The organism is Azospira sp. MPR-LB4 (assembly GCF_058809525.1).
The window spans coordinates 3,073,186-3,300,069 of record NZ_CM179521.1 but is presented as its reverse complement, the minus strand read 5'-3'; the positions used below and the strand labels follow the sequence as shown (position 1 = coordinate 3,300,069).

General features: G+C 66.7%; 197 protein-coding genes and 2 tRNA genes (2 of these 199 cut by a window edge). 90 read left to right on the top strand and 109 right to left on the bottom strand.

The genetic code is table 11. The annotated features are described in order from the left end of the window. The 24 genes from AC3QLZ_RS15485 to motA form a co-directional block, all read right to left on the bottom strand. Positions 1-616, bottom strand: the 5' portion of a protein-coding gene (locus AC3QLZ_RS15485; RefSeq protein ID WP_014236811.1) for a flagellar motor protein. 125 nt of this gene lie to the left of the window's left edge; the window shows 616 of its 741 coding nt (coding positions 1-616); its start codon is at positions 614-616; its stop codon lies off the left edge, out of view. Beyond that, complete coding sequence (locus tag AC3QLZ_RS15480) at positions 609-1,349, bottom strand: RNA polymerase sigma factor FliA (protein WP_014236810.1); 741 nt, start codon at positions 1,347-1,349, stop codon at positions 609-611. Before AC3QLZ_RS15480 ends, AC3QLZ_RS15485 begins: the two co-directional genes overlap by 8 nt. 12 nt (positions 1,350-1,361) lie before the next feature. Beyond that, the gene (locus AC3QLZ_RS15475; RefSeq protein WP_130459970.1) at positions 1,362-2,252 is read right to left on the bottom strand and encodes a MinD/ParA family ATP-binding protein; all 891 of its coding nucleotides are present in this window, start codon (positions 2,250-2,252) and stop codon (positions 1,362-1,364) included. After that, a complete protein-coding gene (gene flhF / locus AC3QLZ_RS15470; protein WP_287874218.1) occupies positions 2,245-3,624 on the bottom strand; it encodes a flagellar biosynthesis GTPase FlhF in 1,380 nt (459 codons plus the stop codon). The genes AC3QLZ_RS15475 and flhF overlap by 8 nt, the downstream gene beginning before the upstream one ends. Beyond that, a complete protein-coding gene (gene flhA / locus AC3QLZ_RS15465) occupies positions 3,621-5,702 on the bottom strand; it encodes a flagellar biosynthesis protein FlhA (RefSeq protein WP_014236807.1) in 2,082 nt (693 codons plus the stop codon). Before flhA ends, flhF begins: the two co-directional genes overlap by 4 nt. Continuing rightward, the gene (gene flhB / locus AC3QLZ_RS15460) at positions 5,695-6,834 is read right to left on the bottom strand and encodes a flagellar biosynthesis protein FlhB (RefSeq protein WP_014236806.1); all 1,140 of its coding nucleotides are present in this window, start codon (positions 6,832-6,834) and stop codon (positions 5,695-5,697) included. The genes flhA and flhB overlap by 8 nt, the downstream gene beginning before the upstream one ends. Positions 6,835-7,012: 178 nt before the next feature. After that, positions 7,013-8,902: a chemotaxis protein CheA gene (locus AC3QLZ_RS15455; RefSeq protein WP_014236805.1), complete on the bottom strand. Its 1,890-nt coding sequence runs from the start codon at positions 8,900-8,902 to the stop codon at positions 7,013-7,015. A gap of 12 nt (positions 8,903-8,914) precedes the next feature. Continuing rightward, positions 8,915-9,781 carry a protein phosphatase CheZ gene (gene cheZ / locus AC3QLZ_RS15450; protein ID WP_014236804.1) on the bottom strand — a complete coding sequence of 289 codons (867 nt, stop codon included), beginning with the start codon at positions 9,779-9,781 and terminating at the stop codon, positions 8,915-8,917. 3 nt (positions 9,782-9,784) lie between these two features. Further along, positions 9,785-10,177: a chemotaxis response regulator CheY gene (gene cheY, locus AC3QLZ_RS15445; RefSeq protein WP_014236803.1), complete on the bottom strand. Its 393-nt coding sequence runs from the start codon at positions 10,175-10,177 to the stop codon at positions 9,785-9,787. Positions 10,178-10,195: 18 nt separating this feature from the next. Then, complete coding sequence (locus AC3QLZ_RS15440; RefSeq protein WP_014236802.1) at positions 10,196-11,134, bottom strand: chemotaxis protein; 939 nt, start codon at positions 11,132-11,134, stop codon at positions 10,196-10,198. A gap of 21 nt (positions 11,135-11,155) precedes the next feature. Further along, positions 11,156-12,124: a chemotaxis protein gene (locus AC3QLZ_RS15435; RefSeq protein WP_014236801.1), complete on the bottom strand. Its 969-nt coding sequence runs from the start codon at positions 12,122-12,124 to the stop codon at positions 11,156-11,158. Positions 12,125-12,303: 179 nt separating this feature from the next. Beyond that, on the bottom strand, positions 12,304-13,884 hold the full coding sequence (locus tag AC3QLZ_RS15430) for a methyl-accepting chemotaxis protein (protein ID WP_014236800.1): 1,581 nt from the start codon (positions 13,882-13,884) through the stop codon (positions 12,304-12,306). Positions 13,885-14,045: 161 nt separating this feature from the next. After that, positions 14,046-15,800: an ATP-binding SpoIIE family protein phosphatase gene (locus tag AC3QLZ_RS15425; RefSeq protein WP_014236799.1), complete on the bottom strand. Its 1,755-nt coding sequence runs from the start codon at positions 15,798-15,800 to the stop codon at positions 14,046-14,048. A gap of 14 nt (positions 15,801-15,814) precedes the next feature. Beyond that, positions 15,815-16,120, bottom strand: a complete 306-nt coding sequence (locus AC3QLZ_RS15420; RefSeq protein WP_014236798.1) for an STAS domain-containing protein — start codon at positions 16,118-16,120, stop codon at positions 15,815-15,817. Positions 16,121-16,188: 68 nt separating this feature from the next. Then, on the bottom strand, positions 16,189-17,214 hold the full coding sequence (locus AC3QLZ_RS15415; RefSeq protein WP_014236797.1) for a protein-glutamate methylesterase/protein-glutamine glutaminase: 1,026 nt from the start codon (positions 17,212-17,214) through the stop codon (positions 16,189-16,191). Positions 17,215-17,220: 6 nt separating this feature from the next. Next, positions 17,221-17,868, bottom strand: a complete 648-nt coding sequence (gene cheD / locus AC3QLZ_RS15410) for a chemoreceptor glutamine deamidase CheD (RefSeq protein ID WP_014236796.1) — start codon at positions 17,866-17,868, stop codon at positions 17,221-17,223. Next, on the bottom strand, positions 17,843-18,721 hold the full coding sequence (locus AC3QLZ_RS15405) for a CheR family methyltransferase (protein ID WP_014236795.1): 879 nt from the start codon (positions 18,719-18,721) through the stop codon (positions 17,843-17,845). The genes cheD and AC3QLZ_RS15405 overlap by 26 nt, the downstream gene beginning before the upstream one ends. A gap of 72 nt (positions 18,722-18,793) precedes the next feature. Further along, entirely contained in the window at positions 18,794-21,661 is a 2,868-nt protein-coding gene (locus AC3QLZ_RS15400) for a methyl-accepting chemotaxis protein (RefSeq protein WP_014236794.1), read from the bottom strand. A gap of 70 nt (positions 21,662-21,731) precedes the next feature. Then, entirely contained in the window at positions 21,732-22,235 is a 504-nt protein-coding gene (locus tag AC3QLZ_RS15395; protein ID WP_014236793.1) for a chemotaxis protein CheW, read from the bottom strand. Between the two features lie 16 nt (positions 22,236-22,251). Then, positions 22,252-24,711, bottom strand: coding sequence for a chemotaxis protein CheW (locus AC3QLZ_RS15390; protein ID WP_014236792.1), 2,460 nt, complete (start codon positions 24,709-24,711; stop codon positions 22,252-22,254). A 49-nt stretch (positions 24,712-24,760) separates the two neighbouring features. Then, positions 24,761-25,126 carry a response regulator gene (locus AC3QLZ_RS15385; protein ID WP_014236791.1) on the bottom strand — a complete coding sequence of 122 codons (366 nt, stop codon included), beginning with the start codon at positions 25,124-25,126 and terminating at the stop codon, positions 24,761-24,763. Between the two features lie 15 nt (positions 25,127-25,141). Further along, on the bottom strand, positions 25,142-26,302 hold the full coding sequence (locus AC3QLZ_RS15380) for a methyl-accepting chemotaxis protein (protein WP_238526352.1): 1,161 nt from the start codon (positions 26,300-26,302) through the stop codon (positions 25,142-25,144). A gap of 113 nt (positions 26,303-26,415) precedes the next feature. Then, positions 26,416-27,363 (bottom strand): flagellar motor protein MotB, encoded by a 948-nt coding sequence (motB, locus tag AC3QLZ_RS15375; RefSeq protein WP_014236789.1) that lies wholly within the window; start codon positions 27,361-27,363, stop codon positions 26,416-26,418. A gap of 30 nt (positions 27,364-27,393) precedes the next feature. Beyond that, positions 27,394-28,251 carry a flagellar motor stator protein MotA gene (gene motA / locus AC3QLZ_RS15370; RefSeq protein ID WP_014236788.1) on the bottom strand — a complete coding sequence of 286 codons (858 nt, stop codon included), beginning with the start codon at positions 28,249-28,251 and terminating at the stop codon, positions 27,394-27,396. A gap of 275 nt (positions 28,252-28,526) precedes the next feature. On the opposite strand from motA, the gene AC3QLZ_RS15365 reads away from it, so the two are divergent. Beyond that, positions 28,527-29,075 carry an NUDIX hydrolase gene (locus AC3QLZ_RS15365; RefSeq protein WP_014236787.1) on the top strand — a complete coding sequence of 183 codons (549 nt, stop codon included), beginning with the start codon at positions 28,527-28,529 and terminating at the stop codon, positions 29,073-29,075. A gap of 14 nt (positions 29,076-29,089) precedes the next feature. Here the strand turns inward: AC3QLZ_RS15365 and AC3QLZ_RS15360 are convergent, their stop codons facing one another. Then, on the bottom strand, positions 29,090-29,815 hold the full coding sequence (locus AC3QLZ_RS15360; protein ID WP_014236786.1) for an energy transducer TonB: 726 nt from the start codon (positions 29,813-29,815) through the stop codon (positions 29,090-29,092). Positions 29,816-30,019: 204 nt separating this feature from the next. Here AC3QLZ_RS15360 and AC3QLZ_RS15355 point away from each other — a divergent pair, with 204 nt between their 5' ends. Beyond that, entirely contained in the window at positions 30,020-30,652 is a 633-nt protein-coding gene (locus AC3QLZ_RS15355; protein ID WP_014236785.1) for an HNH endonuclease, read from the top strand. Positions 30,653-30,734: 82 nt separating this feature from the next. After that, on the top strand, positions 30,735-31,445 hold the full coding sequence (locus AC3QLZ_RS15350; protein WP_014236784.1) for a DUF599 domain-containing protein: 711 nt from the start codon (positions 30,735-30,737) through the stop codon (positions 31,443-31,445). Between the two features lie 12 nt (positions 31,446-31,457). On the opposite strand, the gene AC3QLZ_RS15345 is transcribed toward AC3QLZ_RS15350, so the two are convergent. After that, the gene (locus tag AC3QLZ_RS15345) at positions 31,458-31,814 is read right to left on the bottom strand and encodes a DMT family transporter (protein WP_014236783.1); all 357 of its coding nucleotides are present in this window, start codon (positions 31,812-31,814) and stop codon (positions 31,458-31,460) included. A gap of 101 nt (positions 31,815-31,915) precedes the next feature. Beyond that, a tRNA-Ser gene (locus AC3QLZ_RS15340) sits at positions 31,916-32,008 on the bottom strand. 120 nt (positions 32,009-32,128) lie between these two features. On the opposite strand from AC3QLZ_RS15340, the gene mltF reads away from it, so the two are divergent. Further along, positions 32,129-33,565: a membrane-bound lytic murein transglycosylase MltF gene (gene mltF, locus AC3QLZ_RS15335; RefSeq protein WP_014236782.1), complete on the top strand. Its 1,437-nt coding sequence runs from the start codon at positions 32,129-32,131 to the stop codon at positions 33,563-33,565. Positions 33,566-33,739: 174 nt separating this feature from the next. Here the strand turns inward: mltF and serS are convergent, their stop codons facing one another. The 6 genes from serS to AC3QLZ_RS15305 form a co-directional block, all read right to left on the bottom strand. Beyond that, positions 33,740-35,023: a serine--tRNA ligase gene (gene serS / locus AC3QLZ_RS15330; protein ID WP_014236781.1), complete on the bottom strand. Its 1,284-nt coding sequence runs from the start codon at positions 35,021-35,023 to the stop codon at positions 33,740-33,742. 36 nt (positions 35,024-35,059) lie between these two features. Next, positions 35,060-35,419, bottom strand: coding sequence for a GxxExxY protein (locus tag AC3QLZ_RS15325; RefSeq protein WP_014236780.1), 360 nt, complete (start codon positions 35,417-35,419; stop codon positions 35,060-35,062). 30 nt (positions 35,420-35,449) lie between these two features. Then, positions 35,450-36,775, bottom strand: coding sequence for a replication-associated recombination protein A (locus AC3QLZ_RS15320; RefSeq protein WP_157870602.1), 1,326 nt, complete (start codon positions 36,773-36,775; stop codon positions 35,450-35,452). A 1,150-nt stretch (positions 36,776-37,925) separates the two neighbouring features. Beyond that, a complete protein-coding gene (lolA, locus tag AC3QLZ_RS15315; RefSeq protein WP_014236778.1) occupies positions 37,926-38,558 on the bottom strand; it encodes an outer membrane lipoprotein periplasmic chaperone LolA in 633 nt (210 codons plus the stop codon). Next, positions 38,558-40,873 (bottom strand): DNA translocase FtsK, encoded by a 2,316-nt coding sequence (locus tag AC3QLZ_RS15310; protein WP_014236777.1) that lies wholly within the window; start codon positions 40,871-40,873, stop codon positions 38,558-38,560. Before AC3QLZ_RS15310 ends, lolA begins: the two co-directional genes overlap by 1 nt. A gap of 49 nt (positions 40,874-40,922) precedes the next feature. Continuing rightward, positions 40,923-41,582: a Crp/Fnr family transcriptional regulator gene (locus tag AC3QLZ_RS15305; protein ID WP_014236776.1), complete on the bottom strand. Its 660-nt coding sequence runs from the start codon at positions 41,580-41,582 to the stop codon at positions 40,923-40,925. 155 nt (positions 41,583-41,737) lie between these two features. Here AC3QLZ_RS15305 and trxB point away from each other — a divergent pair, with 155 nt between their 5' ends. Next, on the top strand, positions 41,738-42,697 hold the full coding sequence (gene trxB / locus AC3QLZ_RS15300) for a thioredoxin-disulfide reductase (RefSeq protein ID WP_014236775.1): 960 nt from the start codon (positions 41,738-41,740) through the stop codon (positions 42,695-42,697). A gap of 18 nt (positions 42,698-42,715) precedes the next feature. Then, positions 42,716-43,762 carry a Smr/MutS family protein gene (locus AC3QLZ_RS15295; RefSeq protein WP_014236774.1) on the top strand — a complete coding sequence of 349 codons (1,047 nt, stop codon included), beginning with the start codon at positions 42,716-42,718 and terminating at the stop codon, positions 43,760-43,762. Positions 43,763-43,954: 192 nt separating this feature from the next. Here AC3QLZ_RS15295 and glnK read toward each other — a convergent pair whose 3' ends face one another. The 3 genes from glnK to ppa form a co-directional block, all read right to left on the bottom strand. Further along, positions 43,955-44,293 (bottom strand): P-II family nitrogen regulator, encoded by a 339-nt coding sequence (glnK, locus tag AC3QLZ_RS15290; protein ID WP_014236773.1) that lies wholly within the window; start codon positions 44,291-44,293, stop codon positions 43,955-43,957. A gap of 74 nt (positions 44,294-44,367) precedes the next feature. Next, positions 44,368-45,993: an NAD+ synthase gene (locus tag AC3QLZ_RS15285; protein ID WP_014236772.1), complete on the bottom strand. Its 1,626-nt coding sequence runs from the start codon at positions 45,991-45,993 to the stop codon at positions 44,368-44,370. Positions 45,994-46,111: 118 nt separating this feature from the next. Then, positions 46,112-46,660, bottom strand: a complete 549-nt coding sequence (ppa, locus tag AC3QLZ_RS15280; protein WP_014236771.1) for an inorganic diphosphatase — start codon at positions 46,658-46,660, stop codon at positions 46,112-46,114. Positions 46,661-46,857: 197 nt separating this feature from the next. Here ppa and AC3QLZ_RS15275 point away from each other — a divergent pair, with 197 nt between their 5' ends. The 23 genes from AC3QLZ_RS15275 to AC3QLZ_RS15165 all read left to right on the top strand — a co-directional run bounded on the left by AC3QLZ_RS15275 (position 46,858) and on the right by AC3QLZ_RS15165 (position 73,219). Next, complete coding sequence (locus AC3QLZ_RS15275; RefSeq protein WP_014236770.1) at positions 46,858-47,517, top strand: energy transducer TonB; 660 nt, start codon at positions 46,858-46,860, stop codon at positions 47,515-47,517. Between the two features lie 6 nt (positions 47,518-47,523). Next, complete coding sequence (locus tag AC3QLZ_RS15270) at positions 47,524-48,267, top strand: MotA/TolQ/ExbB proton channel family protein (RefSeq protein WP_014236769.1); 744 nt, start codon at positions 47,524-47,526, stop codon at positions 48,265-48,267. After that, positions 48,268-48,699, top strand: a complete 432-nt coding sequence (locus tag AC3QLZ_RS15265; protein WP_014236768.1) for an ExbD/TolR family protein — start codon at positions 48,268-48,270, stop codon at positions 48,697-48,699. Next, complete coding sequence (gene hemP, locus AC3QLZ_RS15260; protein ID WP_014236767.1) at positions 48,683-48,871, top strand: hemin uptake protein HemP; 189 nt, start codon at positions 48,683-48,685, stop codon at positions 48,869-48,871. The genes AC3QLZ_RS15265 and hemP overlap by 17 nt, the downstream gene beginning before the upstream one ends. Before the next feature lie 250 nt (positions 48,872-49,121). Next, complete coding sequence (locus tag AC3QLZ_RS15255; protein WP_014236766.1) at positions 49,122-51,434, top strand: TonB-dependent hemoglobin/transferrin/lactoferrin family receptor; 2,313 nt, start codon at positions 49,122-49,124, stop codon at positions 51,432-51,434. Position 51,435: 1 nt separating this feature from the next. After that, positions 51,436-55,539, top strand: a complete 4,104-nt coding sequence (gene cobN / locus AC3QLZ_RS15250; RefSeq protein ID WP_014236765.1) for a cobaltochelatase subunit CobN — start codon at positions 51,436-51,438, stop codon at positions 55,537-55,539. Between the two features lies 1 nt (position 55,540). Continuing rightward, a complete protein-coding gene (locus tag AC3QLZ_RS15245) occupies positions 55,541-55,813 on the top strand; it encodes a hypothetical protein (protein ID WP_014236764.1) in 273 nt (90 codons plus the stop codon). Between the two features lie 24 nt (positions 55,814-55,837). Then, entirely contained in the window at positions 55,838-56,455 is a 618-nt protein-coding gene (gene rpsD / locus AC3QLZ_RS15240) for a 30S ribosomal protein S4 (protein WP_014236763.1), read from the top strand. A 50-nt stretch (positions 56,456-56,505) separates the two neighbouring features. After that, positions 56,506-56,997, top strand: a complete 492-nt coding sequence (locus tag AC3QLZ_RS15235; protein ID WP_014236762.1) for a MotA/TolQ/ExbB proton channel family protein — start codon at positions 56,506-56,508, stop codon at positions 56,995-56,997. A gap of 79 nt (positions 56,998-57,076) precedes the next feature. After that, entirely contained in the window at positions 57,077-57,403 is a 327-nt protein-coding gene (locus AC3QLZ_RS15230) for a DUF2149 domain-containing protein (RefSeq protein WP_014236761.1), read from the top strand. Between the two features lie 4 nt (positions 57,404-57,407). Further along, complete coding sequence (locus AC3QLZ_RS15225; protein WP_014236760.1) at positions 57,408-58,127, top strand: EAL domain-containing protein; 720 nt, start codon at positions 57,408-57,410, stop codon at positions 58,125-58,127. A gap of 1 nt (position 58,128) precedes the next feature. Further along, entirely contained in the window at positions 58,129-58,635 is a 507-nt protein-coding gene (locus AC3QLZ_RS15220; protein WP_014236759.1) for an RNA polymerase sigma factor, read from the top strand. Further along, positions 58,635-59,567, top strand: a complete 933-nt coding sequence (locus tag AC3QLZ_RS15215; protein WP_014236758.1) for a FecR family protein — start codon at positions 58,635-58,637, stop codon at positions 59,565-59,567. The genes AC3QLZ_RS15220 and AC3QLZ_RS15215 overlap by 1 nt, the downstream gene beginning before the upstream one ends. 78 nt (positions 59,568-59,645) lie before the next feature. Continuing rightward, complete coding sequence (locus AC3QLZ_RS15210; RefSeq protein WP_014236757.1) at positions 59,646-62,492, top strand: TonB-dependent receptor; 2,847 nt, start codon at positions 59,646-59,648, stop codon at positions 62,490-62,492. Between the two features lie 8 nt (positions 62,493-62,500). Continuing rightward, positions 62,501-63,610 (top strand): cytochrome-c peroxidase, encoded by a 1,110-nt coding sequence (locus AC3QLZ_RS15205; protein ID WP_014236756.1) that lies wholly within the window; start codon positions 62,501-62,503, stop codon positions 63,608-63,610. A 28-nt stretch (positions 63,611-63,638) separates the two neighbouring features. Next, positions 63,639-65,057, top strand: a complete 1,419-nt coding sequence (locus AC3QLZ_RS15200) for a trypsin-like peptidase domain-containing protein (protein ID WP_014236755.1) — start codon at positions 63,639-63,641, stop codon at positions 65,055-65,057. 102 nt (positions 65,058-65,159) lie between these two features. Further along, positions 65,160-66,284, top strand: a complete 1,125-nt coding sequence (locus tag AC3QLZ_RS15195; protein WP_014236754.1) for an alpha-hydroxy acid oxidase — start codon at positions 65,160-65,162, stop codon at positions 66,282-66,284. A gap of 249 nt (positions 66,285-66,533) precedes the next feature. After that, a complete protein-coding gene (locus AC3QLZ_RS15190; RefSeq protein WP_014236753.1) occupies positions 66,534-68,837 on the top strand; it encodes a TonB-dependent receptor in 2,304 nt (767 codons plus the stop codon). Positions 68,838-68,916: 79 nt separating this feature from the next. Beyond that, complete coding sequence (locus tag AC3QLZ_RS15185; RefSeq protein WP_014236752.1) at positions 68,917-69,597, top strand: Fe2+-dependent dioxygenase; 681 nt, start codon at positions 68,917-68,919, stop codon at positions 69,595-69,597. An 8-nt stretch (positions 69,598-69,605) separates the two neighbouring features. Next, a complete protein-coding gene (locus AC3QLZ_RS15180) occupies positions 69,606-70,241 on the top strand; it encodes a PepSY-associated TM helix domain-containing protein (RefSeq protein WP_043797953.1) in 636 nt (211 codons plus the stop codon). A gap of 33 nt (positions 70,242-70,274) precedes the next feature. Next, positions 70,275-70,799 carry a DUF2271 domain-containing protein gene (locus AC3QLZ_RS15175; protein ID WP_014236750.1) on the top strand — a complete coding sequence of 175 codons (525 nt, stop codon included), beginning with the start codon at positions 70,275-70,277 and terminating at the stop codon, positions 70,797-70,799. A gap of 101 nt (positions 70,800-70,900) precedes the next feature. Further along, positions 70,901-71,704 (top strand): DUF4198 domain-containing protein, encoded by an 804-nt coding sequence (locus tag AC3QLZ_RS15170; RefSeq protein WP_014236749.1) that lies wholly within the window; start codon positions 70,901-70,903, stop codon positions 71,702-71,704. A gap of 162 nt (positions 71,705-71,866) precedes the next feature. Beyond that, positions 71,867-73,219: a sulfite reductase subunit alpha gene (locus AC3QLZ_RS15165; RefSeq protein ID WP_014236748.1), complete on the top strand. Its 1,353-nt coding sequence runs from the start codon at positions 71,867-71,869 to the stop codon at positions 73,217-73,219. 119 nt (positions 73,220-73,338) lie between these two features. Here the strand turns inward: AC3QLZ_RS15165 and AC3QLZ_RS15160 are convergent, their stop codons facing one another. The 3 genes from AC3QLZ_RS15160 to AC3QLZ_RS15150 form a co-directional block, all read right to left on the bottom strand. Then, complete coding sequence (locus tag AC3QLZ_RS15160; RefSeq protein ID WP_014236747.1) at positions 73,339-73,815, bottom strand: hypothetical protein; 477 nt, start codon at positions 73,813-73,815, stop codon at positions 73,339-73,341. After that, the gene (locus AC3QLZ_RS15155; RefSeq protein WP_014236746.1) at positions 73,815-75,893 is read right to left on the bottom strand and encodes a TonB-dependent receptor; all 2,079 of its coding nucleotides are present in this window, start codon (positions 75,891-75,893) and stop codon (positions 73,815-73,817) included. Before AC3QLZ_RS15155 ends, AC3QLZ_RS15160 begins: the two co-directional genes overlap by 1 nt. A 160-nt stretch (positions 75,894-76,053) precedes the next feature. Beyond that, entirely contained in the window at positions 76,054-77,373 is a 1,320-nt protein-coding gene (locus AC3QLZ_RS15150; RefSeq protein WP_014236745.1) for a DUF2325 domain-containing protein, read from the bottom strand. 350 nt (positions 77,374-77,723) lie between these two features. Between AC3QLZ_RS15150 and AC3QLZ_RS15145 the strand changes: the two genes are divergently transcribed. The 7 genes from AC3QLZ_RS15145 to AC3QLZ_RS15115 all read left to right on the top strand — a co-directional run bounded on the left by AC3QLZ_RS15145 (position 77,724) and on the right by AC3QLZ_RS15115 (position 85,054). After that, positions 77,724-78,275: an iron transporter gene (locus tag AC3QLZ_RS15145; protein ID WP_014236744.1), complete on the top strand. Its 552-nt coding sequence runs from the start codon at positions 77,724-77,726 to the stop codon at positions 78,273-78,275. 3 nt (positions 78,276-78,278) lie between these two features. After that, positions 78,279-79,829: a carbohydrate porin gene (locus tag AC3QLZ_RS15140; protein WP_014236743.1), complete on the top strand. Its 1,551-nt coding sequence runs from the start codon at positions 78,279-78,281 to the stop codon at positions 79,827-79,829. A 9-nt stretch (positions 79,830-79,838) separates the two neighbouring features. Further along, positions 79,839-80,186 (top strand): cupredoxin domain-containing protein, encoded by a 348-nt coding sequence (locus AC3QLZ_RS15135; protein WP_014236742.1) that lies wholly within the window; start codon positions 79,839-79,841, stop codon positions 80,184-80,186. A gap of 10 nt (positions 80,187-80,196) precedes the next feature. Next, the gene (locus AC3QLZ_RS15130; protein WP_014236741.1) at positions 80,197-81,054 is read left to right on the top strand and encodes an FTR1 family iron permease; all 858 of its coding nucleotides are present in this window, start codon (positions 80,197-80,199) and stop codon (positions 81,052-81,054) included. Further along, positions 81,030-82,457 (top strand): 4Fe-4S binding protein, encoded by a 1,428-nt coding sequence (locus tag AC3QLZ_RS15125; protein ID WP_492783262.1) that lies wholly within the window; start codon positions 81,030-81,032, stop codon positions 82,455-82,457. The genes AC3QLZ_RS15130 and AC3QLZ_RS15125 overlap by 25 nt, the downstream gene beginning before the upstream one ends. A gap of 348 nt (positions 82,458-82,805) precedes the next feature. After that, positions 82,806-84,806: a ferrous iron transport protein B gene (gene feoB, locus AC3QLZ_RS15120; RefSeq protein WP_014236739.1), complete on the top strand. Its 2,001-nt coding sequence runs from the start codon at positions 82,806-82,808 to the stop codon at positions 84,804-84,806. Further along, complete coding sequence (locus AC3QLZ_RS15115; protein ID WP_014236738.1) at positions 84,803-85,054, top strand: ferrous iron transport protein A; 252 nt, start codon at positions 84,803-84,805, stop codon at positions 85,052-85,054. The genes feoB and AC3QLZ_RS15115 overlap by 4 nt, the downstream gene beginning before the upstream one ends. Before the next feature lie 77 nt (positions 85,055-85,131). Here AC3QLZ_RS15115 and AC3QLZ_RS15110 read toward each other — a convergent pair whose 3' ends face one another. From AC3QLZ_RS15110 to hemN, 5 genes are all read right to left on the bottom strand, one after another. Further along, a complete protein-coding gene (locus AC3QLZ_RS15110) occupies positions 85,132-85,338 on the bottom strand; it encodes a heavy-metal-associated domain-containing protein (RefSeq protein ID WP_014236737.1) in 207 nt (68 codons plus the stop codon). 153 nt (positions 85,339-85,491) lie between these two features. Further along, entirely contained in the window at positions 85,492-87,927 is a 2,436-nt protein-coding gene (locus tag AC3QLZ_RS15105) for a heavy metal translocating P-type ATPase (protein WP_014236736.1), read from the bottom strand. A gap of 183 nt (positions 87,928-88,110) precedes the next feature. Further along, on the bottom strand, positions 88,111-88,539 hold the full coding sequence (locus AC3QLZ_RS15100) for a universal stress protein (protein WP_014236735.1): 429 nt from the start codon (positions 88,537-88,539) through the stop codon (positions 88,111-88,113). A 19-nt stretch (positions 88,540-88,558) separates the two neighbouring features. Next, the gene (locus tag AC3QLZ_RS15095; protein ID WP_014236734.1) at positions 88,559-89,245 is read right to left on the bottom strand and encodes a sulfite exporter TauE/SafE family protein; all 687 of its coding nucleotides are present in this window, start codon (positions 89,243-89,245) and stop codon (positions 88,559-88,561) included. Between the two features lie 129 nt (positions 89,246-89,374). Next, complete coding sequence (hemN, locus tag AC3QLZ_RS15090; RefSeq protein ID WP_014236733.1) at positions 89,375-90,772, bottom strand: oxygen-independent coproporphyrinogen III oxidase; 1,398 nt, start codon at positions 90,770-90,772, stop codon at positions 89,375-89,377. Between the two features lie 151 nt (positions 90,773-90,923). On the opposite strand from hemN, the gene fnr reads away from it, so the two are divergent. After that, entirely contained in the window at positions 90,924-91,670 is a 747-nt protein-coding gene (gene fnr / locus AC3QLZ_RS15085; RefSeq protein WP_014236732.1) for a fumarate/nitrate reduction transcriptional regulator Fnr, read from the top strand. 96 nt (positions 91,671-91,766) lie between these two features. On the opposite strand, the gene AC3QLZ_RS15080 is transcribed toward fnr, so the two are convergent. The 11 genes from AC3QLZ_RS15080 to AC3QLZ_RS15030 all read right to left on the bottom strand — a co-directional run bounded on the left by AC3QLZ_RS15080 (position 91,767) and on the right by AC3QLZ_RS15030 (position 102,078). Beyond that, positions 91,767-92,345 carry a hemerythrin domain-containing protein gene (locus tag AC3QLZ_RS15080; RefSeq protein ID WP_014236731.1) on the bottom strand — a complete coding sequence of 193 codons (579 nt, stop codon included), beginning with the start codon at positions 92,343-92,345 and terminating at the stop codon, positions 91,767-91,769. A 10-nt stretch (positions 92,346-92,355) separates the two neighbouring features. Next, the gene (locus tag AC3QLZ_RS15075) at positions 92,356-92,742 is read right to left on the bottom strand and encodes a SirB2 family protein (protein ID WP_014236730.1); all 387 of its coding nucleotides are present in this window, start codon (positions 92,740-92,742) and stop codon (positions 92,356-92,358) included. 19 nt (positions 92,743-92,761) lie between these two features. Continuing rightward, positions 92,762-93,979, bottom strand: coding sequence for an NnrS family protein (locus AC3QLZ_RS15070; RefSeq protein WP_014236729.1), 1,218 nt, complete (start codon positions 93,977-93,979; stop codon positions 92,762-92,764). A gap of 15 nt (positions 93,980-93,994) precedes the next feature. Next, positions 93,995-95,293 carry a hypothetical protein gene (locus tag AC3QLZ_RS15065; RefSeq protein WP_014236728.1) on the bottom strand — a complete coding sequence of 433 codons (1,299 nt, stop codon included), beginning with the start codon at positions 95,291-95,293 and terminating at the stop codon, positions 93,995-93,997. A gap of 58 nt (positions 95,294-95,351) precedes the next feature. Next, positions 95,352-95,591 (bottom strand): DUF2249 domain-containing protein, encoded by a 240-nt coding sequence (locus tag AC3QLZ_RS15060; protein ID WP_014236727.1) that lies wholly within the window; start codon positions 95,589-95,591, stop codon positions 95,352-95,354. Then, positions 95,588-96,040 carry a hemerythrin domain-containing protein gene (locus AC3QLZ_RS15055; RefSeq protein ID WP_014236726.1) on the bottom strand — a complete coding sequence of 151 codons (453 nt, stop codon included), beginning with the start codon at positions 96,038-96,040 and terminating at the stop codon, positions 95,588-95,590. Before AC3QLZ_RS15055 ends, AC3QLZ_RS15060 begins: the two co-directional genes overlap by 4 nt. Before the next feature lie 124 nt (positions 96,041-96,164). Continuing rightward, positions 96,165-96,905, bottom strand: a complete 741-nt coding sequence (locus AC3QLZ_RS15050; protein WP_014236725.1) for an oxygen-binding di-iron domain-containing protein — start codon at positions 96,903-96,905, stop codon at positions 96,165-96,167. Beyond that, complete coding sequence (locus AC3QLZ_RS15045) at positions 96,905-97,570, bottom strand: chemotaxis protein (protein WP_014236724.1); 666 nt, start codon at positions 97,568-97,570, stop codon at positions 96,905-96,907. The genes AC3QLZ_RS15050 and AC3QLZ_RS15045 overlap by 1 nt, the downstream gene beginning before the upstream one ends. Beyond that, complete coding sequence (locus AC3QLZ_RS15040) at positions 97,567-98,730, bottom strand: NAD(P)H-dependent flavin oxidoreductase (RefSeq protein WP_014236723.1); 1,164 nt, start codon at positions 98,728-98,730, stop codon at positions 97,567-97,569. The genes AC3QLZ_RS15045 and AC3QLZ_RS15040 overlap by 4 nt, the downstream gene beginning before the upstream one ends. A 120-nt stretch (positions 98,731-98,850) precedes the next feature. Next, a complete protein-coding gene (locus tag AC3QLZ_RS15035; RefSeq protein ID WP_014236722.1) occupies positions 98,851-100,608 on the bottom strand; it encodes a PHA/PHB synthase family protein in 1,758 nt (585 codons plus the stop codon). Positions 100,609-100,653: 45 nt separating this feature from the next. Continuing rightward, complete coding sequence (locus tag AC3QLZ_RS15030; protein ID WP_014236721.1) at positions 100,654-102,078, bottom strand: MBL fold metallo-hydrolase RNA specificity domain-containing protein; 1,425 nt, start codon at positions 102,076-102,078, stop codon at positions 100,654-100,656. 117 nt (positions 102,079-102,195) lie between these two features. Between AC3QLZ_RS15030 and AC3QLZ_RS15025 the strand changes: the two genes are divergently transcribed. Next, positions 102,196-102,639: a universal stress protein gene (locus tag AC3QLZ_RS15025; protein ID WP_014236720.1), complete on the top strand. Its 444-nt coding sequence runs from the start codon at positions 102,196-102,198 to the stop codon at positions 102,637-102,639. A gap of 69 nt (positions 102,640-102,708) precedes the next feature. On the opposite strand, the gene AC3QLZ_RS15020 is transcribed toward AC3QLZ_RS15025, so the two are convergent. The 11 genes from AC3QLZ_RS15020 to AC3QLZ_RS14970 form a co-directional block, all read right to left on the bottom strand. Next, positions 102,709-102,843, bottom strand: a complete 135-nt coding sequence (locus tag AC3QLZ_RS15020; RefSeq protein ID WP_014236719.1) for a DUF3149 domain-containing protein — start codon at positions 102,841-102,843, stop codon at positions 102,709-102,711. 17 nt (positions 102,844-102,860) lie between these two features. Next, a complete protein-coding gene (locus tag AC3QLZ_RS15015; protein ID WP_014236718.1) occupies positions 102,861-103,385 on the bottom strand; it encodes a FixH family protein in 525 nt (174 codons plus the stop codon). A gap of 18 nt (positions 103,386-103,403) precedes the next feature. Then, positions 103,404-104,816, bottom strand: a complete 1,413-nt coding sequence (gene ccoG / locus AC3QLZ_RS15010) for a cytochrome c oxidase accessory protein CcoG (RefSeq protein WP_014236717.1) — start codon at positions 104,814-104,816, stop codon at positions 103,404-103,406. A 139-nt stretch (positions 104,817-104,955) separates the two neighbouring features. After that, positions 104,956-105,855, bottom strand: coding sequence for a cytochrome-c oxidase, cbb3-type subunit III (ccoP, locus tag AC3QLZ_RS15005; RefSeq protein WP_014236716.1), 900 nt, complete (start codon positions 105,853-105,855; stop codon positions 104,956-104,958). Beyond that, positions 105,852-106,040 carry a CcoQ/FixQ family Cbb3-type cytochrome c oxidase assembly chaperone gene (locus AC3QLZ_RS15000; RefSeq protein WP_014236715.1) on the bottom strand — a complete coding sequence of 63 codons (189 nt, stop codon included), beginning with the start codon at positions 106,038-106,040 and terminating at the stop codon, positions 105,852-105,854. Before AC3QLZ_RS15000 ends, ccoP begins: the two co-directional genes overlap by 4 nt. A gap of 3 nt (positions 106,041-106,043) precedes the next feature. Then, positions 106,044-106,664, bottom strand: a complete 621-nt coding sequence (gene ccoO, locus AC3QLZ_RS14995) for a cytochrome-c oxidase, cbb3-type subunit II (RefSeq protein ID WP_014236714.1) — start codon at positions 106,662-106,664, stop codon at positions 106,044-106,046. An 18-nt stretch (positions 106,665-106,682) separates the two neighbouring features. Further along, positions 106,683-108,110, bottom strand: a complete 1,428-nt coding sequence (ccoN, locus tag AC3QLZ_RS14990; protein WP_014236713.1) for a cytochrome-c oxidase, cbb3-type subunit I — start codon at positions 108,108-108,110, stop codon at positions 106,683-106,685. Between the two features lie 311 nt (positions 108,111-108,421). Then, entirely contained in the window at positions 108,422-108,625 is a 204-nt protein-coding gene (gene ccoS, locus AC3QLZ_RS14985; RefSeq protein ID WP_014236712.1) for a cbb3-type cytochrome oxidase assembly protein CcoS, read from the bottom strand. A 13-nt stretch (positions 108,626-108,638) separates the two neighbouring features. Continuing rightward, complete coding sequence (locus AC3QLZ_RS14980) at positions 108,639-111,080, bottom strand: heavy metal translocating P-type ATPase (protein WP_014236711.1); 2,442 nt, start codon at positions 111,078-111,080, stop codon at positions 108,639-108,641. A gap of 70 nt (positions 111,081-111,150) precedes the next feature. Continuing rightward, positions 111,151-111,918: a 3-hydroxyacyl-CoA dehydrogenase gene (locus AC3QLZ_RS14975; protein ID WP_014236710.1), complete on the bottom strand. Its 768-nt coding sequence runs from the start codon at positions 111,916-111,918 to the stop codon at positions 111,151-111,153. 152 nt (positions 111,919-112,070) lie between these two features. After that, positions 112,071-112,146: transfer RNA gene (locus AC3QLZ_RS14970), tRNA-Thr, on the bottom strand. A gap of 220 nt (positions 112,147-112,366) precedes the next feature. Between AC3QLZ_RS14970 and uvrA the strand changes: the two genes are divergently transcribed. After that, a complete protein-coding gene (uvrA, locus tag AC3QLZ_RS14965) occupies positions 112,367-115,186 on the top strand; it encodes an excinuclease ABC subunit UvrA (protein WP_014236709.1) in 2,820 nt (939 codons plus the stop codon). A 64-nt stretch (positions 115,187-115,250) separates the two neighbouring features. Continuing rightward, complete coding sequence (locus AC3QLZ_RS14960) at positions 115,251-115,568, top strand: diacylglycerol kinase (RefSeq protein ID WP_050804357.1); 318 nt, start codon at positions 115,251-115,253, stop codon at positions 115,566-115,568. Between the two features lie 146 nt (positions 115,569-115,714). On the opposite strand, the gene AC3QLZ_RS14955 is transcribed toward AC3QLZ_RS14960, so the two are convergent. The 4 genes from AC3QLZ_RS14955 to AC3QLZ_RS14940 all read right to left on the bottom strand — a co-directional run bounded on the left by AC3QLZ_RS14955 (position 115,715) and on the right by AC3QLZ_RS14940 (position 120,393). Continuing rightward, positions 115,715-116,482, bottom strand: a complete 768-nt coding sequence (locus AC3QLZ_RS14955; RefSeq protein WP_014236707.1) for a phosphatase PAP2 family protein — start codon at positions 116,480-116,482, stop codon at positions 115,715-115,717. A 2-nt stretch (positions 116,483-116,484) separates the two neighbouring features. Next, positions 116,485-118,236 (bottom strand): phosphoethanolamine transferase, encoded by a 1,752-nt coding sequence (locus AC3QLZ_RS14950; RefSeq protein WP_014236706.1) that lies wholly within the window; start codon positions 118,234-118,236, stop codon positions 116,485-116,487. Between the two features lie 176 nt (positions 118,237-118,412). Further along, positions 118,413-119,738 carry a sensor histidine kinase gene (locus AC3QLZ_RS14945; protein WP_050804283.1) on the bottom strand — a complete coding sequence of 442 codons (1,326 nt, stop codon included), beginning with the start codon at positions 119,736-119,738 and terminating at the stop codon, positions 118,413-118,415. Beyond that, entirely contained in the window at positions 119,725-120,393 is a 669-nt protein-coding gene (locus AC3QLZ_RS14940) for a response regulator transcription factor (protein ID WP_014236704.1), read from the bottom strand. The genes AC3QLZ_RS14945 and AC3QLZ_RS14940 overlap by 14 nt, the downstream gene beginning before the upstream one ends. A 201-nt stretch (positions 120,394-120,594) precedes the next feature. Between AC3QLZ_RS14940 and AC3QLZ_RS14935 the strand changes: the two genes are divergently transcribed. The 4 genes from AC3QLZ_RS14935 to AC3QLZ_RS14920 all read left to right on the top strand — a co-directional run bounded on the left by AC3QLZ_RS14935 (position 120,595) and on the right by AC3QLZ_RS14920 (position 122,431). After that, positions 120,595-121,185 (top strand): malonic semialdehyde reductase, encoded by a 591-nt coding sequence (locus tag AC3QLZ_RS14935; protein ID WP_014236703.1) that lies wholly within the window; start codon positions 120,595-120,597, stop codon positions 121,183-121,185. 58 nt (positions 121,186-121,243) lie between these two features. Further along, positions 121,244-121,426, top strand: coding sequence for a hypothetical protein (locus AC3QLZ_RS14930; protein WP_014236702.1), 183 nt, complete (start codon positions 121,244-121,246; stop codon positions 121,424-121,426). A gap of 41 nt (positions 121,427-121,467) precedes the next feature. Beyond that, positions 121,468-121,632 (top strand): hypothetical protein, encoded by a 165-nt coding sequence (locus AC3QLZ_RS14925; protein ID WP_014236701.1) that lies wholly within the window; start codon positions 121,468-121,470, stop codon positions 121,630-121,632. A 112-nt stretch (positions 121,633-121,744) separates the two neighbouring features. Beyond that, complete coding sequence (locus AC3QLZ_RS14920; protein WP_014236700.1) at positions 121,745-122,431, top strand: c-type cytochrome; 687 nt, start codon at positions 121,745-121,747, stop codon at positions 122,429-122,431. A gap of 420 nt (positions 122,432-122,851) precedes the next feature. On the opposite strand, the gene AC3QLZ_RS14915 is transcribed toward AC3QLZ_RS14920, so the two are convergent. The 12 genes from AC3QLZ_RS14915 to ppc all read right to left on the bottom strand — a co-directional run bounded on the left by AC3QLZ_RS14915 (position 122,852) and on the right by ppc (position 135,117). Then, a complete protein-coding gene (locus AC3QLZ_RS14915) occupies positions 122,852-123,160 on the bottom strand; it encodes a hypothetical protein (protein WP_014236699.1) in 309 nt (102 codons plus the stop codon). 150 nt (positions 123,161-123,310) lie between these two features. Next, entirely contained in the window at positions 123,311-123,808 is a 498-nt protein-coding gene (locus AC3QLZ_RS14910; protein ID WP_157870600.1) for a hypothetical protein, read from the bottom strand. A gap of 110 nt (positions 123,809-123,918) precedes the next feature. Beyond that, entirely contained in the window at positions 123,919-124,308 is a 390-nt protein-coding gene (locus tag AC3QLZ_RS14905; protein WP_043797937.1) for a hypothetical protein, read from the bottom strand. Between the two features lie 105 nt (positions 124,309-124,413). Continuing rightward, positions 124,414-124,863 carry a TIR domain-containing protein gene (locus tag AC3QLZ_RS14900; protein ID WP_083833943.1) on the bottom strand — a complete coding sequence of 150 codons (450 nt, stop codon included), beginning with the start codon at positions 124,861-124,863 and terminating at the stop codon, positions 124,414-124,416. Positions 124,864-125,403: 540 nt separating this feature from the next. Continuing rightward, the gene (locus AC3QLZ_RS14895; protein ID WP_014236698.1) at positions 125,404-125,628 is read right to left on the bottom strand and encodes a DUF3079 domain-containing protein; all 225 of its coding nucleotides are present in this window, start codon (positions 125,626-125,628) and stop codon (positions 125,404-125,406) included. 129 nt (positions 125,629-125,757) lie between these two features. Beyond that, on the bottom strand, positions 125,758-126,375 hold the full coding sequence (locus AC3QLZ_RS14890) for a methyltransferase domain-containing protein (protein ID WP_014236697.1): 618 nt from the start codon (positions 126,373-126,375) through the stop codon (positions 125,758-125,760). Positions 126,376-126,424: 49 nt separating this feature from the next. After that, positions 126,425-126,733, bottom strand: coding sequence for a hypothetical protein (locus AC3QLZ_RS14885; RefSeq protein ID WP_014236696.1), 309 nt, complete (start codon positions 126,731-126,733; stop codon positions 126,425-126,427). A gap of 63 nt (positions 126,734-126,796) precedes the next feature. Continuing rightward, on the bottom strand, positions 126,797-127,774 hold the full coding sequence (locus AC3QLZ_RS14880) for a VTT domain-containing protein (RefSeq protein WP_014236695.1): 978 nt from the start codon (positions 127,772-127,774) through the stop codon (positions 126,797-126,799). Positions 127,775-127,876: 102 nt separating this feature from the next. Further along, on the bottom strand, positions 127,877-129,370 hold the full coding sequence (locus AC3QLZ_RS14875) for a DegQ family serine endoprotease (protein ID WP_014236694.1): 1,494 nt from the start codon (positions 129,368-129,370) through the stop codon (positions 127,877-127,879). 253 nt (positions 129,371-129,623) lie between these two features. Continuing rightward, positions 129,624-131,213: a class I adenylate-forming enzyme family protein gene (locus AC3QLZ_RS14870; protein ID WP_014236693.1), complete on the bottom strand. Its 1,590-nt coding sequence runs from the start codon at positions 131,211-131,213 to the stop codon at positions 129,624-129,626. A 188-nt stretch (positions 131,214-131,401) separates the two neighbouring features. Next, positions 131,402-132,034, bottom strand: coding sequence for an acetate uptake transporter (locus tag AC3QLZ_RS14865; RefSeq protein ID WP_014236692.1), 633 nt, complete (start codon positions 132,032-132,034; stop codon positions 131,402-131,404). 275 nt (positions 132,035-132,309) lie between these two features. Beyond that, positions 132,310-135,117: a phosphoenolpyruvate carboxylase gene (gene ppc, locus AC3QLZ_RS14860; RefSeq protein ID WP_014236691.1), complete on the bottom strand. Its 2,808-nt coding sequence runs from the start codon at positions 135,115-135,117 to the stop codon at positions 132,310-132,312. Between the two features lie 198 nt (positions 135,118-135,315). Between ppc and hemC the strand changes: the two genes are divergently transcribed. From hemC to AC3QLZ_RS14835, 5 genes are all read left to right on the top strand, one after another. Further along, complete coding sequence (gene hemC, locus AC3QLZ_RS14855; RefSeq protein WP_014236690.1) at positions 135,316-136,275, top strand: hydroxymethylbilane synthase; 960 nt, start codon at positions 135,316-135,318, stop codon at positions 136,273-136,275. Positions 136,276-136,417: 142 nt separating this feature from the next. Then, the gene (locus AC3QLZ_RS14850; RefSeq protein ID WP_014236689.1) at positions 136,418-137,185 is read left to right on the top strand and encodes a uroporphyrinogen-III synthase; all 768 of its coding nucleotides are present in this window, start codon (positions 136,418-136,420) and stop codon (positions 137,183-137,185) included. Between the two features lie 27 nt (positions 137,186-137,212). Then, complete coding sequence (locus AC3QLZ_RS14845; RefSeq protein WP_014236688.1) at positions 137,213-138,298, top strand: uroporphyrinogen-III C-methyltransferase; 1,086 nt, start codon at positions 137,213-137,215, stop codon at positions 138,296-138,298. Further along, complete coding sequence (locus tag AC3QLZ_RS14840) at positions 138,295-139,497, top strand: heme biosynthesis HemY N-terminal domain-containing protein (RefSeq protein WP_014236687.1); 1,203 nt, start codon at positions 138,295-138,297, stop codon at positions 139,495-139,497. Before AC3QLZ_RS14845 ends, AC3QLZ_RS14840 begins: the two co-directional genes overlap by 4 nt. 110 nt (positions 139,498-139,607) lie before the next feature. Next, positions 139,608-139,847, top strand: a complete 240-nt coding sequence (locus AC3QLZ_RS14835; protein WP_014236686.1) for a hypothetical protein — start codon at positions 139,608-139,610, stop codon at positions 139,845-139,847. A gap of 174 nt (positions 139,848-140,021) precedes the next feature. Here AC3QLZ_RS14835 and hemF read toward each other — a convergent pair whose 3' ends face one another. The 7 genes from hemF to pepP form a co-directional block, all read right to left on the bottom strand. Then, complete coding sequence (gene hemF, locus AC3QLZ_RS14830; RefSeq protein WP_014236685.1) at positions 140,022-140,930, bottom strand: oxygen-dependent coproporphyrinogen oxidase; 909 nt, start codon at positions 140,928-140,930, stop codon at positions 140,022-140,024. Positions 140,931-141,007: 77 nt separating this feature from the next. After that, positions 141,008-142,291, bottom strand: a complete 1,284-nt coding sequence (purD, locus tag AC3QLZ_RS14825; RefSeq protein ID WP_014236684.1) for a phosphoribosylamine--glycine ligase — start codon at positions 142,289-142,291, stop codon at positions 141,008-141,010. Between the two features lie 85 nt (positions 142,292-142,376). After that, on the bottom strand, positions 142,377-143,942 hold the full coding sequence (purH, locus tag AC3QLZ_RS14820; RefSeq protein ID WP_014236683.1) for a bifunctional phosphoribosylaminoimidazolecarboxamide formyltransferase/IMP cyclohydrolase: 1,566 nt from the start codon (positions 143,940-143,942) through the stop codon (positions 142,377-142,379). A 65-nt stretch (positions 143,943-144,007) separates the two neighbouring features. Then, the gene (locus AC3QLZ_RS14815) at positions 144,008-144,247 is read right to left on the bottom strand and encodes a helix-turn-helix domain-containing protein (RefSeq protein ID WP_014236682.1); all 240 of its coding nucleotides are present in this window, start codon (positions 144,245-144,247) and stop codon (positions 144,008-144,010) included. 84 nt (positions 144,248-144,331) lie between these two features. Next, positions 144,332-145,363: a tRNA dihydrouridine synthase DusB gene (dusB, locus tag AC3QLZ_RS14810; RefSeq protein ID WP_014236681.1), complete on the bottom strand. Its 1,032-nt coding sequence runs from the start codon at positions 145,361-145,363 to the stop codon at positions 144,332-144,334. A 333-nt stretch (positions 145,364-145,696) separates the two neighbouring features. Further along, positions 145,697-146,851 carry an FAD-dependent monooxygenase gene (locus tag AC3QLZ_RS14805; RefSeq protein ID WP_014236680.1) on the bottom strand — a complete coding sequence of 385 codons (1,155 nt, stop codon included), beginning with the start codon at positions 146,849-146,851 and terminating at the stop codon, positions 145,697-145,699. After that, positions 146,848-148,149, bottom strand: coding sequence for a Xaa-Pro aminopeptidase (gene pepP, locus AC3QLZ_RS14800; protein ID WP_014236679.1), 1,302 nt, complete (start codon positions 148,147-148,149; stop codon positions 146,848-146,850). Before pepP ends, AC3QLZ_RS14805 begins: the two co-directional genes overlap by 4 nt. A gap of 111 nt (positions 148,150-148,260) precedes the next feature. Here pepP and AC3QLZ_RS14795 point away from each other — a divergent pair, with 111 nt between their 5' ends. Beyond that, positions 148,261-148,533 carry a hypothetical protein gene (locus AC3QLZ_RS14795; protein WP_014236678.1) on the top strand — a complete coding sequence of 91 codons (273 nt, stop codon included), beginning with the start codon at positions 148,261-148,263 and terminating at the stop codon, positions 148,531-148,533. Positions 148,534-148,546: 13 nt separating this feature from the next. Here the strand turns inward: AC3QLZ_RS14795 and murU are convergent, their stop codons facing one another. Beyond that, positions 148,547-149,230: an N-acetylmuramate alpha-1-phosphate uridylyltransferase MurU gene (gene murU / locus AC3QLZ_RS14790; protein WP_014236677.1), complete on the bottom strand. Its 684-nt coding sequence runs from the start codon at positions 149,228-149,230 to the stop codon at positions 148,547-148,549. After that, a complete protein-coding gene (locus tag AC3QLZ_RS14785) occupies positions 149,230-150,231 on the bottom strand; it encodes an aminoglycoside phosphotransferase family protein (protein ID WP_014236676.1) in 1,002 nt (333 codons plus the stop codon). The genes murU and AC3QLZ_RS14785 overlap by 1 nt, the downstream gene beginning before the upstream one ends. 112 nt (positions 150,232-150,343) lie before the next feature. Here AC3QLZ_RS14785 and AC3QLZ_RS14780 point away from each other — a divergent pair, with 112 nt between their 5' ends. From AC3QLZ_RS14780 to pdxA, 3 genes are all read left to right on the top strand, one after another. Further along, positions 150,344-153,640: an LPS-assembly protein LptD gene (locus AC3QLZ_RS14780; RefSeq protein WP_014236675.1), complete on the top strand. Its 3,297-nt coding sequence runs from the start codon at positions 150,344-150,346 to the stop codon at positions 153,638-153,640. Beyond that, the gene (locus AC3QLZ_RS14775; protein ID WP_014236674.1) at positions 153,640-154,953 is read left to right on the top strand and encodes a peptidylprolyl isomerase; all 1,314 of its coding nucleotides are present in this window, start codon (positions 153,640-153,642) and stop codon (positions 154,951-154,953) included. Before AC3QLZ_RS14780 ends, AC3QLZ_RS14775 begins: the two co-directional genes overlap by 1 nt. A gap of 65 nt (positions 154,954-155,018) precedes the next feature. After that, entirely contained in the window at positions 155,019-156,041 is a 1,023-nt protein-coding gene (pdxA, locus tag AC3QLZ_RS14770; protein WP_014236673.1) for a 4-hydroxythreonine-4-phosphate dehydrogenase PdxA, read from the top strand. A gap of 122 nt (positions 156,042-156,163) precedes the next feature. Here pdxA and AC3QLZ_RS14765 read toward each other — a convergent pair whose 3' ends face one another. From AC3QLZ_RS14765 to AC3QLZ_RS14745, 5 genes are all read right to left on the bottom strand, one after another. After that, positions 156,164-156,817 carry a LutC/YkgG family protein gene (locus tag AC3QLZ_RS14765; protein ID WP_014236672.1) on the bottom strand — a complete coding sequence of 218 codons (654 nt, stop codon included), beginning with the start codon at positions 156,815-156,817 and terminating at the stop codon, positions 156,164-156,166. A gap of 14 nt (positions 156,818-156,831) precedes the next feature. After that, the gene (locus AC3QLZ_RS14760; RefSeq protein ID WP_014236671.1) at positions 156,832-158,244 is read right to left on the bottom strand and encodes a LutB/LldF family L-lactate oxidation iron-sulfur protein; all 1,413 of its coding nucleotides are present in this window, start codon (positions 158,242-158,244) and stop codon (positions 156,832-156,834) included. A gap of 65 nt (positions 158,245-158,309) precedes the next feature. Beyond that, the gene (locus tag AC3QLZ_RS14755) at positions 158,310-159,038 is read right to left on the bottom strand and encodes a (Fe-S)-binding protein (RefSeq protein WP_014236670.1); all 729 of its coding nucleotides are present in this window, start codon (positions 159,036-159,038) and stop codon (positions 158,310-158,312) included. A gap of 186 nt (positions 159,039-159,224) precedes the next feature. Next, positions 159,225-159,875 carry a response regulator transcription factor gene (locus AC3QLZ_RS14750; protein WP_014236669.1) on the bottom strand — a complete coding sequence of 217 codons (651 nt, stop codon included), beginning with the start codon at positions 159,873-159,875 and terminating at the stop codon, positions 159,225-159,227. A 4-nt stretch (positions 159,876-159,879) separates the two neighbouring features. Then, a complete protein-coding gene (locus tag AC3QLZ_RS14745) occupies positions 159,880-162,585 on the bottom strand; it encodes a PAS domain-containing sensor histidine kinase (RefSeq protein ID WP_014236668.1) in 2,706 nt (901 codons plus the stop codon). 186 nt (positions 162,586-162,771) lie between these two features. On the opposite strand from AC3QLZ_RS14745, the gene AC3QLZ_RS14740 reads away from it, so the two are divergent. The 8 genes from AC3QLZ_RS14740 (at position 162,772) to AC3QLZ_RS14705 (ending at position 174,240) form a co-directional block, all read left to right on the top strand. Then, positions 162,772-163,980: an ABC transporter substrate-binding protein gene (locus tag AC3QLZ_RS14740; RefSeq protein WP_014236667.1), complete on the top strand. Its 1,209-nt coding sequence runs from the start codon at positions 162,772-162,774 to the stop codon at positions 163,978-163,980. 214 nt (positions 163,981-164,194) lie between these two features. After that, positions 164,195-166,867, top strand: coding sequence for a pyruvate dehydrogenase (acetyl-transferring), homodimeric type (gene aceE, locus AC3QLZ_RS14735; RefSeq protein ID WP_014236666.1), 2,673 nt, complete (start codon positions 164,195-164,197; stop codon positions 166,865-166,867). A 20-nt stretch (positions 166,868-166,887) separates the two neighbouring features. Continuing rightward, complete coding sequence (gene aceF, locus AC3QLZ_RS14730; RefSeq protein WP_014236665.1) at positions 166,888-168,555, top strand: dihydrolipoyllysine-residue acetyltransferase; 1,668 nt, start codon at positions 166,888-166,890, stop codon at positions 168,553-168,555. 12 nt (positions 168,556-168,567) lie between these two features. Further along, a complete protein-coding gene (gene lpdA, locus AC3QLZ_RS14725) occupies positions 168,568-170,313 on the top strand; it encodes a dihydrolipoyl dehydrogenase (protein ID WP_014236664.1) in 1,746 nt (581 codons plus the stop codon). Between the two features lie 160 nt (positions 170,314-170,473). Continuing rightward, positions 170,474-172,162 carry a cyclic-di-GMP receptor FimW-related protein gene (locus AC3QLZ_RS14720; protein WP_014236663.1) on the top strand — a complete coding sequence of 563 codons (1,689 nt, stop codon included), beginning with the start codon at positions 170,474-170,476 and terminating at the stop codon, positions 172,160-172,162. Between the two features lie 64 nt (positions 172,163-172,226). After that, positions 172,227-172,898, top strand: coding sequence for a ribose-5-phosphate isomerase RpiA (gene rpiA / locus AC3QLZ_RS14715; RefSeq protein ID WP_014236662.1), 672 nt, complete (start codon positions 172,227-172,229; stop codon positions 172,896-172,898). 82 nt (positions 172,899-172,980) lie between these two features. After that, the gene (gene phoU, locus AC3QLZ_RS14710) at positions 172,981-173,691 is read left to right on the top strand and encodes a phosphate signaling complex protein PhoU (RefSeq protein ID WP_014236661.1); all 711 of its coding nucleotides are present in this window, start codon (positions 172,981-172,983) and stop codon (positions 173,689-173,691) included. Positions 173,692-173,832: 141 nt separating this feature from the next. Then, the gene (locus AC3QLZ_RS14705; protein ID WP_014236660.1) at positions 173,833-174,240 is read left to right on the top strand and encodes a hypothetical protein; all 408 of its coding nucleotides are present in this window, start codon (positions 173,833-173,835) and stop codon (positions 174,238-174,240) included. A gap of 83 nt (positions 174,241-174,323) precedes the next feature. Here the strand turns inward: AC3QLZ_RS14705 and AC3QLZ_RS14700 are convergent, their stop codons facing one another. The 4 genes from AC3QLZ_RS14700 to AC3QLZ_RS14685 form a co-directional block, all read right to left on the bottom strand. Then, positions 174,324-174,596 carry an oxidative damage protection protein gene (locus tag AC3QLZ_RS14700; protein WP_014236659.1) on the bottom strand — a complete coding sequence of 91 codons (273 nt, stop codon included), beginning with the start codon at positions 174,594-174,596 and terminating at the stop codon, positions 174,324-174,326. Positions 174,597-174,695: 99 nt separating this feature from the next. After that, positions 174,696-176,042, bottom strand: coding sequence for an amino-acid N-acetyltransferase (gene argA / locus AC3QLZ_RS14695; RefSeq protein ID WP_014236658.1), 1,347 nt, complete (start codon positions 176,040-176,042; stop codon positions 174,696-174,698). Between the two features lie 57 nt (positions 176,043-176,099). Next, positions 176,100-177,608 carry a polyphosphate:AMP phosphotransferase gene (pap, locus tag AC3QLZ_RS14690; protein ID WP_014236657.1) on the bottom strand — a complete coding sequence of 503 codons (1,509 nt, stop codon included), beginning with the start codon at positions 177,606-177,608 and terminating at the stop codon, positions 176,100-176,102. Between the two features lie 3 nt (positions 177,609-177,611). Continuing rightward, the gene (locus AC3QLZ_RS14685; RefSeq protein WP_014236656.1) at positions 177,612-178,361 is read right to left on the bottom strand and encodes a 16S rRNA (uracil(1498)-N(3))-methyltransferase; all 750 of its coding nucleotides are present in this window, start codon (positions 178,359-178,361) and stop codon (positions 177,612-177,614) included. A gap of 121 nt (positions 178,362-178,482) precedes the next feature. Here AC3QLZ_RS14685 and AC3QLZ_RS14680 point away from each other — a divergent pair, with 121 nt between their 5' ends. Beyond that, the gene (locus AC3QLZ_RS14680; protein ID WP_014236655.1) at positions 178,483-179,043 is read left to right on the top strand and encodes a thioredoxin family protein; all 561 of its coding nucleotides are present in this window, start codon (positions 178,483-178,485) and stop codon (positions 179,041-179,043) included. 14 nt (positions 179,044-179,057) lie between these two features. Continuing rightward, positions 179,058-179,870: an inositol monophosphatase family protein gene (locus AC3QLZ_RS14675; RefSeq protein ID WP_014236654.1), complete on the top strand. Its 813-nt coding sequence runs from the start codon at positions 179,058-179,060 to the stop codon at positions 179,868-179,870. Between the two features lie 20 nt (positions 179,871-179,890). On the opposite strand, the gene AC3QLZ_RS14670 is transcribed toward AC3QLZ_RS14675, so the two are convergent. Further along, on the bottom strand, positions 179,891-182,434 hold the full coding sequence (locus tag AC3QLZ_RS14670) for a putative bifunctional diguanylate cyclase/phosphodiesterase (RefSeq protein ID WP_014236653.1): 2,544 nt from the start codon (positions 182,432-182,434) through the stop codon (positions 179,891-179,893). Positions 182,435-182,614: 180 nt separating this feature from the next. Between AC3QLZ_RS14670 and AC3QLZ_RS14665 the strand changes: the two genes are divergently transcribed. From AC3QLZ_RS14665 to gap, 5 genes are all read left to right on the top strand, one after another. Continuing rightward, positions 182,615-186,460 (top strand): EAL domain-containing protein, encoded by a 3,846-nt coding sequence (locus AC3QLZ_RS14665; protein ID WP_014236652.1) that lies wholly within the window; start codon positions 182,615-182,617, stop codon positions 186,458-186,460. A gap of 69 nt (positions 186,461-186,529) precedes the next feature. Beyond that, positions 186,530-187,528, top strand: a complete 999-nt coding sequence (locus AC3QLZ_RS14660) for a class 1 fructose-bisphosphatase (protein ID WP_014236651.1) — start codon at positions 186,530-186,532, stop codon at positions 187,526-187,528. Between the two features lie 20 nt (positions 187,529-187,548). Then, a complete protein-coding gene (locus AC3QLZ_RS14655) occupies positions 187,549-188,424 on the top strand; it encodes a phosphoribulokinase (protein ID WP_014236650.1) in 876 nt (291 codons plus the stop codon). Between the two features lie 185 nt (positions 188,425-188,609). Beyond that, entirely contained in the window at positions 188,610-190,595 is a 1,986-nt protein-coding gene (tkt, locus tag AC3QLZ_RS14650; RefSeq protein ID WP_014236649.1) for a transketolase, read from the top strand. A gap of 61 nt (positions 190,596-190,656) precedes the next feature. Next, entirely contained in the window at positions 190,657-191,685 is a 1,029-nt protein-coding gene (gene gap / locus AC3QLZ_RS14645) for a type I glyceraldehyde-3-phosphate dehydrogenase (RefSeq protein WP_014236648.1), read from the top strand. A gap of 151 nt (positions 191,686-191,836) precedes the next feature. Here the strand turns inward: gap and AC3QLZ_RS14640 are convergent, their stop codons facing one another. After that, positions 191,837-192,406, bottom strand: coding sequence for a hypothetical protein (locus tag AC3QLZ_RS14640; RefSeq protein WP_014236647.1), 570 nt, complete (start codon positions 192,404-192,406; stop codon positions 191,837-191,839). 246 nt (positions 192,407-192,652) lie between these two features. On the opposite strand from AC3QLZ_RS14640, the gene AC3QLZ_RS14635 reads away from it, so the two are divergent. From AC3QLZ_RS14635 to AC3QLZ_RS14615, 5 genes are all read left to right on the top strand, one after another. Further along, on the top strand, positions 192,653-193,699 hold the full coding sequence (locus tag AC3QLZ_RS14635; protein ID WP_014236646.1) for a type I glyceraldehyde-3-phosphate dehydrogenase: 1,047 nt from the start codon (positions 192,653-192,655) through the stop codon (positions 193,697-193,699). 55 nt (positions 193,700-193,754) lie between these two features. Continuing rightward, entirely contained in the window at positions 193,755-194,939 is a 1,185-nt protein-coding gene (locus tag AC3QLZ_RS14630) for a phosphoglycerate kinase (protein ID WP_014236645.1), read from the top strand. Between the two features lie 199 nt (positions 194,940-195,138). Next, entirely contained in the window at positions 195,139-196,335 is a 1,197-nt protein-coding gene (locus tag AC3QLZ_RS14625) for an efflux RND transporter periplasmic adaptor subunit (RefSeq protein ID WP_014236644.1), read from the top strand. Positions 196,336-196,341: 6 nt separating this feature from the next. Next, positions 196,342-199,413, top strand: coding sequence for an efflux RND transporter permease subunit (locus AC3QLZ_RS14620; RefSeq protein ID WP_014236643.1), 3,072 nt, complete (start codon positions 196,342-196,344; stop codon positions 199,411-199,413). A 196-nt stretch (positions 199,414-199,609) separates the two neighbouring features. Then, positions 199,610-202,432 (top strand): PAS domain S-box protein, encoded by a 2,823-nt coding sequence (locus AC3QLZ_RS14615; protein ID WP_014236642.1) that lies wholly within the window; start codon positions 199,610-199,612, stop codon positions 202,430-202,432. Positions 202,433-202,493: 61 nt separating this feature from the next. Here AC3QLZ_RS14615 and AC3QLZ_RS14610 read toward each other — a convergent pair whose 3' ends face one another. From AC3QLZ_RS14610 to mutL, 3 genes are all read right to left on the bottom strand, one after another. Further along, complete coding sequence (locus tag AC3QLZ_RS14610; RefSeq protein WP_014236641.1) at positions 202,494-202,868, bottom strand: TfoX/Sxy family protein; 375 nt, start codon at positions 202,866-202,868, stop codon at positions 202,494-202,496. A 1-nt stretch (position 202,869) separates the two neighbouring features. Next, positions 202,870-203,817: a tRNA (adenosine(37)-N6)-dimethylallyltransferase MiaA gene (miaA, locus tag AC3QLZ_RS14605; RefSeq protein WP_014236640.1), complete on the bottom strand. Its 948-nt coding sequence runs from the start codon at positions 203,815-203,817 to the stop codon at positions 202,870-202,872. 67 nt (positions 203,818-203,884) lie between these two features. Next, on the bottom strand, positions 203,885-205,741 hold the full coding sequence (gene mutL / locus AC3QLZ_RS14600; RefSeq protein ID WP_014236639.1) for a DNA mismatch repair endonuclease MutL: 1,857 nt from the start codon (positions 205,739-205,741) through the stop codon (positions 203,885-203,887). Between the two features lie 156 nt (positions 205,742-205,897). Between mutL and AC3QLZ_RS14595 the strand changes: the two genes are divergently transcribed. The 11 genes from AC3QLZ_RS14595 to AC3QLZ_RS14545 all read left to right on the top strand — a co-directional run bounded on the left by AC3QLZ_RS14595 (position 205,898) and on the right by AC3QLZ_RS14545 (position 218,749). Further along, positions 205,898-207,616, top strand: coding sequence for a putative bifunctional diguanylate cyclase/phosphodiesterase (locus tag AC3QLZ_RS14595; protein ID WP_014236638.1), 1,719 nt, complete (start codon positions 205,898-205,900; stop codon positions 207,614-207,616). A 7-nt stretch (positions 207,617-207,623) separates the two neighbouring features. Continuing rightward, a complete protein-coding gene (locus AC3QLZ_RS14590; protein WP_014236637.1) occupies positions 207,624-210,623 on the top strand; it encodes a PAS domain S-box protein in 3,000 nt (999 codons plus the stop codon). 25 nt (positions 210,624-210,648) lie between these two features. Further along, complete coding sequence (locus tag AC3QLZ_RS14585; RefSeq protein WP_014236636.1) at positions 210,649-211,095, top strand: response regulator; 447 nt, start codon at positions 210,649-210,651, stop codon at positions 211,093-211,095. A 67-nt stretch (positions 211,096-211,162) separates the two neighbouring features. Continuing rightward, entirely contained in the window at positions 211,163-211,825 is a 663-nt protein-coding gene (locus tag AC3QLZ_RS14580; RefSeq protein WP_014236635.1) for a DedA family protein, read from the top strand. Positions 211,826-211,861: 36 nt separating this feature from the next. Beyond that, positions 211,862-212,614 carry a hypothetical protein gene (locus AC3QLZ_RS14575; protein ID WP_014236634.1) on the top strand — a complete coding sequence of 251 codons (753 nt, stop codon included), beginning with the start codon at positions 211,862-211,864 and terminating at the stop codon, positions 212,612-212,614. Between the two features lie 36 nt (positions 212,615-212,650). After that, the gene (gene purN / locus AC3QLZ_RS14570; protein ID WP_014236633.1) at positions 212,651-213,307 is read left to right on the top strand and encodes a phosphoribosylglycinamide formyltransferase; all 657 of its coding nucleotides are present in this window, start codon (positions 212,651-212,653) and stop codon (positions 213,305-213,307) included. 249 nt (positions 213,308-213,556) lie between these two features. After that, entirely contained in the window at positions 213,557-214,294 is a 738-nt protein-coding gene (locus AC3QLZ_RS14565) for a DUF3108 domain-containing protein (RefSeq protein WP_014236632.1), read from the top strand. 73 nt (positions 214,295-214,367) lie between these two features. After that, the gene (locus AC3QLZ_RS14560) at positions 214,368-215,696 is read left to right on the top strand and encodes an RsmB/NOP family class I SAM-dependent RNA methyltransferase (RefSeq protein WP_014236631.1); all 1,329 of its coding nucleotides are present in this window, start codon (positions 214,368-214,370) and stop codon (positions 215,694-215,696) included. Positions 215,697-215,705: 9 nt separating this feature from the next. Further along, entirely contained in the window at positions 215,706-217,001 is a 1,296-nt protein-coding gene (locus AC3QLZ_RS14555) for a mechanosensitive ion channel family protein (protein WP_014236630.1), read from the top strand. A gap of 117 nt (positions 217,002-217,118) precedes the next feature. Continuing rightward, positions 217,119-217,454, top strand: coding sequence for a c-type cytochrome (locus AC3QLZ_RS14550; RefSeq protein WP_014236629.1), 336 nt, complete (start codon positions 217,119-217,121; stop codon positions 217,452-217,454). Beyond that, positions 217,454-218,749 (top strand): FCSD flavin-binding domain-containing protein, encoded by a 1,296-nt coding sequence (locus AC3QLZ_RS14545; RefSeq protein ID WP_014236628.1) that lies wholly within the window; start codon positions 217,454-217,456, stop codon positions 218,747-218,749. Before AC3QLZ_RS14550 ends, AC3QLZ_RS14545 begins: the two co-directional genes overlap by 1 nt. A 177-nt stretch (positions 218,750-218,926) precedes the next feature. On the opposite strand, the gene dut is transcribed toward AC3QLZ_RS14545, so the two are convergent. Both dut and coaBC read right to left on the bottom strand, forming a co-directional pair. After that, positions 218,927-219,376 carry a dUTP diphosphatase gene (dut, locus tag AC3QLZ_RS14540; RefSeq protein ID WP_014236627.1) on the bottom strand — a complete coding sequence of 150 codons (450 nt, stop codon included), beginning with the start codon at positions 219,374-219,376 and terminating at the stop codon, positions 218,927-218,929. Positions 219,377-219,393: 17 nt separating this feature from the next. After that, the gene (gene coaBC / locus AC3QLZ_RS14535) at positions 219,394-220,578 is read right to left on the bottom strand and encodes a bifunctional phosphopantothenoylcysteine decarboxylase/phosphopantothenate--cysteine ligase CoaBC (protein ID WP_014236626.1); all 1,185 of its coding nucleotides are present in this window, start codon (positions 220,576-220,578) and stop codon (positions 219,394-219,396) included. Positions 220,579-220,625: 47 nt separating this feature from the next. Here coaBC and radC point away from each other — a divergent pair, with 47 nt between their 5' ends. The 4 genes from radC (at position 220,626) to rpmG (ending at position 222,286) form a co-directional block, all read left to right on the top strand. Next, entirely contained in the window at positions 220,626-221,303 is a 678-nt protein-coding gene (gene radC, locus AC3QLZ_RS14530) for a RadC family protein (protein WP_014236625.1), read from the top strand. Positions 221,304-221,423: 120 nt separating this feature from the next. Continuing rightward, a complete protein-coding gene (locus tag AC3QLZ_RS14525; protein ID WP_014236624.1) occupies positions 221,424-221,750 on the top strand; it encodes a PilZ domain-containing protein in 327 nt (108 codons plus the stop codon). Positions 221,751-221,866: 116 nt separating this feature from the next. Next, on the top strand, positions 221,867-222,100 hold the full coding sequence (gene rpmB / locus AC3QLZ_RS14520; protein WP_014236623.1) for a 50S ribosomal protein L28: 234 nt from the start codon (positions 221,867-221,869) through the stop codon (positions 222,098-222,100). A gap of 30 nt (positions 222,101-222,130) precedes the next feature. Beyond that, positions 222,131-222,286, top strand: coding sequence for a 50S ribosomal protein L33 (gene rpmG / locus AC3QLZ_RS14515; protein WP_014236622.1), 156 nt, complete (start codon positions 222,131-222,133; stop codon positions 222,284-222,286). Between the two features lie 363 nt (positions 222,287-222,649). Here the strand turns inward: rpmG and AC3QLZ_RS14510 are convergent, their stop codons facing one another. Both AC3QLZ_RS14510 and AC3QLZ_RS14505 read right to left on the bottom strand, forming a co-directional pair. After that, positions 222,650-223,141, bottom strand: a complete 492-nt coding sequence (locus AC3QLZ_RS14510; protein ID WP_014236621.1) for a disulfide bond formation protein B — start codon at positions 223,139-223,141, stop codon at positions 222,650-222,652. 76 nt (positions 223,142-223,217) lie between these two features. Beyond that, complete coding sequence (locus AC3QLZ_RS14505; protein WP_014236620.1) at positions 223,218-224,432, bottom strand: DesA family fatty acid desaturase; 1,215 nt, start codon at positions 224,430-224,432, stop codon at positions 223,218-223,220. A gap of 146 nt (positions 224,433-224,578) precedes the next feature. Between AC3QLZ_RS14505 and AC3QLZ_RS14500 the strand changes: the two genes are divergently transcribed. Both AC3QLZ_RS14500 and AC3QLZ_RS14495 read left to right on the top strand, forming a co-directional pair. Then, a complete protein-coding gene (locus tag AC3QLZ_RS14500) occupies positions 224,579-226,792 on the top strand; it encodes a putative bifunctional diguanylate cyclase/phosphodiesterase (protein ID WP_014236619.1) in 2,214 nt (737 codons plus the stop codon). Continuing rightward, on the top strand, positions 226,789-226,884 hold the beginning of the coding sequence (locus tag AC3QLZ_RS14495) for a hypothetical protein (RefSeq protein WP_014236618.1). Its footprint extends 192 nt past the window's final position; only the first 96 of its 288 coding nucleotides appear in the window; the start codon lies at positions 226,789-226,791; its stop codon lies off the right edge, out of view. Before AC3QLZ_RS14500 ends, AC3QLZ_RS14495 begins: the two co-directional genes overlap by 4 nt.

Below are 226,884 nucleotides of genomic sequence, written 5' to 3'. Positions count from 1 at the left end.
TGGTGGACATGGGAATCAGCACCAGGTTGGCCATGCCGACGCCGTAAATGGTGGCCACGAAGGCGACGGCGATACCGGCCCCCAACTTGGAGGGATCGGACAGGTTCTCCATCACGTGGATCAGACCCATCACCGCGCCGATAATGCCGATGGTGGGAGAGAAACCGCCGGCGGATTCCCAGAACTTGGCACCGGCCTTCAGTTCCTCTTCATAGGTGCCGATTTCCACCTCCAGCACCTCCCGCAGACGTTCCGGCTCCGCACCGTCCACCAGCAGTTGCAACCCTTTCTGGATAAACGGATCGCGCAACTGGGCGATGAATCCCTCCAGGGCCAGCAGGCCCTCGCGCCGGGAGACATGACTCCAGTCGGAAATGCTGTTGATCATCCAGGCGTGATTGACCGCCGGCGGCACCCACACCCACTTGAGCATCTTGAAAGCCCGGACCACGGTGGATACGGGACTCTGCAGCAGGACGGCACCGAAGGTCCCCCCCAGCACGATCATGGCGGCGGTGGGCTGCAGCAGGGAGCCGAGGTGCCCGCCTTCGAGAATCTGCCCCCCGATGATGGCACCAAGCCCCAGGAGCAAACCGATAATGCTTATGCTATCCATGGCGTTTTTTCTTCTTTCCTGAAGTCTCACCCAGAACCTTGGCCCGCAAGCGGGCGATGGCCTGACTATGCAGCTGACAGACGCGGGACTCGGTCACCCCCATGACTTCGCCGATTTCCCGCAGATTGAGGTCCTGCTCATAGTAGAGGGCCATCATCAATTTTTCCCGTTCCGGCAACTCGCCGATGGAAGCCACCAGGGTCTGCCGCAGGCTCTGCTCCTCGAGCAGGCGCAGGGGATCGGCATCGTGATCCGTCAGGTGGCGCTCCAGGAAGCCCTCCTCGCCCTCTTCGGTGAAGTCCTCGAAATAGAGCAGTTGGTGGCCCCGGGCTTCGCCCAGCATTTTCTGGTAATCGGCCAGGGACATGTCCATGGCTTCGGCCAACTCTTTTTCCGTGGGAACACGGCCGTGCTCCTGTTCGAGTTGGGTGATGGCTTGTTCGATGCGGCGCAGGTCCCGGCGCAATCCCCGGGGCAGCCAGTCGTTCTCCCGCAGGCCATCCAGCATGGCCCCCCGGATGCGCTGCGCCGCGTAGGTCTCGAACTGGGCGCCGTGCCCGGTCTCGAACCGGTTCATGGCATCCAGCAGACCGATCATCCCGTTCTGCACCAAATCCTCCACCTGCACACTGGACGGCAGGCGTGCCATCAGGTGGTAAGCGATGCGCTTGACGAGAGGAGCGAAGCGCTGGACGAGCTGTTCCTTGTCGAGCTGACCAGCGGCGTTATACATATGTCGGTTGGGCTATCCGGCGTGGATAGGGCTCGGCGTAATGCGTTGGCTCAAGTGTAGCAGCTGTTGCACGAATTGTTCGAGTCCGCCCCCTTCCCTACCCGACTGGGGCCAGTGCAGCATGTCGGCCGCCAGGCCGCGCAGGCTGCGGGCCGCCGGACTGTCCGGGAACGCCGTGACCACGGGCTGGGCGAGTCGGGACGACTGGCGCAGGGCATCGTCCAGGGGGATGCAGCCGCTGTAGTCCAGGCTGACGTGCAGGCGCTGGCTGGCAACCTGGGCGATGTTGTCGAAAATCGCTTCCGCATCGGCGGCGGCCTTGACCTTGTTCACCAGGATGCGGAAGTCGCGCCGGGCGTAGCCGGTGCTCATTTTCTTGATCAGGGCATAGGCCTCGGTGATGGCGGAGCCGGTGGCAGAGAGCACGATCACCGTTTCCTGGGCCGCCAGGCCAAGAGGCGAGAAACCCAGGGGATGATCCACCGCCGTATCCACCAGGATGACGTCGGCCGGATGCTCCATCTCCGCCAGGCCTTCCACCAGGGCCTGCTTCTGGGCCAGGGAAAAACGGGAAAGCTTCTTCACGGCCCGGGCCGCCGGCAGCAGGCGCACGCCGGCACCAGCGGCGAGCAGCACCTCTTCCAGGGGCTTTTCCCGGTTCACCACATGCACCAGGTCATAACGGGCCGGCACGCCGAACAGGGCGGCCTGGTTATCGGCGCCGGTATTCTCGTCCAGGATCAGGACTTCCTTGCCCTGGCGCGCCAGGGCGGCCGCCAGGTTGGCCACGGCCACGCTTTTGCCGACGCCTTCGCAGCCGGCGGCAAAACTCACCACCCGCAGTTGCTCGCGCCCGAACAGGCGGCGCAAGCCGGCCGCCTGGTCACCCCGGAATTCAGCCACGACGGCCTCCATAGGTGCCGGTCAGGCCCGCATTGGCCATCATCAGGGCCGGCTCGACGCCGGCATAGCGATGGGGAGAGGTTTCCGGCAGGTCCTTGAAGGCCCGGTGCAGCAGATAGGCCCGGTTAGGCAGGTGCAGATCTTCAGGCACGCGCTGGCCGTTGGAGACGTAGTGCAGCTTGAGGCCGTGGCGCATGATGGCATCCAGGGGCGTCGCCAGGCTGGCAGCTTCGTCCACCTTGGTCAGGATGCAGCCGGCCAGGTCTTCGCCCTGGTAGGCGGATATCACATCATCCAAAGTATCGCCGCGGCTGGTGGCCGACAGGCAGAGCAGGCGGCGCACGTCGCCGTTGGCGCCCATCAGCATGGAAATCTGCTCGGCCACCAGGCGGTCCTTCTGGCTCATGCCCATGGTGTCGATCAGCACCATGTGCTTGTGGGACAGTTCTTCCAGGGTATTGCGCAGATCGCCCACGTCCCGCACCAGATGCACGGAAACGCCGAGGATGCGGCCATAGATACGCAACTGCTCGTGAGCGCCGATCCGGTAGCCGTCGGTGGTGACCAGAGCCAGCTTGTCGGCACCGTGGCGCACCACGCAACGGGCGGCCAGCTTGGCGGTGGTGGTGGTCTTGCCGACCCCGGTGGGACCCACCAGGGCGTACACGCCGCCCCGGTCGATGATGTCGTTGTCGTTGCCGATGGTCAGCAGGGAACGGTCGGCGGCACCCTTGATCCAGGCCTGGGCCTGGGAGGCATCCAGTTCGGCAGGCAGTTCGGCCAGCAGTTCGCGGGAAAACTGGGGGGAGAAGCCGGCATCCAGCATCTGGCGCAGCATGTCCGTCTTCACCGGCTCCATGCGGGCGGTCTCGCCCCAGGCGAAACCGGCCATGTGCTGCTCGACGATTTTGCGCAGGGCGCGGATCTCTTCCATCATGACCGCAGCCGGGATTTCCTCTTCCTCGCGCACCGCACGGGTAGCGCCGGAGCGGGCGGCCATCTCGGGACGGGGCGCCAGACGCTGAGCCGGGCGGGCGACGGCCGGGATGGGGCCACTGGCGGGGTTTGCAGCGGCACCACGCTGGGAAGGCTGCATTTCTGCGGCTCGGGGAGCAGGGGCAGGCCGGGCCGGCGCCGCAGCTGGTGCAGGGCGGGAGGCGCTGGAGAGGCTGACCTTGTAGTCCTCCACCGCCACCTCGTCCCGGGAGGGGCCGGGCACGATCATGGCCATGTCGCGGGAAGCGACCGCCATGATTTCCACGCCGCCGGGAACGCCCCGGTTGGAGAGGATGATGGCGTCGGGACCCAAGGTCTCTTTGACCTTACGCAGGGCTTCCCGGGCATTTACGGCGATGAATTTTTTGACGTTCATGATCTACCCCCGATGAGCGAGGTGACTTTGATGATTTTGGATTCGGGAACTTCACTGTGGGCGATCACCTTGAGCTGGCTCACGGTGCGCCGCAGGAAGCGGGAAAGAAGGGTACGGATGCTGGCCGGCACCAGCAGCACCGCGGGCAGGCCCAGCTCTTCCTGACGCTGGGCGGCGGCGGCGGTCTCGCGCATCAGGGTATCGGCCAGGCCGGGCTCCAGGCTGCCTTCGCCGGAACCGGCAACGGCCTGGACCAGGATGCGTTCCAGTTGGGGGTCCAGGGACATCACCTGCATGTCGGCGGTGCCGGGATAGAGTTGCTGGATGATGCTGCGGCCCAGGGCAACGCGCACGGTGGAGGTCAGGGCCTCCGGATCTGCATTGCGGGGCGCGTGGTCGGCAAGGGTTTCGATGATGGTGCGCATGTCGCGGATATGCACACCCTCTTCCAGCAGGTTCTGCAGCACCTTTTGCAGCGTTCCCAGAGGAATGACCTTGGGCACCAGATCCTCGGCCAGCTTGGGCATTTCCTTGGCCAGATGGTCCAGCAGCTGCTGAGTTTCCTGGCGCCCCAGGAGTTCGGCGGCATGGGACAGGATCAGGTGGTTGAGGTGGGTGGCGACCACGGTGGAGGCATCCACCACGGTGTAGCCGTAGGACTGGGCCTGTTCCCGCAGGCTGGCGTCGATCCAGACAGCCGGCAGGCCGAAGGCCGGATCCTTGGTCGGGGTTCCGGACACGGTACCGGCCACGCGGCCAGGATTGATGGCCAGGAACTGGCCGGGGAAGGCTTCGCCGCCGCCGACCTCGACCCCCTTCAGCTGGATACGATAGGCGTTGGGGCGCAGTTCCAGGTTGTCCCGGATGTGCACCGGCGGCACCAGGAAGCCCACTTCCTGGGCAAATTTCTTGCGGATGCCACGAATGCGCCGCAGCAGTTCCCCATCCTGGGACTTGTCCACCACCGGGATCAGACGGTAGCCCACTTCCAGACCCAGCACGTCCAGCGGCGCCACGTCGTTCCAGCTGGCTTCCATGTTCTCGGGAGCCGGCGGCGCCTGCACCGGCACCGGCGCAGTCTTGACCAGTTCGGCCCGCTTGGAAAGCAGGTAACCCAAGCCACCCAACATGGCGGCAAGGAGGATGAAAACAAAGTTGGGCATACCCGGAATCAGGCCCATGATCCCGAGAATGGCAGCGGTAATCCACATCACCCGGGGATTGGCGAACATCTGGCCAAGGAACTGGCTGCTGATGTCCTGGTCATCCCCCACCCGGGTCACCACCATACCGGCAGCGATGGAAATGATCAGCGCCGGAATCTGGGCCACCAGGCCGTCACCGATGGTCAGCAGGGTGTAGTTCTTGGCCGCCACCCCCACGTCCATGTTGTGCTGCAGGACGCCGACGATGAGGCCGCCGATGACGTTGATCAGCATGATGATGATGCCGGCCATGGCATCGCCCCGCACGAACTTGGAGGCACCGTCCATGGAACCGTAGAAATCGGCTTCGCTGGCCACCTCAGCCCGGCGGCGGCGCGCCTCGTCCTCGGCGATGAGGCCAGCATTGAGGTCAGCGTCGATAGCCATCTGCTTGCCGGGCATGGCGTCCAGGGTGAAGCGGGCCGCCACTTCGGCTACCCGGCCGGCACCCTTGGTGATGACCATGAAGTTGATGATCACCAGGATTAGGAAGACGACGATACCCACCGCCGTATTGCCGCCCACCAGGAAGTGGCCGAAGGCTTCGATCACCTTGCCGGCGGCGTCCGGCCCTGTATGCCCCTGCAGCAGCACCACCCGGGTCGAGGCCACGTTCAGGGACAGGCGCAACAGGGTGGTCACCAGCAGGATGGTGGGGAAGACGGAGAAGTCCAGGGGCTTGAGCGTGTAGATCGCCACCAGCAGGACGATGATGGAAAGGGCGATGTTGAAGGTGAAGAAGAGGTCCAGGGCAAAGGCCGGCAGGGGCAGGACCATCATCGCCAGGATCATCAGGATCAGGACGGGTGCCGCCAGCTGGCGCGGATTGAGGCGCCCGAACAGGCCTTGCAGGGACATGGCGTTACTAGCCATTGGCAGCCTCCACCATCATATCCTGGGGAATGGGCAGATCCCGGGGCGGCACCGGATAGCTGCCGCCGACTTCCCGATAACGGTTCAATTGATAGACGTAGGCCAGCACTTCGGCGACCGCGTTGTACAGGGCACCGGGAATTTCATCCTCAAGCTCGGCGAAGCGGTACAGCGTACGAGCCAGGGGCGGAGCCTCCAGGAGGGGCACGCCATGCTCGGCACCGATTTCCCGGATGCGCAAGGCCACGGCATCCACGCCCTTGGCCACCACTTTGGGCGCCCGCATGCCCGCGGTGTAAGCCAAAGCAACAGCAAAGTGGGTCGGGTTGGTGACGATGACGTCGGCCTTGGGCACCGCGCTCATCATGCGACGCTGGGCAGCCTCGCGCTGCAGGCGGCGGATGCGTCCCTTGACCTCGGGACTACCTTCCATTTCCTTGTGTTCCTGCTTGACCTCTTCCTTGGTCATCTTCAGCTTGTCGTAGTACTGCCACAGCTGGAAGGGCACGTCGGCGGCAACGATGAGGAACATGGCCGCCACAATCAGGAGAAAACTCCAGGAAATCATGTCGCCGGCCATAGCCAGACCGGCATCCAGGGGCAGGGAGAGCAACTGGAAGAGCTGGTCCTGCTCACGCCAGATAACCCACACCGCCACGCCGCCGATGAGACCGGCCTTGGCCACGGCCTTGACCATCTCGACCAGCCCGTTCCACGAGAAAACGCGCTTGATGCCGTTCAGCGGATTGAGGCGGGTCAGATCGGGGGTAAAAGCTTTGGGGGCGAAATTCCAGGCATTCAGGAGAAAGGGGGATGCCAGCGCTGCCAGCACCAATGCCAGGATCAGGGGCCAAAAAGCAACCACGGCGTCCCAGGACAAGGCCGAAAAACGGGTCAGAGCATATTCGGGATCATCCACGGCCCGCCTGTCCCACACCAGCCCCTTGCGGAACACCAGGGAAAGACGCTGCACGAACCAGCCGCCGAGGAACCATACCGTGCCGGCGGAAACGATCAGGACGAGAAAAGAGCCCAGTTCCCGGGAATGGGGAACCTGACCCTGCTCCCGGGCCTGCTCTATGCGCCTGCCTGTTGGCGCTTCTGTTTTCTCGAGATCGCTATCTTCCGCCATGACCGGCATCCATATGGATTACGGCCATTATAGGAAAAAATCAAAAAAATTAAAGAGGTAAGCGATTTATTTTGTGAACAGTCTCAAAATTTTGCCGCTCCTCGGCAACTTTTGCCGCCCTGCAAACGACACCGGGGAGGCCAAGCCCCCCCGGTAGTACGTTGACTGCTAAGGGTTTTCAGGCGAATTCCAGCGCCCGCGCGCCGCCGCCCGGCCCCAGATCCAGATGCTGACCCAGATCCGAGAGCAGCTCCTTCATATCCAGGATCAAAACGATCTGGCCATTGGACAGGGTGGTAACACCGGCCACACCACGGGGACGGAAGTCGTCGAGGGACTTGATCACGGCATCGTCCCGGCCGGCGAAGCTGTCCACCGACAGGATGAAGCTGCGCTCCGCCGTCTGCATCAGCACCCCATACTCGGGATCCCGATCCTGGGGCCAGCCCAACAGACGGGCCAGGGAAATGACCGGCAGGATTTCGCCGCGCACCACCAGGGTCTCCTTGCCGCCCACTTCCTGCAGCTTGTCCTTCTCGATGGGCAGGATTTCCCGGACCATGGACAGGGGCAGTGCAAAAGGCTGATCGCCGAGCAGCACCAGCAGCACCGGCAGAATGGCCAGGGTCAGGGGCAGGGAGATGATGAAAACGGAGCCCTTGCCCGGCTCGGAACGGATCTCGATGGCACCGTTGAGCTTCTGGATGTTGGTCTTGACCACGTCCATGCCCACACCGCGGCCGGATACGTCGGAAATCTGGGATTTGGTGGAGAAGCCGGGCAGGAAGATCAGGTTCAGGCTCTGGCGTTCGTCCAGGGTATTGGCTTCCTCTTCGGAAATCAGCCCCTTCTCGATGGCCTTGGCCCGGATGCGCTCGGCGCTCATGCCGCGGCCGTCGTCGGCCACGATCAGGACGATGTGGTCACCTTCCTGGCGCGCTTCCAGGCGCACCACGGATTTCACCGGCTTGCCGGCCGCCGAACGTTCGTTGGACGGCTCCACGCCGTGGTCCACCGCATTGCGGATCAAGTGGATCAGGGGATCTGCCAGATCCTCGATCATGGTCTTGTCCACTTCGGTTTCTTCACCGGCCAGCACCAGCTCCACATCCTTGCCCAGCTGCCGCGCCAGATCGCGGGCAATCCGGGGATATTTCTGGAACAGGCGGCCGATCGGCTGCATGCGGGTCTTCATGACCGAGTTCTGCAGGTCGGACACCAGCAGATCCAGCTGGCTGACGGCCTGATCCAGGGCATGCAGGGTTTCGGCGTCGGTTTTGCCGGCCAGGATATCGGCCCGCAGGCTGGTCAGCCGGTTCTTGGTCAGGCCGATCTCGCCGGACAGGTTGAGTACCTGGTCGAGACGGGCCGTATCGACACGAATGGTGTTTTCCCGTACCGCGGCACGCTCTTCGACGCGGCGCCCCACCGGCGCGCCGCCGGCCCCCGGCTTGTCGTTGACACGACGACCGGAAGGCGGGAAATGGGGTTGCACCGGGGCTTCCGCCACCACCACTTCGGCAGCAGCAGGAACCACGGCCGCAGGTGCGGCAGGCGCCACACCGGTCACTGCCGCATGCAAGGCCTGCCAGTCGGGCTCGCCGGACTGGGCTGCCGGGGCAGCAGCAGGCGCCGCCACCGGCTCGGCAGCGACGGCTGCCGGAGCGTGGGCTTCCCCACCTTCCAGCACATGCCGCAGGGCATCCAGCATATCGTCTGGAGCAGGACGGGGCTGCACGCCGCCGGAAAGCTCGCCGAACATGTCGCGCACCCCCTTGGTGGCGGCCATGATGATATCCATGAGCTCAGGCGAGAGCTGCATTTCCCCATTGCGCAGGCGGTCGAACAGGTTCTCCGTCAGGTGGCACAGAGTCACCAGTTCGGTTGCATTGAGGAAGCCGGCACCACCCTTGATGGTGTGGAAGCCGCGGAAAATATCGTTCAACAAGCCCCGGTCGTCTGGCGCCTTCTCCAGATCCACCAGTTTATTGTCCACATCGGACAGAAGGTCGTTGGCCTCCTGCAGGAAATCCTGCAGCAGGTCTTCCATTCCGGCGAAGTCGCTCATGGCGCTACTCCCTTAGAAGCCGAGGCTATCCAGCAGGTCGTCGACCTGCTGCTGGTTCACCACCACATCGGTACGGCCTTCACTGCTGATGACAGGACCGTTGAGGAGGCTGTTTACGTTTTCGTTGCGACGTGCGTCGGGAATCACATCCACCAGCACCTGCACCAGTTGGTTTTCCAGGTCCTGGGCCAGCACCACCACCTTCTTGATGACCTGGCCGGTCAGATCCTGGAAGTCCTGGGCCATCATGATTTCCAGCAACTGGTCGTTGGTGGCGGCCGCCTTCTGGGGTGCCGTGTCCCGGAGGAAGGCACGGGTTTCCGCCGCCAGTTGCTTGAACTCCTCCACCGACAGCTGGTTGGCGTACAGCTTGTCCCAGCGAGCCCCCAAGGCGCGGGAGGAAGTTTCCAGCTCATCCTGCAGCGGCTTGGCAATATCGGTTGCGTTGAGCACCCGGCACGCCGCCTGTTCGGTCAGGTTGGCAACGTAGGCCAGGCGATCGGTGGCATCGGGAATGGCATGGACCGTCTTTTCCAGGAGCTTGTCGTAACCCAGCTCATGCAAGGTGTCGTGCAGCTGCCGGGCCATGTGGCCGATCCGTTTGAAGACCCGGTCCCGTTCGTCGCCCGTCGCCTCACCCTCACCATCCTCGGCGGCAGGAATGACTTCAACGGCAGGCTCGGCGACTGGTGCCACGGTGGCGGCAACGCTGTCGAACAGCGCCTGCAGATCGTCGCTGTCATTGGTAGCAGCGGGGGCCGCCGCAGCGGCAGGGGCTGCCGGGGCAGGAGCGGCAGCCGGCTCGGGACGAGCCGAGGCAATGCTGTCGAAGAGGGCTTCCAGATCGGCGCTGTCGCCGCTGAGATTGGCATCGCTCATGACTCAAGCCCCCATTTTTTCGAAAATCTTTTGCAGCTTTTCAGCCAGCACCGCAGCAGTGAAGGGCTTGACGATATAGCCGCTGGCGCCGGCCTGGGCCGCGGCGATGATGTTTTCCTTCTTGGCTTCCGCCGTGATCATCAGCACCGGCAGATGCTTGAGATTGGGCGTCGCGCGAATGGTCTGCAATAGGGTCAGGCCATCCATGTTCGGCATGTTCCAGTCGGAAACCACGAAGTCGAAGCCCCCCCCTTGCAGCTTCTGCAGTGCGATGGCCCCATCCTCGGCCTCATCGACGTTGGTGAATCCCAGTTCCTTGAGCAGGTTGCGGACGATGCGCCGCATGGTGGAAAAATCATCCACCACCAGGAATTTCATCTTTGGATCAGCAGACATGCTTCACTCCGTTAATTCTTATCGTTCGAGCAGGGGACGCAAGGTATCAGCCAGCACTTCGGCGTCGAACTTTGCCACATAGGAGTCCACCCCTACGGCCTTGCCCATCGCCCGGTTGGCTTCTGAAGACAAAGAGGAATGCATGACCACAGGCACGCCTTCGAAACGTGCATCCCCCTTGATGTTTTTGGTCAGGACGTAGCCGTCCATTTCCGGCATTTCCGCATCCACCAGGATCAGGCGGATTTCATCGCGCAGGCTCTTGCCCATCTGCTGGGCATGAGCGGCGATGGCCTGCAGGCGGGTCCAGGCCTCCATGCCATTGGTGGCATGCTTGTGCTTGACGCCAAGTTTGTCGAGCACTTCGGAAATCTTCTTGCGGGCCACGATGGAGTCATCCACGAAGAAGATGCTCACTTCTTCTTCGACGCGGGCCGGAGCGATGTCGATGATGATGGCCTCGCCGAAGGCATTGGCCAGAATCTGCTCCACGTCGAGGATGGACACCAGATGCCCGCCCTCCAGCTCGATGACGGCGGTGATCAGTCCCTGGTTGGCGGCCAGCACGGTCTCCGGCGCCTTCACCCGCTCCCAGTCCACACGGATGATGCGATCCACCTCATGCACCAGGAAACCCAGGGTGCGCTTGGAATACTCGGCCACCATCATGGTCTTGCCCAGACCGGCGGGCGGGTTGTCCAACTCCAGGAAGGAGGCCAGGGACAGCACCGGGATCACGTTGCCGCGCAGGGAAATCAGGCCTTCCACTCCCCGGGGCATGTTCGGGGTCTTGGTGATATGGGGCGTGCGACCGACTTCCCGCACCTTGAACACGTTGATGCCGAAAGTCTCCCGGGTTCCCAGGGAGAACAGCAGGATTTCCATCTTGTTGGAACCCGCCAGACGGGTACGCGCATCCACGCTTTCCAGGAGATTCTTCTTTTCCGACATATCCATGATGGTCAGCTCCGGGCAGTATCAGGCTTCAACGGTGGCGGGAAGGGTAGCCCCCAGGCGCCGCGCCAGGGTCTCGGAAAGCTTCTGGGGCTCGAACTTGGGCACATATTCATCCACCCCGACCGATTGGCCCAGCTTCTGGTTGGACATGCCGGACAGGGAGGAATGCATGATCACGGGCACACCGGCAAAGCGCGGATCACTCTTCACCTTCTTGGTCAGGATGTAGCCATCCATTTCCGGCATTTCGATGTCGGTCAGCACCAGGCTCACCATTTCATTGACCGGACGCCCCAGGGAAACGGCATAGGCGGCCATTTTCTCCAGTTCTTCCCAGGCCTGACGGCCGTTGATGGCAGCCACGTACTTGACGTTCATGGCCTGCAGGGTACGTTCGATCTGCTTGCGCGCCACCACCGAGTCGTCGGCAAAAAACACCGTACATTCGGGCTTGTCGATGGGGACGATGCTGCGGTACATGAACTCGTCGTCGTACTTGGTGGTTTCGGACAGGACCTTTTCCACGTCCATCATCATCACCAGACGGCCATCGGCCAGTTCCGTCACGGCGGTCACCAGGCCGCCCATCTGGGCCACCAGCATCTCCGGCGGCACCCGCATCATGCCCCAGTCGAGGCGCAGGATGGTATCCACCGCCTCCACCAGGAATCCCTGGGTGTGGCCGTTGTACTCGGTGACGATCATGATGTCCCGCGGCGTGTCGGTCTGGACCCCGGCGTACTTGGCCAGATCCACCACCGGCACCAGAGCACCGCGCAGGCTGACCATGCCTTCGACTGCGGCCGGCATGTCCGGCGCCGCCGTGATGGGCGGCGTGCGCATCACCTCGCGGACCTTGAAGACGTTGATACCGAAGGTTTCCCGCCGGCCATTGCGCGAATCGGTGCCCAAGGTAAACAGCAGGATTTCCAGCTTATTGGTGCCGGCAAGTTTAGTGCGGGCGTCGATACTTTTGAGCAGTTCAGACATGACCACTACCCCTCGAATGCGGGAACGATTGTTCTTAGAGATTCTAATTGCAATGGGCCAACAATCTACCTAGGTCGTTTCCCAGGGAAACCCATCACTTTTAACGACAATATACCTATAACCTTAAGAATACATGCAAAACCATGGGAGCGGAAAGGTAGAAAGCCACAGGAAGCCCATCAGGACTCCGTCCGGTAGCCAATCCGGACACCTCCCCAATGCTTGCCCTTGATGTAAACGGGGGCGGAAATGTCGTGCATGATTTCCCCCGTGTCGCGCCGGTAGGTCTGCAGCAGGAAAGGCTGTTCATGGGAACCGCAGCGCCGCCCGACCGGGTCGTCAAACACCCGCTTGGTGCGGTTGTTGATGAAATCCACTTTTTCATCACCGGTCAGGGGCTTGGAAAAGCGCTTGTTATGGGTCGGCACGTACCCCTTGCGATTGGTGGAAATGGCATAAACCACATGGGGATGCCGTTCCAGCAGCGGCTCCTGCAACTTTGGCAGCAACTGGTCGCACAGGGTGTCGAAGCGGGTGGAAAACTTCTGGGGCCGGGTTCCGGCGATGGGGGAGTAGTTTTCGTCGAACAGGTCCGCCAGGGAAATCTTGCCGGAATCGATGGCCTGCTCCAGCAGCTGGCCGACGCTGCCGGCCAGTTCCTGCACCATGGACGGCATGCTGGCGTGGACCGCCACGGACTCCTCGCCGGCGCTGCCCAGGCGGAAGACGTTGCCGATTTCCTTCAGATTCGTCGCCAGGTATTCCAACTGACGGGCTTCCTGCAAGGTGAGCTCGGCGGCGGCACTGTTCGACTGGGCCATTTCCATGATCTGGGCCACATGGGAGGCGATGTCCTGACCGGCCTGGCTCTGTTGTTCGATGGCCCCGGCGATGGCATCCACCTTTTCCATGGTCTCCTGGGCGCCGCCATTGATGCGGGTGAGGGAGTCTGCCGCCTGGCGGGCAAGATCGGCGCCGCTCTGGGCCTGACCGGTACCGGCCTCGATGCTGGTGATGGCGGTGGCGGTTTCCTCCTGGATGGAACCGATGACGCTGCTGATCTCGCCCGTCGCCAGGGACGTCCGCTCGGCCAGCTTGCGCACTTCGTCGGCCACCACGGCAAAACCGCGCCCCGCCTCGCCGGCCCGGGCCGCCTCGATGGCCGCATTGAGGGCCAGGAGGTTGGTTTGGTCAGCGATTTCCCGGATGGTCTGGACGATCCCGGAAATCGCCTTGGAGCGGTCACCCAGGGCTCGCACCACCTCGGCGGAATGGGTCACCGACTCGGCGATCTTCTCCATTTCCCGGGAGGCATCATTGACGATGCCCACCCCCTCGCCGGACAACTCGCTGGCAAACTGGGCAATGGACGAGGTCTCGTGGGCCCGCTGGCTGACCTCGTGCATATTGCTCGACAGCACATCCACGGCTGCTGCGGTGGCCTGGGCGGCGTCATGCTGCTGGGTGGAGCCGGCAGCGACCCGGTTGGCCTCCTCCAGAACCTGGCGAGAGGCCTTGGCCACCTCGACGGCATTGAAGATCACCTTGCCGATGATGGTATGGATGCTGGCCACCAGGCGATTGAAGGAGGCGGAAGTCTCGGCCACATCGCCCTTGCCGGCCACCGGCACCCGTTTGGTCAGGTCGCCGTCGGCATACATGGTTTCGATCCCCTGACGCAGCACCCGCATGGGGCGCAGGAACAGGGCATCCATCACCGCCCCCAGCGCCAGGGACGTTCCCAGGGCCAGCAGCAGCATGGTCCCCGCCGCCGCCCAACCACCGCCGAGAGCCCCCCAACTCCACGCCCCCGATCCGAGAGCTGCCAGCATCACCACCAGGGCGATCGCCCGCCATGTCCAAACGGCACTCATCTTGTCTCCATCCCCTGGTTTTCCCAGTGTCTATAAGTATCTTCGGCTTACTGTCGGTCCCCGGCGTAGCCAAAGTCGGTCATATCATAATACGCGATGACCTCGTTACCCGGTGCGCAATAGTGCAGGGCGCTGCACAGGGAATGGACCAGGCGGATGCCCCGGCCATGGGGAACCTTGCCGCTACATTCGCTTTCCAGACTGGCCATGAAGGCGGCGTGATCGAAACCGGGGCCGGAGTCCCGCACCCGCATCACCAGCTCCGTGCGGCCACCGCGATGCTGCTGGGTCACTTCGAGGTCCACCGTGCCGTCGCGCAAGGCGGCCAGACGCCGCCCCCGCTCCTCCAGGTAGCGCTCGAACCCCTGGCTCTGGGCCTTGAGGCCCGAATCCAGGCCGAGCACACCATGGTCCAGGGCGTTGTTGTACAGCTCGGAGAGGATGAGGAAGATGTGGCTGCCATGGTCCTTGTCCCGGTTGAACTGGCTCAACACCCCCATCAGGGTCGGCACCGGGTCCAGGTTGCGGATATCGTCGGCGGAGAGGGACATGGTGACCTGCCAGGAACCGGAGTGGCGCAGCACCCGGGGAGTTCCGCCACCGATGCGGGGGCTGCGGGCCGTCTGGTGGTAGCAATGCACCAGCATCAGGGACAGGTCGTCCTGGGCGCCGCGACCGGCCAGATGGGCATCCAGGGCCCCCACCACGCCGGCCAGGCGCTCTTCCCGTTCCTGGCTGAGCAGGGCATTGAGCAGGCGCTCCCGGCCGAAGGGCGTACCGCTGCCGTTTTCCGCCTCCACCACACCGTCCGAGTAGATCACCAGCTGCTTCGGCTCCTCGATGAAATGCACCTCGGTGGAGGCATCGAAGTCCTCGTCGGCGAGGATGCCCAGGGGCAGATGGGCCTTGGCAAAAGTGATGCTGGACAGCAACCCCTGGCTGTTCACCAGGAACGGCGGAGGATTGCCCCCATTCCACACCTGGATGGAACCGCTGGCCGAATCCACGGCGGCCAGGGTGGCGGCGACGAAACGCCCCACGGGCAGCAGTTCGGCCACCTTGCGGTTCATCTCCCGGGCGATGGCATCGATGCCGAAACCCTTTTCGGTCATGCGGTAGAAGGGCTGGGTCACCGGCATCACCGCCAGGGAGGCGGCCAGACCGTGGCCGGTGGCATCGGCCAGAAGAACATGCAGGATGCCTCCCGGGGTACGGGCGGCGGCGATGAGGTCGCCGCTGTAGGTTTCCGCCGGCCGCATCCAGTGGCTGACGGCCAGATCCCCCAGCAGTTCGGCATTGACCAGGCGATGCATCAGGTGCAGGGCGACGCTCTTCTCCTCCTCCACCTGGTCCCGATAGCGCTGCAGCAGCCGCTCCCGGGCCTGGGCCTCACGCTGCAGGTGCAGGCGCTGCTGGAAGACGCCCAGCTTGGCTTGCAGCACCGGGCGGCTGATGGGCTTGTGGATGAAGTCGTCGGCACCGGCCTGGTAGGCCTCCACCAGGGAGCTTTCGCTCTGGGCGCCGCTCATGAAGAGCACCGGCAGCCAGTGGGGGTGCTCCCGGGACTTGAGCTGGCGGGTCAGTTCGCAACCGCACATGCCCGGCAGGGAAATATCCGTCACCACCAGATCGGGACGGAAGCTGGCGTACAGGGCCAGGGCCTCCTCGCCGCTGCGGGCGACGCTGACCCGGTGGCCGAAACGTTCCAGCTCGAGCTGGGTCAGTTCGGCATCGAGGGGATCATCCTCCACCAGGAGGATGGCGAGCGCGGGAACAGCAATGGGGCCGGCTACCGCTTTCATGGCCCCGAACGGCATCAGGAGATTTTGAACAACTTGCCGAAGTTGGCGATATCCAGCACCTGCCGCACATTGCCCTGACAGTTGGCCAGGGAGACGGCCTTGTTTTCCAGGGCCACCTTGTCGCGCAGCAGGAGCAGCATGCCCAGAGCCGAACTATCCAGATAATCGACGCCGCCCAGATCGACCACGAATTCCTTCAGGTCGCCACGGCCGAGAAGGTTCTCGTAGGCAGCGCGGAATTCCCGGTGGGAATTGAAATCGAAGCGGCCGGAAAGCTTTACCACGGCCCGGCCATTGTCCTGCTCAACACTGGTATGCATACCACTCCCTTATCAATTATTCGCGTCTTGGCACTGCGGCCTATTATCTATGGAGCCGCAAGCGGCGGCTAGCGCCCCAGGCCGGCTAGCACCCGGCGCGACATTTCGTCGAGGCTGACCACCTCGTCCACCGCACCGATCTGGGCGGCTTCCCGGGGCATGCCGTAGACCACGCAGCTGGCCTCGTCCTGGCCGTAGGTGCGGGCTCCGGCCTGATGCATGGCCAGCAGGCCCTGGGCGCCGTCCTTGCCCATGCCGGTGAGGATCACCCCGAGGGCGTTGCGCCCCACCAGCTGGGCGGCAGAGTGGAACAGCACATCGACCGCCGGCCGGTGCCGGTTCACGGGCGGGGTCTGCAACAGTTCGGTCACCAGACCAGAGGCGGTCTTGCGTACCTGCAGGTGGGAATGGCCGGGGGCGATATAGACGGTTCCGGCCTCCACCTTTTCATTGCCCTTGGATTCAATGACCCGGGGCGCGCACAGGCTGTCGAGGCGCTTGGCGAAGGAGGCGGTGAAGGTCTCGGGCATGTGCTGCACCACCAGGATGGGTGGGCAATCGGCCGGCATGCCCAGCAGGAAATGCTTGAGGGCCTCGGTGCCGCCGGTGGAGGCGCCGACGAAAATGATCTTGTTGGTGGTCACGCCCCGGGGCACGGAGGGTACGGGCTGGGCTGCGGCCGGCGGCTTGCGCAGGCGCGCCCCCTTGGCCGCCCGGATCTTCTCCGCCAGTTCCTGGGCGTAGTCGTCCAGGGAATGGCCGGGCTCCACCCGGGGCTTGCCGATGAATTCGACGGCGCCCAGTTCCAGGGCCTTGAGGGTGGTATCGGAACCGGCCTCGGTATAGGAGGAGACCATCACCACCGGCATGGGCCGCAGGCGCATCAGGCGCTCGAGGAACTCCAGGCCGTCCATTTTCGGCATGGCCACGTCCAGCGTCAGCACGTCCGGATTGACGGTCTTGATCATCTCCCGGGCCGTCGGCGCGTCGGGAGCGGCTCCCACGACCTCCAGGTCGGGCTGGGAATTGATGAATTCGGTGAGCAGCTTGCGCATCACCGCCGAATCGTCGATTACGAGTACACGGATAGGCATGGCGGGTCAGGTAAAGAGTTCGATGTCCCCTTCCACCTTCGCTTGGCCCAGACGGGACTGGTACTCCTTTTCGCGGGTGAACAGGGTGTCGTTGTGGACCCGGTGCAGTTTCTTCACCAGGACCTTGCCGGTCTGGGGAAAGTAATAGACCTTCCGGGGATAGGAATCGAGCAGGTCCTTGGCAACCACGGGTATTTTTTCGGTCTTCAGGAAATTCAGCACGAACTCCGCATTGCGGGCGCCGACCTGGGCGGACGCCAGGCTGGAAAGGACCGCCCCGCCACCGAAGACCTTGGCCTCGAGGCGGCCGCGACGGGCGCCCAGCTTGAGCAGATGGTTGATCAGCACTTCCATGGCGTAGGTGCCGTAGCGGGCCGAGGTGCTGACCATGCCCTCACCGCCCGCTTCGGGCAGCATGAAATGGTTCATGCCGCCGATCCCGGAATCGCCGTCGCGGATACAGGCGGCGACGCAGGAGCCGAGGACGGTGACCAGCAGCATGTCGTCCCGGGCGACGTAGTACTCGCCCGGCAGGATCTTGGCGGCCGGCCGTTCGAAGCTCCGGTCGAAATATCGGTTGCTCGCCAGATGCTCCACATATTCGGCGCTGCCGGCGGCGGCAGCCAGGCTATCCCGGCTTTCGCGCCAGCTCATAGACCGTCTTTCCGAGGGAACGGAACAAGTCCGCAGCATGCAGGAAGCTCTCGGAATGGCCGGCGAACATCAGGCCCTCCGGGTTCAGCATGGGCGCAAAACGGGAAAGAATCTTGTACTGGGTCGGCTTGTCGAAATAGATCATGACGTTGCGGCAGAAGATCACATCCAGGGGGCCGCGCACGGACCAGCTGGGGTCCAGCAGGTTGAGGCGCTGGAAGGTGATCATGCGGCGCAGTTCCGGCCGCACGCAGACGTAGCCCTCCTGGTTGCCGGTGCCCTTGAGGAAGAAGCGCTTGACCTGCTCCGGGGACATTTTCTCCACCCGGTCGGCAGCATAAACGCCCTTGTCGGCCGTTGCCAGGACATTGGTATCCAGGTCGGAGGCAATGATGGAAACATTGCTCGCCGCGTTGCCCAGGGCCTCCTGCACGGTCATGGCGATGGAATAGGGCTCCTCGCCGGTGGAGGCGGCACAGCACCAGATCTTCAGGGGCCGCTTGCCGGCATGCTTCTTCAGGTAGTCGGCCAGGATGGGGAAATGGTGGGGCTCTCGGAAGAAGGAGGTGAGATTGGTCGTCAGGGAATTGACGAATTTCTCCCACTCCTGGGAATCGCTGTTCTTTTCCAGCCGGTCCAGATAGTCGCTGAAGGACTTGATGCCGGTGGCGCGCAGGCGCCGGGCCAGGCGGGAATAAACCATGTCCTGCTTGACCGGCGACAGGGAGATGCCCGCATGCTTGTAGATGAGCTTGCGGACCCGCTCGAAATCGGCGCTGGTGAAGACGAATTCCCGGGTGGCCGGGGCTGCCGCCGGCGGCAGGTTGAACAGGGGGCGCTTGGCATCGGTCATGGCTGACACTTCCTTGCTCGGAGAAGCTCCCGGCAACAATGGCCGGGAGCGGGCTGGGCGGATGGAAAGGGCTTAGAACTCTTCCCACTCGTCATCGAGGGAGGCCGGCAGGTTGACGGGCTTGCCGCCGAACTTGGGCGACGGCACCCGCACTTCCTGCTGCAGATGGGGAATGGCGGCCTGCGCCTGCCCCATGGCCGGGCTCGGGCCGGCGTGGCGGCCTGCCGGCGCCTCGTGGCCGAGGCGGAACACGGAAACCGCCTCCATCAGGCCGTGGGCCTGCTCCTCCAGGCTTTCGGCGGCAGCAGCGGCCTCTTCCACCAGGGCGGCGTTCTGCTGGGTGACTTCATCCATCTGGCTCACCGCCAGGCCCACCTGCTCGATGCCGGCGCTCTGCTCCCGGCTGGCCTCGGCGATGTCGGCCATGATCTTGGCGACGCGCTTGATGGAGGTCACCACCTCTTCCATGGTGCGGCCGGCGGAATCCACCAGGCGGGAGCCGTTCTCCACCTTCTCCACGGAATCGGAGATGAGGGCCTTGATTTCCTTGGCGGCGGCGGCGCTGCGCTGGGCCAGGTTGCGCACCTCGGTGGCCACCACGGCAAAACCGCGGCCCTGCTCGCCGGCCCGGGCCGCTTCGACGGCCGCGTTGAGGGCCAGGATGTTGGTCTGGAAAGCGATGCCGTCGATGACGCCGATGATGTCGGCGATCTTGCTGGAGGAGTGGTGGATGGCGCCCATGGTCTGCACCACCTGTTCCACCACCTCGCCGCCCTTCACTGCCACCTGCTGGGCGCCGCTGGCCAGCTCGTTGGCGGTACGGGCATTGTCCGCATTCTGCTTCACCGTGCTGGTCAGCTGCTCCATGGAGGAGGCGGTCTCTTCCAGGCTGGAGGCTTGCTCCTCGGTGCGGGAGGAGAGGTCGGTGTTGCCGGAGGCAATTTCCTGGGCCGCCGTGTTGATGGCCTCGGTGGCGCCCTTGATGCGCTCGACGATTTCCTTGAGCTGCTCGACGGTACTGTTGGCGTCGTTCTTCAGCTGGCCGAAGGTGCCAGCATAGTCGGCCTCGATACGGCTGGTGAGGTCGCCCTGGGACATGGCGTTGAGCATGCGGGCCACGTCGTCCAGGCCCTTCTGGCTGGTTTCCAGAAGACGGTTGATACCCTCGGAAAGCTGGCGGAAGAAGCCGTCCTTGCCCTCCAGCACCAGGCGCCGGGTGAAGTCGCCGTTGGCGGCACCGTTCACGATGTCGGCCACCTCGGCCTCCACCGCCACTTCGGCGGTCCGGTCCAGCCATTCCACGGCGGAGCCGAGGCGGATGCCGCGCTCGTTCACCACCGGGGTCACGGTCAGGGAGAAGGTGCGGCCGCCCAGGTGCACGGTGGCGCGGTGGGAGCCGCTGAGGCGCGACAGCAGCCCGCGCTGGTGGGCCGGGTTCTTGTGGAAGACGTCGATGTTGGAACCGAGCAGGGTGGCGGCGCGGAAGTCGGGCAGGTCGCGGCGGATGTCGTCCTCCACCCGGCGGAACATGTCTTCCACCGCCTTGTTCATGTAGATGATGTTGTGCTGGTCGTCCGCCACCATGACGTTGGTGGCCACGTTGTCCAGACCGATCTTGATGCGCAGGTTCTCGTTGGCGATGCGCTGGGCCTCGGCCACATCGAAGCCCAGCTTGATCTGCATGGCCTGAATGCCCTGCAGCAGGCGACCCATCTCGTCGTTGCGGGTGATGTCCACCTGGTGGTTGTAGCGGCCCTGGCTGACGGCGCCGAAGGCGGCCTGGGCATCGGCCAGGGAGCGCAGGATGCCGCCGGAAAGGCGCCAGGCGATGAAGGTCAGCAGCACGATGACCAGTACGATGGCGCCGACGATGGTACCGGTAGTGGTGGCCTTCAGGTCATCGGCAGCCTGGGCGTCCTTGCGCGCCTGGTCGGCGTGGTACTGGTAGAGGGCGTCGGTCTTGGCGGAAACCTCGTCGTAGAGCGGATTGATCTTCTCCGAGAGGATGCGCTGGGCTTCGGCAAAATGGCCTTCATTGAGGGCGTCCCGGGCCGGGTTGATGCCCTCGTCCACATAACGCTTGCGGGCGATGAAATAGGCCTCGGCCAGGGCCTTGTGCTCGTCGCTGCGGATGCTCTGCTGGTAGCGCTGCCAGATGGCCGTCAGCTCTTCCCGGTTCTTGGCGATGATGTCGGTGTGGGCCGTCACCGGATGCTCGTGGCTGGCCGCATTGCTGGTGCCCGGCTCATGCTGCAGGCCGAGCAGCACCTGGGCCCGGTTGTCCGCCACCAGCTTGCCGATGCGGGCCAGACCCTGGACCGGCTGCAGGCGGTCGGTGAAGGCCCGCTCCAGGCTCTCGTTGGTGTTGTTCAGGGCATACAGGCCCAGCACGCCGACCACCACGGCAAACAGGACTGCCAGGCCGAAACCCAGGCCCAGACGGGTGGCCAGGGACAGGCTGGCAAAACGGTCGCCCAGGCTGGGGCCGCCGCGCACCACCTTGCCGCAGAGGATGCGCAGGGAGCCGGCCCGGTTCTCGCGGAACAGGCGGTAGGCATTTTCCGCCGCTTCCACCTGGTCCCGGGAGGGCTTGCGGCGCACCGACATGTAGCCGACCACCTGGTCGTTTTCCCGGATCGGCGTGGCATTGGCCTCGACCCAGTAGTGGTCCCCGTTCTTGCAGCGGTTCTTCACCAGGCCGGTCCACGGCCGTCCCGCCTTGAGGTGGGTCCACATGTCCGCATAGGCTTCGGACGGCATATCCGGGTGGCGCACGATGTTGTGGGGCTCGCCGATCAGCTCGGCCTCGGTGAAGCCGCTGATCTCGATGAAATCCCGGTTGATGTAGGTGATCTGACCCTTGAGATCGGTCTTGGAGACGATCAGGGTGTCATCCCGCAGGGGCACTTCCACATTGGTGACCGGCAGATTGGTGCGCATGTTGGTCTCTCCGTCTGTTCCGGCCACCGCTTCCGGCGGCCAAGCAATTTTCTCTGTCTGGGTGCCTGTCTCAGGCCAGGGCGGCCACGTCGTCCATCAGTTCCATGTCCCGGGTGCTCATCAGCTGCTCGATGTCGGTGACGATCAGCATGCGTCCTTCCACCGAGGCCAGGCCCAGGATGAAGCGGGTATCGAAACTGGCGGAAAAGTCCGGGGCGGGGCGAATCTGGAGCGGGGTCAGGGCGATGACGTCGGAGACGCTGTCCACCACGATGCCCACCACCCGGCTCATCACGTTGAGGATGATGACCACGGTGAAGGGGGTGTATTCGATCTTGGGCTGCTTGAACTTGATGCGCAGATCGACGATGGGCACGATCAGGCCCCGCAGGTTGATGACGCCCTTGATGAATTCTGGCGCATTGGCGATCCGCGTCACCATGTCGTAGCCGCGGATTTCCTGGACCTTGAGGATATCGATGGCGTATTCCTCCTGGCCCAGGGTGAAGGTCAGGAATTCGCTGGCCACCTGGTCTTCGTCGGTGGCGCCATTGCCGGCATTGTAGTTTTCCACTGTCTCGCTCCTTCGCTCAGGCTGCCCCGTCCGTCGCCTGGCCCTTGGCCATGGCCACCAGGGCCGAGGTATCCAGGATCAGGGCTACCCGGCCGTCCCCCATGATGGTGGCGCCGGACACGCCCTGCACCTTGCGGTAGTTCTGTTCCAGACTCTTGATCACCACCTGGTGCTGGCCCACCAGTCCGTCCACGAACAGGGCGGCCTTGGCCCCGTCCGCATTGAGCACCACCATGATCCCTTGGTGGAACTCCCGCACCTTGGGCTCGGCGGCGAAGACCTCGTGCAGTACCACCACGGGCAGGTATTCGCCCCGCACCTGGATCACCCGGCCCTGGTTGGAAACGGTCTTGATGTCGCTGGGCTTCGGCTGCAGGGACTCGACCACGTAGGACAGGGGAATAATATAGATTTCTTCCCCGACGGCCACGCTCATGCCGTCCAGGATGGCCAGGGTCAGGGGCAGGCGCACCGTCATGCGGGTGCCGATGCCGGTCATGGATTCGATTTCGATGCGGCCGCCCAGAGCCTGGATGTTCCGCCGCACCACGTCCATGCCCACGCCCCGGCCGGAAACGTCGGTCACCTGGTCGGCGGTGGAAAAGCCGGGCTCGAAGATAAGGGCCCACACGTCCTGGTCGCTCATCTGGTCGGAGGCCGCCAGGCCCTTCTCCCGGGCCTTGGCGAGAATTTTCTGGCGGTTCAGGCCGGCGCCGTCGTCCCCCACCTCGATGACGATGTTGCCGCCCTGGTGGGCCGCCTTGAGGGTGATGGTGCCGCCCGGCGGCTTGCCGGCGGCGACGCGCTTCTCCGGCGATTCGATGCCGTGGTCCAGGCTGTTGCGGATCAGGTGGGTCAGGGGGTCGGTGATCTTTTCGATGAGGCCCTTGTCCAGCTCCGTGGTCTCGCCGCTCATCTTCAGTTCGACCTGCTTGCCCAGCTTGCCGGAAAGATCCCGCACCACCCGGGGGAAACGGGAAAAGACGAAGGAAATGGGCAGCATGCGGATGGACATCACCGCTTCCTGCAGATCCCGGCTGTTGCGTTCCAGCTGGGTCAGGCCGTTGAGCAGACGCTCGGGCGCCGCCTCCTGCATTTCCTGGGCCGTGGCCAGGAGCATGGCCTGGGTGATGACCAGTTCCCCCACCAGATTGATGAGCTGGTCCACCTTTTCCACCCCGACCCGGATGGAACTGTCGCCCGCGGCCACCGGCGGCGCCTTCGGACGGCTTTCGACGCGGGCTTCGGCTGCCGGCGCCACTAGCGCCGGCGCCGCGGCGGCAACGCTTGCCGGAACCACCGCAGGAGCGGTCTGGGGCGACGCCAGCGGAGCGGGCGCAGGCTCGCTTACCGGCGGCATGGTGCCGGCCTGGGGAAGCGGCACAAAGAAACCGTAGCCCTCCCCTTCCTCCAGCACAGGAGACTCGGCCACCCCGGCAGCCGCACCGACATTGGCCGGCAGAGGCTCGAAGAAGCCGTAACCATCCCCTTCTTCAGCCACCGCTGCCGGAGCGGCAGCAGGATCGGGCAGGGGAGCGAAAAAGCCGTAGCCCTCACCTTCCTCGGCCACGGCCGGGATGGGGGCAAGGGCATCCTCTGCCACCACTGGCTCGGGCAAGGGATCAAAGAAACCGTAGCCATCCCCCTCTTCCGCCATCGCGGCAGGCGCGGCGGGGGCCAGGCCGGGAGCGTCGTCGAAGAAGCCGTAGGCGGCCTCGTCCTGGGGCGCTCCGGGGGCATCGTCGAAGAGGCCGAAAGCCTCGTCGGCCGCTGCCGCCGGGGCTGCCAGGGGCGACAGGCGCCAGGCATCGGTCTCGGCGACGAAATCGAGGGAATCGGCCAGGGCTTCCCGCGCCACCTGGCCGTAAAGGCGCAGCTGCCACAGGGAGGGAACGGGGCCGCTGGAACGGCTGAGCACTTCCAGGCGCCCCTGGCGCCCCAGGTCCTCGAGGAAATTTTCCAGGGTTTCCGGCACCGCCAGGGAAGCGGGCGTCGGCACGAACTCGATTTCCCAGCCGCCATCAACGCCGCTATCCGCCGGGGCCACAACGGCTTCCGGCATGACGACGGCGACCGGCTCGGCCCCTTCGTCCCGGGACAGCTGGCGCAGCTTTTCGCAGATGGCCTCCTGGGCCTCGGCGCTGACCGCCTCGCCGCCCTGGTGGGCGGCGAGCAGCAGCTTGAGCAGATCGCCGGCCTCGAGGAAGGCATCCACCATTTCCGGGCGCAGGCCGATCTCGTGCTTGCGCAGTCGGTCGAGCAGGGTTTCCAGGACGTGGGTGACGGCGGTCAGGTCGGTGAAGCCGAAGGTGCCGGAGGAACCCTTGATGGAGTGGGCCGCCCGGAAAATGGCGTTGAGGTCCTCGTCCTCCGGGGCGCCGACGTCCAGCCCGAGCAGCAGGGATTCCATTTCCGCCAAGTGCTCCGCCGACTCCTCGAAGAACACCTGGTAGAACTGGCTCATGTCGATGGCCATGTTCGCCTCTCTGACCGACGCAGGGACTAAAGGGGACCGGGGCCGCGGCTCAGCCGATCACCTTCTTCACCACTTCCACCAGTTTCTGGGGATCGAAGGGTTTGACCAGCCAGCCGGTAGCGCCGGCAGCGCGCCCCTGGGTCTTCATGGCGTCGGAGGACTCGGTGGTCAGCATCAGGATGGGCGTAGCCTTGTACTGGGGCAGGCCGCGCAGGGTGCGGATCAGGGTCAGGCCGTCCATGCGCGGCATGTTCTGGTCGGTCAGCACCAGGTTGATGGCGCGGGCCTTGGCCTTTTCCAGGCCGTCCATGCCGTCCACGGCCTCGACCACGTCGTAACCGGCACTCTTCAGGGTAAAGCTCACCATCTGGCGGATGGAGGCGGAATCATCGACGGCAAGAATGGTTTTGGGCATGGGAGACTCCGATTTTCAGAAGAGTTCGATTTCGCCGGTGTTGAAGCCTTCCTGGCTCACCGGATTATTGGAAGTGCGCTGGCGCAGGCCGTCCACCTGGGTGCGGGCCTGGAGCAGCGACTGCCGCAGACTGTCGGCCTGGGCCGCGGACATCTCGCCCTGACCGCACTGGGCCGCAGCCGCCAGGGCCCGGACCTCGCCCAGCACCGCCTGGACCGATTCGAGCCGGCCATTCACGTGGGACAGCAGCTGGGTCACCATGTCCTGGAACTGCAGGGAAACCACCGCCTGATTGACGCTCTGCTCCATGCTCTCGGAGATGTGATTGAGCTCGTCGATGGTCTCGCCGGTACGGTGGTTGAGGGCCTCGATGTTCTGCATGGCCACCTCCACCCCCTGCTTGGACTTGAGGGCGAAGGTCATGTCCTGGGCCGCCATCTTGTTGATGGCCTGCTCGGTCATTTCGATGGATTGCTGCATGGTCACCAACTGGCCGCGGATCTGCTGGCTGAAGTGGCTGGTGCGGCCGGAGAGGTCGCGCACCTCGTCCGCCACCACGGCGAAGCCGCGGCCCGCCTCGCCGGCCCGGGCCGCCTCGATGGCGGCATTGAGGGCCAGCAGGTTGGTCTGTTTGGAGATGCCTTCGATCTCGCCCAGCATGCCGGTGATGCGCTTCATCTGTTCCGACATCTTGTCGGTCATTTCCACCAGTTCCATGGCCAGCTTGGAGTTGGCCACCACGCTGTCCACGAAGGCGTGCAGGGTTTCCGAGGTGTGCTGGGCGAAGCCGGCAAAATCGGCGGCGCCGTCCTCGCCGCGCTGGCTGCTGATGATGCCCGTACCCAGCTCCTGCTGACGCCGGGCCTGCTGGCTCATTGCGGTGAAACTCTGGATCAGGGTGCCGATGGCTTCCGAGAAAATCTGCTGGGTCCGCGTCACGTCGGCCCGGGCTTCCTCGAACTGGCTGTGGAATTCGTCGCTGGCCCGCTGCATCACCTCGCCGGTCTCGGCCAGCAGGCGCACGCCTTCGCCACCGGCCACGTCACCGCCGGACGACTCCTTACCGTCGGCGGAGGAATCGCGCAGCAACAGGGAAAACAGCAGCCAGCCGACGACGATGGCGCTGATGCCGACGGAAAAGGGGGCGCCGCGCAGGGCAGGGTCGATCGCCGCCATGGTCGCCGCCACGAGCAACGCCCATACCAGTCCGAAGCCAGACAATTTGGCCCATCCGTTCATCGTACCCAGTCTCCCCTTATTAGTTTGCTTGTGCTGGCTGACCGGACATTCTACAGGGGCGGGCGCCCGGATGGCACCTTGGTGCCGGGGGTCAGCGTTTCGGACGCAGGGATGGCGTCGTTGCTCACTTCCACATCAGGCGCGGCGTCCCGCAGGAACGCCTCCTCCGTCTCCTTGTTGAGGACGACGATGCTGATGCGGCGATTGACCGGATTGAGGGGGTCGTTGCGGTCGAACAGCACGGTGGAGGACATGCCCACCACCCGCAGGACCTTGTGGTCGTCCATGCCGCCGCTGACCAGTTCGCGCCGGGAGGAATTGGCCCGATTGGCGGACAGCTCCCAGTTGGAGAAGCCCCGGGCGCCGGCGGCGAACTGGGCCGCGTCGGTATGGCCGGAGAGGGTGATGCGGTTGGGCACCGCATTCAGCACCTTGCCGATTTCCTTGAGGATTTCCCGGGTATAGGGCTTCAGCTGGTCGCCGGCCAGGTCGAACATGGGCCGGTTCTGCTCATCCACGATCTGGATGCGCAGGCCCTCGCTGGTGATGTCCAGCAGCAGCTGGTTCTTGAACTGCTGGATGGCCGGATTGCTCTGGATGGCATCCTCGATGCGCTTCTTCAGCTCCTTGAGCATGGCCCGTTCGCGCTGCTTGGCTTCTTCGGAGGACTTGGAAACGCTGTGCTTGGCCGCGTCCTCGCCTTTGCGCACCTGGCCGTTCTGCCGGGTCAGGTCCAGGCCGCCGCCCTGGATCACCGCCGTGGCGTCGCCGGAACCGGAGCCGCCCTGCATGGAAACCTTGAGGGGATTCTGGAAATACTCGGCAATGCCTTCCAGATCGCCCTTGGCGGTGGAGCCGAGCAGCCACATCAGCAGGAAGAAGGCCATCATGGCCGTGACGAAGTCGGCGTAGGCCAGTTTCCAGGCCCCGCCATGGTGGCCGCCGCCACCCTTCTTGATGCGTTTGATGACTATGGGGCGAGAGGAATCGTCGCTCATCGGCGCTTACCGGGCAAAAGGGTTCAGGACTTACTTGCCCTTGCGAGCCTTGAGTTCTTCTTCAAGTTCGCGGAAGGACGGACGGACGTCGGAGAAGAGAACCTTGCGCCCGAACTCGATGGCCACCTGGGGAGCGTAGCCGGACATGGCGGCCAGCAGCACCACCTTGATGCACTGGTAAATCTTCGAGCCTTCGTGGGCCTTCTGCTCCAGCAGGCTGGAGATGGGCGAGACGAAGCCGTAGGAAAGCAGAATACCGAGGAAGGTGCCCACCAGGGCGCCGCCGATCATCTTGCCGAGCACGGCGGGCGGCTGGCCCACGGAGCCCATCACGTTCACCACCCCCATCACCGCCACCACGATACCGAAGGCGGGAGCGCCGTCGGCCACCTTGGCCATGGCATGGCCCGGCACCTCTTCCTCGTGATGGTGGGTCTCGATTTCCATATCCATCAGGGCTTCGATTTCCAGGGTATTGAGGTTGCCGCCCACCATCATGCGCAGGTAGTCGGTGATGAAATCGAGGACGTGGTGGTCGCCGGCAATGTCCGGGTACTTGCTGAAGATGGGGCTGGATTCGGGGTTTTCCACGTCGGCTTCGATGGCCATCAGGCCTTCCTTGCGCACCTTGGCGAGGATTTCGAAGAGCATGGCCAGCAGGTCGATGTAGAGGGCCTTGGTGTACTTGGAGCCCTTGAAGATGGAAGGCAGGGCGCCAACCGTCTTCTTGATGACCTTCATGCTGTTGCTGGCGACGAAGGCGCCCACCACCAGACCGACGATGGCGGCATATTCGGCGGGCACCCACAGGGCAGCCAGGCTGCCGTGGATGGCGTAGGTGCCAACCGAGGCCAGCAGGATGACTACATAACCAATGATGAGAAACATGCTTCCCCCCACTGCCCTTCCGGCAGCGCCTGCTGTATTAATTCGGTGTATGCCATTCTAGCAACAACCCTTACGGCTGAGCAAAATAGCATCGGGCCGGACAAAAGCCCCAGAAAAACTCCGCCAGCCGGCGGATTCTGGCCCCCGGAGGCGATCCATTTTGCCATTCATTATGGTGTCCCAAGGGCCCGGGGGCGAGGACAAATGTCTCTTATTTGGGCCCGGAAACTGTTTTAAACTGGCAAACATGCGCCACGCACACTCCTCCTCCCGCGATGAACTACTGTAGCCACTGCGGCGCTCCGGTGCACCTGCGCATCCCGCCGGGAGACAGCCTGCCCCGCCACGTCTGTGACGCCTGCGGCACCATCCATTACCTCAATCCCAAGCTGGTGATCGGCTGCATTGCCGAATGGGAGGAGCGCATCCTCCTCTGCCGCCGCGCCATCGAACCGCGCCACGGCTACTGGACCCTGCCGGCCGGCTTCATGGAAAACGAGGAGACCACCGGCCAGGCCGCGGCCCGGGAAACCCTGGAGGAAGCCTGCGCCCGGGTGGAAATCGGCAGCCTTTTCGCCGTGGTGAACGTGCCCCACATCAACCAGGTCCATCTCTTCTACCTGGGCAAGCTGGTGGACGGCCGCCACAGCTCGGGGGAGGAAAGCCTGGAAACGGCCCTGCTGCAGGAAAGCGACATCCCCTGGCACGACCTGGCCTTCCGTAGCGTGCGCTTCGCCCTGGAACGCTATTACGCCGACAAGCGGGCAGGCCACTTCCGCCTGCACAGCCTGGACCTGCCCCCGCCGCCGGCGGACTACCTCTAGGGCCGGCCCGCCCCCTACTCCTCCAGCTTGAATTCGATCGGCAGCACCAGCCGCAGCTCCCGGCCGCGCAGGGCTTCCGGCAGCGGCGTCGCGGCCAGGGCCCGGTTGAGCATTTCCAGCCCCTGGTCGTCGAGCAATCCATAGCCGCTGGAGCGCTGCAACTGCACCGTGCCGGCCAGGCCGGCGGGACCGCCCACCAGCACCACCACTTCCACCGTCCCCTCCCAGCCCCGCTCCCGGGCCAGCCGCGGATAACGCTTGAAGCGCCGCGCCTCCAGGGCCAGGGCCAGGCGGTACTGGCGCAGGGCATCGCCGCTAGCGCCTTCCCGGGCCGGCGCTGCCGCGCCCCGCTCGCCGCCGCCGGCCGCCGGACTGGCCGCCGCGCCGGCATGGCCCTCCCCCTCCCCCCGCCGCTCCGGCGCAGCCTCGGCCGACGCCGGCGGACGGGCGGCAGCAGCAGCCACCTGGGCGGTGGCGCCGGGAACGGCCAAGATGGGAGCCGGCCGCTCAGGCAGGCGGGACGGTGATTTCGGCGGCACCTGCCGGGAAAGCGGCGCCAACTGGGCTTCCCGGGGCACGACCTCGGCAGCGGGCCGACCGCCGCGCAGATCCACCCGCATACCGCCAGCCGCCGCGCTGGGCGTGGGCGTCAGGCTCCAGCGCCCCCAGGCCAGGAGCACGGCATGGGCCAGCAGGGAAACCACCAGGGCGGCTTTGAGGGTGGAAGATGGGGCAGCCATGGAACGATTGGGCAGACAAATGGATGGAAGACAGGGCGGCAGTGGCGGCAACGGGGGAAAATCGGAGCCGCCGCTGCCATACAGGCGCAAGGATACCCGAAAGCCTCCCCTTCCCCAGCCGCCACCCGGCAGCCGGGCCATGCCCTAGGAAAAGCCGGCGGCCTTTGTTACTCTGGCGCAAACCGATGATTTTTATGGACTCCCATGAACGATCCGGTATGCCTGCCGCCCCCGCACTGCCTCCCGGCCCCCCACCTGCTGGCCGAGTACGCCTGCGCGCCCCTGATCCTGGCCCTGGACCAGAACGGAGTGCCCCAGCGCTGGATCTCCTGGCAGGAGGCCTGCTTCTACTACGCCCGGGAAATGGTGGCCTGGGATGCGGGCAACAACGCCTTCACCCTGCGCGGCGGCATTTCTCGCCTCACCGGCCAGCGCTCCGCCATCACCGCCAACAGCATCATCGCCCTGCGCGGCCACAGCCACGGCCAAGGCTACAACCGCCACGTACCGCCCCTCTCCAACCGGGAACTGTTCCACCGGGACCGCCACCTGTGCGCCTACTGCGGCCGGGAATTTTCCAGCCAGCGCCTGACCCGGGACCACGTCATCCCCATTTCCAAGGGCGGCAGCGACACCTGGACCAACGTGGTGGCAGCCTGCATGCCCTGCAACCAGAAGAAGGGCGCCCGCCTGCTGGAAAAGGCCGGCATGGAACTGCTCTACCTGCCCTACGTGCCCAACCGGGCCGAATTCCTGATTCTCTCCAACCGCCAGATCCTGGCCGACCAGATGGATTTCCTGGCCCGCCACGTGCCGGCCAAGAGCCGGGTCATCTGAAGCCGCCCCGCGGCGCCGGGAACGGCCCGGCTCCGGCTGTGGCAAAATCGGCCCATCGGCTTTCATTGACGCGGAATTCCCCATGCCCCAAGGCCCCCTGGCCCATCTGACCCTGCTCGACTGGAGCGCCCTGAGCTGGTTCCTCTTCTGCTGGATCGGCTACGTCTTCTTCGCCGAACGGGGGCCCCACGCCCGGGAAAACCTGGTGGGCCAGGGCCACGCCTACCGTCTGCAATGGGCGCGGCGCCTGCTGGAGCGGGAAGTGCGCATCACCGACGCCTCCCTCATCGGCAACCTGATGAACAGCGTCTCCTTCTACGCCAACACCACTATCTACATCATCGCCGGCCTCTTCGCCGTGCTCGGCACCCTGGACAAGGTGGTCTCCGTCACCGCCGACTTCCCCTTCGCCCGGGAAGTCACCCGGGACCTGCTGGAGCTGAAGCTGCTGCTGCTCTTCGGCGTCTTCGTCGTCGCCTATTTCAAGTTCACCTGGTCCCTGCGCCAGTTCAACCTGCTCTCCATCCTGGTGGGCGCCGCCCCCACCGGCAGCTGCGACACCGATCCGGAACTGGAAGCCAGCGCCCGGCGCATGGCGGCGGTGAACAGCTACGCCGGGGACGACTTCAACCGGGGCATCCGGGCCTACTACTTCGGCCTCGCCGCCCTCACCTGGCTGGTGGGTCCGGGCCTGTTCCTGGTGGTCACCAGCATCATCGTGGTGGTGCTCTACCGCCGCGACTACCATTCCGAGACCCTGCTGGCCATGCGCCCGCCCGGCGGCGGCGCCTGAGAAACAAAGGGCTCAGGCGCTCAACTTGAGCCCGGCCACCCCGGCCAGGATCAGGCCGATGCTGCACAGACGCAGGGGACTGGCCGACTCCCCCAGTAGGAAAATCCCCACCAGGGCGGTGCCGGCGATGCCGATGGCCGTCCACACCGCATAGGCCAGGCCCAGGGGCAGCTGTTTCAGGGCCAGGGCCAGCAGACCCACGCTCGCCGCCATGGCCGCCAGGGTGGCGGACCACATCAACGCCGGACGGGAGGAGGCGGCCGCCGACTTGAGGCCCAGGGCCCAGCCGATCTCCAGCAGACCGGCGAGCAGCAGCACAGCCCAGGCCAGCAGGGGCGAGAGGGAAAAGACAGTAGCGGGGGAAAACATGGGCGACCTCCGTGGCAACGGGGCCGTCCCCAAGGTACGGACGCTGGCGGGGTCGTCCCCGCAGCGGGCCGCAGGCGCCGCCGGAAGAAGCAGAAAAAGAGTGGCGGTGAGGGTGGGATTCGAACCCACGTGCCAGGTTTCCCTGACCATCTGATTTCGAGTCAGCGCCGTTATGGCCACTTCGGTACCTCACCGGGGAGGCGGATTTTAGCACGATTCGCCGCCCCGGGCGCTGACCTGGGCCCCTTTGTCGGGCTGGGCGTCCATGGCACAATCCGGGAACTTTTTTCCCGGACAACCCCGGAAAGGCGAGGATGCGTCCACAGGTATTCCGCTGGCTGCTGGTTGCCCTGCTTGCCCTGGTCCTGGTCTACGCCTGTGCCGACAGGAAGGTGGCCTCCTGGCGGGAAAGCAACGAGCTGGTGGTTCTCACCAGCCCCGGCCCCCTGACCTACACCCCCGGCGCCCAGGACAACGGCGGCGAAGCCGGGGCCGGCTTCGAGTACGACCTGGTCAGCCTCTTCGCCGAGGAGGCCGGGCTCAAGCTGAAGCTGGTTTCCGTCGGCAATTACCGGGAAGTGGCCCAGGCCCTGAAGCGGGGCGCCGGCCATATGGCCGCCGCCTGGCTGGTCTGGCACCCGGGCGTGGCCAACAGCGAATTCCAGGCCACCACTCCCTTCTTCCAGAGCAGCCACCTGCTGGTGCAGCACGAGGCCTCCCTGCCCATCACCAGCACCGAACAGCTGGCCGGGCGCACCGTACACGTGGTGGCCCGCAGCCGCCACGCCGACCTGCTGGCCGGGCTGCCGGCCCTCAATCCGCCGGTGACGGTGCAGGAACATCCGGAATGGAGCGACCTGGACCTGCTGCAGGCGGTGGCCGAGCAGCGCATCGAGCTGGCCCTCACCGACGGCCCCATCCTCGACATCGCCCAGAACTACTATCCCCAGCTCAGCGCCACCCTGCAGATCGGCGAGCCCCAGCCCATCGCCTGGCTCTTCCCCGGGGACGCGGACCCGGAGCTGGTGGCCAAGGCCGAAGCCTTCCTCGGCCGGGTGCACAAGGACGGCACCCTGGTGCGCCTGAAGGATCGCTATTTCGGCCACGTGCGCCGCTTGAAGCAGTTCGACGTGGTGCAGTTCCTCGAGCGCACCCGCAGCCTCCTGCCCGATTTCCGCACCCAGTTCGAATCGGCCCAGGCCCGCACCGGCATCGACTGGCGCCTCATCGCCGCCCTCGCCTACCAGGAATCCCAGTGGGACCCCATGGCCACCAGCCCCACCGGGGTGCGGGGCATGATGATGCTGACCGAGGAAACGGCGGACCGGCTCGGCGTTTCCAACCGGCTCGACCCGAAACAGAGCATCAGCGCCGGCGCCCGCTACCTGGCGGACATCCGGGACCAGCTGCCGGAAACGGTGAAGGAGCCGGACCGCACCTGGATGGCCCTGGCCGCCTACAACCTGGGCCTGGGCCACATGAAGGGCGGCCTGGCCATCGCCCCCAGCACCGAGGCGGACCCGGATTCCTGGTTCGAGATGAAGCGGGTGCTGCCCCTGCTCTCCCGCCCCGAGTATTACCGGCGCTTGAAGAGCGGCCGCGCCCGGGGTGGCGAGGCGGTGATCATGGTGGAGAACATCCGCATCTTCTACGACATCCTCACCCGCCACGAGCCGCCCTACATTCCGCCCAAGCCGGTGGTAGAAAGGAAGGAGAAAAAGGGCGACAAGAAGGGCAAGAAGCGACACTGAGGCGGCGCCGGGCAGGCAAGGCGCCAGGGTCGAACGGGGCATGGCGCAGAGGCCGGCAGCAAGCCATTCTCCAGGTAGGTCATGCCGGAATGTCCGTCCCTCCTGCCTTGCAGCCGGGGCAAAGAAAAAGGCCGGGATATTCCCGGCCTTTTTCTTTGCGAAGAGCGAGGCGGCTTAGGCGGCGACGATCTGCTCCAGGCCGCCCATGTAGGGACGCAGCACGGCCGGCACGGTGACGGAGCCGTCGGCGTTCTGGAAGTTTTCCAGGATGGCCACCAGGGTGCGGCCCACGGCCAGCCCGGAACCGTTGAGGGTGTGCACCAGCTCCGGCTTGTTCTTCTCGTTGCGGAAACGGGCCTGCAGGCGGCGGGCCTGGAAGGACTCGAAGTTGGAGCAGGACGAGATTTCCCGGTAGGTGTTCTGGGCCGGCAGCCACACTTCCAGGTCGTAGGTCTTGGCGGCGGAGAAGCCCATGTCGCCGGTGCACAGGGTGACGCGGCGGTAGGGCAGCTCCAGCTTTTCCAGGATAGTTTCGGCGTGGCGGGTCAGCTCTTCATGGGCCTCGGCGGACTTCTCGGGGGCCACGATCTGCACCAGCTCCACCTTGTCGAACTGGTGCTGGCGAATCATGCCCCGGGTGTCGCGGCCGTAGGAGCCGGCTTCGGAACGGAAGCAGGGGGTGTGGCAGACCAGCTTCAGGGGCAGGGCCTCGGCGGCGAGGATTTCGTCGCGCACGATGTTGGTTACCGGCACTTCGGCGGTGGGGATCAGGTACAGGGGCTCGGCGTCGGCCCGGGCGATCTTGAACAGGTCTTCCTCGAACTTGGGCAGCTGGCCGGTGCCGAAGAGGCTGGCGGCATTCACCAGGTAGGGGGTGTAGACCTCGGTGTAGCCGTGCTCGCCGGTGTGGGTGTCGAGCATGAACTGGGCGAGGGCCCGGTGCAGGCGGGCCAGTTGGCCCTTCATGACGGAGAAGCGGGCGCCGGAAATCTTGGCGGCCACGGCGAAATCCAGTTGACCGAGGAATTCGCCCACGTCGGTGTGGTCCTTGACCTCGAAGTCGAAAGTGCGGGGCGTGCCCCAGCGCTTCACTTCCACGTTGCCGGTTTCGTCCTTGCCCACCGGCACGGTTTCATTGGGCAGATTGGGAATGGCAGCGACGATGGCGTTGAACTCGCCCAGCAGCTCGGTGAGGCGGGCTTCGGCCTGCTCCAGCTCGGTCTTCATGGCGGCCACCTGGGCCATCACCTCGGAAGCATCCTCGCCCTTGCCCTTCAACATGCCGATCTGCTTGGAGAGGGAATTGCGGCTGGCCTGCAGCTCCTGGGTGCGGGTCTGCAGGGTCTTGCGCTCGGCCTCCAGGGCGGAGAACTGGGTGAAGTCGATGGCCTTGCCGCGGGTCGCCAGGCGGGCAGCCACGGCGTCGAGGTCGTTGCGGAGCAGTTGAATGTCGAGCATGGAATCAAAACCTTTTTGCCACAGAGGGCACAGAGATCACAGAGAAAATCGTTTCACGCCGTCGGCAAGCCTGGGCTCGCCAAAGTTGATAAGTAAACCACGTTTCAAGCCAGTTGCCTTCAGGTAGGACAAGACCTGGGCCGATACTGCTTCGGGCAGCGCCCGTTGGGACTTCAGCTCCACCACCACGGCATCGGCCACCACCAGATCAAGGCGCTGGCCGGCAATCACCCGGCCCTTGTACACCACCTCCACCTGCCGGGCAAAGGGAATATCCCGCAGGGACATTTCATGGCAGAGGGCCTCCTCATAGACGCTTTCCAGCAGCCCCGGCCCGAGCAGACGATGCAGCTCGATGGCGGCGCCGATAATCTGCTGGGTCAGTTGGTCTGCCATGACACTCGGTGTCCTCTGTGCCCTCTGTGGCTAGCCTTTTTTGCCTTTGCGGGCGGCCTGGGCATCCAGGTCCCGCAGGTGGGCGAGCTTTTCGCCGATTTTGATTTCCAGGCCCCGCTCCACCGGCTGATACCAGGTGGCGGGCGCCATGCCGTCGGGGAAGTAGTTCTCACCGGCGGCGTAGCCTTCGGCTTCGTCGTGGGCGTAGCGGTAATCCTTGCCGTAGCCCAGATCCTTCATCAGCTTGGTGGGGGCGTTGCGCAGGTGCTCGGGCACCGGGCGGGAGCCGTCCTTGGCGACGAAGGCGCGTGCCGCATTATACGCGTTGTAGGCGGCATTCGATTTGGCGGCGCAGGCCAGGTAGATCACTGCCTGGGCCAGGGCCAGCTCCCCTTCCGGCGAGCCCAGGCGCTCGTAGGTCTGGGCCGCATTCATGGCGATCTCGCTGCCCCGGGGGTCGGCCAGGCCGATGTCTTCCCAGGCCATGCGCACGATGCGCCGGGCCAGGTAACGGGGGTCGGCGCCGCCATCCAGCATGCGGCAGAACCAGTAGAGGGCGCCGTCCGGATTGGAGCCCCGCACCGACTTGTGCAGGGCCGAAATCTGGTCGTAAAAGGCATCGCCACCCTTGTCGAAGCGGCGCAGGCTCTGGGCCATGGTGGCTTCGATGAAGGCCCCGTCCACCTTGGCCAGCCTGGCGGTGCGGGCCGCCGTGCGCACCTGCTCCAGCAGGTTGAGAAAGCGCCGGGCATCGCCGTCAGCCAGGCCGATCAGGCGGGTGCGGGCCTCGTCATCGAAATCCAGCTCCGCCAGGGCCTTGTCACGGGCCCGGTCGAACAACTGACCCATCTCGGCCTCGTCCAGGGACTTCAGCACATAGACCGAAGCCCGGGAGAGCAGGGCCGAATTGACCTCGAAGGAAGGGTTCTCGGTGGTGGCGCCGATGAAGGTGAACAGGCCGCTTTCGACGAAGGGCAGAAAGCCGTCCTGCTGGGCCTTGTTGAAGCGGTGGATTTCATCGACGAAGAGGATGGTGCGCTTGCCCTGGGCCTTCCACATCTCGGCCTGGGCCACCGCCTCCCGCACTTCCTTGATGCCGGAGAAAACAGCGGAAAGGGCAATGAACTCGCAGTTGAACTGGGTCGCCATCATGCGCGCCAGGGTGGTCTTGCCCACCCCGGGCGGCCCCCACAGGATCATGGAATGGGGCTGCCCCGACTCGAAGGCCAAACGCAGGGGCTTGCCCGGCCCCAGCAGATGCTGCTGACCGATCACCTCGTCGGGCGCACGCGGCCGCAACTGTTCCGCCAGGGGCGCCCCGGCATCCACCGTTCCTTGGGAAAAAAGATCGTTCACTCAGAATCCATTGGCAGCAGGACTGCCCGTGCAAAAGCCGCAGTTTACCTTAAGGCGTAACTGGCCCAATGCACCATGCTCAAGGCAAAAACACGTTCGCTTCGTCAGCTTCCGTTCCCCAGGCGTTCGCCATGACGAAGGCGTACGCATCCCGGATATACTTCAGAAAGACTAGTCGCAACTGAAACGAAGTCGAGCAATTCGCCTGAACAACTCAGCCCGCAAGCTGCCCTAGTGTTTTCTCTTCAAAATTTCACCACTACAGTAGTCCATCACATCAACCATGCGAGCACTCCAGCACATGCGATATCACTGGCTTCAAGCTCTCTCAGCATTAGTCTGCATAACATTCACCGGCTTGGTACATGCAGAATCGCCGCTATACATGCTCAAGCACAACTGGATGCAATGCGCCAACGAAAGCGACGTAATTGATCTTGCAGACACCAAAACTCAATTGGATCTCTTGCGTGAGGGATGGGCCAAGTTCATTTCTGGAAGATGCACCGCACCTAACCTTCCGATGTGGCGAATTAGCCGGCTTACCGAAAAAAGAACCCCGAAAGGATAGCTCTATTACTGTTTCAACCGGATAGAACTCACACAGGTAGGAGAACCACAGAATCAGATTTATGAGGAGAGCACCCTCGAAGAGCGAGAGTGTGTTCCGTCATTTATGCTTTCCACAGTAGATGCCGAACTTCGAGCAAGGAAAGGCGACTACACCGTACGCGTTGATGATCCAGGATTTACTAAAGCCTTCTGTACCGAGGGTGGCCATGTCCAGTTGCGGAAGACAGAAAATGGACTTCTTAGAACTGTATTTGACCTCCCTTGGAAGCACCCGCCCTATTTTGTGTGGGACGTCCCAGCTGGGACCGATATCCATACAGCGACTAGAGAAGGATGCAAGGGCGCTGACGTTCGGTGACTACTCGTAATCGAAATGTTGGCTGACGATTCGCAGACCAGCTTTACGATGTAGCAATACTTGATGACCTGATTGTCCAGATTGACTCAGCAATCTTGGGACGATGGAAGCCCTTGTTTCTGCGGAATATTCCGAGCCCAACTTTAGGCCTTGTATCAGTTCTCCAGATGGGCACCGGAAGGATGTGCTTCGCCACAAATTTCTAACGTCTGTAGCCCCTCACTCCCCCGCCACATCCGCTCCGGGCGGCGGGGTGAAGCGGAAGAGGCCGGGGGCCAGGGACGGGTTGCGTTCGACCCGGTTGAAGATGAGGGCGGTGGTCTGGCCGAAGCTGTCGTGCAGTTCCATGGCCCGCAGGTTGTCGCCGGCAAAGCCGAGGCGGACTTTTTCAAAGCCGGAGTCGGCGCTCCTGGGGGTGGCTTCGGCCCATTCCAGGCCGTCCTTCTCGCCACCTTCGGCCAGGGTGAAGTTCTTTTCCAGGGAGGCGGAGCCTTCGCCGGCCAGCAGGGCGGCCGGGGTGGCGCCCAGGGTCTTGCCCATTTTTTTCACCGTCACCTGCTTCAGTTCCGGGTCGTAGATCCAGAATTTTTCGCCGTCGCCCACCATCAGCTGGGGATAGGGCTTTTCCACCTGCCAGCGGAACTTGCCGGGGCGCTGGAACATCATCAGGCCGGCGGAGTTCTGGGGCTTGCGGCCGCTCTTGGCCACCACGGACTGGACGAACTCGGCCCGCAGGCTGCGGGTGTTGTCGAGGAAGGCCTTGAGCTTGGCGACGCCGGAGGCCTGGGCGGCGCCGGGCAGCAGGGCGGCGGCCAGGAGGGCCGCCAGCAGGAACTTGGGGGGAGTTTTCATCATTCTTCCGTCTTGCGGCCCAGCACTTCGCGCCCGCCGCGGCCGTCCATGGCGGAAACCAGGCCAGCCCGCTCCATGGCTTCGATGAGGCGGGAGGCCCGGTTGTAGCCGATGCGCAGGTTGCGCTGGACCAGGGAAATGGAGGCCCGGCGGGTCTTGAGGACGATCTCCACGGCCTGGTCGTACATGGGGTCGTTTTCGGGATCGTCGCCGCCCTCGCCGTCGCCACCGCCATCTTCGTCACCGCCGGCACCGCTGAGCACATCCTCGATGTAATCGGGGGCGCCGGTCTTTTTCAGGTATTCGACCACGTGGTGCACTTCGTCGTCGGCGACGAAGGCGCCGTGCACCCGGGTGGGGTAGCCGCTGCCCGGCGTCAGGTAGAGCATGTCACCCTGGCCCAGCAAGGCTTCGGCGCCCATCTGGTCGAGGATGGTGCGGGAGTCGATCTTGCTGGAAACCTGGAAGGAGATGCGGGTGGGGATGTTGGCCTTGATCAGGCCGGTGATCACATCCACGCTGGGCCGCTGGGTCGCCAGGATGAGGTGGATGCCGGCGGCCCGGGCCTTCTGGGCCAGGCGGGCGATCAGCTCTTCCACCTTCTTGCCCACCACCATCATCAGGTCCGCCAGCTCGTCGATGACCACCACGATGTAGGGCAGCTCGGTCAGGGGCTCGGGGGATTCGGGGGTGATGGAGAGCGGGTTGGGAATCTTCTGCTCGTTCTTCTCCGCCTCGCGGATCTTGGCGTTGAAGCCGGCCAGGTTGCGCACGCCCATGGCGCTCATCAGCTTGTAGCGCTTTTCCATCTCGCCGACGCACCAGTTAAGCGCGTTGGCGGCCTGGCGCATGTCGGTCACCACCGGCGCCAGCAGGTGGGGAATGCCTTCGTAGATGGAGAGTTCCAGCATCTTCGGATCCACCAGGATGAGGCGCACATCCTTGGCGGTGGACTTGTAGAGCAGGGACAGGATCATGGCGTTGATGCCCACCGACTTGCCGGAACCGGTGGTGCCGGCCACCAACAGATGGGGCATCTTGGCCAGGTCGGCCACGGTGGCCTGGCCGCCGATGTCCTTGCCCAGAGCCACGGTGAGGGGCGAGGCCATGTCGTAATAGGCCTTGCTGGAAAGGATTTCCGAGAGGCGCACGGCCTGGCGCTTGGGATTGGGCAGCTCCAGGGCCATGCAGGATTTGCCCGGCACCGTCTCCACCACCCGCACCGAGATGAGGGCCAGGGCCCGGGCCAGGTCCCGCGCCAGATTGACGATCTGGGCGCCCTTGACGCCCACCGCCGGCTCGATTTCGTAGCGGGTGATGACCGGGCCGGGGTAGGCGGCCAGCACCTTCACCTGGACGCCGAAGTCGGCCAGCTTGCGTTCGATGAGGCGGGAGGTGAATTCCAGGGTGTCCGCCGCCGGCAGGTCGGTCTGGGGCGGCGCCGGGTCCAGCAGGTGCAGGGGCGGCAGCTGGCCGCCCTCCACCGCCTCGGGAAAGAGGGGCGCCTGGCGCTCCCGCTCGATGCGCTTTTCCACCTTGGTGGAGACTTCGATCTCGGGCTCGACGATTTCGATGCGGATCGGCTCGTGGTCTTCCACCCGGGCCCGCTCCACTTCCACCACCGCTTCCCGCTCCCGGGCCACTTCGCGGCCGATGCGCTGGTCCTGCCAGCGCTCGATGAGGCCGCGGATGCCGAAATAAGTACCTTCCACCAGGGTGCCCAGACGCTCGAAGGTGGACAGCCAGCTCATGCCGGAAAAGAGGCTCCAGCCCAGCACCACGCCGGTGAGCAGGACCAGGGTGGCGCCGGTGTAGCCGAGGGCGGCGACGGCGGCATTGCCAAGTTCCAGGCCCAGCATGCCGCCGGGCACCAGGGGCAGGGGCGTACGCAGGGTGTAGAAACGGATGGCTTCGAGGCCGCAGCTGGCCACCAGCAGGATGAGGAAGCCGATGGCGGCGACGATCAGGGGGCGGCGGTCGCCGTTGCCGCGCAGGCCGTCGAGGCGGCGGTAGCCCCACCACACCAGGGCCAGCATGAGGGTGACCCACCACCAGGCGGAAGCGCCGAAGAGATAGAGCAGAAGGTCGGAGAGCCAGGCGCCGAAACGGCCGGCGGGGTTGTGCAGGGCGTCCACCTGGGCCGCATGGGACCAGCCCGGGTCGGCCCGGTCGTAGCCCCACAGGGCCAGGGAGAGGAAGCCGGCGAACACCACCAGCGCCAGCCAGCGGGATTCCTGCAGGATGACGGCAATCTTTTCCGGCAGGGGGCTGGGGGACTTATCGGAGTTGCGACGGGCGGATTGGGGGACGGCCATTGGCGGCGAACAGTTGGTAGGTTCGCCCGATTATAACGGCAAGCGCCCCTTAGATTTCGTGCAGGACAATGCGGCCGTCCTGAACTTCGATGTAACCGCTGGTTTCCAGGTCCTTCATCACCCGGCTGACCATTTCCCGGGAGGCGCCGATCATCTTGGCGATATCCTGCTTGGTCAGCTTGCGGGTGACGATGCGCCGGCCTTCCTGCATCTCGGAAAACTCCAGCAGCAGCTTGGCGACCCGGCCGAAAACGTCCATCAGGGCCAGGCTTTCGATCTTGCGGTCGGCTTCCCGCAGGCGCTGCACCAGGCTGCGCAGCAGGTAGAAGGTCAGATCCACGTGCTCGGTGAGGAGGCGGCGGAACTCGGCCTTGGCGATGATCAGCACCTCGCACACTTCCAGGGCCACCACGTTGGCGGAACGGGGCTCGCCATCGAGCAGGCCCATTTCGCCGAAGAACTCGCCGGTGCCGAGGATGGCCAGGATCACTTCCCGCCCTTCCTCATCGCTGTTGAGCACCTTGATGCTGCCCGAGATGAGGATGTAGAGGGAGTCCGTGACGTCGCCGGCCCGCACAATGGTCGTACCCCGGGTCACCTTGCGATAGGTGGATACCCGGGCCAGATGTTCCAGTTCGCTGTCCGGCACACGCTCAAACATGGGCAAGCCCCGGAGCGTGGCGAGGCTTAGTCCTCTCCCAACCTGCATACTCAGCCTTATTTTTGCTTGTGGTGTGGATAAATCAGCGCCGATTATATGCCAAATCCGTCACGCGCCACCGCCGCCGGCGAGTTCGGTTGCAGCCCCCCCGCTTTCGCTATAATTTCCCCCCGACCCGAAAATCCGACCGCGAGAGAAACGCCATGACCACCCAACGCCACAGCCGCCTGCTCATCCTCGGTTCCGGCCCCGCCGGCTACACCGCCGCCGTCTATGCCGCCCGCGCCAACCTGAAACCCGTGCTGATCACCGGCCTGGCCCAGGGCGGCCAGCTGATGACCACCACCGAAGTGGACAACTGGCCCGCCGATGCGGCCGGCGTCCAGGGCCCCGAGCTGATGCAGCGTTTCGAGGAGCATGCCCGCCGCTTCGAGACCGAGATCATCTTCGACCACATCCACACCGCCAAGCTGCAGGAGAAGCCCTTCCGCCTCATCGGCGATGCCGGCGAATACACCTGCGACGCCCTCATCATCGCCACCGGCGCCTCCGCCCAGTACCTGGGCCTGCCCTCCGAAGAGAAGTTCGCCGGCCGCGGCGTCTCCGCCTGCGCCACCTGTGACGGCTTCTTCTACCGCAACCAGGCCGTGGCCGTGGTGGGCGGCGGCAACACCGCCGTGGAAGAGGCCCTGTACCTGGCCAACATCGCCAGCCACGTCACCGTGATCCACCGCCGCAACAAGTTCAAGTCCGAAAAGATCCTCCAGGACAAGCTGATGAAGAAGGTGGAAGAAGGCAAGGTCACCGTGCTGTGGGACTCCACCCTGGAAGAAGTGCTGGGCGACGATTCCGGCGTCACCGGCCTCAAGGTGAAAAACGTCAATACCGGCGCCACCCAGGAAGTGCCGGTCATGGGCGTCTTCATCGCCATCGGCCACAAGCCCAACACCGAGCTGTTCGAAGGCCAACTGGAGCTGGAAAACGGCTACATCGTGACCCAGTCCGGCCGCGCCGGTAACGCTACCCAGACCAGCATCACCGGCGTCTTCGCTGCCGGCGACGTGCAGGACCACATCTACCGCCAGGCCTGCACCTCCGCCGGCACCGGCTGCATGGCCGCCCTGGATGCCGAACGCTACCTGGACGGCCTGGAGCAGGCGTAAGCCCCGGAACAGCGCTCCATGAAGCCTGCCAAGCCGGCCGCTGCCGGCTCCCCCTTTCAGGTCCTGCGGGACCTGAAAGGCCATCTGGAGCCCGCCAAACAGGCCAAAGCCGCCCCCCCCGCCGCACCGGCACCATCTGCCACGCCCGCGCCGCCGCCCGTATCCACGGCCGGGGACGAGGATGCTGCCCTGCTGGCCCAGGCCTTCGCCGGCGCCAAGCCCCTGGCCCGTGACAACCACGCCCGTCTGGACAAGCCCAAGCCGGCCCCCAAGCCCCGTCCCCGGCTGCAGGATGAGACGGAGAGCGCCCCGTCGCCCCGGCCCCAGCGGATCGACCCCAACGACCCCCTGGCCCTGTTCCGCGCCAGCGTCGGCGAGGTCACCCCGGTCAAGGACACCGGCCGGGCCGAGGTGGGGCCGCGGCTGTCGCGGCAGAAGCGCCAGGCCCAGGCCGCCGCGCCGGTCGCGGAGGCAACGCCGGCGCTGTATATCCCGGACCTGCCGGACGACGACCCGGCCGCCCTCTTTCGCCGCGCCGCCGGCCCGGTGACGCCCCTGGCGGACAAGAACCAGGCGGCCCTCAACAAGCCCCTGCCGGCGGCCCGCCCCCGGCCCCGGGAGGAAGCCGAGCCGCCGGCAGCCACGCCGGCACCGGCCCACCCGCCCCTGTCCGACCGGGCCGACACCGCCGCCGAGGGCGAACACCTGCGCCCCGGCGCCCCCGGCCGCCTGCTGGCGGACCTGCGCCGGGGCCGCATCCCGGTGGAAACGGAAATCGACCTGCACGGCTACACCCGGGACGAAGCCCGGGACTTCCTCAGCGCCGCCCTGGCCCGCTGCGGCCGCCGTGGCCAACGCTGCCTGCGGGTGATCCACGGCAAGGGCCTGAGCTCCCCCGGCGGCGAATCCCTCTTGAAAAACCTGACCCGCAACTGGCTGGCCCAGCACCCGGAAGTGCTGGCCTTCTGCGAAGCCAAGCCGGCTGACGGCGGCAGCGGCGCCCTGCTGGTGCTGCTGCGCAATCCCCGCCGGGAGGGCGCCACGGCGGACGATTCCCGGGGCTGAAAGCCACCCTGCCCCGGGAGGCAGCAGGGATGGGCATGGGCGCCTGCCCATGCCGGAGAATGGCTTCCCGCCTGCCTCTGCGGCCATGCCTCGGCAACACGCCTTCCCCATCCCTAAAAAGCAAAGGGCCGCCCCGTGGGACGGCCCTTTTGCCGCACCGGTCCCTGGGGGCCGGCGCCGGCGTGTCTTGCCTCAGATGGCGGCTTCGTCGGTCTCGCCGGTGCGGATGCGCACCACCTGCTCCACGGGCATGACGAAAATCTTGCCGTCGCCGATCTTGCCGGTGTGGGCGGCCTTGACGATGGCGTCGATGGCGGGCTCCACCTTGTCGTCGGAGATGATCAGTTCCACCTTGATCTTGGGCAGGAAGTCGACCACGTACTCGGCGCCGCGGTAAAGCTCGGTGTGGCCCTTTTGGCGGCCGAAACCCTTGACCTCGGTGACGGTGAGGCCGGTGACGCCGATTTCGGACAGGGCTTCGCGCACTTCGTCGAGCTTGAAGGGCTTGATGATGGCTTCGATCTTTTTCATGAACTCTCCTTATTTAAATTCTTGGGCGGGGCAGCGGGGCATTCCCAACCGAATGCCGTCATCTTCGCGTCGGCTCACCATTCGTCAGCATAACGGTTTGTGATCGGATAGCGCCAGTCCTTGCCGAAGCCCCGCTGGGTGACGCGGATGCCCACCGGGGCCTGGCGCCGCTTGTACTCGCTGATCTTGAGCAGGCGCACCACCCGCCGCACGTCGGCCTCGGCGTAGCCCTGGGCGACGATCTCCCGGGGCGACAGGTCCTGCTCCATATAGGCTTCCATGATGGCGTCCAGCACCTCATAGGGCGGCAGGCTGTCCTGGTCCTTCTGGTCCGGCTTCAGCTCGGCGGAAGGGGGGCGGACGATGATGTTGTCCGGGATGATCTCCCGTTCCCGGTTGATCCAGCGGCACAGGCGATAGACGAAGGTCTTGGCCAGGTCCTTGATGACGGCGAAGCCGCCGGCCATGTCGCCGTAGAGGGTGCAGTAGCCCACCGCCATCTCTGACTTGTTGCCGGTGGTCAGCACCAGGCTGCCGCTCTTGTTGGAGATGGCCATCAGGATGTTGCCGCGGATGCGGGCCTGGAGGTTTTCCTCCGTGGTATCGGCAGCGGTGCCGGCGAATTCCTGGGCCAGCATCTCGCCATAGACGCCCATGGCCGGGGCAATGGCGATCTCGTCGTAGCGCACGCCCAGGGTTTCCACCAGCTGGCGGGAATCGTCCAGGCTCATCTGGGCGGTGTAGGGCGAAGGCATCATGATGGCCCGCACCTTGTCGGCCCCCAGGGCCTCGGCCGCCACCACCAGGGTCAGGGCCGAGTCGATGCCGCCGGAAAGGCCGATGACGGCGCCCTTGAAGCCGTTCTTGCCAATGTAGTCGCGCACCCCCAGCACCAGGGCCCGATACACCTGTTCCTCCAGGGCCGGCTCCGGCAGGAGCACGCCGCTGACGCGGCCGTCGGGAGTCAGCTGCAGCAGCTCCAGGGCTTCCTCGAAACGGGGCAGGCTGGCGCCGACGCTGCCGTCGGCGCACAGGGCCAGGGAGGCGCCGTCGAACACCAGCTCGTCCTGGCCGCCCACCAGATTGTTGTAGATGAGGGGAATCCGGGTCGCCGCCACCCGCTCCCGCAGCACGGCGAGGCGGTCCCCTTCCTTGTTCATGTGATAGGGCGAGGCATTGAGCACCAGCAGGGCCTGGGCCCCGGCCTGGGCCGCCTGCTCCGCCGCCCCGGCCTCCCACACGTCGGCACAGATGTTGAGACCCAGGGTCCAGCCCTTGACCTCGATCAGGCAGGGCTCGCTGCCGGCTTCGAAGTAGCGCTCCTCGTCGAAGACCTCGTAGTTGGGCAGCCGGTGCTTGCGGTAGGTGGCCTGGATGCGGCCGTCCTTCAGGTAGGAGGCGGCGTTGTAGCGCTGGCCGGCCACTTCCAGGGGATGGCCGACGACAATGCCGATCTCCGGCACTTCAGCCGCCAGCAGTTCCAGCTCCCGGGCGCAGGCCCGGTAGAAATCCGGGCGCAGCAGCAGGTCTTCCGGCGGATAGCCGCACAGGCCCAGTTCCGGGCTCAGCATCAGGTCGGCCCCGCGGGCCTGGGCCTGGCGGGCCAGGTCGGCCAGGCGGGAACGGTTGCCGGCCAGGTCGCCGAGGACGGCATTGAACTGGGCGACGGCGACGGCAAGGGCGGAAGTGGGAGCAGCCATGGGCGGACGATCCGGGGAGAAAGGCGTCGGGCGAGGAAGAACGGGAGGCGGACTACGGTAAAACCGGGTACAGCAGGAAAGCGGCCGGAGGACAAGCTCCCCCGGCGCCTCGGACAGCTTAGAAGTGGGGCTTTTCGCCGGAAGCGTCGTAACGGGCCACGCCGTCCACGATTTCCTTCTTGGCGGCTTCCAGGTCGCCCCAGCCGGTGACCTTGACCCACTTGTTGGGTTCCAGGTCCTTATAGTGCTCGAAGAAGTGCTCGATCATCTTCGGCAGCAGGTCGGGCAGGTCGGAGACGGCCTTGACGTTGTCGTAGATGGAGGTCAGCTTGGACACGGGCACTGCCAGGACCTTGGCGTCCAGACCGGCTTCGTCTTCCATGTGCAGGATGCCGATGGGGCGGCAGCGCACCACCACGCCAGGATGCAGGGGATAGGGCGTCACCACCAGCACGTCCACGGGGTCGCCGTCGTCGGACAGGGTGTGGGGCACAAAGCCGTAGTTGCAGGGGTAGTGCATGGGGGTGGACATGAAACGGTCCACCAGCACGGCGCCGGAATCCTTGTCCAGTTCGTACTTGATGCCGGGCGCCCGGGCGGGAATCTCGATGACCACGTTGAAGTCGTTGGGGACGTCCTTGCCGATGGACAGTGCGTCGATGTTCATGAATCAGTCTCCTTATAAAAGTCCCTAATTATACGTCAGGCGCTCCCTCGACGCGGCACCAAATGCCGGGAAATCCCGGAAAAACAAGGCTCCGCCCCCCCTATTGCGCAGCAACAAAAGCAGTTGACACAAATTCTCACAATCTGCAGAATGAGAATTGTTGTCATTTAATAACCATTCCCAGGAAACCGCTCGCCATGCTGGTACCAGCCATGCCGTATTCCTGCCCGACCGACTCCGGCTGGCTTTCCCGGAGTCCCTGGGTCGGCGCCGCCGTGCTGCTGCACGGTGCCGCCCTGGCCTGGGCGTTGGGCACGGCACAGCCAAGCCCCATTGAAGCCCCCCAGGTGATGAACATCGCGCTCGTCACCCCGGCTCCGGAGCCCGCCGCCAAACCCACGCCGACGCCTCCGCCGCCCAAGCCCCAGCCGGTGGTCAAGCAACAGGCGCCGGCCCCCAAGGCGGTGAAGAGCGAACCGGCCCCGGCGCCGACGCCCGCCTCCATCACCTCCTCTGCGCCGCCGCCCCCGGCGCCCGCCGCCGCGCCCCCCGGACCGGCCGCCCCGGCGCCCGTGGTGGAAGCCAAGTTCGACGCCGACTACCTGCAGAACCCCAAGCCCACCTATCCGCCGGCCTCCAAGCGCCTGGGCGAACAGGGCAAGGTCTGGCTGCGGGCCCACGTGTTGCCCAACGGCACCACGGACAACGTCGAACTCAAGCAGACCTCCGGCAGCCCCCGCCTGGACGCCGCCGCCCTCGAGGCGGTGAAGCGCTGGCGCTTCGTGCCCGCCCGCCAGGGCAGCGAAGCCGTGGCCTCCTGGGTCGTCATCCCCGTTTCTTTCAGTTTGGAAAGCTAAGCCATCATGCAAGCCAATTTCGATTTCTCCCATTTCTGGGCCCAGGGCGACGCCGTCTCCCATTTCATCGCCATCGTCCTGCTGGTCCTCTCCGTCGCCAGCTGGGCCGTGATCCTGGGCAAGGGCTGGAAACTGTGGCGCCTGCGCCACGCCGCCCCGGTGGCCATCGACAGCTTCTGGCACGCCTCCACCCTGCAGGAAGGCCTGGACCGCCTGGAACCCGCCGCCCCCTTCGCCGACCTGGCCCGCCGCGGCAGCCAGGCCGTCAGCCACTTTGAGAGCCATTCCGGCAGCGCCCCCCACCTGGATTCCCACCTCTCCGCCAGCGAACTGGTGACCCGGGCCCTGCGCCAGGGCATCGCCCGCACCACCAGCCACCTGGAAGGCGGCCAGACCCTGCTCGCCTCCATCGGCTCCACCGCTCCCTTCATCGGCCTGTTCGGCACCGTCTGGGGCATCTACCACGCCCTGGCCACCATCGGCATGACCGGCCAGTCCAGCCTGGACAAGGTGGCCGGCCCCGTCGGCGAGGCCCTGATCATGACTGCCGCCGGCCTCTTCGTCGCCATTCCCGCGGTGCTGGCCTACAACACCTTCAACCGCAACCTGCGCGTCATCGGCGGCGACCTGGACGCCTTCGCCCACGACCTGCACACCTTCCTCACCACCGGCCACCACATGGCCGAATCCCCCGTGGTCCCCCACGGCCGCGGCAACGCCGGCGCCCGCAAGCTGGCCGAGGTGGCTTAAATGGCTTTCGGCGGATTCGAATCGGGCCCCTCCCAGCCCATGGCCGACATCAACACCACGCCCCTGGTAGACGTGATGCTGGTGCTGCTGATCATCTTCATCGTCTGCGCCCCCCTGATGACCCAGGCCATCAAGGTGGACCTGCCCCAGGCCAGCGCCGCCCCGGCGGACCCCAAGCCGGACACCGTGCAGGTGGCCCTGGATGCGGCGGGCAAGCTGTACTGGAACAAGACGGAAATCAACGCCGATGAGATGGTGGCCCGCTTCTCCGGCGCCGCCGCCCAGAATCCCCAGCCGGAAGTCCATCTCTCCGCCGACAAGGAAACGCGCTACCAGCGCGTGGCCGAAGTGATGGCGGCGGCGAAGGAGGCCGGCATCGTCAAACTCGGTTTCGTCACCCAACCTGGAGGCACCCATGAACCACGCCGATGAGCTCAAGCCCACCCTGGCCGTCGTCACGGTGGACAACCCGCCCGCCGGGCAAGCCCCGGTGGTGGCCAGCCGGCAGCTGTTCCGCGGCAACAACACGGTCCGCATCGAACACGGCGGCCAGTGCTACCTGCTCCGCCTGACCCGTGAGAACAAGCTGATTCTGACCAAGTAAAGAGCAACGCTTCACCCTCGACGCATCACCCTCTTGCCGCCAGCCAGCCCCCGGGCGAGCCAGCCTTCTTTTTTTGAGGTCCCGGTACCGGCCCCGCGCTGGCGCCTCCCTTTTCCTCGAAGCGAAGAGCCCCCGGCGGCAGCGGCGGATGCCCGACCCGTTTTTCCGTACCACCCACGACAACACGTAGCCAGCCACCGGTAGGCTTTCATGCCGGGCAGCAAGCCACGCATCAAGATCAGGAGAGATCATGCGCCTTGCTTCCCGCCCCGCCGGGGGACGTCCCGCGTCCGCCCATTCAGTACCCCTGCGCCCCCTGGCGGCCCTCGTCGCCGCCATCGCCCCCGCCGTCCTCGCCCTTGGCGCCAGCCAGGCCCAGGCACAAGCCCAGACGTCCGAACTGAAGGAAGTGGTGGTCACCGCCACCCGCCAGGAGGCGGACCCGGACCTCATTCCCGCCACCATCACCAGCATCGACCGCAAGACCCTGGACCGGCGCATGCCCCACGACGAGGCGGCGCTGATGGAAAACGAGGCCGACGTGGTCATCTCCCGGGACCTGCGCCGCTACGGCAGCGCCGCGGTGAACATCCGCGGCATCGAAGGCATCCGGGTGCTGCAGCAGGTGGACGGCGTGCGTCTGCCCGACTACTACTACGGCGGCGGCCCCTCCAACATCACCGCCTCCATGCCGGATGGCCCGGAGATGGACTTCCTCAAGCGGGCCGAGATCCTGCGCGGCCCCGCCTCCAGCCTCTACGGCTCCGACGCCCTCGGCGGCGTCGTCGGCTACCTCACCCTGGACCCCCAGGACCTGCTGCAGGGCCGCAGCAGCGCCATGCGCTACAAGGGCACCTGGCGCCAGGCCGACCACAGCTTCCAGAACACCGTCTATGCCGCCGGCGGCAACGACCTGGTGGAAGGCCTGCTGGCCTACAGCCAGCGCAACGGCAAGGAGCTGGACAACAAGGGCAATGTGGGTGGCACCGGCTACAACCGGGAGCAGCCCAATCCCCAGGACACCAAGTCCGATTCCGTCCTGGCCAAGATCATCCTCAAGCCCGCCACCGGCCACCGCATCGGCCTCACCTACGAGAACCGGGAGCAGGACAACCACGTGGATTCCCTGCGCCTCTCCAGCGGCGTGCCCAAGGTGACCCAGACCTACGGCGACGAGAACACCAAGCGGGAACGCTACGGCATCGACTGGGAATGGAAGCCCACGGACCGCTGGTTCGACCGCCTGGCCCTCAAGTTCTACCACCAGGAGGCGGATTCCAAGACCTACACCATGCAGCGACGCAGCAACACCAGCGCCAGCTGCTCCGCCTCCTCCGGCGCCGGCAACAACTGCCTGGTGGACATGAACTTCATGTTCAACCAGAAGACCGACGGCCTCAACCTGCAGCTGGACAGCTACTTCCAGACCGGCGCCGTCAGCCACTCCCTGGCCTACGGCGCCGACTGGCGCCAGACCCGCACCGAGGAACTGCGGGACTACACGGTGCACAACCTGACCACCGGCACCACCGGCAAGACCCTGGCCGGCGACACCTATCCCCTGAAGGACTTCGCCCCCGGCGAATCCACCAACCTGGGCCTCTTCGTCCAGGACGAACTGTCCTTCATGGACGGCAAGTTCCTGCTCACCCCCGGGGTGCGCTACGACGAGGTCAAGCTGCGGCCCGACGGCATGAGCAAGGTGGCCGGCAGCGGCGGCAGCGCCGTCACCCTCAGTTCCGCCAGCCAGAACCACTCCGCCGTCTCCCCCAAGATCGGCGCCCTGTGGCAGGCAAGCCCGGCAGTGGCCCTCTACGGCCAGCTGGTGCGCGGCTTCCGGGCTCCCAACTACGAGGAGGTGAACGGCCTCTTCTACAACGCGGCCCAGAACTACGTCACCCTGCCCAACGGCAACCTCAAGGCGGAAAAGAGCACCGGCCTGGAACTGGGCACCCGCCTCAAGGCCCTGGGCGGCGACATCAAGGTGGCGGTGTACGACAACCGCTACGACGACTTCATCGAACAGGTGCGGGTGTGTAACGACACCGCAGCCCCCTTCACCTGCCCCGGCGGCACCCGCAGCGCCTACCAGAAGCTGAACCTGTCCAAGGTCCGCATCCAGGGCGCCGAAGTGCGGGGCAGCTGGCTCTTCGCCGGCGGCTACGCCTTCCAGGGCAGCATCGCCACGGCCCGGGGCGACGACGAGCAGAACAACCGCCCGCTCAACAGCATCGAGCCCCTGCGCGCCGTCCTCTCCTTCCTCTGGGACAAGGGCCAGTGGGGCGGCGAGACCCGCCTGCGCCTGGCAGCCGCCAAGGAGCGCATCAACGACGCCGACACCGACTACTACAAGCCCGCCGGCTACGGCGTCATGGATGTCTCCACCTGGTGGCAGGTGGACAAGCGCTTCCGCCTCACCGCCGCGGTGAACAACGTCTTCGACAAGCAATACACCCTGTGGAGCGACGTACGCCATGCGGGGCTGCTGAGCACCGATCCGGGCCCCAGCTTCTTCACCCAGCCCGGCCGCAACGTCAGCCTCTCCCTGCAGGCGGACTTCTGAGATGATGCCCCTGCTCCGCGCCCTGCTGCTGCTCCTGCCGGCCCTGCTCCACGCCGCCGCAGTAGCGGCGGCCCCGGCTGCCGGGAACAGCGCCCAGGGCGCGGCGCAGGCCCCCGCCATCCTCTTCGTCAGCACCGCCCCCATCCAGCCCGGCAAGTTCCGCCTGCTGGCCGACCTGGCCGCCAGGCAGGGCCTGCGGCTGGAGTCCCGCTTCGCCGAGAAGCTGCCCACGGACGCGGATGCCCGCCTGTTCCAGGGCTACCGCGCCGTCTTTTTCGATGCCCCGCGGGACCACCTGCGGGACTTCGTCCAGGCCCGCCTGGTCACCGCCTTGCCCGGCCTCAAGGCGCCCCATCTGTGGCTGCACGAAGGCAAGCCCGCCTGGGCCGGCCTGCCCGAGCCCCTGGCCCGCCGCCTGCACGCCTACTACGTGAACGGCAGCCGGCCCAATTTCGACAATTTCTTCCGCACCCTGGCCGCCCACCTGGCGGGCCGCACCCTCCAGGGCATCCCGGAACCCATCGTCTTCCCCAAGAGCGCCGTCTATCACCCCCGGGCCCCCGGACTGGTGTTCGCCGACGCCGCCGCCTACCTGGCCTGGAAGGGCGTCGATACGGCCGGTGCGAAGCGCCCGCCGGTGGTGGCCATCGCCCTGCACCAGCAGTACATCGCCGCCGAGCAGACCGCCTTCATCAACGACCTCATCGAACGCATCGAGGCCGCCGGCGCCGTGGCCCTGCCCTTCTACAGCCCGGTCATGGACCCCATGGCGGTGCGCCGCCTGGTGCGGGTGGGGGAGCGCAACGTGGCCGACGCCCTCATCAACACCCAGATCATGCTCAACCCGGAAGGGCGGCGCAGCGAGTTTGCCGACCTGGGCATCCCGGTGGTCCAGGCCATGCCCTACCGCAAGGGCGACGCCGCCGACTGGGCTGCCGATCCCCAGGGCATCGCCCTCATGGACGTGCCCTTCTACCTGGCCCAGGCCGAGTACGCCGGCGTCACCGACATCCAGATCGCCGCCGCTACCCGCAAGCACGACGACCAGGTGGTGAGCATTCCCGCCCAGGCATCGGCAGTGGTGAACAAGGCCCTGAAGCTGGTGGCCCTGCAGCGCAAGGCCAACGCCGAGAAGAAGGTCGGCGTGCTGTTCTGGAACTACCCGCCGGGGGAAAAGAACCTCTCCGCCTCCTACCTCAACCTGCCCCGCAGCCTGGAAGCCACCCTGCAGGCCCTCAAGGCCGCCGGCTACCGCACCGAGGAAGTGGCGGAGAAGCCCCTCACCACCCTGCTGCAGCGCCTGCTGGCCCCCTATTACCGGGACGGCGAACTGCCGGGCCTGCTGCGGGACGACCTGGCCGAACGCCTGCCGGTGGCCGTCTACAAGCGCTGGCTGGCAACCCAGCCGGAAGCGGTGCGGCGCAGTCTGCAGGAACGCTGGGGCGAACCGGAAAAATCCGCCATGGTGCTGCGCCAGGACGGCCAGGCCTGGTTCATCGTGCCCCGCCTCAAGCTGGGCAATGTGGTGTTCATGCCCCAGCCGCCCCGGGGCGAAAAGTGGGAAGAGAAGGAAAAGGCCCTCTACCACTCCACCAAGGCCCTGCCCTCCCACTTCTACCTGGCCGCCTACCTGTGGCTGCGGGAACGCCAGGGCGAGGGTGACAAAAGCAGCGACAAGCGCGGCGCCAACGGCAGCGGCTTCGGCGCCGACGCCCTCGTCCACTACGGCACCCACGGCACCCAGGAATGGCTGCCGGGCAAGGAGCGGGGCCTGGCGGTGAGCGACGCACCCATGCTGGCGGTGGGCGACACCCCCGTGCTCTACCCCTACATCGTGGACAACATCGGCGAATCCCTCCAGGCCAAGCGCCGGGGCCGGGCCACCATCATCAGCCACCAGACCCCGCCCTTCGTCCCCGCCGGTCTGCACGAGGCCCTCACCCGCCTGCACGACACCCTGCACGCCTGGCTGGCCCAGGACGAAGGCGCGGTGAAGGAAAAGCTCAAGGCCGACCTGCTGGCCCAGGCGAAAAAAGAGCACATCGACAAGGACCTGGGCTGGGCTGGGTCCGACGGCGAGGCGCGTCTGCAGCAGGAATTCCCCGCCTTCGTCGAACAGCTGCACGACCACCTGCACGAACTGGCTCGCACCGCCCAGCCCCTGGGCCTGCACACCTTCGGTCGGGCGCCGGCGGAAGTGCATCGCCTGGGCACGGTGCTGCTGATGTTGGGCAAGCCCTTCTGGGAAGCCCACGCAGCCCCCGGCGAGGAAGCGGACGAGACCCTGGTGGGCGATTACCGCAAGCTCACCGAAGCTGCGCCCTACCGCCTGCTCAAGCGTTACCTGGTGGACCAGCCCCAGGCAACGCCCCCCGCCGCCCTGGCCGAAACCGTGGCCCAGGCCCGCCGCTGGTACGCCGACCTCGGCGCCGGCAACGAGCAGGCAGCCCTGTTGCAGGGCCTGGCCGGACGCTACATCCCCACCTCCTACGGCGGCGACCCGATGAAGAATCCGGAGGCCCTGCCCACCGGGCGCAACCTCTACGGCTTCGACCCGTCCCGCATCCCCACGCCCCAGGCCTGGGCCGCCGGCAAGGAAGCCCTGGAGGCCCTGCTGGCCGAGCACCGCAAGCAGACCGGCAAGCAGCCCGCCAAGCTCACCTTCTCCCTCTGGTCGGTGGAAACCATGCGCCACCAGGGCATCCTGGAAGCCCAGGCCCTGTGGGCCCTGGGGGTGGAGCCGGTGTGGGATTCCGGCGGCCGGGTCGGCGGCGTCAGGCTGGTCTCCCGGGAAGCCCTGGGCCGGCCCCGGGTGGATGTGGTGCTCTCCGCCACCGGCCTCTACCGGGACCATTTCCCCAACGCCATGAAGCAGCTGGTGGAAGCGGTGCGCCTGGCGGCCGAGGCCGAGGAGGCGGACAACCCGGTGGCCGCCAACGCCCGCCGCATCGCCGCCGATCTCGTCAAGCGGGGGGTGCCGGCGGAAGCCGCCAAGCGGGCCGGCCAGACCCGCCTCTTCTCCTCCGAGTCGGGCAAGTACGGCACCGGCCTGGACGACGCCGTGCTGGCCACGGACACCTGGAAAGGCAAGGCCGAGGGCGACCGCAAGCTGGCCCAGCTCTATCTTTCCCGCATGCAGTTCGGCTACGGCCCGGACGAGGCGGAATGGGGCCAGGCCGGCGCCAGGGACGGCAAGGGCAAGGCCCTGGCCGGCCTCAACCTCTACGCCGAGCAGCTGAAAGGCACCGAGGGCGCCGTGCTTTCCCGCTCCTCCAACCTCTACGGCATGCTCACCACGGACGATCCCTTCCAGTACCTGGGGGGCATCGCCCTGGCGGTGCGCCACCTGGACGGCAAGGCGCCCCAGCTCTACATCTCCAACCTGCGCCAAACCGGCAACGGCGGCGGCAAGGTGGAGGGCGCCGCCCAGTTCCTGGCCAAGGAACTGGCCACCCGCAATTTCCACCCGGGCTACATCCAGGGCCTGATGCAGGAAGGCTACGCCGGCACCCTGCAGGTGCTGGACAGCGTGAACAACTTCTGGGGCTGGAACGCCACCGCCCGGGAAGTGGTGCGGGACGACCAGTGGCAGGAGTTCGTGGACGTCTACGTGCGCGACAAGCACCGCCTGGGAGTGAAGGACTGGTTCGAGAAGGAAAACCCCCACGCCCTGGCCCAGACCATCGAACGCATGCTGGAAGCAGCCCGCCAGGGCTACTGGCAGGCCGATGCCGCCACCGTGGACGAACTCAAGCAGCGCTACCGGGAGCTGGCCGCCAAGCACGACGTGCGCACGGACAACGCCGCCTTCGCCAAGTTTGCCGGCTACGGCCTGCAGACCCCGGCCGCCGCCCCCGCACCGACCCGGCCGCAAAGCGCATCGCAGTTGGCCGAGACGCCTCCCCCGCCGGAGACGCCCGCCCCGCCTGTGATCCAGGGCATGCAGCTGGAAAAGATAGAAAACAAGCCCCTGCCAGCCATCCCGCCCCTGCTGGCCGCATCCCTCCTGCTTCTGCTGGCCGCCCTCGGCGGCGGCGCCTGGCAGGCCCGCCGCGAGCAGGGCCGCCGTCCCCTTTCCACCTCCACCCCTTCCAGGAGCCTCTGACATGTCCATGGATATTCCGGAAATGCCCGTCGACCTGCGGCTCGCCGCCGTGGTGCACCTGCTCTCCTCCTCCGCCCTGCGCGGCGCCACCCCCAACAAGACCGAGGCCCTGCGGGCCCATCTGCGGGGCCTGGCGGCCCAGGCCGACCTCAACCCCTACCTCAAGAGCGCCCTGCAGGAAGTGCTGCAGGGCTGGGAGGCGGTGGATTGCCACCCGGCCTCCACCCCCGTCGATTTCTACCCCCTGGTCGCCCCCGGCGCCGTCACCCACTAACCCCAAAGCAACAGGAGTTCTCCCATGTCCCGTCACACCGGCCCCCGTCTCAAGATCATGCGCGCCCTGGGCACCGAGCTGCCCGGCCTCTCCCGCAAGACCCGCGGCGAGCGCGAGCAGCCGCCGGGCCAGCACGGCGCCCGCAAGGTCGCCGGCCGCAAGTCCGAATTCGGCCTGCAGCTCATGGAAAAGCAGAAGCTGCGCTTCAACTACGGCGTCTCCGAAACCCAGCTGCGGCGCATCGTCAAGGACGCCCGCCGGGACCAGGGCGCCACCGGCCACAAGATCGTCGAACTGCTGGAGCGCCGCCTGGACAACCTGGTCTTCCGCGCCGGCCTGGCTCCCACCATCCCCGCCGCCCGCCAGCTGGTGAGCCACGGCCACATCGCCCTCAACGGCCGCCGCGCCACCATTCCCTCCATCCGGGTCAAGGCCGGCGACGCCTTCGGGCCGGTGGAAAAGAGCCGCAACCTGCTGGCCATCAAGGCCTCCCTGGCGGAGCCAGCCCTGGAGCGGCCCGAGTGGATCGCCTTTGAGGAAGCCAGCCTGACGGCCCGCCTCAGCCACCTGCCGGACGGCGACGCCGCCCCCTTCCCCCTGGACCTGCAACGGGTGGTCGAGTACTACGCCACCCGCCTGTAACCCCATGCCAAGCGCCGCCCCGGCGACCGGGGCGGCCCAGGAGCCTTTCCATGCAACAGCTCGTCGAAATGTCCATGTACCAGTTGGGGCAGATCTTTCTCTTCCCCACCCTGGCTCTGGTCTCCCTGCTTTTCCTCTACGCCTTCTGGCTGCTCGGCCATTTCGCCCTGCAGGCCTGGCAGCGCCGCAACGGCGGCGGCCGGCCCCTGCTGGCCCGCTTCCGCGAAGCGCCCAACCTCAACGGCGACGAGCTGGACGTGTACGCCCACACCCTGCTCGAGGCGCCGCGCATCGCCAGCCGGGTGACGCCCATGCTGGGCCTGGTGGCCACCATGATCCCCATGGGCCCGGCCTTGAAATCCCTTTCCGACGGCAACCTGGCCCAGGTCTCGGAAAACCTCATGGTGGCCTTCTCCGCCGTGATCCTGGCCCTCATCGCCGCCTCCATCACCTACTGGATCGTCAATGTGCGGCGCCGCTGGCTGGCAGAGGAATTGCTGGAAGTGGAAGCCCTGCGGCAGCGGGCGGGGAGTGCTGCATGAGCGCGAACGCACGGCCGACCGCAGGGAGCGCGCTCCCTCCCCCGGGGAGGATGTCGCTCCGCGACAGGAGGGCCCACCAATGAGCCTCAAGCTGCTGCACGAACCGGAGACCGAGGACCCCATCCTCTCGGTGGTGAACCTGATCGACATCTTCCTCGTCATCATCGCCGCCCTGCTCGTCACCGTGGCCCAGAACCCGGTGCTCAACCCCTTCTCCAAGCAGGACGTGACGGTCATCACCGACCCGGGCAAGCCCACCATGGAGATGGTGATCAAGAAGGGCGAGAAGATCGAACGCTACAAGGCCAGCGGCAACATCGGCCAGGGCGAGGGGGCCAAGGCCGGCGTCGCCTACCGCATGAAGGACGGTTCCATGGTGTACGTCCCCGAAGGGGAAGGCCAGTAGTCCGATGCACCCTCACACCCTGCTGGAATGCCTGCTCGCCCGCCGTTTTGCCGTCGAATACCAGCCCCTGGTCTGTCCCGCCAGCGGCGACAGCCTGGGCTGGGAGGCCCTGGCCCGCTTCAGCGCCGCCGACGGCACGCCCCTGCCGCCGGACCTGGTGTTCCAGGCCCTGCACCACGACCCCCTGCTGCTCTTCCACACCGAACTGGAGACCAAGCGCCTGCAGCTTTCCCTGGCGCCGCCTGAGGGCCTGCTGTTCGTCAACCTGGACCCGGACAGCTTCGCCGCCGGCCACGGCCCGGACGGACGCAACGCCTTCACCGAACTGTTCCTGCCGCACCGGCAGCGGCTGGTGGTGGAGGTGATCGAGAACCTGGACATGGGCGACGTGGCCCTCTCCCATCAACTGGTGGAGGAGCTGAAGGCCGACGGCGTCCTGCTGGCCATGGATGACCTGGCCGCCTCCCGGGGCCTCATTTCCTTCGCCGCCCTCAACGATTCCGCCTACCTCAAGTTCGACCGCTCCTGGCTGGCCGACTCGCTGGAACGGGAGCGGCGCACCGCCATCCTCTCCTGGACCCTGCCCGCCGCCCGCAGCCTGGGCGTGCGCACCGTGCTCGAGGGAGTGGAGACCGCCAACGACCTGAAGCTGGCCCGGCGCCTGGGTTTCGACCTGGTGCAGGGCTTCCTTTTCCGCGACCGCTTCCGTCGCGCCGAGGCCTGACATGCCCCCCAGCGATTCCCTGCTTTCCCGCATCTACCTGGAAAACTACCGGGAAATCGTGGATTTCCTCTCCCTGCGCACCGGCTGCCGCCATGCCGCCCAGGACTGCGCCCAGGATTGCTGGTTCAAGCTGTGCAAGGCCCGCCCGGCGGAAGCGGTGGACAACGGCCGCAGCTACGTCTTCCGCGTCGCCGCCAACATCGCCGTGGACTGGCACCGCAGCAACGGCCGGGAACTGCGCCTGCAGGCCGACTACGCCGCCAGCGGCGACCCCACGGCCACCAGCCCCGACACCCTGGAGACGGTGCAGCAGCGGCGCAACCTGGAGCGCCTGGAAGCCATCATCCGGGCCCTGCCCCCGCGCACCGTGGAGGTCTTCGTGCTCAACCGGCTGGAGGGCCTCACCTACACGGAAACGGCAAAGCGCCTGGGTATTTCAGCTTCCGCCGTGGAAAAGCACATCGCCCGGGTGCTGCTGCAATGTCTGCCCATCCTGGAGGAGATGTGATGCCGCGCCTGCCGCCCCCCCGCGCCCTGGAACAGGCCTCCCGCTGGATCGCCCGCCAGGGGGCCGACGACTACGATGCCGCAGCGGAGGCGGATTTCGCCGCCTGGTACGGCGCCGCGGCGGAAAACGCCCGGGCCTACGAGCAGATCCGCCGCCTCTGGGGCACCCTCGGCCAGGTGCAGCGGCAACGCCTGCAACCGCCCCGGGGGCGCCGCCACGCGGCGGCCGGCGCCGTCAGCCTGGCCCTGCTCCTGGGCAGCCTGCCCTGGCTGCCGGAATGGTGGCTCGCCGCCCGGTCCGACCACCTGGCGGAGCTGGGCGGCAACCGCCACATCGAGCTGGCCGACGGCTCCCGGGTGGTCCTGGAATCGGGCAGCGCCCTGCGCGTGCGCCTGGGCCAGGCAGGGCGGGAGGTGGAGCTGCTGCGGGGCCGGGCCCTCTTCGAAGTGGCGCGCCAGCCCCAGGGCGAAGGCTTCGCCCCCTTCTCCGTCGCCGTCGGCGAAACCCGGGCCACCGCCCTGGGCACCCGCTACCAGGTGGAAAAGCTGGCGGGGGAAACCGTGGTGACGGTGCTCGAAAGCCGGGTCGCCGTGCACTGCGGCGATTGCCAGGAAGGCCCGCGGGAGGCGGTGCTGGGGCCGGGGGACATGGCCCGGGTGGGCCCCGGCGGCCTGGAAACGGCCCGGGCCCCGGCCGGCGCCGATGCCTGGAGCGACGGCATGCTGGCCTTCGACCGCCAGCCCTTCGCCGTGGCCGCCGGCCAGCTGCAGCGCTACCTGCCCCAGAAGGTACTGCTGCTGAGCCAGGCGGCGCAGCAGCAACTGGTCTCGGGCACGGTGGACCCGGCCCGGCCCGAGGCCGCCCTCGGCCTGCTGGCCAGGGGCGCCGGCCTGCAGGTGACCCGCCTGCCGGGGCTGTTGCTGGTGCGATGAAAAAAATTCCGGCCCGGGGGTGGGGTGTACCGGGCCGGCAGACGTCCTACGGAAAAGAACCATTTTTCCGGAGTCATCATGCGCCCCCAGAATCCCCTCTCCTCCCCCGTGCCCCTGCCCCGCCTGCGACCCCTGGCCCTGGCCGTGGCCCTGTTCTCGCCCCTGGCCGCCCTGCCGCTGCAGGCGGCGGAGGCGCCGGCCGCCGGCGTCGCCGTGCGCCTCAACATTCCGGCCCAGGCCCTGGGACCGGCCCTGATCGAGCTGGGCCGCCAGACCCGCCTGCAGATCAGCTTCCCGCCGGCCCTGGTGGAAGGCCGCCGTTCCGCCGCCGTCAGCGGCAGCCTGCCACCCCTGCAGGCCCTGGAACGCCTGCTGGCCGGCACCCGCATCGGCTACCGCAGCACCGGCAACAACACGGTGCTGCTGGAGGCCCTGCCGGCACTGGCGCGGCCGGCGACGCCCATCCTCCCCGCCGCCCCTGCGGACCGTCATTTGCCTGAAGTGAAGGTGGTGGACCAGCGGGACCCCTTTCTCGGCGGCCGTACCATCGACGAGGAACTGATCCGCAGCTTCCCCGCCGGCAACGGCGACGCCACCAGCCTGCTGAAGATGCACCCCGGGGTGCAGTTCAGCGAGACCCGCATGCAGAGCAAGCGCCAGGGGGAAATCGCGCCCCAGGACATTTCCATCAACGGTGCCAAGTACTACCAGAACCTGTTCCAGGTGGACGGGGCTCGCATCAACAACGACATCGACCCCGGCTCCAACAATCCCAACCATTTCACGGACCCGCCCAGCGCCGCCCAGGGCATCGCCCTGGACACCAGCCTCATCTGCAAACTGCAGATCGCCGACAGCAACGTCTCGGCCCGCTACGGCGGCTTCAACGGCGGCGTAGTCAATGTGGAAACCTGCGACCCCAGCGCCGAGCTGAGCGGAGCCATGAGCGTGCAGTACACCAGCAGCAACTGGACCAAGCTGATCGTGGACGAACGGGATTACGAGGCCTTCCAGAATTCCAGCGAATACACGGCCCAGCCCCGTTTCCGCAAGGTTTTCTACAAGGGCAACGTCAGCGGCCGCATCAACGAGAGCTGGGGCGTCACTGCCGCCTTCAGCCGCCGCACCTCCGACATTCCCCTGCGGGCCTACAGCAGCAACGGCAGCACCACGGATGCGGCGGAGAAAACCCAGACCCGGCAGATCGACAACCTGTGGCTGAAGAACGTCATCAACATCTCGCCGGACACCCGGCTGCGGGTGACGGTGGTGGACGCCCCGGGAGAAGACAATTACTTCATCAAGAACCAGAAGGATTCCGGCTTCACCTTGACTTCCGGCGGCCAGCAGCTGCAGGCGGCCCTGGAGCATCGGATGAGTACCGGCAAGTGGTTCGTCCAGGCCGGCTATAGCAGTAGCGACAGCTCCCGCCGGGGTGAAACCGACTACATGAAGTCCTGGCGCCCCTCCGCCGCAAAGAACTGGAATCCGGCGCCCAATGCAACCACTGTGGTGGAAGGCGCCTGGGGCAATGTGGACCAGAGTTCCAAGGCCGCCTCCCTGCAGGCCCGCTTCGAATCCATCCCCTTGGCCCTGGGCCCCACAGCCCACCGCTTCATGGCCGGTGCCGAGTTCGAGACGGAGGAGGCCCGCTATACCCGCCTTAACAACCACTACTCCTACCTGCCGGCCAACGCCAAGAGCACGACCACCTGTGCCCTAGCCGGTGGTGGGACGGACAGCGACACCTGCTCCCTCTCCCCCTATTCCTACGTCAGTGGCGGAACCACCGTCAGCGGCCCTGGGCAGTATTTCAACAAACGGGATATTTATCGGGCAGGAGAGATATCTTTCTCCACCAAAAAATTTGGTTACTTCCTGGAGGACGACATCAGTTGGAAACGCCTGCGCACCCGCTTCGGCCTGCGCGGCGACTGGGACGACTACATGGACAAAGCCACCCTGGCGCCCCGTTTCTCCCTCAACCTGGACGTGCTGGGGAATAACCGCACCAACGTCATCCTGGGCCAAAACCGCTATTACGGCCGCTCCTTTTACGCCTATCGTCTGAAAGAAGGCCGGGAAGCCTTGAAGATCACCGAGTCCCGCACCATTACCGCCGGTAAGATCACCGACTGGGTATATAGCGCGCCCAACAGCGCCGCTGCCAACCGCTTCAACGAAATCAATATTCCCTTCGACGACGAGCAGATGCTGGGCCTCTCCCAGCGCTTCGATGGCTGGCTGGCGGAACTGAAGTTCATCCATCGGGAAGGCAAGGACCAGGTTACCCTGCGCACCATCAAGGATATGGTCACCAACAAAAACTATTACAGCTATACCAACGACGGCCGTACCGAAACCGACATCACTACCCTGACCCTGCGCTCCACCGTGCCCTGGAAGCTAGCCGCCACCACCCATCAATGGGAGCTGGGCTTAGACATCACGGAAAACAAGCGTTCCCACACCGACATCAGCGAGAGCGCCATCAGCCAGAGCAACTTCGACAAGTACATCGTCTACAACGGCCAGCTGATTCACTATCTCGACCGCCCCGCCAACAACTTCAACCGGCCCAAGACCCTGCGCCTGACCACCCTTTCCAGCATCCCGGCCTGGAACCTGACCATCACCAACTTCTTCCGCCTCAAGAGCGGCTACAAGGCGGTGGTGGATACCGGCACCACCCAGACCATCAACGGCGAAACCTATGACGTATGGAAAACCAAGCAGTACCCGGGCTCCCTCAGCTGGGACATGAACATCGGCTGGAGCAAGAAGGTCAGCGGCACCCAGAGCATCTTCGCCAACCTGCGCATCGACAACGTGCTCAACCGCTCCATGCAGCTGGAGCCGGTCAACAACATCCCCCAGTACGAAACCGGCCGCCAGTTCTGGCTGGAACTGGGTTACCGCTTCTGAGGCCCGCCATGAACGTCACACCACTTTCCAAGACCCTCCTCCTCACCCTGCTGCTGGCGGCCGGCCCAGCCCTGGCCGCCGCCCCCGATATCGCCTGCCGCAGCAATGGCAGCTGGGACAACGCCTGCCTGCGCCGGCTCTACCAGGGTGCCCCCGGCACCTGGCCCAAGCCCCAGGTGGATGCGGGCGTGACCTGGCAGGAAATGGCGCCGGTGCCCGCCGTGGCGCCCGCCGCAAGCCCCCGCCAGGCCGCCCGGGTGGCCCTGGGCCGGGCCCTCTTCTTCGACCCCCACCTCTCCGCCAAGGGCCAGGTTTCCTGCGCTTCCTGCCACCAGCCGGAAAAATCCTTCACCGACGGCAAGCCCCTGGCCGTGGGCGAGGACCAGCTCATGGGCCGCCGCCGCACCCCGCCCCTCTTCGCCGCCCCCTTCGCCGCCAAGCTGTTCTGGGACGGCCGGGTGGACAGCCTGGAAGCCCAGGTGCTCGGCCCCATCGCCAACCCGGTGGAGATGAACCACCCCATCGCCGCCGCCGTGGCCAGGGTCAACGGCCTGGAGGAACACCGCAGCCTGATCCAGGCCGCCTTCGCCGCCCCCGCCCTGGATGAGGCCCAGCTGGCCTGGGCCCTGGCCGACTTCGTGCGTAGCCTGCGCCCGCCGGCCACGGCCTTCGACCGTTTCCTGGCCGGGCGCAGGAACGCCCTTTCCGACAAGGAGTTGCAGGGCCTGCACCTGTTCCGCACCCAGGCCCGCTGCATGAACTGCCACAACGGCCCCCTGCTCACCGACCACGGTTTCCACCACATCGGCCTCTCCTACTACGGCCGCCGCAACCAGGACCTGGGCCGCTTCGAAGTGACCCGGGAGAAGGCCGACCTAGGTGCCTTCCGCACCCCCAGCCTGCGGGGCGTGGCCCAGGCCGGGCCGTGGATGCACAACGGCGTCTTCCCCGACCTGAAGGGTCTGCTGCGCATGTACGGCAACGCCATGGGCAACCCCACGGCCAAGGCCGTGGCCGCCGGCGACCCCTACGCCCCGCCCCTGTCGCCCCTGATCCGCAAGCTGGAACTGAACGAGGCCGACGTGGAGGCCCTGGCCGCCTTCCTGCAGACCCTTTAAGCTGCCCTACCCCGCCAGGAACACCGTCATGACCCACACCTCCCCCCTCCGCCACGCCCTCTGGCTGGCCTTCTTCACCATGGCATCCGCCGCCGCCAATGGGGACACCGCCCTTACGCCGGGCCAGCCCCAGATCACCGCCCCGAGCCCCTCCCCGGGCACGGCCGGCCAGGGCAGCCTGGCCATGCGGGTTGCCGAGCGGCTGCCCTCCGTGGTGCAGATCCGCGTCCGCCGCAGCGAGGGTGTTGCCGCCGTCGCCGCCGCCAACACCGCGCCGGGCCTGCCGGTGCCGGACGGCACCGGCTCCGGTTTCGTCTTCGACGCCCAGGGCCATCTCCTGACCAACGCCCATGTGGTGCGCCGCGCCCGGCAGATCCTGGTGATCGCCCCCAACGGCCAGGAGGTGGAGGCCAAGGTGGTGGGCAGCGACGACACCACCGACATCGCCGTGCTCAAGACCACCGCCCCCCTGGCGCCGCCGGTGCCCCTGGGCAGCAGCAAGGAGCTGCGCCCCGGCGACCCGGTCTTCGCCGTCGGCTCGCCCTTCGGCCTGGCCCACAGCGTCAGCGCCGGCATCGTCAGCGCCAGCGGGCGCTTCCTGCCGAGCAATCCCCACGTGGCCTTCCTGCAAACGGATGCGGCCATCAACCCGGGCAATTCGGGCGGCCCCCTGTTCGACGCCGAGGGCCGGCTGGTGGGCATCAATTCCATGTCCTTCTCCCGCTCCGGCGGCTATACCAACATCGGCTTCGCCATCCCGGTGGAAGAGGCCCGGCGGGTGGCCGCCATCCTCATCCGGGACGGCCAGGTGAAGCGGGGCTGGCTCGGCGCCGAGCTGCAGGCGACGGAAACGGCGGCCCGGGCCCTGGGCCGGCAGCGGGGCGTGCTGGTGACCCGGGTCCATGCCGACACCCCGGCGGAAAAGGCCGGGCTGCAGGCCGGCGACCTGGTCATCGGCATCGCCGGTCGCCCTCTGGCCGACGGCGGCGACCTGCACCGCTTCCTCGCCGCGGCGGCCCCCGGCGACCGGCTGGAACTGGAACTGTGGCGCCAGCAGCAGTCCTGCAGCGTGCGGGTGGTCCTGGGGGAAAAGCGGGAAGTGCCGCGCCCCGCCACCAACCTGGCCGCCTACGACCCGGCCCGCAGCCTGGGCCTGGTGCTGCAGGAACTGCCGGCCAAGGGCGGCCTGCGCATCCTCGCCGTCCAGGGCATCGCCGAGCAGAACGGGCTGGACCCGGGAGACGAGATCGACAGCCTGGACGGCCAGCCGGTGAAGGAAATCCACGATCTCAACCTGGCCCTGGGCCGCATCCCCAACCGGGAGATGGGCCTCCTCGGCATCCGCCGCCAGGGCCGGGCCCTGGTGCTGCCCCTGGGGCCCCGGCCCCAGGTGGGCACCACCAGCACGACCGCCCCCGGCCAGCCCCGCAGCACCACCGACGACTGAGCCGGCGCCACCGCTGCCTCCGCCCCGACCCGGGCGCGGTGGCAGCGGCAGCGCCGATTTGCCGGTAAAGTTTGCCCTATCGCCTCTCGCCCCCATTCCGCCATGGCCTTCAACGCCCCCCTGCTGGAACGCATCCCCCGGGAAATCGCCGCCGTCGGCGATTACGAGCCCTATGCCCGCCGCCGCCTCGACGACAACGCCTGGACCTACCTGCACAGCGGTTCCGCCGACGAGCTGACCTTCCGCTGGAACAAGGAGGCCTTCGACCGCCTGCGCCTCAACGGCCGGGTCCTGGCCGACGTGCGGGGCGGCCACACCCGGCTGGAACTGTTCGGCCAGCGTTACGAGCATCCCCTCTTCCTCGCTCCGGTGGCACACCAGAAGCTGTTCCATCCCGAAGGGGAACTGGCCACCGTGCTCGGCGCCGGCGCCCTGCAGGCGGGCATGGTGGTATCCACCCTGGCCAGCACGCCCCTGGAGGACATTGCCGCCCAGGCCGAGGCGCCCCTGTGGTTCCAGCTCTACTTCCAGCCGGACCGGGACTTCACCCGCCAGCTGGTGCAGCGGGCCGAGGCCGCCGGCTACCAGGCCCTGGTGGTGACGGTGGACGTGCCCATCTTCGGCCTGCGCAACCGGGAGCAGCGCATCGGCTTCCACCTGCCCGCCGGCATCGACCCGGCCAACCTGCGGGGCATGGCGGCGCCGGCCCAGCCCGCCCTGCATCCGGGCCAGAGCATCGTCTTCGACGGCATCATGGCTGCGGCCCCCACCTGGGAGGACATCGCCTGGGTCCGCTCCCTGACCCGCCTGCCGCTGATCCTCAAAGGCATCACCCACCCGGGAGACGCCCGCCAAGCGGCCGACCTGGGGGTGGATGGCCTGATCGTCTCCAACCACGGGGGCCGCAGCCTGGACACCCTGCCGGCCAGCATCGAGGCTTTGCCGGCGGTGGTGCAGGCCGTGGCGGGCCGTCTGCCGGTGCTCCTGGACGGGGGCATCCGCCGCGGCAGCGACGTGGTCAAGGCCCTGGCCCTGGGCGCCGCGGCCGTGCTCCTGGGCCGGCCCTGGGTCTACGGCCTGGCGGCGGCCGGCCCCCTGGGCGTGGCCCACACCCTGAAGCTGCTGCGGGAGGAATTGGAGGTGACCATGGCCATGGCCGGCTGCACCACCCTGGCCGACATCAACGCCGACCTGTTGTTTTCACACCACACCTGGATGCAACCTTGATCCAGGTTGAAATCCATTGAAAATCAAGGCATCGCCGCCTGCTATCCGCGCGAAACCCCTGATCTGGCAAGCCTTTCCGGCCTGCCTACGGTTTGACCATTACAAATGAAAACAATTATCATTGGCTTCATTACGAGATTTAACGATCCCGGATAGCCAGCCACCTGCAGACGCCGCCCGCCGGCACGTCATCGGTCAGGAAGCCAGCCTCAACGACTTCCCACAAAAATCCCCACGGAGATTTGACCGATGGCCTACATCCAGAGCCACAAGCACGCCCCCGACCAGCAGCCCCGTTTCAAGCGCAGCGCCGCCTTCACCGCCCTGGCCCTCGCCGTTCCCGGCGTCGCCCTGGCCCAGCAGGAACAGACCCTGTCCACGGTCAGCGTCACCGCCGAGACGGAAACCTTCAAGGCGGATACGGCCGCGTCCACCAAATACACGGCTCCCCTGGTGGATACGCCCAAGACCCTGACGGTCATCACCAAGGAAGTGTTGCAGCAGACCAACGCCACCACCCTGCAGGATGCCCTGCGCACCACCCCCGGCATCACTTTCGGCATGGGCGAAGGCGGCACGCCGGCCGGCGACATCCCCATCATCCGCGGCTTCAAGTCCGAAGCCAATTTCTTCATCGACGGCCTGCGCGACCCCAGCTCCCAGTCCCGGGACATGTTCGCCGTGGAGCAGGTGGACGTGACCAAGGGCCCCGATTCCGCCTACAGCGGCGGCGGCGCCGTCGGCGGCAGCATCAACCTGAGCACCAAGAATGCCCGCCTGGGCAACTTCGGCGATGCCAGCATCGGCGTCGGCACCGCCAACTACAAGCGGGCCACCGCCGACATCAACCGGCAGATCGGCGACCACATGGCCGCCCGCCTCTCCCTGATGAAGGAAGACAGCGATGTGGCCGGCCGCGACGCCGTGTGGAACAAGAAGGACGGCGTCGCCGCCTCCCTCGCCGCCGGCCTGGGCACTCCCACCCGCGCCAGCCTCAGCGTCTACCACTACCAGACCGAGGGCCTGCCGGATTACGGCATCCCCTACAACAATCCCATCGCCAAGTACGCCACCGTGGCCCAGGGCACCGGCGGCTCCACCGCCACCACCCCGCCCACCGTGGCCCCGACCCTGAACCCCACGGCCGTGGCCAAGAACGGCGACGGCGGTCCCCTCAACGTAAACCGCAACAACTTCTACGGCCTGGTGAATCGGGACTTCAGCCGCACCGAGGTCAACAGCCAGACCCTGAAGCTGGAACACGACATCAACGACAAGTGGACGGTGCGCAACTCCACCCGCTTCACCCAGACCAAGAACGACTACGTGGTGACCAACCCGGGGGATTCCAACGCCTCCATCGTCACCGGCACCACCCTGCCGCGCAGCTCCAAGAACCGCAACTCCACCAGCGACAGCGTCATCAACGCCACCGAGCTGGTGGGCGAGTTCTTCACCGGCGACATCAAGCACAACATCGCCACCGGCATCGAGTTCATGCACAACGAGGTGGACAGCCGCGGCTACACCGTCACCGGCGCATCCAACGCCAACATCCAGAATCCGAACCCCAACGATTCCTGGACCGGCACCGTCACCCGCAATACCGCCGGCACCTACACCCGCACCGCCTCCCGCGGCATCTACGTCTTCGACACCCTGACCCTGAACAAGCAGTGGCTGCTCAACCTGGGTCTGCGCGACGACGAGTTCCGCACCTCCCTCGACGGCTACACCACCAACGGCACCAAATCCACCACCGTGCCACTGCAGAGCCGCTCCAGCTTCACCAGCTACCAGGCCGGCGTGGTCTTCAAGCCGAAGGACAACGGCAGCGTCTACGCCAACTACGCCACCGCCGCCAACCCCTCCGGCATCACCGCCAGCGACGGTTCGGACAACCTGTCCCTGACCAACAAGGACCTGGAGCCGGAAGAGGTGCGCAGCGTCGAGCTGGGCACCAAGTGGAACCTGTTCAACAACAAGCTGGCCCTCACCGGCGCCGTCTTCAACATCGAGAAGACCAACGCCAAGATCAGCCTGGACGCCAACACCATGGCCACCGTCGGCAAGCAGCACATCAACGGCTACGAGCTGGGCTTTGCCGGCAACCTCACCGACAAGTGGCAGGTCACCGGCGGCTACACCTACATGGATTCCGAACTGGTGGAACCGGGCCCCTCCTACTGGAGCAAGAGCGGCACCAACTGGCGCTACAACGCCAACGCCGAGAACAAGGGCAACAAGGTGCCCAACACGCCCGAGCACAGCTTCAGCGTGTGGACCAGCTACCGCATCCTGCCCCAGCTGACCATCGGCGGCGGCGCCTACTACGTCTCCAAGGTGTACGGCGATGCCGCCAACACCAAGTGGGTCCCCTCCTACTGGCGTGCCGATGCCATGGCCACCTACCAGGTGGACAAGAACCTGTCCCTGCGCCTCAACGTGCAGAACCTGTTCGACGAGGTGTACTACGACAAGGCCTACGCCAGCCACATGGTCAGCGTCGCCCCGGGTCGCCAGGCCATCCTGACGGCCAACTACAAGTTCTAAGCGTTGCCTCCCCGCCCGGTCCGCCGGGCGGGTTTTTCGTTTCACCCGGGCCTAGCCCATCGCCAAGGAGCCCTGCATCATGATGCTGCATATTCCGGAATTGCTGACCCGGGACCAGGTGGCCGAGTGCCGCCACATTCTCGCCAACGCCCAATGGCAGGACGGCCTCGCCACCGCCGGCATCCAGGCGGCCCAGCGCAAGCAGAACCTGCAACTGCCCGAAGGCACGCCGGCCATCGCCCGCCTGCGGGAGATCGTCACCGGCGCCCTGCTCAATAATCCCCTTTTCTTCTCCGCCGCCCTGCCCCAGCGCATCCTGCCGCCCTTCTTCAACCACTACGAAGGCGGCGGCTTCTACGGCAACCACGTGGACAACGCCATCCGCTATCCCCACGGCAGCCAAGCTGGCATCCGCACCGACGTCTCCACCACCATCTTCTTCACCGACCCGGACGAATACGAGGGCGGCGACCTGTTCGTGGACGACACCTACGGCAGCCACCAGGCCAAGCTGCCGGCCGGCGACGCCATCGTCTACCCCTCCACCAGCCTGCACCGGGTCGAGCCCGTGACCAAGGGTGCCCGCATCTGCTCCTTCCTGTGGACCCAGAGCATGATCCGGGACGACTGGAAGCGCACCATGATGTTCGACCTGGACTGCACCATCCAGAAGCTACGCCAGCAGGTGGGCGACAGCGAGGAGGTGGTGGCCCTCACCGCCCACTATCACAACCTGTTGCGCCAATGGGCGGAGATGTAAGCCGTCCCATGAACACCGCAGCAAGCATCGCCCCCGCCCGCCGCCCCGGCTGGCTGAAAACCCTGCACCAGTGGCACTGGATCAGCTCCGCCATCTGCCTGCTGGGCATGGTCCTCTTTGCCGTCACCGGCATCACCCTCAACCACGCCGCCGACATCGGCAGCAAACCGACGGTGCTGCGCCAGCAGCTGCAACTGCCCGAAGCCCTGCAAGCCCAGCTGGCACCGGCTGCCGCCGAAGCCCGGCAGGCGCCCCTGCCGCCGGCCCTGGCGGCCTGGGCCGCCGCGGCCCTGGGCATCGAGGCGGCCGACCAGGAGGCCGAGTGGTCGCCGGAGGAAATCTACCTGGCCCTGCCCCGGCCCGGCGGTGACGCCTGGCTGCGCATCGACCGGGAAAGCGGCGAGGCAGAATACGAAGTGACCGACCGGGGCTGGATCTCCTACCTCAACGACCTGCACAAGGGCCGCCACACCGGCGGCGCCTGGCGCTGGTTCATCGACATCTTCTCCGCCGCCTGCCTGGTGTTTTCCCTCTCGGGCCTGCTCATCCTCAAGTACCACGCCGGCAACCGGCCCGGCACCTGGCCCCTGGTGGGCCTGGGCGCCCTGGTGCCCCTGCTGCTGGCCCTGCTGCTGATGCACTGACCCTCCCCCAACTATTACCGAAAGCCTCCGACCATGACGTTCGCCAAGAAACGCCTGCTTTCCCTGCTCCTCGGCTGCGGCCTCGCCCTGCCGACCCTGGCCGCCGACCTGGCGGTGGAAGTGGAAATCCCCCGCCTCAACGTGGCCGAATACCACCGCCCCTATGTGGCCGTGTGGGTGGAACGGGCCGACAACAGCATCGCCGCACACCTGGCGGTGCTCTACGACGCCAAGATGAAAAACGGCGAAGGCACCAAGTGGCTGAAGGACCTGCGCCAGTGGTGGCGCCGCGGCGGCCGGGACCTGGCCATGCCGGTGGACGGCATCACCGGCGCCACCCCCACCGTGGGCAAGCAGAAGCTGCGCTTCGCCCAGGGCAAGGCCCCCCTCGGCGACCTGCCTCCCGGCGACTACAAGCTGGGCATCGAAGCCGGCCGGGAAGTGGGCGGCCGCGAGCTGCTCTACATCCCCTTCCAGTGGCCCCCCAAGCAGGCCCAGCAGGCCACCGCCCAGGGCCAGAGCGAACTGGGCCACATCACCCTGGAGCTGAAGCCCTGAACGGCACGGGCGGTTCATTCCGCCCCGCCCCCTCGGTGACCTCTGTGCCCTCTGTGGCCAGCTTTTAAAACTCCTCCCCATTCCCACCGCAAAGGATTCCCATGAAACTGCTGCGCCCCCTAACTATCGCCGCCCTCCTGGCCACCGCCCTGGTGCCTGCCGCCCAGGCCCACAATGCCTGGCTGCTGCCCTCCTCCACCGTGCTCTCCAAGGCCCAGTGGATCACCGTGGATGCGGCCGTGGCCAACGACCTCTTCTTCTTCAACCACAACGCCCTCAACCTGGACAACCTGACCGTCACCGCCCCCGACGGCAGCAAGGTGGCGCCGGAAAACCTGGCCAAGGGCAAGCTGCGCAGCGTCTTCGACCTCAACCTGACCCAGGCCGGCACCTACCGGGTGGCCGTGGTCAACGCCGGCATCATGGCCAGCTTCAAGCTGAAGGGCGAACCCAAGCGCTGGCGCGGCAGTGCCGAAGCCTTCGCCAGGGAAATCCCGGCCGAGGCGGAAGAGCTGAACGTCAATGAAATGGCCGGCCGCAACGAGACCTTCGTCACCGTCGGCAAGCCCTCCGCCCTGGCCCCCATCGGCAAGGGCCTGGAACTGGTGCCGGTGACCCACCCCAACGACCTGGTGAACGGCGAGGCCGCCACCTTCCAGATGCTGCTGGACGGCAAGCCCGCCGCCGGCCTGGAAGTCACCGTCACCAAGGGCGCCACCCGCTACCGCAACCAGCTGGGCGAAATGAAGCTGAAGACCGGCGCCGACGGCAAGTTCAGCGTCACCTTCCCCGAAGCCGGCATGTACTGGCTCGACGCCGAACTGAAGGACAGCAAGACCAGCGTCAAGGCAGCCAAAGAACGCCGCGTCACCTATGCCGCCACCCTGGAAGTGCTGCCCCAGTAAGAGCGCGACAAGCGTTTAGCCACAGAGGGCACGGAGATCACCGAGGTTTCTGTGCCCCGGCTGCCTCGGGTTTCCCGTTCCCGGTGACCGGGGTAAGCGGCCTGAGCTGCACCCCTTCACCGTTCCCGCCAGCAACCCTTCTCCCCGTTTCCGTTCCATTTCATGCCCGACACCGTGCGACTCCTCACCGCCTGGGGCGCCACCCTGGCCTACGGCGGCCTTTGCGCTGCCGTCTATCTGCGCCACCGGCGGCGGCAGCGCATCGCCGTGGCGCCCCTCGGCGACGGCGGGCGCCCCGTGCTGGTGGCCTATGCCAGCCAGAGCGGCAGCGCCGAGGCCCTGGCGCAACACACCGCCCGCAGCCTGGGGGCTGCCGGCCTCAACACAACCCTGGTGCCCCTCAACCGGGTCACCCCGGCCCTGCTGGCCGCCCACGAACAGGCCCTGTTCCTCGTCAGCACCTGCGGCGAAGGGGACGCGCCGGACAACGGCGCCCTCTTCGAGCGCCACTGCATGGCCGACGCGGGTCCGGACCTTTCCCGCCTGCACGTCGGCGTGCTGGCCCTGGGAGACCGGGAATACACCCACTTCTGCGCCTTCGGCCGGCGCCTGGCCGCCTGGCTGGAGGCCCGGGGCGCCGTGCCGCTGTTTGCCCCCCTGGAGATGGACAACCAGGATGCCAACGCCCTTGCGGCCTGGCAGCAGCAGGTGGCCCACATCGCCGGCAGCGGCGAGACGCCGGACTGGCGCGCCCCGGCCTTCACCCCCTGGCGCCTGCTGGAGCGGCGCCACCTCAATCCGGGCAGCAGCGGCGCCCCCGTGTTCCACCTGGCCCTGGCGCCGGAACACGGCCCCCTGCCCGAGTGGCAGGCCGGCGACCTGGTGCAGGTACAGCCACCAGAGGCAGGGGAACATCCCCGGGACTATTCCATCGCCTCCCTGCCCGCCGACGGCGCCCTGCACCTGCTGGTGCGCCTGCAGGCCCGCCCCGACGGCACCCCCGGCCTGGCTTCCGGCCACCTCTGCAAGGACCTGGAAGTGGGCCGCAGCGTGGCCCTGCGCCTCAAGCCCCACGCCAATTTCCGCCTCGGCGACAACGCCGGCCGGCCCCTCATCCTGATCGGCAACGGCACCGGCATCGCCGGCCTGCGGGCCCTGCTCAAGGCCCGGGAAGCCCGGGGAGATAAGCGCAACTGGCTGATTTTCGGCGAACGCCACGCCGGTCCGGACCGGCACTACCGGGAAGACCTGGCCCGCTGGCGCAACAATGGCCTGCTGCCCTGGCTGGACCTGGTCTTTTCCCGGGAACAGGCGGCCAAGGATTACGTGCAGCACCGCCTGGCCCAGCGCGGCGATGTGCTGCAGGACTGGCTCGACGAGGGCGCCGCCGTCTACGTCTGCGGCAGCGCCGCCACCATGGGCGCCGCGGTGGACGAAACCCTGGCCCAGCTGCTGGGCCGGGAAGCCCTGGACCGGCTGCTGGCGGAAGGCCGCTACCGGCGGGACGTTTACTAGGGCCCGAGTAGTCCCGGCCACGGATTCCCCAGACCACCACGCCAGAAACAAGAAGGGACGCTCCTCTCAGCCATGGCACGGCTGAGAGGAGCGTCCCTTCTGCCTTCCAGGGCAGGCGTCTAGTGAGCTTCTTCCACCCGGTAGGCGCTGTGGCAGGCGATGCAGTTGTTGAGGTTGTCGGCCAGGGTGTTGAGCACCACGTCCCGGTCCTTCAGTTCCGTGGCCAGTTCGGCGATGCGGTCGAAGTTGATGTGGGTCTCCCGGCCCAGGGGGAAGAAGGCCTGGGGCGCCTTCTTGCGGATGCCGTGCACCAGGCTGTCCGGGTTGGCGAAGTCCTTCTGGTGCGCCTTGAGACCGCCCACCCGGGCGGCCTCGGCCACCGCCGCCATGTCGTTGGCGGTGGCGGCGCTGACGATCTTCTGGGTGATGGCGACAAAGCCCCGCATTTCCGAGAGTAGGAAATGTTTTTCCGCCGGCGTCAGCCGGATCACCTGGCGCTGGTCGCTGCCGCTGCCAGCGTCGTGGTCGTGGGCCGCGGCCGGGCCGCCGGCCAGGGCGGCCAGCAGCAGGACCAGGGCGGAGGGGCGTAATTGCATCAGAAGTCTCCTTTCCAGGTGAGAACGAGGGAACGGCCGGGGGCCAGGATTTCGTTGCCGCTGACGCCTTCGGCCAAGTGTTCGTGGTAGCGCTTGTCGGCCAGGTTCTTCAGGGCGACGCGGAAGCTCTGCCGGGACCAGCGGTAGGTGGCGCCCAGGTCGGCGGTGGCGAAGCCGGCGGTGGCGTTTTCGCTGCCGCGGCTGAAGAGGGTGGCGATGCGGTCCTGGCGGGCCACCAGGCGCAGGGTGGCGTCGGCACGCCAGCCCTGGGCAACGGCGCCGTCCCAGCCGAGGGAGAGTTCGTCCGCCGGCATCTGGAAAAGGGGCTCGTCCAGGTCCTTGTTCTCGCCCCGCAGGCGGGAATAGCCGGCGTTCAGCCATTGCCCCGGCCGCACCTGCCAGCGGGCGGAGGCCTCGACCCCGGCGATGACGGCCCGGCCCAGGTTCACCGTGGCCTTCACCGGCAGGCCGCTGATGAAGGTGCCGGTGGGCTGGCCGGTGATGTAGTTGTCGATGCTGTTGCGGTAGGCCGCCAGGTGGTAGTTGAAGTCGGCGCTGGCACCCTTCAGGCCCAGCTCGAACTGGGTGGCCTCTTCCGGCTTGATCTGGGGATTGCCGACGTAATAGTAGCCGTCGCCCCGGGGCGAGGACTCGTAGCGTTCCCGCATCTCGCCGGCGCGGAAGGCGCGGGAGAGGTTGGCGTAGGGCCGCAGCATGGGCGCCGCTTCATAGACCGCGCCGAGGCTGCCGGAGGTGGCGCTGTCGCTGCGGGAAAGACCGTTCTTGACGGCGCCGTTGTTCATGGAGGCGGCGCTGCCCTTGACCGTGTCGTGGCGCAGGCCGGCCAGCACGTTGAGCTTGCCGAAGCGCATGTCATCCTGCAGGTAGGCGCCCAGGGATTCGATGCGGCCATCGGCGAAAGGGTTGTTGGCCACCATGTTGCCGGCCTGGTACAGGCGCCGGTTGGGGGAAGCCTCCATCTCCCAGGCGTTGAGGCCGAAGGAAAGCAGGTGCTGGGGATGGACCAGCCAGTCGGCCTTGGCATCCCAGCCCTCGGTGACGAAGGAGACCTTGGTTTCGGCGTTGTTGCGCTTGATGCCGCTGGCCCAGGAGTAGATCTGCCGCTCCATCTCCTGGCGGTAGACGCGGAAGTCCAGGTTCAGCGGCGCCTCGCCCGAGCCCTGACGGGAATAGCCCGCTTCCATGAGGCGGCGGCTCTGCTTCGGCGAATAGATGGTGGTGGACTTGATGGGGTTGGCGGCTGCCTTGGTGGAGCCGGGGTACCACACGTCCTCGTCCGTATGCTCCTGGAAGGAGAGGCGCAGTTGCTGGGGGCCGTCGATGCGGAAGCGGTACTGGCCGATGAGGCTGTCGGAATCGTAGCCGGTCTTGGCCACCTTGCCGTCGGGGGAGCGGTAGTCGCCGATGCGGGCGCTGGAGGTGCCGAGCATCAGGGCATGGTCGCCGGCGGAGAAATTGACCACGCCGGTGGCCCGCAGGCCGTTGCTGGCGCTATCCCAGGAAACCATGGCGGAACCGCTGGTGCCGGCCTTGAACTGGGCCTGGGGCAGGCGCACATTGACCACGCCGCCCAGGGCGCCGCTGCCATAGAGCACGGAGGACGGCCCCTTCACCACCTCCACCCGTTCCGCCAGACCGAGGGACATAAAGGAGGCGATGGCCCCCTGGGGCTGGGCCGAGTTGAGGCGGATGCCGTCCACCAGCAGCACCACGCTTTCCTTCTTCAGGCCGCGCAGCACCGGGTTCTGGCCCTGGGCGCCGTCGCTGGCGACAGCGATGCCGGGTTCGCCGCGCAGCAGTTCCCCCGGATTGTTGGCGCCGCGGCGGACGATTTCCTCCCGATCGAGAGAGACGGTGCTGAGGGGCGTTTCCAGCTCGTCGGCGGCGTAGCCCTTGGCGGTGACGCTAACGGTGGACAGGGCGGATTCGGATGAAGCGGGGTTATCGGCGCCCCAGGCAAAGCCAGAAGCCAGGCTCAGGGCCAGCAGATGCAGGGCGAAAGGTGGGCGCTGACGCGACGGGGAAGAAACAGCGACAAGGGATGACAGCGTTGACATGGACGGGCTCCGGAAGGAATCCCCGCGCCTGGCTGGCATTGCTGTCGCTGGCTGGATCGCGGCGGGTTGATCGAAGTCCGCACTGTACTTTATTGAGAATTGATCTCAATATGATGCAGGTCAAAAAACGTAAATCCCTGCCGCTCAGGCAGCAGGGGAACTACTCCACTGCCCCTTCCGCCACCTCGGAAATACCGCGCACGAAGCTGGAAACACCGGCCCCCTTGAGATAGACGCAGGGCTTGCCGGTGCGCTTGCAGTGGTCCTTCAGCTTCCAGTAGGCGCCATGGCTGATGCAGCCGGCCTGGCAGATGACCGCATCGGCGGCGGACAGCACCCCGTCGAGGAAGCGGGGATTGTCCTCCAGGCCGCCGTCGTGGTGGGCGAAGCGGCCGCCCAGCCGCTCCACCAGCCGACGGTAGGTTTCCACCAGGCCGGGCCGGCCGCCGACGCAAAGCACGCTGCGCCCTTCCAGGCGCGGCATGGCGGCCTCGGCGCCGTCCTTGCCGCTGGCGCATTCCCGGCCGCAGGCGGCGGAGAGGGCGCAGGCATCGCCGTCCGGCGCGCCGTCCAGCAGCAGCCAGGATTCCATGGCCTGCTCGGCCGCCACCAGATCGCGGCGGGATTCCTCCAGCTGGCGGGTCAGGTCCCGCACCCGGGCCTCGGCGGCATTGGTGCGATCCTCCGCCGACACCAGGCGCAGGGCCAGGGCGTCGGCCCGGGCCTTCTGGCCGCCGTCGGCCCCTTCCAGTTCGCGGCAGCGGGCCTCCAGTTCCACCACCCGCACCGCCAGGGCCTCCCGCTCGCAGGCAAAGACTTCCATCTCCGCCAGCTGGCGCTTCAGGAGTTCGGCCTCCTGGATCTTCTCCGCCAGACGCTGGCCGCCCTTCTCCCGCTGGGCTTGCAGTTCGGCCTTGAGGGCGGCGTTTTCCGCCTCCAGCTGCTTGAGCCGGTTCACATCCGCCTGGTGGGCGGCGCCGGCCTGGTGGGACAGCATGTGGATGTCGCCGTAGATGCGCTGGGCCGTCTCCGTATCGCAACGGGGATGGGTCCAGGCAGCCCACAGGGCGTCCGCCACCTGGCCCGAGGCCACCGCCTCCCGCCACAGGCGGTAGATGGCATCGCCATCCCGGGCCGGGCGGAAGCGCTGGATGGTGAGGTTGTAGCGCCGCTCCAGTTCCTGCTGCATCAGCTCGGCAAAGGGATTGCGCTGCTCGGCAAAGCCCACGGCCTGGGTATGCAGGGAGAAGTCGGACATGTTGGGGCCGAGTATCTTGGCCCGGGCTGCCAGGCGCCGCAGCAGATCCAGTGGCAGGCAGGTACCGATCACCGGGCAGTGGTGCTGGTGCTTCAGTTCCCACAGGCGCTTGCGACGGGAGCCGGCGCTGGGGACGGGAGCCGCCGCAGCCGGTTCCGGCAGGGCGGCCTCGCCCAGTTCCGGCAAATTGACGGGTTCATGTTTCTGCTTGAAGGGAATCATGGTGGCACCTCCTCGCCCCTCGGAAGAATGGAGCGGAATGACGGGATTCAGGACAGGCCGGAGTCGTTTTCGCCCTCACGGCCTGAACGGCATATCGCAAATAATAACAACTCTCATTTGCATTGCAATAGCACCAAAGAACTAGTCGCATCCCCGGGGCATCTCCCGGCATGGCCTGATCCGACGCCGGAGCCCGCCAGTTCTTGCATTGCAGCATCCGTCAGAAACCTGTCGCAAAACTGACGTACGCGAATAATTGACACGAGAATCATTCTTACTTAGATTGTTATTAAGCCGCGCCAAAGCGGTATCCCAAAAACATCCGCCTATTACCGCTCAGGAGCCTAGTCATGCCTTCCATCCGCCTTTCCTTCGCCCGTACCCTGGTAGCCCTCGCTGCTGCCTGGTCCTTCTCCGCCAATGCCGTGGAATACCCCATCGGCACGCCCCAGCAGCGCTACGGCATGGAGATTTCCGCCGTCTATCTGCAGGCGGTGAACATGGAGCCGGACGGCATGATGCGCAAGGCCGAGGAATCCGACATCCACATCGAGGCCGACATCCGGGCCCTGGCCAACAACCCCAACGGCTTCGAGGAAGGCCACTGGATTCCCTACCTGGTGGTGAAGTACGAAGTCTCCAAGATCGGCTCCGACCAGAAGACCTCCGGCGAATTCATGGCCATGGTGGCCAACGACGGCCCCCACTACGGCGACAACATCAAGCTCTTCGGCCCGGGCAAGTACAAGGTGAAGTACACCATCCTGCCGCCCACCGAAAACAAGCACGCCCATTTCGGCCGCCACACCGACCGTCTCACCGGCGTGCGCCCCTGGTTCAAGCCCTTCGAAGTGGAAAATGAATTCACCTTCGTCGGCATCGGCAAAAAAGGCGGGTACTAAGCCATGGCTGCCACCACCAACCTCCTTCGGCCGCGCCCCCTGGCGCTGCTGACGGCGGCCCTGATCGCCGGCAGCGCGCCGGCCTTCGCCGCCCCCCAGGCCGCCGGCAACCAGGCTGAACTGCTGAAGCTGCTGGAAAAGATGAACGAGCGCCTGGAGAAGCTGGAAAAGCGCAACGCGGAACTGGAAAAGCAGGCCCAGGCCGCCCCGGCGACGAAAGCCTCCCCGGCCCTGGAACAGCGCATCAAGACCCTGGAAGAGCAGAACGCCCGCATCACCAAGGGTCTGGACAGCGACGACATCAGCCAGTACGAGCCGGAAATCACCGCCCGCCTGAAGGCCGTGGAATTCCAGTCCCTCGACATGCTCAAGGCCGCCCGCACGGTGGAATCCCTGGACGGCATCACCGCCGGCATCAGCCTCACCACCGTGGCCCAGCGGCCGTCCGGCGTGCCCAGCGGCGACAGCAACGGCAACAGCCAGCTCAACTACCGGGGCGACGTCTTCGTCACCCTGCCTCTGGCCAATATCGGCGATACCGAGAGTCACATCTTTGCCCAGTTCCGCCTCGGCCAGGGCCAGGGCCTCAACGGCATGAGTTCCTACGCCAAGCCCAACGCCAGCGCCTTCCGCGTGCAAAGCGGCAATCCGGATGACTCCGTGGCCGTGTTGGGCCAGGCCTGGTACCAGGCCACCATTCCCCTGCCCTTCGGCGGCTACAAGCCCCGCTCCCGGGAAAAGCTGGAGATCAACTTCGGCAAGATGGACCCCTTCGTCTTCTTCGACCAGAACGCGGCCGCCAACGACGAAACCCGCCAGTTCCTCAACACCGTCTTCGTGCATAACCCGCTGCTGGATGCGGGCGGCGACATCGGGGTGGACGCCAACGGCTTCTCCCCCGGCTTCCGCGTCTCCTACTACAACGAGACCCAGAAGCCCGAGACCTGGCGCTTCTCCCTCGGCGTCTTCGGTGCCGGCGCCAACGGCTCCACCTACACCCGCTCCTTCAGCTCGCCCATGGTCATCGCCCAGATGGAGACCCAGCGCAAGTTCTTCGGCGGCCTCACCGGCAACTACCGGGCCTACTACTGGCGCAACGGTCAGGCAGTGTCCTTCGCCGGCATCCAGGAATCCCATTCCGGCCTGGGCGTTTCCGCCGACCAGCGCATCGGCGATGCGGTCACGGTGTTCGGCCGCTACGGCCAGCAGATCTCCGGCAACGTGCGTTTCGACAAGGCCCTCACCCTGGGCGCCGAACTGGGCGGTTCCTACTGGGATCGGGGCGGCGACTCCCTCGGCCTGGCCTTCGGCCTGCTGCGCACCAGCAAGGAGTTTTCCGGCGAATCGTCCTTCGTGGACGCGGACGGCGACGGCATTCCGGACTACAACTTCAACGCCAGCGGCGCCGAGCGCGTGGCCGAAGTCTATTACCGCTACCGCATCAACAAGCAGTTCGAGCTGTCTCCCGACCTGCAATACCTGGGACGGCCCGGCGGCGACGCCACGGCCAAGGCCATCAAGGTGCTCGGCATGCGTGCCCAGCTGACCTTCTAAGGAGCCGCCATGCGCCTGTCTTCCCTCGTGGTACCCGCCCTGCTGCTGTGCGCCGCCCTGTTCGTCGGGCCGGCGCCGGCCGCGGCAGCGGAGCTGCCTTCCTTCCAGATCGTGGCCAAGGATGGAAAGCTCATCCCGAACCGCCTGGAAGTGCCGGCCGGGACCAAGTTCAAGATCATCTTCCGCAACGAGGGCCCCGGCCCGGAGGAGTTCGAGAGCACCCAGCCCCGCATGGAGAAGGTGCTGGCCCCCGGGGCCAGTTCCTTCGTCGTGGTGCAGCCGCTGCAACCGGGCACCTACCGCATCTTCGGCGAGTTCCATCCGGATACCGCCGAATGCCTGCTGATCGCCAAGTAAGAGGACAACCATGCTCAATGCCCTGATTGTCGTCTGGCGCGAAAGCCTGGAAGCAATGCTGGTGGTCGGCGTGCTGCTGGCCTGGATCGCCCGCCAGGAGGACGCCTCCCGCCTGCGCCGCACCCTGTGGAGCGGCGTCGGCGGTGGCACCCTGCTGGCCCTGGCCCTGGCCTTTCTCGCCTACGGCGCCCAGACCTGGCTCGACGGCGAGTCCCTGGAACTGTTCCAGATCGGCATGCTGCTGCTGGCCTGTGTGCTGATGACCCAGATGGTGATGTGGATGCGCCGCCACGGCGCCTCCATGAAACGGGAGCTGGAAGCCGGCGCCAGCCGCGCCGCGGAAACCGGCGGCCGCCTCGGTGTGGCCCTGGTGGCGGCCCTGGCCATCGGCCGGGAGGGCATGGAGACCGTGGTCTTCCTCTACGGCATGGCGGCGGAGCGCCAGGGCAGCGAGCTGCTTGGCCTCTACGGCATGGCCGCCCTGGGCTTTGTCATCGCCGGCCTCACCGCCTGGGCCGTGGCCCGGGGCGCCCGCTTCTTCTCCTATCGCACCGTCTTCCGCGTCAGCGAGGTGGTGCTGCTGGTGACGGCCGGCTCCCTCCTCGGCGCCGCCGTGGATCGCCTGATCGGCATGGACTGGCTGCCCACCCTGATGGACCTGGTGTGGGACACCTCCGCCGTCCTCGACGACGGCAGCGGCCTCGGCCAGGTGCTGTCCACCTTCGCCGGCTACCGGGCCCAGCCCACCGCCATGCTGCTGCTGGCCTATGCCCTGTACTGGGGCTACGTCGCCCTGCGGCTGCGCTCCTTCACTCCCAACCCATCATCCGTGCGAGCCGATTCATGCCAGCCCACAGCAGCACCTTGAAGCGTCCCCTGCCCGCCGCTGCCGCAACGCAGCGGCGGGGTCCCATCGCCGGCCTGCTGCAGGCCTGCGGCCGGGGCATGCAGAAACATGGAGCCACCATCCGCGTCATCCAGTGGGCGGTGGTGGTTTTCTATTTCGGACTGGTCATCACCCCCGCCTTCCTGCCCCTGCCGCCGGAAGGCTCCAGCATCTTGGACAACCTCACCCTCTTCGCCCAGTTCCTCTTCTGGGGCATCTGGTGGCCCTTCGTCATGGTTTCCATGCTGTTCATGGGCCGCCTCTGGTGCGGCGTCTTCTGCCCCGAGGGCACCCTCACCGAATGGGTCAGCTGGCGCGGCCTCAACCTGCCCATCCCGCGCTGGCTCAAGTGGGGCGGCTGGCCCTTCGTCGCCTTCGTGTGCACCACCGTCTTCGGCCAGCTGGTCAGCGTCTATGAATACCCCAAGGCCGCCCTGCTGGTGCTGGGCGGCTCTTCCGTCGCCGCCGTGGCGGTGGGCCTGCTCTACGGCAAGGGCAAGCGGGTGTGGTGCCGCCACCTGTGCCCCGCCTCCGGCGTCTTCTCCCTCCTGGCCAAGGTCGCTCCGGTACACTTCCGCGTGGACCGGGCCGCCTGGGATACGGCCGCGGCGCCGGCCCAGCCCGTCAATTGCGCCCCCCTGGTGGATATCCGGCGCATGACCGGAGCCTCCGACTGCCATGCCTGCGGCCGCTGCGCCGGCCACCGGGAGGCGGTGCAGCTGTCGCCCCGCCGCCCGGATGCGGAAATCCTCGCCAGCAAGGCGGAACAGATCCACACCGGCGAGGCCATGACCCTGCTCTTCGGCGTCCTCGGCATCGCCACCGCCGCCTTCCAGTGGACCGTCAGCCCCTGGTTCGTGGCCCTGAAGACCGCCGCCGCCAACTGGCTCATCGACCACGACTCCTTCCTCCTGCTGCAGGACAACGCCCCCTGGTGGCTGCTCACCCACTACCCGGAGGTGGGCGACGTGTTCACCTGGCTCGACGGCCTGTGCATCCTGGCCTACATCCTGGGCGGCGGCTGCGCCATTGCCCTGGCCCTGCTCGGCGTCGTCGCCCTGGCCAGCCGCATCGTTGCCAGCCCCCAGCTGCCCTGGCGGCGCCTGGCCCTGGGCCTGGTGCCCCTGGCCGGGGCCAACGTCTTCCTCGGTCTTTCCATGCTCACCCTGAGCCAGCTCAAGGGCGAACGGGTGATCCTGCCCTGGGTGCCGGATGCCCGCATCGCCATCCTCGCCCTGGGCATCGGCTTCGCCCTGTGGCTGGGGCTGCGCCTGGTGCTGCAGACCACCCCGGCCTGGGGCCGGCGCGTGGCGGCCTTCTCCATCTATACCCTGGCCCCGGCCTTGATCGGCGCGGTCTGGTACGTGGTCTTCTTCGTCTGGTAGGCGCCCCGGACCCGGCCGCCCTGACCGCCTGAAAAGGCGCGCCCTTACTGGCTCCCAGCCCTCCTCCCGGACGGCTGGGATTTCGTGCTGGCGGCCTCGCCTGCAATCTCAACTGTCAAACTCAAATGAGATGAGTTATCATTAGCGCCATTGCCGCTCCGCTTCCACACATTCCGGCGGCCACCTTTCGGGGTCTTCCATGCTGCGTTCCGTCCTTGCCGCCTCCCTGGTACTCCTTCTCGGGCTGACCCTGGGGCCCCTGGAGCGCAGCCCTGCCCAGACCGCTGCAGCGCACCCCGCTCCCCGGCACTGAAGCCCCGCCTCCCAGCCACCCACCCCAGGCAGCCGATGGAAACCTCCGCAGAAAGCACCCGTCCTTCCCCCCTGGCCGACAACGAAGCAGCGGCCGCCGCCCCCGCCGGCCTGGTGGTGGCCCTGGTAGGCCACCCCAACGTCGGCAAGTCCGTCCTCTTCCACCGCCTCACCGGCACCTACGTCAATGTGTCCAACTATCCGGGCACCACGGTGGAAGTCTCCCGGGCCACCCTGAAAATCCACAAGGAACAGCAGGTGCTGGACACCCCGGGGGTACTCTCCCTGCCCTCCCGCAGCGACGACGAGCGGGCCACCCTGCGGGCCCTGCTGCAGGAGAACCTGAACTGCCTGGTACAGGTGGGCGACGCCAAGAACCTGCGCCGCACCCTGACCCTCACCGCCCTGCTGGCGGACCTGGGGGTGCCCATGGTGCTGATGCTGAACATGGCCGACGAGGCCGAACAGCGGGGCATCGGCGTCGATGACAAGCTGCTGGCCGAAGCCCTGGGCATTCCCGTCATCAGCGGCGTCGCCACCCGCAACGAAGGCGTCGGCGCCCTGGAGGCCGCCCTCGCCAAGGCGGCCCGGCCCGAGCCTCTGCTCTGCTACGACGACGCCGTGGAAAGCGCCATCGGCCGCCTCGCCGCCCAGTTCGCCAGCGACGTCCCCCATGCCCACCTCTCGGCCCGGGGCCTGGCCATCCTCTATCTGGGCCACGACCCGGAACTGGAAGCCTGGCTCGACCAGCACTTCCCCAAGACCGCCGCCCTCCTCGCCGCCCTGCGCCTGAACCTGGAAGGGGAATTCACCGGCCAGCCCCTGGCCGCCCTCCTTTCCGGCGAACGGGGCCGGGCCGCCGAGGCCCTCACCCGCACCGTGGCCAGGGAAGGAAAGAAGCCGGCCAGCGGCAAACCCCTCACCGCCGGCCAGCTGGCGGTGCATCCGGTGTGGGGCTGGCCCATCCTGCTGGGCGTGCTGTTCCTGCTCTATGAGTTCGTCGGCGTCTTCGGCGCCAGCACCCTGGTGGGCCTGTTCGAGGAGGACTTCTTCGGCGGCGTCCTCAATCCGGCCTTCACCGAGCTGGTGCAGAACCACGTCTCCATCCCCTGGATCGTCGAGCTGCTGGTGGGCGAGTACGGCCTGTGGACCATGGGCATGACCTACGCCCTGGCCCTCATCCTGCCCATCGTCACCACCTTCTTCTTCGCCTTCGGCATCCTCGAGGATTCGGGCTACCTGCCGCGCCTGACGGTCATCGCCAACCGCACCTTCGCCGCCATCGGCCTCAACGGCAAGGCCGTGCTGCCCATGGTGCTGGGCCTGGGCTGCGTCACCATGGCTACCCTCACCACCCGCATCCTGGCCACGCCGCGGGAGCGTCTCATCACCACCTTCCTGCTGGCCCTGGCCATCCCCTGTTCGGCCCAGCTGGGCGTGGTGCTGGGCCTCCTCGGCGGCGTTTCCTTCGGCGCCCTGCTGACCTGGGCCGTGTGCATCCTGGTGGTGCTGCTCAGTTCCGGCTGGCTCGCCTCCCGCCTCATCCCGGGCAAGCGCATCCCCCTCATGACCGAGCTGCCGCCCCTGCGCTGGCCGGTGCTGGGCAATGTGCTGAAGAAGACCGGCGGCCGCCTGAAGTGGTATCTGGTGGAGGTGATTCCCCTCTTCCTCATCGGCACCTTCCTCATGTTCGCCCTGGACAAGATCGGCGCCCTGCCGGCCATCATCGAGGCCGGCGAGCCCCTGGTCTCCGGCTGGCTGGGCCTGCCCAAGGAGGCCAGCGCCGCCTTCGTCATGGGCTTCCTGCGGCGTGACTTCGGCGCCACCGGCCTGTTCGCCATGACCGAGCACCTCTCGGCCATCCAGGCCGTGGTCGGCATGGTCACCATCACCCTGTTCGTGCCCTGCATCGCCAGCGTCATGATGATCGTCAAGGAACAGGGCCTGAAGGTGGCCGTGGTGCTGCTGGCCCTGATCATTCCCACCGCCTTCCTCATCGGCGGCATCCTCAACCACCTGCTGAGACTGTTCGCATGAGCCCCGCCACCCACGAAGCCCTGCGCCTCACCGGCATCCCCGAAGGCACCCGGGCCAACCTGGCCCACTTCGATGCGGACATCCCCGCAGTGTTGGCCGAACAGCTCCACGCCTACGGCCTGGTGCCGCCCCACGCCATCCAGGTACTGCGCCAGCAGCCCCTCACCGTGGTCCTCTGCGAACAGGTGGAACTGGCCCTGGAACACGAGATCGCCCATCGCATCTGGGTGGAGGCGACGCCGGCCTGAGCGCTCGGCCGCCCCACAAAACAAAAGCCGCCGCCCGGCAACGGGCAGGCGGCTTTTTCATGCCGGAACCGGGAGAGTTACAGGGCGTCGAAGCCCGCATCCTCCACCGCTTCCCGCAGGCGGGCCTCGCCCACCTGGGCCGGATCGTAGGTGACGGTGGCCTGGCCCGGCTCCAGCAGCACTTCGGCCTTTTCCACCCCGGGCAGCTTGGACAGCACGCCGGTAAGGGAGGCCACACATTTCTGGCAGCTCATGCCGCCGACGGGGATGGTTGTTGTTGCCATGGAATCCTCACTTAAAAAACTTGGCCACAGAGGGCACAGAGAACACAGAGTTTAAAACCATCGGCGCCTTCCAGGCCGGTGGTCGACGCAGAACCCACATCAACAACGACAAAGAACCCTCTGTGAACTCTGTGTCCTCTGTGGCTAACGCCCCTATTTCGGCAACCAGCGCCGCAGCAGAAGGGAATTGCTCACCACCGACACCGAACTCAAGGCCATGGCGGCGCCGGCCACCACCGGGTTGAGCAGGCCGAAGGCGGCCAGGGGAATGCCCAGCACGTTGTAGATGAAGGCGAAGAACAGGTTCTGGCGGATCTTCGACAGGGTGGCCCGGGAAAGCGCAATGGCGTGGGCCACACCCATGAGGTCGCTTTTCACCAGGGTCAGGTCGGCGGCCTCCACCGCGGCGTCGGAACCGGCGCCCATGGCGAAGCTGACGTCGGCTGCCGCCAGGGCCGGGGCGTCGTTGATGCCGTCGCCGGCCATGGCCACCAGACGGCCGCCCTGTTTCAGTTTTTGCACCGCCGCTGCCTTGTCGCCGGGCAATACTTCGGCCTCGAAACGGGCGATACCGGCCTGGGCGGCAATGGCCGCCGCCGTGGCCCGGTTGTCTCCGGTGAGCATCACCACTTCCACGCCCAAGGCCAGCAGCCGCGCCACCGCAGCCTTGGAACTTTCCCGCAGGGGGTCGGCGATGGCGATCAGGCCCAGGGCCACGCTGCCATCGGCCTGCTGTTCGGCCAGCACCACCACCGTCTTTCCCTGTCCCTGCAAGGCAGCAAGGACGCCATTCTCCACCATGGCACCCCGCTCCGCCGCCCAGGACGGGCTGCCCAGCAGCAGGGCCCGGGAGGAAACCGTCCCTTCCACCCCGTGGCCGGCCACGGCGGCAAAGCCGCTCACCGCCTGCATCGCCAGGCCCCGGGCTTTCTGTTCGGCCAGCACGGCCCGGGCCAGGGGATGTTCCGAGCCCTGCTCCAGGGCTGCCGCCAGGGCCAGCACCTCGTCTTCGCTGGCGCCCAGGGCGACGATGTCGGTCACCGCCGGTTCGCCCCGGGTCAGGGTGCCGGTCTTGTCCACCGCCAGCACTTTCAATTTTTCCGCCCGCTCCAGGGCTTCCGCATTCTTCACCAGGATGCCGGCGGCGGCGCCCCGGCCGGTGCCCACCATGATGGCGGTGGGCGTGGCCAGGCCCAGGGCGCAGGGGCAGGCGATGACCAGCACCGCCACCGCATTGACCAGGGCGGTGGTGAAATCGCCCCCCAGCCACCACCACAGACCGAAGGTGACCAGGGCGATGGCGCAGACCACCGGCACGAAAATGGCAGAGATTTTGTCGGCCAGCCGCTGCACCGGGGCCTTGGAGCCCTGGGCCTCGGCCACCAGGCGGATGATGCCGGCCAGCAGGGTGTGTTCGCCGACGCCGGTAGCACGGCAGCGCAGCATGCCCTGGCCGTTGCTGGTGGCGGCGAAGACGGCGTCGCCCGCCTGCTTGCCGACGGGCATGGACTCGCCGGTGAGCATGGCTTCATTGACGCTGGAAGCGCCCTCGATCACCTCTCCGTCCACCGGCACCGCTTCGCCGGGGCGGACGATGAAGACGTCGCCGGGAATGAGCAGGGCCACGTCCAGCTCCACCAGTTCACCATGGCGTTCGACCCGGGCGGTCTTGGGCTGCAGGCGCACCAGTGCTTCCAGGGCGGCGGTGGTCTTGGCCTTGGCCCGGGCCTCCAGCAGCTTGCCCAGCAGCACCAGGGTGATGACGGCGGCGGAGGCTTCGAAATAGACGTGCTGGTGCTCCAGCCCGAAGAGGGTCACCACCAGGGAAAAGACGTAGGCCATGGTGGTGCCCAGGGCCACCAGCACGTCCATGTTGGCGCCACCGCCGCGCAGGGCCTTGTAGGCGCCGTCGTAGAAGCGCCAGCCGATCCAGAACTGCACCGGGGTGGCCAGCAGCAGTTGCAGCCAGCGAGGCAGCAGATCGCTGTGGCCATGTTCCGGCGCCGGGCCGAACATGGTGACCATCTGGGCCACCAGGGGCAGGGTGAGCAGGGCGGCGATGAAGAAGCGGCGCTTCTCGGCGGCGTAGAGGGCGGCCTTGCGGGCCTTTTCCTCTTCCCGGGTGGTGTCGCTGGCCACCCGGGCGCCGAAGCCGGCTTTTTCCACGGCACTGATCAGCCGGGCCGTATCCACCAGACCCGGCACGTAGCGGATACGGGCCCGCTCGGCGGCCAGGTTCACCGCACCTTCGACGCCGGGCAGACGGTTCAGCACCTTCTCGATGCGGGCCGCGCAGGCGGCGCAGGTCATGCCGGTAAGTTCCAGTTCCACCGTGGCCGGCGGCACGGAAAAACCGGCCTTCTCGATGGCCTCCACCACCCGCTGGGGCGTGGTTTCCTCGCTGTTCAAGGCGACGCTGGCCCGCTCCGCCGCCAGATTGACGCTGGCTTCCACGCCGGGCAGGCGGTTCAGCACTTTCTCGATGCGGGCCGAACAGGCGGCGCAGGTCATGCCGGCAATGGGCAGGTCGAGGCGGGAGGAAGAAGGAGCGGCAGGGGACTGGGACACGGGCAACTCGGCAAGAAACATTAGCAATGGCTAATTATGGGCGCAGGCGCCCTTAGCCGCCAGTAACAGAGGGGCTCAAACCCCATGGTTACAGACCGCCGGCACGGCCAGGGGTTTCTTCGTTGCGCGGGGATGGACGCAGCCCTCCTCCCCGCCCGCTCATGCCGGGGATCAGGCCGGCTGCGCTGGCAGACGGCCTGCCGCCTATTTCACCAGCAGGACGGGCACCGTGGTTTCATGCACCACCCGGGTGGCCACCGAGCCCATGACGGCCCCGGCGATGGCGCTCCAGCCGTGGCTGCCGAGCAGCACCAGGTCGGCCCCCAGTTCAGCGGCCTGATGGGCGATGACGGCCCCCGGCTGGCCCACGTGGATGTGCCGCTGGTAGGCCACCCCGGCGGCCTTGAGCTTGGCCTCGGCCGCCTCCAGGCGTTCCACGCTGTCCTCCCGGTAGTAGCGCTCCAGGGTTTCGTGGCCCAGGTGGCGCTGCACCCGGCCGTCGGGAATGGGCGGATGCACGTAGAGCAGGTGCACCGTCGGCACTTCCCGGTACCAGGAGAGGCGGGAAATCAGGTGATCCACGGCCCGCAGGGAACAAGCGGAACCATCGACCGCCAGCAGGAAATTCAGCATCGTCTGCTCCTCAGCATTTCTAGATGTTATGGGCCAGGCGCCAGGCACCCAGCAGGCCCCACAGGCCGAAGCCGAGCACGCTCAGCCCGGCGATGCCGCGCACCCAGGGGCGCCGCACGAAATCCTTCAGCCGCGCCGCCAGGAGGCCGGCCAGCAGCAGGTTGGGCAGGGTGCCCAGGCCGAAGGCCAGCATCACCGCGCCGCCCCGGGCGGCGCTGCCGCTCACCAGGGCGGTGGTCAGCACACTGTATACCAGACCGCAGGGCAGCCAGCCCCACAGCAAGCCCAGGGGAAAGGCCTGGGCCGGGCTGCGGGCGGGCAGAAAACGTTTGGAAAAGGGCTGCAGACGGCGCCACAGGCCCTGGCCTGCCCGCTCGGTCCACGCCAGGGCCTGGGTGGCGCCAAGCAGATAAAGGCCCAGGGCCACCAGCATCAGGTTGGCCAGCACGTAGAGCACCAGGCGCAGGGACCATTGCTCTCCCAGGTGGGCGCCGGCCGCGCCGACGGCCCCCGCCAGGAGGCCGGCCAGGCCATAGCTGGCGATACGCCCCAGGTTGTAGGCCAGATGCAGGGACCAGCGGCTGCCTCCGGCCTGCCCCAGAGAGAGGGCGCCGACGATGCCGCCGCACATGCCGATGCAGTGGGTGCCGCCGAGAAAGCCGACGAGGAGGACGGAAAGCAGGGTGGGCAGGAAGGAGTCAGCCACGTGGGAGCGCCGTGCGGAAAGTGAAAAAGGCCATGGCCAAAATTATACCGGGCACTGGGGTTTCCCCCAGCGCCCGGCTTTTCCCCCCTGAGGCTTGCCTCAAGTTAAACGCGGTATCCCGTAGCCCGGTCAGATGACCTTGCTGTAACGGGTGCGCTGCCGATCGGCGCGCAGATATTTGTCGAACACCATGGAGATGGCCCGCACCAGGAGACGTCCCGGGGGCAGCACGGTGATCCATTTGTCGTCCACCTTCACCAGCCCGCCCCGCTCCAGTTCCTTCAGGTCCTCCAGTTCGGCGGCGAAGTACTTCTTGAAGTCGATCAGGTGGGCGATTTCGATGGACTCGGTGGAGATTTCGAAATGGCACATCAGGGCCTGGATGATGGAACGGCGCAGCAGGTCGTCGGCGGTCAGCTCGATGCCCCGCAGCACCGGCAGCACGCCGGCGTCCAGGCGGTCGTAGTACTCGTCCAGGGTGCGGTAGTTCTGGCTGTAGGTGGGCCCCACCTTGGCGATGGAGGAAATGCCGAAGGACAGCATGTCGCAGTCCGCATGGGTGGAGTAGCCCTGGAAATTGCGGTGCAGCCGGCCCTGGCGCTGGGCCACGGCCAGCTCGTCGTCCGGCTTGGCGAAGTGGTCCATGCCGATGAAGACGTAGCCGGCATCGGTCAGCTTCTTGATGGCCAGGGAGAGCAGCTGCAGGCGCGTGTCGGCGTTGGGCAGGTCGCTCTCGTTGATGCGCCGCTGGGGCTTGAAGAGGCCCGGCAGGTGGGCATAGTTGTAGATGGAGAGACGCTCCGGGTCCATGGCCAGGACCCGCTCCAGGGTGCGGTTGAAGCCCATCACCGTCTGGTGGGGCAGGCCGTAGATGAGGTCCACGCTGATGGACTTGAAGCCGCTCTTGCGCGCCTGGTCCATCACCGTGAAGGTTTCTTCCTCGGTCTGGATGCGATTGATGGCCTGCTGCACCCGCTCGTCGAAATCCTGGACGCCCAGGCTCATGCGGTTGAAGCCCAGCTCGCCGAGCAGGGCCACGGTGGGCCGGTCCACCTTGCGCGGATCCACTTCGATGGAAATCTCGGCCCCATCCACCAGCTTGAAATGGCGGTGGGTGAGGTCCATCAGCTGGTGCATTTCCTCATGGGAGAGGAAGGTGGGCGTGCCGCCGCCCCAGTGCAGCTGGGAGACTTCCCGATCCCCGTCCAGCAGGTACTCGGCCTGCAGGGCCATCTCCTTGCCCAGGTACTTGATGTACTTGGCGCTGCGGCCGTGATCCTTGGTGATGATCTTGTTACAGGCGCAGTAGTAGCAGATGGTGTTACAGAAGGGGATGTGGAAGTATAATGACAGCGGTCGGCTGATACCGCCGATGTTGCGTTTGCCCAACCACAGCTTCAGGGCCTCGGCATCGAAGGCTTCGACAAAACGGTCAGCCGTCGGATAGGACGTGTAGCGCGGTCCATTGACGTCGAAGCGGCGGATGATCTGGGGATCGAAAACCAGGTTGTTGGCGGTAAATGTCATTGAAAAACAGTCGTTGCAGAACCACACATTAGGTGCGGCTTATTATCGTGGTGCAGGAACTGGGGCACGTTGACCTGGATCAAAGGCTTCCAAAGGGCCTTCCGGCGCAGGTTACCACCATCCGAACGCCCTTGGCCCAGCGAGGAACAGCATGCCGTTGAAGAAGACCAGCGCCCAAGAAATTACCCTGTCGGTCATCAAGACCGCCTGCTCGAACTGTAACCTGCAAGAACTGTGTCTTCCCTACGGTCTCAACGAGACCGAGATGTCCAAGCTGGACGAACTGGTCAGCACCCGCCGCAAGATCAAGCGCGGCGACCACCTGTACCGGGCCGGGGAGGCCTTCGAATCCATCTACGCCATCCGCGCCGGTTTCTTCAAGACCGACGTGCTGCTGGAAGACGGCCGCGACCAGGTCACCGGCTTCCAGATGGCCGGCGAGCTGCTGGGCCTGGACGGCATCAGCACCGAACACCATTCCTGTAACGCGGTGGCCCTGGAAGACAGCGAAGTCTGCATCATCCCCTTCCCCCGCCTGGAAGGCCTGTCCCGGGAGATCGTGGCCCTGCAGCACCACTTCCACAAGGTGATGAGCCGGGAGATCGTGCGCGACCACGGGGTCATGATGCTGCTCGGCACCATGCGGGCGGAAGAACGGCTGGCCGCCTTCCTCCTCAATCTCTCCCAGCGCTTCACCGCCCGCGGCTATTCCCACGCCGAGTTCTACCTGCGCATGACCCGGGAAGAAATCGGCAGCTACCTGGGCCTCAAGCTGGAAACCGTTTCCCGCGCCTTCTCCCGCTTCCAGGAAGAAGGTCTGATCGCCGTGCAGCAAAAGCACATCCGCATCCTGGACATCCCGGGCCTGAAAAAGCTGATGACCCACCAGTCGGCCTGATCCCGGGCAAGCGTCAAACAAAAAAGCGGCTCCGCGGAGCCGCTTTTTTTATTGCCCGGATTATTGCCCGGGCTTAGTCCAGGAGTGCCGGCAGTCCTACTGTTCCCCTTCCGGAAACACCGCCCCCCGCCGTGCCGCCATGCTGCGGCCGACGGCGGCCGCCTGCTCGGGGGACAGCAGGCGCCGCCCCAGGGGCAGCAGCTCCCGGGTTTCCAGATCGATGTGTCCCAGATAAAGCTCGGCCAGCCCTTCCACCATGGCCGCCGGCAGGGCCTCGCTGCATTCCCCCGGCTGGGCCGCGACGATGGCCTGCAGGCGGGCCAGCACCTCGTCCCGGGCCCGGTCCATGCGCCGGTGATCGGCCAGGATGCGCTCGATGAGGGCCTCCACCTGAGCCGCCACCGCCGCTTCCCGGGCCACCGCCTGGCTCGCCCGCAGGGCGGGAAAGAGGTCATCCTCCTCGTCCGCATGGTGATGGGGAGCGGCCACGGAGAAATAGCGCAGCACGCCCTGGGCCGCCTCCCGGGCAGCCTGGTCGGCACCGTGCCGGGGCAGGTGCTGCACCAGGCGACGCAGGGTCTCGATCTGGGCCTGGATGCGACCGTGACAGGCATCCAGCATTTCCAGGGGTTCGTCGAAACTGGGGGCGGCGGCGCCCAACAGGCTGTGGCTCATGCAATTCCTTTCACAGACCGGCGAAGAAGCCGGCGGGATGACGCGTCAGGGCAACGGAAACGATATAGGCGAAACACGACAGGGCCATGACGAAAAAGATGCCCCGCACCGCCTTGCTGCGCCCCCGCTTGAGGGCCACGCTGCCACAGCCGATGTAGGCCAGCAGGGCCAGCACCTTGGCCGTCAGCCAGCCCTGGACGAAGGGATACTGGCCGGAGAGAAAGGCCAGGGCCAGGGCGCTGCCGAGCAGCAGGGTATCCACCACATGGGGCGCCACCCGCGGCAGGCGCCCCTGCAGTCGAGGCGACTCCTGCAGCATCCAGAATCCGCGCAGGAGGAATCCGAGGCCGGAGAGGACGACGCAGGTGATGTGCAGATGCTTGAGGGCCAGGTACATGGGATGGCTCCGCGATCCGTCAGCCGGGCTGGCCGTCGGGCCGGGGCCGCAGGTACATGGCGCCGTGGCGCCGCACCCACAGGGCGAACACCAGCAGCCAGGCCAGGCTGGCCAGCCACTGCAGGTTGAAGGGGCCGGACAGGGGCAGGAACTCGCCGGCGATGCGCAGCAGGGGCACGCTCTGGAACAGCCAGAACAGGGGCCAGGTGGTCTGATCCCCGGCGTTGATGGGCCGGCCCGAATGCCCCAGGGTGACCCGGGTGACCATGCCCAGCAGCATGGAAACAAAATAGCCGATGCTGATGGCGTGCAGGGGCGCCAGGCCGCCGAAGCTGCCGCCCAGCGCCAGGGCCAGCCCCTGGCAGGCATAGAGCACCAGCCCCAGGCCCAGCCAGACGGTGGCGCCGTGGATCATGGCCAGCATGGGCACCGCCAGGCTGCGCCGAAGCTGCCACTTCCAGGAGAAATGGATGACCACGGCGGCGGCAACGGCGTCCGGCAGCCACAGGGCTCCGTGCCAGCCGACCAGGGCCAGCAGGGCGTGGCCAAGGAAACAGGCCAGCACCAGCCACAGCAGGGGCATGGGTCGGTAGATGGTGTAGTTCTTCAGCACCGCTGCAGTGAAGAAGGGCAGCATGCGATGGCTGACGATGAAGAACACCGGCAGCAGGCAGCCCCACAGCCCCAGCTCGATGCCGGCCCGCACCCCGTCGCCGGCCATGGCTGCCAGGCCCCAGGCATAGGCCCAGAGGGCGACCAGGCCCAGCCCCAGGGCGGCCAGCAGCGCGTAGGCGTGGGAACGGTCCGGTGCGAAGCCCCGGGGCTGGGGCCAGGTCACGGCCCGGGCCAGGGCGACCAAGCCCCACAGCCAGCCGAGGGACGCCACCACCAGGCCGGACACGGCCAGGGGCGCCGCCAGCAGGCCGCCCCAGAAGAGCAGCCAGCCGCCTGCCAGCAGAGCGAAGGCCGGCAGGTACTGGCCCCGCGTCAGGGCCGGGGCGCTCACCCACTTGGGCAGGGCCGTCATGAGAAAGCCGAAGATGAAGGGGGGGAACAGGCCGAACAGCATCAGGGCCCCATGCAGCCAGATGCCGGGCAGGGCCCAGGCCGGAGCCCCATAGAGTCCGGCATAGCGGCCGCCCAGGTCCGCCGCCCAGAACAGCACCGCCAGCAGGCTCTGCAGGGCGCCGAGGGCGAACATGACCCGGTGGGGGGCGCTGAAAAAGGCCTTGAACATGGAATCTCCGAAAAATCAGGCAGCCGTGGCGAGTTGCTCGCCGATATGCCGCAGGTGCCGCCGATAGACCTGCAGGCAGCGCCAGAGGTTCACCAGCAACCACAGGTTGGACAGCAGCAGGGCCAGTCCGGCCGGCCAGGCGAACCAGGCGGGGCGGACCACGGCGGCCAGCAGCAGGGCCAGGGAAGCGGCATGGGCCGCCATCTGCCGCGCCATGGCGCTCTCGGCCAGGATGCGCTTCATGTTCGGCGCCAGCACCCGGCCCTGGCCCGCGTTCTGCAGATGCAGCCAGATGAGGAAGGGCACGATCTTGTACAGCATGCCGGTGATCACCGACATGAACCCGCCCACCAGCAGGAGCATGCCCAGCAGCAGGGGCAGCCCGGGCCACAGGCCCAGGGCCGGCCACAGCTGCCCCACCGCCCACAGGGCCGCCCCGCCGACGGCGCAGGCCAGCCCCAGCCGCCAGTAGCGCTGGGTGGCATCGAGCCTGGCCCGCTTGCTGCGCACCAGCAACCACAGGGTCGCCAGGGCAAAGGTGCCGCAACCGGCCGCCACCAGGGCCGCCAGGAGGGGGGCGCCGCCCCAGCCGGCCGCCTCGGCGCCGCTCCACAGGGCCAGCAGCAGGAACAGCAGGGGCGCCAGGAGCCGGGTCAGCCAGCCGGGAAAAGCCGGCGTCAGGAGGAACATGGGCACCACCACGTAGGCGACGCCGGACAGCAGCAGCACGCCCCAGCCCACCAGGCCCCAGGCCAGGTGGATGCCGGTGATTTCCAGCAGGGGCCAGGACAGCCCCCAGGCCAGGTTGACCAGCATGGACAGGCCCAGCAGCACCGTCACGCCGAGGCCGGCCACGGCCAGCTTGAGGGCCCACTGGATGGTGCTGCCCATGGGAATCTGAACCAGGGCCCGGCCGACGGCAACGAGGAAGATAAGAATGCCGCCACCGAGACACAACAGGGCGCCCTGGAACAGTTCGCTGCGGTAGGTGAGGAAGGCCCCCACCAGGAACAGCAGCCCCAGGGTAAGCAGGCCGTGCACCGCCCGGGCCACGCCCAGGGGCCGGGCCACGCCGGCGCCGGTGGCCACCGGCAGGATCTGCAGCAGGGCACCGACCATGGTCTGCAGCATGAAGCCGGCCGTCAGCAGGTGGGTGAAGGCCAGGGCGCCGGCGGTCCAGCGGGAGGCCAGCAGCTCCGGCCCGAGGAGCAGCAGGAGCAGGCCGGCGGCCGCCGCGAACAGGGGGGCGCTGAGGAAGAAGCGCAGGGGCGCCGCCAGGGGCGGGGCCTGGTCGAAGGACAGCATGGCTTGCATGGGAAGCGTCCTGGGCGGCGGCGTGACGATCAGCGGCGACGGGCCGGCGCCAGGGACCTCAGGCCGCCACCTTCCAGATGAGAATCTCCACCGTGCCGTCTTCTGCGGTCTGGGAACGGTAGGTATAGCCGTTGTTCACCAGGGTGCGGTACAGGGGATGGGGCTCCCGGTAGAGCAGGAGCAGCATCTTTTCCCCGTCCTTCAGCTCATCCAGGCCCTCCATGGTGCGCACGAAGGGTTCGGGCGGCTCCATCATGCGGGCATCCACCACCAGGGTGGCTTCGTCGCGGGCACTCATGACTGGGCACTCCCGGTGGTCTTCTGCAGCAGGGGCAGCAGCTCACCGGCATGCCCGGCCAGATGTTCGTCGCACATGGGATACAAGACGTTTTCTTCCTTCAGGTTGTGCTGCTGCATGAGGATCAGCAGGGTCTCGGCCGCCCCCAGGTAGTCGTCCTGGTCGCCGGCGGCCAGGGCCTGGCGCGCCTCGTCCATGAGACTGCGCATCTGCACATGTTCCAGCCGCATCATCTGGGTGGGCCCCATGCGGATGCCGGTGGCCTGCTCGAAGGCGGGAAAGAGGGTTTCCTCTTCCGCCTGGAAATGGGCCAGGGTGGCTTGGCAGAAATCGGCGAAGAGCTGGGCCGGCAAGGCCGGGTCGGGTTGGGCGAGGGACTGCTCCACGGCCGCGAACAGGTCGTCGCAGCGGCGGTGGTCGCCACTCATGTAGTCTCGGATGGGGGTCATGCCTGCTTCCTCTCTGGGGTTCAGGCAGATTCTGCCCAGCCCGGCAGGAGGACTCCTTGACTGGAATCAAAAGCGCCGGACAGGTGTCCGGCGCCGGGCGAAACAGGAGGGCGGGAGAGGCCGCTCAGCCGCGCAGGATGCCGACCTGCAGCTCGTCGAACCAGTTGATGAAGCGCTGCACGTCGGCCCCCTGGTAGATAGCGCCGTGCTGGGGGCAGAGCATGTCGATTTCCATCTGGGCCACCCGCTCGCACCAGCGGCGCTTGGCTTCGTTGGAACCCATCCAGCGACGGTGGAAGCCTTCGGCGTGCTTGATGTGGCGGTCAAAATCCTCGACGAAGAGGCCAGCCTCCTCGGGCGGCAGCAGGGCGGCGCCGACGTCGCCGGAGAAGTACATGCGGGCCTGGCGGTCGTAGAGGTGGAAATTGCCGGAGGAATGCAGGTAGTGGGCCGGCACCGCCGTCAGGGTGAGGCCGTTGAGGCCGATCTCCATACCCTCGTCGGGAATGGGCACGAAGGTGTCGCTGGTGCCGCCGAAATGGGGAATGAAGCTCTCCCAGAGCCAGCTGGTGTAGCAGTGCATCTTGGGATTGAATTCCAGCCACATGGCCAGGGAGGAGATGATGTCCGGGTCCTGGTGGGAAGCGAACAGGCCGACCACTGCGGACGGATCGAACTCGGCCGCCAGGGCGGAGAACACCGCCGGGAAAATCTCGGCGCCGCCCGGGTCCAGGATCAGCCCCTGGACGCCGTTGGCCACCAGGTACTCATTGGTGTCGATGAGGGAGTCGGGACGTTCCGGATCGCGCACGATGGCCACCCACTTGTGGGTGCCGTCCTGAAAGATGGTCTGGGTCTTTTTCATTATCTCCCCCCGAAGAAGCTGGATTTTTTCAGGGTCTCCAGGGAACCGCGGATCTCTTCGACAATGCCGTCGAACTCGCCGGAAACCTGGGCCAGGGCCCCGGTAAAGCTTTGCCCGTAGGCGGCTTCGATCTTGGCCGACTTGGCCAGCACGCCGCCCAGCTCCACCAGCTGGAAAGCATCTTCCAGGGCCAGCTTCAGCTCGCGCCGCAGGCGGGAAAGGGTCTCGCGCCGCACCTGGGCCTCCCGGTCGCGCCGCCGCAGCACCTCTTCCAGGCGGGCGTTGCCGCCGGAAAGCTGGACACCGGCCGCCAGCAGGCGGGAATAGCGGGAATGCTGCAGCAGGCGGGACACTTCCACCACGGAGGCGTGGATCAGCTGGCGCAGGGACTCCATCTGGGTCCGCAGGTCCCGGGAGAAGACTCGCAATTCGTTGGAGAGAACGCCGAAGCCGAGGGCGGCACTGCCGGCCCGCTTGGCCAGGAAGATGGCGTTCAGGGCCATGATGTTGATCTTGAAGGCGACGGCCACCACCGCCTTGATCTGTTCGTTGATGCGCACGATGCGCAGCAGGTCCAGGGACGCCCCGGCAGTTCCTTCCGCGGCACGAATGCCGGAATGGGATGCCGGGTAGGTGTCGGAAACCTGCAGCGCCGTGGAGGTCATGTGAAGACGGGTTTTTCGCCAGTCAGCAGATAATGCATCAATTCTCGCACGGGGCGAATGGCGGAACCAAACGGCAGGCTGGAGGCGCCGCGGAAGAAAAGGCCCTTCTGCACGTCGCCGGTGACGGCGGCAGCCAACTGGTTGTCGATGCAGAACTGGCCATGCTTGGGGTTGCTGTCCCGCAGGCCGCACTGCAGCAGGCAGTCCCAGGCCAGGGTGCATTTGTGCTCCTTGCCGGCGGCGGCAGCCATGAGCTTTTCTTCCCGGTTCAGGTACTTTTCCAGCCAGGGGGTCTTCACTGCCCGGGCCGGCAGGCCGGCACAGCTCATGAAGTCCACCACGTCCTTGTCCTTGGCGCCGGCCAGGACCTTCTTGAATTCGATGTCGGCGTCGCCCTCTTCGGCCACGGCGAAGGCACTGCCCAGCTGCACGGCGGCAGCGCCCATGTCGATCAGCTCCCGCACCCGTTCGTGGCTGTTGATGCCGCCAGCCGGAATCAGGGGAATCTTCTCGGAAGCAATGCCCATTTCCTCGAAGGCTTCCAGCACGCCGGGGATGACCACCTCGAAGTTGAAGCGGGGATCGTTCACATCCTCCTTCTTGGCGGCACCCAGGTGGCCGCCGGCGTAGCGGGGATGTTCGATGACGATGGCGTCGGGGAGGCGGTTCTTGCGCATCCATTTCTTCAGCAGCAGCACGATGCCGCGCACGTCGGAAAGAATGGGCACCAGGGCCACGTCCGGGTAGCCCTCGGTCAATTCGGGCAGATCCAGGGGCAGGCCGGCACCCATGACGATGGCCTCGGCGCCGGACTGACAGGACTGACGCACGTAATCCTGGTACTGGGTCACCGCCCGCATGACGTTCACGGCGATGACGCCGCGGCCCTGGGCGATGTCCTGGGCCATCTTGATTTCCCGGTCGAGGGCGATCAGGTTGGCCTTTTCGATGGCTTCCCGGTTGCGGGAACGGCCGGTCTCGGCCATCAGGTCCGGGTGGTGGCGGCGCAGATCGACGCTGGCGATGGTCCCCACCCCGTTGAGGGAGGCGACGGTACCAGCCAGGCGGTGGGCGGAAATACCGACCCCCATTCCCCCCTGGACGATGGGCACCAGGGTCTTACCTTTGATTTTGAGAGGGGGGAAAGCGGTGGAGCTCATCGAGTCTGGGGCCTAAAAACAAAGCCGCCCACGATATCACAATCCGGGATGCTTGGCTTGATCTGGATTAAGCCTTTTGTCGTAGCTCCCCCGCCGGGCTTTCCCCTTCCCATGCCTGCCTCAGGGTTCCAGCACGTAGGTGCCCGGCGCCGGCGCCAGGGCCGGAAAATCCTTGTGGGGCTTGGGCGGGGCCACCAGGGCGCCACTCTTGGGCACCAGCCACTGCACCCAGTCCTCCCACCAGCTGCCAGGACGCTTCTCGGCCGCCGCTTCCCAACGCTCGATATTCTCGCCCCGCTCCGGCTCGCCCACCCAGTAGCTGCGCTTGGGCGGATTCACCGGCGGATTGACGATACCGAGGATGTGGCCGGAAGTGGACAGCACGAACCGGGTCGGCGCACTGACGTACTTGCGGATGCGATAGCACTGGCGCCAGGGGGCGATATGGTCGTCCTCCGCCGTCACTGCATAGAGAGGCTGGGTGATGCGTTCCAGGTCGATGGCCTCACCGCCGATGGTAAGGGCATCCTTCTTCACCAGATTATTGTTGAGGTACATCTCCCGCAGGTAGTAGGAATGCATGGCGTAAGGCATGCGGGTGCTGTCCACGTTCCAGAACAGCACGTCGAAAGGCGCCAGGGGCTCGCCGTAGAGGTAGCTGTGCACGTAGTAGTGCCAGATCAGGCTGTTGGAACGCAGCATGCGGAAGGAGGACATCATTTCCTTGCCGTCGAGGTAGCCCTTCTTGGCCATGGAATCCTCGATCCACTTGACGCTGGCCGGATCCACGAAGACCTCGATGTCGCCGGGACGGGAGAAATCCGTCAGGGTGGTGAACAGGGTCCAGGAGGACACCGGCACCTTGTCGGCACTGCCGAACTTGCGGTTGGCCCAGGCCATGTAAGCCGTCAGGGTGGTGCCGCCGATGCAGTAGCCCACCGCATTGACCTGAGGCACCTTGCAGATGGTGCGGGCGGCTTCCATGACCTCATGCACGCCCTCAGTCACATAGTCTTCGTAGGTGACCTGGGACATGTCCTCGGTCGGATTTTTCCAGCTGGTGATGAAAACCGTGAAGCCCTTCTCCACCAGATAGCGCACCAGGCTCTTCTTGGCGGTCAGGTCCAGAATGTAGAACTTGTTGATCCAGGGCGTGACGATGACGATGGGCTGTTTGTAGACCTGGGCCGTGGTCGGGGTGTACTGGATCAGTTCCACCAGGCGGTTGCGGAACACCACCTGGCCGGGCGTGGTCGCCAGATCGACGCCGACCTTGAAGGCATCCTCGTCCACCATGCGCACGGTGCCGGACTGGCTGTCCTTGAGATAGTTCTCCATGCCCCGGGCCAGGGACTCTCCCTTGCTCTCGACGAACTTGCGCAGGGCCACCGGGTTGGTCCAGAAGAAATTGGTGGGCGCCACGGCATTGAGCCACTTGCGCAGCCAGAAGGCGGCGCGGCGGCGCTCCTTGTCCGACAGTCCGGGGGTCTCGAAGTACATGTCCTCCAGCCGGTGGGTCATGGCCAGATACCACTCCTTCATGATGTCCCAGGTCGGGGACTGCTCCCATACCGGATCTGAAAAACGGCTGTCATCCTCGTGGGGGCGCACCACATCCTCGGAAGGCAGGCCCAGGGCCCGGCGCATGACGTGGGCCTGGAGGGCCAGCAGGTCGCCGGAAAGACCCGTCATGACGCGGCTCAGCTCCTGGGGATGCATCAGCCAGGCGGCCTGGGCATTGAGCATGGAGGTGGTGATGCCAAAAGGATCGACCTGCTTCTCCAGTTTCTCCCCCATGTCTTCCAGGGGACTGGCTCCCGAGAGGTTGATGCTCTTGTGGTGCTTGGAGGAGGAAGCTGAATTGGGGTTGGCCGCCATGGTTTTCTGCCTTTTTAGGACTGACGCTGGAAGAGGAATTTTATATCAAACTATGACAGGGTCGTTGCAACGGGCTACGGCCACATTGGCCCAGCCGTAGCGCTGTTCGATGGCATCGCGCAGGGCCTCGGCAGCCTCCGGCTCGCCATGGACGACCCGCACCTGGCCCGGCGCCCGGGAAAAGTGTCCGACCCAGTCCAGCAGCGCCTGCTGGTCCGCATGGGCGGAGAGGCCGCCGATGGTATGCACGTCCGCCCGCACCGGCACGATCTGGCCGAACAGGCGCACGGTCCGGGCCCCATCCACCAATCGACGCCCCAGGGTGCCAGCCGCCTGGAAGCCGGTAATCAGCACCGTGCTCTCGGGACGGGGCAGGTTGTAGGCCAGGTGGTGCTTGATGCGTCCCGCATCGCACATGCCGCTGGCGGAGATGATCACGGCGCCTTCCCGGATGTCGTTGAGGGCCATGGACTCTTCCACGTCGGCGGTGAAATGCACCCGCACCGCCTGGGGATTGGCTTCCTGCCAGGCCATCAGGTCCCGGGTTTCGTCGTCCCACAGATGGCGGTACTTGAGGGTGATGCGGGTGGCCGCATCGGCCATGGGGGAATCCACGTAAATCTTCAGGTGGGGCAGCCGCCCCTGCCGCACCAGACCGCCAAGGACATAGAGGATTTCCTGGGTCCGCCCCACGGCGAAGGCGGGGATGATGATGTTGCCGCGCTTCTCGCCGAACGTGTGCTCAAAGGCCCGGATCAACTCCGCCTCGGTATCCTCCAGGGGCCGGTGCACCCGGTTGCCGTAGGTCGATTCGATGCAGAGCAGGTCGGCCTCGGCGATGAACTCGGGGTCCCGCAGCACGGGGCGCCCCGGCTGCCCCAGGTCGCCCGAGAACACCAGCTTGCGCGGACCGTCGGCCGTGTCGATCTGCACCTCCAGAATGGCCGACCCCAAAATGTGACCCGCATCCCGGAAACGCACGCTGACACCGGATGCCGGATGCAGGGGGGTGTCGTAATCGACGGCACGCAGCAGCTTCAGGCACTCCTGGGCCTGGGTCACCGTATAGAGCGGCGGCTGCAGACCGCGCCCGCCGCGGCCGGAGCGGTGGCTGCGACGCAACTGCCACTCCGACTCCTTCTCCTGGATATGGGCCGAATCGAGCAGCAGCACCTGCAGCAGGTCGGTCGTGGCGGCGGTGGCGTAGATGGGGCCGCGATAGCCCAGCATGGCCAGGCGCGGCAGCAGTCCGGAATGGTCGATATGGGCGTGGGTCAGCAGGACGAAGTCCAGATGGCGCACGTCAAAAGCCAGCGCGCGCTGGTTCTTGCCGTAGGCATCGCCGCCCCCCTGGAACATGCCGCAATCCACCAGGAAGCGCAGCCCTTCCATTTCCACCAGGGTGCACGACCCGGTGACCTCACCGGCCGCACCATGCATGCTGACCTGAATCTTGCCCTGCAGCGACATCGATACACTCCTTGCGTTTATGCCATTCTCGCCCCAAGAGTGGCTAGGGTTTTGACTTCCGTCAAAACTGACTTAGGATGGGGCCTAGAGATTTTTTCCCATAGAGGAGCCCCTCACATGTTCAAGCACATCCTACTCCCTACCGACGGTTCCGAACTCTCCCGCGAGACGGCCAAGAAGGCGGTCTCCTTCGCCAAGGAATGCGGCGCCCGCATTACCGCCTTCTACGCCAAGCCCGAGTATCCCGTCACCTACTACGGTGAAGGTGCTCTGATCGATCCGACCACGCCGGAGAAATTTGCCGAACTGGCCGACAACCAGGCCAACGAATTCCTGGGTCAGGTGGAGCAACTCTGCCAGGCCAATGCCGTACCCTGCACCACGGTCGCCGTCACCAGCGACATTCCCTATGAGGCCATCATCGAGACGGCCGAAAAGTCCGCCTGCGACCTCATCTTCATGGCCTCCCATGGCCGCAAGGGCATCACCGGCCTGTTACTGGGCAGCGAGACCAACAAGGTCCTGACCCACTCCAAGGTGCCGGTGCTGGTGTATCGCTGATCCCGGATCAGTTGCCGCAAATGAAAAAGGCCTGGAAATTCCAGGCCTTTTGCTTTGACGGAGACCGGATTACTTCTGACCGGGCTTCTCGTTCATTTTCTTGCTGAAATAGACGCCGAAGTAGGCGCCCATCACCACCACAAAGCCGATGGTGAAGAGACTCAGCAGACCGATATCAGTGGAAAACAATTCCTTCCAAGCCATGGTGTTACCTCCCGTTATTAACGATTAGAAGAAGAAACCGGTGCGGTCACTTTCATAGACAGCGACTCTTGCTTTTCCATTGCCCACTCGGCGGACAGACGCCAGTTGCCGGATTCGTCCTCAAGACGCACCAGCCAGCGATTGCCGACGATGGGATTATTCAATTTGCCACTATAGGCGCCCTGACCATCGGATGCCAGGGTAATTTCCTGATCGAATCCGGCCTTGGCCGGGTGGGCCAGTTTCAGGCGCACATTCTCCGGCAGGGCCGCACCCTGGGTGCTCGTGAGCAGGACGCGGAAGCTGCCGTTGTTACCGGCGAAGACTTCCGCCTGGAGCCCCAATTCCTCGGCCCTGCGATCCCGCTGAATGACCTGGTTCACCTCCAGGCCCTGCTTGTAGTAATCGTCCGCCACCAGGCCGTCGTTGCTCTTGATGGCAAGCCAGACGGTGACGATGCCTGCCAGGATGACAGCGACAGGGCCGGCAGCCAGGATCCAGGGCCAGGGCTCGCGGTACCAGGGTTGTGCAGCAGTTCTCATAGGGGCTCGCTTGAAAAATCAGGGAAGCATGAAACTGGCCTTTTCACTGACGCGCACCTTGTCGTGATTCTGGGCCTGGATTTCAAAGAAAATATGGTTGGCACCCTTGGTACCGGACTCGGGCGGCACACGCACGGACACCAGGACCGACTCGGTGGTGGCGGCAGGCACCTCGACGATGCGCTCGCCGATGATCTCGGCCCCCGGCAGCCCGCTGACGCTGAGGGCATAGCGCCGCGGCGCTTCTTCGGTGTTCATGATGCGCAGAGTGTAGATGTTCTCGATGCGCCCGTCGTCGGCTTCCCGGGCCAGGGTCGCGCGGTCGCGGATGACGTCCACCTTGAGCGGAATGCGGGTACCGAGCCCCCAGGCTGTCGCCAGGATGATCATGCCGAGAATGGCAGAATAGAGCAGCACCCGGGGCCGCATCACATGGGCCACCATTTCCTTGGGCGTGTAGTGCTTGGCCAGGGCATTCTCCGTGGAGTAGCGGATCAGGCCCCGCGGATAGGACATCTTGTCCATCACCTCGTCGCAGGCGTCAATACAGGCGGAACAGCCGATGCACTCGTACTGCAGTCCGTTGCGGATATCGATACCGGTCGGACATACCTGAACGCAGATGCCACAATCGACGCAGTCGCCCTTGCCCTCGCTACGGGGGTCGATCCCTTTCTTGCGCGCGCCCCGCGGCTCACCCCGTTCCGGGTCATAGGTGATGATCAGGGTATCCGGATCGAACATGACCCCCTGGAAACGGGCATAGGGGCACATGTACTTGCACACCTGCTCCCGCAGGAAGCCGGCCTGCATGTAGGTGAAACCGGCGTAAAACAGGATCCAGAAGATTTCCCAGGGGCCGAAGCCGAAGGAAGGAATGGAGGCCACCAGCTCCTTGACGGGGGTGAAATAGCCCACCAGGGTAAAACCGGTCCACAGCGAAAGGATCAGCCACAGGGCATGCTTGGTGGTTTTCAGGCGCAGTTTGCGCCCATCCAGCGGCCCCTTGTCCAGCTTCATGCGGGCGGGCCGGTCACCTTCGACCTTGGCTTCTATCCAGAGAAACAGTTCGGTGTAGACGGTCTGGGGGCAGGCATAGCCGCAAAAGAGCCGCCCGGCCACCGCAGTAAACAGGAACAGGGCATAGGCGGAAATGATCAGCAGCAGCGCCAGGTAAAAGACATCCTGGGGCCAGAACACCATGCCGAAAATATAGAACTTGCGCTCGACCAGATGGAACAGGACCGCCTGGCGGCCATTCCAGTCGACCCAGCAGAGCCCGTAGAACAGGGCCTGGGTGAGGAACACCATCCCCCAACGCCAATTGTTGAAGAGGCCGGAGGCGGCCCGCACGTAGATCTTCTTGTGCTTTTCGTAGAGAGACCCATTCGCTTCCGGTACAGCTGAATTGCCGTTCTCGATCTGGCTCATTGCTTGCTCTTAACGTTTATCAGAATCGCAGTACCGGGTCATGCCCGCACTGCGATTTTGATACAGGTCACAGCTCATGCACGGTGAAAAAAAAGCGCGGCACAGAATCTCTGCACCGCGCTTCCTTTTGACTACAGCATTACTTCTTCTCGGCGCCGGACAGGCTCAGCACGTAGGCGGCCAAGATGTGCACCTTGCCTTCACCCAGGAAGTCCTTCCAAGCCGGCATGCGGTTGTTGCGGCCGTTCTTGATGGTCTCGGTGATGGTAGCCTCGGAGGAGCCGTACAGCCAGACCTTGTCGGTCAGGTTGGGGGCGCCCAGAGCCGGGGTGCCGGTAGCTTCCGGACCATGGCAGCCGGTGCAACCGACGGTACCGAAGGCTTCCTTGCCCTTGGCGGCCAGCACGGCATCGTGCGGCAGACCGGACAGGGAGCGGACGAAGTTGGCCAGGTTCTTGATGGTCTCGTCGCCCAGTTGAGCGTGAGGAGGCATCACACCGTTACGACCTTCCAGGATGGTGGTCTTGACGGTATCGGCCTCACCGCCCCACTGCCAGTCGGCATCGGCCAGGTTAGGGAAGCCCTTGGAACCGCGGGCATCAGAACCGTGACACTGGGAGCAGTAGGTCAGGAACAGGCGCTTGCCCATTTCGTTGGCTTCCTTGTCGGCAGCAACAGCCTTCAGATCCATCTTCAGGTACTTGTCGTAGATGGGACCGTAGGTGTCGTCAGCCTTCTTCACTTCAGCCTTGTACTGGCCAACGGAAGACCAACCCAGCACGCCCTGGAACTTGCCCAGGCCGGGATACAGGGCCAGATACACCAGAGCGAAGACGATGGTGATGTAGAACATCCACTTCCACCAGGCAGGCAGAGGGTTGTTGTACTCAGCCAGAGTCTCGTCCCACACGTGCCCGGTGGTATCCGTGGAGCCCTTGTGGACGCTCTGAAATTTCAAGAAAATGCCGCAGCCGATGATAGACACCAGCGAGATTACGACGACGTACAAGTTCCAAAACTCGCTAACGAAATCGCTCATGATGTTTTCCTCTCTTCTTTGCGGGAGAGATCGGTGATCACTTCCGCATCGTCATCTGCGAAGGGCAAGTTGGCCGCTTCGTCAAAGCCCTTGCGGGCCCCCTTGCCATAAGCCCACCAGACGATGCCGACGAACGACATAAATGCCAGCACCGTCACGATGGAACGCAGATCGTTGATGTCCATACCTTACTTGGTGTTCTTCAGGGCAGTGCCCATGCCTTGGAGGTAGGCGATCAGAACGTCGAGCTCGGTCTTGTCGCCAATCTCGGCCTTGGCACCGGCAATCTCCGCGTCGGTGTAAGGAACACCGACCTTGCGCAGAGCCCGCATCTTGGCCTCGATGTCGGCACCCACGCTGTCCTTGGCCTTGCTCTTGGCCAGGAAGGGGTAAGCCGGCATGTTGGACTCAGGAACGACATCGCGAGGATTGTTCAGGTGAGCAACGTGCCACTCGTTGGAGTAACGCTCGCCAACACGGGCCAGATCGGGACCGGTACGCTTGGAACCCCACTGGAACGGGTGGTCATAAACGAACTCACCAGCAACAGAGTAGTGACCATAGCGCTCGGTCTCGGCCCGGAACGGACGGACCATCTGGGAGTGGCAGTTGTAGCAGCCTTCCCGGATATACACATCGCGGCCAGCCAGGCGGACAGGATCGTAAGGCTTCACGCCTTCAACCGCCTGGGTCGTGGACTTCTGGAAGAAGAGCGGAACGATTTCCAGAGCGCCACCGAAACTGATCACGATGACGGTCAGAACGATCAGCCAACCAGCGTTCTTTTCGATTTGTTCATGCGTAAGCATTTGTAGCGTTCTCCCTGATTAAGCGTGATGAGCGGCAGGGGCCATGATGCGCTCGTCGGCGCCTTGGCTCTGACCGATGGTCTTCAGCACGTTGTAGAACATGATCAGCATACCGCCCAGGAACAGAACACCACCAACCAGACGGATGGTCCAGAACGGGTAGGAGCCCTTCACCGCTTCGACGAAGCTGTAGGTCAGGGTGCCATCAGGGTTGAAGGCGCGCCACATCAGGCCTTGCATCACACCGGCGATCCACATGGAAGCGATGTACAGCACCACGCCGATGGTAGCGATCCAGAAGTGCACGGTGACCAGCTTGACGCTGTACATCTGCTTGGCGCCGAACAGGCGGGGGATCAGGTAGTACAGGGAGCCAACGGAAACCATCGCCACCCAGCCCAGAGCACCAGCATGCACGTGACCAACGGTCCAGTCAGTGTAGTGGGACAGGGCATTCACGGACTTCACGGACATCATCGGACCTTCGAAGGTCGACATACCGTAGAAAGACAGGGAAGTGATCAGGAACTTCAGGATGGGATCGTCACGCAGCTTATGCCAGGCGCCGGACAGGGTCATGATGCCGTTGATCATACCGCCCCAGGAGGGAGCCAGCAGGATCAAGGAGAACAGCATGCCGATGGACTGGGTCCAGTCGGGCAGGGCGGTGTAGTGCAGATGGTGAGGACCTGCCCACATGTAGGTGAAGATCAGGGCCCAGAAGTGCACCACGGACAGGCGATAGGAGTAAACCGGACGCTCAGCCTGCTTCGGCACGAAGTAGTACATCATGCCCAGGAAGCCGGCGGTCAGGAAGAAGCCCACCGCATTGTGGCCGTACCACCACTGCACCATGGCATCCTGCACGCCGGCGTAGGCGGAGTAGGACTTCAGCATGGAGACCGGGATTTCGGCGCTGTTCACCAGGTGCAGCAGAGCCACAGCCAGGATCATGCCGCCGTAGAACCAGTTGGCAACGTAGATGTGGCTAACCTTACGCTTGATCAGGGTACCGAAGAACACCAGGGCGTAGGCAACCCACACCAGGGTGATCAGGATATCGATCGGCCATTCCAGTTCGGCATATTCCTTGCCGGTGGTGATACCCAGGGGCAGGCTAACAGCAGCCAGCAGGATGACGATCTGCCAGCCCCAGAACGTAAAGGCAGCCAGTCCGTCGGAGAACAGACGAGTGTGGCAGGTACGCTGCGCCACCCAGTAGGAGGTTGCAAACAGCGCACAACCGCCAAAAGCAAAAATCACTGCATTGGTATGCAGCGGACGAAGACGACCATAGGTCAACCAGGGCCCGAAATTGAGCTCCGGCCAGACCAGCTGGGCGGCAATGATGACACCGACAAGCATGCCAACAATGCCCCAGACTACGGTCATGATGGCAAATTGCCGTACTACCTTATAGTTGTATGTGGATTGCGTTTCCGACATGGACCCACCTCTCGACTAGGAAAAGATAATCTTCATGCCACCTCCCTATGAACCCTTGGGCAGCATCGCAGGGATGCTATTGTAGCGGAGCCCCGCGCCTTTTGACATAGATCAAGCCGTCTCGCACAAAGTCAAAAAGGCGGCGGACCACATCAAAAAAATGGGCAAAAAAAAGGGTGCGTTACAAACGCACCCCAACCCCAACAGAGAAACAAACTTGGCGAAGCCCCCAACAAAATGAGGGACTTCCAAAACGAGAAGGATTCTCTCTGATGCCCCGTTTGGGATTGTTGACCCAGATCAAACCAGGGTTATTTCTCCCCCGCCCCCTCCTCCGCCCCCTTGGCAGTCGCAGCCCCATCCCGCTTCCCGGGCAGTTCGTCGTCCATCAGGATGCGGTAGGCGGGCCCCTCCAGATCGTCGAACTGGCCGTTGCGCACCGACCACCAGAAGGCGACGCCAATGGCGAAGACCAGAACGACCGAGAGGGGAATCAGCAGATACAGGCTTTCCATGGACGAAACTCCGCTAAAGGGGGCGTTGCAGCCGCAGGGAATTGAGCACTACCAGCAGGGAACTGCCGGACATGCCGATGCCGGCCATCCAGGGCGTGATGAAACCGAACATGGCCAGAGGCAGGGCGATGAAATTATAGGCAAAGGACCATACCAGGTTCTGCCGGATGATGCGTAGCGCCTTGCCGGAAAGGGCAATGCCGCGCCGCAGATGATCCAGGTTCTCCGACAGCAGGATCAGGTCGGCCTGGGTCCGCGCCAGCTGGGCGCCGCCGCCCATGGCCACGGACACCTGGGCCTGGGCCAGGACCGGGGCGTCGTTAACCCCATCCCCCACCATGGCCACCACGGCGCCGGCCTCCTGCAGGCGGGAGACAAAATCGTGCTTGCCCTGGGGCGAGACACCGCCATGGACGTCCTGGATGCCGAGCAGGGCGGCCACCCGGGCCGCCGCCTCCGGGGCATCGCCGGAAAGCAGCACCACCTGGCGCCCCGAGGCCAGCAGATCGGCCACCAGGGCCGGCGCCTCGGCCCGGATCTCGTCCCCCAGGGCGAACAGGGCAATCCAGCCGCTCGCCGCCCCCAGGGCAATCACCGTATCGCCCCGGGCGGCAAAGCCCCGGGCAGAGTCAGGCAGGGCAGCCCCCACCAGTTCGGCGACGAAGTCGGGACGGCCGATACGGTATTCGACACCGCCCAGCACCCCGGAAATGCCGCTCCCCGGAATACTGGTGACGACTTCGGTGCCATGGGGCCAGGCGGCCAGCTGCGCCGCCTTGCTGCGGAATACCTGGGCGATGGGATGCTCGGAAGCCCCTTCCAGCGCTCCCGCCAGCCGCAAACCGTCCTCGGCACCGACAGTCCCTAGCGGCAGGACCTCCAGCAGGCGCATGCGGCCCGAGGTCAGGGTACCGGTCTTGTCGAAGACGACATGGGTGGAGCGGGCCAGGGTTTCGATGGCATGACCCCGGGTCACCAGCAGCCCTTCCCGGGCCAGCACACCGCTGGCCACCGTAAGGGCGATCGGGGTGGCCAGGGAGAGGGCGCAGGGGCAGGTCACCACCAGCACGGAAACGGTGATCCACAGGGCCCGGGCCGGATCGATGAACCACCAGGCCAGGGCGACGGCCGCCGCCACCAGCAGCAGGGCGGCGACAAAACGGCTGGCGATGCGATCAGCCATCTCGACGATCCGCGGCTTTTCCATGGCCGCCCGTTCCATCAGGCGCACGATGGCGGAGAGCCGGGTGCCCTCCCCTACCTGTTCGACCCGCACCACCAGGGGGCTTTCCACATTGATGGCGCCGCCGGTGACTGTATCTCCGACCCGCTTGGACACCGGCAGGCTCTCACCGGTGAGGAGCGATTCATTGACCGAACTCGTCCCTTCCAGCACCCGCCCGTCGGAGGGAATGGTGCCGCCGGGACGCACCAGGACGACATCCCCCGCCCGCAGGTCGGCCACCACCACTTTGCCCGGCGTGCGGTCCTGGGGATAGGCGACGAGGCGCTCGGCAAAGGCCGGCAGCAGCTTGGCCAGGGCTTCGGTGACGCCGACGGCACGCTGGCGCGCATTCATTTCCAGGAATCGCCCGCCCAGCAGGAAAAACACGAACATGGTCACCGAGTCGAAATAGACCTCGCCGTCGGCGACGAAAGTGGCCCAGATGCTGGCGGCGAAGGCCGAACCGACGCCCAGGGCCACCGGCACGTCCATGCCGACCCGGCGGAACTTGAGGTCGCGCCAGGCATTGCGGAAGAAGGGGGCTGCCGAATAGAAGACCACCGGCAGGGTCAGCAACAGACTGGCCCAGCGCATCAGGGATTCGATATCCGCCGTCATGTCCCCTTCCGCCATATAGACGGGGATGGCGTACATCATCACCTGCATCATGCCGAAACCGGCCACCCAGACGCGCCACAGGGCGTCCCGGCGTTCCTTGCGGGCCAGCTCCTCGGTCCGGGCCGGATCATAGGGGTAGGCCCGGTAGCCGATGGCCGAGATGGCCGCCAGGATGTCGGAAAGCTTGATCTTGCTCTCGTCCCAGCGCACCCGGGCGCGGCGCGTGGTGTAGTTGATATCCACCCCGGCAACCCCGGGCAGATGGGAGATGTGCTGTTCGTTGAGCCAGATGCAGGCGGCGCAGGTAATGCCTTCCAGGATCAGGGAGGCTTCCCGCTCGTTCTCGCCCAGGGCGCGCACGAAACTTTTCTGGAAATCGGCGTGGTCAAAGAGGCGCAGGTTGTCCAGCACCTCGGGCAGGGCTTCCCGCTTCGATTCGGGCAGGGCATCCCGGTTGCGGTAGTAGTCGTCCAGGCCGTTGTCCACGATGGCCTGGGCCACCGCCTGGCAACCGATACAACACATGGCACGGGGAGATTCGGAGACCCGGACCGTCAGATCGACGTCATCCGGAACGGGCTGACCACAGTGGTAACAGGCGCCTTTGCTCATGGCTCGCAAATAAGAAAGGCGCGAGCATTGCCCGCGCCTTTGGGTGGGACTGACAGGCCCGCAGTATAAGTTATTTCGCCGCCATGCGAATGGCGCCGTCCAGACGGATCACTTCGCCATTGAGGTAGGAGTTCTCCACGATGTGGCGCACCAGGGCAGCGTATTCGGCCGGTTTGCCCATGCGGGAGGGGAACGGCACCATCTTGCCCAGGGAGTCCTGCACTTCCTGGGGCATGCCCATGAGCATGGGGGTTTCCATGATGCCCGGGGCGATGGTCATGACGCGGATGCCGCTGCGGGCCAGTTCCCGGGCGATGGGCAGGGTCATGGCCACGACGCCGCCCTTGGAGGCGGCATAGGCAGCCTGGCCCAGCTGGCCGTCGAAGGCGGCCACGGAGGCGGTACTGACGATGACGCCGCGCTCGCCCTGAGCATTGGGTTCGCCCTTGGCCATGACTTCGGTGGCCAGGCGGATCATGTTGAAGGAGCCCACCAGGTTGATGTTGATGACCTTGGCAAAGCTCTCCAGGCGATGGGGACCTTCCTTGCCCAGCACCTTCTCCGCCGGCGCCACGCCGGCGCAGTTCACCAGGCCATTGAGCTTGCCGAAGGTGGAGACGGCCAGTTCGACGGCCGCCTTGGCGCTGGCTTCATTGGTCACGTCGGTTTCGGCGAAGCGGGCATTGGCGCCCAGTTCCGCCGCCAGGGCCTCGCCGGCTGCCTTGTTCACGTCGGCCAGGACCACCTTGCCGCCGCCGGCCACGATCATGCGGGCCGTCGCGGCACCCAGGCCGGAACCACCGCCGGTAACAACGAATACGCTCTCTTTGAGTTCCATATTGTGTTCTCCTCGTCCTCAAAATAATGACCGACGGATTCTATAGCATTTCCAGACGGTAGCGTATGGAAATGCCGACCCGCCCCGAGTCGCCAGGGCAGACGGAAACAAAAAAAAGGGCAGCTCCGGAGAGCTGCCCTTTTTCCTGGAATTGGTGCCGGAGATAGGAGTCGAACCTACGACCTTCGCATTACGAATGCGCTGCTCTACCAACTGAGCTACACCGGCAAAAAACCATCCGGATTGCACATCCGGGGCCGCGAAGTTTATCCGAGACCGCAGGGCAATACAACACCGCCAGCCGGCCCGCCAGGCAAAGCGACGCCCTGCCCCGGTTCTCCGCCGCCGCGGCGGCCGCCACAGCAATTCCCGCTGCAACTCCCTTTCCCCTGGCCGCCTGACACCGGGTATAGTTACCGGTTGGCCCCAACCGAGCTCAGAACACCCCATGGACGAAATAAAAATCCGCGGCGCACGGACCCATAACCTGAAAAACATCAGTCTGGACCTGCCCCGCGACAAGCTGATCGTGATCACCGGACTTTCCGGCTCAGGCAAGTCCTCCCTCGCCTTCGACACCCTCTACGCCGAGGGCCAGCGCCGCTATGTGGAATCCCTCTCGGCCTACGCCCGCCAGTTCCTGCAGCTGATGGAAAAGCCGGATGTGGACCTGATCGAGGGCCTGTCCCCGGCCATTTCCATCGAGCAGAAGGCCACCAGCCACAACCCCCGTTCCACCGTGGGCACGGTCACCGAAATCCACGATTACCTGCGTCTGCTCTACGCCCGCGCCGGCACCCCCTATTGCCCGGAACACGGAGAGCCCCTGGAGGCCCAGACCGTGTCCCAGATGGTGGACCACGTGCTGGCCCTGCCGGAAGAGACCAAGCTGATGATCCTGGCGCCGGTGGTGGCCAACCGCAAGGGCGAGCAGCTGGACCTGTTCACCGAGCTGCGGGCCCAGGGCTTCGTCCGCCTGCGGGTGGACGGCACCATCTACGAGATCGACAACCTGCCCAAGCTGGCCAAGAGCCAGAAGCACAACATCGACGTGGTGGTGGACCGCCTCAAGGTGCGGGAAGACATGCGCCAGCGCCTGGCCGAGTCCTTCGAGACCGCCCTGCGCCACGCCGACGGCCGGGCCATCGCCCTGGAGATGGAGAGCAACCAGGAGCACCTCTTCTCCGCCAAGTTCGCCTGCCCCATCTGCTCCTATGCCCTGCAGGAGCTGGAGCCGCGCCTGTTCTCCTTCAACAACCCCATGGGGGCCTGTCCCAAGTGCGACGGCCTGGGGGTGATCCAGTTCTTCGACCCGAAGCGGGTGGTGGCCCATCCCGACCTGTCCCTGGCGGCCGGCGCCATCCGGGGCTGGGACAAGCGCAACCAGTTCTACTTCCAGATGATCGGCTCCCTCGCCGAGTACTACGGCTTCAGCGTGGACACGCCCTTCAGCGAGCTGACCGACGAAGTGAAGCAGGTGCTGCTCTACGGCAGCGACAAGGACCTGGTGCCCTTCCAGTACATGAACGAGCGGGGCAAGCTGGTGCTCAAGGAACATGCCTTCGAGGGCATCATTCCCAACCTGGAGCGGCGCTACAAGGAGACCGATTCCCTGGCGGTGCGCGAGGAACTGGCCAAGTACATCAGCAACACCACCTGCCCCACCTGCGAAGGCACCCGCCTGCGCCAGGAGGCGCGCCACGTCAAGGTCGGCAGCAAGACCCTGCACGAGATCAGCCATCTGCCCCTGGCCGAGGCCCGGGACTACTTCGAGACCATCCAGCTCACCGGCCACAAGGCCCAGGTGGCGGAGAAGATCCTCAAGGAAATCACCTCCCGCCTGCAGTTCCTCATCAACGTGGGCCTGGACTACCTTTCCCTGGACCGCTCCGCCGAGACCCTTTCCGGCGGCGAAGCCCAGCGCATCCGCCTGGCCAGCCAGATCGGCTCCGGCCTCACCGGCGTCATGTATGTGCTGGACGAGCCTTCCATCGGCCTGCACCAGCGCGACAACGACCGTCTGCTGCAGACCCTGCGCCAGCTGCGGGACATCGGCAACACGGTGATCGTGGTGGAGCACGACGAGGACGCCATCCGCACCGCCGACTACGTGGTGGACATCGGCCCCGGCGCCGGGGTACACGGCGGCGCCATCGTCGCCGAGGGCACGCCCCAGCAGGTCACCGACAACCCGGCCTCCATGACCGGCGACTACCTCTCCGGGCGCAAGAAAATCGAGGTGCCGAAGAAGCGCCGCCAGGCCGACCCGGAGAAGAAGCTCCAGGTCATCGGCGCCAAGGGCAACAACCTGAAGGACGTTTCCCTGGAACTGCCGGTGGGCCTCATGACCTGCATCACCGGCGTTTCTGGCTCGGGCAAGTCCACCCTCATCAACGATACCCTGTACACCGCCGCCGCCAAGCACCTCTACGGCTCCACGGCGGAACCGGCGGAGCACGAGGAAATCATCGGCCTGGATCACTTCGACAAGGTGATCAATGTGGACCAGAGCCCCATCGGCCGTACCCCCCGTTCCAATCCGGCCACCTACACGGGCCTGCTCACCCCCATCCGGGAGCTGTTCGCCGGGGTGCCGGAAGCCCGCTCCCGGGGCTACGGCCCGGGCCGCTTCTCCTTCAACGTCAAGGGCGGCCGCTGCGAGGCCTGCCAGGGCGACGGCGTGATCAAGGTGGAAATGCACTTCCTGCCGGACATCTACGTGCCCTGCGACGTCTGCCACGGCAAGCGCTACAACCGGGAAACCCTGGAAGTGCACTACAAGGGCAAGTCCATCTACGACGTGCTGCAGATGACCGTGGAGCAGGCCCGGGAATTCTTCGACCCGGTGCCGGTGGTGGCCCGCAAGCTGCAGACCCTGGTGGATGTGGGCCTCTCCTACATCACCCTGGGCCAGAGCGCCACCACCCTCTCCGGCGGCGAGGCCCAGCGCGTCAAGCTGGCCCTGGAACTGTCCAAGCGGGACACCGGCCGCACCCTCTACATCCTGGACGAACCCACCACGGGCCTGCACTTCGCCGACATCGAGATGCTGCTCAAGGTGCTGCATCGCCTGGCCGACCACGGCAACACCGTGGTGGTCATCGAGCACAACCTGGATGTGATCAAGACCGCCGACTGGCTGGTGGACCTGGGTCCCGAGGGCGGCGGCGGCGGCGGTCGCATCATCGCCGCCGGGGCGCCGGAAGCCGTGGTCAAGGTGGGCGAGAGCCACACCGGCCGCTTCCTCAAGCCCCTCCTGAGCCGCTGAGGAGAAGGCCGTGAGCACCTCTCCTTTCAAGGGCAAGACCGGCCTGGAGCGGCTGTGGAACGCCATGGGCTATTCCCGGGACGGCTTCAAGGCGGCCTGGCAGCACGAGGCGGCCTTCCGCGAGGAAGTGCTGCTGGCCCTGGTGGCCATTCCTCTGGGCCTGTGGCTGGGCAAGAGCGGCCTCGAAAAGGCGGCCCTGGTGGCCAGCATCCTCATGGTGCTGCTGGTGGAACTGATCAACTCCGCCGTGGAAGCAGTGGTGGACCGGGTCTCGCCGGAACGCCACGATCTCTCCAAACGGGCCAAGGACCTGGGCAGCGCCGCCGTTCTCATCGCCCTGGCCACCGCCGCCGCCGTCTGGGCCCTGGTGCTGTGGCCGTGAGGCCCTGACCAGCGCCGGCGGCTGCCGCCACAACGACAAAGGGCCGTTTCCGGCCCTTTGTGCTTTTCGGGGGACCATGGCCGGGAAGGCGCATGGATATTGCCGCCTGGCGATGCCAGGCCCGAAACCGGCGTCCTTGCTGCCCCTCAGGCCACCCGCTCCTGGCCACCCCGGCCCGGACGCAGCCTCAGGTCGGCTCCCAGCAGGGCGGCCAGGGCCAGGCTGAGGGCCCAGGCGAACCAGGCCGACCACAGCACGTGGGAAAGGAAGTGGGCCCCCTGGAACAGGCGCACCACGCCGAGGCCGGCGCCAAAGACCAGCCCCAGGGCCAGGGCCAGACGAGACCAGGTGCGGCCTGCCGGACGCAGGGCCACGCCCCACACCAGCCAGAGAAAGCCGGCCGCCGCATGGCCGGCCGGGAAACAGGCGCCAGCCTTGATGTCCGTCGGCCCCGGCACCAGCAGGCCCAGGTAGGGCGCGTAACCGCCAAATTCCAGCACGTCCCAGGGACAGTGGCGGTTGGTCAGGCTCTTCAGCAGGGAAACGCCGATGGGGATCAACACCATGCCCAGGGCCGCCAGCAGCGCATTGCGCCGGGGCAGCCAGTCCAGCTCGCCCTTCCAGCCGAGCCAGCAGGGCACCAGGGCGATGCACACCAGAGCGTAGGAAGCATACTTCATGCCGTGGTGCAGCACCCGCTCGAACAGCCAGTGGTGGTGCATGGGGAAATCTCCCAGGGCCGGGTCGTAGAGCCGCTGACTCAGGGCCAGGTCCAGGTCCGTGTTCTCGAATACTGCCAGCAGCAGTACCGCCAGCAGGGCCAGCAGCAGGGCCTGGGTCAGCAGCCAGCGGCGACCGGCGTGGCGTTCCAGCACGCCAGCCACGGGCAGGGGCAAGGAGGTGGCGTTGTCCATGGTCAGCTCCGGCAGCCGGCGGCCAGGTCCAGCTTGGCGTCGTAAATGCTGGTGCTGACGTCGAGCAGGCCGAGCACGGAATGGAAGATGTTGTCGTGGCTGGCCGGCTGGGCCGCCCGGGCCTTGAGGCAGGAGACATTGACCTTGAAGTCCTGGGCAAAGTTACGGGAAAGCCACATCACCATGGGCACCCGGGTCTGTTCCTGGGGCGCGATGCTGTAGGGCATGCCGTGCAGGAACAGATTGTTCTCGCCCAGGGACTCGCCGTGGTCGGAGAAGTACATCAGGCCCGTGTCGTAATCCTTGTCCTGGGACTTGAGGAAGTCGATGGTCTTGGCCAGCATGTGGTCGGTGTATAGCAGGGCGTTGTCGTAGGAATTGACGATCTGCTCCCGGCTGCACTGGCGCAGGTCGCTGGAATCGCAGGTCGGCGCGTAGCGGCGGTAGGCCTCCGGATAGCGCTTGTGGTAGGCCGGGCCGTGGTTGCCCAGCTGGTGCAGCACCAGCACCCGGTTGCCCTTGTCGTCGGCCAGCACCTTGTCCAGGTTGTGCAGCAACACTTCATCGAGGCAGCGCTCGCCGTCGCACAGGCCGGGGATGGCGGCATTGGTCAGGCTGTCGTTGGGCAGGCCTTCGCAGACGCCCTTGCAGCCGGACTGGTTGTCCCGCCACAGCACCTTGAAGCCGGCCCGGTCCAGCACATGCAGCAGGGATTCGCTGCCGCGGATCTTCTCCTCGTCGTAATCCCGGCGCCCCACGGGGGCGAAGATGCAGGGCACGGAGACTTCGGTGTTGGTGCCGCAGCTGCTGACCTGGGGGAAATTGATGACGTCGAGCTTGGCCAGTTCCGGCGTGGTCTGCCGTTCATAGCCGTTGAGCCCCCAGTTGGCGGCGCGGGCCGTCTCGCCGACGACGATGACAAACAGGGCCGGCTTGCTGCGGCCCTTCCAGGCCGCTGCCAGGGCGGCATCGGTGCCGATGGGCTGGCGCGGCCCCTGGGCCGCCTCGGCCTTGGCCACCCGGGACAGGGAATAGACCAGGTTGGCCGGGGTGATGAGGTAGCGGATTTCCTTGTGGTTGCGCATCAGGGAGGCGAAGTCCTGGAACACCAGGAACACCGCCCCGCCGCCCAGAACCAGGGCCAGCAGCAGGGAACCGGCGCGGATGGCCAGGGTACGGCCGAGACCGGCCTCCGGCAGGCGCACCCGGGACAGCAGCAACAGGGGCAAGCCCACCACCAGGGCCAGGTGGGGCAGGAGGGACCAGGTGAGCAACTCCCCCGCTTCCTTGACGTCGGTCTTGAGCACGTTGCGCAGCATGGAGGGATCAAGGTAGATGCCGTACTTCTCCATGTAGAAGCTGGCACAGCCCACCACCACCAGCAGCAGGGCCAGCACCGGCTTGGCGGTGCGGCGGCCCATCAGGGGCGCCAGCAGGACGAAATGAATGGCGCTGAGGAAGATGAACAGAGCGGCGGCAAAGCCCCAGGTGGACCACTGGCCGCCGTCCCGGCCGGCCATGGCCGCTTCCCAGAAGAGACGGTTGCCCGCCAGGCTGAAATAGACGCTGCCGAGCAGCGCCAGGGTGGTGCCGCCCACCGCCGGCTGCCAGTGCCGCCAGCGGCTCAGGCCCTGGCGCGAGCCCTGGTAGAACCAGAAGGCGAAGGCCAGGAGCAGGTTGACCAGAGTCAGTCCGGCCAGGATCAGTCCGGAAGGATTGGCCACCAGAGCGGGGGCGGGAGCGAATACGGCCATGGAGCGGCAACCTGATGAGGGAAATTGGCCGCAACTTTAGGCGCCGCCCCGTGAGGGACTGGTGAGGGAAGTGTGAGGAAAGTGTGAGGAAAGGTCCGGCACGGCCCCTGGCCGGAGGCGCCGGGGCGCCGCCGCCCGCCGGGAGCGGCAGCGCAGCCCCCGGGCGGCAGGAGGACTCAGGCGGCGGCAGCCGGTGACGGCCCCTGCAGGGACGCCCCCAGATCCACGCTGAGGACGGCGCCGCCGTCGGGGCCGTTGGCGGCAGCCGGCACCCAGCCGCAGGCGCGGCAGACGTGGGCCACCAGGGCCAGGCCGAGACCGTGGCCGGCGCCGGGACCGCGGCGGTAGAAACGGTCGAAGACCCGGGGCAGGTCGTCCGGGGCAAAGCCCGGCCCCTGGTCCGCTACTTCCAGCACGCTGCCCCGCAGGCGGCAGGTGATGGTGCCCGACTCGGTGTGGCGCAGGGCATTTTCCAGCAGATTGCGCAGCACCAGCTGCAGCAGGGCTGGGTCGGCCCGCACCAGGGCTGGCTCCGGCACCTCCAGGGCCAGCTGCACCGGCTTGGCGTACTGGTTGCCCAGAGACTCCCACAGGGACTGGATTTCCAGGGACAGGCGCAGGTCGTCCTGCAGCTGGGGCCGGGTCTCCCGGGCCAGCATGAGCAGGCTCTCGGCCAGACGGGTGATGCGGTCCGTGTTGTCCACGATGCGCCGGGAGCGGCGGTAGGAGGCCTCCGGCAGGCCGCCGGCGGCGCTGAGCATTTCCGCATCGGTGCGGATGGCGGTGAGGGGGGTGCGCAGTTCGTGGGAAAGGTTGGCGGTGAATTCTCGCTCCCGCTGCAGCAGTTCCGCCTGGCGGGCCTCCAGGGCGTCCAGGGCCTGGGCCACGGCCAGCACTTCCTGCTCCATGCCGGCCTGGGCGTAACTACCCACCTCCGGCACCTCGCCCCGGACCCGCCGGGCCAGCCACTCCAGGCGCCGGGTGAAGCGGCCGGAGAGGGCATAGACCATGGCCAGCACCACGCCGCCGATGATCAGGGCGCCGGTGACGATCACCGCCGTCACCGCATCGAGCCGCTCCTCGTGTTCCTCCACGTCGTAGCTGAGGATGAAGCGGGCGCCGCCGTCCTCCCGCACCGCCACGTGGAACTCCTTGTCGCCCTCGAACATCTCGTGATTGCCGATGGGCAGCCGGGCTAGGTTGTCCGGCACGCTGCCCGGCGGCGAGTGGGGCTCGAGCCGGTACAGGGTCATGGACGGGGTGTTGGGGAAGGCCGTCTCGGGCGAGGTATGCCACAGCTCGATGCTGTGTTCCACCTGGGTGGTGAGGAGGTTGTCGATGAACTCCTCCTCCATCTCGTCGAACATCAGGAGCAGGGCCACCGACTGGGCCAGGATGATGACCAGGGCCAGGGCCGCCACCCACAGGGCGATGCGCAGGCGCATGCTGGGCGCCTGGCGGTCGGCGGCCAGCTCCTCGGCGGAATGATTAGCGAGCGACAAGTTTGTACCCCAGTCCGTGAATGTTCACCACTTCCACCCCGGCCCCCTCTCCCAGGGCCCGGCGCAGGGTGTGCAGGACGCTGCGCAGGTTGTCGCTGGCCTCCTGCTCGTGGCCCCAGATGGCAATCTCCAGCTCCCGCCGGGAAAAGACCCGGTTCGGCTGCTGCAGCAGCAGGGCCGCCAGGCGCAGGGCCTTGGGCGGCAGGCGCAGGGCTTGGCCGGCCAGGCGCAGTTCCTGGGAGGTGGCGTCGTATTCCAGGGGCCCCTGGCGCCACACGCCCGCATCCTTGCGCGGCGCCGCCCGGCGCACCAGGGCCGTCAGGCGCACTTCCACCTCCTGCAGGGCGAAGGGCTTGACCAGATAGTCGTCGGCCCCGGCGTCGAAGCCGGCCAGCTTGTCCTCCAGGGTATCCCGGGCCGTCAGCATCAGCACCGGCAGGCTGCTGCCCTCGGCGCGCAGGCGCCGGGCCAGGCTGAGGGCGTCGCCGTCGGGCAGGCTGCGGTCGAAAACGGCGCAGTCGAAACTGCCGCCGGCCAGGAGGCGCCCCGCCGCCGCCAGGGAATCGGCGTAGTCGCACTGGTGCCCCCGGGATTCCAGGAATTCGTAGAGGTTCTCGGCGATGGACCGGTCGTCTTCGACGATGAGGATGTGCATGGCGCTGTCCGTGGCGGAAGGGCCCCATTATAGGGCGCCCGGACCGCCGTACGGCGAGCGGGCGAATCGTTCAATAAAATTGAACGGTTCCGCCAATTCTTATCGCTTTTCAGCCCTGGCCCGGGGCCCTAGGATGGTCGGCATTCAGGCTGGGCCCTGGCCGGCCCTCCTGCCACGATAAAACATGAAAGGAAATCAACGATGAAATCTCCCGCCGCCCCCGAGATCCTGGCCCAGGCCTTTCTCGACGCCCGCAGCTTCAACCGCTTTGCCGACCGTCCGGTGAGCGCGGAAACCCTGCAACAGCTTTACGACCTGGCCAAGTGGGGGCCCACCGCCATGAACTCCCAGCCGGCCCGCTTCGTCTTCGTCACCAGCCCCGAGGCCAAGGCCCGCCTGGCCCGGTCCCTCTCCCCGGGCAATGTGGAAAAGACCCTGGCGGCGCCGGTGACCGTCATCGTCGCCCAGGACACGGCCTTCTACGAGCACCTGCCGACCCAGTTCCCGGCCTACGACGCCAAGCCCATGTTCGAGGCCAACCCGGCCATGGCCGCCAGCACCGCCTTCCGCAATTCCAGCCTGCAGGGCGCCTACCTCATCGTCGCCGCCCGCCTGCTGGGCCTGGATGCGGGCCCCATGTCCGGCTTCGACGCCGCCAAGCTGGACGCCGAGTTCTTCCCCGACGGCCGCTGGCAGAGCAATTTCATCATCAACCTGGGCTACGGCGATGCCGCCGGCAACCACCCCCGGGGACCGCGCCTGCCCTTCGCCGAAGCCGCCCGTATCCTTTAGTCATTTTTTCGATCTAGATCAAACCCGGACGCCGCCGGCGCGCGTAGGGTAGCTCCCCATGGAGACCAAGCCCCACGCACCCGGCCACGCCCACTCATGCGGCACCTGTGGCCAGGCCATTCCCCTCAAGGACTGGCCCGGCACCATCGTCTGTGCGGCCTGTCTCGACCTGCGTCCCGCCGACAGCCCGGCCCACTGCCAGCACTTTTGCGGCGGCGAGGAACGGGAAGCGGGCGTCTGATCCCCGGTTTTCAGGCAACCTTCCACCAAGAGGTCCGCAGCATGGAATACCAAGTTCAACTCCGCCATTCCGCCGCCCCCGCCCTGGACAAGGCCAACCAGCTCCTGCTGCAGGCCCGGGAATACCTCTGTGCCGGCTGCAAGCGCGACTGCGAGCGCCGCCTGACCCAGTTCGGCCAGGTGCCCCAGTCCTGTCGCCGCTCCTGAGCCGGACCTCCCCCACCCGCGCCGGCCCTGCTGCGGCCGGCTTTTGACCCGCATCATTTTCAGCCCCGGAGACGGCGCCTAGAATGGCCCTGCTCATTTCTCCGGGTGCCCCATGATCGCCAAGCTTCTCCCTTCCCTGCGCACTTCCCTCCTCCTCGCCGCCGGCCTTGGCGCCCTGCTCTCGCCCCTGGCCGGCCACGCCGACGAACGGGGCAAGGAAATCTACGGCCCGTGCGCCGCCTGCCACGGCGAATTCGGCCAGGGCGGCAAGAAAGGCGAATACCCCCGCATCGCCGGCCAGCAGGCCAAGTACATGGAATCCCAGCTGAAGGCCTTCCAGAAGCGCATCCGGGTGAACATCCCCATGGTGCCCTACACCGAAGAGCGGGAACTGTCCCACGAGGACATGAAGATCGTCTCCGAATACGTTGCCGGCATCGAACTGCCCACCGCCATCCCCACCTTCAAGGACACGGACGACGCCTTGACCCGCCTGCAGGCCATGGAAAAGGTCATGATCGTGCCCCGGGAACCGGGCGACGTGGAGGCTGGCAAGGCCATCTACCAGAAGCAGTGCGCCGCCTGCCACGGCAAGACCGCCAAGGGCCGGGGCATGTTCCCCCGCCTGGTGGGCCAGTATTCCCAATACCTGAAGCGCCAGGTGGACCTCTACCTGAAGGGCGACCGCCCCCACGACGAGGAAACCACCCAGGGCGTGCTCAACACCCTCAAGCCCGAGGAAATCCAGAACATCATGGCCTATGTGACGGCGCTGCAGGAAGAAGTGAACAAGCAGTAGGAACGACCCATTGCCTCCGGCTCCATGCCGGAGAGGCAGCAAGGACGGCTCTTTCGGCCATGGGGTGGCTGGGAGGGCCGTTTTTGTTGGGGTGTAGCCGAGGTGGGTTTGAGGCCTTGTCGACGCTTCAAGCTTGGCGGGGTGTTTGGGCGCTGTGTTCCGCGCCTGACGCGCGGGTTACTTTCTTTTGCTTCGCCAAAAGAAGAGTAACCAAAGAAAAGGCGAGCCCGGTTTGGCGCCCCGCTCCGCGGGGTTCCCTGCGCTACTCGCTTCCGGCGGGGGCTGCGCAACTCGGCCTACGGCCTCAGACAGTGCTCGCCCTTTTCCCGCCGCAAGCTCCGTTGCTCGACGCCGCACAGGGCCAATGGCGGATACCTAGAACGTTCAGGACAAGCCAGCCACCTTACTGTTGTGGAAGGTTCAGGGGCGATCCGACTCGTCGTTGGCGGGCAAGAACTTTCGATACCGGAAAGGCACGGCCCAGCCGCCCAACAACACTTCAGCCACGCCTCGCAAGCGGTCCCGCACACCCAGCTTTGCGCAGACAAAACTCTCCTGGTGGCCCTCACGGAATACGCCGAAGAGTTCTATGGACGCCTCCGCATATGCCACTGGCACCATGACCCGCTGGACGTTGTAGAGCGACACCTGCATTCCCGGATATAAACCGCCAAAGCCGCGGTTGTGCACATAGAAGGGAATCCGGTTTGCGATCAGCATGCTTTCCATGACAGCAAGCTCTGATGCCGATCGGGGGGCGGCCAGGTGGAAGAATTCCATAGCTCAGTTTTTGCGCGGGCCAAATCGAAAGCTAGATGGGCCTAACGTGGAAGTGGGCGGCCTGCGCGGCTTTTCGCGCAGGCCCGCTCGACTGAAGGGTTATGCATCTCTTCGCACATGCGCGTTATGGATGATTGGGTTAATGCCATCAAGATGTCCGACAGTCTTTGCGAAGGAGCGAACGTTGCAGTTGAACTCAATATTTCCATCGAGGGCGACTGGATTGCCAGAATGCCTCGCGAACTGGTTGGCTGGGCCTTCTGGAATTGCTCCGCTGATGTAGAGAGACGCCACTTCGCCAGGGGCGATGACTTGTTTCTTCAGGATTGACGCATCTATGGTCGAACCGCCGAGCCAGAACCGAAAGCCAGCACGATCCAACTCGACGGGGAACGGCGAGAGATTGATGGCCATGAGCCACAGAGAGAACGAAGCTGACTCACCAAGATCAACGACCACCGAACTGTGGCGAGGCCGAAGATCGACATAGATCAACTGCGACAATTTCTCTTTCGTGAAATACCGGCGAAGAAGGAATCCCGGCAGCCAGCGAAGCAGACGCCAAATACCTTGAATTGGGATGGTCTCAAGTGCCATGCGCGGTCACCAAGTGAAATGCATAACGTGCTAGTTCAGGGGCGACCGGAGGCTGAAGGCCGGAGGGAACCTGCCGGCACGGTCGGCAGGGCATCCCCTGGAGCGGCGGGTTAGCCCCCGGCATTTGCGAGCACATTTCTATACCACTCAACATACGCTGGATCTGCCAAAGGTGACTCCGGGACGACGAGTTCTGAGGACTGAACATCGATCACCACGACGTCTGACCTGTGAGCCGCAAGTGCAACGGCATTTACGAGTGCGACGATATCGCCATCGCCACGGCACCAAAGAGAAAGTGAAGCGTCAGATGGGTGCAACTCGACAAACACCCCGTCTTTGTTGGTGTTCCCGGTTCCGTCTCTTTGCCACCGGATGCTCTCAAAGAGGTTCTCGGCCAAAGCGCGGTATTGCTCACGACCGAAGGACTCATCGGCCTCAAGCTCGGAGAGCGAGTTTGGGGGAGATTGGTACTTGACGAGGATGAAGTCGAGGCTCATGAGCGATGGCTCCGGGGGCTAACGTAGAGCTAACCGGCGCTGCGCGGGTTTATCGCGCAGCGTCCAGCGACTGAAAGGAGCGAGGTTGAGCGCCATGTTAGGTTTTTAGACCTTAGCGACCCAACTGGAGAACTCTCGGGTTGTTCTTTTCCCGACTTGAACTACAGCCCCACGTTTGAAAAACTCACTCCCGAAAATATGTATGTAGCCCCCGAAATCGGAAGGAAGGTAAAAGTCTCCGTACTTCATCATGGCCACCTTCTCCTTTCCGAAGTGGCCGTAGAAATAGCCAAACTCAAACAAGACATTCAGGTTCGGTGTCCAGACAGGCTTTCCACGCACTGTACTTTCTGCTTCGGGAGAGAACAGCAAAACTGCACCATCGACTTTGTCTTTTATGTTGTCCAACTCTTCGAGCAATGTTCTACCTGCGATGAATGCGTCGTCCCACCAAGGCAGAAACTCCAAGGTTGCGCTCGTAAACTTTTTCACGACCGCTTTTGCTTGGGAGCGGGCAGCAGAGGATGATCCAATAAACAGTGTGGTTTTAGGCATGATGGTATTGGAGGGGGAAAAAACCTAACTAGTAGTAGACGACAAAAACGTCCAATAAAAATGGGGCTGTCCAATATCCTGGAACACCGGACAGCCGAATCGCTTGTCCTGCAACGGATTCATCAAACCTTCCGATTACTGGCCCCGCTAAAAATCCGTAAAACCGGACAGCCTCAAAGTTACCGTCAGCAAACCCACACCGCAACAGAAAGTTGCCAATCGCATATCCCAAGTAACTAAACCACCACCCCCAACCAATGCGATCGCGTTCGCTACACCACCGGTTTTCCATCCCCTTCCACCCCCGCCGAGCAGCGCAAGGCGGGCGGGGGGCATTCGGCGAGGACTGTCTGAGGCCCGAAGGGCCGAGTTCCGCAGCCGCCCCGACCGACTGAGCAGCGCAGGGAAGCCCGCAGGGCCGGGGGTGAGGGTCCGCCTTCTTTTGGCTACTTTTCTTAGCGGTTAAGAAAAGTACGCCCGCCGGGCAACGGCGGAACCCAGCCGTCAATCAACAAACCACGCCCAACCAATCCCCAAACCTCAAACCGCCGAACCAGAACCCGAAGCGGAAGGATCATCCTCTCCCTGGTCCACCTCAATCCCCCAATCCCCATGCTCATACCAATCCTCCCCCAGCAGCTCCATCGGATGCTGGGTGCGGCTGGAGCCGTTGCCGCATTGCAGGTTGTCCGTGGAGCAATACTTGTCGCAGCCCCAGCAGATGCGCTCGGGGTGCTTGGGATGGAGGGGGAATTTCTTGGCCATGGGGATTCACCGGAAACGACGGGACCAGCCCGTTCATAACCCAGTAGATTACTCGGGTATACGGACCACGCCCTGATCCTGGTCAAAAAGGGGCGCCGGCGACCCGGCGGCAAAGAGTGGCAGCGAAGACTAGCGGCGGCGCCACACCTGCCAGCGCTCGCCGCCGGCGAAGACCGGGATGGGGGCCTGGGCGGGCGCGTCGACCATGCGCTCGAACCAGGGGGACAGCAGGGCCTCCTGCTCCGCCGCACCGATGCCGAAGGGGGGCCCCTTGGGCTCGTCGCTGAAAAAGAAGAAGCCGGCCAGATAGCCGCCGGGGCGCACCAGTTCGGCCGCCCGGGGGCCGTAGCCGGGCCACAGCTTGCGCGGCAGGGCGCAGAGGAAGGCCCGTTCGTACACCACGTCGTAGGGCGCTTCCACGGGGAAATCGAAAAAGTCGGCGCAGCGCAGTTCGCCGCCCCACTCGCCGAGGACTTCCCGGGCGGCGGCGATGGCGGCGGGGGCAAAGTCCAGGGCCGTCACCGCCCAGCCGCGCTGGTCGAGCCAGGCGGCCTCCCGGGCGTGGCCACAGCCGGGCACCAGGATGCGCGGCGGCGTGGCGCAGGCGGGGGGCGGCAGCAGGGCCTCCAGTTCCGCCGGGGCGCTGCCGTGGTCCCAGGGCGTGGCGCCGGCGGCAAAGCGCTTGTCCCAGAAGTCGGGCAGTTCCGGGCGCTGGTGGTCGGGCTTGGCGGACGGGGCTTGGGTCATGGGCGTCTCCTGATTATTGTGTGCGCCATTCTACCGGCCCCGCCTCCTCTCAATGGCAGTGGCCGCCCACCTGGAAGGGGTCGAGCAGGTTGCTGCAGATCCAGCGGGCCAGACGGCCGCGCCAGCTCTGGTCGGGCTTGTAGCGTTCCAGGCGCTGGGTGAAGGTCCATTCCCGGGGCAGGTCGAGGAAGAGGATGGTGGCGATGAAGATGTTGAAGAAGACGTCGAGGAACAGGGCCACCAGGGCGGCGGGGGCGATCAGCACCCGGGGCACCGTGGTCAGTTTGGGCCAGGCGGCCTTGCCGGCCATGGTGACGATGAAGAGCAACCAGAAAACGTAGATGTAGACGAGCAGCATGATGTTCTCCCTGAATCGTTATGGACGGCCGCGACGCCAACCCGACGTCATGGCCGGCAACGATTATGGGCGGGAGAGGCCGCCGCTGGAAGCCTCATCGGCGACGGCCGCCATGGCGCCACCTCCGGCCTGCAGGGCGAGCCAGGCCTCGTAGCCGCCCCGCACCGGGCGCACGTTGCGGTAGCCCAGGGCCATCAGGCGGCGGGCGGCCTGCACGGCGCTGGCATCGGCGGGGCAGTTGCACAGGGTCGCCACCAGGGCCTCCCGGGGCCAGTGGGCGGCCCGCTCCGCCGGGTCGTCCAGGGTGGCGGCGGTGGCGCCGGGGAGAAGGCCCGTCTCCCGTATCATGGCCTCGCCGCGCAGGTCGAGGAACAGGGGCGGGGCGGCGGACTGCAGGGCATCGGCCAGCTCCGCCGGGGTGAGGTGGGGAATGGCGGACAGCTTCTCGAAACGGTATTTCTGCCAGAACTTCCAGCCCAGCCACAGGCCCAGCAGGGCCAGCAGCAGCGTCAGGGCCAGGTTCCCGTTGCCCTGCAGGCGGGCCAGCACCTGCTGCAGTTCGCCCCGCAGCCACCAGCCGGCCAGGATGGCGCCGCCGGCCCACAGGGCCGCGCCCAGGGCGGCGGCGGCGAGGAAGGACGGCAGGGCCAGGCGCAGGGAGCCGGCGATGGGCGGGGCCACGGTGGAAAAGCCGGGGATGAACTTGGCCAGCACCAGGGACCAGGCGCCCCAGCGGGTGAAGCGGGCTTCCGTGGCGCTGACGCAGGAGCCCGGGTTGATGGAGAGGCGGCAGAGGCCGGCCAGGACCCGGTAGCCGAAGCTGCGTCCGGCCAGGTACCACACCCAGTCCGCCAGGACCGAGGCCAGCACGGCGACGGCCAGCAATTGCAAACCGTGCAGGGGCGAGGCGGCCAGGCTGCCGGCCAGCAGCAGGGTCGGCACCGCCGGCACCGGCAGCCCCAGTTGCTGCAGCAGCACGTTGAGGAAGACCACCCAGGCGGCGTCCCGTTGCAGGGCATCGGTCAGCTGGGCAAGGTCCATGGGCGGCTCCGGAGGCGGCGGGGAATAAGGGTTGGGGCCAAGAAAAAGGGCCCGGGCTTGTCACTATAGCCCGGGCCCCGCGGGGAGTAGAAGCCGGCGGCCTCAGTCGGTGCGCACCGGCACGTAGAGGCGGGCGTCCTCCCGCTGGATGAGCAGGGCGAAGCGCTTGCCGGCCTGGTCCAGTAGTTCCTTGAGCTGGGCCGGGGAGGAGACCCGGGCGTTGTTCACCGCCAGCACCACGTCCCCTTCCTGCAGGCCGGCCCGGGCGGCGGGACCGTTCACTCCCACCACCACCACGCCGCTGCTGCCCAGGGCCGCCGCCTCTTCCCGGGAGAGGGAACGCACGGCGAGTCCGACGCGGCCGCCGCCGGCGCTCTCGCCCCGGGCCTGGGGCGCCGTCTCGCTGGGCATGGCGGCCAGCACGGCCTGCTTCTCCAGGCGCTTGCCGTCCCGCAGCACGGTGAGGCCGAGCTTGGTGCCGGGAGCGCTGTCGCCCACCTTGCGCGGCAGGTCGGTGGCCTCCTCGATGGGCACGCCGTCCAGGGCGATGATGACGTCGCCGGGCTGCAGGCCGGCCTTGTCCGCCGGGCTGCTGCGGTCTACTCCGGTCACCAGGGCGCCCACGGGCTTGGCCAGGCCGAAGGATTCGGCCAGTTCCTTGGTCACCGGCTGCATGGTGACGCCGAGGCGGCCGCGCTGCACCTTGCCGGTCTTCTGCAGCTGGTCCTTGACCTTCATGGCGACGTCGATGGGGATGGCGAAGGAGATGCCCTGGTAGCCGCCGGAACGGCTGTAGATCTGGGAGTTGATGCCCACCACCTCGCCCTTGAGGTTGAACAGGGGGCCGCCGGAGTTGCCCGGGTTGATGGCCACGTCGGTCTGGATGAAGGGCACGTAGGTCTCGTCCGGCAGGGCCCGGGACTTGGCGCTGACGATGCCGGCGGTGACGGAGTTCTCGAAGCCGAAGGGGGCGCCGATGGCGGCCACCCACTCGCCCACCTTGAGGCGGTCCGGGCTGCCGATGCGCACCGTGGGCAGGTTGCTGGCGGCGATCTTGATCAGGGCCACGTCGCTGCGGCGGTCGATGCCCACCACCTTGGCCTTGAATTCCCGCTTGTCGGTGAGCTTCACCGCCACTTCGTCGGCATCGGCTACCACGTGGGCGTTGGTCAGCACGTAGCCGTCGGCGCTGACGATGAAGCCGGAGCCGATGCCGCGGCTTTCCTGGGGTTGCTGGGAGCCCATGCCGGGGGCGATGCCGAAGCGGCGCAGGAAGTCGTAGAAGGGGTCGTTGGGATTGATGCCGCTGACGTTGCTGTTCTTGGCCAGGGTCACGGTGGAAATGTTCACCACCGCCGAACCCACCTGCTCCACCAGGGCGGAAAAGTCCGGCAAAGCGGCCAGGGGCGCGCCGGCGGCGGGCCCTGGGACGGCCGCGGCGGAGGCGGCGGCAACCGTGGCGGGGGCGGCGTTGGAGCGGGAGATCAGGGACAGGTCGGCCTGGGCGGCGACGAAGGCCAGCAGGCCGCCGGCGGCAAAGGCGGCGACGCTGCGGGAAAAACGGAACGGCAGGGGGCGAAAGGGGATTTTGGTCATGGTCTTATATCCTCCAAAAGTTGGGGCACGGCAGAAGACTACCGAAAATCCGCCGCCATGCGCCTGACCTTACAAGGTGTTACAACGACGACACAGAACGTCATCAAGCAATGCCGGAGGAAATGGGGGCGCCGGCCGCCGAACACAAGCCCTGCCACGAGGCAGAAGGGACGGCCATCTCCGGCATGACATGGCGGAGATGGCCGTCCCTTCTAGGTTTGCAGCCACCACCATGGTGGCTCCGCGCCTGTCCCTAGATCTGCCGCTCCCGCCCGGCCCACCAGGGGTCCCGCAGGGTGCGCTTCAAGGTCTTGCCGGCGGCGTTGCGCGGAAAGTCGGGGACGATCTCCACCGAATGCAGGCGCTGGTACTTGGCCGCCACCCGCTCGTTCACCCAGTCCCGCAGTTCCGTCGGGCTCGCCGCCGCCGGCTGCCGCAGGACGATGGCGGCATGGGGCGTCTCGCCCCATTTGTCGTGGGGAATGCCGAACACCGCCACCTCCCGCACCGCCGGGTGGCGGGCGGCCACCTCCTCGATGTCCTTGGGGTACACCTTGACCCCGCCGGAATCGATCATGTCCTTCTTGCGGTCCACCAGGTGCAGGTAGCCCTCCTCGTCCCGGTAGCCCAGGTCGCCGGTATGCAGCCAGCCGTCCTTGAGGGTCTGGGCCGTCAGCTCGGGCCGGTTGAAGTAGCCGCTCATGAGGATGGGCCCCTTGCCCACCACCTCCCCCACTGCGCCGGGGGGCAGGTCGCGGCCGTCCTCGCCGACGATGTGCAGCTCGTAGAACTGGGGCGGGGTGCCCACCGAGAGGGGCTTGCGCAGGGACTGGCTGCGGTCGAGCACGGTGATGAAGCCTTCGGTGAGGCCGTACAGCTCGTAGAAGCGGTTGGGCAGGAGCCGGTTCAAAGCCTGCTTGCGCTCCTGCAGCAGGGGGGCGCCGACGGAGAGGAAGGTCTCGATGCTGGACAGCTTCTCCGCGGCGAAATCCGGGTGGTCCAGGATGGCGACGATCTGGGAGGGCACCACCACCGTGTGCGTCACCTTTTCCTGCGCAATCAGGTCGATGGCCAGGGCCGCATCGAAGGCCCCGGCCAGGACATAGGTGGCCCCCAGGTAGAAGGCGGGGAACATGGTCAGCAGGGCGCCGTTGAAGACGATGCCGCCGCTGTGCAGGACCACCGACTCCGGCGTCATGCGCCAGGTGGAGGCCAGCAGGGTGCAATAGGCGGCGCGGCAGGCGTGGGACTGCAGGATGCCCTTGGGCTGGCCCGTGGTGCCGCTGGAATACATGATGGCGAAGATGTCGTCGCCGGCGGGGTGGGGCACCGCCGGCTCTTCTTCAGACGCCGCCTCGGTGAGGGCTGCATAGGCGGGATGGCCGCCCGGGAAAGTCCCGGAATCAGAGGGCGCGGCAGATGAGGGATCGCCCTCCCCCACCACCACGATGCGCTCCCGGGCCAGGGCGGGCAGGGCCTGGCCCAGGCCGTCCACTTCCGCCACTGCAGCGGGATGGATGAAGAGCGCCGCCGCTCCCGCATCCGCCAGCAGGCTGCCGAGGCCGGCGGCGTTGAGCAGGGGCGAGAGGGGCACCAGCACGGCGCCGATGCGCGGCACCGCCCAGTAGATTTCCAGCAGCTCCAGGCTGTTGGGCAGCACCGTCGCCACCCGGTCCCCTTTCTTGATGTCCAGGGCCAGCAGGGCATTGGCCAGGCGATTGACCCGGCGGTGGAACTGGCGCCAGGTGAGGCGCCGGGTCTGCCGGCCGTCGGCGAAGACCACGGCCGCCTGTTCGGGCCGGTAGCGGGCATGGTGGGCGATGAGGGTGGTGGGTTGCTGCATGGGGCCTCCGGAGACGGGAGGCGGCAAAGGGCCGCCGGACAGCAGCCAGTCTAGGAAGGCGCCGGCGCCGGACCCAACGATTGTTTTGGAATATTTTTATGGCAAAAGAACGGGGCCGGGGAGGTTGCCCTCGCCGGCCCCGCTGGCAGGCGCTCCCGCCGCCCGGGCGGGAGCTGCCATGGTGGCGCCTACTTGGCCGGGCCCTTGCGGATCAGGCCCAGGGGCTTGCCCAGGGGCAGCAGGGTGCGGCCGAAGTAGCTGTTGATGAAGATGGAACCGGCGGCATAGAACCCCAGCAGGGCAATGGCCAGTTCGGACCAGGCGGCGGCACCGCTGAAGAAGGCGGGGGCCACGCCCAGCATGGAGAGGGCCAGGGAAGGCAGCAGCACGTTGATCAGCACCAGGATGGCGGCGAACACCTTGTTGGCCTCGAAAGCCGCCACCATGATGAAGATGGAGAAGATGAAGTAGGCGATACAGGCGAAGGCGAACTGGCGCGGGTCGGCCTTGGCCGCATCGATCTCGCCGAACCAGCCCAGGCTGATGGCCCAGTGCATGGCCACGGCGATCCAGAACAGGCCGTAGGCGCCGAGGACGATGGCGCCGAAGTAGTTGTTCTTCTTGAAGTCGATGGTGGAGGCCCAGATCTGGGCGATGGAACCCAGGAACAGGGCCCAGGGGATCAGGTAGGTGACGCCGCTGGTCCAGCCCAGTTTGGCGGAGGCGGCGACGAAAGTGACGGTGGCCAGGCCGAACACCCCCAGGGCGGTGGGGTCGGACATGACAATCTTGGTCTCCATGACCTGTGCTTGCTGCTGCATAAAAACTCCCTCGCGTTGTGTTTGATTGGATCGAGGTCGGTTTTTGCTGCCCTGGCCATGGCACAGAAAAGGGGGTAAGGCCTGGCGGCCCGCCCCCCTATTTCCAGCGACTGTCACCTGGCACCACCGCCAGGCGCAACAAATTACGAATTATGAAATCGTATTTACCGTATCTCGCCCGACACTATAGAGAGCCTTTATTTGCAGTCAATCCGCAGTGCACAATAGATTACGATTAGTAAAAACAATTACTTATAAAACACCCTGACGGGATATCAGCCGCTGTTGCGCAGACCGGCGGCCACCCCGTTGATGGTGAGGTGGATGCCGCGGCGGATGCGCTCGTCCGTCTCCCCGGCCCGGTGGCGGTGCAGCAGTTCCACCTGCAGGTGATTCAGCGGGTCCATGTAGGGGAAGCGGTTGCGGATGGAGCGCTTCAGGAGCGGGTTGTCCGCCAGCAGTTCGGCCTGTTCCTCGATGGCCAGCAGCAGTTCCCGGGTGCGCTCCCACTCGGCCTTGATGCGGCCGAAGATGGCGGCGCGCAGCTCGGCATCAGTCACCAGTTCGGCGTAGCGGGAAGCGATGGCGATGTCGCTCTTGGCCAGCACCATGTCCATGTTGGAGAGCAGGGTGCGGAAGAAGGGCCAGTTGCGGTACATCTTGCGCAGGGTGGCCAGACCCGCCTCCCGCCCTTCCGGGTGCTCGCCCAGCCAGGCCTCAACGGCGCTGCCGAAGCCGTACCAGCCGGGCAGCATGAGGCGGCACTGGGCCCAACTGAAGACCCAGGGAATGGCCCGCAGGTCCTCGATGGCCTCCGACTTCTTGCGCGAGGCCGGGCGGCTGCCGATGTTGAGGTTGGCGATCTCGGAAACCGGCGTCGATTCGCGGAAATAGGTGGTGAAGCCCGGGGTCTCGTACACCAGGCCCCGGTAGGCGGAAAAGGCCAGCTGCGAAAGGCGGTCGAGCACGGCGTGGTAGGGCCTGGCCGGCTCCACCCGGTTTTCGTGGTCGGTGAGGGTGGCTTCCAGGGTGGCGGCGGCGAGAATCTCCAGGTTGCGCCGGCCCACTTCCGGGTTGGCGTACTTGGAGGCGATGACCTCGCCCTGCTCGGTGATGCGGATCTGGCCGGAGACGGCGCCGGCGGGCTGGGCCAGGATGGCCTGATAGCTGGGGCCGCCGCCCCGGCCGACGGAACCGCCGCGGCCGTGGAAGAGGCGCAGGCGCACGCCTGCTGCGGCAAAAACCCGGGTCAGGTCGATCTCGGCCTTGTACAGCTCCCAGCCGGAAGTGAGGAAGCCGCCGTCCTTGTTGCTGTCCGAATAGCCCAGCATCACCTCCTGCTCCTCGCCCCGGGCGGCCACCAGGGCCCGGTAGGCCGGCAGGGCAAAGAGACTGGCCATGACCGGGGCGGAGCGGCGCAGGTCGTCGATGGTCTCGAACAGGGGAATGATGTTTACCGCCAGCTTCGGTGCGGCACCCGGAATCAGCAGCCCGGCCTCCTTGGCCAGCAGGGCCACTTCCAGCAGATCGGAGGCGCCGTCGGTCTTGGAGATGATGCAGTTGGGCAGGGCGGCGTCGCCGTAGCGGGCCTTCAGTTCCCGGGCGGCGAAGAAGATGGCCAGTTCGCCGGCCGTTTCTTCCGAGTACGCCAGGTAGGGCGAGTAGAGGGGCCGGGGGCTGGCGATTTCCTCCGCCAGCAGGGCGATGCGGGCGGCTTCGTCGAGGGCGGAATAGGCTTCGACGGAAGGCAGGCGGCCGGCCAAGGCCAGCAGTTCGGCGACGCTGCGTTCGTGCACGTCCGAGTTCTGGCGCAGGTCGATGGGGGCCAGGTGGAAGCCGAATACCTGCACCGCCCGGATCAGGCGGCGCAGGCGGCCCCGGGCCAGCAGGCCGGCGCCATGGGCGGCGAGGGAGGCGGCCAGCACCTGGAGATCGGCTACCAGGGCGGCGGACGAGTCATAGGGCGCGCTCTCGGCCACGGCGTGGCGCAGCGGCGGGTGCCGGTCCAGGGATTCGGAGGTGGCGGCCAGGCGGGCGTAGATGCCGGTGAGGGCGCGCCGGTAGGCTTCGTCCGCCCGGTGGGGGGAACGGTCCGGGGAGCGGTCGGCCAGGGCCGCCAGTTCCGCCGACACGGGCAGCAGCATCTGGGACAGGGGCAGGTCGGCGCCGAGGGCGTGGATTTCGTCGAGATAGAAATCCAGGGCGGCGGACGACTGCAGGCGCAGGGCTTCCTTGAGGATGTCGGCGGTGACGAAGGGGTTGCCGTCCCGGTCGCCCCCGATCCAGCTGCCGATGCGGAAGAAGTTGGGCAGGTCCCAGGACTGCTCCGGGAAGCGGGATTTCAGCTGGTCTTCGAATTGGCAGTAGAGCCGGGGCAGTTCGGCGAAGAAGGTGTCGTCGTAGTAGCTGATGCCGTTCTTCACCTCGTCCACCACCGCCAGCCGGTTGGGCCGCAGCATGCGGGTGCGCCACAGGGTGAGCACGGCGGCGCGCAGGGCGGCGTCGTTGTCGGCCGCCTCTTCCGGGGTCATGGCCACCCGGTCCCGGGTATCCAGCAGGCGGGCCACCTCCCGCTGGCAGTGCAGGATGCTCTTGCGGCTGACTTCGGTGGGGTGGGCCGTCAGCACCGGGGAGACCAGGGAATGACCCAGAGCCTCGGCCAGGGCCTCGCCGCCGACGCCGGCTTCGGCCAGGCGCTCCAGGGCGTAGGCCAGACTGCCTTCCCGCGCCTCGGAGCCGGCGATTTCATGGGTGCGGCGGCGGCGGATGTGGTGCTGATCCTCGGCGATGTTGGCGAAGTGCAGGAAATAGGTGAAGGCCCGCACCACGGAGAGCATGGTGTCCCGGGGCAGGCCGTTGAGGATGGCGGCCAGCTCGTCCCGGGCCGCCGGCTCCTGGTCCCGGGCGAAGCGCACGGCGATCTGGCGGATGGTCTCGACGGCGGTGAAGGCCTCGCCGCCCTCCTGTTCGCGCACGGTGTCGCCGAGGAGGCGGCCCAGGAGGCGGATGTCCTCCCGCAGGGGCTGGTCCTTGTCGGCGGCGGCAGAGAGGTCGGCAGAAGGGGCGGGAGCGTGCAGGGACACGGTTTTTCCTTGGATGCGAGTCATGACCCGGCCAGATTACTGCGCTGCAACAGAGGCGCCTATGGGGGTTTTCACCGATGCCGCGCCGGGGACGGCGCTTTTGTGCCGCATCAAAGTGGCGCCCCGCCCCCATGCTAGAATGGGCGCCACTTTTTTCCACCCGCCGCACGGCATTTTCACGCTTTTCCGGGGACCGCTTTGACCACTACGCCCGCTAATGTCACCACTCCTTCCCGCATCGTCATCGCCTCCCGGGAATCCCGCCTGGCCATGTGGCAGGCCGAGCACGTGCGCGACCGCCTAGCCGAGATCCACGCCGGCGCCGAAGTCTCCATCCTGGGCATGACCACCCAGGGCGACCAGATCCTCGACCGCCCCCTGTCCACCATCGGCGGCAAGGGCCTCTTCATCAAGGAACTGGAAGTGGCCATGGAAGAAGGCCGGGCCGACCTGGCGGTGCACTCCCTGAAAGACGTGCCCATGGACATGCCCGAGGGCTTCGCCCTGGTGGCCATCTCCGCCCGGGAGAATCCCCGGGATGCCTTCGTCTCCAACAAGTTCCGCGGCCTGGAAGACCTGCCGGAAGGCGCCGTGGTCGGCACCTCCAGCCTGCGCCGGGAAGCCATCCTGCGGGCCAAGTACCCCAAGCTGCAGATCCGCAGCCTGCGCGGCAACCTGGACACCCGCCTGCGCAAGCTCGACGAGGGCCAGTACGACGCCATCATCCTGGCCGCCGCCGGCCTCATCCGCCTGGGCCTCTCAGACCGCATCCGCTCCGTGCTCACCCCCGAGCAGTCCCTGCCGGCCCCCGGCCAGGGCGCCCTGGGCATCGAGGTGCGGGCCGACCGCCTGGATGCCGCCGCCTGGGTGGCGCCCCTCAACGACGCCACCACCGCCGCCTGCGTCATCGCCGAGCGGGCCTTCTCCCGGGCCCTGGGCGGCAGCTGCCAGATTCCCCTGGGCGGCTACGCCGAAATGAAAAACGGCCAGGTCTGGCTGCGGGGCTTCGTCGCCAGCGTGGACGGCCAGCAGATGGTGGAAGGCGAAGCCTGGGGCACCCCGGTGGAAGCCGCCGCCCTGGGCCGCCAGCTGGCCGAGGACCTGAAGGCCAAGGGCGCCGGCGAAATCCTCGCCGCCCTGGCTTGTGCCAAGCACTGATTGAAAACCCTTAGCCACAGAGGGCATAGAGAACGCAGAGAAAAACGAGGGCAAAGCAAAGGCAAGGAGTTGCCGCTGACGTGGATTCCCTCCTCTCGGTTTTCCCCTCTGTGTTCTCTGTGCCCTCTGTGGCAAAAATGACATGCCCCTGACCGGCCGCACCATCGTCGTCACCCGGCCCCGGGCCCAGGCGGACAGCCTGGCCCAGGCCATTGCCGCTGCCGGCGGCACTCCCCTGCTCTACCCCCTGCTGGAAATCGAGGCCGCCGACCCGGCGCCGCTGCAGGCCGTGGCCCCCCGTCTGGCGGACTACGCCATCGTCTTCTGCGTCAGTCCCAATGCGGTGGAACACGCCCTGCCCACTCTCCTGGCGGCCGGCCCCTGGCCGGCAGGCACCCGCCCGGCCGGCGTCGGCACCGGCACGGAAAAGGCCTGGGCCCGCTTCGGCCTGGGCCAGGTCATCGCCCCCAGGGAACGTTTCGACTCCGAGGCATTGCTGGAACTGCCGGAATTCCAGGCCGAGGCCGTGGCCGGCAAGAAGGTGCTGATCCTGCGCGGCGATGGCGGCCGGGAGCTGCTGCGGGAAACCCTGGAAGCCCGGGGCGCCACGGTGGACGTGCTCACCTGCTACCACCGCCGCCCGCCGAGCCAGGGCACTGCAGCCCTGGAACAGGCCTGGACCGCCGGCCGCCTTGATGCCATCATCATCTCCTCCAGCGAAGCCCTGCGCCACCTGTGGCAGTTGCTGGACGAAGACGGCCGCCGCCGCCTGGCCCAAACGCCCCTGTTCGTCCCCCACGAGCGCATCGCCCAGGGGGCCAAGGACCTGGGACTGCAACGGGTCATCCTCACGCCCCCTGCCGACCAGGGCCTATTGGCCGGCTTATGCGCCTATAATTGGGCTCAATAATTCGCTTCAGACAACACGGCCCCAGCCATGAACGACTCCCTGCCCCCCAACGAGAGCCCTGCCCCTGCCGAGACGACGCCTGCGGCGTCCCCCACCCCGCCCCTGGCCAAGCCGCGTCAGGAAGCCTGGCGCAATCCCTGGATCGGCGTCGCCGTGGTGGCCCTGGGCCTGGCCGGCTGGCAGTGGGTGGAAACCCGCATCAAGCTCTCCGACACGCAGCAGGAACTGGCCAAGCGCCTGGCCGACGCAGACAGCCTGTCCAAGGAAACCCGGGGCGTGGCCAAGCAGTCCCAGGAGGAAGTGGGCCGTCTGCAGGCCAAGCTGGGGGCCCTGGAAGCCAAGCTGGCCGAATCCCAGAACCAGCAGGCCGCCCTGGAAAACCTCTACCAGGACCTGGCCCGCAACCGGGACGAAGCGGCCCTGGCCGAAATCGAGCAGAGCGTCACCCTGGCCGCCCAGCAGCTGCAGCTGGCCGGCAACGTGCAGGGCGCCATCCTGGCCCTGCAGGCCGCCGACGCCCGCCTCTCCCGCAGCGAACGGCCCCAGTTCACCGCCCTGCGCAAGACCATCAACCGGGATCTGGAAAAGCTGCGTGCCGCGCCCTATGTGGATGTTTCCGGCATGAACCTGCGCCTGGAAAACATCATCGTCGCCACCGACACCCTGGCCCTGGCCTTCGACGAGCGCCCCAAGCCCGAGAAGGAGGCCAAGGAAGCGGCCCCTGATGGCACGCCCGCCACCAGCTTCTGGCAGCGCCTGGGCCTGGATCTGTGGAGCGAGGTGAAGGGCCTGGTGCGCATCCAGCGCTTCGACCGCCCCGAACCGGCCCTGCTCTCCCCCTCCCAGAGCTTCTTCCTGCGGGAGAACCTCAAGCTGCGCCTGCTCAACGCCCGCCTGGCCCTGCTCTCCCGGGACCAGTGGACCTTCCGCAGCGAGCTGAAGATGTCCCAGGCCTGGCTGGAGCGCTACTTCAACACCAACGACAAGTCGGTGCAGACCGCCATCGCCAGCGTCAAGCAGCTGGCCGGCACCGAAATCGTCATCGAGCTGCCCCTGCTCAGCGACAGCCTCAACGCCCTGAAGACCCTGAAGCTGGCCAAGGAGCGCAAATGAGAGGCCTGTTCTGGATTCTCGCCCTGTTCGCCGCCGCCGTCGGCCTGGCCCTGGCGGCCCGGGTCAATGACGGCTACGTGCTGGTGGTGTTCCCGCCCTGGCGTCTGGAAGTCTCCCTCAACCTGCTGATCATCGGCCTCATCGCCGCCTTCGCCGTGCTGCACGGCCTGCTGCGCCTGGTCTCCCTGACCCTGGGCCTGCCCGCCCGGGTCAGCGAGTTCCGCGAACGGCGCAGCAAGGACAAGGCCGCCGCCGCCCTGCAGGACGCCCTGCGCCACTTCTTCGAAGGCCGTTACGGCCAGTCCATGAAGCGGGCCGAGGAATCCTTCAGTGCCGGTTACGTGCCCGGCCTCTCCGCCCTGGTGGCGGCCCGGGCCGCCCACGCCCTGCGCGAAAACGCCAAGGAAGGCCAGTGGCTGAAGGATGCGGAAGGGGACAACAACCTGAAGGTGGCCCGCCTCATGCTGACCGCCGAGATGCGCCTGGACTCCCGGGACTTCAGCGGCGCCCTCGATGCCCTGCGCCAGCTGCAGGAAACCGCCGGCCGCCACATCGCTGCCATGCGCCTGGAGCTGAAGGCCCAGCAGGGCCGCAAGGACTGGGAACAGGTGCTGCGCCTGGCCCGCCAGCTGCAGAAACGGGACGCCATGGCGCCGGAACAGGCCCGGGAAATCATCCTCAAGGCCCACCGGGAAAACATCCGCCAGCGCCAGGAAGACGCCCCTTCCCTGCTCGCCTACCTGCGCACCATCCCCAGCCGGGAAGGCTCGCCCCGCCTGGCCGCCACCGTGGCCCGGGCCCTGCTCAGCCTGGACGCCAAGGCCGAGGCCCTGAAGGTGGTGGAAAGCACCCTGGAAAAGTGCGACGAGGACGACTGGAATTCGGACCTGGTGGAAATCTACGGCCAGGTGGCCGTGGCCGACGCCGACGGCGGCGAACTCACCGCCCGCATCGCCCGGGCCGAGGGCTGGCTCAAGCAGCGCCCCCGGGATGCCGGCCTGCTCCTGGCCCTGGGCCGGCTGTGCCTGCAGCAGAAGCTGTGGGGCAAGGCCCAGAACTACCTGGAAGCCTCCCTCTCGGTGGAGGAAAGCCGCGATGCCCACCTGGAACTGGCCCGGCTGCTGGACCAGCTGGAGCGCCCCGGCGAGGCCGACCGCCACTACCGCCAGGGCTCGCGCCCGGACCTCTACCGCAACTGACGGCCCGACGGCCCCTTACGGGGGCCTGTTGCGGCAGCCGGGAAGCGCGCTAGAATGGTCATCCCAACGAGGGAAACACAGACAACACAGAGGGTATACGGGGACTAGTCATGCTCAACATCGATCTGCGCAAAATCTACAACTTCTACCCGGTGGAGCCGGCCCCCGATGCGGCCAACCTGCCCACCGGCGGCGACATCTACTACGAGTGCCTGGACTGCACCACCGTCATCAACTCGGTGCCCCACATCAAGAGCGCCTGCCCCTGCGGCAATCTGACCGGCGGCGGCGGCAACCTGACGGTGAAGCACCCGGACCGGGTGAAGGTGGTCAAGGGCAAGCTGAAATAAGCCAGCCCGCAAAACAAAAAAGGGAGCCCATGGCTCCCTTTTTTATTGGCCGCTGCCGCCGCCGGCGGACGGTTGCGGACGATTCACGACCTGCGCCAGCAGCCAGTATCCACGCCGTTCTCGGCAGATATGCCCGGGAGAATGGCTTCCCGCCTGCCTCCCGGGCCGGGTGCCCTAGACCCAGTCCCGCGGCGGCAGGAAGTCGGTGTACAGGGCGGCTTCGGCACTGCCCGCTTCCGGCTGCCAGTCGTAGCGCCACTTGACCACGGGCGGCATGGACATGAGGATGGATTCGCTGCGGCCGCCGGACTGCAGGCCGAACAGGGTGCCCCGGTCCCACACCAGGTTGAATTCCACGTAGCGGCCCCGGCGGTAGGCCTGGAAGTCCCGCTCCCGCTCGCCGTAGGCCAGGTGGCGGCGCTGTTCCAGGATGGGCAGGTAGGCCGGCACGAAGGCGTCGCCGACGCTGCGGGTGAGATCGAAGCAGCGTTCGAAGCCGCCCTCGTTGAGGTCGTCGTAGAAGACGCCGCCCACGCCCCGGGGCTCGTTGCGGTGCTTGAGGAAGAAGTATTCGTCGCACCACCTCTTGTAGCGCGGGTGCACCGTCTCGCCGAAGGGCGCCAGGGCGTCCTTGCAGGTCTGGTGGAAGTGGCGGGCATCCTCGGCGAAGCCGTAGTAGGGGGTCAGGTCCATGCCGCCGCCGAACCACCACACCGGCTCCTGGCCCTCTGCCGTGGCGATGAAGAAGCGCACGTTCATGTGGGCCGTGGGGCAGTAGGGATTGCGCGGATGCAGCACCAGGGAGACGCCCATGGCCTCGAAGCTGCGGCCGGCCAGTTCGGGCCGGTTGGCGGTGGCCGACGGCGGCAGGTTGCCGCCGGTGACATGGGAGAAATTGACGCCGCCCCGTTCGAACAGGTGGCTCTCCTCGATCACCCGGGATTCGCCGCTGCCGCCCTGGGGCCGCTGCCAGGCATCGCGGCGGAAGGTGCCGCCGTCCAGGGCCTCGAGGGCGGCGATGATGCGGTTCTGCAGGTCGGTGAGGTAGGCGCGGACGGGGGCGCTGCTGGGAAGCTGGCTCATGGGGAATTCTCGCAGGGGAAAAGAAACGGGGCGGTCATGGCCGCCCCGCTGTTTAGTGTGGTGTTGCGCGCAAAGGTTCAGCGGCTGACGGCCCGGTAGCCGATGTCCTTGCGGTACTGGACGCCGTCGAAGCGCACCTGGGCGGCCACCTCGTAGGCCCGCTTCTGGGCCAGCTTGACGTTGTCGCCCAAGGCGGTGACGCACAGCACACGGCCGCCGGAGGTCAGCACTTCGCCGTTGGGCCCGCTGCTGGTGCCGGCGTGGAAGACCTGGGCGTCGTCGCCGAAGGCGTTGCCGTGGGCCGGCAGGCCGGTAATGACATCGCCCTTCTTCGGCGTATCGGGATAGTTGGCGGCGGCCAGCACCACGCCGAGGGCGACGCGGCGGTCCCACTCGGCTTCCACCTGGTCCAGGGTGCCGGCGATGGCGTGCTCCAGGACCTTGGTCAGGTCGGACTTGAGCCGCATCATGATGGGCTGGGTTTCCGGGTCGCCCATGCGGCAGTTGAATTCCAGGGTCTTCACCGAGCCGTCCTTGCCGATCATCAGGCCGGCGTAGAGGAAGCCGGTGAAGGGAATGCCGTCGGCTTCCATGCCGCGCACCGTGGGCATGATGATTTCGCGCATGACCTTGGCGTGCACTTCCGGGGTCACCACGGGCGCCGGGGAATAGGCCCCCATGCCGCCGGTGTTGGGGCCGGTGTCGCCGTCGCCGATGCGCTTGTGGTCCTGGCTGGAGGCCAGGGGCAGCACGTTCTTGCCGTCCACCATGACGATGAAGCTGGCTTCCTCGCCGTCGAGGAAGTCCTCGATCACCACCCGGGCGCCGGCGTCGCCCAGGGCGTTGCCGGAGAGCATGTGGTCGATGGCGGCGTGGGCTTCCGCCAGATCCATGGCCACCACCACGCCCTTGCCGGCAGCCAGGCCGTCGGCCTTGATGACGATGGGGGCGCCCTGGCGATCCACGTAGGCGTGGGCCGCGGCAGCGTCGGAGAAGGTCTCGAAGCCGGCGGTGGGAATCTTGTGGCGGGCCATGAAGCGCTTGGCGAAATCCTTGGAGGATTCCAGCTGGGCCGCTTCCTTGGTGGGGCCGAAAATCTTCAGCCCCCGGGCGCGGAAGATATTGACCACACCGGCCGCCAGGGGCGCCTCGGGACCCACCAGGGTGAGGTGGATCTTTTCCTTCTCGGCGAAGTCGGCCAGGGCCACCGGATCGGTGATGTTGAGGTTTTCCAGTTCCGCTTCCCGGGCAGTGCCGGCGTTGCCGGGCGCCACGTAGACCTTCTGCAGGCCGGGGGACTGGGACAGCTTCCAGGCCAGGGCGTGCTCGCGGCCGCCGGAACCGATGACGAGGAGTTTCATTGTTTGTCCTTTGCGCTTCTCAGATATTGCACTGGGTACTGTACCAATGCGCTCGGCGGGGCAGCCCGGCTGCCCCGTCACGCAATCAATGGCGGAAGTGGCGGGCGCCGGTGACCACCATGGCCAGGCCGTGCTCGTCGGCGGCGGCGATCACTTCGGCGTCACGCATGGAGCCGCCGGGCTGGATCACGGCCTTGGCGCCGGCCTGGGCCAGCACGTCCACGCCGTCGCGGAAGGGAAAGAAGGCGTCGGATGCCACACAGGAACCGTCCAGGGAGAGGCCGGCGGCCTGGGCCTTGATGGCGGCGATCTTGGTGGAATCGACGCGGCTCATCTGGCCGGCACCCACGCCCAGGGTCATGCCGCCGCCGCAGAAGACGATGGCGTTGGACTTGACGAACTTGGCGACGCGGTAGGCAAAGAGCAGGTCTTCCAGCTGGGCGTCGGTGGGGGCCTTCTTGGTCACCACTTTCAGGTCGGAGGGCTGGACGTTGAACATGTCCGGGCTCTGGATCAGCAGACCGCCGCCCACGCGCTTGTATTCGAAGGCGTGGTAGGCGCGCTGCAGGGGCACTTCCAGCACCCGCAGGTTGGTCTTGCCGGCCAGCAGTTCCTTGGCGGCGGGGGTGAAGGCCGGGGCGATCAGCACTTCGACGAAGTGCTTGCGCTCGTTCATGGCGTTCACCACATCCACGTCCACGGTGCCGTTGAAGGCGATGATGCCGCCGAAGGCGGAGGTGGAGTCGGTCTTGAAGGCCTTTTCATAGGCTTCCAGCAGCTTGCCGCCGATGGCCACGCCACAGGGGTTGGCGTGCTTGATGATGACGCAGGCCGGGGTGTCGAAGACCTTGACGCATTCCCAGGCGGCATCGGCGTCGGCGATGTTGTTGTAGGACAGTTCCTTGCCCTGCAGCTGGGTGTAGTTGGCGATGGCGCCGGGGGTGTGCACCGGGTCCTTGTAGAAGGCGGCCTGCTGGTGGGGGTTCTCGCCGTAGCGCAGCACTTCGACGCGGTCGAAGGCGGCGTGGTAGGCGGCGGGGAATTGCTGGGGCTGGTTCTGCTCATCCAGGCTGGTGAGCCAGTTGGCGATGGCGGAATCGTAGCGGGCGGTATGGGTGAAGGCCTTCTTGGCCAGACCGAAGCGGGTGTTGAGGGACAGCTCGCCGCCGTGGCCCTGCATTTCGTCCAGCAGGGGCTGGTAGTCGGCCGGATCGGTGACGATGGCGACACCGGCGTAGTTCTTGGCGGAGGAGCGGACCATGGCGGGGCCGCCGATGTCGATGTTCTCGATGGCATCTTCCAGGGTGACGTTGGGCTTGGCCACGGTCTCGCGGAAGGGGTAGAGGTTCACGCACACCAGGTCGATGGTGGGGATGCCGTGCTGCTCGATGGTGGCCAGGTGCTCGGGCAGGTCGCGGCGGGCCAGGATGCCGCCGTGCACCTTGGGATGCAGGGTCTTGACGCGGCCGTCGAGCATTTCCGGGAAGCCGGTGTAGTCGCCGATTTCGGTGACCGCCAGGCCGGCGTCGCGCAGCATCTTGGCGGTGCCGCCGGTGGACAGGAGCTTGACGCCTTGGGCGGCCAGGCCTTGGGCGAATTCGAGAACGCCGCGCTTATCGGAAACGGAAATGAGGGCTTGACGGATTTTCATGGTGGATGCGGTGAAAGATTGAAAACGGTGAATGGCGATGAAACGGGAAGGGGGCCGGGTGGGGCTCAGATGAGCTTGTAGTCCACCAGTTTCTTGCGCAGGGTATTGCGGTTGATGCCCAGCATCTCGGCGGCCAGGGTCTGGTTGCCGCCGGCCTGCTGCAGGACGATCTGCAGCATGGGTTTTTCCACATTACGCATGACCATGTCGTAGATGGCTGCCGGACGCTCCCCGTCCAGGTCCCGGAAGTACTGCTCCAGTGCCCCGAACACGCAGGCGGAAATATCATTGTTATTGCGGCTCATGGCCGAGGTACCTCTCCAAAAGTGTGTTGCTGACGCCCTCTGTGAGGCGGCGTCCGGCCTGCCCGGGAAGCGCGCGGCTCCCGCTCAGGCGGCCAGATCGTGATCCTGCTCTTGTTGTGGTGCTTCGTACTTCAGGTGTTCGCCGGCCTGGGCCAGGCTGGCAAAGAATTCGTTGACGGCGGCCTGCTGGGCATCCAGTTCCATGAGCTGGTTCATGGTCTTGCGGAAGGCGGCGGAACCCACCAGGCCCTTGGTGTACCAGGAGATGTGCTTGCGGGCGATCTTCACCCCGGTCTCGATGCCGTAGAAGGCATAGAGGTCCTGCAGGTGCTCCTGCAGGATGCGGTGGATTTCCTCCACCCGGGGCGGGGGCAGGTGCTCGCCGGTCTTCAGGAAGTGTTCGATCTCGCGGAAAATCCAGGGCCGGCCCTGGGCGGCGCGACCGATCATGACGCCGTCGGCGCCGGTCACTTCCAGCACATGCCTGGCCTTTTCCGGGGTGGTGATGTCGCCGTTGGCGATCACCGGAATGCCGATCTGGCTTTTCACCAGGGCGATGGTTTCGTATTCGGCCTCGCCGGTGTACTGGTCGGCCCGGGTGCGGCCATGGATGGCCACGGCGCGGATGCCGGATGCCTCGGCGATGCGGGCAATGGTGGGGGCGTTCTTGTTAAGGCGGTTCCAGCCGGTGCGGAACTTGAGGGTCACCGGGGTATCGGGCACGGCGCCGACCACGGCCTCCAGGATGCGGCCCACCAGCACCTCGTCCTGCATCAGGGCCGAGCCGGCCATGACGTTGCACACTTTCTTGGCAGGGCAGCCCATGTTGATGTCGATGATCTGGGCGCCGTTGTCCACGTTGTACTTGGCCGCCTCAGCCATCATGGCCGGATCGGCGCCGGCGATCTGCACGGAAATGGGCGCCACTTCCCCTTCGTGGTTGGCCCGGCGCTGGGTTTTCTTGCTGCCGTAGAGCAGGGAATTGGAGGTGACCATCTCGGACACCGCCAGGCCCGCGCCCAGGGTCTTGCACAATTGCCGGAACGGCCGGTCCGTGACCCCCGCCATGGGAGCGACGAACAGATTGTTGCGCAAGGTAAAACCGCAAAATTCCATAGGTATTGCCGGGCAAGAAAGGGGTGAGGAAGGGGGCGGATTCTACCCCAAGCGCTGCCTAAAAAATAGTCACCAGACGGGGCGCGGCTTTGCGGGGCACAGGCGGAACCCGAAAAACCAATTTGTGAAATAAGTCACAGATAGCAAAGACTACCCCAACCTGGGTAAGCAACTGGCTTTTTCGCTGCCGGAAGTCGCCCGGGCCAGACAGAAACACGCCTCCATTCCACGGAAAGGGGCAGTGGCGCCGTCAGGGCAAGGCGCGCCGGCCCGCCGTTGGCTCACTGCCAACAAGGGCCGACGCAACGCCGCCCTGGCGGTGTCAATGCCCCTTTACGGCCAGGCGCGGGCGCCCCAGATCATGCGCTTGGCAACGAAATGGCGGGCCGGCGGGAACAGGTCCAGGGCCAGCAGGCCCAGGCCCCGGGCCAGGCGCAGGGGAGCAATGTCGTTGGAGAAGAGACGCACGATGCCATCGGTGAACAGGGCGCTGCCCTGCCGGTCCGTCCGCCGCCCCCGGGCGTAGGCCTGGAGCGTTGCCGCAGCCCCGGGGTCCGGGCTGGGGGCCAGGAGGGACGCCAGTTCCCAGGCATCGCGCAGGCCCAGGTTGAAGCCCTGGCCGGAGACCGGATGCAGGGTCTGGGCGGTGTTGCCGACCCACACTTCCCGCTGGGCCACGGTCTCCTGGCGCAGGCGCAGGGCCAGGGGAAAGCGGGCCCGGGGGCCGGCGCCGGTGAAGGTGAGGCGGTTGCCGAACTGGGCCTGCAGGGCGGCGACGAAGGCCTCGTCGTCCAGGCCCATGAGCCAGTCGGCCTTGGCCGGCGGCACGGTGAAGACGATAGCGTAGCCGTCCTCCAGGGGCAGCAGGGCCAGGGGACCGTCGGCGGTGAAACGCTCCCAGGCCTGACAGCCGTGGGGTTCCCGGGTGCGCACTTCGGCCAGCACCGCATGCTGGCGGTAATCCCGCACCGACACGGCCGGGTCGTCGTAGGGCGTGCCTTCGGCATGGACCAGCAGACGGGCGCCCAGGCGCAACACCTCGCCCTGCTGCTGCAGGGTGACGCCGACGCCGGCCCCATCGGCACGCCAATCCACGGCCCTGCTCTGGCGCAGGACGCTGATGGCCGGCGTCCGGGCCACCCGTTCGGCCAAGGCCGCGGCCAGGTCGCCGTAGCGCATGACGTAGCCGAGGGAGGGCAGCTGGTAGTCGGCCGCGGTCATGACGGCGCGGCCGAAGCCGTCCCGCTGGGAGATATGGATGTGGTCGATGGCGGTGGCGGCCCGGGCGTTCCAGGCCTCCAGGGTTTCCAGCAGCTGGCGGGCGCCGTGGGACAGGGCCAGGGCCCGGGGATCGCCGGCTGCGGCGTCGGCCGGGGCTGCATCCACCAGGGTCACCCGGTGCCGGCTGGCGGCCAGGGCCAGCGCCAGGGTCATGCCCACCGGGCCGGCGCCCAGAACCAGGATGTCGGTATCGGGGGCGGCGCTCACGACAGATGCTCCATGACCGCCTCGATCTCCGCCACGGTGCGGGGCGCCGTGGTGTAGACGCGGCAGCCGTCGGCGGTGACCACCACGTCGTCCTCGATGCGGATGCCGATGCCGTGCAGGTGGGCCGGCACGTCGTCGCCGGGACGGATGTAAAGGCCGGGTTCGACGGTGAGGGTCATGCCCGGCTGCAGGGTCACCCAGTTGTCCCCTTCCTTGTATTCGCCGGCATCGTGCACGTCCAGCCCCAGCCAGTGGCCGGTGCGGTGCATGTAGAAACGGGTGTAGGCCTTGCCTTCGACGAGGGTGTCCACGTCGCCCTTGAGCAGGCCCAGATCCACCATGCCCCGGGTCAGGACCCGCACCGCCGCATCGTGGGGGGCCATGAAGGCGACGCCGGGACGGGTGGCGTCGATGGCCGCCGCCTGGGCCGCCAGGACGATTTCGTAGACATCCCGCTGGGCCGCGGAAAAGCGGCCATTGACGGGGAAGGTGCGGGTGATGTCGGAGGCGTAGCCCTCCACCTCGCAGCCGGCGTCGATCAGCACCAGGGCGCCGTCGGCCAGCAGCTTGTCGTTTTCCACATAGTGCAGGACGCAGGCATTGGCCCCGCCGGCGACGATGGGCGGATAGGCGTGGGAGGAGGCGCCGCGGCGGCGGAATTCATAGGTCAGCTCGGCCTCCAGCTCGTACTCGGCGAGGCCGGGACGGCAGCGGGCCATGGCCCGGGCATGGCCCGCTGCGGCGATGTCGGCGGCGCGCTGCATGCAGTCCAGCTCGTGGGCGTCCTTCACCAGGCGCTGCCGGTCCAGGGCGGCGCGCAGGTCGCGGATTTCCGCCGGGGCCCGCTTGCCGGCCCGGCTCTGGGCCCGCACCGCATTGAGGGCGCCGGCGATGCGGGCATCCCAGTCGCTGTCATGGCCGAGGGAATGCCAGAGGGAGTCCCGGTCCGCCAGCAGTTCGGCCAGGCGGCCGTCCAGTTCGCCGATGGGATAGGCGGCGTCGACACCGAAGGCTTCCCGGGCGGCCTCGGGACCATAGCGGAAGCCGTCCCAGATTTCCCGCTCCTCGTTTTTCTCGCGGCAGAAGAGCAGGGACTGGGGCTCGGCCCCGCCCACCAGCACCAGCACCGCATCGGGCTCGGGAAAACCGGTGAGATACCAGAAGTAGGAATCGAAGCGGTAGGGATGGTGGGTGTCCCGGTTGCGCACCCGCTCGGGCGCGGTGGGGACGACGGCGACGCCGTTGCCGAGGGCCTGCAGCAGGCGTTGGCGACGGGCGCGGAAAGGATCTTGGGTCATGGCGGAGAGCCTCGTATTACCTTGTTTCTAGGACGTTCGACGTAATGCTTTTGCGGACGGGTTTGGCTATAGTGCGCACGTCTTTGTCATGCCCCGCCGTCGGATATCAACATGATCAACACCTTGAAGCAGCTCGAAAGCCATCGGGAGCAGATCATCGCTCGCCTGCCCAGTTATTGCCAGAGCCGCATCAACGACCGCTTCGGCCGTTACCAGAACGAGTGCCAGGAATGCCGCCGTCTGCTGCGCAATTTCGCCAGCGACCACAACGAACACCCGGACCAGGCGGCGGGCCGCCTGCGTCAGCACATCATCAACTGCGACTGCCTCGGCGGCGCCCATCTGCGGCGCAGCGCCGACCGGCAGCCGGCCACGGCCCGCTGAGGCCGCCGCCGGGCTAGACCCGGGCGGCACCGCCCAGTTCCGCATCCAGGGCCTGCAGGCGGGCCGGCGTGCCCACATCCTCCCAGCGCCCCCGGTACAACTCGCCCCCCACCTGGCCCCGGGCCATGGCCTGGCGCAGCAGGGGCGCCAGCTTTGCCGGCTGGCCGGCCACGAGTCCGGCAAAGAGGGCGGGGCGATAGAGGCCGATGCCGGCGAAGGTATGGCGCGGTGTGCCGGCATCCGTCACCCGCCCATCCGCCAGCGCAAAATCCCCTTCCGGGTGCTGGGGCGGATTGGGCACCAGCACCAGATGGGCCTGGTCCTCGCCCAGGGCCAATGCCGGCGCCCGGCCCACATCCCAGTCGCAATAAACGTCACCGTTGATCACCAGGAAAGGCTCATCTCCCAGCAGGGACAGGGCCTGGACGATGCCGCCGGCAGTTTCCAGGGCCCCCGGCGGCTCGGGCGAATAGGCGAGGTGCAGGCCCCAGGCGGAACCATTGCCGAGGGCGGCCTCGATCTGCGCCCCCAGGTGGGCATGGTTGATCACCACCTCGCGGAAGCCCGCGGCGGCCAGGCGCTCCAGGTGCCAGACGATGAGGGGCTTGCCGCCCACCGGCAGCAAGGGCTTGGGGCAGGTGTCGGTAAGGGGGCGCATGCGTTCGCCACGCCCCGCCGCCAGGATCATGACCCGCATCAGAAGGTGTAGCCCACCTGGACTTCGCCCTGGGGCTCCAGCTCGTCGAGGAGCCGAGCCAGGGCCCGCAGGTCGCCGTAGCGCTCGCAGGTGCGGCGCAGGTAGGACATGACCCGGGGCATGTCCTTCAGGTAGCCGTCCTTGCCGTCCCGATGGCAGAGGCGGGCGAAAATGCCCAGGACCTTGAGCTGGCGCTGGGCTCCCATCCACTCGTAGTCCTTGTAGAAATCATCGAAGTTGGCATGGACCGGCAGGCCGGCCTTGCGCGCCTTTTCCCAGTAGCGGATGACCCAGTCCAGTTCCTGGTCCTCTTCCCACTGGATGTAGGCATCGCGGAAGAGGGACACCAGGTCGTAGGTGATGGGGCCGTACACCGCGTCCTGGAAATCGATGATGCCCGGATTGGGAATGGTCACCATGAGGTTGCGGGAGTGGTAATCCCGGTGCACATACACCGAGGGCTGGGCCAGGTTGTTGGCCAGCAGCTTGGCAAAGACGTCGTCCAGCACATGCTGCTGCTTGTCGCTGAGGCTCTTGCCCAGGTGCTTGCCCACATACCATTCGGGGAACAGGCCCAGCTCCCGCTGCAGCAGGGCCGCATCGTAGGGAGGCAGTTCCCCGGGCCGGCTGGCCTGCTGGATGCGCACCAGGGCATCCACCGCCTCGCCGTAGAGGGCCCCGGCATTTTCCCCGTCCAGCACGGACAGGTAGGTGGTGCTGCCCAGGTCGGAAAGGAGCAGGAAACCCTGGGCCAGGTCGGCAGCGAAAACCTCCGGCACATGCACCCCGGCGCCCCGCAGCAGCTGCTCCACATGCAGCCAGGGGGCGCAGTCTTCGTGGCTCGGCGGCGCATCCATGACGATGCGGGAAGGGCTGCCGTCGGCAAAGCTGACGCGGAAATAGCGCCGGAAGCTGGCATCGGCGGAAGCCGGGGTCAGGCTGAAGGTTGCACCGGAAAACTGACTCTCTAGCCAGGCCTGAAGCTGGGCGGTACGCGGCATGCCGCTTCTCCTCGTTCGAAGATGCTAAAATGCGGCGATTTTAGCATCCACGCTGCACGCCTCACGGGGCTTCGCCGCGGCATGCCCACCGATTTCCCTGAATTCCCTGTCCATGCCATTTGCCCGTCGCCCTCTGGCGCTCCTTCTCTGCTGCGGCTTTGCCGGTGCCGTTCTCGGCTCCCTACCCGAGGAAGCGCTCGCCCAGGGAATGACGCCGCTGAGTGTGGATCCGACCCTGCTCGGCCTGCCGCCGGCCCAACCCAAACCCAAGCCTGCCCCCCGTCCCGCCGAAGCGGAAAGCGCCCCCCGGGCCACGGCCACCCCGGTGACCGCTCCGGAGCCGATCCCGAGCAAGGAACTGAACAACGACGGCCCCGCGCCGGCAGCCGCCAAGCCGGCACCGGCCACCAAAGCCGTGGCGGCTCCCGCTCCCCAGCCCGCGCCGGCACCGGCCGCCCCCGCCCGCAAGGCGGCGGCACCTGCCGCACCGATCGTCGCCGCCCCGCCCGTGACCCAGCCGGCCCCGGTGGTGCCCGTGACGACTCCGGCGGCGGAATCCTCCCGCCCGGCCACCGTCGCCCCGGCGGCCGTGACCTATCCCACCCCTGCCCGTCCGGCTCCCCAGGCCGCCCAGGCCAGCGGCGGTCTGGCACCGCTGCGGGTGGACCCGGCCCTGCTCGGCCTGCCACCGGCTCCGGCGACCACCCAGGTGGCCCGTCCCGCGGCGCCTGCAGCCACGCCCATCACCAGCACCGGCGCGGCTCCGGCGGCAACCCCGGCAACAACGACTGCCGCTACCGCCACCAGCCCGGCTGGCGCCACGACAACCAGTGCCATCGCTCCTGGCCGGCGCGCTGTCCGGGCACCCCTGGTGGCCCCGGCGGAAGTCCTGGCCCGGGAGCCGGCAGCGACGCCCGCTCCGGCCCGCACCGTGGCAGTGGCAGCAGCGCCCGCACCCATCGCCCACAAGGGTGAGGCGGCGGGTGGCACGGCCCTCGGTCCCCTCAAGGTGGATCCGACCCTGCTGGGCCTGCCCCCCCTGCCGGCGCCGGCGGCGCCGCCCCAGATTGTGAACGCAGTCTCCGACCCCCAGGCCGAAGCCGAAGCCATGGCCCCGGCCCTGCCGCCCCGCCGCCGTCGCGGCGAGGAGACCGAGAACGCCGTCCCCCTGCCCTACGCCGAGCGGGATCCGGGACCGGCCCTGGCACTGCGTCGTTCGCGCAACATGACGCCGCTGCCGAAGAACGACGACGCCCGCCCCACCTTCCTCACCGCCCGCCGCCTGTACGGCGTCGCCGACCGGGAAGCCGTGCTGGAAGGCGATGCCGAAATGCGCCGCTCCGACACCGTCCTCACTTCGGACCGGCTGGTCTACTGGCAGAACGAAGACGAAGTGGAGGCCACCGGCAACGTGGTCTATGAACAGGAAGGCACCAAGGTATCCGGCCCCAGCCTGTTGATGCGTCTTTCCGACAGCACCGGCGTCTTCGACCAGGCCGCCTACTCCATCCGTCAGGAGCGCAAGGTGCCGGTGTGGGGCGTGCGGGAAAACAGCATGGCGATGGGCACCTCTCTTACTACCGGTCGTGGCCAGTCGGAAAAGATGGAATTCCTCGGCGAAAACCATATTCGCCTGGCCAATGCCACCTACACTACCTGCGCCCCGGGCAACAACGACTGGTACGCCAAGGCCGACTCCCTCGACCTCAATTACGACAGCGAGGAAGGCGAAGGCAAGAACGGCACCCTGTACTTCAAGGATGTGCCCATCTTCTACATGCCGAGCATGAGCTTCGCCCTCAACAACCGGCGCAAGTCAGGCTTCCTCGCTCCCACCTTCGGCACCAACAGCCTCAGCGGCGCCACGCTGACCACGCCCTACTACTGGAACATCGCGCCCAACATGGACGCCACCATCGCCCCCCGGGTGATGACCAAGCGGGGCCTGCAGCTGGGCGGCGAGTTGCGCTACCTGAACTACGACTACAGCGGCTACGCCCGGGGCGAGTATGTGCCGACCGACAACGTGCGTAACCTGGACAACCGCTACGCCGTCAATATCTGGCACAACCACAATTTCGGCAACGGCTTCACCGGCCTGCTGAACCTGAACAAGGTTTCGGACGACTACTTCTACACCGACCTTTCCAGCCGCATCGGTGTCAGTGCCCAGACCCTGCTGCCCCGCCAGGGCAAGCTCTCCTATGGTTCCACCTGGTGGGGGGCCACGGTCAACGTAAACCGCTACCAGACCCTGCAGCCGGACGCCGCCAACCCCATCATTGCACCGTACGACACGGTGCCCCAGGTGACCGTCAGCGCCCGCCGTCCGGACTACTTCGGCACCGATGTCTCGGTGCTGGGCCAGTTCACCTCCTTCAGCCACCGTACCAAGGTCGAAGGCGACCGTACCGTGGTCTATCCCCAGGTGTCCCTGCCCCTGATCTTCCCGGCGTTCTATGTGACGCCGAAGGTCGGCATGCACGTCACCAGCTACAGCCTGTCCCGCCAGGCAGCGACGGTACCGGATCGCATCAGCCGCAGCCTGCCCATCTTCAGCGTGGACAGCGGCCTCACCTTTGAGCGCGACACCACCCTGCTGGGCACGGCCTTCACCCAGACCCTGGAGCCCCGGCTGTACTACGTCTATGTGCCGAACAAGGACCAGAGCAACATTCCGATTTTCGACACGGGCATCGCCGACTTCAATTTCGGCCAGATCTTCTCGGAAAACCGCTACGTCGGCCAGGACCGCATTGGCGACGCCAACCAGCTCACCGCTGCCGTCACCACCCGCTTCATCGGCCCCAATACCGGTCGGGAATACTTCCGCGCCCTGGTGGGCCAGCGTTACTACTTCGACGACCAGATGGTCACCGTGCCCGGCGAGAAGCCCCGCCAGCACAAGAACACCAACTGGCTGGCCGCCGTTTCCGGCCAGATCATGCCCAAGACCTATCTCGACGGCGCCGTCGAATACAACCCCTTCGATGCCCGTACCGACCGTCTGACGGTGGCCGGCCGCTACCAGCCGGAACTGGGCAAGGTGCTCAACGCCGGCTACCGTTACACCCGGGACGTGCTGGGCAACCTGGACGTTTCCGGCCAATGGCCCCTGGGCCGCGGCTGGTACGGCGTGGGCCGCTACAACTACTCCCTGAAGGAAAAGCGGGTGGTGGAAAACATTGCCGGCCTGGAATACAACGGCGGCTGCTGGGTCGTGCGCGGGGTCATCCAGCGCTACGCCCTGACGGCCAATACGTCGTCCACCGCCTTCTTCGTGCAGCTCGAACTCAACGACTTCTCCCGCATCGGTTCCAATCCGCTGGACCTGCTGCGCCGGACCATCCCCGGTTACGGCCGCATCAACCAGCCCATGGCCGACCCGGTGTTCGGAGGTGAGGAATAATGCAGACCATGATGAAATACTGGCTCTCCCTGCTGCTCTGCCTGGCGGCCTGCCAGGCCAACGCCCAGACCTACCGCGGCCAGCGTACCGACCCGGTGGAGGCGGACCGCATCATCGCCGTGGTCAACAGCGAGGTCATCACCCTCAACGAACTGCGCCAGCGCCTCGACTCCGTGGTCAGCCAGCTGCGCCGCCAGGGCACGCCCCTGCCCCCGGCCGACGTGCTGGAGAAGCAGATGCTGGAGCGCATGGTGGTGGACAAGGTGCAGGTCCAGTTCGCCAAGGAGAACGGTATCCGCATCGAGGATGCCCAGCTGGACATGGCCCTCAACCGCATCGCCGCCAACAACAAGATGACCCTGGCCCAGTTCCGCCAGGCCCTGGAAAAGGACGGCATCGCCTTCGCCAAGTTCCGCGAGGAAATCCGCCAGGAAATCACCGTGTCCCGCCTGCGGGAGCGGGAAGTGGATGCCAAGCTGCTCGTCTCCGAAGGCGAAATCGACAACTACCTGGCCGGCGCCAGTGCCGGCGGCAGTGCCGAGGAATACCAGGTGGCCCACATCCTGGTGCGCTCCCCCGAGTCTGCCAGCCCCGAGCAGTTGCAGAAGCTAAAGGCCAAGGCCGAGCAGATTCTCGACCGCCTCAAGCGGGGCGAGGATTTCGCCCAGGTGGCCGCCGCCTACTCCGACGCCCCCGACGCCCTGCAGGGCGGCAACCTGGGTTTCCGCCCCCTGGACCGCATGCCCAACATCTTCGCCGAGACCGTGCAGAAGATGCAGCCCAGCCAGCTGTCCCCCGTGATCCGCAGCCCCAACGGCTTCCACATCGTCAAGCTGGTGGCCAAGAAGGGCGGCGCCTCCATTCCCGCCGTGCAGCAGACCCACGCCCGCCACATCCTGATCAAGGTGAACGAGGTGGTGTCCGAGGCCGAAGCCAAGCGCAAGCTGCAGGCCGTGAAGGAACGCCTGGACCACGGCGGCGACTTTGCCGAGCTGGCCCGCCTCTACTCCCAGGACGGCTCCGCCCCCAAGGGCGGCGACCTGGACTGGCTCTATCCCGGCGACACCGTGCCCGAATTCGAACGGGCCATGGATGCCCTGAAGGTGGGCGAAGTCAGCCAGCCGGTGCAGTCCATGTTCGGCTGGCACCTGATCCAGGTGCTGGAGCGCCGCGTCCAGGACGTTTCCCAGGACCGGCAGCGGGCCATCGCCCGCAACGCCCTGCGCGAACGCAAGTCCGACGAGGCCTACCAGGACTGGCTGCGCCAGTTGCGCGACCGGGCCTACGTGGAGTATCGCTGGGAAGAGCAGTAAGCACCCGGCAATCACCAGGGGGCCTGCGGGCCCCTTTTGCATTTCAGTCCAGCGGAGTCTGCCCCATGCGCCCCACCCTAGCCGTCACTTCCGGCGAACCGGCCGGCATCGGTCCCGAACTGTGCCTGGCCCTGTCCCGCTACCCGGCACAAGCCCGTCTGGTGGTGCTGGCAGACAAGGAACTGCTGCACCAGCGCGCCGCCCAGCTGGGAATGGACGTTCCCCTGCACGACTACGCCCCGGACCGCCCCGCCCCGGCCGGCAGCCTGGAAGTGCTGCACCTGCCCCTGGCCGCTCCCTCCGCCCCGGGCCGCCTGGATGCCGCCAACGGTCCCTACGTCCTCCAGCTGCTGGACCGGGCCCTGGCCGGCTGCCTCCAGGGTGAGTTCGCCGCCATGGTCACCGCGCCCCTGCACAAGGGCGTCATCAACGACGCCGGCATCCGCGGCTTCACCGGCCACACCGAGTACCTGGCGGAAAAGACCGGCACCCCCCTGGTGGTGATGATGCTGGCCGGCACCTCGCCCATTGGCGGCCACGGCCCCCTGGGCCAGCCCGGCCCCTTGAGGGTGGCCCTGGCCACCACCCACCTGCCCCTGAAGGAGGTGCCTGCCGCCATCACCCCGGCGGTGCTGGAGGATGTGCTGCGCATCCTGCACGCCGACATGGCGCGCAAGTACGGCATCGCCCGGCCCCGCATCCTGGTGGCCGGCCTCAACCCCCATGCCGGCGAAGGAGGCTACCTGGGCCGGGAAGAGATCGAGGTCATCACCCCGGTGCTGGAAAAACTGCGGCGCGAAGGCATGGAACTGCTCGGCCCCCTGCCCGCCGACACCCTGTTCACCCCGCCCCAGCTGGCCCGGGGCGACTGCGTCCTGGCCATGTACCACGACCAGGGCCTGGCCCCCCTGAAGTTCGCCACCTTCGGCCAGGGCATCAACGTCACCCTGGGCCTGCCCATCATCCGCACCTCGGTGGATCACGGCACCGCCCTGGATCTGGCCGGCACCGGCCAGGCCGATCCGGGCAGCCTGTTCACCGCCGTGGAGCAGGCCGTCGAGATGGCCCGGCGCTCCCGGCCGGCTTGAGCGGCGACCGATCGGAGGCCCGTATCTGCCAACATGGGCCAACATCGGCCGACGCAAAAAAGCCCGGCGCCGAAAAGGCGGCCGGGCTTTTTTTTATCCCCAGGATGACGGGAGCGGCGAACTCAGCCCACCAGGATCAGATGCACCCGGTAAGGCCCGTGGGCGCCGAGGGTCACGGTCTGCTCGATGTCGGCGGTGCGGGAGGGGCCGGAGACGAAATTGACGGCCCGGGGCGCCTCGCCCTTTTCCGCCCGCAGCAGGGCGAAACCGTCTTCCATGAGGGGCACCACCCGTTCCACCGGCACCACGGCGATGTGGGTTTCCGGCAGCAGACTGGTGGCCGCATGGGTGTCGGCGCCGGAGAGCAGCATCAGGGTGCCGGTGTCGGCCACGGCGCAGAAGGTGGAAGTGATGCCCACCAGATCGTCGCCCCGGGAGGGACGGGCCTCCACCTGCAGGCCGGCGCCGGCCCAGGCCTGGTCGGCCAGGGAGGGCCAGCACACGGCCCGGGTCGGCAGTTCCCGGGCAATAAGATAGGCAGCGGCCGCCGCCGGCACTTCGGCCCAGGACGGCACCCGTTCCACCGTGGAGGCAAGGGCCGTGGCCCGTTCGGTGAAGCGCTGCAGCAGGCCTTCCCGGCTGTCGCGCCAGGCGCCGCCGGGGGCGGGGCCCCGGGTGCGGGCCGCCAGATGGGGCGCCAGCACGGCACCGTCGGCCGGGGCGCCGCGGCCGATGGAGGCGCGGATGCGGGAGAGAATCAGGTCGCGGGAACTCATCGGTGCGGCTCCTATCAGTGCAGGTTTTTGCGGGCGCGGTAGAGCTCGCGGAAGGTCTTGCCCGCCGGCGCCGGGAAATCCCGGCCGTCGGTCCAGCCGCCGCCCAGGGGCAGGCGGTGGATCAGCTGGTCGGCGCCGCCCAGGCGCTTGAGGAAGCGGGCGGCGATGGCCGTGCCGATGCCGTAGAGCCAGGACTGGCTGGCGCTCCAGCCCCACAGCTTGAGGGAAAGGCGCTCCTGCCAGGGCCGCAGGCCGGCCTCCACCTGCATTTCCCGCTCCTTGCGCATCAGCTCGGGCAGGGGAATGCGCACCGGGCAGACGGCGCTGCACTGGCCGCAGCCGGTGGCGGTGTGGGGCAGCTCGTGGGCGTGCTCCATGCCGGCGTAGGAGGGGGTCAGCACCGAGCCCATGGGGCCGGGATAGACCCAGCCGTAGGCGTGGCCGCCGACGGCCTGGTACACCGGGCAGTGGTTCATGCAGGCGCCGCAGCGGATGCAGCGCAGCATCTCCTTCAGCTCGGAGCCCAGCACCCGGGAGCGGCCGTTGTCGAGCAGGACGATGTGGAACTGCTCCGGGCCGTCGCTATCGCCGCTGCCGGCGACGCCGGTATTCATGGAAACGTAGTTGGTGATGGGCTGGCCGGTGGCGGAACGGGGCAGCAGGCGCAGCAGTACCGACAGGTCCTCCAGGGTCGGCACCACTTTTTCGATGCCGGTGAGGGCCACGTGGATGCGGGGCACGGTGGTGCACAGGCGGCCGTTGCCCTCGTTGGTGACGATCACCGTGGAGCCGGTTTCGGCCACCAGGAAGTTGGCGCCGGAAATGCCCATGTCGGCGGAAAGGAAGTGGGGCCGCAGGATTTCCCGGGCCTCCCGGCACAGGGCGCCGATGTCCTCGGTACGGGGCTTGCCGTGCTTGGCGTGGAACAGGTCGGAGACCTCGTCCCGGGTCTTGTGGATCACCGGGGCGACGATGTGGGAGGGCGGCTCGTGGTCGTTGATCTGCAGGATGTACTCGCCCAGGTCGGTCTCGACGGGCGTCACGCCGGCCGCCTCCAGGGCGTCGTTGAGGCCGCACTCCTCGCTCACCATGGACTTGGACTTGACCACCTTCTTTACGCCATTGGCCTGGGCAATGCCGACGATGATGGCATTGGCCTCGGCTGCGTCCCTGGCCCAGTGCACCTGGGCGCCGCGGCGGGTGGCCTCCTGCTCGAAGCGTTCCAGCCACAGGTCCAGATTCTCCAGGGCCCGGTTGCGGATATCGCGGCCGGCGTCGCGCAGGGTCTCGAAGTCGCCGAACTCGGCGGCAGCAGCGGCCCGGCCGGGGACGAACTTCACCTGCACCAGCTTGAGGGCCTTCTGCAGGTTGGGATTGGCCAGGGCCTCCCGGGCCCGGGCCTTGAAGTCGTTGGAATGGATTTCCATGGCGGATCCTGATGAAGGCGGAAGAAGGGCGCCCGGCGGCAGCCGGGGCCGGGGTGAAACGGAATTTAGTCGAGCTTGCCGGCCAGCACTTCGGCCACGTGCAGCACCTGGGTCTTGCGGTCGCCCTTGCGGCGCAGGCGGCCTTCGATGTTGAGCAGGCAGCCCAGGTCGCCGCCGACGATGGCGTCGGCCCCGGTGGCGCAGGCGTTCTCGCACTTGTTGTCGGCCAGCTTGGTGGAGATGTCGCCGAACTTGAGGGAGAAGGTGCCGCCGAAACCGCAGCAGGTCTCGGCCTCGCTCATTTCCTTGATTTCCACCTGGCCCATCTTGCCCAGGAGCTGGCGGGGCTGCTGCTTGATGCCCAGTTCCCGCAGGCCGGAACAGGAGTCGTGGTAGGTGATGCTGCCGGCGAAATCGCCGGGCACGCTTTCCAGCTTGGCCACGTTCACCAGGAAGTCGGTCAGTTCATAGGTGCAGGCCGCCAGCTTCTTGGCCCGGGCCAGCAGGGCTGGATCGTCCTTGCACAGTTCTTCGTAGTGGGCGCGGATCATGCCGGCGCAGGAGCCGGAGGGCAGCACCACGTATTCGTAGCCTTCAAACTCGTCGATGACCTTGCGCGCCAGGGTCAGGGCAGTGGCCCGGTCGCCGGAGTTGTAGGCGGGCTGGCCGCAACAGGTCTGGGTCTCGGGGACTTCGACGGTGCAGCCGGCGAGCTTGAGCAGTTTCAGGGCGGCAAAAGCCACATTGGGCCGCATCAGGTCGGCCAGACAGGTGACGAAGAGGGCAACGCGCATGACGGTTCTTTCCCGGGCAGTGTTGGCGCCACGATAGCGCGCCGGCCCGCAAGATGAAATTGGGGAAATCCCCGTTTCCGGGGCAGGGGGCGATTGGACTCCCAAGCCAGGGCCCAGTCAACACGGCCCTGTCGGGGCAGGCACCGCCGGCAGGGCCGTCCCGCCTGCCTCCCCGGCCATGCCCCGTCAGCGTTCGGCCTGGCTCGACTCCAGGGCGCACTGCACCAGTTCGGCCAGGGAGCGCACTCCCATCTTTTCCATGACCCGGGCCCGGTGGGCCTCCACGGTCTTCATGCTGATGCTGAGCTCGTCGGCGATCTGCTTGTTGAGCTTGCCTTCCACCACCCGGTCCATCACCTCCCGCTCCCGGGCGGTGAGCTGGGCCAGGCGGCTGGCCACGGAATTTTCCCGGGCCCGGCGGGCGCGGCGTTCCGTATCCAGGTCCATGCACTGGCGGATCAGGCGCAGCATGTCCGTATCGTTGAAGGGCTTCTCGATGAAGTCGGCGGCGCCCTTCTTCAGGGCCGCCACGGCCATGGGCACGTCGCCGTGGCCGGTGATGAAAATCACCGGCAGGGTGGAACGCTGGGCCGCCAGCCGCTCGTACAGCTCCAGGCCGCTCATGCCGGGCATGCGCACGTCCAGCACCAGGCAGCCGGCCAGGCCGTCGGTGTAGGCGGCGAGAAAATCCTCGGCACTGGGAAAGGCGCGTACCGGATAGCCTTCGGACTCGATCAGCCAGACCATGGAGTCGCGCATGGCCTCGTCGTCGTCCACCACGTAGACACACTGGGTTGAGGCGACGGCAGCGCTCTCCTGGCTGTTGTGTTGCGTCATGGCCTCATTCCTCCAAAGGCAGGGTGAATCGGAAAACGGTGCCGCCGCCCGGATTGGCGTCGGCCCACAGGCGGCCCTTGTGGTACTCGATGATGGACCGGCAAATGGGCAGGCCCATGCCCATGCCCTCGGGCTTGGTGGTGTAGAAGGGGGCGAACAGTTCCTCGGCGGTGGTGCTGCCGAGGCCGTGGCCCCGGTCGGCCACCGCCACCTCCAGGCTGTGATTGTCCGGGAGGGTCGCGGACACCGTCAATCGGCGTTCCGCCGGCAGGGTGTCGCGCATGGCCTCGATGCCGTTCTTCACCAGATTGAGCAGCACCTGCTCGATCATGATGCGGTCGGCAAACAAGGGCGGCAGTTCCGGCGGCAGGTCCACGCAGATGTTCACCCCCAGCTTGCGCGCCTCGATCTCGGCGAAGCCCAGGGCTTCCTCGACGATGTCGCCGAGCAGCACCTGGCCCCGGTTGGGCTCGTTTTTTTTCACGAACTCCCGCATGCGGCGGATGATCTTGCCCGCCCGCTCCGCCTGGAAGCTGGCCTTTTCCATGGCCCCCAGCAGTTCCTCCGGCTTGGCGGCGCCGCCCTTCATGCGCTTGACGCAGCCCATGCAGTAGTTGGCGATGGCGGCCAGGGGCTGGTTCAGCTCGTGGGCCAGGGAGGAGGCCATTTCGCCCATGGTGATGAGGCGCGAGGTCTGCTCCAGGCGCTTCTGCTGCTGCAGGTTCACTTCCTCGATCTGCTTGCGCTCGGTGATGTCGGTACCGATCTGCACCCGCACCACCCGGCCGTCCACCCAGCGGATGGCCCGGTCGTGCAGGTGGTACCAGCGGCCGGAGAGGCTGTTCTGCACCTCGCCGTCGAACAGCTGGCGCGGCAGCACTTCCGGCGAGAGCAGGCGCAGGTCGCAGTCGAAGGCGCCCACCGGCGGCCGGCAGGCTTCGGTCACCTCCCAGCAGTTGCGGCCGACGGCGTCGAAACCGAAGATGCTCTTGAAGGCCCGGTTGCCGAAGAGGATTTCGTCGCTCTTGGCGTCGGCCACGTACACCGCCGAATCCAGGCCGTCCAGCACCGCCATGAAGCGCTCCTGGGAGCGTTCCAGCTCGCCCCGCACCCGCTTCGGCTCGGTGATGTCGGTCATGGCCCCCATCCAGCCCGTCTGCTTGCCGTTGGCGTCGATCAGGGGGGAAATGTAGAAGCGCACGTCCATGCGCTCGCCGTTCTTGCGCATCACCCGCTGCTCGAAGCCCTTGGCGGGGGCCTGACCGGCCAGGGTCAACTCGATATTGGTGGCCAGCTGGCGGGCGTGTTCCGGCGGCCAGTAGGGGAAGGGGGGCTTGAGACCCAGCAGCTCCGCCTCGCTCCAGCCCAGCATGCGGCAGAAGGCCGGGTTCACGTAGATGATGCGGCCTTCCATGTCGATGGCCCGCAGGCCGGTGGACACGGATTCCTCCATGGCCTTGCGGAAGGCGTATTCGTCGGTGAGGGCCTGCTCGGCGGTCTTGCGGTCGGTGATGTCGTGGGCCACGGCGTAGAGCAGCTTCTCCTCCGGCACCGGGTTGATGCTCCACAGCAGCCACTTGTCCTGGCCGTTGGCGCTGTGGAAGCGGCACTCGAATTCCTGGGCCGCCCCTTCCGCCAGATGGCGCAGCATGTCCACCACCAGGGCCATGTCGTCCGGGTGCACGAAGTCCAGCAGGGACCTGTCCCGCAGCTCCCCCAGGGGATAGCCCAGGACCCGCTCGAAAGCCGGATTGACCCGGCGCAGCTTGCCTTCCAGGGTGGCGATGCACTGCAGGCCGAGGGACAGGGAGAACAGCCGGTCCCGCTCCTTCTCCGCCTGCAGGCGGCGCTGCACGTCGCGCCGCAGCAGGGCCAGGCTCCAGATCAGGGCCAGGGTCAGGGCGCCGATCACCAGGGGCGGCAGGGTGCGGGACCAGGCGTCGTCGGTGGCGTAGGCAATGGCCCGCAGGGAAAGGCCGTTGGCCGGGGGCTCCAGGGTCAGGCGGTAGGCCAGTTCCTTGCTGGTGGGGCGCACCGCCGTATTGGCCGCCACTTCCTTGCCCTCCCCGTCTTCCAGGGTGAGGCGGTATTTTTCGGTGAACCAGGTGGGCACCGGATGGCGCAGCAGGCCGTCGGTGCTGTAGATGCCGACGATGGCGCCCATGTCCTCGCGCCAGCGCTGCACCGGGATGGTCAGATCGAAGTAGGCGGCGCCCTGGCGGTTGCGGTAGGTGCTGCCGTAGAGGGGCCGGCCGCCACGCAGGGCTTCGGCCAGGCGGTCCTGCTGGGTCGGGTCCAGGCTTTCCCCGGCCACCCATTCGGTGGCCTCGAAGGGCGCCACCCACTGCACCTTGCCCTTGGGGTCCACCCACAGCACCACCGACAGTTCCGGATTGTTGGCCAGGTGCTGGGCGGCGCGGATCTGGAAATCCTCGTAGTCGAGCACGCCGTCGGCCAGGTTGCGCCCCAATTGGACGAGGAAATCCTGGTTGGCGGTGAGGTGCAGGCGCAGGGTCTGGTCGGCCCACTGCATGTCCCGCTCCACCATGGCGCGGCGCTCGTCCGCATCCCGCTTGTCGATGTAGCCCACCAGGGCAAACATGGTGAGGGCGAAGAGGACGATGGCCAGGTAGGGGACGAGCCAGTACCACCCGCCCCGGGCAACGGCGGCTTTATACGGCAGGGAGGCGGGTTCGGCGCGGTCCGGCATGGCGCTGGGAGGCAATTCGGGTCTCAATCTTCGCTGCCCGTACAAGCGCCGGGCCATTGGTGTTTACCCTGAGTATCGCATGGGCAGTGGCTCGGCGGCCCGGCGAGGGGTGCGGCGATGGGATAATAGCGGCTTGCGGGATAACCCGAATTGGCGCCCTCCCGACCCATCCCGTAGGCTCGACCCATGCTGCCCGCCCTCCCTTCTCGACTGTCGCTCTTCCTCGCCGCAGCCATCGCGCTGCTGGCCCCCGCCTGGGCCCAGGCCGCCCCCCAGGCGCCCCTGCCGATCCGCATCGGCGTGTACGGCCCCTTCACCGGCGGCTCCAGCCCCATGGGCCTGTCCATGCGCGACGGCATCCGCCTGGCGACGGCGGAGATCAACGCCGGCGGCGGCCTCCTGGGGCGCCCCCTGCAACTGGTGGAGCGGGACGACGAGGCCAACAACCAGCGGGGCAGCCGCATCGCCCAGGAACTGGTACAGATGAAGGTGACCGCCGCCGTGGGCATCGTCAATACCGGGGTGGCCCTGGCCAGCCAGCATTACTTCCAGGATGCCCGCATTCCGGTACTCACCGCCGTGGCCACCGGCTCCATCATCACCAAGCAGTTCCTGCAGCCCCACTACGCCGAGAACTATGTCTTCCGCGTCTCCAACAGCGACGCCATCCAGGCGGCCATGATCGTCGAGGAGGCGGTGGAGCGGCGCCGCTTCAAGCGCCTGGCCATCATCCACGACACCACCAACTACGGCCAGCTGGGCCGGGAGGACCTGGAGAAGGCCCTTACCGCCAAGGGCCTGAAGCCGGTCAGCATCGAGCATTTCAACCTGGGCGAGATCGACCTGACCCGCCAGCTGCAGCGGGCCCGGGACGCAGGCGCCGAAGCCATCCTGGCCTACGGCATCGGTCCGGAACTGGCGGCCCTGGCCAACGGCCGCGCCAAGCTGCACTGGGAGGCGCCCCTCATCGGCGGCTGGACCCTTTCCATGTCCTCCTTCATCGACAACGCCGGCCCCAATGCGGAAGGGGCACGCATGCCCCTCACCTTCATCGACGAGGGCACCTCCCTGAAGCGACGCCAGTTCCTCGACGCCTACCTGAAGGCCAGCGGCGCCCCTCGCATCCCGGTGCCTTCGGCCGCGGCCCAGGGCTACGACGCCATGCTGCTGCTGGCTGCCGCCATCCGCCAGGCCGGCAGCACCGACGGCCCACGCCTAAAGGCGGCCCTGGAGAACCTGCGGGACAAGGTGGAAGGGGTGGTGCAGATCTACGAGCGCCCCTTCAGCCCCAACGACCACGAGGCCATCGACCGGCTCGACACCCCGGTCATGGGCGAGGTCCGCGGTGGCCGGGTGGTCCATGCCTACGGCGTACGCCTGCGCCACGTGCCCTGAGCCGCCCTCACCGGGGCCACCGGCCCGCCGAGGAGACTGCCAGGCCCCCCGGGCCCAGTCCTGCTCTATGTTGCAGTGCAATGTTGCACAATACGAACTGTGTTTTTACAATGTGGAAATTCGCTAGGCGAAGCTATCGTTTCGGTCTAAGCTAGGTGTTGCCGCCCCACCCGGTGCGCAACAAAAAAACGTCCTTCCAAATAGGAGACAAACCATGGCAGCACTGCCCGAAGTTCCCCAATCGGTTGATGCCGATCCCCAGGAAACCAAGGAATGGGTCGACGCCCTCGAAGGCGTGATCGAGAAGGAAGGCCCGGACCGGGCCCACTACCTGATCGAGAAGCTCATCGGACAGGCCCGTGAGGAAGGCGTGGACATTCCCTACAGCGCCACCACCGAATACATCAACACCATCCCCGCCGAGAAGCAGCCCAACTACCCGGGCAACCCGGACCTGGAAGAGCGCATCCGCTCCTACATCCGCTGGAACGCCATGGCCATGGTGGTACGGGCCAACAAGCACACCAACGTAGGCGGCCACATCGCCTCCTTCGCTTCCTCCGCCGTGCTCTACGACGTGGGCTTCAACTGGTTCTGGAACGCCGCCTCCGACAACCACGGCGGCGACCTGATCTTCTTCCAGGGCCACTCCGTGCCCGGCGTCTACGCCCGCGCCTTCATGCTCGGCCGCCTGACCGAAGACCAGATGGACAACTTCCGCCAGGAAGTGGACGGCAAGGGCATCTCCTCCTACCCCCACCCCTGGCTGATGCCGGATTTCTGGCAGTTCCCCACCGTCTCCATGGGCCTGGGCCCCCTGCAGGCCATCTACCAGGCCCGCTTCATGAAGTACCTGCAGTGCCGCAACCTGGTGCAGACCGAAGGCCGCAAGGTGTGGGCCTTCCTCGGCGACGGCGAGGTGGACGAGGTGGAATCCCTCGGCGCCATCGGCATGGCCGCCCGGGAAAAGCTGGACAACCTGATTTTCGTCATCAACTGCAACCTGCAGCGCCTGGACGGCCCGGTGCGCGGCAACGGCAAGATCATCCAGGAACTGGAAGGCGACTTCCGCGGCGCCGGCTGGAACGTCATCAAGCTGATCTGGGGCACCCACTGGGACGCCCTCTTCGCCCGCGACAAGAAGGGCATCCTGAAGAAGCGCATGATGGAATGCGTGGACGGCGAGTACCAGACCTTCAAGGCCAAGGACGGCGCCTACGTGCGCGAGTACTTCTTCAACACGCCGGAACTGAAGGAACTGGTGGCCGACTGGACCGACGACGAAGTGTGGGCCCTGAACCGTGGCGGCCACGACATGTTCAAGATCTTCACCGCCTTCAAGGCCGCCACCGAACACAAGGGCAAGCCCACCCTGATCCTGGCCAAGACCATCAAGGGCTTCGGCATGGGCGAGGCCGGCGAGGCCCAGAACACCACCCACCAGACCAAGAAGATGGGCCACGAGGCCCTGCGTCGCATGCGCGACCGCTTCAACCTGCCGGTGCCGGACGACAAGATCGACGAGGTGCCCTACCTGAAGTTCGAGGAAGGCTCCCCCGAACTGACCTACATGCGGGAACGCCGCCTGGCTCTGGGCGGGTATCTGCCCCAGCGTCGCGAAAAGGCCGCCCCCCTGGCGGTGCCCGAACTCTCCGCCTTCGAGGGTCTGCTCAAGGCCACCGGCGAAGGTCGGGAAATCTCCACCACCATGGCCATCGTGCGGGTCCTGTCCACCCTGCTCAAGGACAAGAACATCGGCCGCCACATCGTGCCCATCGTGCCGGACGAATCCCGCACCTTCGGCATGGAAGGCATGTTCCGCCAGGTCGGCATCTGGAACCAGGAAGGCCAGAAGTACGTGCCCCAGGACCACGACCAGCTGATGTTCTACAAGGAATCCCAGGACGGTCAGATCCTGCAGGAAGGCATCAACGAGGCCGGCGCCATGGCCGACTGGATCGCCGCCGCCACCGCCTACAGCACCCACGGCGTGCAGATGGTGCCGTTCTACATCTGTTATTCCATGTTCGGCCTGCAGCGCACCATGGATCTCTGCTGGGCTGCCGGCGACCAGCGCGCCCGGGGCTTCCTGGTGGGCGGCACCGCCGGCCGCACCACCCTGAACGGCGAAGGCCTGCAGCACGAGGACGGACATTCCCTGATCCTCTCCGGCCTGATCCCCAACTGCGTCTCCTACGACCCCACCTTCGCCTACGAAGTGGCCGTGATCATGCAGGACGGCCTGCGCCGCATGTTCAAGGAGCAGGAGGACGTCTATTACTACCTGACGGTGATGAACGAGAACTACGAGCACCCCGAAATGCCGGCCGGTGCCGAAGCCAACATCGTCAAGGGCATGTACCAGTTCAAGAAGGGCGCCGCTTCCGACGCTCCCCGCGTGCAGCTGCTGGGCTCCGGCACCATCTTCCGCGAGGTGATGGCCGCCGCCGAGCTGCTAAAGAACGACTGGGGCGTGGAAGCCGACCTGTGGTCCTGCCCCAGCTTCAACGAACTGGCCCGAAACGGCCAGGACACGGCCCGCTGGAACCTGCTGCACCCCCTGGAAAAGCCGAAGAAGAGCCACGTGGAAGAATGCCTGGACGACACCCGCGGTCCGGTCATTGCCTCCACCGACTATGTGCGTCTCTACTCCGAGCAGATCCGTCCCTTCATCAACCGCCGCTACGTCACCCTGGGCACCGACGGCTTCGGCCGCTCCGACACCCGGGAAAAGCTGCGCCACTTCTTCGAGGTGGATCGCCACTGGGTGGTCCTGGCCTCCCTCAAGGCCCTGGCCGACGATGGCCAGATCGAGCGCGAGAAGGTGGCTGCGGCCCTGGTCAAGTACGGCCTGGACCCCGAAAAGCTGAATCCCCAGACCTGCTAATCGCCTGACGGAGAAGAACAATGAGCCAAACCATTGAAGTGAAGGTCCCGGACATCGGCGATTTCAAGGATGTGCCGGTCATCGAAATTTTCGTCAAGCCGGGCGACACCGTGAAGGTGGAAGACCCCCTGTGCTCCCTGGAGTCCGACAAGGCCACCATGGACGTGCCCTCCTCCGCCGCCGGCGTGGTCAAGGAAGTGAAGATCAAGGTCGGCGACAAGGTTGCCGAAGGCAGCGTGGTGGTGATCCTGGAAAGTGCCGCAAGCGGCGCCGCTGCGGCGGCCCCCGCGCCCCAGGCCGCTGCGCCGGCTCCAGTGGCTGCAGCCCCTGCGGCCCCTGCGCCTGTTGCCGCCGCGCCGGCCCCGGCCGCCTCCGGCCCGGTGGAAGTGAAGGTGCCGGATATCGGCGACTTCAAGGACGTGCCGGTCATCGAAGTGTTCGTCAAGGTCGGCGACACGGTAAAACAGGAAGATGCCCTGTGCTCCCTGGAGTCCGACAAGGCCACCATGGACGTACCCTCTTCCGCCGCCGGCGTGGTCAAGGAAGTGCGCGTCAAGGTCGGCGACAAGGTTTCCGAAGGCAGTGTGGTGGTGGTGCTGGAAGGCGCCGCCGGTGCCGTGGCCGCCGTGGCTGCAGCCCCTGCGGCTGCCGCACCGGCACCGGCCGCCCCCGCGGTCATCCCGCCGGAACTGGACGGCCCCGCGCCCACCAAGCCCTTCACCCCGGCCCCCGCTGCCGCGCCCTACGGCCTGGCCCTGGGCGGCAAGGTGCACGCCTCCCCCTCGGTGCGCGCCTTTGCCCGGGAACTGGGCGTGGATCTCTCCAAGGTCACTGCCACCGGCCCCAAGAGCCGCATCCAGGCCGAAGACGTGAAGGCCTACATCAAGGGCGTCATGTCCGGCCAGACCGTGGCCCCCACCCAGGTGGGCGGCGGCGGCATCACCGGCGGCGGCTCCCTGGACCTGCTGCCCTGGCCCAAGGTGGACTTCGCCAAGTTCGGCCCCATCGAAGCCAAGCCTCTCTCCCGCATCAAGAAGATTTCCGGCGCCAACCTGGCGCGCAACTGGGTGATGATCCCCGCCGTGACCTACCACGAGGACGCGGACATCACCGACCTGGAAGCCTTCCGGGTGCAGTTGAACAAGGAAAACGAAAAGAGCGGCCAGAAGCTGACCATGCTGGCGTTCATCATCAAGGCCTGCGTCAAGGTGCTGCAGCAGTTCCCCGAACTGAACACCTCCCTGGATGGCGACAACCTGGTGTACAAGAAGTACTACCACATCGGTTTCGCCGCCGACACGCCCAACGGCCTGGTGGTGCCGGTACTGAAGGACGCCGACAAGAAGGGCGTGCTGGAGATCGCCAAGGAAACCGGCGAACTGGCCAAGCTGGCCCGGGACGGCAAGCTGAAGCCCGCCGACATGCAGGGCGCCACCTTCACCATTTCTTCCGTCGGCGGCATCGGCGGCACGGCTTTCAGCCCCATCGTCAATGCGCCGGAAGTGGCCATCCTGGGCGTTTCCAAGTCCAGCATGAAGCCGGTGTGGAACGGCAAGGAATTCGTGCCGCGCCTGATCGTGCCCTTGTCCCTCTCCGCCGACCACCGCGTCATCGACGGCGCCCTGGCGACCCGCTTCAACGCCGAACTGGCCAAGCTGCTGGCGGATTTCCGCCGGGTCATGCTGTAAGGGAGAGAGAACATGAGCCAACTGGTTGAAGTGAAAGTCCCGGATATCGGCGACTTCAAGGACGTGCCCGTCATTGAAGTGTTCGTGAAGGTCGGCGACACGGTGAAGGTGGAAGACCCCCTGGTCTCCCTGGAGTCCGACAAGGCCACCATGGACGTGCCCTCGTCGGCTGCCGGCGTGGTCAAGGAAATCAAGGTCAAGCTGGGCGACAAGGTGGCCGAAGGCACGGTGATCGTGGTGGTGGAAGCCGGCGCGGCTGCTGCAGCCCCGGCGCCCCAACCCGCCGCCCCGGCGGCAGCGCCCGCTCCTGCAGCAGCTCCGCCCCCCGTGGCTGGAAGCCACGGCGGCGGTGCCGACGTCGAATGCGACATGCTGGTGCTGGGCGCCGGCCCCGGCGGCTACTCCGCCGCCTTCCGCTCCGCCGACCTGGGTCTCAAGACCGTGCTGGTGGAACGCTACCCGACCCTGGGCGGCGTCTGCCTCAACGTCGGCTGCATTCCCTCCAAGGCCCTGCTGCATGTAGCCGCGGTACTGGAAGAAGCCCAGCACCTGGCCGACTGCGGCGTCACCTTCGCCGCCCCCCAGGTGGATGTGGACAAGCTGCGCGCCCACAAGGAAAAGGTGGTGGGCAAGCTCACCGGCGGTCTCGCCGGCATGGCCAAGGGCCGCAAGGTGCAGCACGTGCAGGGCGTGGGCCAGTTCATCGACCCGCACCACATCGAAGTCACAGCGGCCGACGGCAAGAAGCAGGTGGTGAAGTTCAAGAACGCCATCATCGCCGCCGGCTCCCAGCCCGTGGCCCTGCCCTTCATGCCCAAGGACGATCCCCGGGTCATCGACTCCACCGGCGCCCTGGAACTGCGCTCGGTGCCGAAGAAGATGCTGGTCATCGGCGGCGGCATCATCGGCCTGGAAATGGCCACGGTGTACAGCGCCCTGGGCACCCGTATCACCGTGGTGGAACTGGGCCCGGGCCTGATGCCCGGCGCCGACCGGGATCTGGTCAAGGTCTGGGAGAAGAAGAACACCCAGCGCTTCGACCGCATCCTGCTGGCCACCGGCGTCACCGCCGCCGAGGCCAAGGCCGAAGGTATCGAGGTCACCTACTCCACCGGCGAGAAGGAAGCCTTCGACCTGGTGCTGGTGGCGGTCGGCCGTACTCCCAACGGCAAGAAGATCGCCGCCGACAAGGCCGGCGTCGCCGTCACCGACCGGGGCTTCATCAATGTGGATGCCCAGATGCGCACCAACGTGCCCCACATCTTCGCCATCGGCGACATCGTCGGCCAACCCATGCTGGCCCACAAGGCGGTGCATGAAGCCCACGTCGCCGCCGAGGTCGCCGCCGGCGAGAAGGCTGCCTTCGACGCCCTGCAGATTCCCAGCGTGGCCTACACCCATCCGGAAATCGCCTGGGCCGGCAAGACCGAAGACCAGCTCAAGAACGATGGCATAAAGTTTGAAAAAGCCGTGTTCCCCTGGGCAGCCAGCGGCCGGGCCATCGCCAACGGCGCCGAGGAAGGCTTCACCAAGCTCTTGTTCGACGCCGAAAGCCATCGCCTGCTGGGCGGCGGCATCGTCGGCATGAACGCCGGCGACCTCATCGGCGAAGTCTGCCTGGCCGTGGAAATGGGCTGCGATGCGGTGGATATCGGCAAGACCATCCACCCCCATCCGACCCTCTGCGAATCCATCGGCATGGCGGCGGAAGTGGCCCACGGCAGCTGCACCGACCTGCCGCCGATGAAAAAGAAATAAGCCGGCCGCCACCTGCCGGCAAGCACCACCCCGCAAGGCCGCCCACCCCGGGCGGCCTTTTACTTTTTGTGCAAAACCGGGGGGAACCCCGAGACTCCTTAATTTTCAAAGAAAAAAGGAATAGACTCCTCCCCTTATTGCACCTGCGTGACAGACCATCATGCTTAACTGGATCACTTCCCGCCTGAAGAATTCTGGCAGCGATCACCCCCTGGGCAGCGACAAGGGGATTGACGCCTATCTGGCCCAGATTCCGCGGGTCAATCCGCAAACCACCCTGCAGGATGTGGATCAGTGGCTGGAACACCCGGAACAGCTTTCCGCCGACATGCCGCCGGAAAGTGTCGCCCGGGCAGTGGAACGCCTGGACGAGAACATCCAGCCGGCCCTGGCTGAAGCCTGGATCAATTATTTCAACGACAACCGCCAGGACTACCTGGCCGATCGTCTGCTGAAGACCCTGGAGCACCACTACCGGAGCGCCTACCAGGCCTATCGCCACGTGCTCGAAGCTCTGGCCCAGCAGGCAATCCAGTCGGGCAAGGAGCCCGATCGCACCCGCCTCACCAAGTTGGCGGTACGCACCATGCAGGCCCTGGTGTGGGGCAAGAAGATCGCCCAGTTCAACTATGTGGGACCGGATGCCCTGTGGTGGAGGACCTGCCACGAAGTCCTGTTTCTGGCCCGTAACCTGGGACTGTTGCACGGCAAGGTCAGTGCCTACCCGGACCTGCCGGAAACCACCAGCGTCTGGCGTGAATACCTGGTCGGAGTCCTGTTCGAGTCCGTGCCGCTGTCCAACCTGACACCGCCCCAGATGGAAGCGCTGGACCGCACCATCCGCAAGGTGGAATCCCACTGCCTGTTCATCGACAGCTTTACCTCCCAGACGCCTTTCCGCATCAATCTGGAAGCCACCGACGGCCCCAGTCGTTGCAGCCCCGGCCAGGAAATGGGTCCTTCCTGGCGCTATTTCGGCCCCGGCCCGGCCCAGGCACAACTCATCAAGCTGCGCGCCACGCTGCAAACCAGCGGCAAGCTGCCGGATTGGCTGGACAACTGCCAGTGCGACACCCGCACGGCCATGGATCTCCTCCATCTGCTGATCCAGCATTGGTCCCTCACCCCACCGACGCGCCAGCAGGAACGTACGCCCCTGGCGGCCAATCTGCTGGTGGTGGCCGGCCTCTCCATGGCCCGGCGCGCCATCGCCGCCGCCGAATTCGCCCGCTCCGGCCGCACCCTGGACTACAAGGGCCACGTCCGCATCCTGGACCTGCATCGGGTCGAGGGTGGCGCCCGTCCCGAGGAGGAAAAGCAGGCGCCGCCCAAGACACCCCTGGAAGTGCTCCAGGCCCTGGAAAGCACGGGCATCCAGCAGATCACCGACACCTGGGAAGGCCTGGACCTGAGCGCCGCCGGCCTGGGCGCGCGCCTGCCCTTCCGCCGCCCCTGGCACAGCATCGGCGCCCTGGTGGGGTACCGCCTCGAACACGAGATCGACTGGCGGGTCGGCATCATCCGCCGCCTCGGCCGCAGCCACGGCAAGCCCAATGCCGGCCTGACCGTCTTCCCCGGCATCCCGGCCTGCGCCCAGGTGCAGCTGGCGGACAAGAATGCCGATTGCCCCTGGAACGAGCAGATTCCCGAAGCCATGGGCCTGGGCCTGCTCGATGCCATCCTCATCTCCCGGGAGGAACGCCTGCTGGCCGTACCGCCGGACACCTACACCCCGGACCGCCGGGCCGACCTCATCATCGGCGGCAAGCGCCAGCCCATCCGCCTGGCCGGCATCCAGGAGAGCGGCCCCGACTACCAGCTCATCCTCTACCGGGAAAATGAGGCCTGAGTCCGCCGGCGGCCAATCCCTCCGGTAAAATAGGGCTTTTCCAGCCCCCCCACCGGATTCCCCCATGACCCAGGACGAACTCAAGCAGGCAGTGGCCCGTGCCGCTGCCGATTACGTGGCCAGCCGCGTCGCCGAAGATGCCATCATCGGCGTCGGCACCGGCTCCACCGCCAACTGTTTCATCGACGCCCTGGCCGCCATGAAGGGCCGCTTCCGCGGCGCCGTGGCCAGCTCCGAAGCCACGGCCGCCCGCCTCAAGGGCCACGGCATCCCGGTGCTGGACCTCAACGACGTCAGTACCATGCCCGTGTATGTGGATGGTGCCGACGAGGTGACGCCCAAGCTGCACATGATCAAGGGCGGCGGCGGCGCCCTGACCCGGGAGAAGATCGTGGCCGCCGTGGCCGAGACCTTCATCTGCATCGCCGACGGCTCCAAGCTGGTCCAGGCCCTGGGCAAGTTCCCCCTGCCGGTGGAAGTGATCCCCATGGCCCGGGCCCAGGTGGCGCGGGAGCTGGCCAAGCTGGGAGGCACGCCGAAGCTGCGCGAGGGCTTCCTTACCGACAACGGCAACATCATTCTCGATGTACACGGCCTCTCCATCGCCGATCCGGTGGATCTGGAAAGCCGCATCAACCAGATCGTCGGCGTCGTGACCAACGGCCTCTTCGCCCGTCGCGGTGCCGACATCCTGCTGATGGGCACCCCGGAAGGGGTCAAGACACTTAGCGCTTGACCGGAACGGCGGGGGCGCTGAAACTTCCCTGTCACATTAGCCTGCTAACGTTGCCGGTTCTGACCCCAACAGGACCGCGACCATGGAAGCCATGAGCGAACATACCTACAAGCAATTCGATATCGAGCTGGAAAGCCTGCGCACCCGTGTGCTGCAGATGGGCGGACTGGTCGAGCAACAGGTGAAGAAGGCCATGCAGGGCCTCTACGCTGCCGATACCAGCCTGCTCGAAGCGGTGGTCCGGGAGGATGCCCGGGTGAACCAGCTGGAAATCGAACTGGACGAAGCCTGCAACCAGGTCATTGCCAAGCGCCAGCCCACCGCCATCGACCTGCGCATGATCACCACCGTGATCAAGGCCATTTCCGATCTGGAGCGCATCGGCGACAAGGCCCACAAGATCGGCCGCCTGGGCCTGGCCCTTAACGCTCAGCACACCTCCTTCACCCCGGACGTGGAACTGCGGCACATGGCCGACCTGTCCCTGGAGATGCTGCACACGGCCCTGGACGCCTTTGCCCGCCTCAACGTCACGGCTGCCGCCGAAGTGGTGCACCAGGACGAGGCGGTGAACGTGGAATACAGCTCCGTGGTGCGCCAGCTCATCACCTACATGATGGAAGACCCCCGCACCATCTCCCGCTCCCTGGACATCATGTCCATCGCCAAGGCCATCGAGCGGGTCGGCGACCACGCCAAGAACATCGCCGAATACGTGATCTACATGGTCAAGGGCCTCAACGTGCGCCACGCCACCCTGGAAGAGATCGACCGGGAAATCGCCAACAGCTGAATCTCCCCCCTGCTGGATTCAGTCTCCAGCTGACTGGCACAAGCCGCCTGCGGGCGGCTTTTTCATTGCCGAATCAAACTGGGTTATGCTCTTGTAATAAACAAACAGGGAGCGACGATGACGCGGAAAGGACGATGGGCGATGGGACTGATACTGGCGGCTGTGCAACTGGCGGCCCAGGCAGGCGGTATGTACCGCTGCGGCAATACCTTCAGCGACAAGCCCTGCCCGGAAGGGCGGGAACTGAAACACTACGCCAGCGGCACCATCCATCAGGATGGCGGCGGCCCCAAGGAACTGGGCGCCCAGCTTTGCCGCGACCGCTTCGTCGAACACTTCCGCATTGAAAACCCGGAAAGGGTACGCATCCATCAGGTCAGCGGCGGCCAGTCCGACATCATCGCCTACGGGGCAAGCCGGCAGACCACAGCCCGTACCTTCCAGGTGGAGGTGATGGTGCGCAATGCCTATGGCGTCTTTTTGGGCCCTGAAATCTACCGCTGCCATACCACTGACGATGGGCGGCGCCTCTTGCGCTACGCCCGCTAAAGCTCGGCCTCGGCAGATCGCAAACAGATCAGAGACAAAAAAAACCGCGGGGATTCCGCGGTTTTTTTCTGCAGCCCTTGGTTTCAGGACTGGGGCGGCACAAAACCCTGCACCTGTTCGGCGCCTTCGCCGAAGAAGTGCTTTTCCAGCTGCTCGGCCAGGTACTGGCGATGGCGCTGGTCGGCCAGGTTGAGACGGTTCTCGTTGATGATCATGGTCTGCAGGCGAATCCACTGCTGCCAGGCTTCCTTGGAGACGTTCTCGAAAATGCGTTTGCCCAGTTCGCCCGGGTAGGGGGCGAAATCCAGGCCTTCGGCCTCCCGGCCCAGCTTGATGCAGTTGACGGTTCTTGCCATGGTGCTTCCTCCAGAAATTGGTTGGGGATGATTATATCGCGAGGCCACCGCCGTACCGCCAAAGCCCCCAGTCACTGTGGGGCCATGGGGCGCGAGGCCCTACTTGCCCAGACTCTTCATCAGCACCTTGGAGCGGCGCTGCAGGTTGTACATGTGGCGTTTTTCTTCCGGCAGCTCGTCCACCGAGGCCAGGGCAAAGCCCCGTTCGATGAACCAGTGGGTGGTGCGGGTGGTGAGCACGAACAGCCGCTTCACCCCGGCCGCCTTGGCCTTGCCCTCGATGTGCTGCATCAGGCGTTCGCCGTAGCCCCAGCGGCGATGTTCCGGCGAGACTGCCAGGCAGGCCAGCTCCGCCGTCTTGGCCTTCTGGCCGTCTTCCGCGTAGGGGTAGAGGGCGGCGCAGCCGACGATGACGCCATCGTGCTCCACCACCGAGAAGCGGCCGATTTCCCGCTCCAGCAGTTCCCGGGGCCGGTGCACCAGGGTGCCGTCCTCTTCCAGGGGGGCGATCAGGCCCACCAGGCCGCCGATGTCGTCGGGCTTGGCATCCCGCAGGGTATCCAGGGGGTCCCGGGTGACCACGGTACCGACGCCGTCGTGGGTGAACAACTCGTGCAGGACGGCGCCGTCCAGTTCATAGCCGATGATATGCACCCGGCCCACACCCCGCCGGCTGGCGCGCACGGCACAGGGCAGGTAGCGCTTCAGGTCCGGCGACAGCCATTCGCCGACCCGGGCCAGCTGTTCCGCCGCGTCGGCGGTCAGCTCGTCCAGCAGGTTGCCCTCCGCATCGGTGGCGCCCTGGCTGTCGGTGAGGAAAATCAGCTTGTCCGCCCCCAGGGCCTTGGCCGCCTCCTCCGCCACTTCTTCCATGGAAAGGTTGAAGATTTCGCCGGTGGGACTGGCCCCCAGGTTGGAGAGCAGGACGATGTTGCCCAGGCCCAGCTGGGCTTTCAGCCCTTCCGCGTCGATCTTGCGCACGGCGCCGGTGTATTGCAGGTCCACCCCGTCCAGCACCCCCATGGGGCGGGCGGTGATGAAGTTGCCGCCCACCACCCGGATGGTGTTGCCGGCCATGGGCGTGTTGGGCAGCCCCTGGGAAAGGAGGGCCTCCACTTCCAGGTACACGCTGCCGACGGCATCGATGACGCAGTCCAGGGTATCCGCATCGGTGATGCGCTGGCCGGCGTGGAAGCGGCTTTCCAGGCCTTTCTCCTGCAGCTCTTCCTCGATCTGGGGGCGGGAGCCATGCACCAGCACCAGGCGCACCCCCAGGTTGGCCAGCAGGCTGACGTCGTAGGCGAAGGTGCGGGCCAGGGGGCCGGAGATGGACTTGCCGCCGAAGGCGACGACGAAGGTCTTGCCGCGGAAGGCATTGACGTAGGGCGCGACGGAACGGAACCAGGCGACGAACTGGGCGGCGTTGGGCAGGGCGTTATCGGTCATGGGCGGGCTGTTCTGAGGGCAAGCGCACGATGGGCAAGGGGAGACTTTACGACAGTCTCATTTCTTTTTCCCGCTCTTGGCGGGGTCTTTTTTCAACGACCTTTCCAGATGCTCGCACAGCGTGCGCAAGACATGGATGCGGGCGTAGTTCTTGTCGTTGGCCGGCACCAGGGTCCAGGGGGCGATTTCGGTGCTGGTGCGGTCCACCATGTCGCACACCGCCTGCTCGTAGTCGTCCCACTTTTCCCGGTTGCGCCAGTCTTCGTCGGTGATCTTGAAGCGCTTGAAGCGGGTGTCCTCCCGCTCCTTGAAGCGGCGGTACTGCTCGTCCTTGCTGATGGCCAGCCAGAACTTGGCGACCACGGCGCCGTCCCGCACCAGCTGGTCCTCGAAGTCGTTGATCTCGGCGTAGGCCCGCATCCAGTCGGCCTCGCCGCAAAAGCCCTCGACCCGCTCCACCAGCACCCGGCCGTACCAGGAACGGTCGAAGATGGTGACCCGGCCGTGGCGCGGCACCTGGCGCCAGAAGCGCCACAGGTAGGGCTGGGCCCGCTCTTCCTCGGTGGGGGCGGCGATGGGCACGATGCGGTACTGGCGGGCATCCAGGGCACTGGTGATGCGGCGGATGGTGCCGCCCTTGCCGGCGGCGTCATTGCCCTCGAAGACGGCGATGAGGGAACGGCCCTGGAAGCGCTCGTCCCGGCACAGGGCGTTGAGCCGGCCCTGCCACTCGGCCAGCTCGCTTTCGTACTTCTTCTTGGCCAGGGCCTTGGACATGTCCAGGGCGGTGAGCAGGTTCTCCCCGGGCACCGGTCGCTGGAAGGGGGCGGCGGCGATGCGCAGATTGCTGTCCGGCCGGGCCAGGCGGCGGCGCATGGCATCCAGCACGATGCGGCCCACGGCCAGGGAACGGTAGCGCTCGTCGAAGCCGTCCACCACCACCCAGGGGGCATTGCCTGTGCTGCTGTGGCGCAAGGCGTGTTCGGACACTTCCCGGTATTCGTCGTAATGCTCGTAACGCCACCAGTCCTGCTCACTCACCCGCCAGCTCTGCTTGGGGTCCTTGGAGAGGGCCTTGAGACGCTTCTTCTGGTCGTTCTTGGAAAGGTGGAACCAAAACTTGATGAGCAGGGCACCTTCGTCGGTCAGCATCTTCTCGAAGCGGACGATCTCCTCCAGGCGCTGGTCCAGCTCGGAAGCCTTGAAGGTGCCGTTCACCCGGCCCTGGATGGGGTCGGTGTACCAGTTGCCGAACATGATGCCGACCCGGCCCTTAGGCGGCAGGGAACGCCAGAAGCGCCACATGGGCGGCCGCTCCCGCTCCTCGTCGGAGGGTGGCGGGAAGGCGTGGGTGTCGATGTGGCGCGGGTCCATCCAGGAATTGAGCAGATTCACCGTCTCGCCCTTGCCGGCCCCGTCCACGCCATTCACCAGGATGATCACCGGGAAGCGCTTGGCCTGCAGCACGTCGTACTGGGCATCCAGCAGGTCTGCCCGCAGCTGGGGCACCTGGGCGTCGAAATCCTTCTTGTCGACCCGGTGTTCCAGTTCCGCAGATTCAAACATGACTCAACCTCCCCTGAAATCGCCCCACAGGGCCTGAATCGCTGCCAGGGCCGCCAGGCCCGCCGTTTCGGTGCGCAACACCCGGGGGCCCAGGCTCACCGGGGTGAAGCCGGCGGCCACCGCCGCCTCCGCCTCCTCCGGCGCCAGGCCGCCTTCGGCCCCCACCAGCAGGGACACGGGACCATCCGGCGGCGCCATGGCCGCCAGGGACACGGCAGCGCCGGGCAGCAGCACCAAGCGCCGGGAAGCGCTCTCCGCCTGGCCCAGGGCCCGCTCCAAAGGCAATAGGGGCGCCACTTCCGGCAGCCGGTTGCGGCCGCACTGCTCGCAGGCGGAGACAGCGACGCCGCGCCAGTGCTCCAGGCGCTTGGCCGCCCGCTCGCCGTCCAGGCGCACCACGCTGCGCCGGCTGGAGACCGGCTGGAAGCGACTGACGCCCAGCTCCACCGCCTTCTGCAGGGTGAAGTCCATCTTGTCCCCGCCCTGCAGGGCCTGGATCAGGGTCAGGGCCAGGGGCGACTCGCATTCCCGGGGCTGGTGCTCGCCCAGGCGCACCCGCACCCGGTCCTTGGCCACGGCCTCGATGCAGGCGCCGTACTCGCCGCCCCGGCCGTTGAAGAGGATGAGGCCGTCGCCGGCCTGCAGGCGCAATACCCGGGCGGCATGACGGGCCGGACCTTCGGGCAGGTCCACGGAGGCCCCGGGACTCAGGCTGAGGGCCTCGGGGGAGCAGAAAAAGCGGGGATCGGTCATCGTGCTATTATAGGCGTGCGCGCCCTTACGTCGCCCATTCCCGTGCATCCACGGGGCTTGCGGGCCAGTTCCCGAGAATCGGGGCCGCTCTGCCATACCCTGACAGAAAGCGAGTTTCCCCATGGTCAGCCTCACCACGCCGCTCTGCGACTTCGGTTGGCAAGCGCCGGATTTCCTCCTCCCCGGCACCGACGGCCGCCAGCACGGCCCGGCCAGCGCCCGGGGTCCCCGGGGCCTGCTGGTGATGTTCATCTGCAACCACTGCCCCTACGTCAAAGCCATCCTCGAGCACCTGGTGCGGGACTGCCGGGAACTGCGCGACCACCACGGCATCGGCAGCATTGCCGTCATGAGCAACGACACGGCGGCCTACCCGGAAGACGGCTTTGCCCAGATGCAGGCCCTGGCCAGCCAGTGGGACCTGCCCTTCCCCTATGTGCTGGACGACAGCCAGGCCGTGGCCCGGGCCTACGGCGCCGTGTGCACCCCGGATTTCTTCGGCTTCAACGCCGACCTGCAACTGCAGTACCGGGGCCGCCTGGACGACACGGGCCGCAATGCCCCCCGCCCCGATGCCCGCCGGGAGCTGTTCGAGGCCATGACCCTGGTGGCCGCCGGCGGCCGCGGCCCGGCGGAGCAGACGCCGAGCATCGGCTGTTCCCTGAAGTGGCGTGACACCTGAGCCGGAGCCGTTCCATGCGCTACGCCGACAACGCCAACCGGCACACGGTTGAAACGGTCATCGCAGCCGTACACCAGGTGGCCCGGGAAGCCATCGTGCCCCGTTTCATGAAGGCCATCCACCACCGCAAGGATGACGGCACCCTGCTCTCGGAAGCGGACCTGGCGTGCCAGAGCTTTCTCCTGCAGCGCCTGCCGGAAATCGTCCCCTGCCCGGTGATCGGCGAGGAAATGAGCCGGGCCGAACAGGAAGCCGCCCTGGAGGCGGGCAACGGGGACGTGTGGTGCATCGATCCCATCGACGGCACCACCAACTTCGTCAATGGCCTGCCCGTCTTCGCCGTCTCCATCGCCCTGCTGCGGGAGCGCAAGCCCCGCCTGGGCATCACCTACAACCCCATCACCAACGAACTGTTCTATGCCTGGGAGGGCGGTGGCGCCTACGTGAACGGCAAGCGCCTGCCCCTGCGCCGGGTGGCCGGCAGCCTGGACCAGGCGGTGGCCAATGTGGACCTGAAACGCCTGCCCCGGGAACTGGCCGTCCGCATCGCCACGGCACCGCCCTTCTTCTCCCAGCGTAATTTCGGCAGCAGCGCCCTGGAGTGGTGCCAGGTGGCCGCGGGCCGCATCGACGTGGCGGTGCACGGCGGCCAGATGCTGTGGGATTACGCCGCCGGCTGCCTGATCCTGAAGGAAGCGGGCGGCCACATGTGCACCCTGGAGCAGGACGACTTCCACGCCGACGACCTGTGGCGCCGGCGCATCGTCGCCGCCCTGGACCCCGGCGTCTTCGCCGCCTGGCGGGACTGGCTGCGGGCCGGCCTCTAGGCCGCCGGCCGGCCCCGTGCTCAGGCGGGCTTGCGGATTTCCCGGTCGGGACGGCCGATGTAATAGCCCTGGGCCATGTCCATGCCCATGCGCTTCAGCTCGTCCAGCACCTCGCCGGTTTCGACGAATTCGGCAATGACTTGGATTCCAAGTTCGTGGGCCAGGGACTGCATGCTCTGGACGAAGGCCCGATCCTTGGTGCTGTGCAGGATATTGACCACGAAGTCCCCCTCCACCTTGAGGAAATCCACCGGGAAGCGACGCAGGTAGTGGAAGGAGGAGAAGCCTGAACCGAAGTCGTCGATGGCCAGCTTGAAGCCGTCGAACTTCAGGTCGTTGAGGAAACGCTCCATCAGGGCCAGGTTCTTCACCGTATCCCGCTCGGTGATCTCGAAGACGATGCGCTCCGGCGGAATACCGGAATCGGCCACGATCTGGCGCAGGGAGCGGGCGAACTCGTTGAGCACCATGGCCCGGGGCGAGAGGTTGAGGAAGATGTAACCCTCGTGCCCTTCCGCCGCCAGCTTCTGCAGGGCCAGTTCGATCACCAGACAGTCGAGGCGGTGGATGACACCGATTTTCTCGGCGATCTCGACGAACTCGTCGGCCCGCATGATTTCCCCGTCCACCTCGATGCGGGACAGCACCTCGTAGCCCACCACCACGCCGGCCTGGACATCCAGGATGGGCTGGAAGAAGGGGATCAGCCGCCGTTCGTCGATGGCCTTGAGGATGGTGACGCTCTTCTGGGAGATGTCGCGGAACACTTCCATGACGTCGTCCGCCGTGGGAATGGCGACCCGCTCCTTACCCTCCGCCTTGGCCTTGTACATCATGTTGTCGGCGAAGAGGAAGAGGTCCTTGGGCTCGGTGGCGTGGTCCGGATACACGGCCAGGCCGATGGAAGCCGTGCCGTGCACCACGTCGCCGTTGAAGGCGGTGACGCTGCTCTGCCGGGAGGCCTCGAGAATGCGCTGGGCGATGACGGAGGTCTGCTCCAGGTCGGCCTCGGGCAGGATCACCACGAACTCGTCGCCGCCGTAGCGGGCGAAGATGTCGCCGCTGCGCAGCACCTGCCGCACCTCCCGGGCGAAGGCCTGGAGGAATTTGTCGCCCACCGCATGGCCGTAGTTGTCGTTGACCAGCTTGAAGTTGTCCAGGTCGATCAGCAGCAGGCCGAAATGCTCGTCGTGGCGGGAGGAACGGTCGATCTCGTAGCCGATCATTTCCCAGAACACCCGCTGGTTGAAGAGGTCCGTCAGGGGGTCCCGGGTGGCGTAGTACTCCAGGTCCTTGGTGTACTTGTAGATGGCCTTCACCGACCCCACCACGTTGAGCAGGGTGGACAGCACGGAATCGAGCACCAGGTGGCGGGTGTCGTCCTCCAGCTCGTCGGCCTGGACGCCGATGCCGACGATGCCGCCGATCTTCGGCGTATCGACGAAGAAGGACTTGACCCGCAGCTGCACCTCCTCCTCCGCCAGTTCCACCTTCTCGCCACCGGGCTTGGCCACGTGGTGGTTGATGGTGAAGGAGGTGATGACGGAGAAGCGGGGATTCTGCTTCAGCACTTCCCGGATGTGGCTCTCCACCCGCTGCTTGGTGGCGGCGGAGGGCTCCCGGTACCAGAAAATCTCCAGGTCGAAGAGCTCGTCGTCGATCTGGAAGATGGAGAAAAGCACGTGGGCGTTCATCACCTTGTTGATGTCCACCACCAGGTGATTCACGTACTCGGTCCAGTCGCGGATGATGTCCGAGGTGATGACGAACTTCTCCAGCAGGCCGATCTCGAACTTGAGCATGTCCTTGTCCACCGCCACGGCCCGCAGCTTGGCCACCAGCTCCTCGACGGCGCAGACGATGCGGGTCAGCTCGGCGAAGCCGGGGCGGCTGCCGCGCAGTTCCAGCTTGCGCAGGTCCGATACCGCATTGACGCCGGCCACGCCCTCCTCCACATGGCGCAGGGCGCCTTCCAGCCGGTGGTTCACCCACCACACGGCCAGCAGCGCCAGCAGCAGGCCCAGGGGCATGAGGATGGCCAGGGACCAGGAGAATTCGGCCCGGGCCTGGTCCACCAGGCCGCCCACGTTCTGCCGCACTTCGATCAGGCCCAGCACGTCGCCCACGGCGGCGTTGTCGTGACAGCGCAGACAGCGGTTTTCCGCCTGCAGGGGATAGATGAAGCGGATGAAGGAGCCCTGCATGGACTCCTGGGGCTTGCCGGCGGAAAAACCCTGGCGCAGCAGTTCATCCAGGGGCGGCTGCTCGATGGCGCCGAAGAGGGCCTCGACCTTGGGACCCCGATAGATTTCCACGGTGGCGTTGGAACCCCGGGTGGCGTCGCGCATGCCCTGGAGGAATTTTTCCACCTGGTCGCGGCGCCAGCCGGTGCTCATCAACTCGTACATGGAGACGAAAGCCATGCGCGCCATGGTGTTGGCGCCTTCCCGGGCATGATCCCGTACGGTGCTGTCGAAGGAGCGGCTGACGGCCCAATAGCTGCCGCCAAAAAAGAGCAACCCAACCAGGATGGAGGTCGCCAGGACGAACGTTCGGATTTTCATGGGGTTCCCTGAGCCAAGCTTTATATTTGTATGACATCGAAGGAGGCACCCCCGTACCTCCCTATGCTGTCGGCAAATTACTATACCCCCCCGCCAGGAGCAAGCCGGAAAGCGCAAATCCGGCCCATGGAATCTGGGATAATGGCGCCTGTCCCCCCTGCCAGCACCCCGGCCCCAGCCATGTCCCTGCGCCGCGAAACCCACCTTCAGGCGACCGTTGTCGTCGTCTTCTTTTCCCTGGCCGTCAGCCTGGGGCTGGCCAACATCTATCTATCCCACAGCGAGGAGGCGGCGGTACGCGTCCGCACCTTCCAGGAACTGCGGGCCGTGGCCGACCTCAAGGCCCAGCAGGTGGCCGCCTGGCGCAGCGAACGACAGGCCCAGGCAAAATCGTGGCAGGACAGCCTGCACCTGGAGCGCCTGCTCGAGGCCCCGGGCAAGGCGGCAGAACTCCAGGCCAACCTGCAAAAGAGCCTGGGCCCCCTGGCCGAATTGCCGGAGAACCGGGCCTACCTGCTGCTCGACGACGACGGACGGGTGCGCTTCAGCACCGCCGCCCCGCCCCAGGACAGCAGCGTCAGCGAAGCCACCCGGGACCTGCTCAAGGTCGCCGAATACAGCGACCAGCCCCAGCTAAGCGACCTGCAGCTGGACCCCCAGGGCCATGCCTTCATCGACCTGGCCGCCGTCATCCGCAGCCCCCGCAGCGGCCAGCGTCTGGCCTTCCTGGTGCAGCGGATCGACCCCGGCGCCGTCCTCTTTCCCCTCATCCAGGCCCGTCCGGTGCCCAGCGCCACCGCCGAGACCCTTCTGCTGCGCCAGGACGAAAGCGACTTCCTGGTGCTCAACGAACTGCGCCACCGCCAGGACACGGCCCTCAAGCTGCACCTGCGGCGGGAGGAAAGCATGCTCGGCGCCCCGGCCACGGCCGCGCCCCAGCAGGAAGGTGTCGACTACCGCCGCCAGCTGACCCTGGCCACCAGCCAGCAGGTGGCGGACACCCCCTGGATCCTGGTGACCAAGGTGGATGCGGAGGAAATCCTCTCCCCGGTGCGCCAGCGCAATTTCCTCACCTACGGCGTCTCCCTGCTGTTGCTGGCCGGGGGTGGCGCCTTCACCCTGTACCTGCTGCGCCAGCAGCGCAAGTTCTTCGCCGAGCGCCACGAACGGGAACAACTGGCGGCGGAGGAACTGCAGCGCACCCAGGACCGCCTGCTGGAAGCCCAGCGCATCGGCCACATCGGCAGCTGGGAGCGGGACCTGCGCAGCGGCCGCCTATGGTGTTCCGAGGAGGCCTACCGCCTGGTGGGCCTGGACCCGAGCGAGCCCCTGACCTACGCCCACTTCCTGGAGCTGGTGCACCCGGAGGACCGGGACAAGGTGCAACAGGCCACCGACCACAACGCGGCCAAGGAGGAAACCTTCGCCGTCGAATACCGGGTGCTGCTGCAGGACGGTCGCCTGCGCCACTTCATCAACCGGGGCCGACTCTTCTGGGATGCCCGGGGCCAGCCCCTGCGGGCCAGCGGCACCACCCAGGACATCACCGAACGCAAGCTGGCGGAAGAGGAATACCGGCGCCAGTCCACCCAGCTGCGGGCGGTGCTGCAGAACATGCCCCAGGGCATCAGCGTCTTCGACGAGCATCTGCGCCTGCAATTGTGGAACGAAGGCATGCGGGAAGTCCTGGGCCTGCCCGCCGAAGCCCTCTACCGCGGGGTGCCCTTCGAGGACCTGGTGCGCTACCCGGCCCAGCGGGGCGAGTACGGCCCCGGCGATCCGGAACAGCACGTGCAGGAACGCAAGGCCCTGGCCATGCAGTTCAAGCCCCACCGCTTCGAGCGCACCCGCCTGGACGGGCGCACCACCCTGGTCCAGGGCGAACCCCTCTTCGACGACGGCCAGCTCACCGGCTTCATCACCACCTACACCGACATCAGCGAAAGCAAGCGCAACGAACAGGCCCTGCGCAACCAGAACGCCATCCTGCAAAACATCCTGGAGAACCTGCCGGACGGCGTCAGCCTGTACGACCCGGAGCAGCGCATGATCGCCTGCAACGAGCGCTTCCGCACCCTGCTGGACCTGCCCGACACCCTCTTCGCCCAGGGCTACCCGACCCTGGAGGACATGGTCCGCTTCAACGCCCGACGCGGCGAATACGGCCCGGGGGACGAGGAACGGCGCACCCGGGGCGTGCTGCGGGCCCTGCAGCGGCCCAACAACACCGCCGTCCTGCGGGAGCGGCCCGACGGCACGGTGCTGGAAATCCGCCAGGTCAACCTGGGGGACGGCAGCACCATCATCATCTACACCGACATCACCGCCCGCCACCGGGCCGAGGCCGAGCTGAAGCTGGCGGAAAAGGTCTTCGCCAACAGCCCGGAAGCCATCATGATCTGCGACCAGGGCAACCGCATCATCTCGGTGAACCGGGCCTTCTGCGACATCACCGGCTACGCCCAGGAGGAAGTGCTGGGCCAGGATCCGCGCATGCTGGCCTCGGGCCGCCACGACAAGGACTTCTACCGGCAGATGTGGGAAATCCTGCGGGACACCGGCGCCTGGGCCGGGGAAATCTGGGACCGGCGCAAGAACGGCGAGATCTACCCCAAGTGGATGACCATCAACGCCGTGCACGACACCCAGAGCGGCGCCCTCACCCACTACATCACCCTCTTCTCCGACATCACCGAGCGCAAGGAGACCGAGGCCCGCATCCACCACCTGGCCCACCACGACCCCCTCACCGGCCTGCCCAACCGCTTCACCCTGGAAGCCCGCCTGGAGCAGTCCCTGGCCGATGCCCGGCGCCATGGCCACAAGGTGGCGGTGATGTTCATGGACCTGGACCGTTTCAAGACCATCAACGACTCCCTCGGCCACGCCGTGGGCGACTCCCTGCTCATGGAAATCGCCCACCGCCTGCGCTCCGCCGTGCGGGAATCGGACACGGTGGCCCGCCTCGGCGGCGACGAGTTCGTGGTGGTGCTGCCCGACGTGGAAGGGGCCAACGATGCGGCCCACGTGGCCGGCAAGATCATCGAGGACGTGGCCCGCAGCCTGCGGGTCGGCGCCCACGAGCTGCACACCTCTGCCTCCATCGGCATCAGCCTCTATCCGGACGACGGCGAAACGGTGCCGACGGTGATGCAGAACGCCGACACCGCCATGTACCACGCCAAGGCCATCGGCCGGAACAACTTCCAGTTCTTCGCCTCGGCCATGAACCGGGCCGCCACCGAGCGCCTGGAACTGGAACGCAAGCTGCGCCAGGCCATGGTCAATGACGAACTGGAATTGCACTTCCAGCCCCAGTTCGCCCTCGCCGCCGACCGGGTCACCGGGGTGGAGGCCCTGCTGCGCTGGCGCCATCCGGAGGACGGCCTGATCCCGCCGGACCGCTTCATCCCCATCGCCGAGGAAACCGGCCTCATTGTCGGCATCGGCGACTGGGTGCTGCAGGCCGCCTGCCGCCAGCTCAAGGCCTGGCTCGACCAGGGCCTGCCGCCCCTGCGCATGGCGGTGAACCTGTCCACCCGGCAGCTGAAGGAAAAGGAGTTCCCCAGCCGGGTGGCCGCCATCCTCCAGGAAACGGGCCTGCCCGCCGTGCTGCTGGAACTGGAGATCACCGAGAGCGGGGTCATGGAACGGCCGGAGGAGGCCATCACCACCCTGCAGGCCCTCAACGACATGGGCGTCACCCTGGCCATCGACGACTTCGGCACCGGCTACTCGTCCCTGTCCTACCTCAAGCTGTTCCCCATCGACCGGCTCAAGATCGACCGCTCCTTCGTGCGCGACATCGAGCGGGACCCGGATGACGCCGCCATCGCCCGCGGCACCATCGCCCTGGCCCACAGCCTGGGCCTGGAAGTGGTGGCCGAAGGAGTGGAAACCTCGGCCCAGCTCGACATGCTGGCGGCCGACGGCTGCGACGAGGTGCAGGGCTACTTCTTCAGCCGCCCCCTGCCGCTGGCGGCCGCCACCGCCTTCCTCGCCCAGCAGGCCGGTAGGGCGGGGTAGAATACCCCTCCGTATCGTCCCCGCCGGGGACCTCACCCATTTTCGCTGCAACCCGCTGCAAGGAATTCCATGTCCCGTACCACCCTTTCCCGCTACCTGATCGAAGCCCAGCGCGACAACCACATCAACGCCGACCTGCGCTTCCTCATCGAAGTCGTCGCCCGGGCCTGCAAGGCCATTTCCATCTCCATCGGCAAGGGCGCCCTCTCCGGCGTGCTGGGGGAGGCCGGCAGCGACAACGTGCAGGGCGAGGCCCAGAAGAAGCTGGACGTCATCTCCAATGAAATCCTGCTGGAAGCCAACGAATGGGGCGGCCACCTGGCAGCCATGGCCTCCGAGGAGATGGACCATCCCCATCCCATTCCCCACCGCTACCCCAAGGGCGAATACCTGCTGATGTTCGACCCCCTGGACGGCTCCTCCAACATCGACATCAACGTCTCCGTCGGCACCATCTTCTCCGTGCTGCGCTGCCCCGAAGGCATGGAGCCCACCGAACAGGCCTTCCTCCAGCCCGGCACCCAGCAGCTGGCCGCCGGCTACGCCCTCTACGGCCCCAACACCCTCCTGGTGCTGACCATCGGCCAGGGCGTGCATTGCTTCACCCTGGACCGGGAAGTGGGCTCCTTCGTCCTGACCCAGGAGAACCTCCGCATCCCCGAGGACACCAAGGAATTCGCCATCAACATGTCCAACCAGCGCTTCTGGGAAGCCCCGGTGCAGCGCTACGTGGGCGAACTGCTGCAGGGCAAGGAGGGCGTGCGCGGCAAGGACTTCAACATGCGCTGGGTCGCCTCCATGGTGGCCGACGTGCACCGCATCCTCACCCGCGGCGGCCTCTTCATGTACCCCCTGGACAGCAAGACCGCGGAAAAGGGCGGCAAGCTGCGCCTGCTCTACGAAGCCAATCCCATGAGCCTCATCGTCGAACAGGCCGGCGGCGCCGCCACCACCGGCCGCCAGCGCATCCTGGACCTGCAGCCCACCCAGCTGCACCAGCGGGTGCCGGTGGTCCTGGGTTCGAAGAACGAGGTGGAACGGGTCACCGCCTACCACCTGGAATCCTGAGATATCAGGAGAGGAGGAGCATGTCGGCCAAACACCCCATCATCGCCGTCACCGGCTCCTCCGGCGCCGGCACCACCACGGTCCGGAAAACCTTCGAATCCATTTTCCGCCGGGAAAAGATCAACGGCGCCATTGTCGAAGGCGACGCCTTCCACCGCTACACCCGGACGGAAATGGGCCAGAACATCGAGGCCGCCGAGCGTGAGGGACGCAAGCCGCCCTCCCACTTCGGCCCCGAGGCCAATCTGCTGGCCGAGCTGGAAACCCTCTTCCGCGAATACGGCGAACACGGCACCGGCAAGATCCGCCAGTACATCCACGGTGCCGCCGAGGCCCGCCGCTGGGGCCTGCCCGAGGGCTATTTCACCCCCTGGGAAGCCATCGCCCCGGGCACCGACCTGCTCTTCTACGAGGGCTTGCACGGCGCCTACCAGGACAAGCAGATCGACGTAGGCCGCCATGCGGACCTGCTCATCGGCGTGGTGCCCATCATCAACCTGGAATGGATCCAGAAAATCCACCGGGACACCCGCAGCCGGGGCTATTCCCTGGAAGCGGTGACCCACACCATCCTGCGGCGCATGCCCGATTACGTGCATCACATCACACCCCAGTTCTCCCGCACCCACATCAACTTCCAGCGGGTGCCGGTGGTGGACACCTCCAACCCCTTCATCGCCCGGGACATCCCGAGCAACGACGAATCCTTCGTCGTCATCCGCTTCCGCGACCCCCGGGGCGTGGATTTCCCCTACCTGCTCAACATGATCGGCGACGCCTTCATGTCCCGCCCCAACACCATCGTGGTCCCCGGCGGCAAGCAGGACCTGGCCATGCAGCTGATCCTGACGCCCCTCATCTGGCAACTGGTGGAAGACCGCAGCCGGGGCGCCTGAGCTCGGCAGCTTTCCCGTGAAAAAGGCCGCCGCAACCCCGGACGGGCCGGGAGCGGCTACCGCCATTGCCCTATCCCAGCGGAATTACCCCACCGCGGCAGCCCTTGTGCTGCGGTGAATCTGGAAAAACCCCAGCATTTGGCGGATAATTCCGCCTCTTTCCCGCCTCCCCCCTTCCGGTGACCATGCAATTCAATCCCCTCACCAGCGCCATCCGTGCCCTCGCCATGGATGCGGTCCAGAAAGCCAATTCCGGTCACCCCGGCATGCCCATGGGCATGGCCGAAATCGCCGAAGTCCTGTGGCGGCGCCACATGAAACACAATCCGGCCAACCCCAGGTGGGCCGACCGGGATCGCTTCGTGCTCTCCAACGGCCACGGTTCCATGCTGCTCTACAGCCTGCTGCACCTGACCGGCTACGACGTCTCCATCGACGATCTGAAGAACTTCCGCCAGCTGCACAGCAAGACCCCGGGCCACCCGGAAGTGGGCTACACCCCCGGCATCGAGACCACCACCGGCCCCCTGGGCCAGGGCATCACCAACGCCGTGGGCCTGGCCCTGGCGGAAAAGATCCTGGCGGCTGAATTCAACCAGCCCGGCCACGACATCGTGGACCACCACACCTACGTCTTCCTCGGCGACGGCTGTCTCATGGAAGGCGTCTCCCACGAAGCCTGTTCCCTGGCCGGCACCCTGGGCCTGGGCAAGCTGATCGCCTTCTACGACGACAACGGCATCTCCATCGACGGCCACGTCGAAGGCTGGTTCACCGACGACACCCCGAAGCGCTTCGAAGCCTACGGCTGGCAGGTCATCCCCAATGTGGACGGCCACAACGCCACCGCCATCGAGGCCGCCCTGCTGCAGGCCAAGGCCGAAGGCAACAAGCCCACCCTGATCTGCTGCAAGACCAAGATCGGCATGGGCTCCCCCAACAAGGCCGACAGTCACGACGTGCACGGCGCCCCCCTGGGCGATGCGGAAATCGCCGCCACCCGGGCCGCCATCGGCTGGAACCACGCCCCCTTCGAAATCCCCGCCGACGTGTACGCCGCCTGGGACGGCAAGGCCAAGGGCCAGACCGCCGAAGGCCAGTGGAACGAACGCTTCGCCGCCTACGCTGCCGCTTTCCCGGCCCAGGCCGCCGAATTCCAGCGCCGCATGGCCGGCAAGCTGCCCGCCAACTGGCAGCAGACGGTGGATGCCTACATCGCCGACACCGCCGCCAAGGCCGAAAACATCGCCACCCGCAAGGCCAGCCAGAACGCCATCGCCGCCCTGGTGCCGAACCTGCCGGAAGTGGTGGGCGGCTCCGCCGACCTGGCCGGCTCCAACCTGACCCTGTGGAAGGCCGCCAAGGGCGTCACCCGCAAGGACGGCGGCAACTACGTCTATTACGGCGTGCGCGAATTCGGCATGACCGCCATCGCCAACGGCCTGGCCCTGCACGGAGGCCTGATCCCCTACACCGCCACCTTCCTGGTGTTCTCCGACTACGCCCGCAACGCCATCCGCATGGCGGCGCTGATGAAGCAGCGCCAGATCATGGTCTACACCCATGACTCCATCGGCCTGGGCGAGGACGGCCCGACCCACCAGCCGGTGGAACACGTGCCTTCCCTGCGCCTGATCCCCAACCTGGACGTGTGGCGTCCCGCCGACTCCACCGAGACCGCCGTGGCCTGGGCCAATGCCGTGGAACGCCATGACGGTCCTTCCGTCCTGGCCCTGTCCCGCCAGAACCTGCCCAATGTCACCGCCGGCATCAGCGCCGAGACCATCCGCCGCGGCGGCTACGTGCTGTCCGAGGCCAAGGGCGAAGCCCAGGTGGTGCTGATCGCCACCGGCTCCGAGATCAAGCTGGCCCTGGATGCCCAGAAGGCCCTGGGCGACGAGGGCATCGCCGCCCGTGTCGTCTCCATGCCCTGCGTCGAAGCCTTCGAACGCCAGGACGCCGCCTACCGGGAACAGGTGCTGGGCACCTGCCGCAAGCGCGTCGCCATCGAAGCCGCCCACTCCGGCCTGTGGCACAAGTACGTGGGCCGTCACGGCGCTGTGGTCAGCATCGACCGCTTCGGCGAGTCCGCCCCCGCCGGCAAGCTGTTCGAGATGTTCGGCTTCACCGTGGCCAACGTGGTGAAGACCGTCAAGGAAGTGCTGGAATAAAAGGAAGGGGTGCCCCGGCCACGGGGCGCGTCAGGTTTTTTAGATAGAGGAGAGAAGTGCCATGGCTATCAAGGTTGCCATCAACGGTTTCGGTCGTATCGGTCGCTGCACCCTGCGGGCGATCTACGAGCAGGGTCTGCAGAATGAGTTCGACGTGGTTGCCATCAACGCCTCCGGCGACCTGGCCACCAACGCCCACCTGCTGAAGTACGACACCACCCACGGCCGCTTCGGCACCTCCGTGGAGACCGAGGGCGAGAACTGCATCATCATCGATGGCAAGAAGATCCCCTTCTACTCCACCAAGAACCCCAAGGACATCGACTGGTCCAAGCACGGCGTGGAAGTGCTGCTGGAATGCACCGGCGCCTACACCACCAAGGAAAAGGCCCAGGCCCTGCTGCAGCAGGGTGCCAAGCGGGTGCTGATCTCCGCCCCCGGCGGCGACGACGTGGACACCACCATCGTCATGGGCGTTAACGAAGGCGTGCTCAAGGCCGACATGACCGTGGTCTCCAACGCCTCCTGCACCACCAACTGCCTGGCCCCCGTGGCCAAGGTGCTGGCCGAGAGCGTCGGCATCAAGCAGGCCCTGATGACCACCGTGCACGCCTACACCAACGACCAGGTGACCGTGGACGTGCGCCACAAGGACCTGCGCCGCGCCCGTGCCGCCGCCGCCAACATCATCCCCACCAAGACCGGCGCCGCCAAGGCCGTCGGCCTGGTGCTGCCCCAGCTGGCCGGCAAGTTCGACGGCTTCTCCCTGCGCGTGCCCACCATCAATGTCTCCCTGGTGGACCTGACCTTCACCGCCGAGCGCGCCACCACCAAGGAAGAAATCAACGAGCTGATGACCGCCGCTGCCAAGGGCCCCCTGAAGGGCATCATGGCGGTGAACAACGAGCCCCTGGTTTCCTCCGACTTCAACCACACCACCGTCTCCTCCACCTTCGATGCCACCCAGACCCGGGTCATCAAGGGTGCCGACGGCTCCGTGCTGGTGAAGGTGCTGGCCTGGTACGACAACGAGTGGGGCTACTCCTGCCGCATGCTGGACGCCGCCCGCGCCTGGATGGCCGCCAAGTAAGCAACACCGCCGACGGCAAAAAGCCGCCTGGGAGCATCTGCTCCCAGGCGGCTTTTTTATTGCTGCAGCGACTATCGGGGCCAGGGGGCAAAAGGCAGTGCGGCAGGCCCAACCATGGGTGGCCCGACGGCACAGCCCTCGCCGCCCAGGCTCAGGAAGAACTGCCCGACTTGCCGTTCACGGCCGCCTGCAGCAAGGCGTAGGCGGCAATGCCGGCAGGAGACTGGCCATTGCCCAGACCATCGCCCTGGCCGCCGGCGGCCGCACCGCCCTGGCTCTGACTGAGCCTGGCCATGGTGGCATCCTGCAGGGTGGTGGCATCGGGATGGGCCTCATCCTTGGCCAGCAGGCGCTCCCGCATCTTGCGGGCGATATCCGACTCGATCGCCTCCCGCTTTTCCGGCGGCAGAGCGGCCAGGTCTTCCTCGCTCATGCCCATTTCCTTGAGGATGGCGTCGCGCATGTGCTCGGCCGGACTCTTGTCCAGATATTCCTGCAGCTGGGCCCGTAATTCCTCGCGGCGGGCCTGGGCAGCGGCATTGGCCTTGTCCTCGGCCGTTTCCACCCGGCTGGAAGTGTTGGCGCCGGCTGACGGATTGGCACCTTCCGTCAGGCCGGCTTGAGGCGATGCCTGCAATGCGGCCGCCTCGGCCTCCTGGCCGCGCTTTTTCGCCGTCAGGCTCTGCAGGCTGAGTTGGTTATAGAGGGAATCGATACGCATGGTCATACGCTCCATAGGTGCTATGGCCACCCTTAATGCAAACGGCGTACCAGAATGTAAATTCCCTTTGAGAACAACGGACTTTGCCGATCTGGCGAATATTTGCCGCCTGTCCGGGGCAAAAAAATGACGGCAAGGTTGGCCGCCAGCGGCCATCCTTGCCGGGCAAAACCCTGTCCGCCTCTCGGATTTAGGGCCGCAACCCTGTAAAATCACGGCCTTCATCCATTTCCTCCCTGGCCCCCCGTGTCCGGCTCCCTCCCCCCCCTTCGTCTCGCCATCAACGGCTACGGCCGCATTGGTCGCTGCTTTCTGCGGGCCCTGCATGAACGGGGACTGGCGGAGCGTTTCCAGGTGGTGGCCATCAACGAGCCAGCCAACAGCGAGAGCATCGCCTACCTGACCTGCTTCGACTCCACCCACGGCCGCTTCCCCGCCCCGGTGGAACTGCAGGACGGCACCCTGGTCATCGACGGCCGCAGCATCCAGCTGACCCACGCCGACACCCCCGAGGGAGTGGACTGGCGCAGCCTGAAGGTGGATCTGCTGGTGGAATGCTCCGGCCAGTACAGCAACCGGGCCGGCCTGCGCCGCTTCCTTGAGGCCGGCTGCCCCCGGGTGCTGCTCTCCCACCCGGCCAACAGCGCCGCCGACGTGGATGCGACGGTGGTCTATGGCCTCAACCACGGCCGCCTCAACGGCGACGAGCGCATCGTCTCCAACGCCTCCTGCACCACCAATGCGGTGGTGCCGGTGCTGGAACTGCTGGACCGGGAGCTGGGCCTGGAACAGGTGCTGCTGACCACCCTGCATTCGGTGATGAACGACCAGCCCCTGGTGGACGGCTACCACCACAGCGACCTGCGCCGCACCCGCTCCGCCATGCAGTCCATGATCCCGGTCTCCACCGGCCTGGCCCGGGGCGTGGAACGCCTGCTGCCGAGCCTCAAGGGCAAGGTGCTGGCCAAGGCCATCCGGGTGCCCACCCTCAACGTCTCGGCCATCGACCTCACCGTGACCCTGGCCCAGGATGCAGACGTGGCGGGCCTCAACGCCCTGCTGCAGATCGCTTCCAACGGCCCCTGGAAGGGCGTACTGACCACCTCCGCCGCCCCCCACGCCTCCATCGACTTCAACCACGACCCCCATTCCGCCATCGTGGACCTGAGCCAGACCCGGGCCGGCGGCGCCCGCCTGTTCAACCTCTTCATCTGGTTCGACAACGAATGGGGCTTCGTCAATCGCATGGTGGACGTGGCCCAGCGCTGGCATGCCGGCTGGTCCCAGTCCTGAACACCCCATTCACCGCACCGCGCCTCATCACCAAATTCAACGCAAGGAGACTTCCATGAACGTTCTCAAACTCGCCGACCTGGATGTGAAGGGCAAGCGCGTCTTCATCCGCGCCGACCTCAACGTGCCCCAGGACGAGACCGGCCGCATCACCGACGACACCCGCATCCGCGCCTCCGTGCCGGCCATCCAGATGGCCCTGGAAAAGGGCGCCGCGGTCATGGTCACCTCCCACCTGGGCCGTCCCACCGAAGGCGAGATGAAGCCCGAGGACAGCCTGGCCCCCATCGCCCACCGCCTGGCCGAGCTGCTCGGCCGCAAGGTGCCGGTGATCGACAACTGGGTGGACGGCGGCTTCGAAGTGAAGCCCGGCGACGTGGTGCTGCTGGAAAACTGCCGCGTGAACAAGGGCGAGAAGAAGAACAACGACGAGCTGGCCCAGAAGCTGGCCAAGCTGTGCGACGTCTATGTGAACGACGCCTTCGGCACCGCCCACCGGGCCGAGGCCACCACCCACGGCATCGCCAAGTACGCCCCCGTGGCCTGTGCCGGCCCCCTGCTGGGTGCCGAGCTGGACGCCCTGGGCCGGGCCCTGGAAAACCCCAAGCGCCCCCTGGTGGCCATCGTCGCCGGCTCCAAGGTCTCCACCAAGCTGACCATCCTCAAGTCCCTCGCCGGCAAGGTGGACCAGCTCATCGTCGGCGGCGGCATCGCCAACACCTTCATGGTGGCCGACGACCTGCCCATCGGCGAATCCCTGGCCGAGCTGGACCTGGTGGAAGAAGCCCGCAACATCATGGACATGATGGACGAGCGCGGCGCCTCCGTGCCCATCCCCGAAGACGTGGTGGTGGCCAACGAACTGTCCGTCCATGCCCGCGCCAACCGGGTGGACGCCAACGACGTGCAGCCCGACGACATGATCCTGGACATCGGCCCCAAGACCTCCGCCAAGCTGGCCAGCATCATCGCCCACGCCGGCACCATCGTCTGGAACGGCCCGGTCGGCGTCTTCGAATTCGACCAGTTCGGCGGCGGCACCAAGATGCTGGCAGCCGCCATCGCCCACTCCCCGGCCTTCTCCATCGCCGGCGGCGGCGACACCCTGGCCGCCATCGCCAAGTACGGCATCGAGAAGCAGATCGACTACATCTCCACCGGCGGCGGCGCCTTCCTGGAATTCCTCGAAGGCAAGAAGCTGCCCGCCGTGGAAGTGCTGGAGCAGCGCGCCAACGGCTGATCCTGCAGCCCGGCACCTGCCATGGAAAGGCGGCCTCCGGGCCGCCTTTTTACATTTTGCAACGTTTGCCCCGGCCGGGGCCCGGGGTGGCGATGGAGTAGAATTGCCCGCTGCCAAATTGCCGCCGCCCTTTCGCCTGCGGCCCTGTCGCCCGCCGCTGCGCCACGCCGGCGGCAGGCCGGAACCACGAGACTCCGCCATGCCCCACCGCAAACACCGCTACGCCGTCATCGCCCTTGCCGCCGCCGGAATCGTCGGCCTGGGCTGGGTCGCCTACAACGCCAACCGGGCTCCCGGCGGCCCCCAGGCCCCGGCTGCGGCCGGCGCCAAGGCAGGCGGCGCCGGCGCCCCGGCAGCGCCCCTGCCGGTGGAAACGGCGCTGGCGGCGCCCCAGAGCATCACCGACGAGGCGGCGGCGGTGGGCACCCTGCGCTCCAACGAATCCGTGGTGCTGCGGCCGGAAACGGCGGGACGCATCGCCAGCATCGGCTTCAAGGACGGCGTGCCGGTGGCCAAAGGCACGGTGCTGGTGGCCCTGGATGCGGCCACCCAGGAGGCGGAACTGCAACAGGCCAAGGCCAACCACGCCCTGGCCGTGACCAATTTCAAACGCACCGAGGAACTGCTGGCGAAGAAGTTCATCAGCCAGCAATCCCTGGACACCACCGCCGCCAACCTCAAGGTGCAGGAGGCGGCGGTCGCCCTGGCCGAGGCCAAGCTGGCCAAGACCCGCATCCGGGCGCCCTTTGCCGGCGTCGTCGGCATCCGGGAGGTGAGCGTCGGCGACTACGTCAAGGAAGGGGCGGACCTCATCAACCTGGAGGACATCCGCACCCTGAAGCTGGATTTCCGCCTGCCCGAGCTGTACCTGAGCCGCCTGCAAAAGGGCCAGGCCGTGGAAGTGAGCGTGGACGCCTTGCCCAACCAGGCCTTCAAGGCGGTGCTGGATGCGGTGGATCCCCTGGTGGATGCCAACGGCCGCGCCATTTCCCTGCGCGCCCGCCTGGACAACCCGGAGCTCAAGCTGCGTCCCGGCATGTTCGCCCGGGTGCGCCTGCTCTTCGGCAACCGGGACGGGGTGCTGATGATCCCCGAGCAGGCCATCGTCTCCGGCGGCGGCAAGCAGACCGTGTTCCGCATCGAGGAGGGCAAGGCAAAGAAGGTGGAAGTGAAGACCGGCCTGCGCCGCAACGCCCAGGTGGAAATCCTCTCCGGCCTGGCGGCGGGAGACCGCATCATCACCGCCGGCCAGCTCAAGGTGCAGGACGGCAGCCCGGTGAAGGCCGTGGATGCTGCGCCCCAGCCGGCCCAGGATGCAGAAGGGACGGGCATCTCCAAGCCCCCTGCCACCACCGCCGCGCCCCAGGCCGCCCCCGGGCCGGCCAAACAGGGATAAGCCGCCATGCTGCTTTCCGACATCTGCATCCGCCGCCCGGTGTTTGCCACCGTGCTCTCCCTGGCGGTGATGCTCATCGGCCTGGTCTCCTACCAGCGCCTCTCGGTGCGCGAATACCCGAAGATCGACGAACCGGTGATGACCGTCACCACCACCTACCGGGGTGCCTCGGCGGAAATCGTCGAATCCCAGATCTCCAAGCCCCTGGAGGATTCCCTGGCCGGCATCGAGGGGGTGGATGTGCTGACCTCCATCTCGCGCCAGGAAAGCAGCCAGATTTCCGTGCGCTTCCGCCTGGAGCGCAATCCGGATTCCGCCGCCTCGGACGTGCGCGACCGGGTCTCCCGGGTGCGCAACCGGCTCCCCGACGACATCGACGAGCCGGTCATCGCCAAGGTGGAGGCCGACGCCAGCCCGGTCATCTGGCTCGCCTTCTCCTCCGAGAAGCATTCGCCCCTGGTGGTCACCGACATCGCCAACCGGGTGGTCAAGCCGCGCCTGCAGACCCTGCCCGGGGCCGCCGACGTGCGGGTCTTCGGCGAGCGCAAGTTCGCCATGCGCATCTGGCTCGACAAGGACCGCCTGGCGGCCCACCAGATCACCGCCCAGGAGGTGGAGGACGCCCTGCGCACCCAGAACGTGGAAGTGCCCGCCGGCCGCATCGAGAGCCGCCAGCGGGAATTCGCCGTGCTGGCCCAGACCGACCTGAAGGAACCGGAACAGTTCGCCGCCATCGTGGTGAAGACGGTGAACGGCTACCCGGTGCGCATCCGGGACCTGGGCCGGGTGGAGATCGGCGCCGCCGCCGAGCGTACCAACGTCCGCTTCGGCGGCAAGCCGGCGGTGAGCCTGGGCCTGATCAAGCAGTCCACCGCCAATCCCCTGGACCTGTCCCGGGCCCTGCGGGCCGAACTGCCGAAGATCGCCGCCGAGCTGCCCGACGGACTGAAGGTGGAAATCGCCTACGACTCCTCGGTCTTCATCGACCGCTCCATCGAATCGGTGTTTTCCACCATCGGCGAAGCGGTGATCCTGGTGCTGCTGATCATTTTCTTCTTCCTGCGCAACCTGCGCGCCACCCTCATTCCCCTGGTCACCATCCCGGTGTCCCTGATCGGCGCCTTCGCCCTCATGTTCGTCCTCGGCTTCACCATCAACACCCTGACCCTGCTGGCCCTGGTGCTGGCCATCGGCCTGGTGGTGGACGACGCCATCGTGGTCCTGGAGAACATCTACCGCCACATCGAGGAAGGCATGCCACCGATCCAGGCCTCCCTCCAGGGGGCCAAGGAAATCGGCTTCGCCGTGGTGGCCATGACCATCACCCTGGCCGCCGTCTACGCCCCGGTGGCCTTCATGACCGGCCGCATCGGCAAGCTCTTCATCGAATTCGCCCTGACCCTGGCCGGCGCCGTGCTGGTCTCCGGCTTCGTCGCCCTGACCCTGTCGCCCATGATGTGCTCGGTGCTGCTGCGGCACGAGGAAAAGCACGGCAAGGCCTTCGTCGCCATCGAGAATTTCCTCAACTGGCTCAACGCCGGCTACCGCCGCATCCTCGGCGCCGCCCTCGACCGGCGCTGGATCGTCCTGGTGGGATTCGCCGCAGTGGCCCTGGCCTGCGTCGGCATGCTCAAGCTGCTCAAGTCCGAGCTTTCCCCCATCGAGGACCGGGGCGTCATCTTCGGCATCTTCAACGGCCCCGAGGGCGCCACCCTGGAATACACGGACAAGTACGCCCGCCAGATCGAGAAGATTTACGCCGGCATTCCCGACGCCGCCAACTACTTCGTCGTCTCCGGCAATCCCATCGTCTCCCAGGGCTCCGCCATCCTGCGCCTGAAGGACTGGAAGGAGCGCCAGCACAGCTCGCCGGAAATCGCCAAGCAGCTGCTGCCCCGCTTCCGGGACATCCCCGGCGTCATGGCCTTCCCGGTGACGCCGCCCTCCCTCGGCCAGAGCGCCCGGGAGCGGCCGATCAACTTCGTCATCGTCAGTTCCGCCTCCTACCAGGAGCTGCAGGCCACCACCACCAAGTTCCTGGCGGCAATGGCCAAGAGCCCCCTGTTCCTCAATGTGGACACGGACCTCAAGCTCAACCTGCCCCAGCTCTCCGTGGCGGTGAACCGGGACAAGGCGGCGGACCTGGGGGTGCCCGTGGAAACCGTCGGCCGCACCCTGGAGACCATGCTCGGCGGCCGCCAGGTGACCCGCTTCAAGCGGGACGGCGAGCAGTACGACGTGATCGTCCAGGTCAGCGACGCCGACCGTGCCAATCCCCGGGACATCAGCGACATCTACGTGCGCGGCAAGAGCGGCGAGATGATCCCCCTGGCCAACCTGGTGCAGGTGGACGAGACCATCAGCCCCCGGGAGCTGAACCACTTCGGCCAGCGCCGCGCCGTCACCATCACCGCCAACCTGGCCCCCGGCTCCACCCTGGGCGAGGGCCTGGCGGCCATGGAAGGAATCGCCGGAGAGGTGCAGCCGGCCGGCTACGCCGTCGATTACAACGGCCAGTCGCGGGAGTTCAAGACCTCCACCGCCTCCCTGGCCCTCACCTTCATCCTCGCCCTGGCCTTCATCTACCTGGTGCTGGCGGCCCAGTTCGAAAGCTTCCGCGACCCCTTCATCATCATGCTGACGGTGCCCCTGTCCATGGCCGGCGCCCTGCTGGCCCTGCTCCTCAGCGGCGGCACCCTCAACGTGTACAGCCAGATCGGCCTGGTCACCCTGGTGGGCCTGATCACCAAGCACGGCATCCTCATTGTCGAATTCGCCAACCAGCTGCAGGAGCAGGGGCGCAACGTCCGGGAGGCGGTGATCGAGGCGGCGGAACTGCGCCTGCGCCCCATCCTCATGACCACCGGCGCCATGGTGCTGGGCGCCATCCCCCTGGCCCTGGCCCGGGGCGCCGGCGCTGAATCCCGCTCCCAGATCGGCTGGGTCATCGTCGGCGGCCTGCTCCTGGGCACCTTCTTCACCCTCTTTGTGGTGCCCACGGTCTATACCCTGATGGCCCGGCGCAAGGGCATGGACCGGGTGGCGGCGGAACAGGCCCGCCACGGCCTGCCCACCTGAGCCGCCCCCAGTCCCGGACGGCCCCGGGCCGTCACCCTGAAAAAGCCGCTGCCCAGCGGCTTTTTTTTCGCCTCCGGAATGCCGACTGGATCAAGAATGGCGACAAAATCCCTGGGGACGGACATGCCATTGAGTTAGCATAAATCCCGCTTTGCCAATGACTTGGCGCCACCTGCCTTCGCCACCGGACCCGCCCATGAGCCTCAAGCACAAAATCTGGCTGCTCACCTCCGCCATCATCCTGGGCATCATGGCGGCCGACTTCGCCGTCGGCTACCGCAGCATCGAGGCCGGCATCCGCGACGAGCTGACCCGGGACGCCCAGAACATCCGCGGCATGCTGATGGCCACGCGCCGGGTGTACCACCAGCAGTTCATGGCTAGCGGCCTGCCCATCAACGCCGACACCGTGGGCTTCCTGCCGGCCCACGCCCTCTCCCGCATCTCCGCCGACTTCAAGGAATGGAGCGACAGCGGCCTCTTTTTCAACAACGTCTCCGACCGGCCGCGCAATCCGCAGAACCAGGCCGACACCGACGAGATGGCGGCCATTGCCTGGTTCCGCGCCAACCCCAAGGCCCCCGACCGGCTGGTGGAAATCCGGGGCCAGGACAACCGCAGCTTCTACCACTACACCGCCCCCATCTGGGTCGAGGCCTACTGCCTGGCCTGCCACGGCGAGCGCAGCCAGGCCCCCGGCTCCATCGGCAACGACTACGACCAGGCCTACGGCTACCAGGTGGGCGACCTGCGCGGCGTCATGAGCATCAAGCTGCCGACGGAGCAGCTGCGCCAGCGGGAATACGGCGCCTGGCTGCACAACTTCCTCATCCGCCTGGGCGGCTACCTGGTCCTGCTGCTGACCCTGGGCAGCTACCTCAACCGGGCCTTCGTCGGTCGCCTGGCCCGGCTGCAGCGCAGCGTCGGCGACATGGCTGCCGGCAACTACGACACCCGCAGCGACGATGCCGGCGGGGACGAAATCGGCGCCCTGGCCCAGGACTTCAACCGCATGGGCGAGGAAATCCGCCTCCGTACCGAAGCCCTGCAGCAGAGCGAGGCCCGCTTCCGCCGCCTGTTCCAGGAAGCCCCGGTGGGCCTAGCCTACGTGGACCAGGCCGGCACCATCGTGGACCGCAACCGGCGCTGCCTGCAGATGTTCGGCTACTCCGTCGAGGAAATGCCGAGCCTGGAACAGTGGTGGCTGCGGGCCTACCCGGACCCGGACTACCGGGCCCAGGTCATGGCTGACTGGCAGCAGGCGTTGGCCGCTGCCGCCAACCACGACGGCGACATTGCGCCCATCGAGTGCAACATCACGGTGCGCAGCGGCGAGGAGCGCATCGTCCTCGTTTCCGGCATTTCCCTGGGCGACGACTTCCTCGCCTGCTTCTACGACGTCACCGAGAGCCGCCAGGCCGAACGCATCGCCCGGCAGTACGAGGCCATCGTCCGTTCCTCGGACGACGCCATCCTCAGCAAAACCCTGGACGGCATCGTCACCAGCTGGAACCGGGGGGCCGAGGAGCTGTTCGGCTACAGCGCCGCCGAAATGGTGGGCCGCTCCACCCTGCACCTGTTCCCGCCGGAGTGCCTGGCGGAGGAACGGGACATCCTGGAACGCCTGCGCCGCGGCGAGACGGTGAAGCACTTCGACACCCGCCGCATCCGCAAGGACGGCCGCATCGTCGACGTCTCGGTCACCATCTCCCCCCTCCTGGACGGCGAGGGCCGGGTTCTGGGCATCTCCAAGATCGCCCGGGACATCACCGCGCGCAAGGCCGCCGAGGCCGAGCTGCAGCGGCACCGCCAGCGCCTGGAGGAGCTGGTGCAGGAGCGCACCCGCCAGCTGGAGGAGCTGAAGGATGCGGCGGAATCGGCCAACGTGGCCAAGAGCGCCTTCCTGGCCAATATGAGCCACGAGATCCGCACCCCCCTCAACGCCATGACCGGCCTCACCCATCTGATCCGCCGGGCCGGCCTCAAGCCCCAGCAGGCCGAGCACATGGACAAGCTGGAGGCGGCCGCCCAGCACCTGCTGGGGGTGATCAACGCCATCCTCGACCTGTCCAAGATCGAGGCCGGCAAGTTCGCCCTGGAGGAGGCGCCCGTCCGCGTCGAAAGCCTGCTCGGCAACGTCGCCTCCTTCCTGCAGGAACGGGTCCAGGCCAAGGGCCTGGTGCTGCGCACCGAAGCCCAGCCCCTGCCGCCCCACCTGCTGGGGGACCCCACCCGGTTGCAGCAGGCCCTGCTCAACTACGCCGGCAATGCCCTCAAATTCACCGAACAGGGCAGCATCACCCTGCGGGTGCACACCCTGGAAGAAGGCGAGGCGGACGCCCTGCTGCGCTTCGAGGTGCAGGACACGGGCATCGGCATCCCGCCCGAGGCCATGCACAAGCTCTTCTCCGCCTTCGAGCAGGCCGACAACAGCACCACCCGCCGCTACGGCGGCACCGGCCTGGGCCTGGCCATCACCCGCAAGCTGGCCCAGCTCATGGGCGGCGAGGCCGGTGCCAGCAGCGAGCCGGGCCGGGGCAGCACCTTCTGGTTCACCGCCCGCCTGAAAAAGGGCAAGGAGCGCTACGGCAACGGCGCCCCCCTGGCCGGCGGCAACGCCGAACAGCGGCTGCGCCAGGAGTTCGCCGGCCGCACGGTGCTGCTGGCCGAGGACGAGCCGATCAACCAGGAAATCACCAAGTTCATGCTGGAGGACGTGGGCCTGCGGGTGGAGCTGGCGCCGGATGGCAAGGTGGCGGTGGAAAGGGCCCGCGGCAACGACTACGCCCTGATCCTGATGGACATGCAGATGCCCCTCATGGACGGCCTCGACGCCACCCGGGAAATCCGCCAGCTGCAACGCCACCGCCAGACCCCGATCCTGGCCATGACCGCCAATGCCTTCGCCGAGGACAAGGCCCGCTGCCTGGGAGCCGGCATGAACGACTTCATCGCCAAGCCGGTGAACCCGGACGTGCTCTACGCCACCCTGCTGCAATGGCTGCTGCAGGACCGCTAGGCGCGGCGCCGGGGCAAACAAGAAGCCGCCTTCCGGGCGGCTTTTTCATGGCGCCGCCGGACTAGGCCGGCGGCTTGCGACGGGGCGGGCGCCTGCGGCCTGCAAGGTCACGCCCCCGCAGGGCTGCGGCAAAGGCGCTGCGGGCCCAGGGCAGCAGGGCATGGGGCGCATCCAGGGCCTCGTCCGGGGCCCGGTAGTAGCTCAAGGCCGTGAGCTTGCCCTGGCGCGGATAGGTGAAGGGCGGCAGGTCGAGGGCGGTGAATTCGCCCCGGTTGAGGTCGTCCGCCTTCAGCCACAGCTGGTCGTCGATGACGATGGCGAACATGAGGCCGTCGAGAAAGAGGCCGACGCCGCTGAACATGCGCTTGCCCACCACCGGCCCCAGGGGCGCCAGGCTTTCCAGGAGGTAATCCACGTACTCCCGGCTGGCGGCCATGTCAGACCTTCTGCTGTTCCAGGAAGCGGGCCACCCGGCTTTCCACCCGGGCAATCAGGTCCGGCGCCAGGCAGTCGAACACTTCCGCCGTGGGGTCGGCGCGCAGCCAGGTGATCTGGCGCTTGGCCAGCTGGCGGGTGGCGAAGATGCCCCGGTCCAGCAGCTCGGCGGCGGGGGCCTCGCCCTCCAGCACCTCCCAGACCTGGCGGTAGCCGACGCAGCGCATGGAAGGCAGGCCGCCGTGTAGGCGGTACTTGGCGCGCAGCATATGCATCTCGTCCATGAAGCCCTGTTCCAGCATCTGGGCGAAACGCTCGGCGATGCGCTGGTGCAGCACCGCCCGGTCGGAAGGGGCCAGGGCCAGGGGCAGCAGGTTCCAGGGCAGGGGCTCCCGCTGCTGCTCGGCCAGCAGGGCGGACATGGGCCGGCCCGTCAGTTGGCAGATTTCCAGGGCGCGGGAGACCCGCTGGGAATCGGTGGGGTGCAGGCGGGTGGCGGTGACCGGGTCCAGTTGCGCCAGTTCGGCGTGCAGGGCCGGCCAGCCGTAGGCCGCCGCCTTCGCTTCCAGTTCGGCACGCAGGGCCGGGTCGGCCTGGGGCAGGTCGGAGAGCCCCTCCCGCAGGGCCTTGTAGTAGAGCATGGTGCCGCCCACCAGCAGGGGCACCTTGCCCCGGGCGATGGCCTCGGCCATGGCGGCCAGGGCTTCGTCGCGGAAGCGGGCGGCGGAGTAGGCCTCCTCCGGCGAGATCACATCCACCAGCCGGTGCGGGTAGCGGGCCAGGGTGGCCCGGTCCGGCTTGGCGGTGCCGATATCCATGTCGCGGAAAACCAGGGCCGAATCGACGCTGATCAGCTCCACCGGGAAGCGGTCGAACAGGTGCAGGGCCGCCGCGGTCTTGCCGCTGGCGGTGGGACCCATGAGCAGGATGGCGGGGGGATGGGCGCTCATGCCGCCATCCCGACGATTCCTGCCCGGTGCCCGGGACGGGACCTGAAGCCGTAAGCAGAGGGAGCCATCACTGGCCCCGCAGGAAGAGCTTGTCCAGGTCCGCCAAGGACAGCTCGGTCCAGGTGGGGCGGCCGTGGTTGCACTGGTCGGCCCGTTCGGTCTCTTCCATCTGGCGCAAGAGGGCGTTCATTTCCGGCACGGTGAGCAGGCGCCGGGCGCGCACGGCGCCGTGGCAGGCCAGGGTGGCCAGAAGTTCGTTGCGCCGGGCGGTGGAGACCTGGGAAGCCCCATGCTCCATCAGCTCGGCCAGCAGGCTGCGGGCCAGGTTCACCGGATCGCCACCTGCCAACAGCTGGGGCACGGAGCGCAGGGCCAGTTCGTTGGGGCCCAGGGGCGCCAGTTCGAAGCCCAGTTCGGCCATGGTGGCGCCGTGTTCCTCCACCGCCGCCACCTCGTGGGCGCTGGCGGAGAACACCGCCGGAATGAGCAGGGCCTGGGTCGGCACCGCCTTGCTGTCGTAGGCGCTCTTCAGCTTTTCGTAGAGGATGCGCTCGTGGGCGGCGTGCATGTCCACCAGGATCAGGCCCCGGGCGTTCTGGGCCAGCACATAGATGCCGTGCAGCTGGGCCAGGGCGTAGCCCAGGGGCGGTGCCTCCTGGCCGGGGGCATCGGCGGCGGCCGCTGCCGGGGCGAAGCTGCCGCCACCGGGAAAGGTGCTGCCAGAGCCCGGCCCCTGCCGGGCCGCTGCGGCGAAGGCCAGGTAGGACGTGGCAGACGGCTCGGCCACGCCCAGGCTGCCCTGGCGGGGCGGGTTCCAGGCCGGCATGGCCGATGAACGTTGCCCATAGCCGCTGTCGGCATGGACAGGGCCGGATGCCGCACCGGCATTGCCGCCCAGGGAGGCCAGTCCGGGGGAGGCCGTCTGCACTTCCCGGCTCGGGTCGCTGATGACCTGGGACAGGGCCTTATGCACGGCGTGATAGACGAACTGGTGCACCGCCCGGCCGTCGCGGAAGCGCACTTCAGTCTTGGCCGGGTGCACATTGACATCCACCGCCGCCGGGTCGATCTCGATGAACAGGGCGTAGCCCGGGTGGCGACTGCCGTGCAGCATGTCCTGGTAGGCCTCGCGCAGGGCGTGGGCCAGCAGCTTGTCGCGGACGAAGCGGCCGTTCACGAAGACGTACTGGGCATCCCGCCCGGGCCGGGACCAGGCGGGCTGGGCGGCGTAGCCGACGATCGACAGCCCGTTGATGGCGGCCTCGACGCGGCGGCATTCGGCAAGAAAATCCTGGCCCAGGATGGCGCCGACCCGGCCGGCCAGATCGGCTTTCGGCAAAGACAGGCTGACCCGGCCGTTGTGGGCCAGGGAAAAGGCCACGCCCGGATGGGCCAGGGCGACGCGCTTGACCGCATCGGCGCAGTGGGCGAATTCGGTGCCTTCGGATTTCAGGAATTTGCGGCGGGCCGGGGTGTTGTAATAGAGGTCCCGCATTTCCACCACGGTGCCGGCGGCCAGGGCGGCCGGTTCCGCCTCGCCGCTGCCGTGGGCCGCCAGCTTCCAGGCATGGCCGGCGCCGGCGGCGCGGCTGGTGAGGGTGAGGCGGGCCACCGCCGCCACCGAGGCCAGGGCCTCGCCGCGGAAGCCCAGGGTGGCCACCTGTTCCAGGTCTTCCAGGCTGGCGATCTTGCTGGTGGCGTGGCGGGTCAGGGCCAGGGGCAGTTCTTCCTGGGGAATGCCGCAGCCGTCGTCGCTGACCCGGATCAGCTTCACCCCGCCCTCTTCCAGCTGGATCTGGATGGCCTGGCTGCCTGCGTCCAGGGCGTTTTCCAGCACTTCCTTGAGGACCGAGGCGGGCCGTTCCACCACCTCGCCGGCGGCGATCTGGCTGATGAGAAGGTCGGGCAGGAGGCGGATGGGCATGGCGGCAACGGGGTCGGGAACAAACGGCGAGGGGGCATTATAGCCCCTGCCGAAGTCGGCTCCGGGCGCGGCGTTGCGGCCGCCATGCGGGGCTACCGCCGGTAGCGGAAGTCGCTATAATCGTCCCACACCTGTCATACAACGGCGCCATACCCCATGCCCGTATCGCCTGAGTCTGCACTGCCCCTGCGCGTCCTCTTCGTCGACGACTCCGAACTGGATGTGGAGCTGGCCGCCCGTGCCCTGCGCCAGAGCGGCCACCGCATCGAGTGGACACGGGTGGAGACCGGCGCCGCCATGGAGGAGCAACTGGCCCAGGGCGGCTGGGACGTGGTCATCTGCGACCACAACATGCCCGAGTTCGACTCGGTCTCGGCCCTGGCCCTGCTGCAGTCCCGGGGCGGCGACCTGCCCTTCGTCATCGTCTCCGGCATGATCCCCGACGACATCGCCATCGAGGCCATGCGCCGCGGCGCCCGGGACTTCGTCAGCAAGGACAACCTGAGCCGCCTGGCCCCGGTAGTGGAGCGGGAGATCCGGGAGGCCGGCAACCGGGCCGCCCTGCGCCAGGCCCAGGCCAGCCTGGAACACCTGCTGCGCTTCGACCCCCTGACCGGCATCGCCAATGTGGATTTCCTGCTGGAACACCTGGAACACCGCAGCGCCCCGGAGCAGGCCCCCTTCCTCCTGCTGCTGGTGGACATCAACCGCTTCCGCAAGATCATGCACGGCATGGGCATGGTCCTGGCCAACCGGGTGCTGCGGGCCGTGGCCCGGCGCCTCTCGGCCCTCATCGGCGAGGACGATTTCGTTGCCCGGGCCTCCTCCGACCGCTTCGCCCTGGTGCTCTCCGGCATCGCCGACCCGGCCGGGGCCGAGGCCTGGTTCGAGCGCCTGCGGGAAGCCTTCGCCGCCGGCTTTTCCATCCAGGGCCAGGACCTGTACCTGACCTGCAGCATCGGCGCCGCCCTCCACCCCCGCTCCGCCGACCGGGAGAACGAAGGCCTGGACCTCATGCAGCACGCCGAAGCAGCCCTGGAAACGGCCAAGCGGGCCGGCCCCGGCCAGGCCCGCCTCTTCCACGAACGCATGGCCCAGCCGGAAAAGGGCCGCCTGGTGCTGGAAGCGGCCCTCTACCACGCCCTGGTCAATCACGAATTCGTGCTGCACTACCAGCCCCAGGTAGACCTGGCCACGGGCCGCATCACCGGCGTCGAGGCCCTGCTGCGCTGGCAGAGCCCGGAACGGGGCCTGGTCTCGCCCCTGGAATTCATTCCCCTGCTGGAGGAAACGGGCCTCATCGTCCCCGTCGGCGAATGGGTGCTGGGGGAAGCCTGCCGCCAGAGCGTCAAATGGGCCCAGGCCGGCCACCACGACCTGCGGGTGGCGGTGAACCTCTCCGCCCTGCAGTTCCAGCAGCCCCGCCTGGCCGAATCGGTGGCCATGGTGATCCAGCGCTCCGGCGCCGATCCGCGCAACATCGAGCTGGAGATCACCGAAAACATCGCCATGAACCAGGAGGAGGAAGTCCTGGACACCCTGCAGCAGCTGCGGGACATCGGCGTCTCCCTGGCCATCGACGACTTCGGCACCGGCTACTCCTCCCTTTCCTATCTGCAGCAGTTCCCGGTGAACCGGCTGAAGATCGACCAGTCCTTCGTCCGCGGCCCGGCCGCCGGCAGCGACCTCTCCATTGCCCGGGCCATCGTCGCCATGGGCACCAGCCTGGGCCTGGAGGTCATCGCCGAGGGCGTGGAAACCGCCGACCAGCGCAGCCGCCTGCAAGACTGCGGCTGCAGCGAGGGCCAGGGCTACCACTTCGCCCGCCCGGCCCTGCCCGAAGACCTGGCGCCGGCCCTGGCCCAGTGGCGCTGAAGCGGTCATGGCGCTGCCTTCGCTTCTTGCACTCCCCGGCCGGCTGCGGCGCCTCCTTTCCCTTTTTCCCTTCCGCTTCTCCTTCCTGCTGCTGATCCTGGGCCTGCTGTCGAGCCCCCTGGCCCGGGCCCAGAACTATTCCCCCGAGCAGCGCCAGTGGCTGGCCCAGCACCCGGAAATCCGGGTCGGCGCCACGGAAATGCCCAACCTGCTGATGCGGGACTTCCGCAGCGGCAGCTACTCGGGCCTCTCGGTGGACATGCTGAAGCTCTACGAGCAGCGCCTCGGCGTGCGCTTCCAGATGGTCTATTACGGCAGCCTGGAAGACATGCACGACGGCATCCGCAACCGGGAGGTGGACCTGCTCTTCGCCGCCGTGCACACCCCGGGCCGGGAAACCTATCTGAGCTTCCCCAAGCCCTACGCCGAGCTGGAAACCAAGATCATCGTGCGCCAGGAGACCCTGGGCACCGGCCCCCTCACCCTGGACCAGCTGGAAGGACGCAAGGTGGCGGTGCTGGCCGGCAGCGCCCTGGAGGACCGCCTGCGGCGGGAGTATCCCGGGCTGCACCTGGCCCCCAGCCGGGACGAGCTGTCGGCCCTGACCAAGCTGGCCTTCAGCGAGGTGGATGCGGCGGTTACCGACCTGGGCCGGGTCACCTACTACGTGCAGAAGGAAGGCCTGGTCAATCTGGCCGTAGGCGGCAACACCGGCATCAACTACGCCTTCACCTTCGGCGTGCGCGGCGACTGGCCCGAGCTGACCGCCCTCATGGACCAGACCGCCGCCGCCATTCCGGCCCAGGAAAAGGAACAGGTGCTGCAGCGCTGGCTGCGGGTGGGCAACGCCGGCCCCTGGAACAACCCCAATTTCTGGTGGGTGGCGGGCGGCCTGCTGACCCTCGTCGCCGCGGCCCTGGGGGTGATCCTCTTCTGGAACCGGACCCTGCGCCAGGAAGTGGCGACCCGCACCGCCCAGCTGGACGCCCAGATGGCCGAACTGCTGGAGGTGGACCGGGACCTGCGGGAGAGCGAGGCCCGCTTCCGCGACCTGGCCGAGCTGTCCTATGACTGGTACTGGGAGCAGGACGAGAACTGCCGCTTCACCATGATGTCCGGCGGCGCCTTCCAGAAGGGCCGCCTGCCTCTGGAGCAGTACCTGGGCAAGACCCGCTGGGAACTGCCCCTGCTCGGCGTCACCCCGGAGCAGATGACCGCCCACCGGGCCCAGCAGGAAGCCCACCTGCCGTTCCGGGACTTCACCTACCAGATCGTCGCCGGCGACGGCGAAATCCACTGGTACGTCAGCAACGGCCGCCCGGTCTTCGACGAGCGGGGCCAGTTCCGCGGCTACCGCGGCACCGGCCAGGACATCACCGCCCGCATGCGCACCCAGCAGGCCCTCATCGACAGCGAACAGCGCATCCGGGGCCTGCTCGACAGCACCTTCTCCTTCGTCGGCCTGATGGACCCCCAGGGCACCCTGCTGGAGGCCAACCGCACCTCCCTGGAATTCGCCGGCGCCGCCAAGGAAGAGGTGGTGGGCCGCCCCTTCTGGGACACCCCCTGGTGGGACCGGGACAGCGACAGCCGGGAAACCCTGCGCCAGGCCGTGGCCCGGGCGCGCCAGGGCGAGACGGTGCGTTTCGCCGCCAGCCACCGCACCGCCCAGGGCATCCTGCACTGGATCGACGTCAGCATCACCCCGGTGCGGGACGAGCACGGCCGCGTCATCTACCTCATTCCCGAAGGCCGGGACGTGACCGAGATGCGCCGCACCCAGGAAGCCCTGCGGGCCCTGGTGGAAAACACCGCCACGGTCTACGGCGAAGCCTTCCTCGATTCCCTGGTGCAGCACGTGGCCACCCTCTTCGACGTGGCCTACGCCTTCGTCGGCGAAGTGGACCCGGACGGCTGCCACATCCGCACCCTCTCCAGCTGGACCCACGGCGCCCCCTCCACCATTTTCGCCTACGCCCTGGACGGCACGCCCTGCCAGGTCATGCTCGGCTCCGGCCCGACCCTCTTCCCCCGGGGCATCACCGAGCTGTTCCCGGACAACCGGGCCCTGAAGGAAATGAAGGCGGAAAGCTACATGGGCGCCCCCATCACCGGCAACGGCGGCAAGATCCTGGGCCTGCTGGTGGTGATCGACGACAAGCCCCTGCCCGAGGCCAGCGGCTACCTGCCCATCATCAGCCTGTTCGCCCTGCGGGCCGGCATGGAAATGGAGCGCATGGCCCAGGAACGGGCCATGCGCAGCCTCAACCAGGAACTGGAACGGCGGGTGGCCGAACGCACCGACCAGCTGGCGGTGGCCAACAAGGAGCTGGAAGCCTTCTCCTACTCCGTCTCCCACGACCTGCGGGCGCCCCTGCGCCACGTCTCCGGCTTCGTCAGCCTGCTCGAGGCCGATGCGGACAACCGGCTGTCGGAAGCCAGCCGGCGCTATCTCAACATCATCACCGAGGCCGCCAACCGCATGGGCGACCTCATCGACGGCCTGCTGGCCTTCTCCCGCATCGGCCGGGCCGAAGTGCACAAGACCCCGGTGGACCTCAACAAGCTGCTCCAGGAAGTGATCGACGACCTGGCCCAGGAGCCCCGCGCCCCGGCGGTGGATTGGGCCATCGGCAGCCTGCCCCAGGTACTGGCGGACCGCACCCTGATCCGCCAGGTGCTGGCCAATCTGGTGGGCAACGCCCTCAAGTACTCGCGCAAGCGGGAGCGGGCCCAGATCCACATCGCCGCCGAGAGCGGGGAGCACGAGGGGCGGCCCGAGTGGGTGATCCGCATCGCCGACAACGGCGTCGGCTTCAACATGAAATACGTGGGCAAGCTGTTCGGCGTCTTCCAGCGCCTGCACGGCGCCGCCGATTTCGAGGGCACCGGCATCGGCCTGGCCAACGTGCGCCGGGTGGTGGAGCGCCACGGCGGCCGCACCTGGGCCGAGGCCGAACCCGACCGGGGCGCCACCTTCTACTTCAGCCTGCCCCGGGAAGAATGATGCATAAAGACAATAAGGAGATTCCATGGAACTGAAGCGCATCCTCCTGGCGGAAGACGATCCCCGGGACGTGGAACTGGCCCTGGAAGGCCTGGGTGCCAGCCACCTGGCCAACGAGGTGGAGGTGGTGAACGACGGCGAGCAGGCCCTGGACTACCTCTACCGCCGCGGCCCCTTCGCCGACCGGCCGGCGGGCAACCCGGCCCTGATCCTGCTGGACCTGAAGATGCCCCTGGTGAGCGGCCTGGAAGTGCTGCGGGAGATCAAGCAGGACGAGGAGCTGCGCCACGTGCCGGTGGTCATGCTGACCTCCTCCCGGGAGGAGCGGGACCTGGACGAGGCCTACGACCTGGGCTGCAACGCCTACGTGGTGAAGCCGGTGAATTTCCGCGACTTCATCGACGCGGTGAAATCCCTGGGCCTGTTCTGGGCCGTGCTCAACGAGCCGCCGCCGGGCTGCGTGCACAAGTAGGCTAGAATCCGGGCCTGGCGGCCCCGCCCGGAGCCGCCCCATCCGCCCCCATACTCCCTGCCGCCCCATGGAATTTTTCGACGCAATCACCGGCCTCTTCCTGCAGTTCATCGACCTGGTCCTGCACCTGGACAAGCACCTGGCCGTCCTGGTCCAGCAATACGGCCCCTGGATCTACGCCATCCTCTTTTTCATCGTCTTCGCCGAGACCGGCTTCGTCGTCGTGCCCTTCCTTCCCGGCGACTCCCTGCTCTTCGTCGCCGGCGCCCTGGCCGCCATCGGCGACATGGCCCTGATGCCCCTGATGCTCAGCCTGTCCCTCGCCGCCGTGCTCGGCAACAGCCTCAACTACGTCATCGGCCGCTGGTTCGGCCACCGCATCCTGGCCTGGAATTCCCGCCTGCTGAACCGGGCCGCCCTGGAAAAGACCCACGCCTTCTTCGAGGTGCACGGCGGCAAGACCCTGGTCATTTCCCGCTTCCTGCCCCTGCTGCGCACCTTCGCCCCCTTCGTCGCCGGCATGGGCGAGATGGGCTACGGCCGCTTCACCTTCTTCAACGTGGTCGGCGGCGTCTCCTGGGTGGTGTCCCTCAGCCTGGCCGGCTACTGGTTCGGCAACCTGCCCCTGATCAAGAACAACCTGTCGCTGGTGATCGTGCTCATCATCGCCGTGTCCCTGCTGCCGGCCATCATCGGCTACTGCAAGGCGCGCAAGGCCAGCACCGGCTGAACGGCACAACCACAGACAAAAAACCAAGGGGGAGTCATGGGGAAGCAGGAACAAGACGGAGCGCGGGCCGGCCCCGCCCTGGCCGCAGCGGCGGCCCTGCTGCTGGCCCTGGCCCTGCCGGGCTGCACCACCCGCACCAGCCACGACGGGCGCAGCGAATCCCGCTTCGACCCCCGGGCCATCGCCAAGACCGACATCGACCGGGTCATCGACGCCAGCCAGCGGGAAGTCAGCGCCGGCCTCAAACGCCTCACCGAAAAGCTGTACCGGCGCAATCCCCGGGAATGGAAGAAGGTCGGCCAGCCCTCCCTGGAAGCGGCCGTGGCCCGCATCTTCGACAACAACCAGTGGCCCGAGCTGGAAGGGCGCCGGGAGGCCCAGGCCATGCTGCTCGCCTTCCGCGAGGATTACCACGGCGACCGGGTGCTGGCCCTCATGGCCGGGGTCAACGGCATGGTCCAGGCGGCCTACGAGCACAAGACCGATTTTTACGTTCTTGACGGCCTCGACGCGCAAAAGCTCTACAATTGCGCCCGCAACCTGGAAATCGTCGCCTGGCGCCTGAACAACAACCGCAATGTGGAAGGCGAGCTGTACATCCTCTCCAACGAGCCGGACGCCGCCGTGCGCAACCTCTCCTTCGAGCGGGAAATCGGCCGCCTGGTCGGCCTCCTGGATTTCCTCTCGGTGGTGGTGGCCGACAAGAACGGCCGCACCGTCAACCGGGTCATGCAGAACCTGGCCACCGCAGTCTTCCTGCCGGTGGCCGCCCTCACACCGATCAAGTAGGACCGCCCCGGCAGCCCCTGCCGGGCCCCAGCAGACATGAAAAAAAGACTCGTCATCCTCATCTCCGGCCGCGGCAGCAATATGGAGGCCATCCTCCGGGCCGCCGCCGACCCTGCCTATCCGGGCCAGGTGGTGGCCGTGATCGCCAACCGGCCCGACGCCAAGGGCCTGGAAACCGCCAAGGCGGCCGGCATCGCCACCGCCGCCCTGGACCACAAGGCCTACCCCAGCCGGGAAGCCTTCGATGCCGCCCTGGCCGAGGCCATCGACGCCCACGCCCCGGACCTGGTGATCCTGGCCGGCTTCATGCGCATCCTCTCCGAAGGCTTCGTGCGCCATTACGAAGGCCGCCTGATCAACATCCATCCCTCCCTGCTGCCCGCCTTCCCCGGCCTCCACACCCACCAGCGGGCCCTGGAGGAAGGCTGCCGGGTGCACGGCTGCACCGTGCATTTCGTCACCCCGGCCCTGGACCACGGCCCCGCCATCGCCCAGGCCGTGGTGCCGGTGCTGGAAGGGGACGACGAGCACAGTCTGGCGGCCCGGGTCCTGGTGCAGGAACACCAGGTCTATCCCGCCGCCGTGGCCTGGTTCTGCCAGGGCCGCCTGCGCCTGGAACAGGGCCGGGTGCTGCTGGCCGACAACCCCATGGCCGCCGCCAGCGCCCTCATTTCCCCCCCGGCCCGGAGCTGATCCCTGAAGCGTTCCATCCCCGTCGCCCTGGCGCTGGCCCTGGCGACCTCCCTCTTCCTCCATCTCGGCGCCCTGGTGCTGCCGGAAGTCGAGCTGCCCGGGCTGGGCGAAGAACCACCCTCGCCGCCCCTGGAAGCCACCCTGACGCCCCAGCGGCGGCCCGAAACACCCCCTGCCCCGGCACCCGCGCCGAAAGCGGCACCCAAGGCCCCCAGGCCCAGCAGGGCCGTCCCGCCTGGGCCGGCAGCCGTGCCTGCCCCCCAGGCCCAGCCGGAGCCGGCGGCCGCCGCCCCGGTGCCGGAAGCCGCGCCGGTGGCCGCTCCCGAGCCGGCCCCGCCGGCGGCCGTGGAGCCCCGGCTGCCGCCCCGGGGCCGCATCCGCTTCGTCGTCATCAAGGGCGAGCAGAATTTCGAAGTGGGCCAGACCATCCACGAATGGCGCATCGCCGACGGCCGCTACCGGCTCACCGGCATCACCGAAACCACCGGCCTGGCGGCCCTCTTCAAGTCGGTCCAGGTGGCCTACGAGAGCCGGGGTAAAATAGGCCCGGCTGGACTGCAGCCGGAAACCTTCGTCGCCCGCAAGAACGGCAGCGAGACCGGCGACCGGGCCGACTTCGACTGGAACGCCGGCAGCGTCGTCCAGGGCAGGGAGCAGCGACGCCAGACCCTGCCCCCCGGCGCCCAGGACTTCATCAGCTTCTACTACGCCTTCGGCTACCTGCCCCAGGTGGGCGCCACGGTGGATCTGCCGGTGAGCACCGGGCGCAAGCTGGACACGATCCGCTTCACCCGGGTCGGCGAGGAAGTCCTGGAACTGGCCTTCGGCAGCGTGCCGACCCTGCACCTGCGGGCCAGCGGCGACACTACCACCGAAGTGTGGCTGGCCACGGACCGCCTGCTGCTGCCGGTGAAGATCCGCCACATCGACAAGAAGGGCGAACGTTTCGACCAGATCGCCACCGAACTCCAGGTCGGCAGCGAATAGACGCCGCCCGCCGGGGCTCCGGCCCCACCGATTTTCCGCGCCCTCCGGGGCCAACGTTTTTTTGAAGACCGCCATGACCCACGCACCCGCTCCCGCCCTGTTCCAGCACGCCATCGCCGCCCTCACCGAGGTGCTGCGCCTGAACCACCCGGCGGACGCGGCCCTCTCCCGCTACTTCCGCGAGCACAAGCAGCTGGGCCACCGGGACCGGGGCTTCGTGGCCGAGGCCGTGTTCGCCATCCTGCGCCACAAGCGCAGCCTGGAAGCCCTGGTACTGCCCCAGGTGAACGCCCGCCGCCTGCTGCTGGCCCACCTGGCCTGCCACCAGGGCCTGGACGCCAAGGCCCTGGAAGCCCTGCTGCGCCACGGCGAAGCCGAGCTGGTGGAACACCTGCAACAGCGCTGGGCCGCCATCGGCCGCGGCGAAGACCATTTCGACCCCAGCGGCCCCCTGGGCCTGAGCGCCCCGGCCATTGCCCTGGACCTGCCGGACTGGCTCTACCAGCGCCTGCTGGCCCAGTACGGCGCCGAGGAGACCCAGGCCCTGGTGGCCGCCCTCAACCGGCCGGCCCCCCTGGACCTGCGGGTCAACAGCCTGAAGGCGGAACGCAACGCCGTCGCCGCCCAGCTGGCCAAGGACGGCATCGCCGCCACTCCCACCCCCTATTCGCCCCTGGGCCTGCGCCTGGCCGGCAAGCCCGCCCTTTCCCGCAACCCCCTGTTCATGGACGGTGCGGTGGAAGTGCAGGACGAGGGCAGCCAGCTGCTGGGCCTGCTGCTGGCGCCCAAGCGGGGCGAGATGGTGGCCGACTTCTGCGCCGGCGCCGGCGGCAAGACCCTGCTGCTGGGCGCCCTGATGCGCTCCACCGGCCGCCTCTACGCCTTCGACGTGTCGGAGAAGCGCCTCAACAACCTGAAGCCGCGCTTGGCCCGCTCCGGCCTGTCCAACGTGCACCCGGTGCGCATCGAGAGCGAGAACGACGCCCGCATCAAGCGCCTGGCCGGCAAGCTGGACCGGGTCCTGGTGGATGCGCCCTGCTCCGGCCTGGGCACCCTGCGCCGCAATCCGGACCTGAAGTGGCGCCAGGACGAAAAGTCCGTCGCCGAGCTGAACGCCAAGCAGACCGCCATCCTCAATTCCGCCGCCCGCCTGGTGAAGGCCGGGGGCCGCCTGGTGTACGCCACCTGCAGCCTGCTGCAGGAAGAGAACGGCGCCGTCGCCGACGCCTTCCTCGCCGCCCACCCGGACTTCGTCGCCGTGCCGGTGGCCGACATCCTGGCCGCCCAGGGCATCGAGCTGCCGGGGCTGGAGGCCATGCCCGCCGGCCGTCTGGCCCTGCTGCCCCACCGCCACGACAGCGACGCCTTCTTCGCCGCCGTCTTCGAACGTCAAGCCAAGTAAGCCTGCGCCATGGAAACCCTGCCCCAGCTATTCACCGACCTGTGGGACGACCTGCAGAATCCCCGCATTTTCTGGCAGATGGCCGTGCTCCTCGGCTGCATCGGCATCGCCTTCTTCGCCTCGCGCCAGGTGCGCAACCGCATTCAGACGACGCCGGAGCGCTGGCACGCGGGCCGCAGCGGGGTCAAGCGCCTGCTCTTCCCCCTGCTGGCGGCGGGCCTGGTGGTGCTGGCACGGGCCCTGCTCAAGCCCCACATGCACGTCAACCTGCTGACCCTGGCCGTGCCCCTGATGCTGTCCCTGGCCGGCATCCGGCTGATGGTCTACATCCTGCGCCAGGCCTTCGCCCCCTCGGGCTGGCTGGCCGCATCCGAGCGGGTCATCGCCACCCTGGTGTGGCTGGCCGCAGCCCTGCACATCACCGGCCTGGACCTGCCGGTGATCGACGCCATGGAGCAGGTGCAGTTCGCCGTGGGCAAGCAGCGCCTCGACCTGTGGATGATCCTGCACGGCCTGGTCACCATTTTCGTCACCGTGCTGGGCGCCCTGTGGCTGGCCGGCCTGGCGGAGGCCCGGCTGATGGGGGCGCAGAAGCTGGATTCCAACGTGCGGGCGGTGCTGGCCCGCATCATCAAGGCCCTGCTGACCCTGGTGGCGGTGCTCATCAGCCTGTCCCTGGTGGGCATCGACATCACCACCCTCTCGGTCTTCGGCGGCGCCCTCGGCGTCGGCCTCGGTTTCGGCCTGCAGAAGATCGCCAGCAACTACATCTCCGGCTTCATCATCCTGCTCGACCGCTCCATCCGCCTGGGCGACTTCATCGCCATCGACGCCGCCACCAGCGGCGTGGTGACCCAGATCACCACCCGCTACACGGTGCTGCGGGGCCTGGCCGGCACCGAGTACCTGATCCCCAACGAGCAGTTCGTCGCCAACGTGGTGCAGAACCAGTCCTACACGGACACCCAGGTATTCCTCAAGACCGCCGTCCAGGTCGGCTACAACAGCGATGTGGAGCGGGCCATGGCGGTGCTGGTGGAGGCGGCTGCAGCCCATCCCCGGGTACTGCAGGAGCGGGCGCCCCGGGCCTACCTGACCGGCTTTGCCGACAGCGGCATCAACCTGGAGGTGGGCTTCTGGATCGAAGACCCGGAGGAAGGTTCCGGCGCCCTGCGCTCGGACATCAACCTGGAGATCTGGAAGCGCTTCAAGGCCGAAGGCATCGAAATCCCCTTCCCCCAGCGGGAGGTGCGGATGCTCGGCGAGGCCCCTACGGCAGCGGCCGAGAGTGCCGCCAGGTTATAAGAAAAGACCGAAATATTCTGTTTTGGCGGGGGAAACTCCGCCGCTGCGGTTGTTATACTCCGGGCCAAATCTGGACTGCTTATATCTGGACGGCCTTCGTCTAGCCAAGGAGATGCCATGCCCTTTGCGCGCCACCTGATGTCACGCCTTTCCCTGCTCGCCGTCCTTGCCGCCGGCCTGGGCAGCACCGCGGCCTTTGCCGCCGACCCCAACCTGGCCCGCAATCTGGCCGCCACCTGCGCCAACTGCCACGGCACCGACGGCCATGCCCAGCCCGGCGCCATGGACGTGCTGGCCGGCCAGGACAAGGGCGTGCTGCTGCAGAAGCTGAACGGCTTCCGCGACGGCAGCCGGCCGGCCACCATCATGCACCAGATCGCCAAGGGCTATACCCCGGAGCAGCTGGACCTGATCACCACCTATCTGGCAGCCCAGAAACGGGAGGGCAAGTAATGACCATGCAACGCCGGGATTTCCTCAAGGCCGCGGGCATCGTCTCCGCCGCTTCCGTCACCGCCTCCCTGACCGGCTGCGCCAGCGCCCCGGTTCCCCGCAAGCAGGCTGCCGGCCACGTGGTGGTGGTGGGCGGCGGCTACGGCGGCGCAACGGTGGCCAAGTACCTGCGCAAGTGGAGCGAGGGCGGCGTCCGCGTCACCCTGGTGGAGCGTAACCCCACTTTTATCTCCTGCCCCATTTCCAACCTCATCCTCTCCGGCGACAAGACCCTGGACGACATCACCGTCTCCTACGACGGCCTGAAGAACCGCTGGGGCGTCAAGGTGATCCAGGACGAAGCCGTGGCGGTGGACCCGGTCAAGCGCACCCTGCGCCTGGCCCAGGGCGGCAGCCTCAGCTACGACCGCCTGGTGCTCTCCCCCGGCGTCGATTTCCTGTGGTCCCTGGTGCCGGCCCTGGACGCCAAGGAATCCCAGGAGAAGATCCTCCACGCCTGGAAGGCCGGCCCCCAGACCGTGGCCCTGCGCAAGCAGCTGGAATCCATGAAGGACGGCGGCGTCTTCGCCATCACCATTCCCAAGGCGCCCTACCGCTGCCCGCCCGGCCCCTACGAGCGGGCTTCGGTGGTGGCCAGCTACTTCAAGGCCCACAAGCCCAAGTCCAAGGTGCTGATCCTGGACGCCAACGAGGACGTGATCTCCAAGAAGGGCCTGTTCACCAAGGCCTGGAGCGAGCTGTACCCGAATATCGTCGAATACCGGCCCAACCACGAGCTGATCGACGTGGACGTGACCAACACCACCGCCCTCTTCGAATTCGACAAGGTGCGGGCCGACGTGCTCAACGTGGTGCCGCCCCAGCGGGCCGGCGCCATCGCCAGCGCCGCCGGGCTGAAGCTGGTGAACAACCGCTGGGTCGATGTGGACTGGCTGAGCCTGGAATCCACCAACACCCCGGGCATCCACGTTCTGGGCGACGCCATTTTCCCGGCGCCGACCATGCCCAAGTCCGGCCACATGGCCAACCAGCATGCCAAGCTGGCTGCCGCCGCCATCCTCAACCTGCTGGCCGGCGAGGCGCCCAATCCCAATCCGGTGGTGATGAACACCTGCTACAGCTTCCTCAGCTCCACGGAAGCCTGCCACGTGGCCTCCATCCACCAGTACGACGCCGAGAAAAAGACGGTGCTGCCGGTGCCCGGCTCCGGCGGCGTCTCCGCCGTGCGCAGCGTCGCCGAGGCCCAGTTCGCCCTGGGCTGGGCCAAGAACATCTGGGCCGACGCCCTGGCCTAGAACAAAAAAGCAGCACTGCCGGGAGGCAGGCAGGACGGCCATCTCCGCCATGGCATGGCCAACAGGCCCGTCCTGCCTGCCTCCCGGGCCTACCGCCTGCAGCCGAATAAAAAGGCCGCGCCTCCTTGCGGAAGCGCGGCCTTTTCTCATTGCACAGGGCGCCGAGCGGCGCCGGGATCAGCCCTTGCCGGTGCTGCCGAAACCGCCGGCCCCCCGGTCGCTGGCGGCAAACTCGTCCACCAGGTTGAACTGCACCTGCAGCACCGGCACCACCACCAGCTGGGCGATGCGGTCCAGGGGATTGATGGTGAAAGCTTCCTTGCCCCGGTTCCAGGTGGAAACCATGATTTCGCCCTGGTAGTCGGAGTCGATCAGGCCCACCAGGTTGCCGAGGACGATGCCGTGCTTGTGGCCCAGGCCGGAGCGGGGCAGGATCATGGCGGCCATGCCCGGGTCGTTGAGGTGGATGGCGATGCCGGTGGGAATCAGCTGGGTTTCGCCCGGATGCAGCTTCACCGGGGCCTCGATGCAGGCCCGCAGGTCCAGCCCGGCAGAACCGGGGGTGGCGTACTGGGGCGGGGTTTCGTGCAGGCGGGGGTCCAGCAGTTTGACGTCGACGGGATGCATTGTTTCTCCAGATAAAATCAGTGGGGCAGACGCTCGGCAATGGCGGCGACGATGCTGCGGGCCACCTCGGTCTTGCTGGCGGTGGCCAGGGGATGGGCGCCGGCGGCATCGAACAGGACCACGGTGTTGTCCTCGCCGCCGAAGCCGTCGCTGATCAGGTTGCCCACCACCAGGGGCAGTTTCTTGTTGACGCGCTTGCCCTCGGCGTAGGTGGCCAGGTCGTGGCTCTCGGCGGCAAAACCGACGCAGAAGGGCGGCCGCGGCAGGGCCGCCACTTCGGCCAGGATGTCCGGGTTCTTCACCAGCTCCACCGTCATCGCGGCGGCGTTCTTCTTGATCTTCTGGGCGGACGGGGCGGCCGGCCGGTAGTCGGCCACGGCGGCAACGCCGATGAAGACGTCGCTCTCCCCGGCCCGGGCCAGCACTTCCCGCTGCATCTCCAGGGCGGCGCTCACCTCGACCCGCAGCACGCCCCGGGGGCAGGCCAGCCCGGTGGGGCCGGAGACCAGGGTGACGGCGGCGCCGGCCTGGGCACAGGCCCGGGCCAGGGCGTAGCCCATCTTGCCGCTCGAAAGATTGGTGATGCCCCGCACCGGGTCCAGGGCCTCGAAGGTGGGGCCGGCGGTGAGCAGCACCCGCTTGCCGGCCAGGGGCTTGGCCTGGAAGAAGGCGATCAGGTCCTCGACGATTTCCGCCGGCTCCAGCATGCGCCCGGCGCCGACCTCGCCGCAGGCCTGGTCGCCGCAGGCGGGGCCCAGCAGGGTGATGCCGTCCGCCGCCAGGGTGGCGGCGTTGCGTTGGGTGGCCGGGTTTTCCCACATCTGCCGGTTCATGGCCGGGGCCACCAGCAGGGGGCAATCCCGGGCCAGCACCAGGGTGGTGAGCAGGTCGTCGGCCTGGCCGTGGGCCACCTTGGCCAGGAAATCGGCGGAGGCCGGCGCCACCAGCACCGCGTCCGCCTCCCGGGAGAGATCGATGTGGGCCATGTTGTTGGCCATGCGCGCATCCCACTGGTCGGTGAACACCGGCTGGCCGGACAGGGCCTGGAAGGTCACCGCACCGACGAAATGGGTGGCCGCCTCGGTCATGGCCACCTGCACCGTGGCCCCCTGCTTCTGCAGCAGGCGGGTCAGCTCGGCCGCCTTGTAGGCGGCGATGCCGCCGGTGACGCCGAGGAGTATTTTCTTGCCCAACAATTCCATTGTCGTAATCGCTAGAATGGCTGATCCGCCCGATTCTACTTGAGATCATGGCAATCACCGACTGGCCCGAAGACGAACGCCCCCGGGAGCGGCTGCTGAAGCAGGGCGCCACCGCCCTCTCCGATGCGGAACTGCTGGCCGTCTTCCTGCGGGTCGGGGTGCGGGGCCAGAGCGCGGTGGACATGGCGCGCAGCCTGCTGCAGCGTTTCGGCAGCCTGACCCGGCTGTTTGCCGCCACGGCGGAGGAGATCGGCGCCGTGCCCGGCATGGGCAGCGCCAAGTACGCCCAGATCCAGGCCGTCCTGGAAATGTCCCGGCGCGCCCTGCGGGAGGAAATGGAGCGGCCCCATGCCTTCAATTCCCCGGGTGCGGTGCGCGACTACCTGCGGGCCCGGCTGGGCGGCGAGCCGCGGGAGGTGTTCCTGGCCCTGTGGCTGGACGCCCAGAACCGCCTCATCGCCGCCGAGGAACTGTTCCGCGGCACCCTGACCCAGACGGCGGTCTATCCCCGGGAAGTGGTGAAGACGGCCCTGGCCCGCAATGCGGCGGCCGTCATCTTCGCCCACAACCACCCCTCCGGCGTCGCCGAGCCCTCCCGGGCCGACGAACAGCTCACCGCCGCCCTCAGGCAGAGCCTGGCCCTGGTGGAGGTGCGGGTGCTGGACCATTTCGTCGTCGCCGGCAACGCCCAGCCCCTTTCTTTTTCCGAGCGGGGCTTGCTCTGATCTATATCAATAGTAAGAGGGGGTCTGTGGTTATACTGCGCGCTGACCAGATAACAACAATTCCCAATTGCAATGAAAGAACAGCGCCAATATGACCGGTACCCAGCCCGGTGGTCGTGCATGATCGTCCTCGACAGCGAGCCGGACCGGGTCTATCACGGCCGTACCCACGACGTTTCCCAGGCCGGCGCTGCCGTACTGACGGACCACAACCTGCACACCTCCAGCCAGTTCACCATGCGGCTGTCCGTGCCCCCCACCCACTCCCACGAACGCCCGCTGGTGCTGGAATTCCGCTGCCGCATGGCCTATTCGGTGCACTCCGACCGTCACTGCTGCTTCCGGCATGGGGTACAATTCGTCGGCTTCACGGGCGCAGCCAAGGTTCAGCTGCAACGTGTACTCGCCCAGCATTTTTTACCCGGGACGGAAAGGTACGCCGGATAAGGCTTTCCGGCCTTTTTGCCGCCCCGGGCAAAAGGAAAACGCAAAAGAGGCTTGATATTATTCAGGCAGTTGCGTTACAATCGCGGGCTTTCCTTCCAAGTTTTCTGGAGCAAATCATGGCGCGTGTCTGCCAAGTGACGGGCAAGGCCCCGATGGTCGGGAACAACGTTTCCCATGCCAACAACAAAACCAAGCGCCGCTTCCTGCCGAATCTGCAGTATCGTCGCTTCTGGGTTGAGAGCGAAAACCGCTTCATCCGGCTGCGTGTTTCCAACGCCGGTCTGCGGTTGATCGACAAGAAGGGTATCGACGAGGTCCTGGTGGATCTGCGTGCCCGCGGCGAAGTGTAATAAGCGTTTCACGGTCTAAGGAGCTGCGACATGCGTGAAAAGATCAAGCTGGAGTCCACTGCTGGGACCGGCCATTTCTACACCACCACCAAGAACAAGCGTACCAAGCCGGAAAAGATCGAGATCAAGAAGTACGATCCCAAGGTCCGCAAGCACGTGATCTACAAAGAAACCAAGCTGAAGTAAGCCCCCCCAAAGGCTTGGCTACCGGAAAACCCGCCCTTGTGGCGGGTTTTTCTTTGGGCCTTCGCCCCGGAGCGCCGCCGCAGATGGGCACCCGTTCTTTGCCCCCCCTCCCCGCTTTGCAGCCGGATTCGGGGCGGAAACGGCACCTTGCCCCCAACGCCATCAGCCTCCCCGCCGCAAACAGCCGCCGCAAACGAAAGCCGCAAACGAAAGCCGCAAACGAAAGCCGCAAACGAAAGCCGCAAACGAAAGCCGCAAACGAAAGCCGCAAACGAAAGCCGCAAACGAAAGCCGCAAACGAAAGCCGCAAACAAAAAGCCCGCCGAAGCGGGCTTTTTGTTTGCGACAGGAAACGGCCTGCGATCAGCGACGGCGGCCGATGACCAGCAGGCTGACCAGCACCCCGGCAAAGCAGAGCACGGACCAGTTGGCCATGGAAAGCTGCAGGAAGGTCCAGTCCCGGGCCGAACAGAAGCCGGTGGCCATGAACAGGGACGGGTACTGCATGCCCAGCCAGTCCACCAGGCGCTCGATAAGGCTGGGATCGCCGTAGGCGCACTCCAGGGCCGGGTCGGCCACCCATTGCAGCCAGGTCTGGTACAGGGCCGTGGCCATGCCGCCGACGGCGGTGACGCCGATCAGGCCGAGCCACAGCCAGCGCAGCCGGGGCAACAATGCCCCGCCCAGGGCCAGGGCGGCCACCAGCAGGTAGAGCACACGCTGGAAAATGCACAGGGGACAGGGCTGCAGGCGGTCAAACTCCTGGATTACCAGGCCGGCGGAGACCAGGGCGACGCAGCCCACAGCGAGAAGCAGATAGCCGGGACGTCCGGCCAGACGGTTGAGCAGGGACATAGGGGATCGGACTTTCCTGAAGAAAAGGGCACCCCGCAGGGCGCCCCGTCATTGTGCCAGCGTTGGCCGCTCCGGCTCAAATGGCGTAGCGGCGCAGACGCAGGGACATCTCTTCCAGCTGGCGGATGCCGCTGCTTTCGGCCCGGCGGCACCAGTCCTGCAGGTGGGCCAGCAACTGCTCCCGGCTGGCGTTGGTGCGCTCCCACACCGCGCTCAACTCCTCCCGCATGGCCACCAGGGTCTGCAACGGGCCGCTGCCCTGGACCAGGGCGTCGAAGCGCTGACGCAGTTCCGCCGGCATCCGTCCCAGGTCGCCGGCCAGCCAGCGCCGCGCGTCCCGGGCCCGCTTGAACTCCACCGCATCGAGACGCCCACGGAGGGCCCGCAACTCGGCCTCGTAGGCCTGGCGCAGGGATTTGGCGTAACGGGTCATGAGATCGTAACGGTGGGTGATGAGAGCCTGCAGGGTATGGTCGTCCACCTGGGGCCGCAGGGAACGCAGCCGGGGCCGGGGCGCCACCTTCTTCACCCGGGCCAGGCCCAGGGCGCTCATCAGGCGGATGTAGCCCCAGCCGATGTCCACCTCGTACCACTTGGCGGAGAAGCGGGCGGAAGTGGCGAAGGCATGGTGGTTGTTGTGCAGTTCCTCGCCGCCGATGACCAGCCCCAGGGGCCAGAGATTGGTGGAGGCGTCGGCGCAGGCGAAGTTGCGGTAGCCCCAGAAGTGGGCCAGGCCATTGACCACCCCCGCCGCCCAGAAGGGAATCCAGGCCATCTGCACCGCCCACACGGTGATGCCGGCGGCGCCGAAGAGCAGCACGTCCAGCACCAGCATGAGGGCCACGCCGAGCACCGGATGCCGGGCATAGACGTGGCCCTCCAGCCAGTCGTCCGGTGTGCCGTGACCGTAGCGGGCCAGGGTTTCGGCATTGGCGGCCTCGGCCCGGTACAGTTCGGCGCCTTCGGAGAGGACCTTCCACAGGCCCTTCACCTGGGGACTATGGGGATCCTCGGCGGTTTCGCACTTGGCGTGGTGCTTGCGGTGGATGGCAGTCCATTCCTTGGTCACCATGCCGGTGGTCAACCACAGCCAGAAACGGAAAAAATGGGAAGGCAGGGCCCCCAGATCCAGGGCCCGGTGGGCCTGGTGGCGGTGCAGGAAGACGGTGACGGCGACGATGGTCACATGGGTCATGCCCAAGGCGGCCAGCAGCACGCCCCACCAGGGCAGGTCGAGGGCGCCGGAACGGAGAAAGGCTAGGAGGGACGACAGGATATCGGCAAAGGCCATGGTTGGAACTACCCCTTGAAAAGGATGAATGACGCCAAGCGCCTGATTCGCAGCCATTTCCATGGCGCAGCGCAACAACCAGGCGACGGGGCATTTGTTACACTGCCCCGACAAAAACAAGCAGTACACAATGAGGAGGAGACCTCTTGTCCCCGCAACACCCAAATGAGGACGTCAGCGATGAAGACCAGCTGCGGCGTCTGCTTGCCCTGCTGGCCCATTGCCATGCCGCCGCCGGTGCAGCCGGCAGCGAAGCGGACCTGGCGGCCCGCATCTGCGACAGTCTGACCGGCTGCGGCGGCTACAGCCTGGCCTGCGTCGGTCTGCTGGAAAACGGCAGCCACCGGCTGGTGGCAGCCCGCCTCGGCGCCGATGCGGCAGCCGACGCCATGCTCCCGTCAGACTGGCAGGACCTGGATCGGTTCCCCCAGTTTTCGGCGTTTGCCGGCTCCCTGTCCCTGCCCCTGGAAGCCGGAGGCAAGGCCCTGGGCCGGCTGCGCATCTATGCCGCCGCCCGCGCCCTGTTTTCGCCGGAGGAACACCAACTGCTGCGGGACATCGCCACCCTGCTGGCCCTGGCCCTGGCGGTGCGCCGCTGCACCAGCGAGGCCGAAGCCGCCGCCCGCCAGGACGCCGGCGAGGCCCTGCGGCTGCGGGACCGGGCCGTGGAGTCCTCCAGCAACGGCATCATGATCACTTCCGCCACCCAGCTGGACCACCCCATCACCTATGTGAACCCGGCCTTCGAGCGCATCACCGGCTACAGCGCTGCCGAAGTGCAGGGGCGCAACGGCCGCTTCCTGGTGCGGGACGACCTGCAGCAGAAAGGCCTCAACGAAATCCGCGCTGCCCTGCGGGACCGGCGCGAGGGCCACGCCATCCTGCGCAACTACCGCAAGGACGGCAGCCTGTTCTGGAACGAACTGCACCTGGCACCGGTGCTGGACGAGTCGGGCCAGAGCACCACCCATTTCGTCTCCGTCATCAACGACGTCTCCGACCGCATCCATTACCAGGAACAGCTGGAATACCAAGCCACCCACGACGTCCTCACCGGTCTGGCCAATCGCAGCCTGCTGGCCGACCGCATCAGCCAGGCCATCGCCCTGGCGCGCCGGGACAGGCGCCTGGTGGGCGTCATGCTGCTCGACCTGGACCGCTTCAAGGTGATCAACGACGGCCTCGGCCACGCCCCGGCCGACAAACTGCTGAAGACCGTGGCCGAGCGCCTGCAGACGGCCGTGCGCGACACCGACACGGTGGCCCGCCTGGGGGGCGACGAGTTCGTCATCGTCGTCGGCGACATCCTGGATGCGGACGACGTGGCCGTGGTGGCCGGCAAGATTCAGCGGGCCCTGGCCCAGCCCTTGTTCGTCGAGGGCAAGGAGCTGTTCGTCACCGCCTCCATCGGCGTCAGCCTGTTCCCCCGGGACGGGGAAACCGGAGACATCCTGCTGCGCAACGCCGACGTGGCCATGTACCGGGTCAAGGAATACGGCCGCAACAACTACCGCTTCTACCTGCCGGAAATGAGCAGCATGGCCCTGGATCGGCTGGACATGGAGGGCAACCTGCGCCGGGCCCTGGAGACCGACGAGTTCCAGGTCTACTACCAGCCCAAGGTGTCCCTGCAGCAGGGCACCATCGTCGGCGCCGAGGCCCTGCTGCGCTGGATGCACCCGCGCATCGGCCAGATCAACCCCAACGAGTTCATTCCCCTGGCCGAGGAATCGGGCCTCATCATTCCCCTGGGGGAAAAGGTCATCGAACTGGTGTGCCGGCAGATCCGTGCCTGGCGCGAGGAAGGCCTGCCGCCCCTGAAGGTGGCCATCAACATCTCCGCCCGCCAGTTCCGCCAGGAAAACCTGGGGGAGACGGTACGCCGGCTGCTGGAGGAATACCAGGTGCCCGGCGAAATGCTGGACATCGAATTGACCGAATCCATGGTCATGCACGACACCGACCACGCCGCCCTGACCCTGCGGGAGCTGAAGGACCTGGGCGTGACCCTGTCCCTGGACGACTTCGGCACCGGCTACTCCAGCCTCTCCTACCTCAAGCGCTTCCCCATCGACTGCCTGAAGATCGACCGCTCCTTCGTACGCGACATCAACTCCAACGCCGACGATGCGGCCATCGCCAGCGCCGTCATCGCCATGGCCCACAGCCTGGGGCTCAATGTGGTGGCCGAAGGCGTGGAAACGGCCGAACAGCTAGCCCTGCTGCGCCAACACGGCTGTGACGAGTTCCAGGGCTACTTCTTCAGTCGGGCCGTGCCCGCCGGCGACTACGCCCTGCTGCTGCGCCAGGGCAAGACCCTGGCCGACGCGGAAGCGGCGCCGGACGGGGACCTGGCATGAGCGGCAAGACCCTGCACTGGGCCCTGGTGGACCGGGAAGCCCTGGCCGAACACCTGCACCCGCGGCAGATCAAGGATTCCCTGGCCACCCCC

Bases quoted from the DNA above. Each gene is read 5' to 3' on its own strand.
- AC3QLZ_RS15480 (WP_014236810.1), bottom strand. From the start codon at position 1,349: ATGTATAACGCCGCTGGTCAGCTCGACAAGGAACAGCTCGTCCAGCGC.
- flhF (WP_287874218.1), bottom strand. From the start codon at position 3,624: ATGAACGTCAAAAAATTCATCGCCGTAAATGCCCGGGAAGCCCTGCGT.
- flhA (WP_014236807.1), bottom strand. From the start codon at position 5,702: ATGGCTAGTAACGCCATGTCCCTGCAAGGCCTGTTCGGGCGCCTCAAT.
- flhB (WP_014236806.1), bottom strand. From the start codon at position 6,834: ATGGCGGAAGATAGCGATCTCGAGAAAACAGAAGCGCCAACAGGCAGG.
- AC3QLZ_RS15455 (WP_014236805.1), bottom strand. From the start codon at position 8,902: ATGAGCGACTTCGCCGGAATGGAAGACCTGCTGCAGGATTTCCTGCAG.
- cheZ (WP_014236804.1), bottom strand. From the start codon at position 9,781: ATGAGCGATGCCAATCTCAGCGGCGACAGCGCCGATCTGGAAGCCCTC.
- cheY (WP_014236803.1), bottom strand. From the start codon at position 10,177: ATGTCTGCTGATCCAAAGATGAAATTCCTGGTGGTGGATGATTTTTCC.
- AC3QLZ_RS15440 (WP_014236802.1), bottom strand. From the start codon at position 11,134: ATGGATATGTCGGAAAAGAAGAATCTCCTGGAAAGCGTGGATGCGCGT.
- AC3QLZ_RS15435 (WP_014236801.1), bottom strand. From the start codon at position 12,124: ATGTCTGAACTGCTCAAAAGTATCGACGCCCGCACTAAACTTGCCGGC.
- AC3QLZ_RS15430 (WP_014236800.1), bottom strand. From the start codon at position 13,884: ATGCTGCTGCTGGCCCTGGGAACGTCCCTGGCGCTGGGGGCGGTGATG.
- AC3QLZ_RS15425 (WP_014236799.1), bottom strand. From the start codon at position 15,800: ATGAAAGCGGTAGCCGGCCCCATTGCTGTTCCCGCGCTCGCCATCCTC.
- AC3QLZ_RS15420 (WP_014236798.1), bottom strand. From the start codon at position 16,120: ATGCATACCAGTGTTGAGCAGGACAATGGCCGGGCCGTGGTAAAGCTT.
- AC3QLZ_RS15415 (WP_014236797.1), bottom strand. From the start codon at position 17,214: ATGCCTATCCGTGTACTCGTAATCGACGATTCGGCGGTGATGCGCAAG.
- cheD (WP_014236796.1), bottom strand. From the start codon at position 17,868: ATGAGCTGGCGCGAAAGCCGGGATAGCCTGGCTGCCGCCGCCGGCAGC.
- AC3QLZ_RS15405 (WP_014236795.1), bottom strand. From the start codon at position 18,721: ATGACCGATGCCAAGCGCCCCCTGTTCAACCTGCCGCCGGCGGCAGCC.
- AC3QLZ_RS15400 (WP_014236794.1), bottom strand. From the start codon at position 21,661: ATGCGCACCAATCTGCCGGTCACCAATGTGGAAGTGCCCCTGCGGGAT.
- AC3QLZ_RS15390 (WP_014236792.1), bottom strand. From the start codon at position 24,711: ATGGCCATCGACATGAGCCAGTTCTACCAGGTGTTCTTCGAGGAGTCG.
- AC3QLZ_RS15385 (WP_014236791.1), bottom strand. From the start codon at position 25,126: ATGCCCAAAACCATTCTTGCCGTCGATGATTCCGCCTCCATCCGCCAG.
- AC3QLZ_RS15380 (WP_238526352.1), bottom strand. From the start codon at position 26,302: ATGGCGGCGATCGACCCTGCCCTGCGCGGCGCCCCCTTTTCCGTCGGC.
- motB (WP_014236789.1), bottom strand. From the start codon at position 27,363: ATGAGCGACGATTCCTCTCGCCCCATAGTCATCAAACGCATCAAGAAG.
- motA (WP_014236788.1), bottom strand. From the start codon at position 28,251: ATGTTTCTCATCATTGGTTATGTAGTCATCCTGCTGGCCTCGGTTGGC.
- AC3QLZ_RS15365 (WP_014236787.1), top strand. From the start codon at position 28,527: ATGAACTACTGTAGCCACTGCGGCGCTCCGGTGCACCTGCGCATCCCG.
- AC3QLZ_RS15360 (WP_014236786.1), bottom strand. From the start codon at position 29,815: ATGGCTGCCCCATCTTCCACCCTCAAAGCCGCCCTGGTGGTTTCCCTG.
- AC3QLZ_RS15355 (WP_014236785.1), top strand. From the start codon at position 30,020: ATGAACGATCCGGTATGCCTGCCGCCCCCGCACTGCCTCCCGGCCCCC.
- AC3QLZ_RS15350 (WP_014236784.1), top strand. From the start codon at position 30,735: ATGCCCCAAGGCCCCCTGGCCCATCTGACCCTGCTCGACTGGAGCGCC.
- AC3QLZ_RS15345 (WP_014236783.1), bottom strand. From the start codon at position 31,814: ATGTTTTCCCCCGCTACTGTCTTTTCCCTCTCGCCCCTGCTGGCCTGG.
- mltF (WP_014236782.1), top strand. From the start codon at position 32,129: ATGCGTCCACAGGTATTCCGCTGGCTGCTGGTTGCCCTGCTTGCCCTG.
- serS (WP_014236781.1), bottom strand. From the start codon at position 35,023: ATGCTCGACATTCAACTGCTCCGCAACGACCTCGACGCCGTGGCTGCC.
- AC3QLZ_RS15325 (WP_014236780.1), bottom strand. From the start codon at position 35,419: ATGGCAGACCAACTGACCCAGCAGATTATCGGCGCCGCCATCGAGCTG.
- lolA (WP_014236778.1), bottom strand. From the start codon at position 38,558: ATGAAAACTCCCCCCAAGTTCCTGCTGGCGGCCCTCCTGGCCGCCGCC.
- AC3QLZ_RS15310 (WP_014236777.1), bottom strand. From the start codon at position 40,873: ATGGCCGTCCCCCAATCCGCCCGTCGCAACTCCGATAAGTCCCCCAGC.
- AC3QLZ_RS15305 (WP_014236776.1), bottom strand. From the start codon at position 41,582: ATGCAGGTTGGGAGAGGACTAAGCCTCGCCACGCTCCGGGGCTTGCCC.
- trxB (WP_014236775.1), top strand. From the start codon at position 41,738: ATGACCACCCAACGCCACAGCCGCCTGCTCATCCTCGGTTCCGGCCCC.
- AC3QLZ_RS15295 (WP_014236774.1), top strand. From the start codon at position 42,716: ATGAAGCCTGCCAAGCCGGCCGCTGCCGGCTCCCCCTTTCAGGTCCTG.
- glnK (WP_014236773.1), bottom strand. From the start codon at position 44,293: ATGAAAAAGATCGAAGCCATCATCAAGCCCTTCAAGCTCGACGAAGTG.
- AC3QLZ_RS15285 (WP_014236772.1), bottom strand. From the start codon at position 45,993: ATGGCTGCTCCCACTTCCGCCCTTGCCGTCGCCGTCGCCCAGTTCAAT.
- ppa (WP_014236771.1), bottom strand. From the start codon at position 46,660: ATGAACATCGACGCACTGTCCATCGGCAAGGACGTCCCCAACGACTTC.
- AC3QLZ_RS15275 (WP_014236770.1), top strand. From the start codon at position 46,858: ATGCTGGTACCAGCCATGCCGTATTCCTGCCCGACCGACTCCGGCTGG.
- AC3QLZ_RS15270 (WP_014236769.1), top strand. From the start codon at position 47,524: ATGCAAGCCAATTTCGATTTCTCCCATTTCTGGGCCCAGGGCGACGCC.
- AC3QLZ_RS15265 (WP_014236768.1), top strand. From the start codon at position 48,268: ATGGCTTTCGGCGGATTCGAATCGGGCCCCTCCCAGCCCATGGCCGAC.
- hemP (WP_014236767.1), top strand. From the start codon at position 48,683: ATGAACCACGCCGATGAGCTCAAGCCCACCCTGGCCGTCGTCACGGTG.
- AC3QLZ_RS15255 (WP_014236766.1), top strand. From the start codon at position 49,122: ATGCGCCTTGCTTCCCGCCCCGCCGGGGGACGTCCCGCGTCCGCCCAT.
- cobN (WP_014236765.1), top strand. From the start codon at position 51,436: ATGATGCCCCTGCTCCGCGCCCTGCTGCTGCTCCTGCCGGCCCTGCTC.
- AC3QLZ_RS15245 (WP_014236764.1), top strand. From the start codon at position 55,541: ATGTCCATGGATATTCCGGAAATGCCCGTCGACCTGCGGCTCGCCGCC.
- rpsD (WP_014236763.1), top strand. From the start codon at position 55,838: ATGTCCCGTCACACCGGCCCCCGTCTCAAGATCATGCGCGCCCTGGGC.
- AC3QLZ_RS15235 (WP_014236762.1), top strand. From the start codon at position 56,506: ATGCAACAGCTCGTCGAAATGTCCATGTACCAGTTGGGGCAGATCTTT.
- AC3QLZ_RS15230 (WP_014236761.1), top strand. From the start codon at position 57,077: ATGAGCCTCAAGCTGCTGCACGAACCGGAGACCGAGGACCCCATCCTC.
- AC3QLZ_RS15225 (WP_014236760.1), top strand. From the start codon at position 57,408: ATGCACCCTCACACCCTGCTGGAATGCCTGCTCGCCCGCCGTTTTGCC.
- AC3QLZ_RS15220 (WP_014236759.1), top strand. From the start codon at position 58,129: ATGCCCCCCAGCGATTCCCTGCTTTCCCGCATCTACCTGGAAAACTAC.
- AC3QLZ_RS15215 (WP_014236758.1), top strand. From the start codon at position 58,635: ATGCCGCGCCTGCCGCCCCCCCGCGCCCTGGAACAGGCCTCCCGCTGG.
- AC3QLZ_RS15210 (WP_014236757.1), top strand. From the start codon at position 59,646: ATGCGCCCCCAGAATCCCCTCTCCTCCCCCGTGCCCCTGCCCCGCCTG.
- AC3QLZ_RS15205 (WP_014236756.1), top strand. From the start codon at position 62,501: ATGAACGTCACACCACTTTCCAAGACCCTCCTCCTCACCCTGCTGCTG.
- AC3QLZ_RS15200 (WP_014236755.1), top strand. From the start codon at position 63,639: ATGACCCACACCTCCCCCCTCCGCCACGCCCTCTGGCTGGCCTTCTTC.
- AC3QLZ_RS15195 (WP_014236754.1), top strand. From the start codon at position 65,160: ATGGCCTTCAACGCCCCCCTGCTGGAACGCATCCCCCGGGAAATCGCC.
- AC3QLZ_RS15190 (WP_014236753.1), top strand. From the start codon at position 66,534: ATGGCCTACATCCAGAGCCACAAGCACGCCCCCGACCAGCAGCCCCGT.
- AC3QLZ_RS15185 (WP_014236752.1), top strand. From the start codon at position 68,917: ATGATGCTGCATATTCCGGAATTGCTGACCCGGGACCAGGTGGCCGAG.
- AC3QLZ_RS15180 (WP_043797953.1), top strand. From the start codon at position 69,606: ATGAACACCGCAGCAAGCATCGCCCCCGCCCGCCGCCCCGGCTGGCTG.
- AC3QLZ_RS15175 (WP_014236750.1), top strand. From the start codon at position 70,275: ATGACGTTCGCCAAGAAACGCCTGCTTTCCCTGCTCCTCGGCTGCGGC.
- AC3QLZ_RS15170 (WP_014236749.1), top strand. From the start codon at position 70,901: ATGAAACTGCTGCGCCCCCTAACTATCGCCGCCCTCCTGGCCACCGCC.
- AC3QLZ_RS15165 (WP_014236748.1), top strand. From the start codon at position 71,867: ATGCCCGACACCGTGCGACTCCTCACCGCCTGGGGCGCCACCCTGGCC.
- AC3QLZ_RS15160 (WP_014236747.1), bottom strand. From the start codon at position 73,815: ATGCAATTACGCCCCTCCGCCCTGGTCCTGCTGCTGGCCGCCCTGGCC.
- AC3QLZ_RS15155 (WP_014236746.1), bottom strand. From the start codon at position 75,893: ATGTCAACGCTGTCATCCCTTGTCGCTGTTTCTTCCCCGTCGCGTCAG.
- AC3QLZ_RS15150 (WP_014236745.1), bottom strand. From the start codon at position 77,373: ATGATTCCCTTCAAGCAGAAACATGAACCCGTCAATTTGCCGGAACTG.
- AC3QLZ_RS15145 (WP_014236744.1), top strand. From the start codon at position 77,724: ATGCCTTCCATCCGCCTTTCCTTCGCCCGTACCCTGGTAGCCCTCGCT.
- AC3QLZ_RS15140 (WP_014236743.1), top strand. From the start codon at position 78,279: ATGGCTGCCACCACCAACCTCCTTCGGCCGCGCCCCCTGGCGCTGCTG.
- AC3QLZ_RS15135 (WP_014236742.1), top strand. From the start codon at position 79,839: ATGCGCCTGTCTTCCCTCGTGGTACCCGCCCTGCTGCTGTGCGCCGCC.
- AC3QLZ_RS15130 (WP_014236741.1), top strand. From the start codon at position 80,197: ATGCTCAATGCCCTGATTGTCGTCTGGCGCGAAAGCCTGGAAGCAATG.
- AC3QLZ_RS15125 (WP_492783262.1), top strand. From the start codon at position 81,030: ATGCCAGCCCACAGCAGCACCTTGAAGCGTCCCCTGCCCGCCGCTGCC.
- feoB (WP_014236739.1), top strand. From the start codon at position 82,806: ATGGAAACCTCCGCAGAAAGCACCCGTCCTTCCCCCCTGGCCGACAAC.
- AC3QLZ_RS15115 (WP_014236738.1), top strand. From the start codon at position 84,803: ATGAGCCCCGCCACCCACGAAGCCCTGCGCCTCACCGGCATCCCCGAA.
- AC3QLZ_RS15110 (WP_014236737.1), bottom strand. From the start codon at position 85,338: ATGGCAACAACAACCATCCCCGTCGGCGGCATGAGCTGCCAGAAATGT.
- AC3QLZ_RS15105 (WP_014236736.1), bottom strand. From the start codon at position 87,927: ATGTTTCTTGCCGAGTTGCCCGTGTCCCAGTCCCCTGCCGCTCCTTCT.
- AC3QLZ_RS15100 (WP_014236735.1), bottom strand. From the start codon at position 88,539: ATGCTGAATTTCCTGCTGGCGGTCGATGGTTCCGCTTGTTCCCTGCGG.
- hemN (WP_014236733.1), bottom strand. From the start codon at position 90,772: ATGACATTTACCGCCAACAACCTGGTTTTCGATCCCCAGATCATCCGC.
- fnr (WP_014236732.1), top strand. From the start codon at position 90,924: ATGCCGTTGAAGAAGACCAGCGCCCAAGAAATTACCCTGTCGGTCATC.
- AC3QLZ_RS15080 (WP_014236731.1), bottom strand. From the start codon at position 92,345: ATGAGCCACAGCCTGTTGGGCGCCGCCGCCCCCAGTTTCGACGAACCC.
- AC3QLZ_RS15075 (WP_014236730.1), bottom strand. From the start codon at position 92,742: ATGTACCTGGCCCTCAAGCATCTGCACATCACCTGCGTCGTCCTCTCC.
- AC3QLZ_RS15070 (WP_014236729.1), bottom strand. From the start codon at position 93,979: ATGTTCAAGGCCTTTTTCAGCGCCCCCCACCGGGTCATGTTCGCCCTC.
- AC3QLZ_RS15065 (WP_014236728.1), bottom strand. From the start codon at position 95,293: ATGCAAGCCATGCTGTCCTTCGACCAGGCCCCGCCCCTGGCGGCGCCC.
- AC3QLZ_RS15060 (WP_014236727.1), bottom strand. From the start codon at position 95,591: ATGAGTGCCCGCGACGAAGCCACCCTGGTGGTGGATGCCCGCATGATG.
- AC3QLZ_RS15055 (WP_014236726.1), bottom strand. From the start codon at position 96,040: ATGACCCCCATCCGAGACTACATGAGTGGCGACCACCGCCGCTGCGAC.
- AC3QLZ_RS15050 (WP_014236725.1), bottom strand. From the start codon at position 96,905: ATGAAAAAGACCCAGACCATCTTTCAGGACGGCACCCACAAGTGGGTG.
- AC3QLZ_RS15045 (WP_014236724.1), bottom strand. From the start codon at position 97,570: ATGACCTCCACGGCGCTGCAGGTTTCCGACACCTACCCGGCATCCCAT.
- AC3QLZ_RS15040 (WP_014236723.1), bottom strand. From the start codon at position 98,730: ATGAGCTCCACCGCTTTCCCCCCTCTCAAAATCAAAGGTAAGACCCTG.
- AC3QLZ_RS15035 (WP_014236722.1), bottom strand. From the start codon at position 100,608: ATGGCGGCCAACCCCAATTCAGCTTCCTCCTCCAAGCACCACAAGAGC.
- AC3QLZ_RS15030 (WP_014236721.1), bottom strand. From the start codon at position 102,078: ATGTCGCTGCAGGGCAAGATTCAGGTCAGCATGCATGGTGCGGCCGGT.
- AC3QLZ_RS15025 (WP_014236720.1), top strand. From the start codon at position 102,196: ATGTTCAAGCACATCCTACTCCCTACCGACGGTTCCGAACTCTCCCGC.
- AC3QLZ_RS15020 (WP_014236719.1), bottom strand. From the start codon at position 102,843: ATGGCTTGGAAGGAATTGTTTTCCACTGATATCGGTCTGCTGAGTCTC.
- AC3QLZ_RS15015 (WP_014236718.1), bottom strand. From the start codon at position 103,385: ATGAGAACTGCTGCACAACCCTGGTACCGCGAGCCCTGGCCCTGGATC.
- ccoG (WP_014236717.1), bottom strand. From the start codon at position 104,816: ATGAGCCAGATCGAGAACGGCAATTCAGCTGTACCGGAAGCGAATGGG.
- ccoP (WP_014236716.1), bottom strand. From the start codon at position 105,855: ATGAGCGATTTCGTTAGCGAGTTTTGGAACTTGTACGTCGTCGTAATC.
- AC3QLZ_RS15000 (WP_014236715.1), bottom strand. From the start codon at position 106,040: ATGGACATCAACGATCTGCGTTCCATCGTGACGGTGCTGGCATTTATG.
- ccoO (WP_014236714.1), bottom strand. From the start codon at position 106,664: ATGCTTACGCATGAACAAATCGAAAAGAACGCTGGTTGGCTGATCGTT.
- ccoN (WP_014236713.1), bottom strand. From the start codon at position 108,110: ATGTCGGAAACGCAATCCACATACAACTATAAGGTAGTACGGCAATTT.
- ccoS (WP_014236712.1), bottom strand. From the start codon at position 108,625: ATGGAAAGCCTGTATCTGCTGATTCCCCTCTCGGTCGTTCTGGTCTTC.
- AC3QLZ_RS14980 (WP_014236711.1), bottom strand. From the start codon at position 111,080: ATGAGCAAAGGCGCCTGTTACCACTGTGGTCAGCCCGTTCCGGATGAC.
- AC3QLZ_RS14975 (WP_014236710.1), bottom strand. From the start codon at position 111,918: ATGGAACTCAAAGAGAGCGTATTCGTTGTTACCGGCGGTGGTTCCGGC.
- uvrA (WP_014236709.1), top strand. From the start codon at position 112,367: ATGGACGAAATAAAAATCCGCGGCGCACGGACCCATAACCTGAAAAAC.
- AC3QLZ_RS14960 (WP_050804357.1), top strand. From the start codon at position 115,251: ATGGGCTATTCCCGGGACGGCTTCAAGGCGGCCTGGCAGCACGAGGCG.
- AC3QLZ_RS14955 (WP_014236707.1), bottom strand. From the start codon at position 116,482: ATGGACAACGCCACCTCCTTGCCCCTGCCCGTGGCTGGCGTGCTGGAA.
- AC3QLZ_RS14950 (WP_014236706.1), bottom strand. From the start codon at position 118,236: ATGGCCGTATTCGCTCCCGCCCCCGCTCTGGTGGCCAATCCTTCCGGA.
- AC3QLZ_RS14940 (WP_014236704.1), bottom strand. From the start codon at position 120,393: ATGCACATCCTCATCGTCGAAGACGACCGGTCCATCGCCGAGAACCTC.
- AC3QLZ_RS14935 (WP_014236703.1), top strand. From the start codon at position 120,595: ATGAAATCTCCCGCCGCCCCCGAGATCCTGGCCCAGGCCTTTCTCGAC.
- AC3QLZ_RS14930 (WP_014236702.1), top strand. From the start codon at position 121,244: ATGGAGACCAAGCCCCACGCACCCGGCCACGCCCACTCATGCGGCACC.
- AC3QLZ_RS14925 (WP_014236701.1), top strand. From the start codon at position 121,468: ATGGAATACCAAGTTCAACTCCGCCATTCCGCCGCCCCCGCCCTGGAC.
- AC3QLZ_RS14920 (WP_014236700.1), top strand. From the start codon at position 121,745: ATGATCGCCAAGCTTCTCCCTTCCCTGCGCACTTCCCTCCTCCTCGCC.
- AC3QLZ_RS14915 (WP_014236699.1), bottom strand. From the start codon at position 123,160: ATGGAAAGCATGCTGATCGCAAACCGGATTCCCTTCTATGTGCACAAC.
- AC3QLZ_RS14910 (WP_157870600.1), bottom strand. From the start codon at position 123,808: ATGGCACTTGAGACCATCCCAATTCAAGGTATTTGGCGTCTGCTTCGC.
- AC3QLZ_RS14905 (WP_043797937.1), bottom strand. From the start codon at position 124,308: ATGAGCCTCGACTTCATCCTCGTCAAGTACCAATCTCCCCCAAACTCG.
- AC3QLZ_RS14900 (WP_083833943.1), bottom strand. From the start codon at position 124,863: ATGCCTAAAACCACACTGTTTATTGGATCATCCTCTGCTGCCCGCTCC.
- AC3QLZ_RS14895 (WP_014236698.1), bottom strand. From the start codon at position 125,628: ATGGCCAAGAAATTCCCCCTCCATCCCAAGCACCCCGAGCGCATCTGC.
- AC3QLZ_RS14890 (WP_014236697.1), bottom strand. From the start codon at position 126,375: ATGACCCAAGCCCCGTCCGCCAAGCCCGACCACCAGCGCCCGGAACTG.
- AC3QLZ_RS14885 (WP_014236696.1), bottom strand. From the start codon at position 126,733: ATGCTGCTCGTCTACATCTACGTTTTCTGGTTGCTCTTCATCGTCACC.
- AC3QLZ_RS14880 (WP_014236695.1), bottom strand. From the start codon at position 127,774: ATGGACCTTGCCCAGCTGACCGATGCCCTGCAACGGGACGCCGCCTGG.
- AC3QLZ_RS14875 (WP_014236694.1), bottom strand. From the start codon at position 129,370: ATGACCAAAATCCCCTTTCGCCCCCTGCCGTTCCGTTTTTCCCGCAGC.
- AC3QLZ_RS14870 (WP_014236693.1), bottom strand. From the start codon at position 131,213: ATGCAGCAACCCACCACCCTCATCGCCCACCATGCCCGCTACCGGCCC.
- AC3QLZ_RS14865 (WP_014236692.1), bottom strand. From the start codon at position 132,034: ATGCAGCAGCAAGCACAGGTCATGGAGACCAAGATTGTCATGTCCGAC.
- AC3QLZ_RS14850 (WP_014236689.1), top strand. From the start codon at position 136,418: ATGCCCCTGACCGGCCGCACCATCGTCGTCACCCGGCCCCGGGCCCAG.
- AC3QLZ_RS14845 (WP_014236688.1), top strand. From the start codon at position 137,213: ATGAACGACTCCCTGCCCCCCAACGAGAGCCCTGCCCCTGCCGAGACG.
- AC3QLZ_RS14840 (WP_014236687.1), top strand. From the start codon at position 138,295: ATGAGAGGCCTGTTCTGGATTCTCGCCCTGTTCGCCGCCGCCGTCGGC.
- AC3QLZ_RS14835 (WP_014236686.1), top strand. From the start codon at position 139,608: ATGCTCAACATCGATCTGCGCAAAATCTACAACTTCTACCCGGTGGAG.
- hemF (WP_014236685.1), bottom strand. From the start codon at position 140,930: ATGAGCCAGCTTCCCAGCAGCGCCCCCGTCCGCGCCTACCTCACCGAC.
- purD (WP_014236684.1), bottom strand. From the start codon at position 142,291: ATGAAACTCCTCGTCATCGGTTCCGGCGGCCGCGAGCACGCCCTGGCC.
- purH (WP_014236683.1), bottom strand. From the start codon at position 143,942: ATGAAAATCCGTCAAGCCCTCATTTCCGTTTCCGATAAGCGCGGCGTT.
- AC3QLZ_RS14815 (WP_014236682.1), bottom strand. From the start codon at position 144,247: ATGAGCCGCAATAACAATGATATTTCCGCCTGCGTGTTCGGGGCACTG.
- dusB (WP_014236681.1), bottom strand. From the start codon at position 145,363: ATGGAATTTTGCGGTTTTACCTTGCGCAACAATCTGTTCGTCGCTCCC.
- pepP (WP_014236679.1), bottom strand. From the start codon at position 148,149: ATGACCCAAGATCCTTTCCGCGCCCGTCGCCAACGCCTGCTGCAGGCC.
- AC3QLZ_RS14795 (WP_014236678.1), top strand. From the start codon at position 148,261: ATGATCAACACCTTGAAGCAGCTCGAAAGCCATCGGGAGCAGATCATC.
- murU (WP_014236677.1), bottom strand. From the start codon at position 149,230: ATGCGGGTCATGATCCTGGCGGCGGGGCGTGGCGAACGCATGCGCCCC.
- AC3QLZ_RS14785 (WP_014236676.1), bottom strand. From the start codon at position 150,231: ATGCCGCGTACCGCCCAGCTTCAGGCCTGGCTAGAGAGTCAGTTTTCC.
- AC3QLZ_RS14780 (WP_014236675.1), top strand. From the start codon at position 150,344: ATGCCATTTGCCCGTCGCCCTCTGGCGCTCCTTCTCTGCTGCGGCTTT.
- AC3QLZ_RS14775 (WP_014236674.1), top strand. From the start codon at position 153,640: ATGCAGACCATGATGAAATACTGGCTCTCCCTGCTGCTCTGCCTGGCG.
- pdxA (WP_014236673.1), top strand. From the start codon at position 155,019: ATGCGCCCCACCCTAGCCGTCACTTCCGGCGAACCGGCCGGCATCGGT.
- AC3QLZ_RS14765 (WP_014236672.1), bottom strand. From the start codon at position 156,817: ATGAGTTCCCGCGACCTGATTCTCTCCCGCATCCGCGCCTCCATCGGC.
- AC3QLZ_RS14760 (WP_014236671.1), bottom strand. From the start codon at position 158,244: ATGGAAATCCATTCCAACGACTTCAAGGCCCGGGCCCGGGAGGCCCTG.
- AC3QLZ_RS14755 (WP_014236670.1), bottom strand. From the start codon at position 159,038: ATGCGCGTTGCCCTCTTCGTCACCTGTCTGGCCGACCTGATGCGGCCC.
- AC3QLZ_RS14750 (WP_014236669.1), bottom strand. From the start codon at position 159,875: ATGACGCAACACAACAGCCAGGAGAGCGCTGCCGTCGCCTCAACCCAG.
- AC3QLZ_RS14745 (WP_014236668.1), bottom strand. From the start codon at position 162,585: ATGCCGGACCGCGCCGAACCCGCCTCCCTGCCGTATAAAGCCGCCGTT.
- AC3QLZ_RS14740 (WP_014236667.1), top strand. From the start codon at position 162,772: ATGCTGCCCGCCCTCCCTTCTCGACTGTCGCTCTTCCTCGCCGCAGCC.
- aceE (WP_014236666.1), top strand. From the start codon at position 164,195: ATGGCAGCACTGCCCGAAGTTCCCCAATCGGTTGATGCCGATCCCCAG.
- aceF (WP_014236665.1), top strand. From the start codon at position 166,888: ATGAGCCAAACCATTGAAGTGAAGGTCCCGGACATCGGCGATTTCAAG.
- lpdA (WP_014236664.1), top strand. From the start codon at position 168,568: ATGAGCCAACTGGTTGAAGTGAAAGTCCCGGATATCGGCGACTTCAAG.
- AC3QLZ_RS14720 (WP_014236663.1), top strand. From the start codon at position 170,474: ATGCTTAACTGGATCACTTCCCGCCTGAAGAATTCTGGCAGCGATCAC.
- rpiA (WP_014236662.1), top strand. From the start codon at position 172,227: ATGACCCAGGACGAACTCAAGCAGGCAGTGGCCCGTGCCGCTGCCGAT.
- phoU (WP_014236661.1), top strand. From the start codon at position 172,981: ATGGAAGCCATGAGCGAACATACCTACAAGCAATTCGATATCGAGCTG.
- AC3QLZ_RS14705 (WP_014236660.1), top strand. From the start codon at position 173,833: ATGGGACTGATACTGGCGGCTGTGCAACTGGCGGCCCAGGCAGGCGGT.
- AC3QLZ_RS14700 (WP_014236659.1), bottom strand. From the start codon at position 174,596: ATGGCAAGAACCGTCAACTGCATCAAGCTGGGCCGGGAGGCCGAAGGC.
- argA (WP_014236658.1), bottom strand. From the start codon at position 176,042: ATGACCGATAACGCCCTGCCCAACGCCGCCCAGTTCGTCGCCTGGTTC.
- pap (WP_014236657.1), bottom strand. From the start codon at position 177,608: ATGTTTGAATCTGCGGAACTGGAACACCGGGTCGACAAGAAGGATTTC.
- AC3QLZ_RS14685 (WP_014236656.1), bottom strand. From the start codon at position 178,361: ATGACCGATCCCCGCTTTTTCTGCTCCCCCGAGGCCCTCAGCCTGAGT.
- AC3QLZ_RS14680 (WP_014236655.1), top strand. From the start codon at position 178,483: ATGGTCAGCCTCACCACGCCGCTCTGCGACTTCGGTTGGCAAGCGCCG.
- AC3QLZ_RS14675 (WP_014236654.1), top strand. From the start codon at position 179,058: ATGCGCTACGCCGACAACGCCAACCGGCACACGGTTGAAACGGTCATC.
- AC3QLZ_RS14670 (WP_014236653.1), bottom strand. From the start codon at position 182,434: ATGAAAATCCGAACGTTCGTCCTGGCGACCTCCATCCTGGTTGGGTTG.
- AC3QLZ_RS14665 (WP_014236652.1), top strand. From the start codon at position 182,615: ATGTCCCTGCGCCGCGAAACCCACCTTCAGGCGACCGTTGTCGTCGTC.
- AC3QLZ_RS14660 (WP_014236651.1), top strand. From the start codon at position 186,530: ATGTCCCGTACCACCCTTTCCCGCTACCTGATCGAAGCCCAGCGCGAC.
- AC3QLZ_RS14655 (WP_014236650.1), top strand. From the start codon at position 187,549: ATGTCGGCCAAACACCCCATCATCGCCGTCACCGGCTCCTCCGGCGCC.
- tkt (WP_014236649.1), top strand. From the start codon at position 188,610: ATGCAATTCAATCCCCTCACCAGCGCCATCCGTGCCCTCGCCATGGAT.
- gap (WP_014236648.1), top strand. From the start codon at position 190,657: ATGGCTATCAAGGTTGCCATCAACGGTTTCGGTCGTATCGGTCGCTGC.
- AC3QLZ_RS14640 (WP_014236647.1), bottom strand. From the start codon at position 192,406: ATGCGTATCGATTCCCTCTATAACCAACTCAGCCTGCAGAGCCTGACG.
- AC3QLZ_RS14630 (WP_014236645.1), top strand. From the start codon at position 193,755: ATGAACGTTCTCAAACTCGCCGACCTGGATGTGAAGGGCAAGCGCGTC.
- AC3QLZ_RS14625 (WP_014236644.1), top strand. From the start codon at position 195,139: ATGCCCCACCGCAAACACCGCTACGCCGTCATCGCCCTTGCCGCCGCC.
- AC3QLZ_RS14620 (WP_014236643.1), top strand. From the start codon at position 196,342: ATGCTGCTTTCCGACATCTGCATCCGCCGCCCGGTGTTTGCCACCGTG.
- AC3QLZ_RS14615 (WP_014236642.1), top strand. From the start codon at position 199,610: ATGAGCCTCAAGCACAAAATCTGGCTGCTCACCTCCGCCATCATCCTG.
- AC3QLZ_RS14610 (WP_014236641.1), bottom strand. From the start codon at position 202,868: ATGGCCGCCAGCCGGGAGTACGTGGATTACCTCCTGGAAAGCCTGGCG.
- miaA (WP_014236640.1), bottom strand. From the start codon at position 203,817: ATGAGCGCCCATCCCCCCGCCATCCTGCTCATGGGTCCCACCGCCAGC.
- mutL (WP_014236639.1), bottom strand. From the start codon at position 205,741: ATGCCCATCCGCCTCCTGCCCGACCTTCTCATCAGCCAGATCGCCGCC.
- AC3QLZ_RS14595 (WP_014236638.1), top strand. From the start codon at position 205,898: ATGCCCGTATCGCCTGAGTCTGCACTGCCCCTGCGCGTCCTCTTCGTC.
- AC3QLZ_RS14590 (WP_014236637.1), top strand. From the start codon at position 207,624: ATGGCGCTGCCTTCGCTTCTTGCACTCCCCGGCCGGCTGCGGCGCCTC.
- AC3QLZ_RS14585 (WP_014236636.1), top strand. From the start codon at position 210,649: ATGGAACTGAAGCGCATCCTCCTGGCGGAAGACGATCCCCGGGACGTG.
- AC3QLZ_RS14580 (WP_014236635.1), top strand. From the start codon at position 211,163: ATGGAATTTTTCGACGCAATCACCGGCCTCTTCCTGCAGTTCATCGAC.
- AC3QLZ_RS14575 (WP_014236634.1), top strand. From the start codon at position 211,862: ATGGGGAAGCAGGAACAAGACGGAGCGCGGGCCGGCCCCGCCCTGGCC.
- purN (WP_014236633.1), top strand. From the start codon at position 212,651: ATGAAAAAAAGACTCGTCATCCTCATCTCCGGCCGCGGCAGCAATATG.
- AC3QLZ_RS14560 (WP_014236631.1), top strand. From the start codon at position 214,368: ATGACCCACGCACCCGCTCCCGCCCTGTTCCAGCACGCCATCGCCGCC.
- AC3QLZ_RS14555 (WP_014236630.1), top strand. From the start codon at position 215,706: ATGGAAACCCTGCCCCAGCTATTCACCGACCTGTGGGACGACCTGCAG.
- AC3QLZ_RS14550 (WP_014236629.1), top strand. From the start codon at position 217,119: ATGCCCTTTGCGCGCCACCTGATGTCACGCCTTTCCCTGCTCGCCGTC.
- AC3QLZ_RS14545 (WP_014236628.1), top strand. From the start codon at position 217,454: ATGACCATGCAACGCCGGGATTTCCTCAAGGCCGCGGGCATCGTCTCC.
- dut (WP_014236627.1), bottom strand. From the start codon at position 219,376: ATGCATCCCGTCGACGTCAAACTGCTGGACCCCCGCCTGCACGAAACC.
- coaBC (WP_014236626.1), bottom strand. From the start codon at position 220,578: ATGGAATTGTTGGGCAAGAAAATACTCCTCGGCGTCACCGGCGGCATC.
- radC (WP_014236625.1), top strand. From the start codon at position 220,626: ATGGCAATCACCGACTGGCCCGAAGACGAACGCCCCCGGGAGCGGCTG.
- AC3QLZ_RS14525 (WP_014236624.1), top strand. From the start codon at position 221,424: ATGATCGTCCTCGACAGCGAGCCGGACCGGGTCTATCACGGCCGTACC.
- rpmB (WP_014236623.1), top strand. From the start codon at position 221,867: ATGGCGCGTGTCTGCCAAGTGACGGGCAAGGCCCCGATGGTCGGGAAC.
- rpmG (WP_014236622.1), top strand. From the start codon at position 222,131: ATGCGTGAAAAGATCAAGCTGGAGTCCACTGCTGGGACCGGCCATTTC.
- AC3QLZ_RS14510 (WP_014236621.1), bottom strand. From the start codon at position 223,141: ATGTCCCTGCTCAACCGTCTGGCCGGACGTCCCGGCTATCTGCTTCTC.
- AC3QLZ_RS14505 (WP_014236620.1), bottom strand. From the start codon at position 224,432: ATGGCCTTTGCCGATATCCTGTCGTCCCTCCTAGCCTTTCTCCGTTCC.